Source organism: Pseudomonas sp. LY-1, from assembly GCF_053502595.1.
In genome coordinates, this window is the sequence record NZ_CP094353.1 from 3254135 (window position 1) to 3483309 (window position 229175).

Sequence of the window (229175 nt, forward strand, 5' to 3'; positions counted from 1 at the left end):
CAGCTCGACCAGGCCTGCGGTTTGTTCGGCATTAAGCGGCTGGGGAACAATACCCAGGGCTGCACGCTCTTCGATATGTTTGCGGTAGGCTTCAAGCACAGTTATTACCCTCATCAGTGGTCCCACGGGACGCTCATCCAGAAATGAACGGCACGCATGCGCTCGGGGGCTTTTTGGGCCGCAAAGCCAGCGCTGCCGACATTCCTCACAGAAGCTGCTTTCAAAGTTTTACGCCTGCAGAACGGAGCTGATGAGGGTTGGCGCTGGCTTGACCTGCCGGGTCATTGACCATCGCCAACACCGTTCTGAAGGAACGACTGTGCTCGTGACGCTTTGAAAACAGCTTCCAGCGGATTATTGGCGCCTTATAAGGCCGGATGATTCTACGGCAAAAAAAATCTAAACGTAAGTTGCCAAGCCAAGTTTGCTGGGTGATCAACCTTAGACAAAGGGCTAACATGGCGCCCTGTTTCGCTGATTTGCGTGTTGCCGCCCATGTCCAACCAAGCCATCAAGACCCCCTGCGTAGGCCTGTGCTCCACGGTTTACGGTGACCTCGTGTGTCGCGGCTGCAAGCGTTTCCACCACGAAGTGATCCAGTGGAACGGCTATAACGAAGAAGAAAAACGTGCGGTGTGGCTGCGGCTCGAGCAACTGTTGGTGCAGGTCATGGCCGGCAAGCTGGAGGTTTTCGACCCCAAGACTCTGCGCAGCCAGCTGGAGCAACGCAAGATCCGCTTTGTGCCGCACCAGTCCGAGTACTGCTGGGCCTACCAGTTGATCGCCCGCGGGGCACGGGTGATTTCCAACCTGGAGGCCTATGGCATGGTGCTGCTGCCGGAGTTCCGCGAGTGGAACCTGCCGCAGCTGCGCGATGCCATCGACCGTGAGTTTTTCATCCTGTCCGAGGCGCACTACCAGCGCTATATCGCGCCGGGGTTTCTCAAGGATGTGTTGGGCGCCTGACGATCAGGCTTTGTTGGCCAGCTTTTCCAGTTGATCCGTCAGTGCCTGGGGCTTGAGCACCAGCACATCGCTTTCCAGCGCATCGAGCACCACTTCCGCCGTATTGCCGATCAGCGCGCCGGTCAGCCCGGTGCGCGCCACGGTGCCGATGATCGTCACTGCGGCTTTCAAGGTGTAGGCGGCATGGGGAATCAGCACATCCGCCGGGCCTTCTTCGATATGCAGGTGGGCGTCGTCGATATCGAACGTGGCCTGGAATGCCTTGCACTGCTCGCGATAACGCGCCTCGATGGTTTCCTTGAGCTGAAACACCGGGTCGCCGGCCGAGAGCATTGGCGATGGATGGGCGCTGATGACATGCAGTGACGCCTTGGCCAGGCTGGCGATGTCGAAGCCGTAGTCGATGATCATGTGGTGCAGCGCACGATGCTCGGTGTCGGTATTGCCTACATCGATGGCGGCGAGAATGACGCCGTCGTTCCATGGCGTTGCTGTCTTGACCAGCAGCACCGGCACCGGGCAGTAGCGCAACAGCTTCCAGTCGGCCGGGGTCAGCAGCGCCTTTTTCAGCGGGCTGTCGGGGTAGTGCTGCTTGATCACCAGGCCACAGCCTTCGGCCTGCTGCACCTCGATGATGGTTTCATGCAGGCTGGTATTCCACGCCTGTTCGGTGGTGACGCTGTAGCCGTCTTCGGTCAGGCCGGACTTGAGCAGGCTCAACAGCGCCGAATGCTCATGTTTCTTGTCGCACACCAGCAGGTGCAGGCGCGCGCCGGTAGTCCCGGCGATCAGTTTGGCGCGTTTGAGGGCCAGGCTTTCCGAATGCTCGGGCTCAAGGACCACCAGGATGCTGCGGATGGCTTGCATGATCGGGACTCTCCAGAAAGGGGGCGTTGAACAACTATAGTTGCTGCCCGCCAGACGTCATGTTGATGCACATCAAGGCCAGCGGCTGGTGGTCTGCGGCGCGGTCGGTATAATCGGCGACCTTTTGTGATCCTTTGCCCGTGAGCCCGATGAACCTGCCCGAAATCCACGAATTCCTCGGTTGCCCCACCCCTGACGCCTGGGTCCAGGCCGCGTTGGCCGATCAGGAAACCCTGCTGATCGACCACAAGAACTGCGAATTCAAGGCCGCCAGCACTGCCTTGAGCCTGATCGCTAAGTATCACAGCCATGTCGACTTGATCAATATGATGTCGCGCCTGGCCCGGGAAGAGCTGGTCCATCACGAACAGGTCATGCGCCTGATGAAGACGCGCAAGGTCGCGCTGCGTCAGTTGCACGCCGGGCGTTATGCCTCGGGCTTGCGCAAGGTGGTGCGCAGCCACGAGCCGGTCAAACTGGTGGACACCCTGGTGGTCGGCGCCTTTATCGAGGCGCGCAGTTGCGAGCGTTTCGAGGCGCTGGTGCCACATTTGGACGAAGAACTCGGCAAGTTCTACTTCGGCCTGCTCAAAAGCGAGGCGCGGCACTACCAGGGTTACTTGAAACTGGCTTATCAGTATGGCGAGGCCAAGGATATTGCCCAGGTGATCGAGCGGGTGAGGGCGGCCGAGCAGGAACTGATCGAGTCCCCTGACGTCGAGTTCCGCTTTCACAGTGGCGTGCCAGCCTGAGGCGACGGCTGCGCATACAACGCTCGGTGACGGCGTTAAAAATTGCAGGCTATTTGTTAAAAACTCTTAAAAGCATGAAGCTTCATCGCGTGTGGCCGGCCAAGCGCTGCCGGCGGGCAACTTGCCACCTATAATGCGCGCACTTCAATCCGCGTTGTGCACTGAGAACTTATGGAAAACCTGGGGCTGGGCAAGGTATTGCTCGTTGAGGACGATGAGAAGCTGGCAGGGCTGATCGCGCACTTTCTGGCACAGCACGGTTTTGAGGTACGGGCGGTGCATCGCGGTGATGCGGCCTTGGCGGCCTTTCTTGACTTCAAGCCGAAGATTGTCGTGCTCGACCTGATGCTGCCGGGCCAGAGCGGCTTGCATGTGTGTCGCGCGATTCGCGCGGTGTCCGACACGCCGATCGTGATCCTCACCGCCAAGGAAGACGACCTGGACCACATTCTCGGCCTGGAGTCCGGCGCCGACGACTATGTGATCAAACCGATCAAACCGCCGGTGCTGCTGGCCCGCCTGCGAGCGTTGCAACGGCGCCAGGCGCCGGAGCCGACGGTGCGCGGTGCCATCGAGTTCGGGCGCCTGGTCATTGACCGCAGTTGCCGGGTGGTCAGCCTGGGCGGCGAGAAGATCGACCTCACCACCATGGAGTTCGAACTGTTGTGGTTGCTGGCCAGCAGCGCCGGCAAGATCCTCTCGCGCGATGACATCCTCAACCGCATGCGCGGCATCGCCTTTGATGGCCTGAACCGCAGCGTCGACGTGTACATCAGCAAACTGCGCGGCAAGCTCAACGATAACCCCCGTGAGCCGGTGTGCATCAAGACTATCTGGGGCAAGGGTTATCTGTTCAATCCGTTTGCGTGGGAGGTCTAGATGCTGCGCCTGTTTCTACGCCTGTATGTGATTCTGGCCCTGGGCCTGGCGGGAGCGATCTGGCTGGTCAACTACACGTTCGACGAGTTGCTGCCCGAAACCGACGAAACCTATAGCCGCGAGGCCGTGCGCGGCCCGGCCTATGGCCTGGTCGAACAACTGCGACCGCATGTCGGCGAAGCGCGGCAAGCCCGCTTGGCCGAATTGCAACCCCATTACGGGCTGCACCTGAAGCTGGTTGAAAGCGAAGCCCTGGGGCTGTCCGAGCGTGAAAAAAAGCTGCTGGACGACGGCTTGCTGGTGGTGCGCGGGGACTTCAAGGAGTTCCTCTCCCGCATCGACAGTGGCATGCAGTTGCTGGAAATCAAACTGCCGGAAGAACCCAAATGGATGTACATGTGGGTCTACGGCTTTCTCGGACTGTGCCTGGCTATCGTGCTGTATTTTTGGGTGCGCCCGCATTGGCGCGACCTGGAGCATATCCGCCTGGCCGCCCAGCGCTTCGGCGATAACGACCTCGGCTCACGCATCCTGTTGCCGCGTCGCTCCACCGTGCGCGAACTGGCCGGGCACTTCAACCAGATGGCCGAACGCATCGAGAGCCTGATCGCCAACCAGCGTGAGTTGACCAACGCGGTCTCCCACGAACTGCGCACGCCCATCGCGCGCCTGTCGTTCGAGCTCGACCAGCTCAAACAACAGGCCGATCCCCGGCAGAGCCTCGCACTGATCACCGACATGTATGCCGACCTTGGCGAGTTGGAGGAAATGGTCTCTGAATTGTTGACCTACGCCAGCCTGGAGCGCGGCGCCACCCAGGTCACGCAGGAAAATATCGAGGCCCACAGCTGGCTCGACAGTGTGATCGGCAGCGTGGCCCTGGAGGCCGAGGCGGAAGGCGTGCAGTTGTCCTTGCGTACCTGTGAAGTCGACGTTATCCAGATCGAACCGCGCTTCATGGCGCGTGCGGTGATCAACCTGCTGCGCAACGCCATTCGTTACGCCGACCGCCGCGTGGAAGTGTCGCTGGTCAAGTTCGGCAGTGGTTATGAAGTGCGGGTCTGCGATGACGGCCCCGGCATCCCCGAGGAAGGCCGGGCGAAGATCTTCCAGCCGTTCATCCGCCTCGACGCCAGCCGCGACCGCCGCACCGGCGGCTTCGGCCTCGGCCTGGCGCTGGTGCAGCGGGTTTGCCAATGGCATGGCGGGCAGGTCCAGGTAGTCGATTCGGAGTGGGGCGGGGCGTCGTTTCGGATGAGTTGGGCGTATACCGAATAAGGTTTTTGGGGGGGGCAGGTACGGGGGGGCGATTGCAAAAAGCCGCAGACTGCTGTGCCGACAGTCACACCGCCCAAGTCATAGCTGGCACTCACGCCCAATTGCGTGCGCGATTTGATTTTTCCCAGGGCCTTGTCGGCGCCCTCGACAGGCACACTGAGCTGATGGACAGGCAAAGGTGTTTCGAACGCATAAGCAGGTGCATCCATGGTTAGAAAATCAAGGGCTTATGGGGCGACTGCGTGCGTTTGAAGGCGTAGCCCGAGGCGCTGAGGCCGTTGACCTGGCGGCTGACGGTGTCGCCCAGGCCATAGCCGTTGCCGGCAAGCACGGCATGGGCGTGGTCCACGGGCAGCAGGATGTAATCGGTCAGCGGCTTGTCGTGCAGTTGGCCGCGAATCACCAGGAAGCCTTCTTCCAGGCGCACGCTGATGCCGCTGAGTGGCGCGTCGGGTTCGTGGGTGCTGAGCACTTGATAGGTGCCGACGGTGTCGGCCCAGGCCAGTGGCAGGGGCGGCGGGTCGATGCGTTCGCCCACGGCCACCCGCTGGCCGTGACTGCGCGCGGTGAGTATCTGCCGGCCTTGCACCGTCACCACGTCCAGTTGCACGCGGCCCAGCCCGCCGAGATCCTTGAGCCAGAACCCCAGGACTTTTTGCTGCGCGCGCAACCAGCCGTCTTCATCGCGCAGCAGTTCGAAGGTGTATCCGGCCAACTCGCCGGACAATCGCGTAGGGGTATCCCTGATCCGGAATACGCCCCAGGCCGTGGCGTAGAACCCGGCCAGGCGCTTACGGTCGATGGCGGCGGGCACCTGGCGCAACTTGCCCCCGTGCTTGGGCGCCTGGCAGTCGTCGGCGCATACCGGCGCGCCGGTTTGCGCCTGGAGCATCAGGCGCAGGGTGTCGGTGCTCAGCGCGACCACCATGTCTTCGGCGTTGCTGTCGTTGGCCATGATGATCACTGCCAACTGCTGGTCGGGCAGCACCGTCACCTGCGCGGCAAAATCGTCGCCCCCGCCGCTGTGCTGGAACGTGCGTATGCCTGGGCTGACTGGCTTGTCGCCACAGGGCGAGAGAAACCAGCCCAGGCCCATCTGGCAATCGAAGTCCAGCACGTTGCCGATATTTTGTTGGGTAAACATCTGCTCGATGGAAGCGCGGTCCATTACGCGGGTGTCGTTGTAGAGGCCTTGGGCGAACAGCATCTGTACGTAGCGGCTGAGGTCCTTGGGGCTGGTCCACAAGCCGCTGGCGGCGAGGTCGCGCACCTGGGCGTCGGTACTGGCGCTGCCATCCTGATAGCCGAGCGCGCGGTGGGGCACGTGCGCGCTGACGCCGACAAAACTCGATTGGTTCATCTTCAACGGCTTGAACAGGCTGTTTTGCAACTGGGTCTCGAATGCCTTGCCGCTGCTGCGTTCGATAGCCGCGCCCACCAGCGCATAGCCGAGATTCGAGTACGCCACCTGCGAACCCGGCGGGGTGCTCAGCCACACGCCCGACATACGCATTGGCATCTGGCCCATGGCGAAGGTGTTGCGCAGGCCGCGCAGGTGTTCGCTGGGCAAGCCCGACTGATGACTGAGCAAGCGGCGCAGGGTGATGGCGCGGTCGGCGTCGGCCTGGTCGTCATGGAAGCGCGAGCGCACATAGAACTCGCGCAAGGTTTGCTGGATCGGTGCGTCAAGGGCCAGTTGCTGTTGTTCCACCAGTTGCAGCGCGGCGGTGGCGGTGAGGAGCTTGGAGATCGCGCCGGCGCGAAATGCCGTATTCGGCGTCACCGGTACGCCCCGGGCCTTGTCGGCCACGCCGAAACCATTGGCCCAGATCAACTCTTGGCCATTGACCAGGGCGATGGACAGCCCGGGCACCTGCTCCCGGGCCATCTCCCACGGAATGCGGGTTTGTAGATAGCGAATGATCGCGTTGTAGTCGCCCTTGGGGATCGGCGGCGGGGCAGGCGGTTGACCATGGCAACCGATACTGCCGAGCAGGCAGCCCAGCAGCGGAATACCGCGCAATGTGCGAAACATGAAGAGCACCCGGATGGCTGTTTGGATGCTCGAATGCTAGGGAAGGGCTGTCCGACAATCTTTGCAAGCTTTGTCGGAAAACTGTCAAAGACTGTTAACGCGCCAACCCCAACCGCTCATGCCACTGCGCGATCGATTCCTGCGGGTATTCATCGAACTGCAGGTCGCCCTTGCGCACGCTGACTTCGACCCAGGGCGCCTTGGAACCGAGCATCAGGTGCGTGTGCTGTGGCGGCACCGGCAACGGTGTGTCGATGGCCGAGGCAAACGGATGGATCAGCTCCGGCCACTGCGGGCTGAACAGCCATAGCGCGCTGCCGCATTGTGAACAGAAATGCCGTTCGGCGCTGCTGGCATGGGCGCGGCTGGCGCCTTCGGGCTTGAGCCTGGCGTGGTAGATCGAGATCAGCTTGCGCCCGCGCACTTTCAGGCTGTTGCTGTCGCCCGCGAGGTTGATCGCGTAACCGCCGCCACCCTGGGTCTTGCGGCAAATCGAGCAATAGCAGCGCTGGTAAGGGTAGGGGTGGGCGCTGGTCAGGCTGAACGTCACAGCGCCGCAATGGCAGGAACCTTCGAGTTGCATGGGCAGTCTCCTCTGGCAAGGTGACTCTGGAGTCTAGGCGCTTTGCGGCATCAAGGTCGCGATCAGGGCACGAATGGTCCCCGGCAGCGCTTCCAGTTCGCGCACCAGGATACTGCGTTCGCGAATCGCCCACGGCTCATCCAGTTTCACCGCCACCAACTGCATGGTCCGGCTGTGCCGCACGGCGGCGGATTCCGGGATGATGCCAATGCCCACGCCCGCCTCGACCATCCGGCAGATCGCCTCGAAACTCGACATTTGGATGCGCAGCGACAACTGCTTGCCGACCCGCTCGACGTGCTCGCGCAGGAAGCTCAGCAAGGTGCTGCCTTCGTGCAGGCCTATATGCTGGTAGGCGAGGGTCTGTTCCAGCGTCACCGAGGGTTGGTCCGCCAAGGGGTGGCCCACGGGCACCATCAATACCAGTTTATCGGTGCTGAAGTGCAGCACCTGCAGGCCCGCGGCCTCCACAGGGCCGGCGATGATGCCCATGTCGCTGGTGCCATCGAGCACGCCGCGCACGATATCGCGGGACAGGCGCTCCTGCAGGTCGACAGTGACACCAGGCCGCTGGGAGAGGAAACCGGCCAACACTTCGGGAAGAAACTCAGTGACCGCCGTGGTGTTGGCGAAGATGCGGATATGCCCGGCGGAGTCGACGCCGTATTGGGTGAACTCACTTTTCAGGTAGTCCACCTGGCGCATGATCAGCCGCGCATGGTGCAGCAGCCGCTCGCCTGCCGGGGTGATCTCCACGCCGCGGCTGTCACGGTACAACAGACGTGTTTCCAACTGGCCTTCCAGGGCCTTGATGCGCGCACTCGCAGCCGCCGGCGAGAGGAAGGCGCGCTTGGCGCCCTGGGTCAGGCTGGGCGATTCGGCGATATGGATAAACAGGCGCAGGTCGGCGAGATCGAAGTGCATGGCGGCTCCGGGGTGGACAGGGCTGTTCGGTGCAACGGCGGTGCGGGGCTTGCCTGCGCTGACAGTGTGCCGGCGATGAAAATGCCAACCAACCGAAGCAAGCCCGTTGCCCATCAATGCGTGGCGTTCAGCATAGCCGAACGCTGGCTTATTGAAATGCAAATTCTCAGAACGGTCGGGCGCTTGCATGATCCGGAGCACACATTCACAGCCCGAGGACCTGCACCCGATGAGCGCCACTGATTGGATCGGCCGAAGCGAAACGGCCCACGACCACCTGAGCCACAACCTGCTCACACGCATCGCCGCGACATTCGGCGAGCCCGTGCCCGAACACGGCGCGGCGGTGCCGCCGTTGTGGCAATGGTGTTTCTTCCAGGACCCGCTGCCGGAATCGGCCCTGGGCACCGACGGCCACCCGGCCCGTGGCGGCTTCCTGCCGCCGGCGGATAACCGCAATCGCATGTGGGCCGGTGGGCGTCTCGAGTTCCTGCATCCGCTGCGCGCCGGCGAGGCGGCCAGCCGTGTGTCGACCATCACCCAGGTCGAAGAAAAAACCGGCCGCACCGGTGCGTTGCTGTTTGTCACCGTGCGCCATGACTACACCCAGGACGGCCGCCTGGCGATCCGCGAAGAACAAGACATCGTCTACCGCGAACCGACCCCACCCAAGCCGGGCAACGGCGCTGCGCTGGCGGCGGGTGAGTGGTGCGAAGCGATCGAGCCGACGCCGACCCTGCTGTTTCGCTACAGCGCCGTGACTTTCAACGGCCACCGCATTCACTACGACTATCCCTACGTCACCGGCACGGAAGGCTATTCGGGCCTGGTGGTGCATGGGCCGTTGATCGCCACGTTGAGCCTGCGCGCCTTTTGTCGGGCCCATCCCCGCGCCACGGTGCGCCGTTTCGACTATCGCGGCGTGCGCCCGCTGATCGCTGCGCAACCGTTTGAAGTCGCCGGGCGTATCAGCCAAGCCGGCGTGGCAGAGCTGTGGGCCGGTAATCACGATGGCTTGGCCCAGCAGGCCCGTGTGCATTTCGAATAACACCAGAACAACAGGCGGAGAGCCGTTAATGAACCCGAATGACAATGAAGCACTCAATGCCATCCGCGCAGGCGTGCGCGCTTTGTGCGCCGAATTCGATGCGACGTACTGGCGTCGGATCGACGAAGAAAAAGCATTCCCCGATGCCTTCGTCAAGGCCTTGACCGCCGCCGGCTGGCTGTCGGCGATGATCCCGGAAGAGTACGGCGGCTCCGGCCTCGGCCTGGCTGAAGCGTCGGTGATCCTTGAAGAGGTCAACCGTTGCGGCGGCAACTCCGGCACCGTCCACGGCCAGATGTACAACATGTTCACCCTGCTGCGCCACGGCAGCGCCGCGCAAAAACGCTTCTACCTGCCCAAGCTGGCCAGTGGCGAATTGCGACTGCAATCGATGGGCGTCACCGAGCCCAGCACCGGCACCGACACCACCAGGATCAAGACCACCGCGATCAAGCGCGGCGATAAGTACGTGATCAACGGCCAGAAAGTCTGGATCTCGCGGGTGCAGCATTCCGACCTGATGATCCTGCTGGCGCGCACCACGCCGCTGGCCGACGTGAAGAAAAAGTCCGAAGGCATGTCGATCTTCCTCGTGGACCTGCGCGAGGCGATCGGCAACGGCCTGACCGTGCAACCCATCGCCAACATGGTCAACCACGAAACCAACGAGCTGTTCTTCGACAACCTCGAACTGCCTCTGGACAGCCTGATCGGCGAAGAGGGCAAGGGCTTCAAGTACATCCTCGACGGCCTGAATGCCGAGCGCACCCTGATCGCCGCCGAGTGCATCGGCGATGGCCGCTGGTTTATCGAAAAGGCCAGCGCCTATGCCCGCGACCGTGTGGTGTTCGGCCGGCCCATCGGGCAGAACCAGGGCGTGCAGTTTCCGATTGCCGAAGCGCATATCGAAATCGAAGCGGCCGACCTGATGCGCTGGCGTGCCTGCGAGGAATACGACCGTGGCGCGCCTGCCGGGGCCAGCGCGAACATGGCCAAGTACCTGGCGGCCAAGGCGTCCTGGGAGGCGGCCAATGCGTGCCTGCAAACCCACGGCGGCTTTGGTTTTGCCTGCGAGTACGACGTGGAACGCAAATTCCGCGAGACCCGCCTGTACCAGGTGGCGCCGATCTCCACCAACCTGATCCTGTCCTACGTGGCCGAGCACTTGCTCGAACTGCCACGCAGTTTCTGAGGGCCTGAACATGAGCCATACCCAAGCCCTGTGTCGGTTCCTCGCCGAATTGACCTATGCGCAGTTGCCCGAACCGGTGCTGGCGCGCACCGAAGACCTTTTTCTCGATTGGCTGGCGTCGGCGCTGGCCAGCCAGGGCGCGCACCCGATACCACTGTTTGAACGCTACGCGCAGAAAATGGGGCCGAGCAGCGGCCCGGCGCAGGTGATCGTCAATGGCCGCAGCAGCAGCGCGTATTTCGCCGCGTTGGTCAACGGCGCCTCGTCGCACCTGGTGGAGCAGGATGACCTGCACAACAGCTCGGTGCTGCACCCGGCGACGGTGGTCTTTCCCGCGGCCCTGGCGGCGGCCCAGGACCTCGGCAAATCCGGCCGTGAACTGCTGCTGGCCGCGGTGGCCGGTTATGAAGCCGGAATTCGCATCGGCGAATTCATGGGCCGTTCCCACTACCGCATCTTCCACACCACCGCGACCGTCGGCACCTTGGCGGCGGCGGTGGCCGTGGGCAAATTGCTGGGGTTCGATCAGGAGCAATTCATCAACCTGCTCGGCAGCGCCGGCACCCAGGCTGCCGGGCTGTGGGAGTTTTTGCGCGATGCCGCCGACTCCAAGCAATTGCACACGGCCAAGGCGGCGGCGGATGGCTTGCTCGCCGCGTACCTGACGGCGGACGGGCTGACGGGCGCGCGCAATATCCTCGAAGGCGACCAGGGCCTGGCGGCCGGGATGTCCCGCGATGCCGAACCGCACAAGCTGTCCGCCGACCTCGGCCGGCGCTGGGCGCTGCTGGAAACCTCGTTCAAGTTCCATGCCTCGTGTCGCCACACCCATCCTGCCGCCGATGCGCTGCTGCAGTTGATGCAGCGTGAAGGCCTCGATGCCGCCGCGATCGCCAAGGTGCAGACCCGCGTGCATCAGGGCGCCATCGATGTGCTGGGGCGCGTCACTACGCCGGCCACCGTTCACCAGGCCAAGTTCTCCATGGGCACCGTGCTGGGCCTGATCGCCGTGCATGGCAAGGCCGGGCTGGTTGAGTTCCACACGCTGGCACTGAGCGATCCCGCCGTCTCGGCCTTTCGCGACAAGGTCAGCATGACCCTCGATCGCGAAGTCGACGACGCCTATCCGCAGCGTTGGCTGGGCCGCGTCACCGTCACCACCGAGGATGGCCGCACGCTGCACGGCGCTATCGACGAGCCCAAGGGCGACCCCGGCAACAGCCTCAGCCGCGCCGAGCTGGCGGATAAATTCCAGCGCCTCACCCAGTTCAGCGGCGCGCGCACCCCGGCCGAGGCCGACGCGTTGATCGCCAAGGTCTGGCAGCTGCGCAACACCCCGTGCATGGCCCACTGGCTTTGAGGAATCGTCATGACTGCTAATCAACGACCGCTGGACGGTATCACCGTTGTCAGCCTGGAACATGCGATCGCCGCACCCTTTTGCACACGCCAATTGGCCGATCTCGGCGCGCGCGTGATCAAGATCGAACGCCCCGGCAGCGGTGACTTCGCCCGTGGCTATGACGAACGCGTGCGCGGCCTGGCGTCGCATTTCGTGTGGACCAACCGCTCCAAGGAAAGCCTGACCCTGGACCTCAAGCAAGACGCGGCGGGCGCCATTCTCGACAGCTTGCTCGCCGACGCCGATGTACTGGTGCAGAACCTCGCACCCGGTGCAGCGGCGCGCATGGGCCTGTCGTTCGAGACGCTGCATGCGCGCTTCCCGCGCTTGATCATCTGCGATATTTCCGGCTATGGCGAAGGCGGGCCCTACGCGCAAAAGAAGGCTTATGACCTGTTGATCCAGAGCGAGGGCGGCTTTCTGTCGGTGACCGGCGGGCCCGCTGACGACCAGATGGCCAAGGCCGGTTGCTCCATCGCCGACATCGCCGCCGGCATGTACGCCTACAGCGGCATCCTCTCGGCGCTGTTGTTGCGCGGCAAGACCGGCGAGGGCAGCCATATCGACGTGAGCATGCTGGAAAGCCTGGTGGAGTGGATGGGCTACCCGATGTACTACGCCTTCGACGGAGCACCGCCACCGCCGCGTGCCGGAGCGGCGCATTCGACGATTTATCCCTACGGGCCGTTTCCCACCGGCGACGGCGGTACCGTGATGCTCGGCTTGCAGAACGAGCGCGAATGGGCGGCGTTCTGCGACAAGGTGCTGCTCACCCCGGCGCTGGCCACGGACGAGCGCTTCTGCGCCAACTTCAAGCGCTCGGCCAACCGCGAGGCGCTGCGCCGGATCATCGTCGACAGCTTCGCCCGGCTCGACGCCGAGGCCGTCATCCAGCGCCTGGAACATGCGCAGATCGCCAGTGCCCGCGTCAACGATATGCACGGCGTGTGGGACCACCCGCAACTCAAGGCACGTGACAGCTGGCGCGAAGTCGCGAGCCCGGCCGGTCCGCTGCCAGCGCTGTTGCCGCCAGCGCGTAATACTGCATTCAGCCCGCGCATGGATGCGGTGCCCGCGTTAGGCCAGCACAGCCAGGGCATTCTCGATCAGCTCGGTTATTCGGGCGAAACCATCGACGACCTGCGCGCGCGCGGCGTTATCTGACAAGGAGTGTGGTGATGCCAACGCCTGTAGTTCGTTCAGCCCTGTTCGTTCCCGGCAGCCGCCCGGAGCGGTTTTCCAAAGCGCTGGCCAGCGGTGCCGACGCGGTGATTGTGGATTTTGAAGACGCGGTAGAAGAGCCGCTCAAGCGGCAGGCGCGGGAGAACCTTGGCGCGTTTTTGCGCGCCCACCCCGACGCCCGGGTGTGGGTGCGGATCAACGCGCCGGAGCACGCCGAACACGCTGACGATGTGGCGTTCTGCAGCGCCCATGCAAACGTGGCGGGCGTGCTGCTGCCAAAAGTCGAAAGTGCCGCCCAGGTCGCGGTGGTGGCCGCCGCCGGCAAACGGATCTGGCCGATTATCGAAAGCGCCAAGGGCCTGCTGGCGGTGGCCGCGATTGCCCATGCGCGGCAGGTGGAGCGCCTGTCGTTCGGCGGCCTGGACCTGGCGCTCGACTTGAATCTGAGCAGCCCTTCGCCAGCGGCTGACTTTGCCCTGGACCAGGCGCGCCTGGCGCTGATCGTGCATTCCCGCGCCGCCGGCCTGGTGGCCCCGCTGGACGGCGTCCACCCGGCCATCGACGACCCCGAAGGCCTGCGCCGCTCGATCCGGCATGCCTATGAAATGGGTTTTGCCGGCGCGCTGTGCATCCATCCCCGGCAGGTGGCGGTGATCCATGCGGCCTTGGCTCCGAGCGCCGCAGACTTGGCCTGGGCCAAGCGCGTGGTGGCGGGCGGAGCCCACGGGGCCGGCGCGTATCAGATCGATGGGCAGATGGTGGATGCCCCGGTTCTGTTGCGCGCACAACGGCTGCTCGCCGCCCGGCGCTGACGGGCGCAGCCGAAGCCAGAGGCGAGAGAGGATCTGCATTTTCGTTCAGGTTGGCGTTCATCTAAGCCGAACGCAGGTATCAAAAACTCGAAATTCACTACACGCGCCATATCAGGCACCTTGCCCTACAACACAACAATAAGAAGGTGATTTCCCATGCTCAAGCTCTCCCGGGCGCTGTTCTGCGCCGCCACCTTGTTCGTCGCGGGCCTGGCCCAGGCGGCGGACCCGATTGTGATTAAGTTCGCCCATGTGGTTGCCGAAAACACGCCCAAAGGCCAGGGCGCATTGCTGTTCAAGAAACTTGCCGAAGAACGCCTGCCGGGCGTGGTCAAGGTCGAGGTGTACCCGAACTCGTCGCTGTTCGGCGATGGCAAGGAAATGGAAGCGCTGCTGTTGGGCGATGTGCAGATGCTCGCGCCGTCCCTGGCCAAGTTCGAGCAATACACCAGACAGGTGCAGATCTATGACCTGCCGTTCCTGTTCAACGACCTGGCCGCCGTCGACCGCTTTCAGGCCGCCCAAGGCAAGCAGTTACTGACCTCGATGCAGAACAAGAACATCCTCGGCCTGGCCTATTGGCACAACGGTCTCAAGCAGTTGTCGGCCAACAAAGCCCTGCACGAACCCAAGGACGCCCGTGGCCTGAAGTTCCGCGTGCAAGCCTCCAGCGTGCTTGAAGAACAGTTCAAGGCGATCCGCGCCAACCCGCGCAAGATGAGCTTTGCCGAGGTCTACCAGGGCTTGCAGACCGGTACGGTCAACGGCACCGAAAACACCTGGTCGAACTATGAAAGCCAGAAGGTCAACGAGGTGCAGAAGTACTTCACCGAGTCCAACCATGGCCTGATTGACTACATGGTGATCACCAACGCGAAGTTCTGGAACGGCCTGCCAGCGGATGTGCGCAGCACCCTGGAGCAGATCATGGCCGAGGTCACCGTTGAGGTGAACAAGCAGGCCGAGGCGCTGAACCAGTCGGCCAAACAGAAGATCGTCGACGCCAAGACCAGCGAAATCATCGAACTGACCCCCGCGCAACGCCAGCAATGGCGCGAAGCCATGCGCCCGGTCTGGCAGATGTTCGAAGGCGAGATCGGGGCTGACCTGATCAAGGCGGCGGATGCGTCCAACCTGTAATGCCGGGGCATACCGAGATCCCTCCCACAGGTTGATCCGGTTTCCACTCTGAAACCTATTCCCGCTTCGCGAGGTTTTGCCATGCAAACGCTCAGGCGCGTCTGGGAGCACCTGGAGGAAGGCGTCATTGCCTTCCTGCTGGCCGCCATGACCCTGGTGACATTCGTTTACGTCATGCTCAACAACATCTACACGCTGTTCTTTGCCCTGGCCGACCAGTGGGCCTGGAGCAGCCATTTTTTCAACGCCCTGGGCGACGGCACCATGACCTGGGCCCAGGACATGACCTGGAGCGTGGCGCTGACCAAGGCCATGTTCGGCTGGCTGATTTTCTTCGGCATTTCCTACGGCGTGCGTACCGCCGGCCACCTTGGAGTGGATGCGCTGGTCAAGCTGACCGGACGCCGGGTGCAGCGCTTGCTTGGGATGCTTGCCTGCCTGTGCTGCCTGGCCTATGCCGGGCTGTTCATGGTCGCCAGTTACAGGTGGGTGAGTGCGGTGATGACAGCGCACATCGGCGCCGAAGACCTCGACCAGTTCGGCATCGATGTCGGCGACATCGTGCTCATCGTGCCGGTCGGCTTTGCCCTGGTGTTTATCCGCTACCTGGAAATTTTCTATCGCCTGTTCACCCACCGCCAGGTCGGGTTGGGGCTGGCCGACGAGGCCGGTGAAGCGAGCAAATTGGCCGGCGGCCATGAGGAGCGTCACTGATGGCCGTGCTCTGTCTGTTTCTGCTGTTGTTTGTGTTCATGTTCCTCGGCGTGCCCGTCGCGATTTCCCTCGGATTGTCCGGCGCGGTGTCGATCCTGATGTTCAGCCAGGACTCGGTGAGTTCCCTGGCGATCAAGCTGTTCGAAACCTCGGATGCCTATACCTTCCTGGCGATTCCGTTCTTCCTGCTGTCCGGTGCGTTCATGACCACCGGCGGCGTGGCGCAGCGGCTGATCGACTTCGCCAATGCGTGTGTCGGGCATATCCGTGGCGGCCTGGCGATTGCGGCGGTGTTGGCGTGCATGTTGTTTGCCGCGTTGTCCGGTTCGTCACCGGCCACCGTGGCGGCCGTCGGTTCGATTGCGGTGGCCGGGATGGTGCGCTCCGGTTACCCGAAGGCGTTCGGCGCGGGCATCATCTGCAACGCCGGCACCCTGGGCATCCTGATTCCGCCGTCGATCGTGATGGTGGTGTATTCGGCCGCCACGGAAACGTCGGTCGGCAAGTTGTTCATGGCCGGGGTGATCCCGGGGCTGCTGCTGGGCCTGATGCTGATGGTCGCGATCTATATCGTGGCGCGCATCAAGAAGCTGCCGGCGCAGCCACGGGCGAGCTTTCGCGAGTGGCTGGCCTGCGCGCGCCGTGCGTTCTGGGGCTTGCTGCTGCTGGTGATCATCCTCGGTGGCATCTACAGCGGGATGTTCACCCCGACCGAAGCCGCGGCGGTGGCAGCGGTGTACTCGGCGTTTGTCGCGCTGTTCGTCTACAAGGACATGAGTTTGCGCGACTGTCCCAAGGTGCTGCTGGAGTCCGGGCGGCTGGCGATCATGCTGATGTTTATCATCGCCAACGCGATGCTCTTCGCCCATGTGTTGACCACCGAACAGATCCCCCAGGAAATCACCGCCTGGGTGCTGTCCGAAGGGCTCACGCCGATCGGCTTCCTGATCATGGTCAACGTGGTCTTGCTGATCGCCGGCAGTTTCATGGAACCGTCGGCGATCGTGTTGATCCTGGCGCCGATCTTCTTTCCGATCGCGATGAAGCTGGGCATCGATCCGATTCACTTGGGGATCGTGATGGTGGTGAATATGGAAATCGGCCTGGTCCACCCGCCGGTGGGCTTGAACCTGTTCGTGACCTCGGCGGTGACCGGCTTGACGCTGGGGCAGACCATTCGTGCGGCGATGCCGTGGCTGATGATCCTGTTGGTGTTCCTGATCATGGTCACCTACCTGCCGTTCATCTCGCTGGCGCTGCCGCACTGGCTGGGGATGTAGACCTCACGATGTGGGAGCCTGGCTCCCACCTTGCTCAGTGATCCAGCGCGCTCAGGATCGCATGGGCGACCTTGACCCGCTCGGCATTCGGATAGTTCTTGTTCGCCAGGATCACCACGCCCATGTCCTTGCTTGGCACATACGCCACATACGCGCCAAAACCTGCGGTTGAGCCGGTTTTGTTGTACAGCACGTTGGCCGGTTGCGCTTGCGGCGTCGCCAGCCAATCGGGACGGTGAGGTTCCATGGCCATCGGTGTCGAATTGCCGTCCATCAGCGCTTGCAGGGCGATGGGGTAGGGGTAGTACTCCCAGCCCAGGCCCTGGGTCATGCCGTTCACGCGGTAATAACCGGCGTGGGTACTGGCGATGGCTTGTTGCAGCGGCTTTTCCAGGGTTTGCGGGTGCAGGTTGGCGATCACGTAGCGCGCCAGGTCGTGGGTGCTGGTCTTGATGCCGTAGGCTTCGCTGTCCAGTGCGCCAGGGCTTACACGGACGGGTTTCTGCTGCTTGTCGTAGCCTTGGGCGTACTCGCCGGATTGCGCGGTGGGCACGCTGAGGTGGGTGTTGCTCAACCCCAGCTTGGGCAGCAGGGTGTGCTCCATGGCGACATTGAACGGCTGGCCCAGGCTTCGCGCCGCGAGGTAGCCAAACAGGCCGATGCTCGGGTTGGAATAGAGACGTTGCGCGCCCGGGGCGTAGCTGGGTTTCCAGCGCTGGAAGTAGCCGAGCATGGCGTCGGCGTTGTCGGCGGCATCCGGAAACTGCAGCGGCAGGCCGCCGGGGGTGTAGGTCGCCAGTTGCAGCAGGCTGATGCGGTCAAAGGCGCTGCCGGCCAACGCAGGCCAGTATTGGCTGGCCTTGTCCGACAGTGTGAGCTTGCCGATGGCCTGGGCGTAACCGCCCAGGGTTGCGGTGAAGGTTTTGCTCACTGAGCCGATTTCGAACAAGGTGTTTTGGTTGACCGGTTGCTGCGTTTCTTTCGATGCCATGCCGTAGTTAAAGTATTGCACCTTGCCGTTCTGCACCACCGCCACCGCCAGGCCGGGAATGGCCTGCTGCTGCATCAACGGCTTGACGCTGGCGTCTACCACGGCCTGCAGGTCGGTGGCGGCCAGGCACTGGCCGGCGCCGAGAAACATTGCCAGCGCCGCTAAATGACGCACTCCAAATACCGCTTGTTGGGGCATGATATCGCTTCCATGAGTGTGATCGATTGAATGAACAGCCTGCGCGGGCGTGCCAAAGGTAGACAGTTCGCCGGGCCTGGGCAAACGATGATATTTCGCACCAGCCATTAGAAAAATTAGGGGCAAGCATGCTGCGTTCCCATCTGCCTCTCAATGCCCTGCGCGCATTCGAGGCCTCCGCCCGGCACCTGAGTTTTACGCGGGCCGCCATTGAGTTGTGTGTCACCCAGGCGGCGGTCAGCCACCAGGTCAAGAGCCTGGAGGTGCAACTGAACGTCACCCTGTTCAAACGTCTGCCGCGTGGCCTGATGCTGACCCGCGAAGGCGAGACGTTGTTGCCGGTGCTGCGCGAATCCTTCGACCGCATTGCCCACACCCTGGGCCAGTTCGAAGGCGGGCACTACCGCGAAGTGCTCAGCGTCGGCGCGGTCGGCACTTTTGCGGTGGGCTGGCTGCTGCCGCGCCTGGCGGACTTCCAGCACCGCTACCCGTTTATCGACCTGCGCCTGTCGACGCACAACAACCGTGTCGATGTCGCCGCCGAAGGCCTGGATTACGCGATCCGTTTCGGCGCCGGGGCCTGGCATGGCACCGACGCCTGCCCATTGTTCGAAGCGCCGCTGACGGTGCTTTGCGTGCCGTCAATCGCCGAGCAGTTACACACGCCGGCCGAGCTGTTGAAGCACACGGTGCTGCGCTCCTATCGCGCCGATGAGTGGAACCTGTGGTTCCAGGCCGCCGGGCTGCCTGCCGACACCCTGGTGCCGCGCAGCATCGTGTTTGACTCATCGCTGGCGATGATGGAGGCGGCGTTGCAGGGTGTCGGTGTGGCGTTGGCCCCTGCGCTGATGTTCTCGCGACAACTGGAAAGTGATGCGATCCGCCAGCCCTTCAACGTGGGCATCAGCACCGGCAGCTATTGGTTGACGCGCCTGCAGTCACGCGCCGAAACCTCGGCGATGCTGGCGTTCAAGGCCTGGCTGACGGTGATGGCGGCGCAGGGCTGAAATTTTCATCAAGAAGCAAAATGAAACATTTGTCGGCGGCTAACCTCTACACATTCAGAGGCGGTCAGGCCAGGTATTTGTTGAACCACCCCAGCGTGCGCTGCCACGCCAGGTTCGCCGCCGCCTCGTCATAACGCGGCGTCGAGTCGTTGTGAAAACCGTGGTTGGCGCCCTTGTAGATATACGCTTCATAGGTGGTGCCCGCGGCCTTCAGGGCCTTTTCATAGGCCGGCCAGCCTTCGTTGATCCGCGTATCCAGTTCGCCGTAATGCAGCATGATCGGTGCCTTGATGCGCGGCACGTCCTTGGCCTCTGGCTGCCGCCCGTAAAATGACACGGCAGCGCCCAGTTCCGGGTAGGCCACGGCTGCTGCGTTGACCACGCCGCCGCCATAGCAGAAGCCGGTAATCCCGACTTTGCCGGTGCTGTTGTCGTGGTGCATCAGCCACTCGATGGCCGCGAAGAAGTCGTTCATCAGCTTGGTCGGGTCGACTTTTTGTTGCAGCGCTACGCCTTTTTCATCGTTGCCGGGGTAGCCCCCCACGGATGTCAGGCCATCCGGCGCGAGGGCGATAAAGCCGGCCTTGGCCAGGCGCCGGGCGACGTCTTCGATATACGGGTTGAGGCCGCGGTTTTCATGCACCACGACCACGGCGGGGACTTTGCCGGTGGTCTTGGCCGGGCGCACCAGATAGCCGCGCACCGTGCCGTTGCCCTTGGGCGAAGGGTAGGTGATGTAGTCCGCGACGATGTCCGGGTCGGTGAATTTCACTTGCTCGGCCAGCGCATAGTTGGGGCTCAGGGCGGCGAGCAGCGCCGACGCGGTGAGCCCGCCGAAGGTGAACAGTGCAGCGCGGTCGAGAAACTCGCGGCGGTTGATCTTGCCGTGGGCGTAGCCGTCGTAGAGCTCCAGCAGTTCGGGGGCGAAGTCTTTCGCGGTGAGACGAGTCATCGGTGCAGTCCTCGATTAGCGGTGCCAGTCAATGTAGACCAGGATCACGCGTTGCGAGCGTGGGCGGCGGCGGCCAGTTGCCCGGTATCGACGCGCACGAACACCGAATCGCCGATCGCCGTGAGCACATCGCCGGCGTATACCTCGCAGACCACGCGGCTTTTACGCCCCACATCGCCCTCGACCCGGGCACGCAAGGTCAGCGTGACACCCAGGGGCGTGGGCTTGATGAATTTGATCCCGAGATGCCCGGTCACGCAGTCGATACGCGGCAGGCTGCCGGGTTCGCGTTGTTCGGCGCGGTAGTGGTAGGCCATGGCGGTCCAGTTCGAGTGGCAGTCCACCAGCATGGCGATCAGGCCGCCGTAGACCAGATCCGGCCAGCCGCTGTATTTCGCTTCCGGTTGGTGCTCGGCGACCACGTGAACGCCGTCGGCGTCCCAGCGGCTCTTGATATGCAGGCCGTGGGGGTTGCTGCCGCCGCAGCCGTAGCAGATGCCTTCGGGGGCGGTGGTGTCTTGCAGTGATGGGGTGTGCATGCCAAGTCCTTATTGTTCTGGGGTGACTGTCCTGTTTAACAGGACGCGCGCCGGATGGGAATAATGCCATCGCCGCAGACGCTAGCGCGCAAACCGCTTGGCCCCGGCCACACAGCCGATCACCGCGACTGTCACCAGCACCATGCCCAGGCTGACCTGCTCATGCAGCAGGCCCGCCGCCAGCGCCAGGCCGAAGAACGGTTGCAGCAACTGCAACTGGCCGACCGCGGCGATGCCGCCCTGGGCCAGCCCGCGGTACCAGAACACAAACCCGATCAACATGCTGAACAGCGCCACATAGCCCAGGCTCAGCCACGCCGGCAGGCTGATGCCGGTGAAGGTCGGCGGCGCGAGCATCAGGCTCAATGGCAGCGCCACCGGCAACGACACCACCAGCGCCCAACAGATCACTTGCCAGCCGCCCAGGCTGCGCGACAGCTTGGCGCCCTCGGCATAACCCAGGCCGCACACCAGCACCGCCAACAGCATCAGCAGGTCGCCGGCCGGTGCGGCGCTCAGGCCCTGGGCGACGGCATACCCCATCACCAGCGCGCTGCCCAGGATCGAAAACAACCAGAACACCGGGCGTGGCCGCTCACCGCCGCGCAGTACGCCAAAGAGCGCCGTGGCCAGCGGCAACAGGCCGATAAACACGATGGAGTGCGCGGACGTCACGTATTGCAGGGCCAGTGCCGTCAGCAAGGGGAAGCCGATGACCACGCCGAGGGCGACGATGACCAGGGGCAGCCATTGCGCGCGTGTTGGGCGTTTTTCCTTGAAAAAAGCCAACAGGCACAACGCCAACACGCCGGCCAGGGTGGCGCGCAGCAGGGTGAGGAACACCGGTTCGAATTCCATCACCGCCAGGCGCGTCGCCGGCAACGAACCGCTGAAAATCACCACGCCGATAAAGCCATTGATCCAACCCTGGGTGCTGTTGGCCAGGGGATTGAACGGTGAGGTCTGTTCCATGAAGGGGGCCCGAAAAAAGGAGAGGTTGCGTGCGGGCCATGCTAGGCAGGAAGATTAAGACAATCAAAAAATTGTCATGGATACATCGCCCATGCCTCGCGCCCGTTACAAAAACCTGGTCGACACCTTCGCCGAGGACATCCGCAGCGGCAGGCTGTCGCCCGGCGAGCGTCTGCCCACCCATCGCCAATTGGCCGCGCGCCACGGCCTCGCGCTGGTCACCGCGAGCCGCGTGTACAGCGAGCTGGCGGCGATGGGCCTGGTCAGCGGTGAAACCGGTCGCGGCACCTTCGTGCGCGAGATCTCGCTACCGCCGGGGCAGGGCAGTGGGCAGATGAGCGTGGCGCCGGGCATGCTGGATCTGAATTTCAATTACCCGTCATTGCCGGGCCAGGCCGAGCTGCTGCGCACGGCATTGCGTCAACTGGCGCTGTCGGGCGATCTGCAAGCGTTACTGCGTTACCAGCCCCACGCCGGGCGCCAACATGAACGCGCGGCGGTGGCGCGCCATCTGCTGAGTCGAGGGCTGACGGTCGAAGCCGATCAGGTGCTGCTGGTCAGCGGCGCGCAACATGGGTTGGCCGTGACGCTGATGGCGCTGCTCAAACCGGGGGATGTGATTGCCGTCGACGCGCTGACCTATTCAGGCTTCAAGGTGCTGGCCGAGACCCTGCACCTGGAAATGCTGGCGATCCCGCTCACCGCCAGCGGCCCCGACCTCGATCATCTGCACCGCCTGTGTCGCAAGCATCCGGTCCGCGCGGTGTATAGCATGCCGACCGTGCATAACCCGCTGGGTTGGGTGATGAGCCTGGAGCAACGCGAACACCTGGTAGCCATCGCCCGTCAGCACAACCTGATGATCATCGAGGACGCGGCCTACGCATTTCTGGCAGAACACGCGCCACCACCGTTGGCGACCCTCGCGCCGGAACGCACGGTGTATGTCGGCGGCTTTTCGAAAAGCGTCGCCACCGGCCTGCGGGTCGGCTTTGTGTCAGCCCCGGCGGCGTGGGTGAAGGCCCTGGAACGCAGCATCATGGCCACGACCTGGAATGTGCCGGGGGTAATGAGCGCGATTGCCGTGGCCTGGCTCGACGACGGCACGGTGGCTCAACTGGAAGCACAGAAACGCCAGGATGCCCGGGCGCGCCAGGCATTGGCGGCACAGGTGCTGAAGGGGCTGACGTACATCAGCCATCCTTCGTCGTATTTTCTCTGGTTGCCCCTGGCGGAAGAGGCCCGCGCCGATCAGATCGCCATGACCTTGCAGCGCGAAAATATCGCCGTGTCCACCGCCGAACCGTTTGCCGTATCCGCCCATGTACCGCATGCGCTGCGCCTGGCGTTGGGCTCGGTGGACATGACGGCGCTGCGCGAGGCCTTGCTGGCGGTACGCAAGGTGGTGGCGTGGTGACGCTATCCGGCACTTCCTGCTTAACTGGCACATCGCTATGCTACGGCGAAAACAACAAACCGCTTTGTGAGAAAAAATGGAATTTAATTGGCACAGCGACCCCATCACCCGCAGCACCCCGATCACCCCGCGCTACAAAAACACCCAGAACGTGCGCCGTTTCATGCTTGAACACTGCGGCCCGGGGTTTAAGTTCGATCGCGCATTCATGGCCTGGATTCGCAACGACACGGCCAAAACCCTGGGCGATGTGGTGGATGAGTGGCAGCGTCGAAACGCCGGCTTATGATTACTCAAGGCATGGTGGCACTGGTTAACTACAGCATCCATTTGACGCCAGGCCTGCTGCTGTTCGGCGCGTGGTTCGCGCTCACACCCAGGTCGATGACGGCGATCCGCATCCTGATTCTGTTGGCGGCGTTTGTGCTGATGCGCGATGCGATGACGCCGTTGCGCATGTGGGCGCTCAGTGACGATGTGCAGATAGCATTCACCGCCAACACCTTTGTGCTGGCGGCGCTGGGCGGTCTATCGCTGTTGCTGGTTGCCGGGCTCGCGTGGGTAGCGCCGGACTTGTCGCGGCTGGTCGTGTGGTCCAAGGGCAATTGCGCCGTCGGACTGGCGAGGGGCCTGGCGGTGGGCTGCCTGATCGGCGTACCGCTGCGGCTTTACCAGGGCGTGGATACGCAAGCGATCCACGACTACTGGGTGTGGTTGCCAGGCATGGTGGTATTGGCCTATGGCGCCAATGCGTTGGAAGAGGTGTTGTTTCGCGGTTATCTGCAGGGGTATCTGGAACAACAACTGACGCCGCTGCGGGCGGCCTTGATCAGCGGCGTGGCGTTCGCGGCCTGCCATGCGTTCCTGGCCCTGAGCGTCACTCAATTGGGCTGGCCGGTGTTGCTGTTTACCCTGATCGAAGGGCTGGCCTGCGCGTTGTTGCGCATGCGTCATGGTGTGTTGGCCGCGACGCTCGCCCATGGCACGGCGATCCTGTTGATTGCCGTGCCTCTGGTTGCCTGAGTGAGCAGCGCAACCAAGTGGGAGCGGTGGCTCCCACCGTTGGACCGCGCGTCAGCGTGGCGTGAGTGCCGGCGTGCGCGGCGGAATCAGGCGTTTGCTGCCGGTGGCTTCATACGCTGACGCCAGCTGCAGCAACCTGGAGTCATCATAGGCGCGCCCGGCAAAGGTCAGCCCGACCGGCATGCCGATATCCGCCATCACGCCCATCGGCACGGTAACGGTCGGCACGCCCAAGTGGCGGATGGCAAGGTTGCCGTTGGCCACCCACACGCCATTGCTCCAGGCGATGTCGGCGGACGCTTCGTTCACATCGGCATCGGCAGGGCCGACGTCGGCGACGGTGGGGAAGATCACGGCATCGAGGCCGAGCTTATCCATCCAGTCTTCGAGGTCGATGCGCCGGGTCTGTTCGAGGCCGCGCAGGCCGTCGGGCAGGGTGCTGATCTGGTTCCACGGGGTGATCCCGCGTTGGGCCATCCGCACGTATTCGTCCATGCCGGCGGCCAGTTCGTCTTCACGGTTGGGCAAGGTGCCGGGGTCATGGGGGAAAATCTTCGGCCCGTCGACATCCGCCAGGCGGTTCAGGTTCGGGTCGTTATTGGCGCGCAGGAAGTCATCGAAGGCCCACGCGGACAGTTCCCACAACTCATCGTGGAGGAACTCCTTGGACACCAAGCCACGGGTAAACACCGTCGGCGCGCCCGGGCGGTCGCCTTCGCAGTTGGACACCAGGGGGAAGTCCACTTCGATGACTTCGGCGCCGGCCGCCTCGAGGGCCTGGCGCGCGGCTTGCCACAGGGCGATGACGCTGGCGCGGGTGATGATCTTTTGCCCGGTCGGGCCACCGATGCCGGGTTTCTCGCTGGTGCCGGCGTCGGGGTCGGCGTTGATGTACATGCGCGGTACGCCAAAGCGTTTGCCGGCGAGGGATGCGGCGGTCGCGGCCAGTTCAGCGTAAGCCGCCGGGCGCACCGAAGCGACGCTGGGGATGGGCACCCAAGGTTGCAGGCGCCACAGGTCGCCGCGGGTGTCGGGGTCTTCGGCGACCACCACGTCGAGTACTTCCAGCAGGTCGGCCATGGTGCGCGCATAAGGCACCACCACGTCCATGGTGGGGGTCAGCGGCCAGTTGCCGCGCACCGAAATCACCCCACGGGACGGGGTATAGGCACACAGGCCGTTGTTGGACGCCGGGCCACGCCCGCTCGACCAGGTTTCTTCCGCCAGACCGAATGCCGCGAAGCTCGCGGCAGTCGCGGTGCCGGCGCCGTTGGACGAGCCGGAGGCAAACGGTGCCGTCAGGTAGGCGGCGTTATACGGGCTTTCCGCGCGGCCATACACGCCACGCTGCATGCCGCCATTGGCCATCGGTGGCATGTTGGTCTTGCCCAGGCAGATGGCACCACCGGCCCGCAGCCGTTCGATGCTGAAGGCGTCGCGCTGGGCAACCAGTTTGGCGAACGCCGGACTGCCGGACGCCGCCGTGAGGCCCTTGACCAGGTAACTGTCCTTGGCGGTATAGGGAATGCCGTCGAGCGGTCCCAGCGTTGCGCCCTTGGCCCGGCGCGCATCGGACGCCTCGGCTTCGTCCAGGGCCGCGGGGTTGCGCACCACCACGGCATTCAGCGCGGTCGCGGTCTGCGCGCCGTCGTAGGCGTCGATCCGCGCCAGATAAGCCTGGACCAGTTCGACGGCCGTGGTCTGGCCGGACTCAAGCGCCGCGCGCAATTGGGCAATGGAGACTTCGGTAACTTGCATCAGGTTTTTTTCGCCGCCTTCAAGTGGGGGTATGGCGGCAGTCTACGGACAGATATTTCACAAAACCAGCGCCGCATGACCTTCGAAAGCGCTGCGCATGACCTGCCATGTGAAGTCGTCGGCGGGAATCAGATGCTCGATCCGCAGCGAGGTGAGGGTAATGTCCTGGGGCATGCCGAAGGTGGTGAAGGTCGATAGAAAGTTCAGCTCGCCCTGGGTCGAGCGCACGCGGGTCAACACCAGTGGCGGCATGTCGCTGGGCAGCTCGGTGTGGGCGGGCACCGGCAGGCTGGCCAGCAGCGCCGCCAACGATGGGTTGGTCAAGGCCTCGCGGGTTGCCCGTTGCCAGGCGAGGGTGCGGATCTCTTCGGCGTTGATCAGGTGATCGCCCAGGCCGCCCGATTGCAGCAGGGTGCTCAGCAGGTTCACGCCATCGGCGGCGCCCGGGTCGATCCCGACCAAGCCAAAGAGCACGGCAGTACTGGTGTTGGCCGCCAGCACTTGCCACTCACTGCCGAGCAGAATCGCCGGGGCGGGGTTGTTGGCGTGCAGCACATGGCTGACCGCTTCGCGAATGGCCGCCATGGCCGGCGAGGCGAGGGGGGTGGCGGCATAACGCGGGGCAAAGCCGGCGGCGAGGAATACGCGGTTGCACTGGTCGAGGGGCACCTGCAGCGCGCTCAGCAGATTGTGCAGGGTGCCGGGGCTCGGCTTGGCGCGGCCGGTTTCCAGGCAACTGAGATGACGCTGCGAGACTCCGGTGATCAGGGCCAGGTCGAGCTGGCTCAACTGCGCCTGGCGGCGTAGCCGGCGCAAGTGTTCGCCGGCGGTAGCAGGATTGTCCATGGCGTGACCATGACCTCCGAGGTCATTGCGAGGGGCTGAACCTTATCACTATCGTGGGCCTCGATCACTTCAAGGAAGAGACCATGCACAGACCCTTTATCGCCCTGGCCGGTTTGCTCGGGTTTTCGCTGTATACGCTGATAACGATGCTGACCGCGGAGCAGTCGCTGCTGGCGTTTGGCCGGCAGTTGCTGTCGCGCCCGGACACCGCGCAAGTGGTGATCGACCTGTACCTGATGGCGCTGCTGGCTTGTGTGTGGATGTACCGCGACGCCCGGCGGCGTGGGCGGTCGGTGGCGTCGGTGCTGCCTTACTGGGTGCTGACGGCGCTGTTCGTTTCGGTGGGGCCGCTGCTCTATATCGTCATCACGGGGTTGCGGGATGAATGAGCTATTGCGTGTCTACGCACTGTGCGTGTTGATGCTGTGCCTGAAGATGCTGGCGATTTCCTGCTATCAGGGCTTCTTCCGCCTGCGCGCGCGGGCGTTCACCAACCCCGAAGATGCGGCTTTCTTCAACCGTGCGCCGCAGCCAGACGAACTGCCGCAAGTCGGCCGTGCCGCCAGGGCGTGGGCCAATGACCAGGAGAACATTCCGCTGTTTTTTGTCCTCGGCGGGCTGTGTGTCGTGGCGGGCACCGCTTCGGTAGCCACGGGGGTGCTGTTCGGGGTTTTTACCCTGGCGCGGGTGGCACACACGCTCATGTACCTGATGGAGTGTCAGCCCTGGCGCACGCTGGCCTATGGGGTGGGCGTGGCGTGTCTGATCGGGTTGGGCGCGATGCTCGTGTTGAACATGATATGAAGGGCACCGGCGTCCTCAAGCGCTAGCTGTAGGCGCCGGCCCCGTGCGATCGAGCCGCTGGATGCCCCGGCAGGCTCAACCGATCAAACGCCTTTGGTCGACGGCAACAGAATCGTCAGAACCCCCAGCAACGGCAGGAACGAGCACAGCGTGTAGACGTACTCGATGCCATGGCTGTCCGCGAGCAACCCCAGCAATGCCGCGCCGATACCGCTGAAGCCGAACATCAGGCCAAAGAACACGCCGGCGATCATCCCGACATTGCCTGGCACCAGCTCCTGGGCGAAGACGACGATGGCGGAGAACGCCGACGCCAGGATGAAACCGATCACCACGCTGAGCATCGCGGTCCAGAACAGGTCGACATACGGCAGGGCCAGGGTGAACGGCGCCGCGCCGAGGATGGAGAACCAGATGACGGTCCTGCGTCCGATCCGGTCGCCGATCGGTCCGCCAAAGAAGGTGCCTGCAGCCACCGCGCCGAGGAAAAGGAACAGGTAAAGCTGGGAACTGGCGACCGACAGGTTGAATTTCTCGATCAGATAGAAGGTGAAATAGCTGGTCAGGCTGGACATGTAGAAGTACTTGGAAAACACCAGCAAGGCCAGCACCACCAAGGCAAAGGTCACGCGGCCTTTCGACAGGCCATGGGTGGCTTTGCTGCCTTGCTTGAGCTTGAACAAATTGAGGTGGTTGCGGTACCAGCGGCTCAAGCCATACAGCACCAGAATCGCGAACACCGCAAACAGGCCGAACCAGGCGATATGCCCCTGGCCGTAGGGAATGACGATCGCCGCCGCCAGCAGTGGGCCGAACGCGCTGCCAGCGTTGCCGCCGACCTGGAAGGTCGATTGCGCCAGGCCGTAGCGCCCGCCGGAAGCCAGGCGGGCCACCCGCGACGTTTCCGGGTGGAAGGTCGACGAGCCGACGCCGATCAGCGCTGACGCCAGCAGGATCGCCGGGAAGGTGCCGACAAACGCCAGCATCAGGATGCCGATCAAGGTACACACCATGCCCGCCGGCAACAGCCAGGGTTTGGGGTGGCGGTCGGTGTGGTAGCCGATCCACGGTTGCAGCAGGGAGGCGGTCAGTTGGAAGGTCAGGGTGATCAGGCCGACCTGGGTGAAGCTCAGCCCGTAGTTGGCCTTGAGCATTGGGTAGATCGAGGGCAGCACGGCCTGGATCAGGTCATTGATCAAATGCGCCAGGGCGCAGGCGCCGAGGACGCGCATGACCAATGGGCTGACTTGGGGCGGGCTGGAGGTGGCAGCGGGAGACGCGGTCAAGGTCGACATGCAGGCATTCCATACAAGGCAGTGAACGACGGGGACGGGCAGCGATGATTTAAACCGCCGCTCCATGGATGAACTCGGCGTTTATGCTAGATTTGTCGAAAACGCCTGTCTCGCGAAATTCGGGCAGCAAACATCGCAAAAGAGGCGAAGCCATCAAAACACTGGATAAATTTCTGCGGGATATCGATGAGGGCGAGTGGGCCGTCATCAGCTCGGCCACCGACTATCCGGAGAGCTGGGTGATTCCCGACCATAGCCACGAGAAGCATCAACTGCTGTACGCCACCGAAGGCGTGATGGTGGTGCATTCGGCGCAGAATCAGTGGACGGTGCCACCCAATCGCGGCTTCTGGATGCCCAGTGGGCATGTGCATTCGCTGCGCTGCGTCGGGGCGTTGAAAATGCGCAGTGTGTTTGTGCGCCCCGCGAGTTTTCCGAACCTGCCGAGCGAAACCAAGGCCGTCAGCATTTCACCGCTGCTCAGCGAACTGATCAAGGCATCGGTCAGCTTGAAGCCGCCGTATGCCGAGGATTCGCGCGACGCGCGGATCATGCACCTGATCCTCGACGAACTGGCGCTGTTGCCGGCCTTGCCCTTGTCCTTGCCCCAGCCTGCAGACCCGCGCATCCGCCGGATTTGCCTGGCGTTGCAGGACGACCCGGGTGATGCCTCGACCGTGGCGGATTGGAGCGAGCGCCTGGGCCTGGACCAGACCACCATCCAGCGCCTGTTCCGCCGGGAAACCGGCCTGACCTTCGGCCAGTGGCGCCAGCAAGCGCGGTTGCTGCTGGCGCTGGAGCGCATAGCCGTGGGCGAGAAGATCATCGATGTGGCATTTGAGCTGGGCTATGAAAGCCCGAGCGCCTTTACCAGTATGTTCAAGAAACAGTTCGGCAAGACGCCGAGTCATTTCTTCCGCTAGCGCAAGGCGCTGTCGAGCGCTAACACGGCGGGGTGCTCGCGCACACGTCCAGCAGGCCGTTGAAGGCGTCGATGTCCAGCGGTCGGCTGAGGAAGTAGCCTTGGCCTTCGTCACAGGCCACCGCCTTGAGCAGTGCCAGGTGTTCGGCAGTTTCGATTCCTTCCGCGGTGACTGTCAGCGACAGGGCGCGTCCCAGGCCGACAATCGCCTGCACAATGGCCTTGTCATCGGCGCTGTCCTCCAGCCGGTTCAAGAAACTGCGGTCGATTTTCAACCCGTCGAACGGGAACGCGCGCAAGTAGCTCAGGGAGGAATAGCCGGTGCCGAAGTCGTCCATGGCGATGCGGATACCCAGGTGCTTGAGGGTATGCATGACTTCAAGCGCGCCGACGGCATCTTCAAGCATCACGCTTTCGGTGATTTCCAGCTCCACGCGCGTTGGCTCGATGCCGGACTTATTCAGGGCGTACCGCACGCGCTCCACCAGGTTGCCGCGCTTGAATTCGGTGGGTGACAGGTTTACCGACACAAACAGCTCATCCGGCCACTGCGCGGCGCACGCGCAGGCGGTTTCCAGCACCCAGTCGCTCAGCGAGAGGATCAACCCCGACTCCTCGGCAATCGGGATGAACGTGTCCGGTGCGATCAGGCCACGCTCCGGGTGTTGCCAGCGCACCAGCGCTTCGGCGCCGACCATTTGCCCGTCGCTGATGCGGTAGCGCGGTTGAAAGTGCAGACGCAGCTCTGCGTGCTTGATCGCAAACCGCAGGTCGCTTTCCAGGCGACGCCGTTCGATGATCCGCGCGTTCATTTCGCCGGAGTAAAAACGCCAGGTATTGCGCCCGGCGGCCTTGGCTTCGTATAAGGCAATATCGGCGTAGCGCAGTAACTCGGTGACGCCGTTGGCGTCATTGGGCGCGAGGGCGATGCCGATACTCGCGCTGATGAACACGTCCTGCTCGTCGACCCTGATCACCCGCTCGACGGACTCGATCAAGCGCCGGCACAGGGCTTCGACTTCGTCCTGGGCGCCGGCATCGATCAGGATCAGTACAAATTCATCGCCGCCGACCCGAGCGACCAGGTCACCGTGGCGCACGCAATCAGAGAGGCGGCTCGATACCTCATTGAGCACCCGGTCGCCGGCGGCATGCCCGAGCAAGTCATTGACCGGTTTGAACCGATCCAGGTCCAGGCTGAGCATGACCAAAGGGTGGGTGAGGGTGGGCAAGGCTTTGAGTTTACCGTCCAGAAACGCTTGCAGGCGCGTGCGATTGGGCAGCCCGGTGAGGGCGTCGTGCTGGGACAGGAACTCGATGCGGCGACGCGCCTCGACTTCTTCGGTGACGTCGGTGGCCGTGCCGCGAAACCCGCCGCAGGGCATCTCGCGCGCCGACAGCCGGGTGGTGCGCTCCCGTCCCCGGGCGTCGACGTAGCGACACTGCAGGCTGATATCCGCGAGCCGCCCGGGCGTGGTCAGCCACTGAGAAAGGGCGCCGGCATCGGTGTCCAGCAGGTCGTACAGCGTGGCGCCGATCCAGGCCTGGCGGTCCAGGCCGGTGACGCTTTCGAAACGCTCCGACAGGTAGGTGAAACGCCACTCGCCGTCGATTTCCCAGACCCAGTCCGAACTGGCTTCCACCACATCGCGAAAGCGTGCTTCGCTGGTGGCCAGCGCGTTTTGACTGTTTTGCAGCGAGGTGTGGCTGTTGTCGAGGGCCTGGGCGTCCGCCGTGGTGCGGCGCACAATCAGCCAGGTCATCAGGCACACCAGCAACGCCGCCAGGCCCAGCAGCGGCAAACCGACAGCCATCAAACGCATACCGGGCCGCTCGGGGTGCCAGTGCAGGCTGCCGGCGGCACCGTTCTCACCAAGGGAGAACAACAAGGTCTTGCCGATTTCATCGGGTGTGGCGATGTGCAGGTGATCGACGCCAAAATCGTTGCCGATTTCGGTCAGCTTGGCGCTGTCGAGGATGTTGATGAAGAGCAATACCGAGGCTTTTCGGTCATCGGCGATCACGCTGGGGTCAGTGCCGGGCGTTATCGCCGCTGCCGCCACCAGCGTGGGGTTGCCGCGCACGTTAATGAACGTCGTGACCGGTGTGTCCGTCGCGGCGCCTGCGCGCGCTTGTTCGAGTAGCGCCGCGACGGGCTGGTCGAGCCATTCGGTCAGCTCAATCGGTTGCAGCTTGCCCTCGACCAACGCGTATACCGTGCGGTCCAGGTCGTCGACGACAAACACGCCTTGGAAACCGAAATCATGAAACAGCGTGGGCCCGACGTTTTCGCGGGTATAGGCCCAATCCGTGTCCACGGAAACGTGCAGGTGTTTGTAGGCATCGCCCCAGAATGCGTAATCCTTGACGGTCAGGCGCTGGGATTTTTCCAGGGACTGCACCGCCTTGCGCGTGTAGAAGGCGCTTTCGCTGTCTTCGAATCGGTTCAGTTCCTGGGCGAGGTACACCAGCGAATAGCTGGCCGCCGCAAACACACAGGCGAGCAGCGCCACGCACTGGAACAACGACGTGCGCGCCATCGACAGGCTGGTGCGTTGGGAAAGGTTACGAATGATCGGGGCGAAGGTATTTGGCATTGATTCCCGCAGGGCGTCGCCGCTTGTCAGGGTGATGACAGGCTATCGGCAGCCTTACGCAGAAAATGAGCGTTTGAGGCGCGGCGCGCCCATTCTCCCGGTACCTGGCTCAAGTGTGGGCGGGTGCTCTTAGTTGATTCGAGGCATGGAACCTCATCCCAACAGCCGCGGGAGAGGCGGGCGTGGGTCTGCCGGTTGTCGGTTCAAGAAGTTTGGCTTTGGCCAATTGCTGGATCAGTGCTTCGCTGGGCTTTTCTGGCGGGACGTTGGCCAGGCGTGCTTCCAGCCATTGCAGTTTGCCGTCCCAGGCGGGGAGTTTGGCGGGAGGTAAGGGGAGGATGTCGTTGATTTCGGGGACTTTGGGGTTGGCGTAGGAGTAGTCCGCTAGCAGGCTCCAGATTTTTTCATAGCGTTTAGCGCGTTCGAGGTCTTCCTGTTGACCGAGGTAGTACAACCTATCGGAGGGAGGATGACCGCGAAAGGCTTCTTCCAACCTACCAGCAGCGCTCTCGTGACCAGCTACAACGCCCATCTGGAAGACCTCAAGCGCTTCCTGGTACCGACTCTCGTTTTTAAGATCGACACCCAAAGCAATAGCTGCATCGCCATTACCCTGTTCAGCCGCACAGCGGCGCATCTGCCGGGCAACATCAGGCGCGATGTCAATCGGCGCCAGTATATCCCCTACAGCGTACTGAGCTTGGGCACTGCCCTGATCGGCCGCCTTGCGAAAATAGCGCAATGACATAGCCGTATCCTGCTTCAGTCCGGCAGAACCGTTCTTTAGGAAAACGCCGATAAAGTAATATCCCGTTGCCACGTTCACGTCGATCAGTTGCTGACTCAGGCGCAGGTGTTCGGCACCACTGAGCGTGAAGTGGCCGCGCATGGTGCCGTTTTGCAGGTTGATGTTGGCTTTGTAATGGCCATTCTCGGACGCAATACGGTACAGCCGTTCGATCTCCAGATCGACCGCCTTATCCTGCTTGAGCAGGTTGTTTTTCTGGAGCCAGCGAGCGTATTGGAACAGCTCATCGGCCTCGGCGGACGGCGAAGGAATTTGCTCGTGTACACAGGTAAAGGCCAGCTTGGCTTTAATCTCGGTCAGTGGGTTCACGGCAGGGTCCTGAGTTGGGTGAGTAGGGGCGCTGCCGTTATCGCAGCCAGCCAGCAGCAGGCTTGTCAGCAATAGGAGTCTGCGCATCAGTCAAGGTCCTTCACGATCTTTCCACCCTAATAATGTCGACGCGACCGATAGAGCCGTACCGCCGTCGGTTGTCTTGTCGCCGACGCGAAAGATGCCTCACCCCAACAGCCGCCATTCGATGCTTTCCTCATTGACTGTGATGATGTCGGGCAGCAAAAACCGCGGCTTGTGACTCTCAACCTGCAGGGTGGGCATGATCTCGTTCTTCTCGAAACGGCGGATCACGCCATCGTTGAACCGCGCGTAAACATCGCGACTCAGGCTGAATGCCCGCCAATAGCCAGTCTGGGGGCAGGCCTGGCCGCTGGTGCAGGTCGGTTCGGGGTAGTCGGCCTTGATGAACGCGGGGGAGTCGGGCGTGGGTCTGCCGGTTGCCGGTTCAAGGAGTTTGGCTTTGGCCAACTGCTGGATCAGTGCTTCGCTGGGCTTTTTTGGCTGAACATTAGCCAGGCGTGCTTCCAGCCATTGCAGTTTGCCGTCCCAGGTGGGGAGTTTGGCTGGGGGTAGGGGGAGGATGTCGTTGATTTCGGGGACTTTGGGGGCAGCATAGGAGTAGTTTGCGAGAATTCGCCAGATTTTTTCATAGCGTTCGGCGCGCTCAAGGTCCTCCTGCTGGCCGAGGTAGTACAAACGATCATCCGACTTGGGGCCGAGAAAGCCTTTACTCAGAAAGGACGCGGAGGTGCTGTCACCTGCAATTAACCCAAGTTGAAATGCCTCAAGGGCCTCCTGATAGTGTCCATCTGTCGACAGGTCAACTCCTAGCGCCCTGGCGGCCTTACCATGGCCCTGTTCGGCCGAGCATCGGCGCATCTGCCGGGCGATGTTCGGAGCAATGTTGATTGGCGCCAGTATGTCCCCCACTTCGTACTGGGCTTGCGCGCTGCCCTGATCGGCGGCCTTACGAAAGTAACGCAATGACATGGCCGTATCCTGCTTCAGCCCAGCCGAGCCGTTTTTCAGAAAGAGGCCGATAAAGTAGTACCCCGTCGCCACCTTCGCGTCGATCAGTTGCTGGCTCAGGCGCAGGTGTTCGGCGCCACTGAGCACGAAGTGGCCGCGTATGGCGCCGTTTTGCAGGTTGATGTTGGCTTTGTGATGACCATTCTCAGTGGCGATGCGATACAGTCGCTCGATCTCAATATCGGCCGTCTTGTCCTGCTTCAGCAGGTTGTTTTTCTGTAGCCAACGAGCGTACTGGAACAGCTCATCGGTTTCGACGGACGGCGCAGGGATCTGTTCATGTACGCAGGTAAACTCCAGCTTGTTTTTGATCTCGGTCAGCGGGTTCACAGAAGTGTCCTTGGATGAGTGAGGAGGGACGCTGCCGTTATCGCAGGCGGCCAGCAGCAGGCTTGTCAACAACAAGGCCCGGTGCATTAGTCGAGGTCCGTCAGGGACTTTTCGCCGTAATAAAACTCGACGAGCGGAGTGATGGGTGCCAAATTTTTGGATTGACGATCCTTGTTCTTATCGATGATCTCCTGCCAAGCATCGAATGCTTTCGCGACATCATCCTGCGCCCCCCTCCCATCCGTATGCAGATCCCACAACCGCCGCCGCAACGCCCGCGTCACACTCATCCACTCATGCGCAATGTTCAGCTCGCTATCCACCTGCATGCTGCGCGTGTTGATGTTCGCCGAGCCGTGGGTGGTGAACACGTCATTGACGATCATCAGCTTGGAATGGATGTACACCGGCATCCACTGCTGCCCCGCCGGCGAATCAGGCGCGACCAGCGAGCACACGTGGATTTTCAGGCCTGGGCGCGACTCTGGTTCAAGCGTGCTTTGCTCAATCGCCGCGATCTGGGCTTTGAGAGCTGTCTGTCGAGACGCATTGTTTCTGGCGGCGTCCCGTTGGGCGTCACGGGCCTTATCGCTTATCTCGCCACCCCCCAGTGCGTCGGTCAGGCTGGTCAACGTGAGCAAGGCTTGTCGCTCAAGCAGTTCAGCCAAGGTCGGCGTCTGCGCGTTGGCTTGGGCTTTGGCCTGTTCAATGCGCTGCAACTTGGTGATTTCAGGAATGGTATCGCCGCGTCCGAGGCTTTCGAGCATGCGCTGAGTGTTCAAGCTCCCCGGCCCCACGCCGTCTGGGCTGGCATTGGTGATTACAAACAGGTGTAAATTTCCATGCAGCCCCGGATCACGCCCAGCGCCGGTTTGGACTTCGGCCGCCGCTTTGATGGCCTCGGCCAATGGCGGCCAGCGAAAGTACTGGTTCTCGATGTAGATGAATTGGGTCGCGTTGTTGACCGCCTTCAGGTAGATCTTTTCGATATCGCGCTTACCGTCTTGTGCCTGGGTACGCACGATTTGGGCCAACTGGCGGGTGACGCCGGGGGCGCATTGCAGTTGGGGTGCCACCGCCATCGCTTTGCGCGATGCGAGCAGGTCTTCGCCGGTTTCCTTGCGCCAGGCGGTGGCGAAGTTATGGTGCAGGTGCTCCAGAATCGGCCCGCTGATCTGGCTGGAAATATCCTGGCGTGGTGTGTTGCCACGCGGCCCGCGATTGGGTGCAGGCTTGCTGCCCTCGGTGCGGTTCAGTGCTGAGTGCTTGTCGGTGTCCCAGTACTCGTCGAGCATGTTGTGGCCCATGACAAAACCAACGGCGCGGTCTGTCTGTTCATAGTCGATCAGGACGGTCTTCTGATGGTGGGTCGCAGTGCTGGCCAGCACGCCCAACGTGCTGAGGCTGAGCTGTGGGTCGAGGCTTTTGTATTTGGCCTGATAGGCAATTTCAGCCCGTTCATACATGCTGAAACCGCGGCCGACAAACACCGGCACATTACGAGCCACTCGGATCGCGGGCGCTAAGTGATCGGCGAATGCACATCGGGAAAACCATTTCCGATCTTCGGTATATTGGTCAGCGGTGGAGCTCTGCATCGCCCGATCCTTGATACGAAGCGGTCCTTTACCGGGAAGGTTGGCCTCGCCCCCTGCGCCCGCAGCATTGAACGGCATCTCCCAACCGAGCACCCGAACCTCGATCCCTTTCCCGGCTTTGGTCATCAGCAGTTCGCCAATGCTTGGGGCACTGCCATCGCGGATAAAGTACATCGACGGTTGAAACCCCCAGCAGATGATGTCGATGGTTTTAGTGGCTTGGGCGATAGCCAGATGCACGGCCTCGAAGGCTTCTTCACCGTTGATCAGCGGCTTATAGGTGGCTTTCGCAGGAGGGTACTCGGTGTTCGGCACGTACCAGGGCGCGGAGCAGGTCACCTGCTGTGTGTGTTGCAGGGCGACGGGGGCGACGATATCGGGTTCAGTCATGAAGTTTTCCCTTCCTGGTCATTGATCACGGCGGCATACAGGGCACGGTGATCCGTGTGCGATGTGGGTTGGCTCACCTCGGTGTCGGCTCGCGAGAGGTGGTTGTGCATGCCGCCATTGGCCAGGTGTGCTTGTTCGGCATTGCGATAGTCAGTAGGCACCGGGATCTGGTAGCTCACCCCGTTGGCCAACACCATTCGGTACTGCTGCGTCACGACCGCGTGGTCGATCGACACTTGCCCGGACTTGTCCAATACGCCGTGATTGAGCACTGCACCATCGGCGTAGAGCGTGTAGGGCATGCCTGCCCAGCCTTGATCAGGGGCATTGGGGGTTTGCGGCACGTTGAACCGCAGCGCTTGTTTGAACAGGCTTTGTGGGTACTCCGGATCTGCGGCTTTCTGGCTGGCTGGACCGAGGGCTTCGAAGTACGCCGATTTGATCAGGTAGTCGCCCAGGGTCCCTGACTCGATGCTGCTCGCATCGAGGGTGATGTAGCTGCCGCCGGCATTCAGGGTGATTTTCTGCTTCGCGACGATACGGATTTCATCTTCGCTGCTGATGATCTCCAAACCATGGCGGGCCATCAGTTGCAGCGCGTCGTTTTGTGCCTGGATCTTTACCGGGCCCTGGTTGGCGATCAATTGGATGCCCAGCTTGCGCACGAACAGGCTTACCCCTTGTCCCACGCCGATGAACAGGCGCTTGACCACACTGATATCCGCCTCGGCTCCGGCGTTGATCATCAGGTTGTCCTGAGCGGCCAATTGCAGGTGTTGGCCGCTGGTGACGGCAACGCCTTGGGGGGCGCTGAGCAATACGACCGAGGCCTTGAGTTGATCGAGCTGGTCTCGCATCAATTTTAGTTGCGCTTGCACATCCGCTGGACCTGCGTTGGCGGCCTGGGCATCGGTCGATAATCCTTCCAACTGGTCACTCGCCTGTTGCAACCGGCCCAGCGCGGCGCTCATTTCCAGCATGTGTCCCTGAGCCTTGGGTTGTGCGTCGGCACTGATCAAGATCCCACTGCCGGCACGAATGGCGGCATGCCCATCAGTCCGCAACTCCGCGCCCTGGCCTCGCGGTTGGCGCTTGGCATCAACCAAATGCCCCAGGTTGAGCTGGCTCTTACCACTGTGCTCAGTACTGAGCTTCACGTGTTCTTGCCCCCGCGTGTCGTCCATGCGCAATTTGTTATTGGCGGGGGTGCGCAAGACGTTGCGTTTGTAGTTGCGCAAGGTCACATGGTCAGGATGCTGGCTGTCGTGCAGGGAATGGGCAATGTAGGGCCGGTCGGGGTCGCCTTGTTCAAAGGCGATCGCCACTTCGGTGCCGGGAATCAGCGGTAGGTGCAAGCCGTGGGTGTCGCCGGCGTAGGGCCTGGCCAGGCGGAGCCAGAGGCTTTCTTCGCCGGGTTTCCAGGTGTCGCGGTCGAACAGGAAATTGACCTTGTAGCGGCCTTCGATGTCGATGTGGCCGTAGGGGTCGTGCTCCTGCGGGCTGGTGACGCGGGCCGGGACGGTGCCGGCGATCCGAGGTGTTGGCGGCAGTGCTGGGCGAAAGCACACGGTTTCCGAGTAGGGAATGGCTTCAAAGTTGATTTCAAAACTGCGATCACGGGCGGCGTGGGTGGTCAGTTGCGTGATCACCGCGCCGGGAGCAAAGGCCTGCGGCGCGCCGCCGGAGATGTTCAGGACCTGGCCGGGCGTCAGGGCGGCGCTACTGCTGACGCCGCTGAGTCGGGTCTGGCCGTTGAGGTAACGCTCGTGACGCAGGCGAGCATAGAAGTAGCCACTTTCGCTTTGCAGGTCTTCGTCATGGGCGTATCGGTCGCCTATCCCCGTGTACGCTTCGGCGTAGTGATAAGCCTCGCCGTAGGTACCGCTGGCGCCACGCGTTTGGTCGATCTCGCCATTCAGGTGAGCGTTGGCCACGCGGTGATGGTAGGTGCGGATGTTGACGCGTTTTTCCACCACGTGGTGGCTCGATTGCAGGCCCCACGTGCTGTCTTTTCCGCCGCTGCTGAGCCCGGATTGCGGACGGTAGGCCAGCTCGACATCGAACGTGTAATGACGCTGGTCGTCGTGAAATTCCACCACATCGATGTTCAACCGCTCATCGTGGGTGAAGCGATACCAGATGCCCACATCGGCCAATAAGCGCGAGATAAAGGCCAGGTCGCTTTCGCCATATTGCATGACCTGCTCGCGCCTGGGGTATTCGCGCACCAGCTTGAAGAGGAAGTCCTGGCCTTCAAAGTCGTGGCGGCTGCGCAGGATGCTTTCGACGATCTGCGGGACAGATTGGTGTTGATAAATGCGGAACTGGCGGCCACGCCCAAGCAGGGCCAGGCGCGGTTGCAGAGTGATTTCGTAGCGGGCTTCATCAACGGAGCCGGACAGGCGTTTGAAGCCGGTGACCACGCCGTGCAAGACACGCAGCGGTTCGCTCGAGGGCACGCTCAGGCCGCGAAAGGGCGGAGGCTGTGGCGCCCCGTACAGACTGAAGCAGGCGTTTTGGCCGAGCACCTTTTCAGCGGCAATGTCGCCATCGGTGCTGGTGAATTCCACAGCATAGTTGAACGGTTGGCTCAGGCCTTCTGTGCCCTCGAAGGCCAGGACGTCGAGCGGCTCGTCAACATCGCAAACAGTGAGCGTGTGCCGACGATGGTCGAAGAAAACGCTCGGTAATACGCTGGAAGCCATTCCTTTTACTCCTAGGCGCGAAAGCCCGAAGAGTAAAGATTTGGTCTCGGTGATTAATGTCGGAAGATTCGCCTTTACGAGACAGTCACTTCCTGAATGTGTTTTTGCGCCCCCTCTCACACACGGAATGCGGCGTGCTCGACGATGTCCCCGGTGAGGCGCCGAACTTGGCGATTTGGCATGTCATCCTACAACTAGGGTTTTCATGGCCAGCGCTGTATCCGCATAACCCCCAGATAAACGGTAATCTTTCAGATTGACAGCGCAGAGGGCGCCCGCTATAAAAGTCGCAGTTGTACGACGACATATGACGTTACATATGTCTTATCTAACAAAAATAAAAAGTGATGCCATGAACTTGAACGAGCCCATCAACGCCCATCGCGTGGGCCAAGCGGTAGGCAACTATCGCTGGACCATCTGCGCGATGCTGTTCTTCGCCACCACCGTCAACTACCTCGACCGCCAGGTGCTCAGCCTGTTGGCGCCACAGTTGTCCACGCAATTTGGCTGGAGCAACACCGATTACGCGAACATTGCGGCGGTGTTCCAGTTTGTCTATGCGATTTCCATGCTGTTCGCCGGGCGGTTCGTCGACAAGATCGGCACCAAGGCGGCCTATGTCGTGGCAATCGGCATCTGGTCCACCGGCGCCATCATGCATGCGTTCGCGGTGCCGATGGGTGAGGGGATCGCGGCCGTGAGCGGCGCGATTGGCCTGGCGGTGATTCCGGTGTCGATCGCGGGCTTTATGCTGTCCCGTGCGGTACTGGCGATCGGCGAGGCGGGCAACTTCCCGATTGCGATCAAGGCCACCGCCGAGTATTTCCCCAAGAAAGAACGCTCGCTGGCCACCGGCATTTTCAATTCGGGCGCCAACGTCGGCGCGATCCTGGCGCCGATCTGTGTGCCGCTGATCGCCGGGGTGTGGGGCTGGGAAGCGGCGTTCATGATCATCGGCATGCTCGGCTTCATCTGGGTCGCGGTGTGGGCCGCGCTGTATGAAAAGCCCGATCAGCAAAAACGCCTGTCGGCCGAGGAACTGGCCTACATCCGCAGCGATCAGACGGTCCAGCCGTTCACCGCGCAGGCTGCAGGCGCGGCGTCGCAAAAAGTCTCATGGTTCAAGCTGCTGACCTATCGCCAGACCTGGGCCTTTGCCTTCGGCAAGTTCATGACTGACGGCGTGTGGTGGTTTTTCCTGTTCTGGCTGCCGACTTATCTGTCGGCGCAGTACGGCATGAAAGGCGCCGATATCGTCATGCCGCTGGCGGTGCTGTACAGCATGACCATGGTCGGCAGCATCGGCGGCGGCTGGTTCCCCAGCTACTTCATGGCGCGTGGTGATGCGCCCTACGACGGCCGCATGAAAGCCATGTTGGTCATCGCGCTGTTTCCGCTGGTGGTGCTGCTGGCGCAACCGTTGGGCTATATCAGCTTCTGGGTGCCGGTGTTGCTGATCGGCGTGGGAGCGTCGGCGCACCAGGCGTGGTCGTGCAATATCTTCACTACCGTGTCCGACATGTTCCCGCAGAAAACTGTGGCCTCGGTGGTCGGTATCGGCGGCATGGCCGGTGGCCTGGGCGGGGTGGTGATGACCAAGGTCGGCGGCTGGGTGTTCGATTATTACAAGTCCATCGGCGATGTCCACACCGGCTACATGATCATGTTCGCGATCTGTGCGCTGGCGTACCTGGTGGCCTGGAGCGTGATGAAGACGCTCGTGCCGCGCCACAAGGAAATCACCGATCTGTAAACCGGGCGGGGCTTGAGTCGTGCCAGCCCCGCATCACAACGCACGCGCCCAGGTCTGGCTGACCAATGGCTTGCCGAAACTGAGGGTGGGCTCTTCTTCAACCAGCTCAAAACCGGCTTTCTGGTAGAGCCTGCGTGCGTCGGTGAGGGCGCTCATGGTCCACAGCATCATGCGCGTGTACCCGGCATGTCGGGCAAAGCGCAGGCATTCGTCCACCAGGCGCTGGCCGATGCCCAGGCCCCGCGCACTCGCGTCGACGTAGAGCATGCGCAACTTAGCGGTGCTGTCGTCATGGCGCACGACGAACACTGAACCTACCACCGCGCCGTCTTTCTCCGCGATCCAGCAGCGCTCACGGGTCGGGTCGAACTCGCGCAGGTACTTGGCGACAATCTCCGCCACCAACGCTTCGAACTCCCAATTCCATTGGTATTCTCGCGCATACAGTGCCGATTGCTGCTGCACCACCAGGCCCATATCGCCGGGTTGTGGGTCACGCAATACGTAGCTCGGCGCGCTGCCTTGCAGCAACGTCTGAATGCGCTGCATGGCTGCGGTCAATTGCTGTTGTTGCGGCTCGGGCAAGGCACTCAATAAGGCCATGACTTCTTGCTGGGTTTTCTCTTCCAGCGGAGCCAGGACTGACCGGCCGAGGTCGCTGAGGTGCAGTTGCACCGCGCGCGCATCGGTGATCGAGCGGACTTTCTGGATCAAGCCCTTCTTCTCTAGCCCGCTGATCAACCGGCTCAAATAACCCGCGTCGAGACTGAGCATCTGACACAAGTCGGCGCTGGTCAGGTCGCCACGCGAGGACAGTTCGTACATCACCCGGATTTCGGTGAGGGAGAAGTCGCTTTGCAGCAGGTGTTCCTGCAGCACGCCGATCTGGTGCGTATAGAAACGGTTGAAGCCGCGCACGATACCGGCGCGCTGCACAAGCAGGGGAGTGGACATGATGTGCGCTCTAATAGTTGCCTTGGGCAATTATATTGTTGCCTTAGGCAATTATGTCAATGGGCTTAATCCCGTCGAGCAACACCGTCATCAGCGCGGCAACGATGGCTTGCGCGTCTTTCTGCACCAGATGCCCCGCGTGCGGGTCGTCGATGCACCTTCCGTCAGGATGATACGAATGGCCATGACCACACCGCTCAGCACCGCAGCGAGGCCGGCGGTTTCCATCAGCGACGGCCAGCGCCCGTGAAACCCCAGGCCCAACAGGGTGGCGAACAGTGATTCAAGCGCAATCAATTGGCCGCTGAGCACCATGGGTAGGCGTCGGGTCGCGGCATTCCAGGCCCAGGCGCCGACCACGGTGGACATCACCGCGATGGTCAGGCTCCAGGCATACAGCGGCCCGGCATGGGCAAAGCCGAATCCCAGGCTCGGCAGTTCGAGCAGGCCAAGGGTATACATGACCGGTAACAGGCATAGGGTCGTGCCACCGGCACCGACCAGCATCAGCGCGGTCCAGAGGCCGGTGACTTGCGCTGGAAGGTTTGCCAGCTGTTTTTGGTTGATCACGCTGAACCCTAACCATAAGGCGACCGCGCTCAGTGAGAACAACACGCCTGCCAACCACGAGCGGTTGCCCACTGAGGGCTGATGGAGGCTGCCGATATTCGACAGCACGAGGCCCAGCGTGAGGCACGCCAAGGGCAACACCAGGCGCCGCCACTGAACGGTCTTGTGCCGGGTGTTGCCGATCAATGCGAGCAACACCGGCACCATGCCGACAAACGCGGGCGTCAGCACCGGGCCGCCAAACATCACGCCAGCGGCAATGCACAGGCCGTAACCGAGGCAACCCAATGCGCCCAGCGCTGCGGCGAGCCAGAGCTGGCCTGGCCGAAGCCGCCGCAGTTGGCCGCGGCACAGCAGTACCCCGACGACACCCAGCCCACCGACGATCAAAAACCGCACGGCCATCAGGTCGTAAAGGCTGTAGTCGCCGGTGACATAGGGCGCAATGAAGTTCAGCGCCCAGCCGAGGGTCGCAATGAGCGCAAGGACGACACCGGCGAACAGTGAGGTGTGACTGGAAGTCATCAGGGTTTTCCATGAGGTGGTGGGTCATGGTGCATAACCGTGGGGCTGTGCTACAAACGAGTTCTCGGTCCTGGATGCATAACCTCAGATTATGAATACACTCGGCAAGACCTTACCGCCGCTCGCCAGCTTGCTGCCCTTCGAGGCGGCCGCGCGTCTGGAGAGTTTCTCCAAGGCCGCCGATGAACTGCACATCACCCAAGCCGCCGTCAGTCGGCAGATTCGCGGGCTTGAGGGCAACCTGGGGGTGAAGCTGTTCTGTCGGCGCAATCGCGCGGTGTTTCTCACGCAAGAGGGGCATGAACTGGCGCGGGTGGTCAGCCAGGCACTGCACCGCATCAGCGAGGGCGCCGCCACGCTGCGCGCGTCGCCCCGGCGCAACCGTGTGGTCCTGCTCTGTCAGTTGTGCGAAGCGTTTTATTGGCTGATGCCGCGCCTGTCGAGCTTCCACCAGCAATACCCGGCCATCGAAATCCAAGTGGTGACGTCCACCCGGCCTCTCACCGAATACAACGATCACTTCGATGTGGCCCTGCAAAGCACGCGGCGCGCCAGCGGCTCGCATCCGCTGATGTTCACTGCCTCCGATGAGGTGTTCCCGGTATGCAGCCCGGCCTACCTGAGTGCGGAACGACCGCTGCACCTCAGCGAGCTGCAGCCCTGTACGTTTTTGCACCACAGCTCCGAGCCGCCCCATTTGATGGAGTGGGACAGCTGGTTGCAGGTGTTCGGTCAGACGCTGGCCAGCGACGCGCGCAGCGCCTCGTTCGACAGCTACCCGCTGATGCTCCAGGCCGCTGTCGAAGGGCATGGGATCGCCATGGGCTGGCGGCGCACCGCGAGCCGGCTGATTGAAAGCGGGGCGCTGGTAAGGCCGTGTGTCGAGAGCGTGCATTTACCGCAGGCGCTCTCGGTCTACCGACAGCAGGGCGGCGGCAATCGCCCCGAGGTGATGGCGCTGTTGGCCTGGCTTGAGGCGCAACTGCAGGATGAGGGCTGACTGGAGCGAAGCCGCTCCCGCCACCCAGGTGGCAATATTGGTGTTCTACACGCGGGATTTCAGCGCTGATGTCATCGGTCACGCCGACACTGAAGTGGCGTGACCGTTCTGTCACGGCTCAGTAGACATCGCGCAAGTAACGCTTCTGCTCACTCATCCGCCGCCAGTAATCGACGGCGCTCTCGACGCCCAGCCCGCCGTGGCGATGGGCAACCTGGCGCAGGGCCTGGTCGACATCCTTGGCCATGTGGCTGGCATCCCCACAGATATACAACTGCGCACCTTCCTGCAGCCAGCGCCACAGCTCGGCGCCGTGTTCGCGGATGCGATCCTGCACGTAGATCTTCTGCGCCTGGTCGCGGGAAAACGCCAGGCTCAGGTGGCTGAGCAAACCGTCGCGCTGCATGCCCTGCAGTTCATCCTGGTAGTAAAAATCGCTCGCCGCATGTTGCTCACCGAAAAACAGCCAGTTGCGGCCCTGATGCCCCAGGGCCCGACGTTCCTGCAAAAACGCGCGGAAGGGCGCCACACCGGTGCCGGGGCCGATCATGATGATCGGCACATCGCCGTCGGCGGGAAGCCGGAAGTGCTTGGAGGGCTGCACGAAAACCGGCACTTCGCCGTTGCCAGCACGGTCGGCGAGGAAGGTGGACGACACCCCCTTGCGCTTGCCGTAGCGCACGGCCGCCACGGTGAGGTGGACTTCACGCGGGTACGCCTTGGCGCTGGACGCGATCGAATACAAGCGCGGTTGCAGGCGCTTGAGCGTGCCGAGCAGTTCGTCCGCCGAGCAGTCGATGGGGTATTCGTGCAGCACGTCCGCCAGTTGCCGGCCCCACAGCCAGTCTTTCAGTTCGGCTTTGCGCTCAGGTTCGAGCAGGTGTTTCAGGCCTGGCTTGGCGCTGCGTGCGGCAATGAAGGCCAGGGTCTCGCTGTTGGGCCGGGCAATTTCAAAGTGCTCGGTCAGGGCCTGGTGCAGCGGCACGTCGCCGAGTCTGTCGATGTTTACGCAGGTACTGGAACCCAGGCGCGTCAGCTCGAGCAGCTCGCTGACCAGTTCCGGGCAGTTGCGTGGCATCACTCCCAGGGCGTCGCCGGCTTCGTAGGTCAGCGCGGAGTCCGCCAGGTCCAGGGAGAACTGGCGGGTTTCCTTGTGCGGGCTTTGCTGGTTCAGGTGCAGGTTGAGCAGCAACCGTGACGCATGAGGCTTGGGTTTGCCGCTCGGCGTGGCGAGCGCGACGGGCGTTGCCGGGTTGAGGGTGTGTAGGAACTGTGTGAACCAGGCATCGGCGCGCTCTTCGAATTCGGTATCGCAGTCGACGCGCTCCAGCAAGCGCGTGGCGCCCAATTCGAGCAGGCGCCGGTCGAGTTGTTTGCCGTGCTGGCAGAACTGGTCGTAGTTGGGATCGCCCAACGCCAGTACCGCGAAGCGCAGCGACTCCAGGCGGGTTTCGGCGAGGGTCAGGCTGTGCCAGAAACCTTCGCCGTTGTCCGGCGGGTCGCCGTCGCCGAAGGTGCTGCTGATCAGCGCGAGGTTCTGCGTGTGCGCCAGTTTGCTCGCGGGGAAGTCCGCCATTGCGCTCAGTTCCACCGCGATGCCGCCGGCGCGCAGGCGTTGGGCAAAGCGCTCGGCCAAGGCTTCGGCGTTGCCGGTTTGCGAGGCCCACAGCAAGGTGACGGCCGGGGTGTCGGCAGCGGGCGCCGGTGCCACGGCGCTGGCCTCGGTGCGGCTGAACAAACCGCCCAACAGGCCGTCCAGCCACAGCCGCGCGTCCCTGGCCACGGGCGCATTCGCCGGCAGCGTCGGAACACCGCTGGCCTGGCGCGCAGCACTGGATTGCAGGCCACTGAGAAAACCGGCGAGGTAGGTGCGCTCATTGTCGCTCAATGACGGCGACGGCAGGTTGCGGATGCCGACCAGGTCGGCGAAGGCGTCGAGGCGCGACATGGCGAGTTCCTCTGTTAAGGGGGAAACGGGGTGGGCGGCCGGTGCCGATACATCGAGGAACTGGTGCTCGATCAGCTCGACCCGTTGCAGGGCGACCGCACAGAACTTGAACTCGGGCTGCAGCGAAATCGGGTCGACCGCATCATGGGTCACGGCGTTGATCGCCAGGTTGTCGCCGAACACATCGTTCCAGTGAAACGGCGCAAAACAGTTGCCCGCCCGCACACGGTCACTGATCACCGCGGGCAGCACGGCGCGGCCGCGTCGTGAGCGCACCTCGACCGGGTCTTTGTGCTTGATGCCCAGGCTGGCGGCGTCGTCGGGGTGGATTTCCACGAAAGGGCCGGGGTTGAGTTTGTTCAGCGTGGCGACCTTGCCGGTCTTGGTCAGGGTGTGCCACTGGTGTTGCAGGCGGCCGGTGTTGAGCACGAACGGGAACGCTTCATCGGGCATTTCCGCCGGGGACAGGTGTGGGCGCGGGAAAAACCGGGCTTTGCCGTGTTCGGTGGCGAAAACGATCGTCGGCTGGTGGCCGTCGGCGTCGGTCTTGAGGGGCTGGTTGATGCCGTTATTCAGGTAGCGGATCGGGTTGCGCTCTGCGGCCTCAATCGACGCGCACGGCCATTGCAGCGGTCGTTCGCGCAGGCGCGCATGGCTGGCGCCGCGGATGTCGTAGCCGGTGGCGGGGTTCCAGGCGCGCTTGATCTCGTCGAACACCTCGGCGGCGGACGCATACGTGAAGGCGTCGGCGAAGCCCATTTCGCACGCGACCCTGGCGATGATCTGCCAGTCGGCCAGCGACTCGCCGGGTGGCTCCACGGCTTTTTGCATCAGGGTCAGGTTGCGCTCGGAGTTGATCATCACCCCTTCGGCTTCGGCCCACAGCGCGCCGGGCAAGAGGATGTCGGCGTAGCGATTGGTCTCGGTATCGAGGAACGCATCCTGGGTGATCACCAGTTCGGCGCTTTGCAGCGCCTTGATCACGGTCTGGCGATTGGGCGCGCTGGCCACCGGATTGGTGCAGATGATCCAGCAGGCTTTGATCTGCCCGGCCGCCATTTGTTCGAACATGCCCACGGTGCCACTGCCGGCCTGGCGCGGCAGGCTGTCGGCGGGCAGGTCCCACAGTGCTTCGATAAATGCGCGGTCGGCGTCGACCAGCACCGAGCGCTGCCCAGGCAGGCCGGGGCCCATGTAGCCCATTTCACGACCGCCCATGGCGTTGGGTTGCCCGGTCAGGGAGAACGGCCCGCTGCCGGGGCGGCAGATCGCGCCGGTGGCCAGGTGCAGGTTGCACAGCGCGTTGGTGTTCCAGGTGCCGTGGGTGCTTTGGTTGAGGCCCATGGTCCAGCAGCTCATCCACTCGGCGGCCTGGCCGATCCAGTCGGCGGCTTGGCGGATGTCGGCTTCGGCCAGTCCGGTCAGTTCGGCGACCCGCTGCGGCGGGTAGTCTTCCAGAAAGCCGGGCATGGCCTCCCAGCCTTCGGTGAACGCGGCGATAAAGGCCGGGTCGGTGTGCCCGTTTTTCACCAGCAGGTGCAGCAAACCGTTGAGCAGCGCGAGGTCGGTGCCCGGCTTGATCGGCAGGAACAGGTTGGCCTTGTCGGCCGTGGCGCTGCGCCGCGGGTCGACCACGATCAGTCTGGCGCCGGCCTTGACCCGGTCCATCATGCGCAGGAACAGGATCGGGTGACAGTCGGCCATGTTGGCGCCGATCACGAAGAACAGGTCGGCGCGGTCGAAGTCTTCATACGAGCCGGGCGGCCCGTCGGCACCGAGGGAGAGTTTGTAGCCGCTGCCGGCGCTGGCCATGCACAGGCGTGAGTTGGATTCGATATGGGCGGTCCGCACAAAGCCCTTGGCCAATTTGTTGATCAGGTACTGGGCTTCCAGCGACATCTGCCCGGACACGTAGAACGCCAGGGCGTCCGGGCCATCGCGGTCGAGGATGGCGCGCAAGCGGCCGGCGGTCTCGCTGATGGCCTTGTCCATGCCGATCCGCACCGGGTCATGCTCCCGCGCCTGGCGCAGGTAGGCGTTTTCCATGCGGCCGGACTCGGCGATGGCTTGCCCGCAGGTGGTGCCTTTTGTGCAGAGCCGGCCGGCGTTGGTGGGGTGGGCCTTGTCGCCGATCACCTTGACCACGCGGTTGTGCTCGACCTGCATGACGATGCCGCAGCCCACGCCACAATAAGGACACACGCTGCGTACACTTTGGTTTGCCATCGGTAACCCTCGGATCATTTCTGCCGCCCATAAAAAAACGCCCTGCAACCCTCCGTTGGAAACGGGGATTACACGGCGCCTTTGTCGTGAGTGGCAGTCTGCGTTGACTGCTTGGTATGCGTATTCCTAGCAAGTCACGCGCCAGGTTTTTCACACGCCGCTGTGACGGGCCTGGTTGCCCCCAGCGCGGGCTCGTCACGCGCAGAAATGCACTTTTATGACGCCGGAGCGCACCAGTTGGAGGCACAACCAGCGGTGTCTGGCAGGGTTGAGCACCGTTTGCAGCCTTTGCGACGGGCATGGCGGCTGGTTGGCACAGAGCCTGCAAGCACTCTGTACAACCCAGCTCGGTCAACGACGATCGACAGGCCATACAGGTCATGGGCACCAGCGGTAGAACCGGCGAAGACGTCCGGGTCGACCCCGCATCAGAACAGGCAAAGACGCCTGGAACCGCAAGGTTTCAGGCGTTTTTTTTTGCTTTTTAAACCGTGATGAGCTTTGTCGGGTGCTTGATATGAATTCCACTCTCGCCAGTCTGAAACAGCTGAAAACCCTGATCGTCGTCGGCAATGGCATGGTCGGCCATCATTGTGTGGCGCAACTGATCGAGCGCGGCGCCCTGGAGCACTATCGCCTGCATGTGTTCAGCGAAGAGCCGATGCGTGCCTATGACCGCGTGCATTTGTCCGAATACTTCACTGGCCGTGATGCCGAGTCGCTGGCGTTGTCGCACGCTTCGCTGTACCAGACGCCGGGCGTGACCCTGCACCTGGGGGCGCCGGTACTGGAAATCGACCGCGCCCGCCGCGAGGTGATCACCGCTACGGGCAGCGTGGCGTATGACAAATTGGTCCTGGCGACCGGCTCTTACCCGTTTGTGCCGCCGATCGACGGCGCGCAAGGCGATTCGCGGCTGGTTTACCGTACCCTTGAAGACCTCGATGCCATCCGTGGCGCCGCCGCGAATGCGCGGCGTGGCGTGGTGGTCGGCGGTGGCCTGCTCGGCCTGGAAGCCGCTAACGCCCTGAAAAGCCTGGGCCTTGAAGCCCATGTGGTGGAGTTCGCGCCGCGCTTGATGCCGGTGCAACTGGATGACTTCGGCGGGCTGGCGCTCAAGGCGCAGATCGAGCGCCTGGGCGTGGGCGTGCATTTGTCCCGCGCCACCCAATCGATCAGCGCAGGCGAGCAGTACCGCTATCGCATGAACTTTGCCAATGACGAATTTCTGGAAACCGATCTGATCGTGTTCTCCGCCGGCATCCGCGCCCAGGACGCACTGGCCCGCCAGGCCGGCCTGGAGATCGGCCCGCGCGGCGGGGTGGTGATCAACGATGAATGCCTGAGCAGCGACCCGGACATCTACGCGATCGGCGAATGTGCGTCGTGGAACGGCAGCCTGTTCGGCCTGGTCGCGCCGGGTTACCAGATGGCCCGAGGGGTGGCCGCCCTGTTGTGCGGGCAGACCGCCGAGCCCTTTGTCGGCGCGGACATGTCGACCAAACTCAAACTGCTGGGGGTGGACGTGGGGTCCATCGGCGACGCCCATGCACACACCCCCGGTGCGCGCAGCTACCAGTTCATCGACGAGGCCAGCGCCAGCTACCGGCGCCTGGTGGTGGACGCCAGCGGCAAGCAGGTGATCGGCGCGGTGCTGGTCGGCGACAACAGCTACTACGACACCTTGCTGCAGTACATGCAGAACGGCATTGCGTTGCCGTCCGAACCGGCCGGCCTGATCTTGCCGTCGTCCGCCGGCGCACCGAGCCTCGGCCCTGGCGCGTTGCCGGAGTCGGCCACCGTCTGCTCCTGCCATAACGTCACCAAAGGTTCGATTTGCGCGGCCATCGACAGCGGTTGCGCCGACCTCGGCCTGCTCAAGGCGCAGACCAAGGCCTGCACCGGTTGCGGCGGCTGCGCCGGTTTGCTCAAGCAGGTGTTCGAGCATGAACTGGTCGCCCGTGGCGTCAGCGTCGACAAGAGCCTGTGCGAACACTTCGCCTACACCCGTCAGGAGTTGTATGCCCTGGTACGCGTGGAAGGGGTGATCACCTTCGAAGAGTTGCTGGCCAAGCACGGCCGTGGCCACACCGGTTGCGATGTATGCAAACCGGCGGTGGGCTCGATCCTCGCATCGTGCTGGAACCAACCGATCATGGACGCCTCGCTGGTGCCGTTGCAGGACACCAACGACACGTTCATGGCCAATATGCAGAAGAACGGCACCTATTCGGTGGTGCCGCGTATTCCGGGCGGCGAAATCACCGCAGAAAAACTCATCGCCATCGGTGTGGTCGCGCAGAAATACCAGCTCTACACCAAGATCACCGGCGGCCAGCGTATCGACCTGTTTGGCGCGCAACTGCATGAGTTGCCGGACATCTGGGCCGAGCTGATCGACGCCGGGTTTGAAACCGGGCACGCCTACGGCAAATCCACGCGCACGGTGAAGTCGTGCGTCGGCAGCACCTGGTGCCGCTACGGCGTGCAGGACAGCGTGAAAATGGCGCTGCTGATCGAGGACCGCTACAAGGGCCTGCGTTCGCCGCACAAGCTCAAGTTCGCGGTGTCCGGCTGCACCCGCGAATGCGCCGAAGCGCAAAGCAAAGACGTCGGTGTGATCGCCACCGAGAAGGGCTGGAACCTCTACATCGCCGGTAACGGCGGCATGCGCCCACGCCACGCCGAGCTGTTCGCGACCGACCTGGATGACGCCACGCTGATCCGCTACATCGACCGCTTTCTGATGTTCTACATCCGCACGGCCGACAAATTGCAACGCACCTCGGTGTGGCGTGAAAGCCTGGAAGGCGGCCTGGGTTTCCTCAAGGACGTGATCCTCGACGACAGCCTGGGCCTGGGCGCCGAACTCGAAGCGCAAATGCAACTGGTGGTCGACCGGTACGAATGCGAATGGGCCAACGCCCTCAAAGACCCGGAAAAACTCAAACGCTTCCGCACCTTCGTCAACGACAAACGCCCGGATCCGGACATCCATTTTGTCCACGAACGCGGCCAGCGCCGGCCGATCATGGCCGCCGAACTCAACCTGATTCCCGTCATCGAGGAGCTTGCCTGATGAGCCAGTCCAACACTTTGCGTAACCTTGCCACCTGGAAAAGCGTGTGCAGCGAAAGCGACCTGGTGAACAATTCCGGCGTGGTGGTGTGGTACGACGGCGCGCAAGTCGCGCTGTTCTACCTGCCGGACGCGCCGGACCAGACCCTCTACGCCATCGACAACCATGACCCGGAATCCGGCGCGAACGTGATCGGCCGCGGGCTGGTCGGCAGTATCAAGGGCGATCTGGTGGTGGCTGCGCCGATCTACAAACAGCATTACCGTCTGGCGGACGGCCAATGCCTGGAGGCACCGCAGCAGCGCTTGCGGGTATGGCCGGTGCGGTTGAATGCGGGGGTGGTGGAGTTGGGGGTGAGTTGAGGCGAGGTCGGCCGAAGGCGCCCATCCTCCAGCTGCCTGCGGCATGTGGAGAATGGGCGCGTGCCTATCCGCCGTCAGCGGTTGAAGCGTTCAACCAGTGCGTATTGGGTGGACGCGGTGTGGGTCAGTTCCTTGCTCAGGTCCGCGGATTGATGGGCCTGGACCGACGTCTGGTCGGCCAGTTCGGCGATGGTGGTGATGTTGCGGCTGATCTCTTCGGCCACCGCGCTTTGTTCTTCGGTGGCGGCGGCGATCTGGGTGGTCATCTCGGTGATGTGGGACACCGCTTCGCTGATGCCGACCAGCGCCTGGTCGGCCTCAAGTACCCGGGCCACGCCTTCCTGCGCCTGGCGCTGGCCGTGTTCCATGCTTTGTACAGCGTTGCTGGACGATGCCTGGAGCTTGGTGATCAAGTCATGGATCTGGGTGGTGGAGTGCGACGTGCGTTGCGCCAATTGGCGGACTTCGTCGGCGACTACGGCAAAGCCGCGGCCCATATCCCCGGCACGCGCCGCCTCGATCGCGGCGTTGAGGGCCAGCAGGTTGGTCTGGTCGGCGATGCCTTTGATCACGTCGACGACAGTGCCGATTTCGTCGCTGTCGCGGGCCAACTGCGCCACGGTGACACCGGTTTCGCCGACCACGGCGGAGAGGCGCTCGATGGCTTCGCGGGTATCGCGGGCCACCTCGCGGCCACGCCCGGTCAGCACGTTGGCTTGCTGGGTGGCATCCGCGGTGCGCTGCACGTGGCTGGCGACTTCCTGGGTGGTTGCGGCCATCTGGTTGACGGCGGCCGAGACCTGCTCGGTTTCGACGCGTTGACGGTCAAGGCCGGTCGAACTGGCCGTGGCCAGTCGGTTGGATTGCCCGGCCAGCGCGTTGAGCTGCTCGGCACTGTCCTGCAGGCGGGTGAGGCAGGTTTTCAGCCGAGCGTTCTGGCTGAGGAACGCGGTTTCCAGGCGGCCCTGGGGGCCGCGTTCATCGCTGTACATCTGCGCAATCAGCGCATCCGAGGTCGACGGTTCGATGCCCGAAAGCAAGCGTAACGTTGCACGCCGACGCACCTGCGCGCCGATCATGCTCACGGGCACTGCAACGGCTACCGCCACGGCCATGGCCAGCGGCGCACTGAGGAACAGCCCGCCCACGGCGCCGGCAAGCCCGGTGGCGACGTAGGGCACGCTGTCGAATAACGTCGACAGCCAACTGTCCCGGCGCGAAACCGCCGATTTGTTCTGGCTCAAACGCCGGTAAAGCGCCTGGGCACGTCGGATTTCATCGGCGCTCGGCTTGACCCGTACCGACTCGAAGCCCACCACGCGGCTGCCTTCGAAGATCGGTGTAACGTAAGCATTGACCCAATAATGGTCGCCGTTTTTCGAGCGATTCTTGACGATACCCATCCACGGCAGGCCTTGCTTGAGCGCGCACCACATATGGGAAAAAACGGCTGAGGGGACGTCGGGATGGCGCACGATATTCTGCGGGGCGCCGATCAAGTCGGCGCGTTCAAAACCACTGATATCGACAAAAGCATCGTTGCAGTAAGTGATCATCCCGTTAACATCAGTTGCGGAGATGAGCTTCTGCGAAGGCGCGAGGGAAATCTCGCGCTGTGTCACGGGTTGGTTATTGCGCATTCGACTACTCCCAGAATTGCCTGTAGGACATCGGCAAGCATTCAGATAAGTTGAAGACCGATTGTCTGACAATCTCAAACAGCAACATTTCACCGGTCTAAATCAGGTATTCAGCACTGTCAGTCGGCGGCCGAAACGCGAAAGCACAAGACTTCAAACGCAAATACCGGATAATGGCGGCCAATTTGAAGTTCGCTATTTTGGTAATCCCGTATGGAAATTAAGGTTAACTTTCTCGACAACCTTCGACTTGAAGCCAAGTTCGATGACTTCACGGTGATCGCCGATCAACCGATTCGCTATAAAGGCGACGGGTCGGCGCCGGGGCCATTCGATTACTTCCTGGCTTCGTCGGCATTGTGTGCGGCGTACTTCGTGAAGTTGTACTGCGAGACACGCAATATCCCCACGGACAATATCCGGTTGTCGCAGAACAACATTGTCGACCCGGAAAACCGCTACAACCAGATTTTCAAGATCCAGGTGGAATTGCCGGCAGACATCTCCGACAAGGATCGCCAAGGCATCTTGCGCTCTATTGACCGTTGCACGGTGAAGAAAGTGGTACAGGCCGGCCCTGAGTTCGTGATCGAAGAGGTGGAAAACCTCGACGCCGACGCCCAGGCCCTGTTGATGCCCAATTCCACTTCCGAGGCGGGCACCTACATCGTGGGCAAGGACCTGCCGCTGGAGCAGACCATCGCCAACATGTCGGGCATCCTGGCCGGCCTGGGCATGAAGATCGAGATCGCCTCGTGGCGCAATATCGTGCCGAACGTGTGGTCGCTGCATATCCGCGATGCCCATTCGCCGATGTGCTTCACCAACGGCAAGGGCGCGACCAAGGAAAGCGCGTTGGCCTCGGCGTTGGGCGAGTTCATCGAGCGCCTCAACTGCAACTTCTTCTATAACGATCAGTTCTGGGGCGAAGAACTGGCCAACGCGCCGTTCGTGCATTACCCGGACGAGCGCTGGTTCCAGCCTGGGCGCAAGGATGAACTGCCAGCGGAAATCCTCGACGCCTACTGCCTGAATATCTACAACCGCGACGGCGAGTTGCGTGGCTCGCACCTGTTCGACACCAACTCGGGCAATGAAGACCGCGGGATTGTGGCACTGCCGTTTGTGCGCCAGTCGGACGGCGAGGTGGTGTATTTCCCGTCCAACCTGATCGAAAACCTGTACCTGAGCAATGGCATGAGCGCCGGCAACACCCTGGCCGAAGCCCAGGTGCAGTGCCTGTCGGAGATCTTCGAGCGGGCGGTCAAGCGTGAAATCATCGAAGGTGAATTCGCCCTGCCGGATGTGCCGGCTGACGTGCTGGCCAAGTACCCGAGTATTCTGGCCGGGATCCAGGGGCTGGAAGCCCAGGGCTTCCCGGTGCTGGTCAAGGATGCCTCGCTGGGCGGCGAGTTCCCGGTGATGTGCGTGACCTTGATGAACCCGCGTACCGGTGGTGTGTTTGCCTCGTTCGGCGCGCACCCGAGCCTGGAAGTGGCGCTGGAACGCAGCCTGACTGAATTGCTCCAAGGCCGCAGTTTCGAAGGCCTGAACGATCTGCCGCAGCCGACGTTCGAAGGTCACGCAGTGACCGAGCCGAACAACTTCGTCGAGCACTTTATCGACTCCAGCGGCGTGGTCTCGTGGCGCTTCTTCAGTGCCCGCTCGGATTACGAATTTGTCGAGTGGGGCTTCTCCGGCCAGGGCGAAAACTCCAACGCCGAAGAAGCCGCGACGCTGTTCGGCATTCTCGAGAACATGGGCAAGGAATCGTACATGGCGGTGTATGAGCACCTCGGTGCTACCGCCTGCCGCATCCTGGTGCCGGACTACTCGGAAATCTATCCGGTGGACGACCTGATCTGGGACAACACCAACAAAGCGCTGTTTTTCCGTGCCGACATCCTCAACCTGCATCGCCTGGATGACGCGCAGCTCAAGGCCCTGGCCGAACGCCTGGTGGAAAGCGAACTGGACGACTACACCGATATCACCACCTTGATCGGTATCGAGTTCGACGACAACACCGCCTGGGGCCAACTGACCATCCTCGAATTGAAGCTGCTGATCTACCTCGCCCTGCAGCAATACGAGGAAGCGAAGGAAGCGGTGGAAATGTTCCTGCAGTACAACGACAACACCGTCGAGCGCGGCCTGTTCTACCAGGCGGTGAACGCGGTGCTGGAGATGGAACTGGATGAAGACCTGGAATTGGCGGACTACGAGGCCAACTTCCGGCGGATGTTCGGTAACGAGCGGATGGATGCGGTGATCGGCTCGGTCAACGGCAGCGTGCGCTTTTATGGATTGACGCCGACCAGCATGAAGCTGGAAGGGCTGGACCGGCATCTGCGCTTGATCGAGAGCTATAAAAAACTGCATAGCGCGCGGGCCAACATCACGTCAGCCTGACGCAGCATCCAGTGTGGGAGGGGGCTTGCCCCCGATAGCAATCTGTCAGTCACTGAATCAGGAGACTGGCCACCGCTATCGGGGGCAAGTCGAATCGTCGCACCGCCCCTCCCACATTAAGATGGAACTGGCAGACTACGAGGCGTCTGCAAAAACTGCACGGCACGCGGGCCAACATCACGTCAGCCTGACGCAGTATCCATTGTGGGAGGGGGCTTGCCCCCGATAGCAATCTGTCAGTCACTGAGTCAGGAGACTGGCCCACCGCTATCGGGGGCAAGTCGAATCGTCGCACCGCCCCTCCCACATTAAGATGGAACTGGCAGACTACGAGGCGTCTGCAAAAACTGCACGGCACGCGGGCCAACATCATGTCAGCCTGACGCAGTATCCAGTGTGGGAGGGGGCTTGCCCCCGATAGCAATCTGTCAGTCACTGAATCAGGAGACTGGCCCACCGCTATCGGGGGCAAGCCCCCTCCCACATTAGATATGTGCCAACGCTTGCGCGAGGTCCGCGCGCAAGTCCTCCACGTCCTCGATCCCCACCGACAACCGCACCAACCCATCGCCAATGCCCAATTGCGCCCGCGTCGCTGCCGGGATGCTGGCATGGGTCATGATCGCCGGGTGTTCGATCAGGCTTTCCACGCCGCCGAGGCTTTCGGCCAGGGCGAAGAGTTTGACGTGTTCCAGGAAACGCCTGGCGCCGGCCAGGTCGCTGTTCAATACCACCGAAATCATCCCGCCAAACCCGCGCATCTGCCGACGTGCCAGGGCGTGCTGGGGGTGCGAGACCAGGCCCGGGTAGTGAACCCGCGCCACCTGCGGTTGGTGTTCGAGCCAGCTCGCCAGGTCCAGTGCATTGCTGCAATGGCGCTCCATGCGCAGGGCCAGGGTTTTCACGCCGCGCAGGGTCAGGAAGGCGTCGAACGGCCCGGCGATGGCGCCGACCGAGTTCTGCAGGAAGCCCAGGCGCTCGGCCAGTTCGGGGTTGTCGCCGACAATTGCGATGCCGCCGATCACGTCGGAGTGGCCATTGAGGTATTTGGTGGTGGAATGCACCACGATGTCGCAACCCAGCTCCAGCGGGCGCTGAATCCACGGGCTGGCGAAGGTGTTGTCGGCCACGCAGAGGATGCCGCGGGCGCGGCAGATGCGCGCGATGGCGCTGAGGTCGGTCAGGCTCAGCAGCGGGTTGCTGGGCGTCTCGACCCAGACCATGCGCGTGTCGTCCTGCAACGCGGCTTCAAACGCCTGCACATCGCTCAAGTCGACAAAACTGAAACGGTGCCCGGCGCTGCGTTGGCGCACCTTGTCGAACAGGCGGAAGGTGCCGCCATACAGGTCGTTGCCGGAGACGACATGGCTGCCGGCATCCAGCAACTCCAGCACGGTGGAAATCGCCGCCAGCCCCGAGGCAAAGGCAAACGCCTGGCGGCCGCCTTCCAGGTCGGCCACGCAGCGCTCCAGGGCGAACCGCGTGGGGTTGTGGGAGCGGCCATAGTCGAAGCCCTTGTGTACGCCGGGGCTGTCTTGCCGGTAGGTGGAATTGGCGTAGATCGGCGGCATCAGCGCGCCGGTGGTCGGGTCGGGCGATTGCCCGGCGTGGATCACACGGGTGGCAAACGCGCTTTTATCGGGCTGACTCATGCAAGGGATCTCCGCAGGTGATTGAGCAGGTCGACACGGGTGATCAGGCCATGGAAGCCCGACGCGTCGGCGATGATGGCGACCAGGCCGCGATCCAGCTCCGCCTGCAACTCGGCGAGGCTGGCGCTGGGGTCGAGGGTGTGCAGGGTTTCGGTCATGGCGCTGGCGACGATCATGGAAAAGTCCGCGGCGTCGTGGTGCAGGCCCAGCAGGATGTCGGATTCGTCGATCACACCCACCAGTGCCTGGCCATTCACCAGCACCGGCAATTGCGAGACATCGGCCAGGCGCATGCGCTGGAAGGCCGTGAGCAGGGTGTCGTCGGGGCTGACGCTGATCACGCGGCCGTCTTCGAAGCGCCGGGCGATCAGGTCGCGCAGGTCGCCGTAGTGCTTGTAGTGCAGCAAGCCCGCGTCGCTCATCCATTGGTCGTTGTAGACCTTCGACAGGTAACGCGTGCCGGTGTCGCAGACGAAGCTGACCACGCGCTTGGGCGCGGTCTGTGCGCGGCAATAGCGCAAGGCTGCGGCGAGCAGGGTGCCGGTGGACGAGCCGCCGAGAATGCCTTCGGCCTTGAGCAACTGTCGGGCGTGGTCGAAGCTCTCTTCATCGCTGATGGAATAGGCGTGGCGCACGCTGGACAGGTCGGCAATCGAGGGGACGAAGTCTTCGCCGATACCTTCCACCGCCCAGGAACCCGGGGTGACCAGAGTGCCGCTGCGGCTGTATTCGGCCATCACCGAACCGACGCCGACCACAATCGCGTCGAGGTCATGCTCGGTCTGTGCCCAGAGCTCCGGCGCGGTGCTGGTTTCGTGGGCGAGCGGGTTGGCCGGGTTATTGAACTGGTCGGCGAAGAACGAGCCCGGGATGTCCTTGGCCAGGCGCGCAGCGACGTCCTGATAGTACTCGGGGTGGCCCTTGCCGACATCGGAGCGGGTGATATGCACTTCGGCGCCCATGGCCTTGAGGTGCAGCACCTTTTCGGTGGACATCTTGTCGGGCACCACCAGCACCACCCGGTAGCCTTTCGCCCGGCCCACCAGCGCCAGGCCCAGCCCGGTGTTGCCGGCGGTGGCTTCGACAATCGTGCCGCCGACGCGCAGGCGGCCGTCGCGCTCGGCGGCGTCGATCATTGCCAGGCCGATGCGATCCTTGATCGAGCCGCCGGGGTTTTGCGATTCGAGTTTGAGAAACAGCGTGCAGGGGCCGGTATCGAAGCGGCTGATCCGCACCAGCGGAGTGTTGCCGATCAGTTCAAGCACGGCGGGGCGGGCAAGCGTGGGCATGTCGTCACCTGGGTGTAGGGTGGGGGGACAGCAAACGGCAAAGCGTGGCTTGGAACATAGGCCGCTATTGCACGGGTCGCAACTGCGCGGTCGGCCGGCTGTCTTTTTTTGGCGCATGAGCGAAGGCTCGGTGCGCCATCGGTGGGCAGTCTTGCAGCGCCGCCTGGGCGCGAACCCGCGCAATCGTTGGGTGTGCGCAGCTGGCCTGGGGTTTGCTAGAAACAAATCCAAACTTGGATACAAGATGGAGACCCTTATGCAGAGCGTTATCGGCTGGACCCTCGGCGAATGGCGTGAGGCCTATCGCAACGGGACGATCACCCCGGACATCGTGCTGACCCTGGCCGCGCAATACGCCGCCGCCGACAACGCCTGGATCGCCCGCGCGCGGCCTGAACAACTGACGGCGCAGTTGGCGCAATTGAGCGAGCGGCTGGCGGCGGTCGGTGGCGATATGACCCAGTTGCCGTTGTACGGCGTGCCGTTTGCGATCAAGGACAACATCGACGCGGCCGGTTGGGAGACCACGGCGGCGTGTCCGGAATTTGCCTACGCCCCGGCGTCGGATGCGAGCGTCGTCGCCAAGCTGCGTGCGGCCGGTGCGATCCTGATGGGCAAGACCAACCTCGATCAGTTCGCCACCGGCCTGGTGGGCACACGCTCGCCGTATGGCGCGGTGGCCAACAGCTTCAATCCGGCGTATGTCAGCGGCGGTTCCAGCTCCGGTTCCGCCTCGGTGGTCGCCCGGGGTTTGGTGGCGTTCTCCCTGGGTACCGACACTGCCGGCTCCGGTCGGGTGCCGGCGGGGTTCAACAATATCGTCGGGTTAAAACCCAGCAAAGGCCGCCTGTCCAATACCGGCCTGGTGCCTGCGTGCCGCACGGTGGATTGCATCTCGGTGTTTGCCCTGACCGTGGAAGACGCCGAATCCGTGGCGCAAGTGGCCGAAGGCTACGACGCGAGCGACGCCTATTCCCGCGCCAACCCCCATACCGCGCCGGTGGCGGTGGGGCGTGCGATCAAACTCGCCATTCCGGCGACCCTGGAGTTCTTCGGCGATACCCAGAACCAGGCCGTATTCGAGCAGGCCGTCGAGCGCTTCAAGGCGTTGGGTGCGCAGATCACCCCGGTGGATTTCAGCCCGTTCAAGGCGCTGGCGGACCAGTTGTATTTCGGCCCATGGGTCGCCGAGCGCACGGTCGCCCTGCACAGCATGCTTGAACAGCAGCCGGACGCGATCAACCCGGTGGTGCGCGGCATCGTCGAAAACGGGCTTGAATACAGCGCCTGCGACGCCTACAAAGCCGAATACCTGCGCGCCGACCTGAGCCGGCGCATCAACGACACGCTGGCGGGCTTCGACGCATTACTGGTGCCGACCTCGCCGACGATTCGCACCCAGGCCGAGATGGCGCTGGAGCCGGTGCGCTACAACTCGCAATTCGGCTATTACACCAACTTCACCAACCTGGCGGACCTGTGCGCGCTGGCGCTGCCCGCCGGCTTGCGCGCAGATGGCTTGCCCAGCGGCATCACCTTGTTGGCGCCGGCCTGGCACGACACGGCCCTGGCCCATTTGGGCAAGCGCTGGCAAGCCGGCCTCGGCCTGCCGCTGGGCGCCACCGCGCGCGAGTTGCCCGCACCGGCCGCACCAACCCCCGCGCCCGGCAGCGTGCGCCTGGCGGTGGTCGGCGCGCACCTGAGCGGCATGCCGCTGAATTTCCAACTGACCACGCGCAATGCGGTGCTGGTGGAGCAAACGCTGACCGCCGACAGCTATCGACTCTACGCGCTACCGGGCACGGTGCCACCCAAGCCGGGGCTGGCCAGGGCGGACAGTGGCCGCTCGATCATCGTCGAGCTGTGGGACATGCCCATCGCCCGCTTTGGCGAGTTCGTCGCCGAAGTCCCCGCACCGTTGGGCATCGGCAACCTGAGCCTGACCGACGGGCGCAACGTCAAAGGCTTTATCTGCGAACCCTGGGCCCTGGCCGATGCGCTCGACATCACCGAATTCGGCGGCTGGCGCGCCTTTATCGCGAGCCGGGGCTGAGCATGCCGGGCTCAACCCTGAAAAATCCCAAGGCGCGCCCCGACAGCCTGGCCGAACGCATCTACGCGCAGCTCAAGGCGGATATCTTCGACTTTCGCCTGCTGCCGGGCGACCGCTTCAGCGAAGGCGAAGTGGCCGAGCGCATGAACGTCAGCCGCACCCCGGTGCGTCAGGCGCTCTATCGTCTGGAGAAGGAAGGTTACCTGGAGGTGTACTTCCGCAGTGGCTGGCAGGTGAAACCGTTCGACTTCACCTACTTCGAAGAGCTGTATGACCTGCGGATCATTCTGGAACTGGCGGCGGTCAACCGTTTATGCCTGATGGATGAACCGCGCCCTGCACAGTTGCAAGGGTTACAGGCGATCTGGCAGGTGGAGGAGGGCGAACGCCAGCAGGACACCCAGGTGGTGTCCGCGCTGGACGAGCGCTTTCACTGCGCCCTGGTGGAAGCCACCGGCAACCGCGAAATGGCGCGCATGCACTACGCCATTACGGAAAAAATCCGCATCATCCGCCGGCTCGACTTTACCCAGGCTTCGCGGATCGCGGCGACCTACGAAGAACACGCGCAGATACTCGACGCTATCCTGCAACGGCGCGGTGAAGAGGCGCAGCAACTGCTCAAGCGGCATATCGAACTGAGCAAGCAGCAGGTGCGCAACATCACGTTGCACCGGTTGCAGGTGGCGCGGGACACTCAATCAACCGGCTTCACAGCAACGCTTGCAGACGGCTGACGGTGGCATCGCCGGCCCGCTGCATCGGTGCGCGCAATTCACTGCCGATCAGCCCCTGCAAGGCCAGCGCGGCCTTGACCGGTGCCGGGTTGGGCTCCATAAACAACGTATCGATCAACGGCAGCAACTGGAAAAACGTCTGCCGCGCCTCGCTCAACTGGTTATCCCGCACCTGCTGCCACAGCGCCACGAACCGCTCGGTGTGTACATGTGCCGACGCTGCGATCGCCCCACTGGCGCCAAGGCACAATGCATTGAATATCTGGATGTCCTCGCCACACAGCACATCCACCGCCCCACTGACCAGCAGCGCCAGGGTATTGCTCAGGTTGCCGCCACAGTCCTTGACCGCGACGATGCGCGGATGGGCGACGATGTTCAGCAGCGTGGCCTGTTCGAAGGTCGCGCCGGTGCGATAGGGAATGTCATAGAGAATGATCGGCACACTGGAGGCGTCGGCCACCGTGCGGAAGAACGCTTCAAGGCCGCTCTGGGACGGACGGATATAGCTGGGCGCCGGCACCAACAGCCCGGCCACCGGGCGTTTGAGGATTTCGCCCTGGAACTGCAACAGCTCAATCTGGTTATATCCCGCCAGGCCCATCACCACGCGGTGCGCCGGCACCCACTGCAACACCGCATCCAGCACCGCCAGTTGTTCCTGGCGGCTCAACGCCGCGGCTTCGCCCGTGGTGGTGCAGACCATGATCCCGGCCACGTGCTTTTCCAGCAGATGCTCAACCAGCCGGCGCAAGCCGATAAAGTCGATGGCTCCGTCCTGAAACGGCGTGACCACGGGAACCCAGATACCTTGAAACGCTGACATGCACTCTCTCCTGATGATTGACCGATTAAGTCACCGTCAGAAGGGCAGAAGGAATTGTGCAAGGGCAGGGTGTCCGTCGCGCTCAATGTCCTGTCAGCTCATCTGACGGGACAGCGCGCCCCGGTCACATGAGCGACTGTTTCTTCGATTTGAGGGCGCGCGCAACGCAACCTTGCGCCTTGGCGATCAAGCCAATGACGGAAAGGTTAACGAAAGACGTTGCAAGCATGAGCTGACACACCCTGAATGAGGGCTCCATCTTCAGGGGGTGTGAGTAAATGTGTCAAGCCCTGCGTAGTTACCGGCAGGTTGCACCGCCCAGGCACTTGAACGGTGCCTGGGCGGTGAAACGATCGTTGTCGGTCAGGGATTAGCCACTGCGGCCTCAATCGCGGCAATGTCGATCTTGGTCATGGTCATCATCGCCTCGAAGGCTCGCTTGGCCGTCGCCGGGTCGGCATGGGTCACGGCGGCCGACAACACACGCGGCGTGATCTGCCACGACAGGCCCCACTTGTCCTTGCACCAACCGCAGGCACTGGCCTGGCCACCGTTGTCGATGATGGCGTTCCACAGCCGATCAGTCTCGGCCTGGTCATCGGTAGCCACCTGAAAGGAAAACGCCTCGGTGTGCGGGAATGCCGGACCGCCATTCAGGCCGAGACACGGGATGCCCAGCACGGTGAACTCGACGGTCAGAATGTCGCCCTGTTTACCTGCGGGATAATCCCCCGGCGCGCGGTGTAACGCCTTCACCGCACTGTCCGGGAAGGTCTTGGCATAAAACGTCGCAGCGTCCAGGGCGGTGCCGTTGTACCAGAGGCACAGGGTGTTTTTGTTGTTCATGTTCGGTCTCCACGGTGAATGGGTGTGTGGAGTTTAGATCAGGGTGAAGGGCGGATGCGGTGTTGCGAACCGAGTACCGCGGCCTCGCCGACAGAGGCCGCATACAGAATCAGCATGCTGGGGCCAGCAACACCCACGATTCTCTCAAGCCGATCGTCAAGGACGAAGAACGCGCAGATGAGCAAAACGTCTGCGCGCGCCCAACGCCACCGTCACGAACCAAGTCGCTCGCTGACAGGCGCATGCTGCGCCATCAGCTCCGCGACCCAGTCGATGAACACGCGCACCTTGATGCTGATATGCCGGTTCGGCGGAAATGCCACGTAGATCGGCATCGGATCGAGACGCCAGTCCTTGAACAGGGGCACCAATTCGCCGCGTGCTTCGTAGGTCGTGGACATGTACTTGGGCAGCCAAAGCACACCCAGCCCGGCCAGGCCGGCCGCGAGGTAGGCGTTGCCATCGTCGACTGCCAGCGCATAGCGACCTTTGACCTGTAGGCTCTCAGCGTGGTTGCGCATGGAGTAGGGCAGGGCTTTACCGGTGCGCGCCCACAAGAAGCCGACGATTCGGTGTTGCGAATCTTCCAGCTCCCGCGGATGTGCGGGGATACCGACGCGGGCCAGGTAGCTCGGTGCGGCGAAAACGCCAAGCTGGAGGTCGCCAACCTTCCGGGCCATCAGCGACTGATCCTTTATCTCGCCGCCGCGCACCACGCAATCGATGTTCTCACCGATCATATCCACGATCCGGTCGCTGACGCCCATGTCGATCTGGATGTCCGGGTAGCGCAGGTAAAACTCGGGCAATGCGGGGACTAGAATCATGCTGGCCAGCGGGCTTGGCACATCCACTCGCAATCGCCCCCTGGGCAGTGTCGAGGCGCCGGACAGGCTGGTCTCGGCGTCGTCCATGTCGGCCAGCAGCCGTAACACTCGCTCGTAATAGACTGCACCGTCGGCCGTGACGTTGACTTTGCGCGTGGTGCGGTTAAGCAATTTAACCCGCAACCGTGCCTCCAACTGCTGTACCAGTTGTGTCACGGTGGTCTTGCTCATGTGCAGTGTTTCGGCCGCTTTGGTGAAGCTGCCAGCTTCCACCACGCGAGCAAACGCCTGCATCGCATCAAAACGGTCCATTGCTAACCCCCGCTCTCGATTGGATTGTTTGGATTTTACAAACAGTGCTAGCTAGGGTTGCGTGTTTATCGCCCAGGTACAAGTCCATACAGTCTCTGCATCGTTAGTTCCGGGTCGGCTTTGACCCATTGATGGAGGCACCTATGACGCAGCGTGATGTTGTTTTTCCACCTGGACGCCAGGCGCTTTACGAGCGCAATCGCTATTCGCCGGCGATCAAGTCCAATGGTTTTTTATTTGTGTCGGGGCAAGTCGGCAGCCACGAAGACGGCTCGCCCGAACCCGATCTGGAGGCCCAGGTCCGACGCGCGTTCACCAACCTGAATGCAATCCTGGTCGCTGCCGGTTGCACCTTCGACGATGTGATTGACGTCACCGTCTTCATCGTCGATCCCGAGTCGACGTTCGAGACGATCTGGAAGGTTGTGCCGGAGTTCTGGGGCCGGGCGCCACACCCGACGCTGACCGGCGTGGGTGTCACATGGCTGTATGGTTACCAGTTCGAGATCAAGGTGATTGCCAAGCTGCCGGAAGGCACCGGGGGATGATCTGGCCAGTGATTACGCAAGGGCGCGGTACCGAAAGCGGTTCATCCTGAACCGTTGGGCTGTGACAGCGCGTACGTCACACCACCGCAGTTGCAAGCGTTCTGGAACGCCAGGCTAAAGCCAACACCATCAGCAGCCCCAGCCCCGCCATTGCTGCTCCGGCCAGGGAAATCGCCGGATAACCCAGCCCGGCATTGATCACCGCTCCGCCCAGCGCCGCACCAATCGCGTTGCCTAAGTTGAAGGCACCGATGTTCACCGCCGAGGCCAGATTGGGCGCGTCCTTGGCCGCTTCCATGACGCGCATCTGCAGCGGCGGCACCAGGGCGAAGCTGGCGATACCCCATATCAGGATGGCAACGGCGGCCGGCAGCGGCCAACGCATCAGTACGGTGAACGCGAGCAAGACGAGAATGAGCACGCTCAGCGAAACGATCAGGGTGCGATCTATCGAGCGGTCGGCGGCCTTGCCGCCCCACATGTTGCCCAGCGTCAACCCCACACCGAACAGCACCAGCATGGCGGTGATGTAGGCGGTGGACGCGTGGGTCTCGCTGCTGAGAATCGGCGCGATGTAGGTGAAGACGGTAAACATTGCCCCCGAGCCGACGACAGTGAGGGCCAGTGCCCCCAGCACCGGGCCACGGCCCAATACCCGAATTTCGGCCAGTACGCCGCCGCTTTGCGGCGCCGGCAGGTTGGGCAGGGCGAACCATAACGCTGCCATGGCCACCACACCGAGGCCGGTAATCCCCCAGAATGCGCTGCGCCAGCCGAACAGTTCGCCGAACCAGGCGGCCAGCGGCACACCGCCGATGGTCGCCAGGGTCAGGCCCATGAACATGGCCGCAACCGCTCCGGCACGTTTCTGCGGGGCAACCACGCTGGCGGCGACGATGGCGCCGACGCCAAAGAACGCGCCGTGGTTCAGTGAGGTCACCACCCTGGCGACCATGAGGCTGTAGTAATCGGTCGCCAGGGCTGACATCAGATTTCCCAGGGTGAAAATCGCCATGAGTCCGATCAGCAGATAGCGCCGTGGAATCCTGCCGGTGGTCAGGGTCATCAGCGGCGCGCCGAGCAGTACGCCCAGGGCGTAAGCGCTGACCAACAGACCTGCGGCGGGAATGGAAACACCGAGATCCGCCGCGATGCCCGGCAACATGCCCATGGGAGCGAACTCGGTAACGCCGATGCCAAAGGCACCCATGGCGAGTGCGACAAGTGGTGGATTGATACGCATGGAAGGCTCCTTATCTATGCCGCCAATGCTACGATTCAGCCTTTTCCGGCGGTAGATAGCATTTTTGGCAATCACCTTTGCGTAAGGGGCACAAATGGACTTCAACGGCAGATCGGGTGAAATGGGCGTGTTCGTCAGCGTGGCGCAGGAAGGCAGCCTGTCGGCCGCCGCGCGGACATTGGGGCTGACACCCTCGGCGGTCAGTCGGATCATCGCCCGTACTGAACAGCGTCTTGGCACTCGGCTGCTGTTGCGCACCACCCGATCGCTCACCTTCACCGCCGAGGGCGAGGCGTTCCTGCGCGGCGCCCGGCGCATCCTGGCCGACATGGCCGAGGTCGAAGAAGCCATCGCCGACCAGGGCGTCCCAAGGGGGCGATTGCGCGTCAGCGCCGCGCTTGGTCATGGGCGGCTGGCCATCGTGCCCTTGGTGGCGGCATTCAGCGCGCGCTACCCGAACATCGTCGTCGACCTCACCCTCGGCGACGAAGTGGTGGACATTCTCGGCGGCCAGGCCGACGTGGCGGTACGCTTTGGTTATCTGCCCGACAGCCCGCTGACCGCGCGCAGGATCGGCGCCACCGGCCAGGTAGTGGTGGCATCGCCCGCGTATCTGCAGCGCCACGGCATCCCCCTGGAACCGGAGGATCTACTGCGGCACAACTGCCTACGCTTCAACTTCCGACGTGCCGAACCCAACTGGCCATTCATCCGCGACGGAAAAGCGTTTTCCCTGAAGGTCAGCGGCAACATCGAATGCAGCAGTGGCGAAGCGCTGGCCCAACTCGCGCGAGTAGGTGCCGGCATTGCGCGTATCGGCGAGTTCAGCGTGAGCGAGGACCTGCAGCGTGGCGATCTGATACCGCTGCTGGAAGCCTGGAACCCCGGCGACGAGGAACCGATTCATGCGGTGTTCGTGGGGGGCTCGGCAATGCCGGCGCGGGTGCGGTTGTTCGTGGACTTCCTGCTGGAACAGCATCGGATGTAGGTGCTGGCGTTAGCTGATCCTTGCGGGTACGCGCGCGATGCTGTTTGCATTAAGCAAATAGTGAGCAACAACCGAATCCAAACTCATTCGAGTGCTAATAGAATGTTGAGCAGCAGCTGACGAAGTACCGAGCATGAATTGTATTCGACCGCCGAGCAATAAATTTATTGGCTCGGAATTGGTCGTTTTGGGTGAAATGCCGGGGCCAACCGCGAAGCACTGTTTTAGCTGCGCTTAAGCGTGACTTTGTTGTCCGACTCACTGACTATCTTATAGTTGCCTCTTAACTTTTTTAACACGCTAAGGCTTCTTACCGAAACGGCCATGGAAATAGCCGCCGAAGTTGCTGCAGCCCCTAGAACGCTGAGGGCTCCGCCTGACCCGGCAACCGCTGCGAAGCCAGCAACCGGTGTGGCAACACCACCCGTACCGACGGTGGCTATGACGCCATAAAAGACTATGCATATAGAACCAATGGCCACAGCCCATGCAACCGTGCCGGTAGCCTTTATCCGAATGGTTTTTTTTGCAAGATCGCCTTCAATCACGATGGTGTCTTCATTGCGGTTTACCGCGTCGGCTAGTTCTTTCTCTGTCGTTACGCTCATTGCTTGTCCTTCGTTTTTTTATTGCCGGCAATAATGAACCCGATGATTAAAAAAAGAATAATGATCGGTGGAAAAGCTACGCACAAAGCGATTGCGCCAAGTAGCAGCAGCCCGCCGATTATCACGCCTACCATTTCCCCTAAAAGTGGAAGTAATAGCTTGAACATAACGACGGCTAAAATAATTCCGGCTATTACGACAATAATCATGTGCGGCCTTATGTGGGTTGTGTTGGTTTTTAGAATATGTTTGTCGGGTCTGCACTAAAGGCCGTACCCCGGAATGATCCGGAAAGCGTCGATTGAGCATCCATGTCCGTCGCGTGAGTTTCTGATCTTCCAGTTTGAAATCCCATCGCGATCCTGCGTACTTTGCTTATCTGATACTTGGTTGGGCTTCTAAAATCCCCCTTCGCACGCTCAGGTTGTCGGCTGTCGCCCATCATTCTTTAGTTTTAAGGCATCCCTGCCAGTCATTCCCAATCCCCTCAGTGATTAATGATCTGCACTTCGCGGTACTCAAATAACAGTTTGAGGTGTCGAGGGCGAGGCACAGCCATTGAGCACGCTAGGGTTAGAGCAGCCCTTCGTTATTCAGCTTCAAGCGCGCATAGAAGAGAATCGCAACCGCGGGAATCAAGGCCGAGTAGCCGGGCTTGACTGCACTTTTCAGGTTCGTAACCGCCGCCTTGATGCGCTCGGTCGAAACCAGATGAGTGAGGGAGGGCAGTCGCGTTGCAGATGCCAGCGTTAACTCCTTGTTCTTACTGGTCAGCGTTGAGTGCGCCTTGCGATACACGGGGGCCGGTGCGCTAGGGGTCGAGAAGTAAGACGTAACGGTCAGGCTTGCCGCCAACGCATCGACCTGCTCAAAGTAAGCTTTCTCGGACATGACCTCCAAATGCTGGACAATGTCCTGTTTTGACGCGAGTACATGACCCTCACCGAAAGAAGAGTGGAAGCATTTGCTGATGAGCAACCCCTCCATCTCAATCACCCGAGCACAATCGTGCAACTCGTCTACCAAGTCGTAGTGTTCTGTCAGCATGAGCAGGATCTGTAGATACTTAAGACCGCGTCTACGCGCCAGGTTGGCCAAGCAGTGGCCGCCCAGTAGTTGGAATTCCTTGGTCAGCAGATACAGTGAATGGTCGGTCTCAAGGGTCGTCCAACTGCTGCTACGCAGGTGCTTGGCGACTTGATTGCGGATTCGATCGCTGGTCAGTTCGAGCAGGTCATAAATGAAGTGGTCGGTCACGACCGGATCGGGATTCTTGATGATCAGTTGGGGCTGATTCGACGCCGGCAGGCCACTTTTGTAGCCATGGAAGCCTGATGCCCTGAGTACTTGCTCCAGACGCGGCCAATAGTCTGTATGACCGAAGGACTCCATCCGAACGTTTTTGCAGTTACCGATTGGCTGGCGACCCGCGCTGCTTTCGCCCATATTCAATCGCAGAACGTCGTCATCTTTTGAGTAAGCATTGTACAGCCTGCAGTTTGTGCGCTTGCGGATGGCTCGAGCCTCGTCTCCCGACAATTCGGCAGCCGCCGCCATCAACAACACATCGCCAATTTCAAGATCGTGATCAGTTGGCCTGTCGAGCAGATCGAGTAGCGCACTCACGATGACCCGCCCGCCAAGCGAGTGCCCGACCAGATTGACCTTCGACACGTAGGGGTGATGTTTGAGCAGGTAGCCCTCAAGTTGCGAGAGCAGTGTCTTGCCCATGGCGGTGGCGCGCTTGCGGCTGGTGTTGAAGTGGACGGCGCGATCGGCTACTGCTGCCGCGGTACCCGCGAAGATGTTCAGCCGAGCCATTGCCGCCACGCTACTGCTGGATAACTTATCGAACTGGCTCCAATGACCGGAAGGCCAGAACGCAAAGATGTTGATGCACTCGTGGAGGGATGACGGGATACATTTGCTCAGCGCGCACCGGTCTTCTATATCGTGGCCGGCTGAGTAGCCGTGGATAAAGATGTTGGCGACCTCGCCGGAGCGGTGGGGCAGGGTCAAGAACTTGAAGTTGTGGCTCACGCGACGTCCTTGTAGCAAATCGTAGATGAGCGAATGGTGGCATTTGGCTATTGCTGTTGTAAACGGATGTTTAGGCACAAAGGCGCGGGGCTGGACCTCGACTCAGTAGGGCCTGAACGTGGCTTGCTGCTTATTCGTCCCGAAAACGCGGTGTTGGTGTTTGAAGAGCAACCCATGAGGCCGATAGGCATCACCGCGCGCATCCCGCCGCCTTGAGAACGCCATTCAAGCCCGCCGCGCCATCAGCAACACCGTCGCCGCCGCAGACAACAACCCCGCGCAGCAGCGATTGAACAACCGCTTGCCCCGTGGCTCGGCGAACCAGCGGCGCATGTGCAGGCCCATATAGGCGTAGAGGCTGATGGCGATCCATTCCAGCACCAGGAACAGTGCGCCGAGCAGGGCGAACTGTGGGGTGATGGGCTGGCCGGGCACCACGAACTGTGGGAGGAAGGCGGTGAAGATCAGGATGGCTTTCGGGTTGCCCGCCGCTACCAGAAACTCCTGACGCGCCAACTCCCATATTCCTACCTTGGCCGTAATCGATTCGTCCTGCGCCTGCGGATCGGCCCGCCACAGTTGCAACGCCAGATAGAACAGATACGCCGCACCGACGATCTTGATCGCGTAGAACAACAACTCCGACGTTTGCAGCACCACCGCCAACCCGGCGGAGGCGAGGGCGATCATGCCGGCGAAGGCGAGCAGGCGGCCGATGCCGGCGAGGCAGGCAGTGCGGTAGCCGTAGCGCGTGGCGTTGCTGACGGACAGCAGGTTGTTGGGGCCGGGTGCCATGTTCAGTGCGAAGCAGGCAGGTAGGAAGAGGGCGAGGGTGGTGAGGTCCATGGCGGTTCCGGGTACTGGCGGGGAGGGTCGAGGATAAAGGGGCTTGAGGGGAGAAGACAATCCAAGTCCTAAAGTTTGCCCCCTTGACGTCGATAACCGCTGTGAACCACTCAATCATGGACCGATGAAATGGTACTTACCCTCAGTTCTACCTATATCCCGCCCGCCAATACCACCTTACGCCTGCCGACCAGATACTCGTGGCCAAGCCTCTGACGGACCTCGCGAAGGACGCCGTGGCCAGCGCCGGCCCGGCGGCTGTCTACCATCCCAGCGCAGACGCTGAACCAATGCAGTCGCTGGAGGCTATCGATACGTGGGTCGGCCGCTCGGCATCACGAGCGCTTCCTCGGATCATCGAGATCGCCAAAGGCGCGCAAAGCGTGCTGAACGCCACGTTCAAGACATTCCAGTCAACGCTCGCGGCGACTTATCCGGATTTGGCCGGCACGAAATACGGCTTTACGGTGGAGGCCGATGGCGCGTTGAAGGTGCTCAATGAAGCCGGTCAGCTCAGCAGTTCGCAGAGCACGGATGAAACCCGCGTTCGTGCGTCTTTTGCGCCTGCCTGAAGATCGAGAACGGCTACCCGAGCGGCCTCATCAGCGTCAGAAACTGTACTTCGCCGTTACCCCAAAGCTGCGCGGGTTGCCGTAGGTGTCGGTGGAGCCCCAGATCGTGCTGTTGCCGATCGCCGAGTAGTAGGTGCGGTCGAAGATGTTGTTGGCGTTCACTTGCAGGTCCAGGTGCTGGTTCACTTGGTAACCGGCCATCACGTCCGCCACCGCGTAGCTGCCTTGCTCCAGGCGATAGCTGCCGTTGGTGAGGGCGATGTCGTTGTACATGCGGCTCTGCCAGTAGACGTTGCCACCGATGCGCAGTTTTTCCAGCGGGCCCTGGAAGCGGTAGGACGTGGTGAGTTTGAACAGGCGTTCCGGTGTATCGGAGCTGAAGCGCTGGTTGTCATTGGCCGGGTCGCTGTCCTTGATGAAATGCGCGCGGGTGTAGGTGAAGCCGCCGCCGACTTGCCAGTTTTCGGTGAGGGCGCCTTGCAGTTCCAGGTCGATGCCCTGGCTGCGCACCAGGCCGGCGGCTGCGTAGCAGGTGAGCACCGGGCAACCGGCCTGGGTGGCGGCGGTGGTGGCGCGGTTTTTCTGGTCGATCTGGAACACCGCCAGGCTGGCGTTGAGCGCACCGTTGAAATATTCGCCCTTGATGCCGACTTCGTAGTTTTCGCCCACGATCGGTTCCAGCACCTTGCCCGAGAGGTCCTTGCTGCTTTGCGGGTTGAAGATGTCGGTGTAGCTGGCGTAGACCGAGTGGTGCTCGTCGAGGTCGTAGATCACCCCGGCGTAGCGCGTCAGGTTGCGGGTGACTTTGTAGTCGCCGTCCTGGCTTTGGCGATCGTCATAGTCGTACCAGTCCAAGCGTGCGCCGAGGATCACCTTGAGCGGGTCGGCCAGGTTGAGGCGCGTGGTCAGGTAGACGCCGTCCTGGGTGGTGAGGGTGTGGGTTTTGCCGTTGCGCTGGAAGTCGGGTTTGGCGCCGTTGAGCGGGTAATTGGTGTCGTAAGGGCTGTATTCCTTGGAGGTGGCGTCGTAGATGCGTTTGCTGGTGCCGACCACCACTTCGTGGGTGCGGCCGAAGGCGTCGACCGGGCCGCTGGCGAAGGTGTCGAAGGCGTACTGTTTGTCGTCCTGATGCGACTGGTAGGCGGTGCGCGCCAGCTCGGTCTGGTAGCGCGATTGGTAACTGCCGGTGAACACGCCGTCCAGCTGTGACGCGGAGCCGGCGACGTTGAGTTTCCAGCCATTGTCGAAGCGGTGCTGGACGTCGCCGAATACGGTGTTGATCGTCAGCTCCTTGTTTTCCCAGTCGCTGCCGGGGTTGGTGGAGCGGGGCAGGTTCAGGTGATGACCGTCGGTGCCGATGGGCAGGCCGCCCCAGAAGAAGTTGGTCTGGTCTTCCTGCCGGGAGAAACCGAGGGTGGCGGTGGTGTCTTCGCTGAGGTCGGCTTCGCTGATCGCGTAGAACAGGCCGTGGTCGCTGGTTTCGTTGTCGCGGAAGCTGTTGGCGTCGCGGTACGAGCCGACGACGCGGCCGCGCAGGGTGCCGCTGTCGTTCAAGGCGCTGGAAGCATCGAGCTCCATGCGATAGTCATCCCAACTGCCGGCCGCGCCGGTGATCGACACCTGCGGCGTAGCGGTGGGGCGCTTGCGCACGAAGTTGATCGCCGCCGAAGGGTTGCCGGCGCCGGTGACCAGGCCGGTCGCGCCGCGGATCACTTCGACCCGGTCGAACATCGCCAGGTTGGGCTGCACGCTGTTGGTGTAGCCCGAGTAGGCGCTGGGTAGACCATCGAACATCATGTTGTCGATGTCGAAGCCGCGCGAGCTGTAGGTCTGCCGGCCGGGGCCGCTGGACTGGCTGAGGAACAGGCCGGGGGTGTTCTTGACCACATCGTTGACGCTGGTCATGGCCTGGTCGTCCATGCGCTGGCGGGTGATCACGGTCACGGCCTGCGGGGTCTCGCGCATGGTCAGCGGCAATTTGGTGGCTGTGGCCATAGCACCGGTGGTGTAGGACTGGGTGCCTTCGGTGGTCTCGCCGAGTGCCTGGCCGCTGATCTCGGTGGCGCCCAGTTCAAGCGGTGCCGCTGCCTTTTCGGTATCGGCCGCCAGCGTTGTCTGGGTGCCGCTGAGGCAGATGGCCAATGCCAATAGACTGGGTGAAAAACGCGTACCGACAGGTTGTTGAACGGACATGAATCTGAGCCTCCCCCGAGCGCCATCCATGGCGAATAATAAACGTATTGATAATTATTCGCGTAAGTGTGGCAGATTGGATCCGCGCAAAAAAGACTTGGGGGAGAATTGCTTAACAACTTTTTCACATCTGTCGGGGGGACAGATCGCGCTCCCAGCGCGAAATCATCCGCCGCTGCGTGGGCTCGCGGGCGCCAATGGGCTGGCGCTCAAATCGACGGCACCGCGAAAAAAATCGCCGTCAGAATTCCATTCGCAGGCCCACGGTGCCTTGTCGGCCATTGAGCATCTGGCTGTCCAGGTTGCGGTTATAGCCGACTTCGCTGTACAGGCTGACGCCCTTGGCCACCTCCAGCGTGGCGCCCAGACTCAGGCCCAGGGTGGTGGATTTCTGTTCGGTGTCGATGTCTGTCACACGGTTAAAGGTGACGGTGTTCTGCCCGGCGGCGGTGTGCCAGATATTGGCCCGCGCGTAGGGCTGCAACGGCAGGCCACGAACCTGATAGTCGCCCCGCAGGCGTATGCCCAGGCGCGTGGTGACGTTGGTGTCGGCGTTGTAGGCCACGTCGGAGATGCCATCGTTCTGACTGTCCAGTTTGGTTCGGCTCAGGATCAATTGAGCCTGCGGTTCAACCACCCAATCGGCGGTCATCTGGAACGGCCTGCCGACCTCGACGGATGCGGCGACGTTATGCCCGCGGGTTTTCATCTTCACCCCACGGTCCGATTCGTTATTGCCATCGAAACGGGTGCCCATCAGCACCAGATCGAGGTAGGCCTGGTTGGCGCCGATCAGTGTCCAGTAAACGCCCAGGCTGTCACCGCGCAAGGTGGTGTTGCCAGCGGCCTTGTCTTGCCAGCCGCCGTTGAAGCCTTTCACGTCACCTTTCAAGCGGCTGTGGCCGACGAAGAAGCCGACTCGCTGCACCGCGCCGTTGGCGGTAGCGCTCGCGTACACGTCGGTACCGATCTGGAAGGCGGACATCGAACTGTCCAGCGTCGGGCTCACCGTGCCGGCAAAGCTCTGGCGGCTGCTGTTGCCATACACACGCCCCCAACCGGCAGGAAACGCACCGGTCTGCTGTTGTTGGCGCTGATCGCCCATGCGTTCGTGATAGGTGCCCAGCATGGCCTGTACGATTTGTTGCGCGGCAGGAAACAACACCGCGTAGATCGGTACTTCCGGGCGATAGATCGGGATCGGCGTGAGGCCCGGATTGGTCGGCAGTTCAGGGGTGCCCACCACAGGTTCGGGGAGCGGCGTCACCGGGCCCGGCAGCGGCGCCACCGGCACTGAAGAGCGCAGGTAGTAGTTTTCGCCCGTGCCCGCGTTGTCGCCCCCTTTGAACAGGTAGTAGTCGAAGGCGCCTGCGGAAACCCGATTTGCCAGGGTGAACTGGGTGCCGGCGCCGCTGGCGCCGTTGATTGCGCGGACCACCTGGATGCCGTCCTGCACGGTTTCGGCCCCCGGCCCGGCGAGATTGGTCACGCTGATAGCGGTAGTGCCGCTGATCTGGCCCGTGCCGATCACCAGCAAATCGCTGGTTGAGCCGTCGTTGCCCAAGACGCTTTGCAAGGCGAGTCGGCCAGCGTTGCCGTTGTAGTTCCCGTTCACTGTCAGCGTGTCGGTGGCGCTGGTACTGCCGGTGGTCATGTCGATCAGGCCGCCGTCGTTCAAGGTGACGGATTGGCCGGCGGTAAAGGGGTCGATCGAACCGTTGGTGACAGTCAATTTGCTCGAGCCGTCGAGGCTCATGATGCCGCTGCCGGTTGCGCTGTCGCCCAGCACGAAGGCACCGCCCAGCTTGAGGTCCGAGCCGTTATCCAGCAGCACCTGTTCCCAGCCGGTATAGCGTGCGGGGACGTCGGTCTGGGTGTTGTCGAATGTGAGCGTGTCGTTACCCAGGCCACCATCCACCAAGGGGTTGGAGGACAGCGACGTTTCGTTGAGGTTTTTCAGCAGCGCAGTGTCGTCGTCGGCGCCCATGACGATCAAGCCGTTGACCTTGCCGCCATCGCGCCAGATCAACTGGTCCTTGCCGAAACTGGCGAGGATTTGCCCGTTGACCGTGCCGCCGCTGACTTCAATCAAGTCATCGCCGCCGCTGGTGCTGATGTTGCCGCCGATGTAACTGATGCCCGAGACGAGAATATGGTCATTGCCGAACCCGGTGACCAGATTGCCCAGGATGGTGCCGCCTTGCATGTCGAACACGTTGTTATCGAGCTTCATATCGACCCGGCCAATGGTGCCGCTTCTCATCGTGGCTTGGTCGCCATCTTCAAACGCCCCGGTGATGACCCCGCCGCTCATGTTGAAGGTGTCCAGGCCATCGCCCTGGGCCAGGGAAGCGATGGTGCCGCCGCTCATGGCAAAGCTGTCGATGCCGCCGCCTTGGCTTATTGCACCCGCTTGCCCACCGGTGATCTGCACCACATCCGCGCCTGCGCCTTGGGCGACCGAGCCAGTGACGGTGCCCAGGTTGAGGCGGAAAATATTCGCGCCGTCGCCTTGGTTCAGCGCACCGTTGAGCGCCGCTGTCGGCCCGTTCACGTCCACCAGGTCGTTACCCGCACCAAAGGTGACATTGCCGTTGATGGCGCCGCTGCCACTGATATTCAGGGCGTTGTTGCCGCCGGTGTCGGTAAACCCCGGTGCCGAGGCACTGTCGCAGGTGGAGATGTCGTCGCCGGCGCTGTTGTTGATCGTGCATGCGCCATAAGAGGGGAGTGGCCACGCCGTCACGGCGATGATTGAGCTGATGCCTAGGTACCACAAAGAAGATGTTGGTGCGCGCATGACCCGTCCTCGTTCGAAGGGAACATCTCCCGGCACCTGGGCAAGCAGGTGCGTTCGGACCATGGCAACAACGAACGATACGGATCAGGGAGTACCGGTTACCCGATTCTGAAAACATCGGCCAATGCAAAGGGTTGGCATGGCTTTCTCGACTGCGCCTTAAGCAGTGCAGGTTTTTTGCACCTTAGTCGCACATCAAACGGGCCGCCACTGTCAGAAATAACAGGTATAGACGAATGGGCTTCTAGACGAACACGATCTCATAGGGCTCGCGCATCCGCTCCAGCAACACCTGGGCGAGCATCGGCGCGAGCCCGATCTCCGGGTCTCCGGCCAGTTGGCTGGCATAGGCATGGGCCGCATGCAGCTTGCGCGCCACGCTCCAGGTGTCGAGGCGCACCTTGCGCGCACGCTGCCAGGGGATCATCGAACCTTCGCGCGCCGTCCAATGCCAGGCCCAGATCGGCAGCTCATACAGACGTGCCCCGACCAGGCTGCATGCCTTGGCGCTGGCACGGCCGACGGCGTCGTGGTCGGCGTTGCCGTCGTTGCGCCAGGTGCTGAAGACCACATCGCCGGGCTGCAGATATCGGGCGATGAGTTGGCTCATGGGGTGTTCGCTGGCGGCCAGCGCGTCATCGCGAAAGCCGCCGCGAATCCACTTCAGGCTGTGCAGCGGCATGCCCAGCCGGCGCAGCGCTTCGACGCTTTCCTGGGGCCGCACCACGCTCAAGCGCCTCGCCGGCCAGACATTCGAGCCGGGGTGGCTGGCGCTGCCGTCGGTGATGGAAATCAACAGCATCGGGTGTTCGAGGGTGCTCAGCCGTTGCAGCAAACCGCCACAGGCCAACACTTCATCGCCGGGGTGGGGCGCGATGATGACCACCCGCGCACCCGCAGGCACCAGCGAGTGAGGATGAATGGCGGGGATTTGCGCCAACTGCGGGGCACTGTTCCAGATCTGCGCTGGGCCGCGGCGGCTTTCGCTGAGGGAGGCGGGTTTCATGGCGGGCACGTCCTTGTCAATTGATGCTGGGTCGTAGCCCGTGGACGGGACGACGCTCTTTTTAGTCGCCGCAGGCTCCGCTGCAGCGATTGCTCGGCATTTCAATCCTGGATTGCCGGCAAGGCGTCCTCAGCATAGACAAGGATTCGCTGCTTTCACATCTTGTAACTTCGATTTTTTTTAACGGCCCCGTCTCAGGCTGCTCAACGCAGGCCCTCATGGGTGGCGACCGACGTACCGTCGCGGCTCCAGAGGTCGAGCAGGAAGTCACTGTCGTGGTGCCGCGCAACACACGGCATGGCCAGCCGTTGCTCGAGCAGCGCATGCACTTGGGCGGCGGTTTGCGGGCAGCCGTCGATCGGCGCGCGCCAGTGACAGGCCAGCAGTTGACCGTCGTCGCTCAGCGCGGCGAGGGCGCAGTCGATCAGGCGGGTGAGGTCATCGGCGTCGAGGTAGTAACACAGCTCGCTCAGGACGATCAGGTCGAAGCGGCCGTCAGGCCACTGTGCGGGCAGGCGACTCTGCTGCACCTGGGCATGGGGAAATCCCATCAGACGTGTCTTGGCCAGGGCCACTGCCGCGGCCGCGGTATCGCAGCACACCAGGCGGTCACAACGCGGCGCCAGTTCGACGCTCAGTTCACCATTGGCGCAGCCGGGCTCAAAAATCGCGGCGTAACGCGGGCGGGTCAACAGCGCCAAGGTCAGCGCGCGCTTGCGCCGCTCATACCAGCGTTGACGGAAGGCCCAGGGGTCATCGTTGTCGGCGAACAGCCGATCAAAATACGGTGTCGCCACGCTCATACAAACACCACTTCAAAAGGCTGCAGCAAACGCTCGACGACATACGGTGCCAGCACCGGCGGCAAGCCGATCTGCGGATCGCCCTCCAATTGGCTGGCGAACGCGTGGATGGCATGGCGCTTGCGCGCGACGACTTGGCAACTCAGCGGGAGTTTGCGCGCGCGATGCCACGGTACCTGGCTGTCTTCCGGGGTTGCCCAGTGCCAGGTCCACACGGGCAACTCGTACAGGGTCGCGCCGACCGCCAGTGCGGCACTGGCGCTGGCGCGGCCGACGGCTTCATGGTCGCAGTGGCCGTCTTCGCGCCAGGTGGTGAACACCACGTCCCTGGGTTTGAGGTGGCGCTCAATGAACGCGGCCAACTGCGCTTCGCGGGCGGCGACCTGGCTGTCGGTAAACCCGGCGCGCAGCCACTTCAACCGGTGCAGCGGCAAGCCGAGGCGGTGCAAGGCCTGGGCCGACTCCTGCGGGCGCACCACGCTGAGGCGCTCCACCGACCAGCGCCGCGAACCGGGGTGACTGGCGCTGCCATCGGTGACAGAGATCAACTGGATCGCCCGACCCAGTGCGGCCAAGCCTTGCAACAGGCCGCCGCAGCCCAGCACTTCATCGTCCGGGTGCGGTGCGATGATCACTGCGCGATGCCCTTCGGGTACCAACTGTTCGACGCTGATCGGCGCCAGTTCAGCCATGTGGGACGAGGTCTGCCACTGATGCAGCGACGTGCCCTGGCCCACGATCGGATTGGCTTTCATAACTGCCACCTCCCAGGTGGCTCGGCGGCGACCTGTTCACCGAGGGCGGCCAGGTCACGCTCGGCATGGCTTTGACGTACATACACCGGCAGGTCCGCCATCAGTTGGGCAAAGTGCGGATCTTTGCAAAAAGGCCCCGCACCGGCGGCGCGACCGACGTGGCGCATGACCTGTTCAACCGTGTCTTCGAGAGACGCGCGTACCTGTTGGGCCAGTTGCCTGGCATCGGCCAGCGGGGCGCGGTCGATCTGCCGCGCACTGGCACGCAGCACGCAGGCGGCACTGTTCAAGGCGCTGTCGACCGCGCCGAGGTGGGCCAGGGCATGCGGTTCCGCACGCCTGTTGCACTGCTCGCGCAGCACTTCAGCCAGGCGTTGCGCCGCGCCATACCAGCACGCTGCGATACCGACGGCGCCTTGCCAGAAGCCGGGGCGGGCGAGGTAGTCGCCGGGCCTGCCGATGGCAATCCCGCTGGCCGCCTCGAACAGGACGTCGACACTGCCGGTGGCCGCCATGCCTACCGCCTGCCACCCCTCATCGGTCACGCAGATGCCGGGCTGGCCCATCTCCACTGCGACCAATTGCTGGCGATCCTCCTCGTCCCAGGCGGTCAACAACCCATGGCTGACCACCGCCGCCCCCGAACACCAGGCTTTACGCCCCTGCAGCACCAGACGATGGCCGGTGCGCCGCACCCGCACCTTGGCCGTCGGTGGTTCTGCCGCCCACATGCCCCAGAGGCTGCCCTCCGGCGGCAAGGGGCTGCGCAGCTCGGCAATGATCGCCAAGGCATCGGTGTGACCTTCGAACAACTTGCACAAGCGCAGGTCGTGTCCGGCGACCTGGGCCAAGCGGCTGAACCGTTCGAGGGTCTGGCCGCTGCCGGGGAGCGGCAGGCGGTCCAGCCCCTCGGTCTGCAGCGCCTTCAAGGCCGCGCCCAGGGCCTGCGTGTCCGCATAGCCTTGGTAGCCTTGAAGGAATCCATGCAGGCCCATGTCACACCTCTTCGTCGTGCTGCAGTTCAAACAGCAGCAGCGAGCGCCCGGTGACCGCGTACTCATGGTGGAAATCAAAGCGTTCCTGCCCGCGTATCGTCGTGTCATGGGTGTCGAGCATGCAGGTCCAGAACTGGCCTTCCGGCACGGGGGGCAGGCGGAAATTGACCAAGTCGTGATGGGCGTTGACCACCAGCAACAACGTGGCATCGCCACCCGGACGGCGAATCCCGGTCTCCTGGGCGCGGCCATCCATCAGCATGCCCAGGCAACGGCCGTGACTGTCTTCCCACTGTTCGGTGCTCATCTCGTTTCCATCCGGCGCGAGCCAGGTGACGTCCTTCACGCCGATGTCTTCGTTGTAGTCGCCCACCAGGAAGCGGCCACGGCGCAGGATCGGGTACGTCATGCGCAGTTTGATCACGCGCTTGACGAACTTGAGCAGCGCCTTGCCGTCATCGTCCAGCTCCCAGTTGACCCAGCCGATCTCGCTGTCCTGGCAGTAGGCGTTGTTGTTGCCGTGCTGGGTGCGCGCGAACTCATCCCCGGCCACCAGCATCGGCGTGCCTTGGGCGAGCAGCAGGGTGGCGAAGAAGTTGCGCATCTGGCGCAGGCGCAGGGCGTTGATTTCCGGGTCGTCGGTGGGGCCTTCGACGCCATGGTTCCAGGACAGGTTGTTGTTGCTGCCGTCCTGATTGTTTTCGTCGTTGGCTTCGTTGTGCTTGTCGTTGTACGACACCAGGTCATGCAGGGTGAAACCGTCGTGGGCGGTGATGAAGTTCACTGAGCTGTAAGGCCGGCGGCCACGGTGGTTGAACATCTCGCCGGATGCGGTCATACGCCCGGCGAAGTCCGCCAGCTGGCCGTCATCGCCTTTCCAGAAGGCGCGCACGGTGTCGCGGAAGCGGTCGTTCCATTCCACCCAGCCCGGCGGGAAGTTGCCCACCTGATAGCCGCCGGGGCCGCAGTCCCAGGGTTCGGCGATGAGTTTCAACTGGCGCAGCACCGGGTCTTGACGGCAGGCGACGAGGAAACTGTGGCGCTCGTCGAACCCGTCACGATAACGGCCGAGGATGGTTGCCAGGTCGAAGCGGAAACCGTCGACGTGCATCTCGGTGGCCCAGTAACGCAGGGAGTCAGTGACCATCTGCAGCACGCACGGGTGGCTCAGGTCGAGGGTGTTGCCGGTGCCGGAATCGTTGATATAGAAGCGCTTGTCGTCCGGCATCAGGCGGTAGTAGGAAGCGTTGTCGATGCCGCGCATGGACAGGGTCGGGCCGCGCTCGTTGCCTTCGGCGGTGTGGTTGTAGACCACGTCGAGAATCACTTCCAGCTTGGCTTCGTGCAGGTGCGCGACCATCTCCTTGAACTCGGCGATCTTGCCGCTGGCCAGGTAGCGCGGGTCCGGGGCGAAGAAGGCGATGCTGTTGTAGCCCCAGTAGTTGGTCATGCCTTTTTCCAGCAAATGCTGGTCGTTGACAAAGGCGTGTACCGGCAACAGTTCCACGGAAGAAATACCCAACTGGCGGATGTGCTTGAGCAGATCGTCTTCCATCAGCCCGGCGCAGGTGCCGCGCACGGCCTCGCCGACCGAGGGGTGACGCATGCTGATGCCGCGCAGGTGGGTTTCATAAATGATCGTGCGGTCCCATGGCACGCGCACCGGTTGGTCGTCGCCCCAGGTGTGCGCTGGGTCGATGACCTTGCACTTGGGCACGAAGGGCGCACTGTCGCGTTTGTCGAAACTGAGGTCGTCGTCGGGGTGGCCGATGGTATAGCCAAACAGCGCTTCGGACCATTTGAGCTCGCCCACCAGCTGTTTGGCGTAGGGGTCGATCAGCAATTTGTGGTGGTTGAAACGGTGGCCGTTGGCCGGGTCATACGCGCCGTACACACGGTAGCCGTAAATCAGCCCGGGGTGGGCGTCGGGCAAGTAGCCGTGGAAGATTTCATCGGTGTATTCGGGAAGTTCGATACGTTCCAGCTCGACCACGCCAGCGTCGTCGAACAGGCATAACTCGACTTTGGTAGCGTTGGCCGAGAACAGGGCAAAGTTGACACCCAGGCCGTCCCAGGTCGCCCCCAGGGGGAAGGGCAAACCTTCGCGAATCCGCGATGGTTCGTGGGCCGGGGGGGCCTGTTTTTTATCGGCTTTGCTCATTGTGTTGCTCCTGCATGGGTCTTTTTTCGGGCCGAACGTAGCCCTGCTGACGAGGGGTCAGCTAATAATCGGGCAAGTGGCTGACCTCCGGCCGGGGTTGCCGGCCGGAGGTTCATGACGGCACAGGGCTTACGGCTTGGGCTTTTTTGTGGCCGCCGGCTTTTTAGCCGCCGGCGTGGCCGGTTTGCCTGCGGCCGCTGCCGGCTTGGCTTTCGCCGCCGGCTTGGGCGCGGTTTTCGGTTTGGCGGCGGGTTTGGGCTTGCTGGGCGTCAGCGCTTCGGCTTCTGCCAACTTGCGGGCCATTTCCCAATGGCGCGCATCCTGACCTTGCGGCTTGCCCTCCGACTCCCAGATCTGATACGCGAATTCGCGAACACGTTTGTCTTCAGTACTCATCACAATGTTCCTCGCAGAAAATTTCAGCTTGATTGATCATCAGGATCGATAAAGACGTTGACCGGGAAATCCCCCAGCGCAGTGCTGATCAACAGCTCCTTGTCTGGTGTGACTGCGCGTGTATGAAAAAGTCCCTTCCAGTTTTCGGTTGGCGCGGCGAACGGTAATTTCACTCGGGTATCGCCCCAAACCCGCGCATTGACCTGGGGATGCACACCGTTTTCCAGCAGGCGATAGGGCCAGCGCGGCACCACCACCAGTGCGCGTTTGCCCTGGTATTCGCGGCAGAACGCGACCACGTGCTCGGCGTGTCGACCGACCACGTCCAGGGGCGTGTAGCTGCCCCGATGGAACAGTTCAGGATGGGCCTTGCGCAAGGCCAGCACCTGGGCGATCAAGGCTTGTTTGATACGCCCGTCCCGCCAGTTGAACAACAGCTTGCCGATGTCCGGTGGGGTAGCCAGCGCGTGCTGCCGTGCGTTGAAATCCACCGGGCGGCGGTTGTCCGGGTCGACCAGGCTGAAGTCCCAGAACTCATTGCCCTGGTACAGGTCCGGCACACCCGGCACTGTGACTCGAAGCAAGGATTGCGCCAGCCCATTGAGCGCGCCAGCGGGGGCAATCGCTTGGGCGGCGGCGCCGATGGCGGTGCGCAGTGCGCGGCCTGCGTCGCTGAGCAGCAGGCGCGTGAGAAACGTTTCCACGCCCTGTTCGTAAGCCTCGTTGGGCGCGCTCCAACTGCTCTGCAACTTGGCTTCGCGCAGGGCCTTTTGTTGCCATTGCCAGAGGCGTTGTTGATAGGCTTCGAGTGCCGGCCGGTCGTCCAGGTGCAGGTCCAGCGGCCAACTGCCGAGCAGTACCTGATAGAGGATCAACTCATCGCCTGCCGATGGGCAACTGGCGTCGTTGCGCAGCGGCGCGGCGAGGCGGCGCCAATGCGTCACCTGTTCGGCATACCACCCTGCGCACTCACTCAACACGGCGAGGCGGGCGCGGCTGTCTTCACCGCGTTTGTGGTCGTGGGTGGCGGTGGCCAGCAGGTTATCGGGGAACGCCTGCAAGCGCTGCTGATTGGCCGCGTGAAAATCGGCCAGCGGTGCGCTGAACTGTTCGGTACTGAAGCCCACGTCGTTGCGCGACAGCAACACCGCCGAGCGATAGAACGCGGTGTCTTCCACGGCTTTGGCGGCGGCCGGCGAGGTCAATTGCTGGAAGCGCACGCAGGCGTGCTTGAGCAGCTTGCGCTCGCGGCCGAGCGGGCGATTGCGCCACGGTTGGCCGCCCAACCATTTTTCCAGGTTGTCCAGCACCGGCCAGTCGCCTTCGCTCAAGGTGCTGCGCGCGCCCGCCAGGGCTTGCAGGAAAAACGTGTCGTCGCGTTCGCTGCGGCCACAGGCGCTGATGTAGGTGCGGTACACCGGGAAATGCACGATCAGTTCCTGCAGGGCGCGGCGGATCGCGCCGAGGGTCAGGTCGCGGCTCATCACGTCGTCGCGGGCCACTTGCAGCAGGGCCTGGGCCACGCTTTCGAAGTCGCCGGCGAGGGAGCCGTTGAGGATCTGCCGGCGCGCCAGCCAGGCTTCTTCGATAAAGGCCGACGGCCGTTCGCTGTGCCGGGTCCACAGCTCGGCCAGCGTTGCGAAGCCTTGCGGGCGGTGTTGCAGCAGCGACAGTTGGTTCATGAATTCGTAGCCGGTGGTGCCGTCCACCTGCCAGTCCTCGCGCAGGGTTTCGCCTTCGCCGAGGATTTTTTCGACGAAAATCGGCAGGTGACGCTCGGGCGACAGCGTATCGACCCGCCGCCGCAGCTTGCGGCAATACCCGCGTGGGTCGGCCAGCCCGTCGATATGGTCGATGCGCAGGCCATCGACCAGCCCCTGGCTGATCAACTCGAAGATCTTGCCGTGGGTGGCTTCGAACACGGCACTGCGTTCTACGCGCAGGCCGCCCAGATCGTTGACATCGAAGAAGCGCCGCCAGTTGATATCGTCCGCCGCGGTGCGCCAACTGGCCAGGCGATAGGCCTGTTGCTCCAACAGCCCGTGCAGGCGCTGGAACCCGTCGGGCTGGCGTGCGTCGAAGGTGCCCAGCCGCTGTTCGATGGCCTGCCGCACGGCGTTGTCGGTGGCGCGTTCGGCCAGGGCTTGTTTGAGCCAGGCCGCTTCGGCGTAGGCATCGCTCTGGTAGGCGAGGGTGCTGAAGCGGTCGGCGAGGGGCTTGAGCAGTTCATCGGCGCCCAGAATCGTCGCGTAATCTTGTGGGCAGATCGGGAAGCGGTGTTCGTAGTGCTCGACGGAAAAACTGCCGTGCGCGGCGTCGAAGTGCAGGGTCAACGTGCCGGCTTGCAGGGCTTCGCCGTAGTCGCAGCCGAGGAACGGCATGAGCAATTGGCCCTTGAGCAGCGGGTCGGGCGAGTGCCATTGAATGTCGAAAAATTCGCAGTAGGGACTCAACCGGCCCCACTCCAGCAGGTCCAGCCACCAGGGGTTGTCGGCGCCGCCCACGGCCATGTGGTTGGACACGATATCGAGGATCAGCCCCATGTCGTGTTGGCGCAGGGCGGCCACCAGGCGGCGCAACGCCGCTTCGCCGCCCAGCTCCGGGTTGACGGTGGTGGGGTCGACCACGTCATAGCCATGCATGGAACCTGCGCGGGCACTGAGCAGCGGTGAGGCATACAAATGGCTGACGCCCAGCCGGGCAAAGTACGGCACCAGAGCCACCGCGTCATCAAGGGTGAACCCTTTATGAAACTGCAGGCGCTGGGTAGCGCGCAGGGGCAGAGCCTTCATCGGTCACGCTCATGGGCTTGATTGCGCGCCACCGCCAGCAGTTCCAGGCGGCGCGCGGCCCCCGCGTTGTCGAGCAGGCTCGCCGCCTCACCCGGCAGGCGGCGGCGCCAATTGGGGTGGGTGTCGACGGTGCCGGGCAGGTTGGCTTGTTCTTCGAGGCCCAAGGCATCTTCCAGCGGCAGCAGCACCAGCGGCGCGCGGGTGTGGCCGAGGTAGCGCACGCTGGCGTCGATCATGTGGTCGGTTTCATTGCGCACTTCATCGACGAAGTTCTGCGGGTCCTGGCTCAAGGCCTGGCGCAGTGCCTGGCGTTCGCGCAGGCGGTGTTCGCGCCATTGCTCCGTGGTGGGCGCATCGATCAGGCCGAGCTGGACGTTCCAGTCGATGTCGCGGCTGTGCCACCAGCCATTGAGGGTTGGCAGGTCGTGGGTGCTGGTGGTGGCCAGGGCGTTGTCCGGCCAGTCGAGGATCGGCTTGAATTGGCCATCATGACCTTGTTCGAACAGCAGCACGCGCATGCCCAGAATCGAGCGGCCGATGAGTTTGTCGCGCAGGCCGTCGGGCACGGTGCCGAGGTCTTCGCCGAGGACGATGGCCTGGTGGCGGTGCGATTCCAGCGCCAGCAGACGCAACAGATCGTCCACCGGGTAATACAGGTAGGCGCCGTCCTGGGGCGAGGCATCCATGGGCATCACCCACAGGCGTTGCAGGCCCATCACATGGTCGATACGCAAGCCGCCGGCATGGGCGAAATTGGCCCGCAGCATCTCGATAAACGCACGGAAGCCATGGCGCTTGAGGCCTTCCGGGGCGAAGGCGGAGATGCCCCAGCCCTGGCCGGCGCGGTTGAGAATGTCCGGCGGCGCGCCGACTGTCAGGCCGGCGAGCAATTCGTCCTGGCGGCTCCAGGCCTGGCTGCCGCCACCGTCGGCGCCGACGGCCAGGTCGGCGATCAGGCCGATGCTCATGCCACTGCCTCGGGCGGCTTGTTGGGCGCGTTCCAGGCAGCGCGCGATCAGCCATTGGCCGAAGGCGTAGAAGCCGATGTCCTCGCGGTTTTCCTCTGCGAAGCGCAGGAGTGCCGGGCTTTGCGGGCTGCGCCATTGCTCTGGCCAATGGCGCCAGTCGAGGTCTTCGCCAGCGGCGGCACGCGCGGCCTGGACCGCTTCGAAACGGCAGTGGTTCTCCAGGGCTTCACCGCCCGCCTGGCGGAAACTGAGGAAGTCGGCGTGTTGCGGGTGTTGACCGTGGCGGAAGTCGTCGTACAGGGCACGCAACAGGCGGTGTTTGGCCTTGGCCGCGGTGGGCCAGTCGATCAGGGTGTGTTGTTCGAGGGTGTGCAGCTCGTCGGCCAGACCGCAGGCCTCGATGGCATTGCGCACCTGGCGCTCACCCAGGATGCAGCCGGGCGATGCGTACAGGCTATTGAGAAACAGTCGGCTCGACGGCGAGTATGGGCTGTAGCGCTCGGGGTCGGCGCTGAACATCGCGTGCATCGGGCTGATCGCCAGGGCGTCGGCCCCGCGTTCGGCGGCCGAGCGGGCCAGGTGTTCCAGCGCCAGGGTGTCGCCGAACCCGCCGTCGCCGAGGCGGCGCAGGGCGTACAACTGGGCGCTCAGGCCCCAGGCACGTGGGGTTTGACTGTCGACGGCATCGGCGACGCTGTAGCAGTGGCGAGGGGCCACGGCCAGGGTGAAGGCCTGGTCGGCGATATGCACTTGGTGGTAGCCGAGGGCGATCACGCCGGGCAGAACCGCGTTGCCGTCGAGGCGTAATTCGAGGACTTCGCCCTCCTCGAGGCTGACCCGGCAGACGGTGTCGGGCGCGAAGTAGCGCGCCAGGTCCAGGCCTTCGCCGCTGTCGACGGTGAGCAAGGGCGGCAGGTGTTTGTCCTGTTGCACTTGCTCCAGGTCTCGCAGGCTGGCGTCGATCTCGGCATCGCTGTCGGCCGGGTGGCCCAGGCCTTTGAGGACGGCGCGCAGGGCGTCCGGTTTGACACGTTGCGGGCGGCCGTTTGCGTCGATCCAATCGACCGCCAGGCCCGCTCGGCCGGCGAGGATTTCCAGGTTCGCTTCGCTCAAGGGTGCTCTCCAACAGGGGATAGGGTAACGCGTGCGCTGAAGGGCGCCAGGTGCGCGTGGTCATGCGCTGGCGTTTGGAACAGCACATGCTGCGCAGCGGGGTGAGCCAGGGCCGTGGCACTCAGGTTCAGGTCGATCTGTAACAGGCTGCCGTTGCCCAGGCGCCAACGCGCACTGACAGCGCGGTCTGCCAGCACCTGCGCACCGAGGGCCACGCTGCCGGGCAGGTGCGGCACGATATGCTGGTGGCGCAGGCGCAGCAGGTGGCGATAGAACTCGGTGTGTTCGTTGGCGGCGAATGACGGCGCCGATTGCTCGAAGGTCGGCAGCGCGTTGGGATCGGGAATCCGCTCGCGCCGCTCGGGGTCGTGGAACGCGGCGAAATCGGCGAATTCATTGCGACGTCCTTCGCGTACCGCTTCAGCCAGTTCGCCATGGTGGTCAGTGAAAAACAGAAACGGCTCGCTGGCGTTGACTTCATCGCCCATGAACAGCAACGGGATCATCGGCGACATCAGTAGCAAGGTGGTCGCCGCCTTCAGCGCCTGGGGCGAACACAGTTGGTGCAGGCGTTCGCCGAGGGCGCGGTTGCCGATCTGGTCGTGGTTCTGCAAGAACGCCACGAAGGCGGTGGGCGGCAAGCCGCTGCTGGGTTCGCCGCGTGCATGCCCGTGGCGCGTGGTGTGGCCCTGGTAGACAAAACCGTCGCTGAGGCAACGTGCGAGTTTGGCGGTAGGCGCTTGGGCAAAGTCGCTGTAGTAGGCATCGGTTTCGCCGGTCAGCAGCACATGCAATACGTTGTGGAAGTCGTCGTTCCATTGCGCATCGAAATCGTGTTTCAGCAGGCTGGCCTGGTTCAGTTCGTTTTCCAGCACCAGCCAAACATGACGGCCGATGTCGACCTGCTGGCGCACCCGGTGCGCCAGTTCCCGCAGGAAACCGGGGTTGTCGATGGCGTGTACCGCGTCCAGGCGCAGGCCGTCGAAGCGGTAGTCGAGCAGCCACATCAGGGCGTTGTCCAGAAAGAAGTCCCGCACTTCACGCCGCGCGAAGTCGATGCCGGCGCCCCATGGCGTATGCACATCTTGCTGGAAGAAGTCTTTGGCGTACTGGCCCAGGTAGTTGCCATCGGGGCCGAAGTGGTTGTAGACCACGTCGAGCAAGACCGCGAGCCCGTGTTCATGAGCGCTGTCGATCAGATGCTTGAGCTGTTCGGGGCTGCCGTAGGCGGCGTGCGGCGCGTAGGGCAGCACGCCGTCGTAGCCCCAATTGCGCTCGCCGGGAAATTGCGCCAGGGGCATCAACTCAATCGCGGTAACGCCCAGTTCGGCCAGGCGTGGCAGGTGCTGCTCGACGGCTGCGAAGCCGCCCAGCGCGCCGACATGCAGTTCGTAGATCACCGCTTCATGCCAGGGGCGGCCCTGCCATGGGTGGTGTCGCCATTCATAGGCGAGCGGGTCGACCACCAGGCTCCAGCCATGCACGTCCGAGGCCTGGGCCCTGGATGCGGGATCGGGGACATCCATTTCCCCATCGATGTTGTAGCGGTAGCGCGTGCCTGCGGGGCACTTTATCTCCGTTTCGAACCAGCCATTTGCCTGGGGCAGCATGGCGACCGAGCGGCCATCTTGCAATTCAACGCTGACATAAAACGCGTCTGGCGCCCACAAGGCGAAACGCGTGTGTTGCGCGTCCAGCATGATTGCGCCGTGGGGCCAGGTTTCCAGAGTCCGTAACGGCATCTATGAAGACCTCCCTTGATTATTTAGTCGATTTCCCCAGCGCCTTGGCCACCAGTTGTTCATACAGTTCGGCATAGGGTTCGACCGCCTGGCACCAGTTGAACGGTTGGGTCATCGCCCGGCAGCGCATGGCGTTGAGCAGGCCTGGGTAGGCGAACACTTTGAACGCACGGTTCAGGGCTTCGCGGTAGCTGTCCACGGTGGACTCGTTGAACAGAAACCCGGTGACGCCGTCTTCGATGGTGTCCGCCAGGCCGCCGGTGTTGCGCGCCACCGGCAGCGAGCCGAAGCGCTGCGCGTACATCTGGCTCAAGCCGCACGGTTCATAGCGCGACGGCATCAGCAGGAAGTCGCTGCCGGCAAACATGCGGCGGGCGTCGGTTTCGTTGAAGCCGATGCGTACACCGACCTGGCCCGGGAAGCGCAGCGCCAGTTCGCGCATGGCCTGTTCTTCTTCCGGCTCGCCACGACCGATGATCGCGATCTGGCCGCCGTTCTCGACGATAAAGCTGGCGACCGCTTCGGTCAGGTCCAGGCCTTTTTGATAGACCAGCCGCGAGACCACGGCGAACAGCGGCCCGGTGGACTCATGCAGGCCAAACAGGTTGCGCACGTGGGCGGCGTTGACCGCCTTGCCTTCCCAATCGCCGATATTGAAGTTGTGGGTCAGGTGCGTGTCGGTGGAGGCTTCCCAGCTTTCATCGATGCCGTTGGGAATGCCGCTGAGCAAGCCTTGCTGGGTCTTGCTGGCGAGGAAGCCGTCCAGGCCGCAGCCGAATTCCGGGGTGGTGATTTCCTGGGCGTAGGTGGCGCTCACGGTGGTGATGTGGCTGGAGTAGGCCATCCCCGCCTTGAGGAACGACATCTTGCCGTAGAACTCCATGCCTTCCTGTTGCAGCGCATGGGGCGGAATGCCCAGCTCCGGCGTGGAGGCCAGGCTGACCACGCCCTGGTACGCCAGGTTGTGGATGGTGAACAGGGTCGGTGTGCGTGACCCACGCCAGTGCATATAGGCGGGGGCCAGGCCGGCGGGCCAGTCGTGGGCATGCACCAGGTCCGGGCACCAGTGGATCTGGGCGAGGTTGGCGGCCATGTCGGCAGCGGCCAGGCCCAGGCGCGCGAAGCGGATGTGGTTGTCCGGCCAGTCGCGGCCGTTGTTGGCGCCATAGGGCGTGCCTTCGCGCTCGTACAGTTCGGGGCAGATCAGTACGTAGATAACCAGGCCATCCTTGAGGTCCATGCGCCCGATCTTGCATGGCGGCAGCGCGGCGTGGCCACCCAGTTCGCCGATGATATGGATCGGGTTGTCGCTTTCCATCACTTGCGGGTAACCGGGGATCAGCACACGCACATCGTGCAAGTGCCCCATGGCGCGGGGCAGGGCGGCGGAAACATCGCCTAGGCCGCCGGTCTTGACCAGGTCGGCAAATTCGGAAGTGACGAACAAGACTTTCTTTCGATTGGGGTTATGACTCACGACCGGCCGCACAGCATTGGGCAGATCGACCAACGATGTTGGCCCCCCTGCCGATTTACTAAAACGCTCTCCCTGAGTTTCTACTGCGGCACTGATCATAGTTCTCTCCCACATGTTGGTTGGCTGGTGGCCCGCTGCCACTAGCTCCGAAGACCGCTTCCTGCGGCCAGACGCACAAGCGCTATACAAACTGGCAAGGCTTGTGCCAGTTGCACGGTTAGCTGAAATAGATTGGATGGACGGGCATTCGGTCTGAACCGCTTATGCACGCCTTACCCTAAACCTGACCTACGGCAGAGTTTGAAAGTTTCGATTTTTTGCGGGGCTTTTGTTTTTGAACGGACCCATCGAGCTTGAGTCTAGGACAAATCCTAAAGACTGTAGGGTTTATGTGGAAATTTTGTAGGACAAAAAAACTTGTAACGATATGCGACGTTGGAACACGGTGTGGGCGCCTGGCGATCCGCGGACAGTGCGTAGCGAGGGCGCTCGGTCCGGTTGGTGGGCTGGCGCCCCGCTTCAGGGGCGTTTCGGGAGCAGGCGCCTCGTCACAGCAGTGCGCGTGCGCTGAATTGGTGCGTCAGCCGAGCACGCGAATGGGCGTGCCCGCGGCCCAAGCCTGGATATCGGCAATCATCTGCTGATAGAACTGCCGGTAATTCTGCTCGCTGACATACCCGACGTGGGGAGTGGCCAGCACGTTAGGCAAACGGCGCAACGGATGATCGACCGGCAGTGGCTCTTCGGCATACACATCCAGCGCTGCTCCCGCCAGGCGGCCGTTGCTCAAGGCATCCAGCAACGCCGGTTCGTCCACGATCGGCCCGCGTGCCGTATTGACCAGGCGTGCCGTCGGCTTCATCCAGCCGAGCGCCTCGGCATCCACCAGCCCACGGCTACGCTCGCTGAGGACCAGGTGGATGGTGAGAATATCGGCCTGTGCGAACAAGTCGCGCTTGCTGACCCACGTCACCCCGGATTCCGCCGCGCGTTGCGGTGTAAGGTTTTCACTCCAGGCAATCACCCGCATCCCGAACACTTGGGCAAATTGCGCGACCTTCTGGCCAATGCTGCCCAGCCCCAGGATTCCCAGGGTCTGGCCATGCAGGTCGCCGCCCAGGCCCACCTGCCAGTGACCGGCGCGCAGGGAATTGGCTTCGGCCAGCAGGTTGCGCGTGGACGCCATGATCAACGCCCACGTCAGCTCCGGTGCGGCGTGTTTATAGCTGTCGGTGCCGCACACCTGGATACCCAGGGCTTTGGCGGCGGCAAGGTCGATGGCGGCGTTGCGCATGCCACCGGTCACCAGCAGCTTGAGGTTGGGCAGGCCTTGCAGCAACGGGCTATCGAAGGTCGAACGTTCGCGCATCACGCAGATCACGTCGAAGCCTTTCAGGCGCTCGACCATCGTGGCGGTGTCCGCCGGGTAATCATGCAGAAAATGCACTTGGCCGAGCGCCGCCAGGGCTGACCAGTCCACCACATCACGGGCGACGTCCTGCCAATCATCAATGACTGCGATCTGTAGCGACATACGCGGGCGCCTCTTATAACGTTGGATTAAAGGTGGTCGAGCCCCTGCAGCAAGGCCTTGTGGAACTGCGCCGGTTCTTCCATCTGCGGTGCGTGGCCCAGGCCGGGGAATTCCACCAGGGTGGCGCGGGGGATCAACTTGGCTACCTGTTTGCCCAGCACCGCGTAGTGCCCGATCTTTGCCTTTACCGCCGGCGGCGCGAGGTCTTTGCCGATGGCGGTGGTGTCGCTGGTGCCGATCAGCAGCAGCGTGGGCACCTGCAGGTCCTTGAACTCGTAGTACACCGGCTGGGTGAAGATCATGTCGTAAATCAGCGCCGAGTTCCATGCCACCTGGGTGTGGCCGGGGCCTTTGTTCATGCCGGCGAGCATCTGTACCCAGCGCTCGTATTCGGGCTTCCAGTGGCCGGCGTAGTAGGTGTCGCGCTCGTAGCTGCGGATGCCGTCGGCGCTCACCTGCAATTCGCGTTCGTACCATTGGTCGACGCTGCGATAAGGCACGCCGAGGGCTTTCCAGTCTTCCAGGCCGATCGGGTTGACCAGCGCCAGTTGCTCGGTTTGCTCTGGGTACAGCAGCGCGTAGCGGGTGGCGAGCATGCCGCCGGTGGAGTGGCCGAGCAGGGTGACCTTCTGAATGCCGAGTTTTTCCAGCAGTTGGTGGGTATTGATCGCCAGTTGCTGGAAGCTGTACTGGTAGCTGTCGGGCTTGCTCGAGGTGCAGAAGCCGATCTGGTCGGGTGCGATCACGCGGTAACCGGCGTCGCTCAGCGCCTTGATCGAACCCTCCCATGTGGCGCCGCAGAAGTTCTTGCCGTGCAGCAGCACCACGCTGCGACCGTTGGCGGTGCCGCTGGCCGGGATGTCCATGTAGCCCATGTGCAGGGATTTGCCCTGGGACTGAAAACGGAAGTGTTGAACCGGATAAGGGTATTGGAAACCCTGCAGTTCAGGCCCGTAGCTGGGGCCTTCGGTGGCGGCGAATGCGGGCGCTGCGCCGGCGGCGAGCAGGCCGGCAAGGCAAAAGGTGCGCAGTAGAGGCATGACGGGGCTCCGAGTGGGGAGCTCGGATGCTGTTTGCAGGCGATTAAGTGGGGATTAACACCCAGTGCAGGGTCAGCGCGGCCAGCACGCCATAACGCACGCCCTTGGCCAGGGTCACCAGCAGCAAAAAGCGCCACAGCGGTTCGCGCATCACCCCGGCGATCAAGGTCAGCGGGTCGCCGATGATCGGCACCCAACTGAGCAATAACGTCCAATGCCCCCAGCGTTCGTAGTGGCGGCGCGCCTTGTCGAGTTGCCGGGCGTTGACCGGAAACCAGCGGCGCGCCTTGAAGTGCTCGATCGAGCGCCCCAGCAGCCAATTGACCAGCGAGCCGAGCACGTTGCCCAGCGTCGCGATGCCCAGCAGCCACCACAGGCTGTAATGCCCGCTGAGCAGCAGACCCACCAGCACGGCTTCCGATTGCAAGGGCAGGAGGGTGGCGGCGCCGAATGCCGCAAAAAACAGCCCCAGGTAACCCGTCAGCATCGATCAGTGTGCCGGGTAGTCGGCCACCACCACATCTTTACCGTCGCGGGTCAGGCCGATGACTTGGTAGGCGTCGCCGTGGCCGTCCATTTCCATGCCGGGCGAACCCATGGGCATGCCCGGCGCGGCGATACCGAGCAGATCATCGCGCTTGCGCAGCGCCAACACGTGCTCGGCGGGTACGTGACCTTCGACGAACTTGCCGTCGATCACGGCGGTATGGCACGAGCCCAGGCGCGGCGCGACGCCGAGGCGTTGTTTGACCGCGCTCATATCGGTCTCAACGTGATCATTGACCTTGAAACCGTGGCTTTCCAGATGGCGGATCCATTGTTTGCAGCAGCCGCAGTTGGCGTCGCGGTGTACGTCGATGGGGATCAGCTCGGCCGCCTGGGCCAGGCCGGTGGTCAACAGGGCTGAAAGCAGGGCCAGTCGCAATGGGGTTTTCATGGGGCGTCTCGCAAGTCAGAGAAGGTTGTGGGATGGGCGCTATCATGCCAGTTTACGTCCACCGCCAAACCCCCTTCAGGTGCTGGGTTGACCTGCGTCCTGTGGTTTCAGCGAAACTCGAACCGTTCGCTGTGCAGGTTGGCCGGTGGAATCCGGTGGGCGTTCATCAGCTCGCGAACCTTGACCAGCAAACCTTTGGGGCCGCAGAAGCTGATATGCACTTTGTCAGGGTCGGTCTCGGCCACGGCTTGGCGCAGGGTGTCGGCCAAGCGTTCGAGGCCGCCGGCATTACTGACGAATTGCGCACCCCGTAAGCGGGCCATGGTCTGCACCTGTTCGGCCGGCGGGAAGGCGCGCGCGGGCGTGAAGCAATAGACCAGCGTGGCTTTGTCGAAGTCTTTGGCGGCAGGGTCTTGCAGCCAGGAAATAAACGGCGAAATACCCACGCCGGCGCCGATCCAGATTTCCCGTTCGGCCTGCACAGCACGCTTGAAGCGCCCGTAAGGCGCATACAGATCGGCGCGCATGCCGACCTTGGCGCAGTCTGCCAGGGCGTTGGTGTAATCCCCCAACCCTCTGATCATGAACGCAATCTGCCCGTTTTCACGGTTGGCGCTGGCGATCGTGAAGGGGTGCGGCTCGCGCAACCCTTTGACCTGCATGGCCAGGAACGCGAATTGCCCGGCCTTGAAGTCAAACCCGTTGTGAATTGGCGCCAGTGTCAAATGCAACGCGCCGTTGGCGCGGTTGACGGCCGTCACCCGGTATTCGCCGGCACGCCCAACCCAGGGGTAAAGCACCAGTTTATAGAGGGCTCCGATGACGCCCAGGCTGCAGCACAAGGTCAACCAGACGCCCGATGGCGCGGTCAGGGTGATCGGCGATTTGAAACTCAGCCCGTGCAGGATCACGATCAGGAACAGCGGGCCAGACAACTTGTGCCACCAGCGCCAGACGTTGTAAGGAATGTTGCGGTTCAACGCCAACAGCACGATCAGGCCCAGCGCCACGTAGCTCAGTTGACGGACGAGGCGCGTCCAGTATTTGGGCAGCTCCAGGATGGGCACGCTGTTCCACACATCCAGGTTAGCTTTGAACACAAAGTGATACGTGGCGAACACCAGCGCCCAGATGCCCAACCACTTGTGTGCTTCATAGACGCGATCCAGGCCGCCAAACACGTTCTCCACCACCGACCAGCGACTGGCCAGTACGCAGGACGCCGCCATGTACACCAGCGCGCAAGTGCCGAGCAGCAAACTGAGGGTCGCTGAGGTCAGCCACGTCTTGACCGGTATATCCATGAGTAACGTCAACGTCGTGATCAGGAAGAGGACGACGAGGCAGTGACGGGTTTTCAACGGGTGCTCCTAGGGTTTCTTCGGGGGAGTGAATACTCATCTCACATTTTTAGGTTACCCGGTTACGTGAAGAGCGGCCTTGACGTCGGTCATGCGCAAGGGCTCAGGCCATGGCCTGGCCCCCGCGCTGAAGCCGACCGAGGTTTTTCGCTCAGTTCTTGAAGGTCGAGTGTTTACGGCCCTGGTCGCACAGGGCGAACACCACCACCAGCAGTGCCGCGATCGCGAGGATAATCACCACCCCGCCTGTGGCGTGGGTCGGCGACGCGGCCACCAGGGACAAGGCTCCCAGCGGTGCCAGGCCGCCGGCGATAGCGGTGCCGATTTCGCGGCCGGTGCCGAAGCCCGAGGAGCGCGTCTGGGTCGGGAATTGACGGCTTAAGAACGAGCCCTGGGGCGCGAACATCATGGGAGCGAGCAGGCCGGTGCCGACGCCGATGGCAATGTAGATCATCAGGCTGTCGCCAGTGTCGAGCAGGGCCAGGAACGGGTAGGCAAACAACAGCGAGCAGACGCCGCCGAGTACCAGCACTTTTTTGCTGCTCCATTTGTCGCACAGCCAGCCGAAGCACGGCACCGCGACGATGGCGATAAGGCTGGCAATGGTCACCGACAGCGACGTGACGTGTACATCGACGCCTTTGAATTGAGTCAGGTAGGCCAGGGAAAACGTCTTGAAGATATAGCTCAGGGCGTTGTAGCCAATGGCTACGAAGAACACCACCGCCAACCCCTTGAGATCGTTCTTGAACAGCGCTTTGAGCGGCGAAGGCTTGGCGACCTTGGGTGCCTGGCTCAGCTCCTTGAACTCCGGGGTTTCCGGAATGCTGTTGCGCACCCACAGGCCGACGCCCACCAACGCGATACTGCAGATGAACGGGATACGCCAGCCGCCTGCCAGCATGAAGTCGTTGCCATTGATGGTCAGCAGGTACACGGTCAATGACGACAGGAGCAGGCCCAGGTTCAGGCCCAACGCCGGCCAGGCGCCCTGGCTACCGCGCTTGCCTTCCGACGCGTGCTCGTAGGAAGTGACCGCCGCGCCCGATAACTCGGCCCCGGCGCCCAGGCCCTGGATGATCCTGATGAACACCAGGATGATCGGCGCCCAGATGCCGATGGAGGCATAGCTGGGGATCAGGCCGATCAGCGTGGTACACACGCCCATCATGCAGAAGGTCAATACCAGCACCTGTTTGCGGCCGAACTTGTCGCCCAGGTAGCCGAACAGAATGCCGCCGAACGGTCGGGCGATAAAGCCGATGGCGAAGGTGGAAAAGGCCATGAGCGAGGCGGCTTTCGGGTCACTGTTGTCGAAGAAGATCTTCGAGAACACGATGGCCGCCATGGTGGCGTACAGGTAAAAGTCGTACCACTCCAGCATCGATCCGAAGATCGTAGCGGCGGCGACTTTGCGCAGGCGTTTTTTGCTTTGTGCCGGCGTTTCCGGGGCAGCGGTATGCGGTGTTGCCGTCATTCTGTACTTCCTTCTGAGTCATTATATTTATTGTCAAAGTGACGCTTGTGGCGATGGCCCGGGAAGGGCCGGGGATGCGGTGTCAGCCGGGTGTGAACATGCGATCGGCGATCATTTCGCCGATGGGAATCGCCGAGGTGGCGGCGGGTGAGGGCGCGTTGCAGACATGGAGCATGCGGGGCGTCTGGGCGAACAGAAAGTCGTGGACCAGGCTGCCGTCGCGCATCACGGCCTGGGCGCGGATGCCTGCTTCGTAGGGCAGCAGATCTTCGCGGTTCAACGACGGGCAGTACTTGCGGCATTGCTCCAGGTAGCCGGACTTGAACAGTGAGTTTTTCATCTCGACGCTGCCTGAACCCAGGTTCTGCCAGAGGGTTTTCCAGAAACCGGGGAAGCTGGCGTACTGCGCCACGTCGCGCCAGTTGATCGAGAACTTGCGGTAGTTCTCCCGGCCCAGGCCCAGCACGGCGTTGGGGCCGACCGTGATGCTGCCGTCGATCATCCGCGTCAGGTGTACGCCGAGGAACGGCAGTTCCGGGTCCGGAATCGGATAGATCAGGTGGTTGACGAGGTTGTTCTTCGAGGCCGGCAGGCGGAAGTATTCGCCGCGAAAGGGAATGATCTGGTGGTCGATCTTGACTCCGGCCATCGTCGCCAGCCGATCCGACTGCAGGCCGGCGCAGACCACCAGGTGCCTGGCTTGCCAGGCTTCGCCGCGGGTGTTGACGGTGACCTTGTCGGTGTCTTCCGAAATGGCGGTGACGGTGCGCTCCAGGCAGATCTCACCGCCTTGTCGGCGAATTACCTGGGCCATGGTTTCGCAGACTTCGCGGTAATCGACAATGCCGGTCGCATCGAGAAACAAGCCGCCCAGACCGATGATGTTGGGCTCGCGCTGGCGCAGTTGGTCGGCGTCCAGGCGTTCGACCTTCAGCTCATTCAACTGCGAGCGCGCATAAAGTGCCTCCATGCGCTGCATTTCCAGGGGCGTGGAGGCCACCAGCAACTTGCCGCACACCTCGAACTTGATCCCGTGTTCGCGGCAAAACCGTTTGGTGGCCTCGGCGCCGCGTTTGCACAGATCGGCCTTGAGGCTGCCGGGGGCGTAGTAGATGCCGGCGTGAATTACTCCGCTGTTATGCCCGGTCTGGTGCTTGGCCAGCGAGGCTTCTTTTTCCAGGATCACCAGTGAGGCGTTGGGCTGGCGTTTGAGCAGCTCCATCGCAGTGGCCAGGCCGACGATGCCACCGCCGATGATGCAGAAGTCGTAAATCATGGTTTGGAGTACCTAAGGGTTGCACATTTCAGTCTGCTTATCAGGTTGTCAGACTAATGTTTTTGTTAAAAAAATGGCGTGCCTGAGGCACGCTGCACAAAGCTTGGATCATTCAATTCGTGGCAGGCAGCTCAAGTTGCAGGCGTTTGGCCGCTGCGCGCAGGTGCGCTTCGGCATTGGCTGCGGCCGCTTGGGCATCACCGTCGGCGATGGCCTGGTAAAGCGCCTGGTGTTCCTGGGTGGCGTCGGCCGAGCCACTGGCAAAACGCGACGCCGAGTTTTCCCAGGCGGTTTTGCGCGCACTGGCCAACTGGCTGCGCAGAAAGTCGTGGAAGGCGACAAAGTAGTCATTCTTGCTGGCTTCGGCGATGGCGCGATGAAACTCGACATCGGCGAGGGCGGCGGCCTCGAAGTCGGCGCGCTGGTCGTGCATTTCCTGCAGCGCCTTCTGCATGCGCTGCAGGTCGTCGGCATCACGGCGTTGGGCGGCGATCGAGGCGGCCTGGGTTTCGATCCACAGGCGCACTTCGAACATCTGCGCCAGGTCCGGACGACGACCGTTTTTTTCCGGGAAGCGAAACACCGTACCCGCAGGGGTTTGCGAGATAAATGAGCCCAGGCCACGCTTGGCTGTCAGCACACCGTCGGCCTTGAGTTGGGCAATCGCTTCGCGCACCACTGAGCGGCTGACGTTCAGTTGTTCAGCCAGTTGCTGTTCAGTGGGCAAACGCGACTCGGGCGCCAATTGGCCAGAATCGATTTCGGCGCGGATGGCGCTGACAACCCGTACAACGAGCGAGTCAGGGCGCTGGAGCTCAAGCATGGAAAAAACCTTGGTAGTCAGGTTGTCAGACAATAGAGGTTACGCTTTTGCCTTGTCAAGATGTTGCCGGAGATGTTTGCAGGCTGTCCGGTCGTTGGGTCGATAGGCTTGCCGTCGAGACTAAGGCGCATCGCGGCCGTGCGGAAGCTCGACGGTATGTTGGCTTATTCGACGAAGGCGGGGTTTTCCAAGCGTTGCTTGAGCTGGTCCAGCGCAACCGTGGACAGCTCCACCATGCGCTCGTGCAAGCCGGCCAGTTGCAGTTCGGTTTCGTAGGTCAACACGCGCTTGAACAGCGTGCCGTCACGACAGGCGTGCAGGCTGTAGTGAATCGAGCCGTCGACGGCCAGGGAGGTGAATACCGCCTTGAATTCTTCCGGCGGCCGGGCGATCTGCACGCGGTAACTCATTGGCACCCGCACGCCCAGCAGGTCGATCACCTCGGTAAAGCGCGTGCCGGCGGAGAGTGAACCGGTGGTGCCGGTGTCGGCACTGAGGGAGGTCGGGTGCCATTCGTGCCAGCGATCGGGCTGGGTTACATAGTTGTAGACAGCCTCGATAGGCGCTTGGATAAAGCGTTCCTGACTGATCCGCTCCAGGCGGACCGACTGCTCGACAGCGCGCATGGAACACCTCCTGTGTGGTGAAACTCTGCACCCGGAGCTGTCAGGATAGACCCACTCCCATGCATTGCACGGGAGTGTCTCATTAATTTATCACTGCACCTTGAAGCGGCTCATCAGCGCGATCACCCAGGCATTAGCGTTGAGCAGGCTTTGCGTATTGGTTTCAGTGGCATGGCCGCTTTGCACCCGCTCTTCGACCATATGTCGGATATGGACCATGCTGCGGTTGATCCACTCGGTCACAGCGCTTTGCTGCTCGGCAGCCGTGGCGTTCTGGGTGCTGAGGTTGTTGATATGGCTGACCGGCTGGCGTGTGAAGGGTGTACTAGAGACCGTCCCCCTGAGCACTGAGATCAAATCGGTAACTTTTCCTAAGCGGTTTACCCATTTCTTCGGTCAAACCGTTCTCAGTGAAGGGTTTTGGATTAATGGTGCTTGGTGGCGTGGCGGGGTCGTTATCGAGGTCAAAAGGTTCTGCATCGCTGGGCAGGCCAACGACTTGGTGTTCTAAATGCGGGACGACGTCCGTTCTGCCTGATTCCCGACGTTGGGTACTCTCACCCGCCAGGAACGTGCCGGTGGCGCCATTGTAGGCATGCCCAATCTCGTGAAGGAGGCCGGTTACGGGAAACCCTGTATAGGTACCGTCAGCTCGCTCCCGGGTAGACTGGGGGTCATAAAAAATGTAGGCACTATTGGCGCCCAAACCGGCCACACCATTTTGGATGATTCCCTGCTCCGATGGGGTGAGAGCTTCGTATGCCTCAGGTGTCAGCTCGTCCTGATCAGTTCTCCCGAAAACGTATGACGTGTTGCCCGAGTCACCTCGTTCGATGGTGACTTTGCCGCCGTTCAGCACGGCGAGTTCATCCATTTTGGCAAGGGTCTGTTGGCCTAGCGGCGAACTGCGCAGGAATTCGAGGTCGTCGGTTACCCGTTGTTTGAACTCCAGGTGCCCGTCTTTCACGATGAACGCCTGCTCGCCAGCGTTGCTGGGTTTCACCTCGGTGAAAGCCGAGCCTTGGGTACGGTCGAAATGATCACTGGCGTTGGCGTAGATACGGTCCTTGCGCTGATTATTCAAAATGGTGTCGTCGCCTTTCCCTGTATAGAAGGTGGTACGGTCGCGCCCTATAAGAAGATCATCGTCATTGCCGCCATGTGAAACCGTATGCCCGCTGCCTGAGACGAGTACATCTTCGTTGTCGCCACCGTCCAGATAACTCTGCTTGGTGGTGGGACCGTCGCCGGCAATGAGCAGGTCCATACCCTTATTGCCATACATCACGGCATGGCCGCTTCCCCCAAGGATGGTGTCGTCGCCGTCATTGCCCTCGGCATAGCCGAGACCACTGCCCAGTTGCAGGAAGTCCTTGCCGTTCCCGCCATAGAGTCTGCTCCGGCCGCCGCCTGCCCGGATGTAGTCGTTGCCATCGCCCCCTTCAACGTCAACACGAAGCTTGACGTCATCGTCGATTATTACCGTGTCATCGCCCCCTTGGGTCTCGATCCAGAGGTGCTGCTCCGGGCCCTGTTTTTCTTTGATGTCGAAAAAATAGGGCTTGTCGTTGATCAGGATTTGCAGCTTGTCGCCGGGCCAACTGCGTACATGGATACGGTCCGAATGGTTACCGCTTTCCACGAAAAGCCAACTGCTCTTAATCTCCGGTTTTTCGGGGTCCGATGTATTCCAGTCAATGAGTCGACTGATTGTCACGTCGCCGTCAGTGTGCAGCGGGTGTTTTCTGAGGTTGTTGCCGTCTGGCGTCAGATCGGATGGGGGATCGTAAGGCGAGGGTTTATCGCGAGGGGCAGGTTGTGGCGTGTGGGTATGAGTGGCTGCGAAATAAACGAGAGGAAATAGCATCGGCGGGGCCTTCACATTCAATGAGGTGAGCATCTGATTGCGCATCAGGGCTGCCCATTCCGTGGTGGGTTGGCTGAAAGTGTTCCGCAGGATGGCGAGAAGCTTGGTGCAAAATGTTTCGTGCCGGCGGTGATCGGCGGGCCAAACGCGCCCTTTGAAGGCAGGTGGATAAGCGACGGCTTGAGCGGTCTCGCTCTGCGCAGGGAGAGCGAGACGCACGTGTGATCAGCGGTGGTAGTAACCCGGGCCGCCACCGTAGTAACGGTGGTCATGCCAGCCACCACCGTGTGGGAAAATGATGCAGCCGCTCATGCTCAGGATGATCAACAAGGGAATCAGCAGTGTGATTCGACGGAACATTTCAAAATCCTCTAGGGTACTCATAGATTGAATCAGGCGACGGGCAAGCCAAAGTTTTTCATCGCCTGTAACATGAGACCCTGTCGACCCGATTCCATCCCCGCCAGCGGGTATGTATTTGGCATGTTCGGCGATACAAAGTGGATACATTCTCAAGGTTCAGGAACCCGTCATGACGCAAAAGCAACGTTTGAAATACTCGATTCTGATCTCCCTGGTCGTACTGGGGACGATGTTTGGCCTGTCCTACTTGCAGAACACCGGGGTTATCAGCGAAAAAACGTTCCAGTACATCGCCATTGCGGTGGCGGTCACCGTGGTCGTGATCAACGGTGTGATGCGGCGCAAGGTCAAGCCCAACTTTTGATTCTGCTGCGTGGGTCAGGCGCGGCCTTCGAGTACTTTGGCAGCCTCTTCATGGAGGCTGTAGCTTTTGTCGGCATTGAGGGTGATCACGCCCTCGCTGCACAGGCGCTTGAGTACCTCGCGCACGCTGAGAAACGACAACGGGATGCCCAGCTCCAGCAAATGGCTGTGTACCCCGCGTACCCCAAGGGTGCGCTGGTTGTCGGCGGCGGTGAGGAGGGCGTCGATGACCTTCAGCCGGATCAGGCTGGTGCGCAAACCAAAACACTTGAGCAAATGGCGGATGCGCTGATTGCCGTGCTGTTCAGGTGCGTTGCCGAACGCTTGGGCGCCTCTGCCATGAGCGGCCTCGGCGGTCGGTGAATGTCCGTCCGTGGGCAGTTGCGAGTTGTACATGCAAAAACTCCTTATCAGAGCCTGATCAGGAAAATGATGGCGCTGTTACCTAATAAGACGAACGAGCGATGCAAATCATGAAGTGCCGGATGTAGAAAATTTGTCGGTATCCGCTTTGTCACATTGCAATCGCTCTGGATAGACGTCTTCTGGCTGCTGTTCCCGTCACACCGGCCACACTTCGCCGGCGAAAATCTGCAGGTCGCCGGTCAAGTCATCCGCAGGGGTGAGGGTGCCCGAGGGGCCGGGGCGTGGGTCTGCCGAGCGAACGCCGTAGTTAACGCGTCCGGCTCTTCCATACACGGCGATGCCGGTGGCGCCGGTCAATTCGGAGAGGCCCAGAACATTCTGGGTGGTATTGAGATGATGGCGCCCTACCAGGGCAACCCACTTGTCCTCGCCTGCGTGTTGCTCGATGGTGCGGGTGGCGTAGTAGTTGAACTCTTCGAGTCGTCGTTTGGCCTGCTCAGGCGTCTTGATGGGGCCGCCGAACAGGTGGCGTTCGTCGTTGTGCCGCGTCAGGTAAAAATGGTCAAGCGGTACGATTTCGATCCCGTTGTCTTCGAATTTCTTCAACAGTTCGCCCAGGGTCGGGCGTTGGTTGGGAGGGCGGTATATGAGCCCGATCCGGCCCATGCCATCGTCTTTCCAGCGCATGATTTTGTCGTACACCAGGCCTTCGACGAATAGCTTTTTTACCTTGTTTTGAACAAATACATCGACGTTGTCATACAAAGTTCGGAAAGCCGCCAAGCTGCTGTGGGATTCGCCGAATACCAGGCCAGGCGCCGTGCGAAAAGCATCGGCAATCACATCGCTCGTTTTCTTTGGCGCGGGAATGTTTGGAAACTCGGGGCGAGGGGGCAGCCCGTTTGCGGCCATGTGCGTATAAAAATCGCGCATTTCCTGGGCGAATTTCTCATGGGTTGCCTGCTTTCTGCTGGGGGTGAAATGGCCCTCGATGGGGCGGCCACGAATGCTGCTCACGTACTCGGCGTCGGGCAAATGGTCGATTTTACGCACCGGCTCGACTGGCAGCCCAGCCGGCGGTTGACTGAGTGGCGGACGTGACGGTCGACTCAGCGGGTTGAAGCGATGATCACGAGCCGATCGCCCCGGGTGTTGGGCCGTGGGTGAGGGCGGCATCAGCGTATGGACAGGGGTGAATGCGTCGAGTGCGGGCCCATAAGGCTGCATGGCGTCTGAATCGAAGGCATACCATTTACCGTGTTGGCGTATGGCCGAGCCTTCCACTTGCTGCGTACCCACCTGTAAAACGCCTGTTGCGGCGGCCTCGTAACGTTGGCTGGCGATGACCAGCGACTGGCCGTTGGCCGTGCCGCGCAGCTTGCGGATGCCTTGCGCGCTGGCGCTGATGCCATCCGTGACAAGTCTGCCCGCACCCACCGCCAGGTCAACGCTGCCACTCAACGGGTTGAAGGCGTTGAGTGCGGTGACCCCGAGGATTTTGCCGCCGCGCGCCAAGGCACCCAGGGTTGAACCCGCGTTTGTCACTGCCTTGCCGAGTTTTGCGGTAGCGCCCAACCCGGCCGTCACAAAGCCAAATATATCCAGCGCCAGGTCAATCGCGCCGTCCTTGTAGTGACCGTTGCGCAAGTGGGTGATGGCCGAGCGGAGGGGGATCAGGTTCAATAATGCGTCCGTTGTTGAACTGACCCATTCGCGTCGCGCCTCGTCCGGGGTTTCGCCTGCGGCGTATCGCTTGACGGCAGGCTCATCAAACCCCAACGCCTTGATCAGCGCGTCGGCGATGTAGTGGGTTCGCGGACTTTGGAACGTGTTGAAGGTGGGGTATTGCGGTTCCTTTTCTTCGGCGTCGTAGTTGTGGGTTGAGCGATTGGGATGAAACGCTTCGATTTTGTTGACTTCGTCCGACACGTATTGGTGGGGCCGGCTGATCCTGCCCTGGTCAACCTTGGAGATGATGCCGGTTGTGGTATCGAATTCGTATGTCTGATGGCTGTTTTGATATTCGCTGTGTACGAGGATCTTTGGGCTGGTGTGGAAGACCTTGTCTTGGGCGAAAGGAATCAAGCTGGTGCGGTAGTCGTTTTCCTTGAAAAAACTGATTTTTCCATAATTGAGGCGTGTTCGATCTGCCAACGGCAGGCGGTCAATGGCACTGATGAGTGAGTATTTTTTTACCTGTTTGATAGTGTCCAACGCGTTGGTGAATGCCGTGTCGAACGCCTGCGGGATATTGAAAGACGGGCTTCGGGTGAACTGCGCAAACGCCTCAAGATCGATGTCGGCGCGCGCGCCTCTGACCAGCCAGCTCTGCGCGTCGATTTCCAGCCCCTGCTGAGTGATGTCGAGCATCGAATAGGCTTGGCTGAAGCGCGGGGCCTTGGGGTCGTTGGATTTATAGTTGATGTGCAACACGCGATCCTCAAAGTCATCGCGTTCGCCGAAGGTGGCTTTCAGCAGATCCAGCGCCATCTGTTTGCGGCTGGGCAGTGTCGCGCCGACTTCTTTGGACGCGGCGCTCAATTCGCTGTGTTGGGTATTGAAGGCTTCGCGGGTGTACTCGATTTCTGCGTTGTTGTACGCCGCATCATCTTTGGCGTAGAGAAAACCGTTCACCACGCCCCAATCGATCAAGGCGGCCTTCTGCGCCGCTTCACCCGCCGGTGCTATTGAGTCGGCATGGCGCATGACCTCGGCAAAATCCATGTGCATTGCCTTGCCGGGTGCCTGGGCTTCAATCGCAGCCACGGCGATGCACAAGTTGGCCCATGCCTGGCTGCCGTACACCACCGTGGCGGGAATATCCTTGACCAGATATTGCGGCGCCACCCGTGCCAGCAGCAACCTGGCGCCGAGATCCGCGCTAGCGAGGGAAGTCTTGCCGCTGTCGCTCAGGTGTTTGGCCAGTGCGCTGATCACACTGGCTGGCGACATGCCCCAGTGGCTCTCGGCAGCGAGGTTGAAGCCCGCGACGGTATTTCTGCCAGGCTGTTCGATGGATTCGGGGTCCAGCCCCAAGTGGATCGCGCTCAGTACATAGTCGTTTGCGCTGGTATCGGTCGCGATGCCGCCGACTTTGGCCTGTATCGCCTGGCCCAGCTCCTGCGCCTTGGGGGTATCGAGGAGTTTCTCCAACGCCTTGGCCGGGTCCTGTAGCTCGGTACCGGATAGCGGATTACCTTCCAGCAGATACCCCAATGCTCCGCGCCGAGGGTCGAAAAGGGGCACGCCCGGCAGTTTCTCGGTGTTGTCGGCCACGACGTCGCGCACCACGCGCTGGTGTTCCACGCTCAGCGGCAATGCCCAACTGAGCCCGCCGCCCAAGTTGCCCAATGGGTGCGACAACGAATGATTGATCAGTGCGTCGGCCATGTCGAAAAGGTCTTCACGCGTGGCCGGAATGTACGTGCCGTGGTGTGTGATGAAACGCTCAAGGCTGATTTTCTGCGGCGATTGATGCTGAAGCGCCGAGTCTGGATCGACGTCCATCAGGGTTTCTTGCAGTGCGCGCAGCACTGCTTCGGCGCTGGCTTGCGGTGCCAGTGACTGGGCGGCCTGCTTGAGTTGGCGGGCGAGCGTTTGCAGGTTGCGCCTGTGCGCCAATGCGGTTTTGAGGGCCTGGCGGTTGTCATTGCTGTCGACTTCTTGCTCTGTAGGCGGGTCTGCGACCGGAGCCATGTCGTCGGTCGCTAAAGCCGTGGGCAGCAGCGGGTAAACAGGTTGCTGGGACGAGCCGGAGGTTAGGGTGACGGATGTCATGCTGAGTACCTTCTTTCACACGGTGAGGCAGTCCTTGCCGACGAACGCCTTTGTATGAAGGCGCTCGTTTGGGTGTTGAAAGCAGGTGCTTGTGTTCCGCTTGCGGGCGGTGCGGGTTGTCAGTATGTGTAACGGAGGCCATCGGAGCTTGGACTGACCACCCTCGTAGCGCAGAAAATGACGCGGCCGCATTCGTACCTAAATTATTCGCGGGCTGTTGCGTTCTTACGTTGGGGTGATTGCCCTGTGAGGCGGTTCAATCTGACGGTGGGGTCTGCGTGATTATTTGTAACGGGTTGTCCAGGGTGTGTGTGACGGCGCTATTGCTGGGCGTGAGCCTGGCCGCATCCGCGCGCGAGGCGGTGGTGCAGGCGGCGGACATCCGACGCACCAGTTTCGGTGTGCCCCATATCCGCGCCAGTGATGAGCGCGGCCTGGGCTTCGGCATCGGTTACGCCTATGCCCAGGACAATCTGTGCCTGCTGGCCAACGAGGTGGTCACGGTGAGCGGAGAGCGCGCCAGGTTCTTTGGCCCTGAACAATCGACCCTGGATGAGCGCAACAACGTTACCAGCGATGTGTTCTTTGCCTGGCTGAATACACCAGAGGCGGTGGCCACGTTCTGGGCGGCGCAGAGCCCACCGATCCAGCAGCGTATCGAAGGGTACGTCGCCGGCTACAACCGTTATCTGACAGAGCAGGGCGCTCCGGCCCAGTGCCAGGCGGCGTGGGTACGGCCGATCACGCCGCAGGATGTGATCAAGCTGACGCGCAGGCTGCTGGTGGAAGGCGGCGTCGGCCAATTCGCCGAAGCCCTTGTCGGCGCCACGCCGCCCAACACCACCGCCCATCGACTGGGCGACGCCAAGGCCTTTGAACTGGCCGCTGCGCATCAACAGCGTTTCACTCTGGACCGAGGCAGCAACGCCGTCGCCGTGGGCCGTGACCGCTCATTCAACGGGCGTGGCATGCTGCTGGCCAATCCGCATTTCCCCTGGATCGGCGGCATGCGCTTTTATGAGATGCACCTGACCATCCCTGGCCAACTGGATGTGATGGGCGCTGCACTGCCGGGCTTGCCCCTGGTGAATATCGGCTTTAACCAGCATGTGGCATGGACCCATACCGTCGACACGTCCAAGCATTTCACCGTGTATCGCCTGACCCTCGATCCCAAGGATGTCACGCGCTACCTGCTGGACGGTAAATCCATCCCGCTGGATAAAACCACGCTGACGGTACAGGTCAAACAAGCCGATGGCAGCCTCAAAGAGCAGGCGCATACCGTCTACCGTTCGCAATTCGGCCCGGTCGTGCAATGGCCTGGCAAGCTTGATTGGGACAACCGTTACGCCTTCAGCCTGCGCGATGCCAACCTGGGCAACGACCGCGTGCTGCAACAGTGGTACGCGATGAATCGCGCCGGCAGCGTCAAGGAGCTGCAAACCGCGGTACACACCCTGCAAGGCATCCCGTGGGTCAATACCCTGGCTGCGGATGACCAGGGGCAGAGCCTGTTCATGAACCTGTCGGTGGTGCCCAACGTCAACGCGGCCAAACTCGCGCAATGCAGTGACCCACGGGCCGGCCTGCAATTGATCGTACTCGACGGTGCCCGCAGCGCCTGCGCCTGGGACGTCGACCCGCGCGCTGCCCAAGCCGGGATCTTCGCGGCCGACCAGTTGCCGCAACTGGAACGTACCGACTACGTGCAGCATTCCAACGATTCGGCCTGGATGGTCAACCCCAAGGCGCCCCTCACCGGTTTTTCCCCGGTGATCAGCCAGGACAACACCGGCCTCGGCCCCCGCGCGCGTTTCGCCGTGCAACGCCTGCAGTCGCTGGACAACCGGCCGATCAGCGTTGCCGACCTGCAAAACATGGTGATGGACAACCAGGTCTACCTCGCCAGCCAGGTGATGCCCGATTTGCTCGAATTCTGCGCCAAACACCTCGGTGCCGACACCGCCACGCTGCAACCGCTGTGCGCCAGCCTGCAAACCTGGGACCAGCGCGCCAACCTCGACAGCGGCCTGGGCCTGGTGCATTTCATCAACCTGATGCAACACCTGCAGCACAGCCCTGACGCCTGGCGTGTCGCCTTCGACCCGGCCCAACCCCTCACCACCCCACGCGGCCTGGCCATCGAGCGAGCGCCCGTCGCCAAGGCCTTGCGCGAAGCCATGCTGGCCTCGACCGTCGAGGCCGGCCAACTCGGGCTCACCGCCAACAGCCGCTGGGGCGACCTACAAGTCTCCGGCCAGACCCCAATCCACGGCGGCCCGCAACAGCTTGGCATCTACAACGCCATGCAAACCGTGCCCCGCGCCGATGGCAAACGCGAAGTGGTCAGCGGCAGCAGCTACCTGCAAATCGTCACCTTCGACGCCAACGGCCCCCGCGCCCAAGGCTTACTGACATTCTCCCTGTCCAGCAACCCTGCATCGAAATACGCAAAGGACCAGACACACGCATTCTCCGAAAAAAACCTCCGCCCGCTGCCCTTCAGCGAAGCGCAGATCAAGGCCGATCCGCAGTACCAATCGCAGGTCATCAAAGAGTAGGGCGCGCACGCAACCCCTTGATGCCAGGGCAGAATATTTTTTGAAATCAAGGGGTTGCAGGCAAAAGCAAATGAGTACATAATGGCGCCCATCGAACGCAATGAAGCATTAAAAACTTCAATGTATTCAATAAGTTAGAGTAGAGGCACGCTTCACATAGCCCACTCAAGTTTGTATGCGGTGAGTGCCAGCAACCAGGGTACTGATCGTTTGAGGCCGAGTAGCAAAATGGTTATGCAGCGGATTGCAAATCCGCCTACGCCGGTTCGATTCCGACCTCGGCCTCCACTCTTAAAAGCCCCGTAGATTAACGTCTACGGGGTTTTTTATTGCCTGCGATTTAAGATCGCTTCCGCAATTTTTTGAATCGCTTCCGCAACCGGCCTGATTTACAGGAGGCTCTAGCCTTAATTGGCAGCGGTTTTCCTGTGTCAGGTGCATTTTTTGTCGATCTTGGTGGCGGGTGATGTACTCATGAGTCTGCGATAATCGAGGTTAGGACGTGGTTGTCGATGCTGGGGGCAATCCAGGGCTCAGAGATGGTCCGGATGGTACCTATTTGTGCGCAACCTGCGGGCTGTTGATGTCTCCAGCCCCGAAGCCCAAGGCCTAGGAAAAATTCCGGTAATGCCCAAGCCCAGTCCTACTGGGTCCAGGCCTTAGCAGCAGGGTGCTTTCGGCCCTCATGATCGAGAGGGAAACAATGAACAGGTTACTGGCGATAGTTTTAATGATGACGTCCCTGACGGCCTGCAATAGCCAAAACGTAAACAATTTCGAGCGGATAGATTCATCCGCTAAAAGCGTCACGGTGCCCGTCGGGTCTAGCGGTCTACTCGGGGGGCTCAAACAATCTTTGAGGTCAAATGGTTGGAAAATGAGCGTTTACAAAGGCGCATCAATCATTGAAGGAACAATGGGTAAGGAAACCTCACTCCAGCACTACGACACATTCAATACACGATATACCCTGAAAGTAGCTTACCAACAGGTAGACACCTGCATCTGGGACCTTAGGGGATACTCGATTTTTGATATATCTCTAATAGATAACCAGTCAGGCAGTGAGGTATTTACTATCGCCGGTAAGGACTGCGATTCAACCGTCGTTAAAAAATTCGACGAGCTCGTGCGCTAGGTCTAAGCAAGAAGGTAAAGCGGCAAGCGCAACTACTCACACTGACCTCCGGGTCATAAACGCGCCGAAATTGGCGCAACCCCAGTCCTTGGGCTTGCAGGCAAAAGACTGGTAAATCCTTTAGCCTGCGCTATGGCAGGAGGCTGATGTCGTGCCAGAGAGCAAGGTCGTCGGCGGTGTCGCTTAAGTCGGCCTGTTTCGAACTTTCAATCGCATCAGCTATGCCTTTGAAAATTTCCTTGGCTTCTTTGCTAAGTTCATAGGGCGCCGGGTCGTTCTCGTCGACCCTTATATGTTTGTCACATATTTTGACTATCGGGATTTTTGTTTGAATCAGGTTGCCGACTATCACTTCCCTGGCTTTGCAATGCTCATCAAGAGAGGTGCCAGCGTTATCCACGGCATCGCGAATTAGCTTCGATTTTTGTCTGTTAGTGGTCATTGGCCTTCCCTACTGGCTAATTTTAAGGCCCAAAGCTACTACGGCGCTGACAAAGCAAGGTACTGGCATTCCATCCACGCTGGATGCCCGGACAGGAGTCAGTATGACGTTAGTACCCAAGCAAGTCCAAGTATCGGTTTACGCCTCGAAGCAGCGGGCATGGGTCCTGAGCGATCCAGTCTGCAATTTCTATCCGCGAGTTGAAAAGCTTATGAACCGGGCGAGTCCAGGGCGGCATCAGATATTCACCTAGTCTGTAGGCATTCAACTCGGTGCCTTCTACGACGACGAATAGCCACTGCCACAACTCGAAAATTCCGGCGTGTGAAATGAGTGAATTATTTACTGCGAAGTTTAGAACGTCGCCACGTTGTGAGTTCGTTAGCATGGGCAATCAACGTTCCTTGCAGAGAGTGAAAAGCCCGGCGGGCCGGGCTGTGCAGGAAGCGCGTCCCTACTCATCAATCGAAACAGAGTTAAAGGCGAACAGCACTTTGTACTGGACTAGCATGAGATCTGGTATGGCCTCGGTGGCGTACCGGACCGCCTCGGGAAACTCGCTTGCGATCAACATTCCGCGAGGTCTCTTACCATCTTGTCGGGCGTACCAGCCGAGGTAACGGGCAATCTGGCCAACTGCAGAATCCTTCGCCTGTCCGACCTTCAGTTCAATAACAACACGGCGACCTGCCGCGTCCTCTGCGAGTATGTCGACTCGGCCAACTTCGATATTGACCTGGCGATCGACGAAGCGCAGGCCCTTCTCGATGCTATCGAGGTTGCGAACCAAATGGGTTTCGACGTCCCGCTCCAGGGTAATGGAGGTTTCTACAAGCTCCTCGATACTGGCATCATCGCTAGTTTCAAATTCATCCGACTGACTCTCAACAGAAGGCGCCCATGTATTCACTCCATGCACTTGTGGGCTGTATCGGTGGAAACGCCCGTCTTCAGATCGGTAGAGAAAACGATCTGCCCATTTGTGATGGATGTAGGCCTTAGGATTGTTTACAGCGCATGCATAGAGATGTGCGGTCAGGGTGCCTGGTGCCCATTCGCCTGGAAATTTGCCTTCGATGTGGTCTTTGATTTGCTTCCTTGTTACGCCGCCGGTTGCTTGCTCAACGAAGCTGCGAAGGGCTTCTGCCATAGTCGTCATGCTGAGATCCTAAGTTTACCTTGGAGTGTGAAAAAGCCCGGTGGGCCGGGCTATGATTGAGGTTCAGCTTTGTATCGTTTCGCGAAGCTCAACTAAGTCCTTTGAGGGGACGGTTACAAATAATTAGGGATTGCAACTCCACCTACGCCAGTTCGATTCCAACCCCGGCCTCCACTCTTAAAAACCCCGTAGATTACCGTCTACGGGGTTTTTTATACCTGCGATTTACGATCCCTTCCGCAACGCTTCAGATGTGTTCCGCAACTTCACTGTTCTGACCGGATTACGTACTGGATCACCTCTTCAAGGGTGCCTATGTCTGGAGCGTTGCTCGCTAATGCTTCTGGGCGGCACCATGGATAGTCCAGGCGGGATACCCACTCCATGATGGTGTGAAGATCGGTAGGTGGCAGGGTTTTCATATGCTCGATGGTGATAGTGAGCCGCTCGACAAGTCCCGACTCGGGATTGAACTGCCATCCATATTGACCACAACCGACTCGGACCTCGCCGGAGTTTTTATCGGACATAGCGACCAGCCATTGGCATTGGAACGTTTTGCTATCCGGCTCCGGTGGGTGTCCCAGACAAAAGGTATAGACGTTTTCGAATGTCTGACCGAAGCGACTGACCAGCACGTCGCCGATGGACTCGAGGCCTTCAACGTGGGGTGGAAACGAGATAGACCCCGTGTGTACCACCATCTCCAGTTGTGCATCCGGCATAAAAGCCTGGCGCAGCAGATGCGGGCGGTTACTGTCCTTGGCGTTTATGTACTGCTGAATCGACCGTTGAGCTGTGTTCATTGTTGGTCCATTGCATCCATTCGTTGTTGTTGAGGGCAGTGCCGGCATCCAGGAGCGGTTGTTCGAAGGAAAACGAGCAGCCGATGGTGAAGGCAACCAGGTCATCCTGCCACAGGGGCTCTATGTCTGGCAGTTCTTCGCTCATGCGCTAGGGCGGCAAAAGTTTCTGAAGGAGCCCCACTTGGTTAACTGTATCGACCAGTCGACCGGCTGTGTGGGGCAGATGTTGCGTGGACGTCGGAGCTCTCACCCTTCCTGGGAAGGGCGCCTCGCATAGACGGCCAAAACAATGCGTTCGGAATGAATGAGGTATTCAAGCATTGCTTCGCGAGCTTTGGCCATCTCGTTGCGTTCAACGAGTTCAAGAATCTGAAAGTTCATATCGACGTAGGGCTCATGCAAGAACTCGGCGTCCTGCAACAGCCCAAAAGTCAGCCGTAGCTCTGCAAGTATGCGCCGGAACATGGCGTTCAAGCGTTCACTGTCCGCAAGTTCAACGACTGCCGTATGGAAGTCCATGTTAGCTGTGCCCACTGCCAGCCAGTCCCCCGCGTCCCGTGCTCGTTGGGCCTGTTCTGCCGCTGCGCGCATGTTCTTCTTCGCCGGGTGGCGCGGGTAAGCCTCTGCCAGCGCCTGGCATTCGATGAGGCGTCGCACGCGGTAGATGTCGATGACAGCCGCGATGCTGGGAACCACCACGAATACCCCACGGTTGGGCTCGTGTCGTAACAGGCCGTCTTTGGCCAACGTCCGGAACACTTCGCGCAGGGTGTTTCGCGAGATGCCGAGGTTTTCGCTGAGCACCTGCTCGGACAGCCGTTGCCCAGGTGTGAATTCGCCTTGGGTGACTTGCTGACGCAACTGTTCGGCGATCCGCTCGTTTAGCGTCTGGGCTACGAATGAAGGGGAGGCGGGAAGGGGCATCGAGCGGACTTCTGAGTGGCAGGGGCGATTGGATTCTAGCAGGTTTTGCCCTACTCGCAGTGTCGCTTTTTCCTGTAGGGCTGAAACGGATCCATATTTTGGCATGCATATTGCTTTTTATTATCCGTGTTGGATTGTTGAACAATTCTGTTGAAATGATCATTCAATCGGATGAAGATGGTTGAGTGATCTAAGAAAATAACTCAAACAACTTGGAGAAACGCCCGTGCCCACTGACATCAACTTGTGGCCCTTGCTGGGGGTCGTCGTCATCATCGTGGGCTTCGTCCTGCGCTTTAATCCCATGTTGGTCGTGATTGTCACGGCCGTCGTCACCGCCTTCGCGGCGCACTTTCCGGTCGACAGGATTCTTGCCGCCATCGGCACAGGCTTCATCAAGACACGTAACCTGCCGTTGATCATCCTGCTACCGCTGGCGGTGATTGGCTTGCTCGAGCGTTATGGTTTGCGCCAGCACGCCCAGCGATGGATCAGTAGCATCAAGTCCGCGACTGCGGGCCGCTTGCTGATTGTCTACCTTGGCGCACGCCAGATGACCGCAGCCATCGGTCTTACCAGCCTGGGCGGCCATCCACAAATGGTGCGACCGCTGCTCGCGCCAATGGCAGAAGGTGCTGCCGAAGCCCGTTTTGGGGCACTGCCGGAGAAGGTTCGCCACAAGCTGCGAGCGTATGCCGCAGCGACCGATAACGTCGGCCTGTTCTTCGGCGAAGATATCTTCGTGGCTTTCGGCGCGATCGTGCTGATGACCACGTTCTTGCGTGAGGCGGGCATCGAAGTCGAGCCGATCCGCGTCGCGCTCTGGGGGATTCCGACAGCTATTTGCGCATTCACCATCCATGCTTGGCGCCTGCGCCGGCTTGACACTTGGTTGATGCGCGAGATGGCCGGCGGCGCCGCGGCCGCGGCGGTAACCGTCACAGTCGAAGGCAAGGAGTCCCGACCATGACGCTCACGATCACGCACCTGTACTACCTCGTCGGTGCCATCCTCGCCATCACCGCGGTGATGACACTTATGGATCGCCAGCACTCAAAGCGCTATTCCAGTGCCTTTTTCTGGGGCCTTTATTCGCTCGTCTTCTTGCTCGGCGACCAGTTGCCGCCGGTCTGGGTCGGCGTCGGTGTTGTGGTGATGGCGCTGATTGCAGCCTTCGGCGGTGTCGGCATTGGCCGTCACGTGGCCCGCTCGGCGGCGGAGTACTCGGCCAGCGCCAATTTGCTGGGCAACAAACTTTTCATCCCCGCCCTGGCGATCCCGGCCGTGACCATGATCGGCACACTGTCGGCGAAGTACCTCGTGGTTGGCGGCATACCGCTGCTCGACCCGAAGAACACCACGATGGTAAGCCTAGGGCTGGGCTGTATGGTCGCGCTTGCGCTGGTCTGCAAGATGACGAACGAAACGCCGATGCAAGGTATCCGCGAATCGCGTCGGCTGACCGATGCGCTCGGTTGGGCGCTGGTACTGCCGCAGATGCTCGGCATGCTGGGCCTCGTATTCTCCGACGCCGGTGTGGGCAAGGCCGTGGCGCATATCACCACCAGCTACATCAACATGGATGTACGTTTCTTCGCGGTGATGGTGTATGTGGTTGGCATGGCGCTTTTCACCATCATCATGGGCAACGGTTTCGCCGCCTTCCCCGTGATGACAGGGGGCGTCGGGGTGCCAGTCCTGGTCGGCATGTACGACGGTAACCCGGCCCTTATGGCAGCCATCGGCATGCTCTCGGGTTATTGCGGCACCTTGCTTACGCCGATGGCAGCCAACTTTAATATCGTACCGGCGGCCCTACTCGAACTGCCCGACAAAAACGCGGTGATCCGCGCGCAGGTGCCCACGGCGCTGGCCTTGCTGACTTGCAATGTTTTCATCCTGTATTTCCTGATGTTTCGCTAAAGAAAAGAAAACAACATGAAGATAGACCTCAATAGTGACCTGGGTGAAAGCCTGGGCGCCTGGCGCATGGGTGACGACCACGCGATGCTCAGCATCGTGAGCAGTGCCAATGTGGCCTGCGGCTTCCACGCTGGCGACGCTGCCGGCATCCTGCGGACGCTACGTCAAGCGGCGGAGCGCGGCGTGGCAGTAGGCGCGCACGTCGCCTATCCCGACCTCGTCGGTTTCGGCCGCCGCCAAATGGACGTGGCAAGCGCCGACCTGCAGGCTGACGTGATCTACCAGATCGGCGCGCTGAAGGGGTTGGCTGCGGTGGCCGGCACGTCGGTACGATACGTCAAGCCACACGGAGCGCTCTACAACACCATCGCGCACGATAAGCGCCAGGCACACGACGTGATTGCCGCCATCCGCGCAATCGACCCGTCGCTGGTGCTGGTCGGTTTGGCCGGCTCGCCGCTACTCGGCTGGGCGCAGGCAAGCGGGCTGAGCACTGTGGCCGAAGCCTTTGCCGATCGCGCCTACATGCCGGACGGTTCGCTGGTCTCCCGCCGCGAGAAGGGCTCCGTGCTGCACGATGCGCAGGATGTTGCCGAGCGCATGCTTCGCCTGGCGACCGAGGGTGTGGTCACGGCCGTTGACGGCAGCATCGTGCGCCTTAAGGCCGATTCGGTCTGCGTGCATGGTGACAGCCCCGGCGCGGTGGAGATGGCGCGGCAAGTGCGTGCGCTGCTTGAGCGTTCGGGCGTCAAGGTCGCTCCTTTCGTCGACATGGGAGTCGTACCGTGATGCGATTTCTGCCCGCTAATCTCGACGCCCTGTTGGTCGAGCTAGATGACTTGTCGCAGACGCTGGCGCTGCTTGCATCACTACAGGCCGAGCCCATCGATGGCATCGTCGAACTCGTACCGGCCGCGCGCACGGTCATGGTTCACTTCCGGCCTAACACGGTGACGCATGATGAACTCGTCACGCGCATCAGCCGCCGCGACCTCACGGCGCAGATCGAGCGTGCGACCACTCGCGTGGAGATTCCGGTCTCCTACGAAGGAGAGGACCTTGACGAGGTCGCGCAGATGCTTGATCTCTCGCGCGAAGAGGTGATTCGCCGCCATACCGGCTGCGACTACACCGTTGCCTTCACTGGCTTCGCACCTGGGTTCGCCTATCTGAGCGGCGGCCACCCAAGCCTCAACGTGCCGCGTCGCACTACGCCACGCACGCGCATCCCCGCGGGCGCCGTGGGGTTGGCCGGCGCTTTCAGCGGCGTCTATCCGCAGGCCAGTCCGGGGGGGTGGCAGATCATCGGCGTGACTGCCACGCCGATGTGGGACCTAAGCCGTGACGTGCCGGCGCTGCTGCAACCGGGCTTCAAGGTACGTTTCGTCGATGTTTCAGGGCGGCAGGTTTCAGCTTTGCCAGCGCCGTCGCCTGGCCCCGTCGAGGTTCCGCTCCACAATGGTCCGGCGCTTGTTGTCCGTAGCACCGGCCTGCAGGCGCTGTTCCAGGATCTCGGGCGCGAGGGTCTGGCCGGGCAGGGCGTATCCGCCTCAGGGGCGATGGATAAGGGCGCACTGCGCGCGGCCAATCGTCTAGTCGGCAATGCGAGCGACATGGCCTGCGTCGAGATTGTCTACGGTGGTTTCCAAATCACGAGCCGCGCAGACACGGTGGTGGCCTTCACCGGTGCCGATGCGCCGATCGAACTCACACGTGCGAACGGCGCTCGATATCGTGTGCCAGGCCATGAAGCCATCGCACTTTCTGATGGCGACAGTCTGTCGCTTGGCGACCCGCGTGCCGGCATCCGCAGCTACCTGGCGGTGCGCGGTGGCTTCGCGATCGCGCCCGTGCTCGGAAGTCGATCGACGGACACGCTCGCGCAGGTCGGTCCGCCGCCCATCAAAGCCGGTGACATTTTGCCGGTACCTGTGGTCACGCATGGCTCCATCGTCGGCGCGCCCGAAACGCCTCGTGCCGATCTCCCGACGACGACGCAGACCGTGGTGCTCGATGTCGTGATGGGGCCGCGCACCGACTGGTTCACACTGCAGGCCATTGCATTGTTGGCGAGCCAATTGTGGACTGTGACGCCGCAATCGAACCGCGTCGGCCTGCGTCTGGCCGGTGAAACGCCGTTGATGCGCGCACAGATCGCCGAACTGCCCAGTGAAGGCACCGTGTTGGGCGCGATTCAGGTGCCGCCAAGCGGCCAGCCCGTGCTCTTCCTTGCCGACCACCCGCTGACCGGTGGCTACCCAGTGATCGGCGCTGTCGCCCCTTACCACCTCGACCGTGCGGGGCAGATCCCCATCGGTGCGCAGGTGCGCTTCAACCCCATACGCGCGTTCACCGCGGCCCTCTCTTCCGACCTGCGAGAAACCCCATGAAGAAAGTTCTTATCGCCAACCGCGGCGAGATCGCTGTACGCATCGTGCGCGCCTGTGCCGATTATGGTGTGAAATCCGTCGCGGTGTATGCCGACGCCGACATCGACGCGATGCACGCTCGTATGGCCGATGAGGCCTACGGCCTTGACGGCCAGCGCCCGGCCGACACCTACTTGAACATCGAAAAGCTGCTCGCCGTGGCCGACCGCTGTGGCGCCGACGCGGTACACCCCGGATACGGCTTCCTTTCGGAAAGCGCAACTTTTGCCAGGGCCGTGATTGGCGCGGGCCTGAAGTGGATCGGCCCTTCGCCGGCAGCCATTGAGGCACTGGGTGACAAGGTGCAGGCGCGCAAGATCGCCCTGGCTGTCGGTGCGCCGTTGGTGGCTGGCACGTCGGAGCCCGCGCGCGATGCGCAGGAGGTCGTGGCCTTTGCCGAGAAGAACGGCCTGCCGATCGCCATCAAGGCGGCCTTTGGCGGTGGCGGCCGCGGCATGAAGGTCGCATGGCGGCTCGACGAAGTAGCCGAATTGTACGAGTCGGCGGTGCGTGAAGCGGTCACTGCTTTCGGCCGTGGCGAGTGTTTCGTTGAACAGTTCCTCGATCGGCCTCGTCATGTCGAGGCGCAGGTGATCGCCGATACGCACGGCCATGTTGTCGTGCTCGGCACGCGCGATTGCTCGTTGCAGCGGCGCAACCAGAAGCTGGTGGAAGAAGCCCCCGCGCCCTTCCTCAGTGATGAGCAGCGTGAGCGCATCCATCAATCGGCGCGCGATGTGTGCGCGAAGGCAGGCTACGTCGGTGCGGGGACTGTCGAGTTTCTGTTGAGTCCCTCTGGAACAATCTCGTTTCTGGAGGTCAACACGCGCCTGCAGGTCGAGCATCCAGTGACCGAAGAGACAACGGGCATCGACCTCGTCGTCGAGCAACTGCGCATCGCCGATGGCTTGCCGCTGTCGGTCACCGAGACGCCGAAGCCGCGCGGTCATTCTTTCGAGTTTCGCATCAACGCCGAGGATGTGGGGCGCGGCTTTCTACCCGCGCCGGGGTTGGTGCATCTGTTCGAGGCACCGTCGGGGCCCGGCGTGCGCGTCGATACCGGCGTGCAGTCGGGTTCTACCGTCCCAGGTACATTCGATTCACTGATGGCCAAGTTGATCATTACTGGCGCCACCCGTGCCCAGGCTATAGCCCGCGCGCGCCGGGCGCTGAAGGAGTTCCGAATCGAAGGGGTGCCATCGGTGCTTCCTTTTCACCGGGCGGTGATGGCACACGCCGATTTCACATCAGCCGATGCTTTCAGCGTGCATACGCGCTGGATCGAGACAGATTTTGCCGACACGCTGGCGGCCGCTGTACGGCCTGAACCGCTGGCCGATATCGCGCTGGTACGCACGGCCGTGGAGATCGATGGCCGAAGGATTGCGCTCGGGTTGCCGGCTGAACTGCTGCGCGGGCTACATTCCACTGCGCCGTCTGCTGAGCGCGAGGGGGCTGATGTGTCTTCCATTTCGACGGATGCCGCCGCCGTTGTAGCCCCGATCTCGGGCACCCTGCAGTCCTGGAACGTCGCCGACGGCGACAACGTGGCTGTGGGCGACACCCTCGCTTCCATGGAGGCGATGAAGATGGAAATGCAAGTCACGGCACACCGCGCAGGACGCATCACCCTAACGGTGTCCGTGGGTTCGACCGTCGCCGCAGGCACTGCAATCGCAAAAATTGTGAGTTGATGAGAGTCGACTCGCTCGCCCAGGGCTCGGCTCAACACGACTGAATTATTCGCTGTTGAAGGTTGTGATTTTTTAGATGGGATGAATAAATGATTGATGTTGCAACTCAAATGAAACGGACAGCTTTAGTTGCTTTTATGGCAGTAGCATCGGGGTGTTCGTCACCGCCAGAGCGTAGCGCTAATTCCACCAGACCTGCTGAGCCACTCGCGGATTCTCACTTTCATGTTTCCAACTATGCCTTCCAAGGCACAACGCTGCGCAATCTGGTAGATAACTACATGTAGCCTTTCCAATACATTTAATACCATCAAGTTACACGATAGGCGTGACGCACTTCATTTTGAACGGTCTTATTCATCGAGCATTAAAGCTTGTGACTAGAGAGTGTTGTGATGAAGTTGAACAATCTAACTAAGGCGGCACTGATTGTCGCGTTGTTATCGTCCCTGTCGGGCTGCTGGATATTCATGCCGCCGGGTGGTGGTGGTGGTGGTGGTGGTGGTGGTGGTGGTGGCCACGGTCAGGGCGGTGGCCATGGCGGTCCGGGCGGCCCGGGTCTGCGTTAAGTAACGGCTTATTGGGGCAAGCCACGCTATTCATCTTGATGAGGCGTGGCTTGCCTTTTTTTGCCTGGCTTAAATCACAGGCAAAGAAAAGCCCGCGATGGGGAGAGCGGGCTAAAAGGTGTTTCTCTAGGAGCTGAAACAACACTAGGCGTTCACCTGTGAAAGCTTTGTGAAAGGCTTGAGTCAATGTGTCGATGGCCAGTTTGCTGGTGCTGTCGCTGTACCCGAGGCTGTTTTTGAGTTGAGGGCCGGGGCTGCGCTGACGTCAAACGGGCGAGATGGTCGCCAGCAGACCGATGCCAATGGTCAGCACCAAAAAGCCAAACAGGAAAATTGCCATCTTGGTCATAAGGCCTCCGAAGGGAAGGGGGCGGCAGGAACATTCCTGTCGCGCTCGACAAGGGTGTCGGGAGTGGCCCTATTGTCCGCCTCGATGACATTTCGATACAGGCGCAGATAGTAAAGAAAAAACCGTATCAGATGCGCGCGCAACGCTTTGGCCCGGGGGGTTGGAGAGGGCTGGCTTTATCAAGATCAGCAGGTGAGCCATGTCTTGAGGGTACGGCGCGCCACCTGAGACAGCCGCAGCATTTCCCCCTAAGATGGCGCCCACAGCCTCAACAATAAGAGAGGGCCGACCCTCGATGGAAAGACGTCAATTCAGCGGTGGCATGAAAGGCAAGAACCTGCGCTACCTCAATGAAACACCCGGCCAGCCGGCGTCAGCCACCCGCGTTGGCTTCCTGCTGCTCGAACACTTCTCCCTGCCAGCCTTCACCCAGACCCTCGACACCTTCGTCACCGCCAACCTGTTGCGCCCCGAGTTGTTCGCATCGCGCACGTTCGGCTGGGGCGACGGCGAAGTCATCAGCGACCTGGGCCTGGTGATCCGCCCGGATGCACGCCTCGACGTGGCGGCCCTGCAAACGCTGGAGTTGTTGGTGATCTGCGGCGGCTTTCGCACTGAACTCAAGGCCAGCGACGACTTCATCCACCTGCTGCGCAATGCCGCCGAGCAGGGCGTCAGCCTGGCCGGCTTATGGAACGGCGCCTGGTTCCTCGGCCGCGCCGGCCTGTTGCAGGGCTACCGCTGCGCCATCCACCCCGAACATCGCCCGGCACTGGCGGAAGTGTCCAAGGCGGCCCACGTCACCAGCGAACCGTATGTCATCGACCGCGACCGCCTGACCGCCTCGAGTCCGTCCGGCGCTTTCCACATGGCGCTGGATTGGATCAAGGGCCTGCACGACAAGGCCTTGGTCGAAGGTATCGAAGATATCCTGGCCTTCGAGGAGTCGCGCTACCGGCGCATCAAACCGACGGAAAACATCTGCGTCAGCGCGCCGTTACGCGAGGTGGTGAAACTGATGGACGCCAACCTCGAAGAACCCTTGGAGCTCGACCAACTCGCCGTCTACGCCGGCCGCTCCCGCCGCCAGCTCGAACGGCTGTTCAAGGAACAACTGGGCACCACGCCGCAGCGCTATTACATGGAACTGCGGGTGACCGAGGCGCGCCGGCTGTTGCAACACACTGAGTTGTCGCAGGTGGAGGTGCTGGTGGCGTGCGGGTTTGTTTCGCCGAGTCATTTCAGCAAGTGTTATAGCTCGTATTTCGGCTACAGGCCGTCGAAGGAAAAGAGGTTGGTCAAGTAGCGTGGAGGTTGTTGGATTTTTCGTGTGACGAGTCATGATCACGGAGTGCTGATTCTCATCATACGTTTCAGAACCGCGCCAACCGATACCCCTCCAACTCCGGCAAACCCGACAGCCGCGGCCGCGTCGAAGCCAGTTGCGCGATGAGCTCCGCGGTCACCGCCGCCTGCGTCAACCCCAGATGCTGATGCCCGAACGCAAGCAACACCTTGCCGTCGGCGACCCGATCGATGATCGGCAGCGAGTCCGGCAGGGAGGGCCGGAAGCCCATCCATGGCGTCGCGTCCTGTGCATTGAGGTCTTGCCGGAACAACCCTTTGCTCAGGCGATGCAGCTGCCAGGCGCGTTGCATATTCGCCGGGCGCTCCAGGCCGGCGAATTCCACGGTGCCGGCCAGGCGCAGGCCGCCGCGCATGGGCGTCATGATGAACTTGCGCTCCAGGGAGGTGACGGCGAAGGGCAGGCGTTCATGTTCGTGGGGCAGCATCAGGTGGTAGCCGCGCTCGGTGTCGAGGGGGACGTGCTTGCCGGTCAAGGCGGCGGTGAGTTTCGCCGAGTGGGCTCCGCACGCGATCAGCACCTGGCGTGCGGCCAATGGGCCTTGATCGGTGGTCAGCGTGACGCCCTGGGCGTCGACTTGCCCGCCCAGCACCTGGCGGGTGAGAAATTGCACGCCGTTGGCTGTGGCGGCGTTCACCAGTTCGCACACCACTTGATAGGGGTCGAGAAAGTGCCCGGTGCCCGCAAAGAACAGCCCGCCCTGGATGTGCTCGCTTAACTGCGGCGCGGCCTTGCGAATGGTGTCAGCCGACCAGAACGCCACCGGCACGCCTTGCTGCGCCATGCGTTGCTGCAGCGCGTCGATGGCCCCTCGCGAATCCGCGCGCTCGAACACCAGCAACGAGCCGTCTTCGCGCAGCAGCTCCGGCCGGTCGATGCCTTGCAGCAGGCGCTGCCATGCGCCCAGGCTGCCTTCGTTTAGTGCGCGAATGCCGGCGACCGTGCGCCGGTAGCTGGCCGGGCGCAGGTTGAGCAGCAAACGCGCAAACCAGGGCAGGGCGCGGGGCAGGTATTTCCAGTCCAGGCGCAGCGGGCCCATGGGGTCCATCAGCATCGTGGGCAAGCGCTTGAGGATCGACAGGTCGGCGATAGGGAACACTTGTTCGCTCGCCAGGTGGCCGGCGTTGCCATAGGAGGCGCCCATGCCGGGGGGCTGCGCGTCGATGACGACGACCTGGTGCCCTTGACGTGCCAACTGCAAGGCGCAGGCGACGCCGATGATGCCCGCGCCGACCACGGCGATGTCGGCGCTAGGGGTTTCAAGCGACATTCTGTTCCGCCGACCAGTTCGCGTACCACTGGCGGAACAGTGTGTACTGGCTTTCGGCATAACGACGCTGGGCAGCGCTGAGCTGGTCGCTTTCGTTGAAGTGCAGGGCGTAGCCACGGTCGCCGTTGAGCACCATCAGGTGCTTGTAATACAGCACCAGATCGCAGCCTTCGTCGAACGATGACAGCACCGCCAGCGCGGCCTCCAGCTCAAGGGCCTGGCGACGTGCCTTGGCGTCGCCCTTGGCGGCTTGCTTGCTCAGCGCCACCAGTTGCAGCACTTCCCGAGGTAGGGCGTTGCCGACGCCGGTGATAGCGCCGGTCGCGTTGCAGTTGACGAAGCCGTGTACCACCTGGGTATCGACGCCGACCATCAAACTCACGTTATCGTCCTGGGAGGTGATGTGTTCGGCGGCGTAGCGCAGGTCGGCGGCGCCGCCGAACTCCTTGAAGCCGATCAGGTTCGGGTGCTCGCGGCGCAGCTCGAAGAACAGCTCGGCGCGGGTGGCGAAGCCGTAGTAGGGGCTGTTGTAGATCACCGCCGGCAGGTGGGGCGCAGCGTCGAGGATCGCGGCGAAGTGGGCCTTTTGCGCGGTGGCCGAAGCGCCACGGGACAGCACGCGGGGAATCACCATCAACCCCTGGGCGCCGACCTTGGCCGCATGCGCCGCGTGGGACACCGCTTCACGGCTGTTGACCGCGCCGGTGCCGACGATGGTCGGCACGCCGGCGGCGGCCAGGCGCGCCACGCCCTCCTGGCGCTGGGCTTCGGTGAGCAACGGCCAATCGCCCATGGAGCCGCAATAGACCACGGCGCTCATGCCGATATCGATCAATTCGCGGCCCTTGGCGACGAGGGCGTCGAAATCCGGCTTGCGCGCGGCGGTACACGGGGTCATCAGTGCGGGAATGCAGCCGGTGAAGATGGTGTCGCTCATTGGGCTAACTCCTTGGAATATTCAGTCAAACCATGCAGGGCTCAGATGCCCCAGGCGAAAGGGTCCTGCGCATCGATCAGCAGGGTGCTGTCGGCGGTCATGTAGGCGCGACCGGTGATGTACGGGCGCACGCGTTCGCCGTCCCATTCATAGCGGCCTTCGAACTGGCTGCCGGTGATGCTGGCTTGTACCCAGGTTTCACCCGGCGCGAGTTTGTCATCGGCGGCCAGGCAGGCGAGCTTGGCGCTGGTGCCGGTGCCGCAGGGCGAGCGGTCGTAGGCTTTGCCCGGGCACATGACAAAGTTGCGGCTGTCGGCGTGGGCGTCATCGGCAAACAACTCGATATGGTCGATCAGTGCGCCGTCTTCGCCATAGATGCCTTGGCGTTCGAGGGCCTTGAGCATCGCCCAGGTGTAGTCGGTCAGGGCGTCGACGTTATCCATCTGCAGCGCCTGGCCGTGCTCCGACACCAGGAAGAACCAGTTGCCGCCCCAGGCGATATCGCCATGGACCACGCCATGCCCCGGCACCTCCACCGCTACCCGTTGGCGAAAACGGTAGGCGGGCACGTTGCGCAGGGTCACGGCGCCGTCTGCATGCAGTGTGGCCGCCACCGGCCCGACGGGCGTGTCGACGGTGTGTACGCCCGGCTCGATGCGCCCCAGATAGTGCAGCGAGGTAACCAGGCCGATCGTGCCGTGGCCGCACATGCCGAGGTAGCCGGCGTTGTTGAAGAAGATCACGCCGCAGGTGGCGCCCGGTGTGACCGGCGCGCAATACAAGGCGCCCACCAGCACATCGTTGCCACGCGGTTCCAGCAGGCAGGCGCGTCGCCATGCGTCGTGGTGGGTGCGCAGGTTGTCGAGTTGCGCGGCGATGCTGTTGCCGGCCAGTGCGGGGAATCCGTCCATCACCAGGCGCGTGGGTTCGCCGCCGGTGTGAGAGTCGATGACGTGCAGTCGTTTCATGACACGCTCCATTCAGGGGTGAACCTGGCCGATGGGATAGGCATGCAGTGGCCATATCGTGAACGCGTCAGCGCTGCGACGATTGATGTTTTGCGCCGGGTTGGATGACGAATTCAGCACAGTTTTCTACGCTCGACAGCATCCCGTGCATGGGGCAATCTGCTGGACGTCGAGGCGCAAAGAGGGGGGCGGAGTGATGTTGCAGAGTGCGTTTGCAGCCCTGTGCCAAGGGCGCGAGGCGAATCGCCCGCAGAGTATCGAGCAGTTATTGGCCGGCGTCATGCAACTGCTGCCGATGCTCGACGTGATCCCCAATGCCGCGATTTTCATCAAGGATCTCGACGCCCGCTATGTGCTCGCCAACCGCACCCTGGTGCAGCGTTGCGGGCTCAAGCAACTGCAACCGTTGCTCGGCAAAACCAGCGCCGAGGTGTTCCCCGCGCAATTGGGGCCGGGTTATACCGAGCAGGACCGGCGCGTGCTGGAGCAGGGGTTTGTATTGGCGGATCAGCTCGAGTTGCATCTCTATGGCAGCCGCGAACCGGGCTGGTGCCTGACCCACAAGTGGCCGCTGTACAACCACGTCGGGCAGATCATCGGCCTGGCCGGCATTTCCGTCGACCTGCAATCGGCCAGCGAAACCCACCCCGCCTACCAACGCCTGGCCGCCGTGGACGCGCACATTCGCACGCACTTCAATCGGCGCGTGACCTTGGGCGAACTGACGCGTATCGCCGGGATCTCGGTGGCGCAGCTGGAGCGCTACTGCAAGCGCGTGTTCCACCTGACGCCGCGGCAGATGATCCAGAAAGTGCGCCTGGAGCACGCCCATCGCTTGCTGCACAGCGACCTGCCGATCACCGACGTCGCGCTGCAGTGCGGTTACACCGACCACAGCGCGTTCAGCCGCCAGTTCAAGGCGTCGACGGGGTTTACGCCGAGGCAGTACCGCCAGTTGGGCTAACCGCCGGCATTGCGATGCAACGAATAGCCCCGCTCGCCGCTCCTATGCTTACGAGTAACCTTTTCACGACAACAGGTAATGGGCTTATGACGGCGGCTGACAACGATCATGTGAACTGGCTGGTGCAACAGTCGATGCTGCACGCGGCGCGCCAGCGCGCCAAGCTCTATTCGGGGCAAGGGCGCCTGTGGCAACAGCCGTATGCACATACCCGGCCGCGTGATGCTTCGGCCTTGTCGTCGGTGTGGTTCACCGCGTATCCGGCGTCGATTGTCACCCGTGAAAACGGCACGGTGCTCGAAGCGCTGGGCGATGAGGCGCTGTGGCATGCCTTGTCGAAGATCGGTATCCAGGGTATTCACAACGGCCCGCTGAAAAAGTCCGGCGGCTTGGCCGGGATGGAACACACGCCGACCATCGATGGCAATTTCGACCGCATCAGCTTCGACATCGACCCGCAGTTGGGCACCGAGGCGCAGTTGCAGGCGCTGACACGCATGGCGGCGGCTCACAATGCGGTGATCATCGACGATGTGATCCCCTCGCACACCGGCAAGGGCGCGGATTTCCGCCTGGCCGAGATGGCCTACGAGGACTACCCGGGGCTCTACCACATGGTGGAAATCCGCGAGGAAGACTGGCCGTTGCTGCCGGAGGTCGCCGACGGGCGCGATGCCCAGAACCTCAGCCCGCTGCAGGTGGACGCGCTGCGCGATAAACACTACATCGTCGGCCAGTTGCAGCGGGTGATTTTCTTCGAGCCTGGCGTGAAGGAAACCGACTGGAGCACCACGCCGGTGGTCATCGGCGTCGATGGCAAGCCGCGGCGCTGGGTCTACCTGCATTACTTCAAGGAGGGCCAACCGTCGCTTAACTGGCTCGATCCATCCTTCGCCGCGCAGCAGATGATCATTGGCGATGCGCTGCACGCGATCGATGTGATGGGCGCCAAGATCCTGCGCCTGGACGCCAACGGTTTCCTCGGTGTGGAGCGCAAGCTCGACGGCACGGCCTGGTCGGAAAGCCATCCGCTGTCGATCACCGGTAATCAATTGCTTGGCGGCGCGATTCGCAAGGCTGGCGGTTTCAGCTTCCAGGAACTGAACCTGACGCTGGACGACATCGCGTCGATGTCCCACGGCGGTGCTGATCTCTCCTACGACTTCATCACGCGTCCGGCCTATCAGCATGCGTTGCTGATGGGCGACACCGAGTTCCTGCGCCTGATGCTGCGCCAGATGCACAACCTCGGCATCGACCCCGGCTCGCTGATCCATGCCTTGCAAAACCATGACGAACTGACCCTGGAACTCGTGCATTTCTGGACCCTGCATGCCCATGACAGTTTCCTCTACCAGGGTCAGACATTTCCCGGCAACATCCTGCGCGAGCATATCCGCGAGCAGATGTACGAGCGCCTGGCCGGCGAACATGCACCATACAACCTCAAGTTCGTCACCAATGGCGTGTCCTGCACCACCGCCAGCATCATCACGGCGGCCCTCGGCATTCGTGACCTTGCGGCGATCACGCCGGCCGATGTCGAGCAGATTCGCCAGATCCATTTGCTCCTGGTGATGTACAACGCCATGCAGCCCGGCGTGTTCGCCTTGTCCGGCTGGGACCTGGTCGGTGCATTGCCGTTGGCGGCGGATGACGTCGCGCACCTGATGACTGATGGCGATACCCGCTGGATACACCGCGGCGCCTATGACCTGGTGGACCTGAACCCGCAGGCCGAGCTTTCGGCGGGGCAGATGCCGCGTTCGAAAACCCTGTACGGCAGCCTCAACCGCCAATTGCAGGACCCGGACTCGTTCGCCTCCCAGTTGCAGAAAATCCTCGCCGTGCGCCGTGCCTATGACATCGCGGCCAGTCGCCAGATCCTGGTGCCGGACGTCGAACATCCTGGTTTGTTGGTCATGGTCCACGAACTGCCGGCCGGTAAAGGCACACAAATCACCGCGTTGAACTTCGGCAGCACGCCGATCACCGAAACCCTGCACCTGCCCAATATCGCGCCGGGGCCGGTGGTGGACATCATCAATGAACGGGTCGAGGGCGATCTGACGGCCGAAGGGGCGTTCACCATTACCCTGGACGCGTATGAAGGGTTGGCGTTGCGGGTGGTCAGCAGTTCGCCGATGCTTTAGCGCAGATCAAGTGATGACCGGCACCGAGCCGCCAAACTGGTTGGGTGCAGGTTGGCACACGGGTTGAGGGCAACCCGACACGACGCTCATCCAGCCATAAAGGAAACCCGACCATGTTGTTTGATGCATATGCTGAAGAGTCGCTGAACGGTATCGGACATGTCGTCCAGGATATCGAGCAAGTCGCCAAGTACACTGAAGGCCTGCGAACGCGTCTTTCTGAACTCTTCACATCTACGCACAGCCGTTTTGGCGTGAGCTTTACCGTTCCGCCAGAGGGTTACTTCCAGCTTGAAGGTCATTTCGGCCTGATCAGAGCGAATCTGCTCTATGCTAATGAGGGCAGCGGCACCTTTGGTCGCGTGGTGCTTCGCAAGCACACGCTGGACGAGCAGGGGAGAGAAGCGTGGCCAGAAATCTGGGCGTTCCGCATTCTGAAAGATGGCGATGTCTGGGTGAGTGACAAAGGCCCGGTGCTCTACAACGAGTGGAGTACGCCAAGCGAACACAAGTTTGTCGCTGCTCGGCGTCTCGTTGAATCAATCGTGCTGTCTGCGATGAAGCCACGCTAGACCGCGCAGGTAGTCAGCAAGCAACCCCTGCGGGAGGCGCTTGAACGCGTTTACCGCTGCGGGTTGCGTCTTGCAAGCGCCACGGCCGCAGTGATGGCCGCGCGCGCTTGTGGGCTGTTCTTCCAGCACGTCGAGCCCAATGCCGCAGAGGCTTGGGCGAGGATGTCCCCCACATTGGATTGGCTGAGTGCGTCCAGCGATTCAATGCCCATCTGTTCAAGCCGGGTAATCACCGTGGGGCCTACCCCCTTGAGTGCGAGCAACGCTGTTCTTTCTTCCAATGAGAATGGCATCGGTGAATTCCTTTTTCCAAGAGTCCCGGGAGTGTGCCGGATACTGGAGAGTGCCTCAATAGGTCGTTGTTGATTGGGTATATCGAACTCCCCGGCTATCGACGACAGCGCCACACGGGCCTCCTGTTTTTGTGCGCTGAAGAGCCATATAAAGAACGTTACATTTTTGACTGTTAAATCACTCATCATTAAAAAATAAAATAGCTGACTTTGGAGTCAATCCGCAAAAACAGGATCATATTTTAAGTAGGGAAATAAATTCCCTCTTAAAAAGGTGAGCCAATTGGAATATACGTATAAAAACCAGTTTCACGAAAAAGCCAATGTAAAAGCGGTTCTCGTGGGCGACAGTAAAGTCATTAGTCCCTCCGAGTATATTGAGATCTTCTTAATAACCAGAGGCTATGACACGAGCCTGGAAAATAGACTCCGGGTCGCGGAAAGCCTGGCCCACGTGCCCGCGCGCGAACGCCATTCCGCCTCTGAGCTGGACCACTGGCTTGATTGTCATTTCAAAAGCTGAGGGGCTCTGTCGTGGCACATTCAACGCAAGAGTGATAATCAAAGACAATGCCAGGTACTTATGCAGGCAGATTACGAGATACATTATATAAAGAGCGATCACAAGAAGGTCCGACGCGTCAGAGCCCAACACATGATGGATCTTGATGCGTGGAAATTCGCAATTATTGCCGAAGGCGGCAGCCGTGAAGAGACTTCGCCGTTAGTTTGTTTGGCACAGGTCAAAGCACTTGCCGCTAAATACGATGTAAGTTCAGTCAGGTGGAACAAGGCGATCCATGTCAACAACTTGGATACCGTCGTATCGAATAGGCGGATGGCGTTGGAGGATGCCGGCGACCGTAACTTAGAGTGGGCTCAACCTCGGGATGACGTGACACTCGATCAATCTGGCTGATAGAACGCAATCGAGTGTTGTTCGACTCGAAAAAGGCCTGGACGTGTTCCAGGCCTTTTCATCGAGCAGCGCCGCTTCAGCAGTTGGCGCTCCTTGGGCTTGGCTTGGTTTTGTCGGCGCATAAAAAACCCCGCACTGGGCGGGGTTAGTCTGCATCACCGATGCAGAGGGCGGGAAATAGTGCTGGGAACTTCCCCCAGCTTGCCCCAGTGGGGCGTTTTAACAAGCCTGTCATCAGGCAGGCTTTGTCGGGACTCTGTTAGCTGTTGGAGCAACCGTTAGCCATGACACTGTATTGCATGACATGTACGTGACCTTGGTGGTCCAGGTAGGTCATCTGGACAGGGACTACGGCACAGACATTGTCAGGGATGGAGTCCATGTGAATCACTTTGGCAATGTCGAGGTGCGAGCTGTAGCTGTATTGCTCAACGGCAGGCTCATCGGCAAACGCCATCTGGCTACCCAGCATTACAAAAGAAGCAGCAATCAACATTTTAAACAGTTTCATTTTTTCAGTGTCCCAACGATGCAAACGATTTACGTCTTCAGTCGGATTGGCTATGGCCGAAGGCTCTACGAGGCGCGGGAGGGTGGTTTGCTTGGACCCTATGGATTCGCGCTTCGTCGCTTTGTTTGGAAGCTGGGTTTAGTTTATGCCTATGGAGATTTTGATAAATCCCAAAGACTGGAAAGCATTGTTGTTGAAAAAGTAATAATTCACTCCGGCGCCTGGCAGCCACCCCAGCCAATACACTCGGTTTCTGCTCCTGTCGATGACGCGAACTTGCGCTTGTTTAGTGCCGTGAGAAAGCATGGGGTTGGGGGTAGTACGAATCTCAAAACCGAGCGTCTCAGCATTAAGTGACGGTGGTTTGAATTAATACTATTGGCCTGTTATTTCAATATTTAAGCGTTCTGGTTAAAGCGCTCATGAATAAAAATAATTGAGAGTATTTCGCAGGCTTAAGTTTGTTTCGGTACTTGGACAATCAAGTGTTGTGTGAAAAATTTGTGATATGTCTGTGATGCTTGGCGAGTTGCTTTTGCACTATCCCTGTCGGCGGATCGTGTTGCCGGCGTCGCGCCAGGTTAATGATCAAGGTCGGGGCGGTGCCAGGGATCTACATGCGTCATAAGATTCAAAACACGATGAATCTGCATCACATTTTCCCTTGCGCAAACTGCAATGGCATGACCTTCCTCAACGGTAATTGAGGCATCCACTTCGATATGAGCGTCGACAATGATCATGTCCCCCATTTTTCGAGTGCGTAGATCATGTACACCTTTAATGCCGGGGGTATTTTTAAGCGTATTGCGGATAGTTTCGACTTCCTGCTCATCAGCCGATCGGTCCATCAGGTCGTGCAATGAATCCCAAGTGAAACTCCAACCCATCTTGGCGATCATGCCTCCAACAACCAGCGCAGCAATCGGGTCAAGAATCGGGTAGCCCGCCAGATTGCCCACAATACCTATGCCGACAACCAAGGAGGACGCGGCGTCGGACCTTGCGTGCCAGGCGTTGGCAACCAACAGACTAGACTTAACTTTTTTGGCCACCCGCAGCATAAAGCGAAACAACAGCTCCTTGGCCACCAGCGCTGCGATGGCAACCCATAAGGCCGCAATGTGTACCGTTGGAATCGATTCAGGGGTTTCAAGCTTGAACACTGCAGAACCGATCATGCCCACGCCCACGATCAACAACAGTATGCCCAATACCATGGATGCGGCGGTCTCGAAACGCAGATGCCCATAGGGGTGACCTTCGTCGGCATCCTCCTTGCTTTTGTGGCTGGCGAACAGCACTACGAAATCGGCGATCAAGTCTGATAGCGAGTGAATACCATCGGCTACAAGCCCCTGGGATTTTGACACTACGCCTACGACAATCTGTGTGCACGACAGCGCGATATTGACGATGACGCTCATCCAAGTGCATCGCGAGGCTGCCGCTGCGCGGGCGACTTGACTATATTCCTCGTCTTCAGATTGTTCAGAGATCTGTTGATGATTCATGTGTATTTCTCTAATTGAAATTGATACTCGTCTCGCGCGGCAAGACGCGCACTACTTAGTACTGGTTGCGTTTTTTATCGGGCGTGGAGGGTAAGGCGTCTGCCTCAATTAAAGCAAGGTGCGATGAGTTATAAAAGTGCCTATTTATCGGTATTTAGGTCTGAGTCCAATGATGTAAATGCTAATACTTCGCGTAACTAAGTTTTTCACCTGGCTGCAGGGTTTGTAAGTCAAATAGGGATGACTCTCAACTTCACTAAAGAAAAGGTGGGCCGGTACGGTGGGGTGGGTTTTATCTTTCGAGCCGAAGCGGTCAGGCACAGGAAAAATGCACGGAAGAATAATGTGATTGTCGTGGGGTATTTGTTTGTAATAGATGTATTGGACGGCAAGTTCAGAACCTTGCGCTACAAAGTGAGGGCACGGCGAAAGACCTGGTGTTCGGTTGGCCAGACGCTTAGGAATGGGGAATTGCGGAGCCGGACAGATGATTGTGGCTCAAAAAAATAAGGGCCTGCATGAAGTTCATCATGCACGCCCTTGATATCCATGGTACCCAAAGCCGTAATCGAACCGTCACGCCCTTACGAGCGGGGGATTTTAAGTTCGCATGAGGGCACGCGTCGGGCGTAAACCTTTAAGCCCGGCGCCATCCGTAATTAACGGCGGAAGCGGAATTTTTGCCAGCCATATTTGAACCTGAAAGTTCCGGTATCTCCTCGTAGAACGTAGAGGCTGACCCTGTAAAAAGCAGTAAAATGAGAGAATCCAAGGTGTCTGATTTTTCTGTAGACCCAAACCCATCCGTGGCGATTGGTAGTTTTGGCGGGTCTCAACACGATTAACACGCTCCTTCTGCTATGCGTAATTTGGCGCAGATGATAGCGATGTGCCCCATCTAGAGGCTGTCAAATAATAACGGTGCGGGAACTCGTTGTCGCAATAGCTGTATTGCCAATATTCATCTTGGTACTGCACCGCGCGCCCACGTAAACCAAGCTGCTGTTCACCTCTAATCTCCGCCGTTGTGCGGGGTTTTTTCGTAGGGAGAAAAGTATGACTGCAACCGGAAAAGACCGGGATATCTTGGCGCGCCCCCCCTTTGGCGTGAGGTCCGTGGTGCAGGTCTGGACGGACAGATCGCCGTGGCCTGGACCATCCGTCACCGAGTGCTCAACGAATTCTCGCCATCACCGGTGACGGCGATCAAGGATTGATCGCGCTGTGGGCGTGCCAGGCGTATGTGAGGAGTGTTTCAAAATAGGCGTTGGTGTTCGGTCGGCAGGACGCCGGGGAATGGAGAGTTGCGGAACAGGTCTGAAAATTGCGGAGCAAAAAAGATAAGGGCTCGCATGAAGTTCATCATGCAAGCCCTTGATATCTATGGTGCCCGAAGCCGGAATCGAACCGGCACGCCCTTACGAGCGGGGGATTTTAAGTCCCATGCGTCTACCAGTTTCGCCATTCGGGCGGCAGCGCGGTGCAGCAGGGTTGGGAATATATAGATCCGGGCGCCAGGGCGCAAGGTCGGAGGTTGCCTTTCTTGCACAAACATCGGGATGAAAAAGCTCGATAGATCAGTGATCTACATCGGCTTTTGAGCAAAAGCCGAAGATTCCCAGGGCCGGCGAATACGCCTCATAAATGACAGGTGCGGCAATACGCCGTCACGCTGCTTCAGAGTGGACGACTCAGCAGTGGCGGCCTTGGGCATAAGCCGCTGCGACATGCGGTCCGCAACGGCGCTGGATGCGGGTGTAAGGTAGGCCGTGCAACGCTTGGAAATCTCAGGAAAAGCGAGGTGACTATGAGCGCTCCAACACTCAAGAAGCTGCATCTGAATGGGTATGACATCGTGCAGGTCAATTTCGGGCCGTGGCGGGTGTGTACGGCTCAGGACCGGTTGGCGTCCTTCGATTCCCGCGAGCAGGCGCTGGCCTATGCGGCCACGCTGTCGGTGCGCAAGGCGCGTGGCAGGTCGGGGTCCAATGATGACTGAGTGACTGATTCAGCAGAACCAAGCCCCGGCGCAACCGGGGCTTCTGCTGCTTGGGACTACACGAAGGGCTGACCACTGAAGCCGCGTGGCAGGCGCTGCAACCCTGGCAGGTCGGTCAAGTGTTGCGCCCAGGCGCTGCGCCAGTCGCTGGAGGTGTGGGTCTTGGCTGCGCGCGAAGCTCGGCGGGCGGCGTTGCGCTGGGTGCGGCGCGCTTCCTTGTAGGCCTCGGTGTTGCGGCAGGTTCGGCATTTGACGCGGTTCAGCTCGGTGCTGGAGGGGAGGCTGCCGCCGTGATGGCCGCAGGCTAAGTGCCCGGCGACCTTGAAGTGAATGACCATGTAAGCGTCTCCTTCTTGGGTATACGCGCATCTGCAGATCCACAATGCACGCGGGGAGGGCGGGCTGCGATTGATCCCGACACCTACAATTACGACCCCGTGCTGGTCGCAGCGTTCGGTTTACGGGCCTGGCCCTTCTCAACAGCAAGGCTCGACGTTACCCTGCCTCAAGTCCAATCATAAAAAGGAGTGAGTGATGAGCGTCGAGAACCTGCCTCGTGAAGGCAGTTGCCGTTGTAACCGCGTGCGCTTCAGTGTGAGCCAGCCCCCCGTGATCACCATGGCCTGCCATTGCACCGGTTGTCAGAAGATGACCGCCAGCGCGTTCTCCCTCAGTGCGCTGATTCCCGCCAGCGCGTTCACCGTGACCCAGGGTTGCCCGGTGATCGGCGGCATGCATGGCGTGGACCGCCATTACTTTTGCCCCCATTGCATGAGCTGGCTGTTTACACGGCCCCATGGCATCGATGAGTTCGTCAATGTGCGTGCGACGATGCTGGAGAATGCCGAGGATTATCCGCCGTTCATGGAAACCTGGACCAGCGAGAAATTACCCTGGGCCACGACGCCGGCGGTCGAGCACTTTGCACAATTGCCCGGGCCGGAGGATTTTCCGCGTTTGTTGCAGGCTTACGCCGAGTTCAGCGCCCGCTGAGTTCAGTCGATCAGCGCGAGCAGGTCGGTATCGCCCACATCGTGTCCGGCCTGGGTCAGCAGTGTCGTCAGCTGGCCCCGGTGGTGGGTCTGATGATTGAAAAAATGCACCAGCAGGCCGAAGAACGGCTTGTCCGCCGCGACCCCGCGCATGTTGTGGTAATGCAGGCGCAGGTCGAGGTCTGGCTCGCGCAGGCTTTGCGCCCAGTCGATGATCAGTCGATCCAGCCAGGCGCGGTGGATGGCCAGTTCGTGCAGGTCGGCGAAGGCCAGTTGCTTGAGATCGGTGGGCGCGGCAATGCCGCTTAACGGTGCCAGCGCCGCATGGCTGGCGGGGTGCTGGGCAAAGCGTTTGAGCCACACGGTGTCGCCCAGTGTCAGGTGGTTCAGCGTGCCGAGGATCGAGCCGAAAAATGCGCGGCGGTCCATCCGTAGTTCGGCGTCCGTCAGCTTCGCGGCCGCGTCGTAGACTTTACGGTTCATCCACTGGTTGTAGGTCGCCATCAAGGCGATCTGTTCGATACGGTTCACGGGCTTTCTCTCTGTCTGGGCGGCGCGATGGCGCCATCATAAGGCGTGCCCACCCCGCGGTCATCGGGTTCCGCCAGAGGACGCCACCCCTGCGAAGGCGTGACGCCTAGAAACGCAACGTGGCGCCGGTGGTCAACCATTGCGCGCGTTCAGCGACCAGGCTGCGCCCAACCACCACATCGATGTCGATCAACGGCCCAAGGTGGAACCGCGGCCCCGCTTGCCAGGCCTGCTCAGCACCTTTTTGGCCGTAGCGTTCGACAATCAGCGTCAACGAGTGCGCTACCCGATATTCGGCGCCGGCGCCCCATGTGAGACGCTGGTTTTGTTCGCCGTCGTCATACGCGTGGGTCCAGCCGGCATTCAGGTTCAGTCGCAGGGGCTCCAGCGGTTGCCACGTCAACGGCACGTTGAAGTCCGCGCCATCAAACGCATGTCGCCGGTCCAGGGCAACGTGGGCGCTGGCGGACACGGCTATCTCCAGGCGCAGGTCCTGACGTGACATTACCTGCGCCTTCACTTGCGGGCTCACTTGCGTCTCGCGGTTGGCCCGTGACAATGCCGCGCCCCATTGCACGGCGGGCAGGGCCTCGAAGGTGCAGGCAGGCGACAGTGTCTCATTGTGCGTGCCGCCGTCGTGTCGGTGGGCGCTGTACCAGGCGTCGACGTTGCATTCGCCCGGCGCATTGATCGCGCCGTCGTCGACTGCATAAGCGCCCCCTGCCGCGAAGGCCTTCGAGAATAGGCTGATGAGCAGGACGACGCTGAGTGTAAGCCCGATAAACATCAGGTTGCGCCGTAACGCCCGCCGTTTGGCTGGCGGTAACAACAAGAGGGTATGGCGAGCGCCTCGATAGCGGGTAACCCTGTCCGAGGGGTGGCGGTGTTTTTTGTACATGTTGTGCCTCGCTTGAATTCAGCTTTCTACGGTCAGCACCGAGATGCCGCTGGCTTTGGCCTGACAGACCAGCTCTGACGTGTCATCGCCACCGGGCAGGGCGATGACCACATCAGGGCGGCTGTCGGTCAGCATGAAATGGTTGCGCTGGCGTTCCGCCTGCTTGCCATGGCGTTGCCAATTGGGCGGATAACGCACCACGTCGATGCCGATTTCCCGCGCCCACTCCTCGATCTCGCTGCCGAGGAACTGGTTGCCGCCGTGGATCAATACCTGCACCGGGCGCAGGCGGTGGTAAGCGTCCAGCACGTGGCGGGAACGTTGGGTGTCGGCGTAATGACGACCTGCACAGATCAACACGCGCATGCTTGAAATCCTTGTAATGCACGGTGGCCGCCGAGCGACCGCCACCGTCTGAACGGCGGGAGTGATCAGTACCACTGCTTGAAGCGGCGGATGTAGATCGTCTTCATCAGTTGAGCCACGCAGCAGTAGCTGAGCAAGGTGCCTGCCAGCCATGGGAAGTACGCCAGCGGCAGCGGTTGCAGGCCCACCAGGGTGCCGAGCGGCGAGAACGGCACATAGATCCCCAGGGCGATCACCACACCGGTCATCAGCAACACCGGCCATGCCGCGGTGCTCTGGAAGAACGGGATCTTGCGGGTGCGCAGCATATGCACCACCAGGGTTTGCGAGAGCAGGCCCTCGATGAACCAGCCGGACTGGAACAGGGTCTGCATCTCCACGCTGTTGGCGGCGAACACGTACCACATCAGCGCAAAGGTGGTGATGTCGAAGATCGACGAGGTTGGCCCGATCCACAGCATGAAGCGGCCGATGTTTTTCGCGTCCCACTTGCGTGGCTTGGCCAGGTATTCCTTGTCCATCTTGTCCCACGGCAAGGCCAGTTGGGAGATGTCGTACATCAGATTCTGCAGCAGCAGGTGGATCGCCAGCATCGGCATGAACGGAATGAACGCACTGGCCACCAGCACCGAGAACACGTTGCCGAAGTTGGAGCTGGCGGTCATGTTCAGGTACTTCATGATATTGCCGAAGGTTTCGCGGCCCTTGAGCACGCCTTCTTCCAGCACCATCAGGCTCTTTTCCAGCAGGATGATGTCGGCCGATTCCTTGGCGATGTCGGTGCCGCTGTCCACCGAGATCCCCACGTCGGCATCGCGCAGCGCCGGCGCATCGTTGATGCCGTCACCGAGGAAGCCGACAGTGTGGCCGTTGGCTTGCAGGGCCTTGAGCACCCGCGACTTCTGTAGCGGTGTCAGCTTGGCAAACACCGTGCGCTCTTCCACGCGGCGCTGCAGGGTCGCATCGTCCATTGCTTCGATGTCCACGCCGAGCAGCGGCTGGCCTGGGTCGAGGCCGACCTGGCGGCAGATCTTGCTGGTGACCACCGCGTTGTCGCCGGTCAGCACTTTTACCGCTACGCCGATCTGTTGCAGCGCCGCAATCGCCGGGCCTGCGGTTTCCTTCGGCGGATCAAGGAAGGTCAGGAACCCCTGGATCACCAGGTTGCGCTCATCGGCGGTGGTGTACTGCCGGCGCGCCAACGCGTTCGGGATATTGCGGGTGGCCACCACCAGCACGCGAAAGCCGTCTTCGTTGTAGTCATTGGCAATCGCCAGCAACGCCTCGCGACGCCGCTGATCCAGCGGCACTGCGGCGCCGGCTTCGATCACGTGGGTGGCAATGCTCAGCATCTCTTCCACGGCCCCCTTGCACACCAGCAGATGGTCACCGGCGGCGTCCTTGACCACAATCGACAGGCGACGGCGTACAAAGTCGAACGGCAATTCATCGACCTTGCTGTAGGCAAACGGCGCCTGGAACTTGGGGTTTTGTGCCGAGAACTGCACCACAGCCTGGTCCATCAGGTTCTTCATGCCGCTTTGGTGATAGCTGTTGAGCCAGGCCAGCGACAGCACCGCGTCGTCACGCTGGCCAAAGGCGTTGACGTGGTGCTCGAGGATGATCTTGTCCTGGGTCAGGGTGCCGGTCTTGTCGGTACACAGCACGTCCATCGAACCGAAGTTTTGGATCGCGTTGAGGCGCTTGACCACCACTTTGCGCTTGGCCATGGCGGTGGCGCCCTTGGCCAGGTTGGCGCTGACAATCATCGGCAGCATTTCCGGGGTCAGGCCGACGGCGACCGCCAGGGCAAACAGGAAGGCATCGCCCCAGTCACCCTTGGAGAAACCGTTGAGGAAGAACACGATCGGCACCATCACCAGCATGAAGCGGATCAGCAGCCAGCTGACGCTGTTCACGCCGCGATCAAACGCGGTCTGCGCCCGCGAGCCGACAATCGCCTTGGCCAGCGAGCCGAAGTAGGTGCGCGGTCCGGTGGCCACCACCACGGCTTTGGCGCGGCCGCTGACCACGTTGGTGCCCATGAAGCAGATGTTCGGCAGGTCGAGCAAGTTGCCCTGGTCGGCGGCAAGGGTACTGGCGGACTTTTGCGTCACGTCCCCCAGCGTGTCGTATTTTTCCACGGGCAAGGCTTCGCCGGTCAGCACCGCCTGGCTGATGAACAGGTCACGCGATTCGATCAGACGGATGTCGGCCGGGATCATGTCGCCGGCCGACAGCTGCACGATATCGCCGGCCACCAGTTCGCGCATCGGCACTTCGCGCAGGGTTGGCTGGGCGCCGACCTGTTCGCGGCGTAGTACGGTGGCGGTGGTGCGGACCATGGCTTTGAGCGTTTCGGCGGATTTGGCCGAACGGTGCTCCTGCCAGAACCGCAGCAGGCTGCTGAGCAGGACCATGGTCATGATGATGATGACTTTGGTCAGGTCGACTTCTTCACCGGCCTGCAACGGCAACCAGTAATCGGTGACGAAGCTGATCGCGCCCAGCGTCAGCAGTACATAGATAAACGGATTGTTCAGCGCCTGCAGGAACTGGATGAATGCGTGAGGCGGCTTGTCATGGGCGACTTCGTTATGGCCTTGCCGTTGCAGGCGTGCAGAGGCATCCAACTCGGTCAGGCCATCCAGAGTGGCTCGCACATTGGCCAGGGTGGCCGACAGGCCGTTATGGGCTTCGCGGGCGGCCCGCATCGATAGCCGAGTGTCGGCGTCGGTGCGGTTTTTGTTGGGCTGTGGCGGTTTTTTTACGGCGCTCATGGTGTGTACTCCTGTCGCCAGTTCTCGACAAAACATACCCGGTACTGACCTGATGACAGGCGAGCGAAAGCATGCCGAGCCGCGGACTTCGCGATCGGTTCAAATAAGGTGTTGAATAACTTTCAATGGGCCCGCTAAGTGCGCGTTAGTTACTGCGCGCGCAGCGGGCTACTACTGGAAAGGTTCATAAAAGAACTCCAGGGTATTGATCAGAAAGTTGCTGTTTCCAAGCGGTCAAGCGGCGCGAGTGCCCAGGTAAAGAGCGGGCATCAGGCGGGCTTCAGCCAGGTTGGAAACGTTACGTCTCTGTGGGTCTTGAGGGGCGGCGTGAACCCAATGCTGCTGCAGTCGGCCAGTCGTCGGGCAGGCACGCCAGTGCGCCAGCGGATGGGCCGGGCGCATTCGAGGGGAGGGTACGGCAAAGGTTGGGCGGGCAACACAAACGCCTGCGGGCGCTCGGCACAGCTTGGCCCGCAGGGTCGCGGCCAGCGTTCGTACATCTTTTACAACAAAGGTTTGGAAGGTCATAACACACCTCGGGACCGGACGGGCGACCGGTGAGGCAGTTACGGTGGAGCACAAGCTCTAGCGCAGCTTACCGGACCGGAGAGGCAAGTCCTGTCATCTTCTGGGTTGGGCGCCCGATGCCCGCCAACGCGGTGCTCGGACAGCGACTAGATACTGTGTCCATTGGCTTCTTTTGTGAGGTTTAAAAAAGGCCCCAATTGCGGGCAGGGGCAATCTACTCAGCCAGTTGCGGAATGTCAACGCATGATTAATTAAAATACCAAGTGTTCAGAGTCTATTCAGATAAAACATATTCACAAGTTACCGGGCATATATAACTTCATATGCCTTGCGCGGCGAGAACGGCGAGATAGATCAAGACTACACCGCACGCCGCGTAACTGATGCGTTGCCAGGTCGGCGAGGCGTTCTTGCGCAGCAGATTGACCAGTGCGGCCGTCAGAAAACACGACAGCACCGAGGCCAGCATGAAACCGCCGAAAAACATCAGCGTCTGCGTGTGGCTGGGCGTAGCCCCGACGATGCCCGACAACGCGCTGCCCAACGCCCCCCAGTACACAATGTTCTTCGGGTTGGCCAGCGAAATGGCTGCGCCCACCGCCAGCGCATTCGTGCCGGAGCCGGCCGGTGCGCTGTCGGCTGCGGGCAAACGCCAGGCGTCGAGCAGGCTGCGCACGCCGAGCCAGGCGAGATAGAGCGCGCAGAGGAGGGTCAGCGGCACGCGCACGGCGTCATGCTGGATCAACAGCGCGATGCCGGTCAGGCCGATCACGGCCCACACCGCATCGCCGACCAGCGAACCGACCTGCACCAACAACGCCGGCGTGAAACCGTGTTGCAAACCGCGGCGCAAGGTCTCCGCCAGCACAGCGCCGGGGGACAGGCAAAACACAAAACCGAATACCAGTGCGTAAAAGAAGATCGCCAGCATCCCTATGCTCCATCAAGTGATGGCGGGCAGTGTGCTGGCGCACGCACACGTTGTCTTGGACCAGATTGTGCTGTTCAGCGTTTCGCCACACTCTGATAGCGGCCAGGCGTGAGGCCATAGGCGGCGCGGAAATGCCGGTTGAGGTGGCTCTGGTCGGCAAAACCGAGCTGATGGGCGACCTCGCCGGCCGCCATCCCATTGCGCAACAGGCCTTTGGCGCGGCGCGTGCGCAATTGCATGGCCCACTGGCGAGGGCTGAGCCCGGTCTCTTTTTGAAAGGTGCGCAGCAGGTGGAACTTGGACAACCCCAGCGCCTCGCCGAGGTGGTCCAGGGGCAGCGATTGATGCAACTGTGCGGCGAGCAATTCCTGGGCGCGGCCGATCAGGCTTTTGCCGGCTGCCGCGTTGCCGGGCAAGCGCACGCCGCTGAGGCCGACCACTTCTCCCAGCAGCACAACCAGGGCGTCTTCGTTCAGCTCGCGGACCAGAACGTCGCCGCTCGATGCGCCTTTTGCCACAACCGCCAGGCGCCGCGCCAGATCCGGCTGGAAACACAACGATCGATCGAATTCGACATGCGCCAACCCCAGGTCGGCGGCCAGTTGCTCGGCGCTGACGTACAGGCTGATAAACTGCCACGGCGCGCCTTCCGCCGCACCGCCGCCCTGAATCTGCCCGGGGTTGTACAAGGTGATGGCGCCTGGCCCGGCCACGAATTCGCGGCGGTCCAGCCACACGTTTTCTTCGCCCACCAGGTTCACGCCGATCACGCATTCGTCGTGGCTGTGGCGGGCAAAGGTCAGGCCGGAGCAGTGGACGCTGTTGATTTCGTAGTCGCCCAGCCAGGCGTGTTGCAGGGTGCTCATGGGGTCGGCTCAGTCATGGGATGGACGTGAGCATACGCCGTCAGCCAGGCTCAGATCGACCGTTGATTGACCCGTTGCGACAGTTCTTCGGCGCTTTCCCTGCGCTCCGAGTAGCGGTCGACCAAATCCGGACGATCACGCAGCAGCACGGTGAACTTCACCAGTTCCTCCATCACGTCGACAACGCGATCATAGAGCGCCGAGGGTTTCATGCGGTCCTGATCATCGAACTCCATGAACGCCTTGGGCACCGAGGATTGATTGGGGATGGTGAACATACGCATCCAACGCCCGAGTACGCGCAGTTGGTTGACCGTGTTGAAGGACTGGGAACCGCCGCACACTTGCATCACCGCCAGGGTTTTGCCCTGGGTCGGGCGGACCGCGCCCAAGGACAACGGCACCCAGTCGATTTGCGCTTTGAACACCGCCGACATCGAACCGTGTCGTTCAGGGGAACACCAGACCTGGCCTTCCGACCATTGCATCCGTTCCAACAGCTCCTGCACCTTCGGATGCTCACGCGGGGCATCATCGGGTAATGGCAAGCCGCTCGGGTCGAATGCGGCTTGGATGCTCGCCTCGTCGCCCGACATCCGAAGGGTCTGCCAACCCCCAGTGCGCCTTCAGCGCCGGGCCGAAATACACTGGGCAGGCTTCACCGGCGGCCTTGTCGCACACCGTGATCACCACATCCGGCGGGCTGCCTTCAAAGGCGTCGTTGCCCTTGCTGTACAAGCCCTGCGTGCGGATGCCTGCCGCCTGCAACGTGCTCAGGCTGCGGGGCAGCACCTGGCCTTTGGGGAAGCTGCCGGAGCTGACCGCCTCAAACCCTTCTGGCGCCAGGTGGTTGAACATCGCTTCGGACAAAATGCTCCGTCAGCTGTTGGCGGTACACATGAACAAGACTTTCATTGGCGTATGTCCTTCAGAGGCTAAGACGCAAGGCGAGGGCGGCGAGAGTGATCAGCAACACCGGCAAGGTCAGGACGATGCCGACCTTGAAGTAGTAACCCCAAGTGATGGTGATGCCTTTGCGCGCCAGGATATGCAGCCACAGCAGGGTGGCCAGGCTGCCGATGGGGGTGATTTTCGGGCCGAGGTCGCTGCCGATCACGTTGGCGTAGATCATCGCGTCCTTGACCACGCCCACGGCATGGCTGGATTCGATGGAGAGCGCACCGATCAACACGGTCGGCAGGTTGTTCATTGCCGAAGACAACAATGCCGTCAGCACCCCGGTGCCCATCGCCGCGCCCCATACGCCGTAGGTGGCGAAGGTGTCGAGCCAGGTCGCCAGGTATGTGGTCAGCCCGGCGTTGCGCAGCCCGTAGACCACCAGGTACATGCCCAGGGAAAAGATCACGATCTGCCAGGGCGCTTCCTTGAGCACTTTGCGCGTGGAAATCTTGTGGCCTTTGGCGGCGATCACCAGCAGCAACACCGCGCACACTGCAGAGATCGCGCTGATGGGAATCCCCAACGGTTCCAGGGCAAAGCAGCCGATCAGCAGGATACCCAGCACCCACCAGCCGGCGCGAAAAGTGGCGTGGTCGTGAATGGCGCTGGCCGGGGCTGCCAGGTCGGCCGGGTCGTAGGTCTGCGGAATATCGCGGCGGAAAAACCACAACAGCACCGCCAGGGTGGCGGCGACGCTGACCAGGTTCACCGGCACCATCACCGCTGCGTATTCATTGAAGCCGATCTTGAAATAGTCCGCCGAGACAATGTTCACCAGGTTCGACACCACCAGCGGCAGGCTCGCCGTGTCGGCGATAAACCCGGCGCCCATGACGAACGCCAGGGTCGCCGCCGGAGAAAAACGCAACGCCAGCAGCATCGACATCACAATCGGCGTGAGGATCAGTGCCGCGCCGTCATTGGCAAACAGCGCCGACACCAACGCGCCCAGCAGCACCATGTAGGCAAACAACCGCCGGCCGCGACCACGGCCCCAACGGGCCACATGCAGCGCAGCCCAGGCAAAGAACCCGGCCTCGTCCAGCAACAGGCTGATGACGATCAGCGCGACAAAGGTGCCGGTGGCATTCCAGATGATGTGCCACACCACCGGGATGTCCGCCAGGCTGATCACGCCGCAGGCCAGTGCGAGGATCGCGCCCATGGTCGCGCTCCAGCCGACACCCAGGCCTTTGGGCTGCCAGATGACCAGGATGATGGTGAAGATAAAAATCGCAATTGCGACAAGCATGAATAAACGCTCCGGTGGCTCAACAGCAGGTGCTGGCTCGTTGTGGTCTGTCGCCCATTGCATCAAGACGCAGCGCGTCGTTTTGCAACCATGGCTGGTTGGCTTGCAGGGTGGTGTCCAGCACGTGAGTCACCCAGTCGGGCAGTGCCGGATTGATGCGGTAGTAGACCCATTGCCCTTGGCGACGATCCCGCAGCAACCCGCAGTTGCGCAGTTGCGCGAGGTGGCGGGAGATTTTCGGCTGGCTGTCGTCAAGTGCATGGATCAGTTCGCACACGCAAAGTTCGCCTTCGCGCAGGATCAGCAAGGTCATTCGCACGCGAGTGGCATCGGCCAGGCATTTGAATAGGGTTGGAGGTGAGAAAGGGACTGACACGGTCAAGGCCTGCTCGTATAGGTATATCCGAATATACGTATTTCCATATATTTCGGTCAAATCCTGTTTCAATTGATATGGATCAAATGTCTGGAAACACGCCACAAGTGATTGAAATTAAAATGAAACACAAATGTCCTAAAGTGCCTGCCCATAGCTGATGAAGGAATACCACGCGTGACCCGTGCCACTCGCAATCTGCGCAAGACCCTCGATTCCGTCGCGGAAAATAACGAAACCGCGGCGTTCGATCTGATGCGTGCCGTCGAAAAACTCGGCGATGAAGTGCTGCGCCAGCGCTTGCTCAATACCATCCACCGCCTCAACCAGGACGCCTATGAACTGCGCGAAGCGCGGGACTCGGTGGAACTGGTGTCGGTAAGGCTCGCCTGAGCAAGATCGTTCAAGACAACCTGCATATTGCGCTGGCATGTTTGTCGACTGTCTGTCGATGAGCGGTTTCCATGCCTACTGCCTTACCTCACTACGCCTTCGCCCGTGGCGCGATTGCTGTCATTCCGTTGTCCCTGGCGTGCGCGCCCTGGGGCTTGCTGGCTGGCTCAATGGCCATCGAAGCGCACTTTTCCCCGCTCGAAGCCCAGGGGCTTTCCGCCATCGTGTTTGCCGGTGCCGCGCAACTGGTGGCCATCGGCATGGTCAAGAGCGGCGCCAGCCTGATCTCCATCTTGCTCACGACTTTGCTGCTGACCTCACAACATCTGCTGTACGGCATGCATCTGCGCCCTACATTGTCCGTGCTCAAACCGCGCTGGCGCATGAGCCTGGGTTTCCTGATGACCGATGAGTTCTTCGCCCTGGTCAGCCAGTACGACCGTGAAACCTTCAACCGCTGGTACGCGCTGGGTGTTGGCCTGACGTTCTATATCGCCTGGAACCTGTTCACCCTCGCTGGCATTGTCCTGGGCAAGAGCATTCCAGGGCTCGAACACCTGGGCCTGGAGTTCTCGATTGTTGCGACCTTTATCGCGTTGATCACGCCCGTGGTGCGCGATGTGCCCACCGTGGTGTGCGTGGCGGTGGCGCTGTTGTGCTCGGTCGGCTTGAGCTTCCTGCAGTGGGAGTCGGCTGTGGTGGTGTCGGGTGTGTTGGGCATGAGTGCAGGGTATGCCTGCAAACGATTGGGAGTCGGGCAGGCATGATTTTTGTGATGATTGTTGCAATGGGTTTGATCGTATTTTTTAACCGCTACCTGTTTATCGAACCGCGCCTGCCCGTGCGGCTCACCCGTGGTGCGCGGGAGTTTCTCGGGTTCGCGGTACCGGGCATGCTCACGGCGATTTGCGGGCCGATCATTTTCTTCGCCGACCACCGGCTCAACCTGAGCCCGGCCAACCCCTACCTGCTGGCCGGGATCTGCGCGGTGGCGCTGATGGTCTGGACGCGCAATGTGCTGTTCACCGTGCTGTTGAGCATGGCGTTGTTCTACCTGTTTCGCTGGTGGTTCTAAACACATAGGCGAAAAAAAGCCCGCGGGAGAGCGGGCTGAAGGAGACTTCTAAAAGTGAGCCCGGCCATTATCGGTGGCGCGTTCTGCTGTCACAGTGAAACTAAATTCATTCGGTGGGCGGCGTCGCCTTCTTTTTCGCCTTGGCCTCGGCCGCCAGGCACTCCAGCGCGAACTGCTCGGTGTAGGTCATCTGGATCGGCGTACTTTCGCCTTTCACCGTGCGCTCGCCGTCGAGAATGTAGCGAATGCGCTTGTCCGTCACGCCAATGCGCTTGGCGATCCACGTGGGCGTCTGGCCGATGCGGCTGATCAGCTTGTCGGCATAGTCGGTGGATGGGTTGTAGCGTTCGGCATTGGGTGTCATCGGTTTTCCAGGTAGAAGCGAACTCGCAAGTAGGCGACAGGGTGACGTAATAATCCGTGAGTGTCGCCTGCTAATGGTAGAGTCGCGTTTTTTTCCAAGGAGCGATGGCATGCGGAAACTGGTAATTGGCGCATTGGTACTGGCAGCACTGGCCGGCTGCGCGGGCTCGAAAATGAACGCGGCACGCACCGGCACGCCCTACAAGACCTTGGCGTCGGACAAGGCTGCGCTGGTGGTTGCCCAATGTATCCAGTTCGGCTGGCAGGACGAGGCGGTGTTTGGTGTCGACGCCGGCGGCTTCAAGGAGCCGATCGGGGCGGGCGGTTTCACGGTGTACACCACCGGCGGCGATTACTTTGCCGACGTGCGCAGCGCAGGGGCCGGTTCCTCTGTCGATTACTACACCGCCGAAGACTCCATGGTCGCCAAGCGCCGTTTGGCCGCACTTGCGACTTGTCTGTAATCTGTTGCCGTAGTGCTTTTAGGAAATGCCCTGCGGGACAGTCGCAGGGCATTGTCCTATGATTCCCCCGCTCGCTCGACGTAATAGCTCTTTACCAGTACACGGATGTCGAGGCCGTCACGTCGGGCGAGCCTCCCAGGTCATCAGCGCGGCATATAACCCAAGTGCCAGCGCCGGGGGATCTTCAGTGACACCAGGCCCAAAACCGCAGCCAGCGCCCCGCTGACCAGCAGCGCACCCAAGCCCATGCGGTGCTCGAGCAGCGCCCCGATCACCGCCCCGATGAACATCCCCGTCCAGGGGACCAACTGCACGCGCCACCCGTTGCGACGCTCCCCCAGCAACCAGCGCCCCAACCCGCGACCAAAGCGTGACAGCGCGCCGGTGACATAGGTAAGCCCCACCGGCAAGCCGTTGACCTCTTCGACCGCGGCATTGAGCATGCCCATCGCCACAATCGCCGCGAGCAAGGCGGGCAGCATATCGGCGAACGGCCACAGCGCGCCGCCGCAGAGCAGCGCCGCGATGCACAGCAGCAGGGGTAGGGCGTGACGGCCGCTCATGCGGCTGACCACGATACCCAAGGCGTTGCCGACCACGAAGGTCGCGACCAGCAACAGCAGGCGCCCGGTCAGGCCCAGGTCACCTTCGCTGATCGCTACTGCCAGGCGCGTGGTGTTGCCGCTCATGAATGAGACAAAGTCGCCACTGGCCATGAAACCAATGGCATCGGTCATGCCCGCCAGCACAGACAGGCTGGCCACCAGCATCATGCCGACACGACCCCGCCATTGCTGTTGACGGGCGAGTACGACGTTGGCGTAGGGCTTTTGGGACGAAGGCAGCATCGGGCTGGGTTCCTCGGTGAGATTATGCGGCCACTACCGTAAGGCGCTTTGATGTCTGGCGCAATGACCTCAGGCCGCTTCCAGCCTCCAGCCAGCGTCATGCCAGACCAAAGTATGAGAGGACTCGATCGCCTGTAAAAAACTCGAGGTGTGACACTCCCGTTGCGTAGGTAATGTCCTTGCAGGTCGCGGGCAGGTCGGCGGACGGCAGGTTACAAACAGATCAGGCCGGTCTGTCTGATTGACTGCAACGCAAGACGCTGCGGCCACAAGGTTTCGCGGCTACGCCAGCACCGCCACCGCCTTGATCTGCGCCCACAGCGTCTGGCCGGGGTGCAGTTGCAACTGGTCGCGGGAGAAGCGTGTGATGCGCGCCAGCAACGGCGTACCGCCGGCATCCAGGCGCACCAGCACATGGGCGCTGTTGTCCGCCGCAATCTCCTGGGTGACCGTCACCGGCAGGCGGTTGAGGATGCTGCTGTGGGCTTCGGCCTGCAAATTGAGGCTTACGTCTCGCGCCTGCACCTTGACCCGCAGGGCTTTGCCCAAGGCCAGCGGCGCATGGGCGACACGTATCTGCAAGGCGCTGCCGGGCAGTTGCAGGGTCAGCAATTGATAGTGCGCGTCGTAAGCGCTTACCGTGCCGTTGATCACCACACCGGCGTCCTCGCCCAAGGCCAAGGGCAAATCCAGCCGCGCCAGGGTTTCACCGATGGGGCCGCTGGCCAGGGCCTGGCCGTCGCGCAGCAACACGATGTGATCGGCCAGGCGCGCCACCTCGTCCTGGGCGTGGCTGACGTAGAGCACCGGAATGTCCAGTTCGTCGTGCAGGCGTTCCAGGTACGGCAGGATTTCACCTTTGCGTTGGCTGTCGAGAGCCGCCAGCGGTTCGTCCATCAATAACAGGCGCGGGCTGGTCAGTAACGCGCGGGCGATACCGATGCGCTGGCGCTCGCCGCCGGACAAGTGCTGCGGATGCCGCTCAAGCAAGTGGCCGATGCCCAACAGTTCGGTGGCCTGGGCCATGTCGACGCGACGTTGCGCACGCGGGATGCGCTTGAGGCCGAATTCCAGATTGGCGCGCACCGACAGATGGGGGAACAGGCTCGCTTCCTGGAACACATAGCCCAGCGCACGTTTATGCGGCGGTACGAACAGACCGTTGCGGCTGTCTTGCCAGACTTCGTCGTTGACCTGGACAAAGCCGTCCTCGGCACGTTCCAGCCCGGCAATGCAGCGCAGGCAGGTGGTCTTGCCGGAGCCGGAATGCCCATACAGCGCGGTGACGCCGCGACCGGGCAGTTGCAGGTCCACTTTCAGGGCAAAGGCGGAATACGTGAGGTGCAGGCGTACATCAATCATCGGCATCAGCTCCAGCCCATCTTGGTTTTACGGCTGGAGTAGAGCGCCAGCAACACGAGGAACGCGAACACCACCATGGCGCCGGCCAGCCAGTGCGCCTGGGCGTATTCCATGGCTTCGACGTGGTCGTAGATCTGCACCGAGACGACCCGGGTCTTGTCCGGGATATTGCCGCCGATCATCAGCACCACCCCGAACTCGCCGACGGTATGCGCAAAGCCGAGAATCGACGCGGTGATAAACCCCGGGCGGGCCAGGGGCAGGATCACGCTGAAGAACGTGTCCCAGGGGTTGGCGCGCAAGGTCGCGGCCACTTCCAAGGGGCGTGTGCCGATGGCGGAGAAGGCGTTTTGCAACGGCTGCACCACGAACGGCATGGAATAGATCACCGAGCCGATCACCAGCCCGGCGAAACTGAAGGTCAGGGTGCCCAGGCCCAGCCATTGGGTGAACTGGCCGAAGTAACCGTGCGGCCCCATCGTCAGCAGCAGGTAGAAACCGATGACCGTGGGCGGCAGCACCAGCGGCAGGGCGACCACCGCGCCAATAGGCCCGCGCCACCAGGAGCGCGTGCGCGACAGCCACAGGGCAATCGGAGTGCCGATGACCAGCAGGATCACCGTGGTCAGTGACGCCAGTTTGATGGTCAACCAGATCGCGGAAAAATCGGCACTCGATAGCGGCATTTAGAGCTCGTAACCGTAGGACTTGATAACGGCAGCGGCTTTCGGCCCTTTCAGGTACTCGACCAGCGCCTTGGCAGCGGCGCTGTCTTTGCCCTTATTGAGGATCACCGCATCCTGTTTGATCGGGTCATGCATGGACGCCGGGACGATCCACGCCGAACCGCTGGTGACTTTGCCGTCTTTGTAGATCTGCGACAAGGCCACAAACCCCAACTCGGCATTGCCGGTGGAGACAAACTGATAGGCCTGGGTGATGTTCTGGCCCTCGACGAGCTTGCCCTTGAGCTTCTCGGTCAAGCCTTCCTTGGCCAGCACTTGGGTGGCGGCCAGCCCGTAGGGCGCGGCTTTCGGGTTGGCAATGGACAGGTGCTTGAACGCGTTCTGCTTGAGCACATCGCCCTTGGCATCGACATAACCTTCCTTCGCCGACCACAGCGCCAGGGTGCCGACCGCGTAGGTAAAGCGCGAACCCTTGACGGTATCGCCTTCGGTTTCGAGTTTTTGCGGGGTGGTGTCGTCGGCGCTGAGGAACACTTCGAACGGCGCGCCGTTCTTGATCTGGGTATAGAACTGCCCGGTGGCACCGTAGGCGGCGATCAGCTTGTGACCGGTGTCCTTCTCGAAGTCGGCGGCAATCGCCTGGATCGGTGCGGTGAAGTTGGCGGCGACGGCCACCTGGACTTCATCGGCGTGGACCGCAGCGGCGGTGACTAGCGCAATGACGGCCGCCAGGCCGGGGCGAATCAAGCGTGGGAGGCTGAAGGTCATGGATAGCTCCGTATGAGAAGGAAAAAAGCCAGGATTGAGCGCTGCGGGACCAGGGGGGCGGTCAAGCGGTGTATGTATAGGTATATAGCGAAAAAATGGCAAGGGGAATCCGCCGGCCCCGCGCTGACATTTCCCGGCGGCAACGGCCCGCCTCCTGACAGCCAATGCATGGGAACCCGTTGATAGTGCAGCTCCTTTAGCAGGCAAAGGAGCAAGGGCCATGCAAAGGGAATATGCCTATATCAACGTCGGCGCCCCGAACAACCTTACCAGCGAGGCCGCCGTGAAAGCCTGGCTGGACCGCGTACTCAGCGCTTCGGCACTGGAACCGCAGGCCAAGGCGCTGATCACCACGCAATCGTTGATACCGGTGGAGTTTTCGATCCTGGAGGAGGGGGCCGAGCCGGGAAGTCCTGCGTTGATTGTCGAGCGCCAGGAAATGCCCCTGTGGAAAATACTCGACAAGCGCTTTACCTGGCGCGCGAGTGTCGGAAAAAACCAATCGACTGACAGCGTGCAGGTCAATGTTCTGTTTCCCAAGTTTTACGGGGCATTGGCCCAACGCTTGACGGCCCATCGATACTTTCTCGACAGCCTGCGAGTGTCAGGCCAGGCCCAGAGTGTCGAGTGGGAAGAGCGTGGCCTGGCGATCGCGACACGGCCTTTGCTCAAGACCGAGGTGGTGCTGTTCTCCGTGTGGGGGGCCAGTAAGCGCCTGCTTGCGGATATCTGGTTCGATCTCCCGCTGATTTCCCTGGGGGCCGGGCAATGGCCCAGGGCGATTGGCACCGGTTGGCCGGGGATGCGTATTGGCGCACGCAGCGGCGATCACATTCGTTATTCCGATGAGCCCGGCAAAAACACGCTGTGGGTCAAGCCGTTCGGCGAGGCGGTACTCGACGCCGATTTCAGCATTTTCCCGCGCTGGACGCCCCGTGCCGTCCTCCTGGCCGACCAAGCGCTGAAGGCCGACGAAGTGATCGAGGTGACCCTGAGCGCAATGCCTTATCAGGCCGATGAGGAGCGCTACATCATAGAGGTTCCGGCCTCGCGCCGCGCCGCTGCGGATTGGCACTACTATCTCAGCGTCTACATGAGTTACCGCTGCCCCTGGGTCAACTGCGGCGTCTTGCAGGAAGACGGCGGCATCCGGCTGCAGAGCGAGCGGCCCAATCAATGGTTCGTGCGCTGCGATGCCGCGCGGCTGTTTATAGCGGTCAGCATTCAGCCCCGCGAACGTACCGGCTGGAAGGCCCCCACCGCGCCCCCGACGCCCGAGGCAACCACAACCCAGGCCTGGCAAAAATGGGATGGGCTGAGGGAGAGCGTGGGCAATAACAAGATCGCCAAAGACTATATCGAATCGTTGATCGATCGCTGCCTGAAGAAGTCCGGTTTGTCTCAAGACACCCAGCAATTGTTCAAAAAAGAACGCCAATTCAAGTTCAAATACCTGATAGGCCACCCCACATATTCTCCTGGCGTGAGTGCATTCGTGCCGCCACGCTACAAGTACTTTTCCTTTGAACAAGTGCTGTTGGGTGAGCCGCAACGGCGTGCGTACTTCCAGGAAAAACTCAGTGCCGTGGATGTGCAGGGGCAAGCCTTGCCGGCGTCGCAAGTCGCGACATTGACCGGGATGCGCGACGTGTTGCTGGCTGACTTCCTGGCGGATATCGATGCGCTGGCCGCCAGCGACGACTACCAGAAACTGTTCGGCGAAACCTGTGACGCCCTCGCCAGGGTGCGGGTCGCACGCTATCTCGCGCAAGTCGATGCAGCCGACGAAGACTTGCGAGGGTGTGCGTTCCGCTACTTGAAAGGCGAGTTGAAACCGCGACTGTTGCTATTCAACGAAGCGGTGGTGCCCAATGCGATAGTGCTCAAATTCAACTCACAGAAGGCATTGCTGATATCCCTCAACTTCACCGAACTCAAGTGGGCGGTCTGGGCACCAAGCACCACCGCCGGGCAACCCTCGGAGGTGTTGATGCGATTTGTCGCGGAACATTCCCCTTTCCCGCAGAAAATGAACCTGGTGCCTCAGGATTTTTTTCCGCAAAAAAAACGCTATGGCTACCATTACCGGCGTTTCGCCCCGGAGCCGGTGTCCTTTCGTGATACCCAGCACATCAACGTGCAATTGCAGTTGGCGGCCATCGCGGATATCAAGGGGCAGGTCGACTATGCAGTGTTTTCGTCCGACGAAGAGCGGCGCCGGGTAAAACTGGCGATGTTCAAAAGTGTCGCCCGTGCGGTGTCCGGCCTGGTGACGGCGGCCGTCGGGCCTCTGAGCGGGTTGGGCGCGCTGCTGCTTTCCGGCATGGCGCGCTTCATCGCCAATGTCGGTGATGTCGGCCTTACGTATGCGTTGGCGCAAAATACCGATCGGCCCGAGGACTATGCCCACTACATCCATGAGTGCAAGCTGGGGGTGCTATTGGCGATGGTTGACCTGGGGGCCGATCTGCCCAGCGCCAATGCCAAGTTGCGCATATTGCTCAAGCAGTCGACGCTCGGCGGTCGGACCGTGGCGCCGATTCTGAATGCGCCCATAGACTACGACGCCCCGATAAAGTTGAAACAGACCAGTGAGTCCGAGACTTTTGTCTCCACGCCATTCTGGTTGATCGACCTGCGCCAGCGCATGGAAAAATCCTTCGACGACCGGGGCAAAGGCGCCGAACTCAAAGGTTACCTCCAGGCAACCGCCACCTGTGGGTATGCCGAGGCGAAAAGCTGTTCCGACTTTTTGCGCAGTCAGCGCTGGGAGACACAGGCCGTCGGCGTGCTGATTTTCTCCGAACTCGGCGATCAGCGCCCGCAAACGCATTTTGCGTTGTCGATTCGGGATGCGACGGACACCGCGATGGTCGATTTCAGCCTGGGCGACCTCGATGCCTCAATGAATGGTCGCGGCTATTTCGGTACGTTGAAAGGCTGGGAGGACTGCGTGCGCGGGTTGCCGGCCTTGGAGGGCGCGTTGGTGATTTACAAGTTTTATCCGGACTTTGCCAACGCAAGCCTGGAGGTTGACGGGGCGTTTGCGCTGGGCATCAGTTGGAGCCCCTTCGTCAATGGCGGCGATTACAGCGTGCTGTCGTTTCCCCTGGATTTCGTCTGCGGGGTTCGCGAGCAGTTGGAGCGTGTCTGGGCCCAGGTCTTTCACCAGTTGCCGATCAATGCATCGCTATCGCTCAATGAGCCGGCGACCTTCAATCAGTCTGAACTGCTGGCGCAAGTCAGCAACCTCAGCGGCCTGGTCGACGAGGCGGAAGGGCTATTGCGGCGCACCATTGGCGTGCAGGCGATCGGTGAGTTGCGGGCCTTGATGCTGGGCTTCCTTCAGGCATGGCGTAACGAACCATGGGGCGGCTATCGAGAACTGATGGAGGGCGTGATGGCTGAGGAGGCAGACTTGGTCAACCAGGCATTGATCCACCTCGAAGCCCTGCAGGCCGGTTTGCCAAGCACGCTCGCGAGCGCGCAAAACGCGCTGGTCGATTGTGTCGACTGGGTCGCGGTGCGGGCCGGAATCGACGACGATGCGTGGCGACTGTTATTTAAACAACAACTGGAACTTCATGTGTCAGGCGAGCAGGCGACGGTGGATTTATACACCGCCGCCGAACTGGATGCGTTGTATGAACAGCTCGCCCGGGGCCAGCAGCGCGAGTGTCATCACCAGCGCAGCTCCGGTTATGAGCGACTGACCATGACCAGTAGCCGGGCGTTGCTGGGGATAGGGTTGGGATTGATCCGCAAGATGGCCCCGGAGCGCCAGGCCGAATGCTGTTTCGCGCTGATCATGGCGAGCCAGCCCTACGACGACAGCAACGAACACTTTGCCCGAGTCGTATATGGTATCTGTGCGTTGCGCCAACAGCGGTTTACTGTGTTGACGCCGCTGCACGAACGTCGGCTCAGCGGCCTTCCTCCCGCAGAGCCGATACTGACCTGACGTGCGTTACCGAGACAGCCGGCTCAAGGCTTGTTCTGCCAGCCAGGTGGTCAGCTCGCGGGTTGCGAACGGATGCCGCAGGCCCACCGCCTGGCCCGCCCACAGGTTGCTGAAGCCGGCTTCATCCTTGGCCTTGAGTGGCAGCAACGCACCGCCGGCCCTGGGGAAGGCCGGGGCCAGCGGGTTGATCGCGCCGAGTTCTCGCATCACCCGGTTGACGATGCCGCGTGCCGGTCGGCCGGTGAACAGGTTGGTCAGCGCGGTTTCGCTGGCCTGGGCGTGACGCAATGCGTGGTGGTGCGAGGGGCTGACCGTGGCTTCGGGGGTCAACAGGTAAGCGGTACCGATCTGCACCGCCGAAGCACCCAAGGCAAAGGCGGCCGCGATGCCGCGCGCGTCAGCGATACCGCCGGCGGCGATCACCGGCACGCTCACGGCGTCGACGATCTGCGGCACCAGCGCCATCAAGCCGATCTGGCTGTTGAGGTCGTCGCTGAGAAACATACCGCGGTGGCCGCCGGCTTCAAGGCCCATGGCGATGATCGCATCGCAGCCATGCTGTTCCAGCCAAATCGCTTCTTCGACGGTTGTGGCCGATGAAAGTACCTTGGCGCCGGTCGCTTTGACGCGGTCGAGCAGGGATTTTTCCGGCAAACCGAAATGGAAACTGACCACCTCGGGACGGAACGCTTCCACCACTTCACAAGCCGCTTCGTTGAACGGCGCACGGTTGGTCACCGGCGTCGGAGCATCAAAGTCGGCGCCCAGTTCGCGGTAGTAGGGTTGCAGCAGGTCTTTCCAGCGCCGATCACGGGCGTCGTCCGCCTCGGGCGGTTGATGGCAGAAGAAGTTGACGTTGATCGGCCGCGTACTGGCCTGGCGGATAGTGCTCAACGCATCGCGCAACTGCTCGATACTCAGCGCCGCCGCCGGCATCGAACCGAGCGCGCCGGCCTCGTTGGCGGCGATGACCATTTGCGCGGTGGTTGCACCTGCCATGGGCGCCTGGATAATCGGTACGTCGATGCCCAGCAGATCGAGAATGCGCGTGTCTGGCCAGGTGCTCATGGGATGCGTCTCCAGCGTTGGTAAGAGTTTTCGCTGTTTTAGCAGGGCCCTTGGCGTCCGGCCAGTCTGTTTTATTCACTGGACGCAGCCTGGGTTTCGTGTAGTGGCGCGGGCTGTTTTAGCGGTCGCGCTCGCGTTCCAGCAACTGGCGCTTGCGCTCCACCCCCCATCGGTAGCCCGACAACTCGCCATTACTGCGCACCACGCGGTGGCAGGGAATCGCCACTGCGAGGCGATTGGCGCCACAGGCCTGGGCCACAGCGCGAAAGGCGGTGGGTGCGCCAATCCGTTCGGCGATCTGCGCGTAGCTGGCGGTGCTGCCCACCGGGATGTCGCGCAAGGCCTGCCATACCCGTTCCTGAAAGGCCGTGCCGCGCAGGTCCAAGGGTAAGTCCAGGCCCAGGGCCGGGGCTTCTATAAACCCCACCACCTGGGCGACCAACTGTTCGAAGGCCGGGTCCGCACCCAGCAGTTCGGCCTTGGGGAATTGGTCCTGCAGGTCGCGCACCAGCGTGTCCGGCTCGTCGCCCAGCAGGATCGCGCACACGCCGCGATGACTTTGCGCCACCAGAATCGCGCCGAGGGAACATTGGCCGACGGCAAAATGGATGTGAGTATTCGTGCCGCCGGCTTTGTAATCGCTTGGCTTCATGCCAAGCAGTTGGTCCGCCGATTCATAGAAGCGGCTGTTGGAATTGAAGCCGGCGTCATACAGCGCGTCGGTGACGGTGTTGCGACCTTTGAGCCCCTTGCGCACTTTGCGCGAGCGCTGTGCGCTGGCATAGCCCTTGGGGGTGAGGCCGGTGACTGACTTGAACACGCGATGGAAATGGAACGGGCTCAGCCCGGCTTGCTGTGCCAGTTGGTCGAGGCTGGGCGGGGTTTCGGCGTGTTCGATCTGCCGACAAGCGTTGGCCACCAGCTCGGCATGGCGTGCCGCGCGTTGCGTCTGGTCACCGGTCGCACGTTTGCTTGGGCGATAGCCTGCCGCCTCGGCCTGTTGAGGTGTCTCAAAGAATTCGACGTTTTCCGGACGCGGCAAGCGCGAGGCACTGCTGGGGCGGCAATACACACCGGTGGTTTTTACCCCATAGACAAACAGCGCGTCGGCCTGAGGATCACGGGCGAGGATCGCTGCCCAGCGCGGGTCATGTTCGTTATTCATTGCCTGCTCTCATGACGGGTCACGGCCAGATTAGTCGTGTCGCGGCGGCCTGGCACTCTGAAGCTTGCGGTCAAATCAGCCGGCGGTGCGAAAGGTCAGGTTGATGCGTTGCGGGCCCATGACCGGATGCGTGCCGTCCTTGACCGGCATGACTCCGTGGAAGCGCAGACGATCGACCCCGCCCCACACCACCACATCGCCATGGAACAACGAGATTTTTTGCGGCTTGTCGCTGCGTGCATGGCCGCCGAACAGGAAGATCGCCGGCAGCCCCAGCGACACGGAAACCACCGGCGCGGTATAGCAGCGTTCGTTCTTGTCCTGGTGCAACGACATCTTCGCCCCCGGCACATAACGGTTGATCAGGCAGGCATCGGGCACAAAATCGCTGAACCCGGCGTCGGCCGCCGCGTGTGCCGCCAGTTGACGCAACGTTTCGGGCATGGCTGGCCAGGGGTGGCCACTGCGCGGGTCAAGCGCGGTGTAGCGGTAGCCGCTGGGATCGGTGGTCCAACCCAGTTCTCCGCAACTGCTCAGCGCGGCCGACATGGTGAAACCACCAGGCGTAACCATTTGCCGAAACGGCGACTGAGCCAGCACGCAGCGCAACGCTGGCAGAAGATGCTCAATCCAGGGCAGGGCATAGCCCCTCAGAACGTGGGACTGTTCGCCAATCTGCTCACGCCCTGCGGGTTGTTGCAGGGCGTCGTCGGCGAACAGGTCGACGGTCGGGCCGGGCATGGGCTTACAGCGCCTTGCTCACGTTGATGTCAGTGATTTCATCGCTGGCGTCGTGAATCTTCGCCAGTACTAGCTTGGCTTCTTCGACGCTGTTGCTGTGCAGTTGGGCAAACTCAAAGCGGCGTTCGCCGTTGAGTTTGTACTTGATGACGTATTTGGTCGTGGTCACAACTTTTTTCCTGTCGAGTGTTCGGATCAGCTCAATTTGCTGTTGGTGCGACGAACGATGCGGATCTTGTGGGACAGCGCAGGTTTGCGGGTAACGCTGATGGCGCGGCGCGTCACAACGTCCAGGGTGATGTTCCAGAAACCGGTGCTCGGCGCGGTGATTTTCGCCGGGAACTTGTCGAACGCGCCGCCGTGGTAGGTGTGACGGCCGCCATTCTTGAAGCTGCGAAAATTCGCATCGCTCATCAGACGAATATTACAAGTCTGTGAGCATTCGATGACGACAATATCTCCCTCGTTGAGGTGCTCACGCTGGTGGATGAATTTCATGGGCGGGTGTCTCCAGAAGGGCTTTTTCTGAAAAATCAGAACGATACGTAGGTTAAGATAGAGTTTATCAGCCCCAGCGCGTTTATTATCGGGCCGTCGTCGACGACTTCGACAATTTAAAACAGTTATTTACCGAGTTATCAGGGATAAATCCTACGTTGGCGGGAGAAAATTACCATCCCCGCTGTCCTAGGGTCTTTATCGGAGGTTTTATATGAAGTGGAGTGTGTTGGTTCTGGCCTTGGCGATTGGTGGGTGTGCTTCGGTTGCAGATATCAAGCAGACCCCCCCGACCTTGGCGGTCATTTCAGGGAAAAAACCGCAGGAATATGCCGCCTGTGTGGTACGCAAATTGTCGACTACCCGCCGGCCGCCGCAGATCGAGCCGCATAAAAACGGCGTGCAGGTGATTGTGCCGCAGAAATTCTCCGCTGACCCGTCGGCTATTTTCGAGATTGACGAGCGCTCCAGCGGCAGCAGCATCAAGCTCTACGAGAGCATGTCCAATGTGCCGATCCGCCCGGGCGATGTGAAGAAGGCCGGGGAGGACTGCATTTCCGGCTGAGGCCGCGCGTTTACACGGTCCGTTTGAATCCGATAAAGAAGCCTGACACTGCCGTTGCAGTGTCGGGCTTTTTTTTGGTTCTTCACGGAATCCCGGGAAACACAGAAACAAGAACGCCGATTTGATGGATGATGTTCGTGCGAGCAAACACATCTAAAAAACCGGCGTTCTTATGCGCAATATTAATACTTTCCTTCCTTTTTGGGAGGGCTTTTCTGTCGTTGCGATCAAACCTGACGGCGATGCCCTTCAAATCGATCTGATCCCCCAGGCCACGCGATTTCCCACCTGTGGTGGCTGCCAAAAGCTCTGTTCAACAACTCATGAGTACTGCGATCGAGTCGTGCGTGACTTGCCGATTCTCGGTCGTGCAGTCCGCCTCAACGTGCAGCTCAGGCGTGTTAGTTGCCGTGATTGTGGCAAGCGCATGGAGGTCGTCAGTTGGCTGGATCGCTATGCCCGCATGACGCGCCGGCTGGCAGAGGCCGTTATTCAAGCCTGCGAACGCCTTCCTACACTGCATGTTGCGCAAATGTTCGGGCTGCACTGGGACACCGTTCGGTTGCTGGAGCGGCGCGCTCTGCAAGCGGCGTTGAGTGCCTTACCCAAGGCCCAACCACGGCGCTTGATAATGGACGAGTTCGCGTTATTCAAAGGTCATCGCTACGCCAGCGTGGTGTTGGACGCTGATACTCGGCGAGTGCTTTGGATCGGCGAAGGCCGTAGCCGAGCGGCAGTCAGACCGTTTTTCGAAGAGCTGGGGCCAGAAGGGTGCGCCCGAATTGAAGCGGTAGCGATGGACATGAACACGGCTTATGACCTGGAGGTTCGCCAACACTGCCCAAAAGCACGGGTGATTTATGACCTTTTCCATGTGGTCGCCAAATATGGCCGAGAAGTGATTGATCGTGTTCGCGTTGACGAGGCGAACCGATTGCGCCATGACAAGCCCGCTCGAAAGATCATAAAGCAAGCGCGATGGTTGCTATTGCGTAACCCGGAGAACCTGAAAAAGCCGGAACAGCAGGTTCATTTACAGGATCTGCTGGCCGCTAACCAATCGTTAATGACGGTCTACTTGATGAAGGCCGAGCTCAAAATGCTCTGGGCGCCGAGCGATGCCTGGGACTGGAGATCAGCCTGGAAGCAGTGGCTGCGTCATGCTCAAGAAAGCGAAATACCCGCACTGATCCAGTTCGCAAAGCGACTAAAAGGCTACTGGCGGGGCATCGTGAGCCGGGTACGCTGGCCAATGCACACCGGTCAGTTGGAAGGAATAAACAATCGAATAAAGGTCATCAAACGAATGGCGTACGGTTACCGGGACAGCGAATTCTTTTTCATGAAGATCAAGAGCGTCTTTCCCGGCAATCCGTGAAGAACCTTTTTTTTGGTGGTTTCGCAGTTGTCGCGGCGGGAAGGTTCTCCTACCATTTGTAGGCTTATTACATAAACGCCTAAATATATAACTATAAAAAATGGAGCCGTGATGATGTCTCTGGAACGAGTACTGATAGGCAGTGCGCTGATGTTGCTGCTGGGCAATGCCCACGCGCTGGATGGGAAGAAGATATTCACCGAGGGTGGCTCGCAGCCGGGCGCCATGCCCTGCGTAGCCTGCCATGGCGCCGATGGCGCGGGGCTCGCCGCCGCGGGCTTCCCCAGGTTGGCGGGGTTGCCGGCCCTGTATGTGCGTAAACAGTTGGAAGACTTCAAGCGCGGCACGCGTGCCAACCCGGTGATGCAACCCTTGGCGAATGCCCTCACTGACGCTGAGATCGACGCTGTCAGCCAGGCGCTGGCGGCGATGCCAGGCGCCGTCCCGCAACCGATCCATCGCAGCGAGATGCCTATCGGTGCTGCGCAAAAGCTCGCCCAGCAGGGCGCCTGGGAGCGGCAGATTCCGGCATGTGCAAGTTGCCATGGTCCTGCCGGTACGGGTGTCGGCGACGCGTTCCCGCCTCTTGCCGGTCAGCCTGCCACCTACCTGGCAGCACAGTTGACGGCCTGGCAAAACGGCACCCGTCACAACGACCCGAATGATCTGATGGGCCACATCGCAAAATCCCTGACCCCGGATGAAGTACAGGGCGTGGCCCAGTATTTCGCCTCACTGAAACTGGAGGCCAAGCCATGAGCCCGTTTGTTTTAGTTCTAGGACTGTTGGGTCTGCCGTCCGCCCACGCCGCTACGATCGCCATGGAAGACCAGTCGCAGTTGCAGCCTTCTGCCGGCCATGCGGCTGTCAGTCAATTCCAGCCGCCCCAAGAGAGCGAGCTGCCTGACAATGCCTACGGCAAGCTGGTCAAGGAGGGCTACGCGTTGTTCGTGGATACCAAACGCCTGGCGCCGACATTCGTCGGTAACGGGCTCAACTGCAGCAATTGCCACCTGGATCAGGGCCGCCTGGCCAACTCGGCGCCGCTGTGGGGCGCCTACCCGATGTATCCGGCCTATCGAAAGAAGAACGACAAGGTCAACACCTTTGCCGAGCGGTTGCAGGGGTGTTTCCAATTCAGCATGAACGGCGGTACGCCGCCGACCGCTGATAGTCGCGAAATTACCGCGCTCTCGGTGTACGCCTACTGGCTGGCCAGCAAAGCACCGTTGGGCGTGGAGTTACCAGGCCGTGGGTATCCCGACGTGGCCCAACCGGCCAAAGGTTATGACCTGTCCGGGGGCGCGCAGGTTTACAAAGGGCAATGCGCCGTCTGCCATGGCCCCGAAGGGCAGGGCCAGAAGGTCGGTGACAGTTACGTGATGCCACCGTTGTGGGGTAAGGACTCCTACAATTGGGGCGCCGGCATGCACCGCATCAATACTGCGGCGTCCTTCATCAAGCACAACATGCCGCTGGGCAAGGGTGGCAGCCTGAGCGACCAGCAAGCCTGGGACGTAGCGGCCTACGTCAACAGCCACGAGCGACCGCAGGACCCGCGCCTGGTTGACGGTTCCGTGGAGAAAACCCGGGTCAAATTCCACGCCAACGATGGGGTCAATCTCTACGGCCAAACCGTAGAAGGCGTGTTGATTGGGCAGGGCATCCGTTAGACTCTCGCCCAATCAACGCAAAAATGCCGCGCAAACCCTCGGTTTGTGCGGCATGTGTCTTTTTTGGGAAGTCTTTCATGAAGCGTGAACACGTCAGGGCTCGCCAGGCCGAAGGTCAGATATCGGCCACTCACATCATCCAGAACCCGGCTGACCTCGGGGAATGGATCGTATTCTTCAAGAAAAGCGGCGGTCGCAGTTTTTTCCTGGTGGACGATCAGGATGAAGTCGAATCTTTCTCGCGCCTGGATGACCTGGTGGAGACCGTCCGTGGCCTGGGTATCAAGTTTGCCGATATCCAGCTGTAGACGTAACGCTTACTTGCAGACCACCACCACACTGCGGCTTTTGAAGTTGCCCACGTCCTGGCCCAGGGTCTTTTCACTTTCCTTGAGCGAAGGCGTGCCTTCGGTACCGACGATACGGTAGCCGGTGCCCGCACAAGAGGCGTCGGCCTTTTCGTAGCAACTGGCCCAGGAATTGGCTTCGCCCGAGCAGTCGATGGTCAGGCCTTGTTCGCCGTTTTTCAGGTAGACATCAGACGTGGTCGTGCAGCCGGCGAGCGCCAATACTGCAGTGAGTGCCAGAATCTTGTTCATATGTGTTCATCATCGAGGGTGTTGGAGGGTGCGCTGACACTGTCGTGGGGCGTTTCGACGAGACTATAGCGAACTGCCATCTACGTATAGACATGTCTCGTCCTGAAAGTCAGGTGTAAGCCTATTCCAGGGTTATACAAAAGATACAAAAAAGCCCCGTTCACCGGGGCGTTTTTACGCAGCTTCCAAGGCTTACTTGCCCTTCGGTCGCTTGCTCGATGCGTGGCCCGCTTCATCCACAAACACTTCCGCAACCGCAGTTGCCTGGCTCTCGGTCGCGAATGCGCCAGCGACGCTGTCGCCGTGGAAGTTGATCAGGTGCCAACCGTCCGCTCGCTTTGTGATCAGGTAGCCGTTCACGCCTTTGGGTTCTGACATCTATTAACAATCTCGTGGTCTGGTTCAAGGGCGTAATGATAGCGCCAATTGTCGCGCCACCGCCCAAGTTATTCCAGGTCAATGTTTGCGGCGCCGAAGCGTGCTAAAAGGGTTGCAGCCCTTTTCAAGCCACAGGGCTACGCTGTTTTTGTCGGGGTATTGGTGAAGCTCTTTGTAGGATTAGCGGAACTTACGCCGACATTTTTTCTCTATGATGACATCGCAACGCCAGCAGGACCCATTGTAAGGTGACTGCGGCCTGATTAGACTGCGCCGAATTCCGTACGCACAGCCCTTTGTAAGGACCCATATGATCAAGAAATGCTTGTTCCCAGCAGCCGGTTACGGCACTCGCTTCTTGCCAGCGACCAAGGCCATGCCCAAAGAGATGCTGCCGGTGGTGAACAAGCCACTGATCCAGTACGGCGTCGAAGAGGCACTGGATGCCGGTTTGAATGAAATCTCTATCGTTACCGGCCGTGGTAAGCGCGCGCTGGAAGACCACTTCGACATCAGCTACGAGCTGGAAAACCAGATCAAAGGCACCGACAAGGAAAAATACCTGGTTGGTATCCGCAAGCTGCTCGACGAGTGCTCGTTCTCCTACACCCGTCAGACCCAGATGAAAGGCCTCGGCCACGCCATCCTGACCGGCCGTCCGCTGATCGGTGACGAACCGTTCGCCGTGGTACTGGCCGACGACCTGTGTGTGAACCTGGAAGGCGACGGCGTACTGACCCAGATGGTCAAGCTGTACCAGAAGTACCGTTGCACCATCGTCGCGGTTCAAGAGGTCGATCCTCAAGAAACCAACAAGTACGGCGTGATCGCCGGCGACGACATCGGCGATGGCCTGATCCGCGTGCGCGACATGGTCGAGAAGCCAGCGCCTGAAGATGCTCCGTCGAACCTGGCGATCATCGGTCGTTACATCCTGACCCCGGACATCTTCAAGCTGATCGAAGAAACCGAGCCGGGCAAGGGTGGCGAGATCCAGATTACCGACGCCCTGTTGAAGCAGGCCAAAGACGGTTGCGTGATCGCGTACAAGTTCAAGGGTCGTCGTTTTGACTGCGGTGGCGCCGAAGGCTACATCGAAGCGACCAACTTCTGCTACGAGCACTTCTACAAGACTGGCAAGGCTTACTGATTCACGGTTGCCCGCCTGTTGTAAGAGAAAGCCACCTTCGGGTGGCTTTTTCGTTTTTCACCCCCAACTAAGTCGGTATGCTGATTGCCTGCCGAGGAGAGTGAAATGGCCTACGATTTTGACCTGTATGTGATTGGCGCCGGTTCCGGCGGTGTTCGTGCTGCGCGCTTTGCCGCCGGTTTTGGCGCCAAGGTGGCCGTGGCGGAAAGCCGCTACCTGGGCGGTACGTGTGTGAACGTCGGCTGCGTGCCGAAGAAACTGCTGGTCTACGGCGCGCATTTTGCCGAAGACTTCGAGCAGGCCAGCGGTTTCGGCTGGTCCCTGGGGGCGGTGAACTTTGACTGGGCGACCCTGATCGCCAACAAGGACCGCGAGATCAACCGCCTCAACGGCATCTATCGCAACCTGCTGGTCAACAGCGGCGTTACCCTGCATGAAGGGCATGCGCGACTGGTCGATCCGCATCAGGTGGAAATCAATGGCGAGCGCTTCACGGCCAGGCACATCCTGATCGCGACCGGCGGCTGGCCGCAGATCCCGCAGATACCGGGGCATGAGCACGCGATCGGTTCCAATGAAGCGTTCTTCCTCAAAACGCTGCCCAAGCGCGTGCTGGTGGTTGGCGGTGGCTATATCGCCGTTGAGTTCGCCGGAATTTTCCATGGTTTGGGTGCGCAGACGTCTTTGCTGTATCGCGGCGACTTGTTCCTGCGCGGTTTTGACGGTGCGGTGCGCAAGCATCTGCAGGAAGAATTGACCAAGCGTGGCCTGGATCTGCAGTTCAATGCCGATATCGAACGAATCGACAAGCAAGCCGACGGCAGCCTCAAGGCCACCCTCAAAGACGGGCGCGTGCTGGAAACAGACTGCGTGTTCTACGCCACTGGCCGTCGGCCGATGCTGGATAACCTGGGCCTGGAAAACACCGGGGTCAAACTGGATAAGCGCGGTTTTGTCGAAGTGGATGACCTGTACCAGACCGCCGAATCGTCGATCCTGGCGATTGGCGATGTGATCGGTCGCGTGCAGTTGACCCCAGTGGCCCTGGCCGAAGGCATGGCCGTGGCGCGTCGCCTGTTCAAGCCGGAGCAGTATCGCCCGGTGGACTACGCGATGATCCCGACGGCCGTGTTCAGCCTGCCGAACATCGGTACGGTCGGTCTGAGCGAGGAGGACGCGAAGGGCAAAGGCTATAAGGTGAAGGTTTTCGAAAGCCGTTTCCGGCCGATGAAGCTGACATTGACCGGCTGCCAGGAAAAAACCCTGATGAAACTGGTGGTCGACGCCGACACCGACAGGGTCCTGGGTTGCCATATGGTCGGCCCGGACGCCGGGGAAATCGTGCAGGGCTTGGCGATCGCGCTCAAGGCGGGCGCGACCAAGCAGCATTTTGATGAAACCATTGGCGTACACCCGACGGCGGCCGAAGAGTTCGTCACCATGCGAACGCCCGTGGCCGACTGATCAGGTGCTGGGCGTTGCCTCGGCGGTCGCTGCAACGGCGGCTGTCAGACGCAACGCCTCGATGCTGGCCTGAGCCTTGATCAGGTCCAGCTCCAGCGCCTTGTTGGCCTGCTGGAATTCGCTCAGCGCGGCTTGGCGTGACTGACTGTCTTGCACCGCGACCCGCAGGCGTTCCTGGAGCAGGGTGCGTTCGCTGTCGATCTGCTTCAACTGTTCGCTCAGGTGGAGTTGTTGCGCCTGGTCCTTGCGCACTTGCTCCTGCAGTGTCGCCAACTCCTTCACCGTCACCCGATGTTCGATCAGCAGGCGCTCGTTGTCGCGGTGCAACTGGGTGATCTCGTCCTGGCGCACCATGGCGCTCTGCTGGGCCTGGCGCAGTTCCGCCTGGACCTGTTGCACCTGGCCTTCGTGGCGTCGTTGCTCCTGTTCGCGCTGTTCTTTGATGGCGTTGCGGTAATGCTCCAGCGCATCCCGGGCGTGCAGGTGTTTGTCTTCCAGCGAGCGAATCTGTTCGTCCTTGTCGCTGATGCGCAGCTCGTAGTCACTGCATGCCTGGCTCAACCCGGCGTTACGGGTTTGTTCGGTCTGCAGGCTGGTGCTGGTGGTTTGCAGGGCTGCGCTTTCTTCGGCAAGGGCCGCGGCCTGGATATCGAATTGCTGTTGCAGTTGGTTGTGGGCTGCTTGCAGCGTTTCGAGCTGGGCGAGCAGGGCGGTTTTCTGTTGCTCGAATTGCGCCAGGGCCAAGTCGATGGGCTCTTGGGCTTTCTCTTTCAGGCGCTGGGCAAGCCGTGCCACCAATTCGCCGAGTTCATCGTCGATGGGCGCTTCGGTGATGGTCTGCCGCGTTTCGCTCTCGTCCAGTTCCTTCAAGTAGCGATGAATCGTGGTTTTCGAGCCGGTATTGCCCATTTCGATGCGTACCGCATCGATGCTGGGGTTTTCGCCGCGGGCGAGGATCGCCAGGCGTGCCGTTTGAACGACTGCTTTGTTTATGCCGCCACGAGCCATGGGGTCTCCGTCGATTTAGTACTGTGGTACATGGTATGTATTTACGTATCATATCATGAATAAAAACGAGTTAAAAATCATGATCTAACAGATGGGATATTGGCGTATTATCCCGTGTCAGCGCGGTTTTCACCGTGAGTGCGCCCTATCAGCAGTACGAAAAGGCTTTCATGAGCGATCTGGATCGTTACCTCAACGCCGCTACCCGCGATAACACGCGCCGCAGCTATCGCGCAGCCATCGAGCACTTCGAGGTGAGTTGGGGCGGATTCCTGCCCGCCACCAGTGACAGCGTGGCGCGCTACCTCGTGGCCCATGCCGGGGTGTTGGCGGTGAATACCTTGAAGTTGCGCCTTTCGGCATTGGCGCAATGGCATACGAGCCAGGGTTTTCCCGACCCGACCAAGGCGCCGGTCGTGCGCCAGGTGCTCAAGGGAATTCGCGCCGTACACCCGGCGCGGGAGAAGCAGGCGCAGCCGTTGCAGCTCAAGCATCTGGAGCAGGTGGTTGCGTGCCTGGAAGGGGAGGCGCGCGCAGCGAGCGAAGCCCAGGACCCCGCCCGGCTGTTGCGCGCCAAACGCGACAGCGCATTGATCCTGCTCGGCTTCTGGCGCGGCTTTCGCAGTGATGAGTTGTGCCGATTGAGCATCGAGCACGTTCAGGCCGTGCCCGGGGCCGGTATCAGCCTGTACCTGCCACGCAGCAAAAGCGACCGCGACAACCTCGGCAAGACCTACCAAACCCCAGCATTGCTGCGGCTGTGCCCGGTGCAGGCCTACAGTGAATGGCTCAGCGCTTCGGCGCTGGTCCGCGGCCCGGTGTTTCGCGGGATTGACCGCTGGGGCAACCTGGGCGAGGCGGGGTTGCACCCCAACAGCGTGATCCCGCTGTTGCGCCAGGCCCTGGAGCGTGCGGGTATTCCGGCCGAGCACTACACCAGCCACTCCCTGCGTCGGGGCTTTGCCACGTGGGCCCATCGCAGTGGTTGGGATTTGAAGTCGTTGATGAGTTACGTCGGCTGGAACGACATGAAATCCGCCATGCGCTATGTTGAAGCGACACCCTTTCTAGGCATGACCCTGGCAACTGCGCCGCTGATTTGAGGTTTCTTCTATTAATACTGTCGACTGATAGAGAAAGCCAATCGCGAGCATCAGGTTTGCCAATGAGCCATCGGCCAAGAGAGTGGGTAGGATTCACTTCATCAACTTACCAACCCCTGACGGAGAGTCAACGATGCCTATCATCAACAGCCAAGTAAAACCGTTCAAAGCGACCGCCTACAAAAACGGCAACTTCGTAGACGTGTCTGACGCTGACCTGAAAGGCAAATGGTCCGTAGTGTTCTTCTACCCGGCCGACTTCACCTTCGTTTGCCCGACCGAGCTGGAAGACCTGGCTGACAACTACGCCGAATTCCAGAAGCTGGGCGTCGAAATCTACAGCGTTTCCACCGACACCCATTTTGCCCACGCTGCCTGGCACAACACCTCGCCAGCCATCGGCAAGATCCAGTACACCATGATCGGCGACCCAACCCTGACCATCTCCCGCAACTTCGACGTGCTGATCGAAGAAGCTGGCCTGGCAGACCGCGGTACTTTCGTGATCAACCCAGAAGGTCAGATCAAGATCGTTGAACTGAACGACGGCGGTGTTGGTCGTGACGCTTCCGAGCTGCTGCGCAAAATCAAAGCCGCTCAGTACGTCGCTGCCCACCCAGGCGAAGTGTGCCCAGCCAAGTGGAAAGAAGGCGAAGCCACCTTGGCTCCGTCCCTGGACCTGGTCGGCAAGATCTAAGTCTGTGACACATCAAGGGCGGGATTCCGCACCTAAGTAAGCTGCAACCGCCCTCAAAAACGCCCGGGCGAGATTCGCTCGGGCGTTTTTTTTACCAAATTCAAAGGAATCGCCCGTATGTTGGACGCCAATCTTAAAGCTCAGTTGAAGTCATACCTGGAACGGGTCACCCAGCCGATTGAGATCGTCGCCTCCCTCGATGACGGCGCGAAATCCCAGGAAATGCTTGCACTTTTGCAGGACGTAACCAGCCTCACCACGCTGATTACCCTGAAAACCGAGGGTGACGATGCACGCAAGCCCTCGTTCTCCATCAACCGCCCGGGTGCCGAGATCAGCCTGCGTTTTGCCGGCATCCCCATGGGGCATGAATTCACTTCGCTGGTGTTGGCCCTGCTGCAAGTCGGTGGCCACCCCTCGAAGGCCAGTGTCGAAGTGATTGAACAGATTCGCGCGCTCAAAGGCGAGTTCAGCTTCGAGACTTACTTCTCGCTGTCGTGCCAGAACTGCCCGGACGTGGTCCAGGCGCTGAACCTGATGGCCGTGCTGAACCCGAACATCAAGCATGTGGCCATCGACGGCGCGCTGTTCCAGGCCGAAGTCGATGAGCGCCAGGTCATGGCCGTGCCAAGTGTCTACCTCAACGGTGTGAACTTCGGCCAGGGCCGCATGGGCCTGGAAGAAATCCTCGCCAAGCTCGACACCAGCGGTATCGAAAAAGCCGCCGAGAAGATCAGTGCCAAAGCCGCATTCGATGTGCTGGTGGTCGGCGGTGGCCCGGCCGGTTCGGCGGCGGCTATCTACGCTGCGCGCAAAGGTATCCGTACCGGTGTGGCGGCCGAGCGTTTTGGCGGCCAGGTGCTGGACACCATGTCCATCGAGAACTTTATCTCGGTACAGGAAACCGAAGGGCCGAAACTGGCCAGCGCGCTTGAAGCTCATGTGCGTCAGTACGACGTGGACATCATGAACCTGCAGCGTGCCAGCAGCCTGGTGCCGGCGAAAAATGCCGGTGACTTGCACGAAATCCGTTTTGAAAGCGGTGCGACGCTCAAGTCGAAGACGGTGATCCTGGCTACCGGCGCCCGCTGGCGTGAAATGGGCGTTCCGGGCGAGCAGGAATACAAGGCCAAGGGCGTGTGCTTCTGCCCGCACTGTGATGGTCCGCTGTTCAAGGGCAAGCGCGTAGCGGTGATTGGTGGCGGTAACTCCGGCGTCGAAGCGGCCATCGACCTGGCCGGCATCGTCAGCCACGTTACCTTGCTCGAGTTCGACAGCAAGCTGCGGGCTGATGCTGTGTTGCAACGCAAGCTGTTCAGCCTGCCGAATGTCGACGTGATCACCAGCGCACTGACCAGTGAAGTTAAAGGCGATGGCCAGAAAGTCACCGGCCTGGTGTACAAGAATCGCGACAATGGCGAGTTCACGACCGTCGGCCTGGAAGGCATCTTTGTGCAGATCGGTTTGTTGCCCAACACCGATTGGCTCAAAGGCACCGTCGAACTGTCGCCCCGGGGCGAGATCATTGTCGATGCGCGTGGCGAAACGTCACTGCCGGGCGTATTCGCTGCCGGTGACGTGACCACTGTGCCGTACAAGCAGATCGTGATTGCGGTGGGCGAGGGCGCCAAGGCTTCCCTGAGCGCGTTCGATCACCTGATCCGGACCTCGGCGCCGGCCTGAAGTCCGCGCCGTAAATAAAAAAACCCGTGTGTAAACATGGGGTTTTTTATTTCAGGATGGTTTCGGTAGCGTATTTTGCTGGGCTACGCCACTGCCCGATACACAAGGTCTGCACCTTCAGTGCGGGTTTTATTTCTGAGACATCACCTCAAACGCTGCTGGGTATCGGTCGCCCGAGATGTTTTCGGGCGAGAACGTCGCTTCGAGCCAGGTGCATTCCTCTTCGGTCAATTTCAGGCGGGTCGCAGCGACGTTCTGCTCCAGATGTTCGAGGCGTTTCGCACCGGGGATCGGAATGATGTCGTTGCCCCGGGCCAGCACCCAAGCCAGGGCGACTTGCGCGGCGCTCACTCCTTTTGCGGCGGCGATTTCTTCGATCACGCTCACCAACCTGCGGTTTGCCTCGACGTGCCCAGGCTGGAAGCGCGGCAGATTGTGTCGGAAATCTCCTGCTTCCAGCGTGGCGGTAACGGGCGCCTTGCCGGTCAGGAAGCCGCGGCCGAGCGGGCTGAACGGCACGAAGGAAATGCCCAGCTCGCGGCAGGTGTCGAGAACGCCATTGGTTTCGACATCACGCGTCCACAGAGAATATTCGCTCTGTAACGCGGTGATCGGGTGGATGGCATGGGCTCGGCGCAGCGTATCGGCAGAGACTTCGGAAAGGCCGATCGCGCGAACCTTGCCCTCGGTGACCAGTTCGGCCATTGCTCCGACACTCTCTTCGATGGGCACCGCTGGGTCGACACGGTGCAGATAGTAGAGATCGATGACGTCGGTATCGAGGCGCTTCAGCGAAGCGTGCGCGACGGCCCGGGCATTTTCGGGACGGCCATCCGTTCCGGTGATTTCACCGAAATCGTTCCGATCCCGGTTGTAGATGAAGCCAAACTTCGTCGCGATGACCACGCGTTCCCGATACGGCTTGAGCGCCTTGCCCAGAAGTATCTCGTTGCGATACGGGCCATAAACCTCGGCAGTATCGAAGAAGGTTACGCCAAGTTCGACTGCACGATGCAGTGTCTGGATTGAACTGGCTTCATCTTGGACGCCATAGGCCTGGCTCAGTCCCATGCAGCCCAAACCGATGGCCGAGACGTCGATTTTGCCTAATTTGCGATGTTCCATAACGTGTTCCTCTGTGAAGTTAGCCGGAATACGAACAGGGTAGAGCGAGCGACTAGTACTGATAATCCGTGCAAGCGAGATTGTGTTGATCTAAAATTTAGAACAATGGACAGAACACAGCTCTCCCAACTCGTCGTTTTCGTCGCCGTCGCCAAGACAGGCAGCTTTCGCGCGGCGGCCGATCAACTCGGCATCGCGCCTTCTGCGGTCAGCCATGCGGTCTCCACGTTAGAGGGCGCCTTGGGGCTGCGCCTATTGGCAAGGACCACACGCTCGACACGCCCGACAGAGGAGGGCGAACGCCTTCTGGCACGGGTCGCAGGCCCCCTCGCCGAAATCGAAACCGGGTTCGCGGAAGTTACGGAGGATGCTGTTGCTCCTTCTGGTCCCTTACGGATCACGATGCCGCTCCTCGCTGTCCAGGAAGTCATCATGCGTCGACTGCCGGCATTCGTGGCGCTCTATCCTGCGATTGAGCTCGACATTCGCGTTTCGGATACGTTTGAGAACATAGTCGAGGAAGGGTGTGACGCCGGGATCAGGCTCGGGGAGAGTCTGGAGATCGACATGATCGCGGTACGTGCTGGTGGGGCACGGCGCGGCATGATCGTTGGGGCCCCGGCTTACTTCGCCGGGCATCCCAAACCTCTGCACCCCCGCGACCTGGCCGCACACAACTGCATCCGCCGCAGGTTCCAGAGTGGCCGTATCTACCGCTGGGAATTGGAGCACGACGGGCATGCCATCAGTGTCGGGGTGAACGGCAATCTGATCCTGCCACAGCAGGAACTGATGAGGCAGGCCGCCCTCGACGGCATTGGGCTGGCTTTTTTGTTTGAGGAAAACGTTTTGGCCGATGTCCGCGCAGGCAGGCTGATTTCCGTCATGGAAGAGTGGTGTCCACCCTTCGATGGCTTTTATATCTACTATCCTTCCCGGCGACTGATGCGTCCTGCATTGCGGGCCTTCATAGAATTCTTTCGTTATGGAGAGTCTGCGTAACACGCCATTCGTGGCACGCTTGGGGATTGCGCGATGACGTCCGCCGGCCTGGGTCGTGTCATTGCGATTGCCGGGGCCTGGTTCTGACATGCCCACGCGTGCAACCGCTGCACACCCATATGGCCCCCAGCCCACCAAAGCGCCAGTGCTTCAGTGAGCGGAGGGCTGCGCCGTGTAGGTTTTCTTGGCGTCTCATGTCCTCACGCTAGGCGTGGCATCGGACATTTTGATGGCGTCGGATTTTTACAGCGGCGTGGGCTGAATGATCTCAACCCAGTAAGCGTCCGGGTCCTTGATGAACGCCAGGCTTTTCATGCGGCCATCGCTCAGGCGCTTCTGGAAGTCGCAGCCCAGGGCTTCGAAGCGCTCGCACGCGGCCACGATATCCGGCACCGAAATGCAGATATGGCCAAAGCCGCGTGGGTCGGTGTTGCCGTTATGGTAGGCGAAGTCGGCGTCGTTTTCGGTGCCGTGGTTGTGGGTCAGTTCCAGGATGCCTGGGATCGAGTTCATCCACTGGGTACGCTCGGCGGCGTCTGCGGGGATCCGGGCCTTGTCCACCAGTGCGAGGAAGTACAGGCTGAATTCGGCTTCCGGGAAGTCGCGCTTTTCGAGCAGCGAGAACCCGAGGACGCGGGTGTAGAAATCCAGGGATTTGGTGATGTCCTTGACCCGCAGCATGGTGTGGTTGAACACGAAGTTCGACGTGGCGGTGTCAGGCTGGGCGGTGACGCCCGGGAAAGTGTTCAGATCATGCAGGCTCATGGGCCCTCCAGAAAAAAATGGGGCAAACGCGGCGTGAGATGAGCGGTGCGTTCCCTTGGCTTGCGGCAAGCATTCGTGCGGCTGGGCCATGATACGCAACGCCCGCCCGCCGCGCCAAATGAAAAAGCCCACGCAGGCCTTGCGAGCCGCAGGGGCTGGGCCGCAAACTTCGGCGCTTGAACCTGGGATGTTTTTGTAATGAGCGAATGTCGTACAGCGTTGTTGAGCACGTTGTGTTTGTTCTTGGGTAGCCCTATGGCGCTGGCGGCCGAACCGGAAATTCACTGGCCCAGCGGCTGGCAAATCGAGGAAGTGGAGCCTGCCGGGGAGACGCCCGCCAACACTCAACCGGTGTCTCGGCAACGGGCAATCAAGAATGATGAAAATGGCGCGACAGTGATGGTCATGGAGTTGACGGGCACGCCGATCGAGGCCGGGCATGCCGTCAATCTTGAGGGCGTGTTACTGGAAATGCGCAAGTCCATCCAGAAAGACTTTGCCCAGGGCGGCTATCAAAGTGTGTGCAGCAAGATGCATCCTACAACATTGAGTCGTCTTGAGGCGCTGGAAACTACTTGTGTGATTACCGAGAACGGCCGCCACGTACTCTCGCAAACATTGGTGGGCGCTGTTGATACCGATAAAGCCTTTGTTTTTTCATACGCAGGGCAGGCGCAAGCATACGAAGCGAGCAAGGATGAAGTCCGTTCGGTGCGTGACAGCCTGAAACTTTGAAAAGGCCCCACGGTAAGCGTTTTTGAACAAAGTGAAATGTTATTTAAGTTCGCATTCGAACGTTTAAACCAAAAAAGCCCCGCTGTTGCGGGGCTCTTTGCAAGTGCGTTGTCGATCAGCCGCGAAGCCAGGAATCTACAGTGGCAGCGCCGTACTGTTCTTTCCAGGCTTTCAGGCCGCGGTGGTTGCCGCCTTTGGTCTCGATCAGTTCGCCGGTGTGCGGGTTCTGGTAAACCTTGACCACGCGTGCGCGACGCTGTTTTGGTGCGGTGGCGACCGCTGCGGCCTTGCCTGGGTTAGGGTCAAGGATGGAAATGATATCGCGCAGGCCCTTGCCATAGCTCTTCATCAACGCTTGCAGCTTTTCTTCGAATTCGATTTCTTTCTTCAGGCCAGCGTCGTTCTTCAGGGATTCCAGCTGGGCAAGCTGCTCTTGAAGGGCTTTTTCTGCTGCGCGAAATTCGGCGAGTCTGGACAAAATCTTTACTCCAATAGTGTATTTGGCTGATATCAACTGCAGATAACGCTATAAGCCAAGAGCTGTAAGGCGACTCAAGAAAGAAGCCTTCCTGCGAGTTCTGCACAGGTATGAAAAATTGTAGTAGTTAATCCGTCACGAGTAAATCATGTCTTTAGCTAATTAACACTCTTTCATCGGCGCGGTAGATGGCTATTCAATGGCTGATCAGGGATTTAATGAACTCGTCGCAGGGCAGCGGGCGCCCGAACAGGTAACCCTGCAGGAAATCCACGCCTTGTGCCGCCAGGTATTCACATTGCTCGATTGTTTCCACGCCTTCGGCAACGATGCCCAAGTCGAGCTTGCCGGACAGCTCTATGATGCTGTCCAGAATATGCCGCGAGAGTGCATCTACACCGATCATGGCGACAAAGCTTTGATCGATCTTCAAGTAGTCGACATTGAAGTTGCGCAAGTAGGCCAGGCTGGAGTGACCGGTACCGAAGTCATCGATTGCAATCATCACGCCCAGTTCATGCAGTGCATCGAACAGGCGGCGGGTGATGTCCGTAGGGTTGATCAGCTCGCGCTCGGTCAGTTCCAGCACCAAGGTTACCTGGCCAGGCGCGAAGGCGGCGAGAAACTCGCGACAGTCCTGCACCAGCGCCAAGTCCTGGCAATGACGCGCGGTGATATTCACGCCGATATGGAAGCCACGGGGAAAACGCTCGGCATGCGGCGCCAATTGCGCCGCCGTCTGGCGCAGCAGCGCGCGCGTCATGGGCACGATCAGGCCGCAATCCTCGGCCAGCGGAATGAACAGGTCCGGCCGCACCAGGCCTTCCTTGGGGTGGTTCCAGCGCATCAATACTTCGCAGCCGGCCCACTCGCGTGTATCGCCGCGTACCACCGGCTGGAAATAGGCGACGAACTCATTGGCACCCAGGGCCCGTTGCAGCTCGTGGGTCGGGGCCGACGAGCGTTTCTGCAGCCAGTGAGCCAGCACGCCCGCCAGTACACCGAAGAACACCACCAGGCTGAACAGCGCCGGGTAACGCTCTTGCATATAGCGCCAGGTTTCCCCGGCCGGCATGCCGGCGTCGACACTGTAGTGATAACGCGGCGACACCAGATGGTGATGGGCCACGGCAAATACCGGCAACGCCGTGTCCTGCACCTTGCCGTCAGCGCCCATCCAGTGCGGCCCGACCTGCAGGATCAGCTCTGCATGGCGGCTGATCAGGCGCAGGGCATTGGTCAGGTGGTAGCCGTCAATCGACGCAAAGGCGCCTTGATCGCCGTCGACCAGGCGGTATACCAGCAGCGCGGTATCCGGTGTGACCGGGTTGCCATCCATCAACCACAAGCGCCCATCGACATAATCGCCCGGGTTGACCAGCGATTCATAACCGCCGCCGAACAAGGAGCTGCAATAGATGTTCTTCTGCCAGGACAAGGTGGTTGCCCGTACAAACGGCCGGCGTGTGACTTGCTCGCGCAGTGCCAACTGCACGCCGCTGTCACAGGGCTGACCGGCCAGCGGCAGCAAGGCCTGGGCGGCGAGGGCGGTGTTGTCGAGCATCAGGTCGAACTGGCGCACCGCTTCCTGGGCCATCTGCGCGGTACTTTGTTGCAGCGTGCGTTCAGCCTGCCAGTGCAGGATGAGTATGCCCAGGCCGATTGGCAGCAGCGCGCTGAGTGCGCTGATCAGGTAGCGGGTGGCGCGTTTTTGCGGGCCGTTGACGGTCAGGGGCATGGGGCGAACGGTCTGTGGTGGGAGGCGGAACGCCGCAAGGCGCAGGATTAACTCGATGATAGATGGCCGGGCTCAATTAAGCTCGCCGCGGCAGAGAAATCCACGCTTTGTGCAACTTGAATAAAGGCCAGGGTCGCCGGCGTCGACTGGCGTTGATCCAGCACCGCCAGGCCAACTTCGCGGCTGACCGGCGGCGACAGCGGGCGCACGGTGTAGCGCGCATCCGGCGTTTCGGGCAGCGACGCCTGCGCCACCACGCTGACGCCGTCGCCGCGACTCACCGCCTCCAGGGTGCTGAGCAATTGCGAACAGCGATAACGCACATTCGGGGTCAACCGGGCGCTGTCGAACAGTCGCGAGACCAGTTCCAGCGAGCCGGCTTCGGTGAGGATGAACGGGTCAGTGCACAGCGCCTTCAGTGCCACGCAAGGGCGTTCGGCCAAGGGGTGGGCGGCGGGCAAAAGGGCGACCATCTGGTCTTTGAACAGCGCAAACGTATCGAATCGTTCGTGCTCCAGTACCACAAACCCGACGTCGATACGCCGCTCATCCAGCCATTGGATCACTTGGCGATCCGGGCCTTCGTCGACATGCACTTCAATGCCCGGATGCTGTAGCCGATAGCGCTTAAGAATGCGCGGCAGCAGGCGATTGGATGAGGTGGGGCCGAAAGAGCCGATGCGCAGCGTACCGCGTTTCATCCCGCGCGCGTCGCAGGCTTCCTGCTGCAAGGTGTCGGCCACGCCGAGCAACGTGCGGGCGCGCATCAGCAGTTGCCGGCCGATGTCGCTGAGCTCGATTGGGGACTGATGGCGTCGAAACAACTCCACCCCCAGCTCTTGCTCCAGGGCTTTGATCGCATGGGACACGGCAGACTGACTGATCCCCAGGCGAAGGGCCGCACTGGTGAAACCTTGCAGTTCGGCGACCCGCGAGAATATTTCCAATTGCGTGAGGGTCATGAGTATTTACTCATTTTACGATGATTGATCATTAGCTGGAGGATACGCCAATCCTACAGGCCACAGAGCAACCCGCCGATGACATCTTCCCCCGACCGCTCGACTTATCTGAAGCTCACCGCTGTGACCATGATCTGGGGCGGGACCTTTGTGGCCGGCCGCTACCTGGCGGCCGACCTTGACCCGCTGCTGGCCGCGACCCTGCGTTTTCTATCGGCGAGCGTTGCACTGTTGCTGTTTATGGCCTGCGCACGCGTGCGCCTGACTCGCCCTGACGCCAGGCAATGGGTGCGCCTGGCCGTGTTGGGTTTTTTCGGCATCTTTTTCTACAATCTGTGCTTCTTTTACGGCCTGCATTACATCAATGCATCGCGAGCCTCCTTGATCGTGGCCCTAAACCCCGCAGTGATCGGCGTGGCTTCATGGTGGCTGTTCAAGGAGCGCCTGGGCGCGGCCAAGTGGCTGGGGATTGCCTTGTGCCTGGTCGGCGCGGGCACGGTGATTGTCAGCCGCAACCCCCAACTGCTGCAGGCCGCAGCCAACGCGTGGGTCGGCGATGTGCTGATCTTCGGTTGCGTGGTGGGGTGGGGCGTGTACTCATTGTGTTCCCGTGAGCTCAACCAGAGCCTGGGCGCGTTGCAAACAGTCACGTGGTCGATTCTGCTGGGGACAGTAATGCTGACGGCCACCACCCTCATCAGTGGCAGGATCAGCCTGAATGCGCTGGCCGCCGTGCATTGGCCGCAACTGTTCAGCCTGTTGTACCTCGGGGTGCTGGGCTCGGCGCTGGCGTATATCGGCTGGTACGACGGCATCCGCCGAATCGGCGCGACCCGCGCCGGTGTGTTTATCGCGCTGAATCCGCTGACCGCCGTCATTTGCGGCGCGGCGTTGCTGGATGAGCGACTGACTCTGCCGATGCTGTTGGGCGGCGCGGTGATCCTGCTCGGTATTTACCTGTGCAACAAACCCCTTGCTCCGAGCAGGCCAATGGGGATTTGATAAGAGTACGGACAAACGCTGTTACGCTGTGTAGAATCGATTTACGCATACAAGAATATGGACTTGCGCTCACGCAAGCCTCAGCCGTCAGAGACTGATGTACCCATGAAGCTACTCGGCTCCCCCCTCATCTTCGGTGACTTCCTCGCCCGCAGCGTGCGAGGTCTCTCGTGTGCGCCTCCCTCCCACTTCATCCTTGCTGGCAATTGACATCCGTTCATCCCAAGAATGAAGAGGCGCCGAAAATGGCTGACCAATACGAAAACCCAATGGGCCTGATGGGCTTTGAGTTCATCGAATTCGCATCGCCCACCCCAGGCACCCTGGAGCCGATCTTCCAGATCATGGGCTTCAGCAAAGTCGCGACCCACCGATCCAAGAACGTCGACCTGTATCGCCAGGGTGAGATCAATCTGATTCTCAACAATGAACCCAACAGCATCGCCTCCTACTTCGCGGCCGAGCACGGCCCATCGGTGTGCGGCATGGCGTTCCGTGTGAAGGACTCGCAAAAGGCCTACAACCGCGCCTTGGAACTGGGCGCCCAGCCGATCCATATCGACACCGGGCCGATGGAGCTGAACCTGCCGGCGATCAAGGGCATCGGCGGCGCGCCGTTGTACCTGATCGACCGTTTCGGTGAAGGCAGTTCGATCTACGACATTGATTTCGTCTACCTCGAAGGCGTAGAGCGCAACCCGGTCGGTGCCGGCCTCAAGGTCATCGATCACCTGACCCACAACGTGTATCGCGGGCGCATGGCCTACTGGGCCAACTTCTACGAGAAGCTGTTCAACTTCCGTGAAGCGCGCTATTTCGATATCAAAGGCGAGTACACCGGCCTGACCTCCAAGGCCATGAGCGCCCCGGACGGCATGATCCGCATCCCGCTCAACGAAGAGTCGTCCAAGGGCGCCGGGCAGATCGAAGAGTTCCTGATGCAGTTCAACGGTGAAGGCATCCAGCACGTGGCGTTCCTCACCGACGACCTGGTCAAGACCTGGGACGCATTGAAGAAGATCGGCATGCGCTTCATGACCGCGCCGCCGGATACCTACTATGAAATGCTCGAAGGTCGCCTGCCGAACCATGGCGAGCCGGTGGACCAACTGCAAGCGCGCGGCATCCTGCTCGACGGTTCGTCCATTGAAGGCGACAAACGCCTGCTGTTGCAGATTTTCTCGGAAACCCTGATGGGCCCGGTGTTCTTCGAATTCATCCAGCGCAAGGGCGATGATGGCTTCGGCGAGGGCAATTTCAAGGCGCTGTTCGAGTCCATCGAGCGTGACCAGGTGCGCCGCGGTGTACTGAACACCGACTGATCACCTTCTTGTCACAACAAGCCCGGTCGAGGTCGCCTCTGCCGGGTTTTTTTGTACGCCAGGTGTGAGGAACCGTATTTCGAGCCGCGTCCACAAAGATGGCAGGGCCGCAGGAAACCTCCTGTGCCTTGATGCAGGGATGCCGAACTTCAGTAGTCACGTCGGGATACATTTTATGATCAATACATCCTATGCAAGCCAACATCTGCTTACCCCTTACGCGCAAAACGAGCCCGCAGTGTCCACTCGCCGCATCCGCTCGACCAGCGACTCGGACCCAGTCGACCAGGCGTTTCAAAACTACATGGAGCGCATACAGTCAGAGTTCCGCGACGGTTCGCTGAGTGCCGGCGGGCGAGCGCTGGCGACTGCCGTCGTAAGGCCTGGCAAACCGGGAGCACCCGGTGTGCAGGTGTCGACCTTTGCCGTCGATGGCGTACAAGCCAAAGACATCGTCATGGCCAAGCGCACGCCGGCGACCGCCGAAGGGCCGAACTTTCTGATGTATTTGCCGGAGCAAGAAGGTCAGTCGTTTCACGCATTCAACACCCGTGAAGAAATGACAGCCTCGCTCAAGGCGGCGCTCAGCGATCCAAAGAAGGTGGACCAGCTTGCCGCACACTTCTCCAGTGACGCGGCGCCAAAGCAAGTGGAGCGTGTCAAGCGGGTGCTGGAAAAGTTTGCCGCTGGCGATCCCAATGCGGTGGTCGGCAGTTTTGGGTATGAAAAGGGGGACATCTTTACGCGCCTGGACAAAGACGCCAGCACCCCGCCGGTGCCGGTCAACGGCCTGACCGACACGCGCCTCCACAACCTATCGCCGGACGGCACAGCCACCTACATCGGGACGCGCGCGGATGGCAATAAGGTGCTTTATTATTATGACGGTTACGGCAACCTGCATGGCGGTAGCAAGGATGGTCCCTACTTAGTGCGTAACGGGCTGAACAATAACGACCCGCTCGTATTGATGACGCCCAAGGAATACAAAGCGGATCTCGGTAATCTTCTCCTGAGCAATGCGGGCGCCAATGATCTGAATGGGCTCTACGACGAGTTCCTCAAGCAGCTCAGAAACCCTGGCCATGGCCTGGGGACGGCGCTGGAGGCGTTGGGCGTTCCTGAAGACGTGGCTTATTCTATCGAAAAAATCGCCAAGAACCCGGTCACAGGCACGTTGCTCGAGCTGAACCAGGGCAATCGACTGGGCAATCTGTTTGGCGTCAAGAAAGAAGTGATGGATGCCTCCCTGGAAGAGGTAGGCAATCAAGTGCAGAGCGACATCCCGATTTACGGCTCAAGGCGCGAGCAACTGAACGCCGTGGCCGACCTGTTGGAAAAGCAGTTTGGCACGCCTGTTCAGCCAACAGTCCAGGTGCAAACCCGCTGAATGGCGGCGCAGCCCTGAGCAGGAGGGCATGGATGCCCCCCACGCTCTCGCGCTTATGCCCTGCGTTGGCGCACCAGGTGCTTGAAGCCTTCGTACACCAGCACCATCACCGCCAGCCAGATCGGGATGTAGGTCAGCCATTCGCCCGCCTTGATACCTTCACCCAGCAGCAACGCCACCCCCAGCAGCAGGACCGGCTCCACATAACTGAGCAACCCGAACAGGCTAAATGCGAGCAAGCGGCTGGCAATGATATAGCTCACCAGCGCCGAGGCACTGATGACGCCCAGCATCGGGATCAATGCGTACAGTTTCGGATGGGCCGCCATCACCGCAAAGCCCTGTTCGCCGCTCTGCACAAACCACCAGGCCACCGGCAGCATCAGCGCCATGTCCAGCCACAGCCCGCCCAAATGGTCGGTGGTCAGGTATTTGCGCACCACGAAATAGACCGGGTAACCGATGATCACCACCAGCGTGGCCCAGGAAAAACCACCGACCTGATACAGTTCGTTAAGCACCCCAAGGGCTGCAAAAAATACCGCGATCTGTTGCAGCCGCGACAAGCGTTCGCCGTACACCAGGCGCCCGGTCAGCACCATGGTCAGCGGCAGCAGGAAATAGCCCACCGACACATCCATGCTGCGCCCATTCAGCGGCGCCCACATGAACAGCCACAATTGCACGCCGAGCAGCGCCGAGGACACCACGATGCCGCCAATCAGTCGCGGCCTGGCCGCCAGCATCCGCAGCACGTCCCATACCCGTCGCCATTCGCCGCTGATGAGCATGAACACCGTCATGCACGGCATGGTGAGTAACATGCGCCAGCCGAAAATCTCCAGGCCACTCAAGGGCGTCAGCAGCGACGTGAAGTAATACATCACGGCAAACAACACCGAAGCCAAGACCGATAACACAACACCTTTAGACACGCTGTCCTCGCGAAAACCGTTGGATACAAAAGAGGGGGGATTTCAGCAGGGGAATATAGTGCTTTTGGCGTCAGAAGGTGGCTCTGTTTTGGGGCGTTTCATCCAGGTTTGCTCACTGCCCTTGGCTGGAGGGCAGTGAACTGCGATTTTTCGGGGGTTACGTGCGTGCCATGCGGCCCGACACAAAATGACCGACATCATTGAAGCCCGGGGTGGACGAGTGCCCCGGCGTCACCAGCGAGTCGATAAAGGCCTCGTCCTCAGCGGTGAGCTTCACATCCAGTGCGCCGGTATACGCATCCCACTGCGCTTCGGTGCGCGGGCCGACAATCGCAGAGCTGACGGCCGCGTTGTTCAGTACCCAGGCGATTGCGAATTCGACAATCCCCACGCCACGTTCTTGGGCGTATTGCTGGATTTGCTGGGCAATGCGCAGCGACTCGACCCGCCATTCGGTTTCCAGAATGCGCTTGTCCTGCCGCGCGGCGCGGCTGCCGGCCTCGGGCGTGGCATCGGGTGCGTATTTTCCGCTGAGTACGCCACGGGCCAGTGGGCTGTAAGGCACCACGCCCAAGCCATAGGCGGCTGCGGCGGTGATCTGTTCGACCTCGGCCTGGCGATTGACGATGTTGTACAGCGGCTGGCTGATCACCGGCTTGTCCACGCCCAGGCGCTCGGCCACGCGAATCACTTCGGCAATGCGCCAGCCGCGGTAGTTGGACAGGCCCCAGTAACGGATCTTGCCCTGGCGAATCAGGTCGCCGATCGCCGATACGCTGACCTCCAGCGGGGTGTTGTGGTCTTCGCGGTGCAGGTAGTAGATATCCAGGTAGTCGGTGTCGAGGCGGGTCAGGCTGGCTTCCAGTGCATTGAAAATACGCTTGCGGCTCAAGCCGCTGCGGTTGGGCAAACCGTCCGGTGGGCCAAAGCCGACCTTGGACGCCACCACCCAGTCCTGACGCTGGCGGGCGATGGCTTCACCGACCAGCTCTTCCGAACGTCCGCCTGTATAAACGTCGGCGGTGTCGATGAAGTTGATGCCCTGGTCCCAGGCCTTGTCGATGATGCGCAACGAGTCTTCGGTGTTGGTCTGTTCGCCAAACATCATGGTGCCCAGGGTCAAGGCGCTGACCTTCAACCCGGATTGGCCCAACGTGCGATAAATCATACAAAGCTCCTCAAATCAGGAAAACGTGTGCCATGCAATACCAGACTCGCAGGCTCTGGGACAAGCCCTGGGCGCGTTTCTTCATACGCTCAGCAGCGTCCGGCAACGTGTCTGGAGGAAGCGATGCAACACTTTCACCCGTTCCGACACTTGCAGGCGATGGGGGCACATCAGATTGAAGGGCGTGGGTTCGCCCTGCCAGTCGGTCAACAGCGGCACCAGGCGTCCGGCCTGGATGTCGCTGGCGATATCCAGGTTGGCTTTATAGGCGATGCCATGCCCGGCCAATGCCCAGCGCCGCACGATTTCGCCGTCATCGCTCAAATAGTCGCCCGTCACCTCGACTTCCTGCAGCTCGGCGCCTTGGCGGAAGTACCAGGTGTTGTTGGCCCGCCCCTGGCGCATGTAGCGCAGCGTATTGTGTTGCGCCAGTTCTGCCGGCGTGCTCGGTGCGCCATGGCGCGCGAGGTAGGCGGGGCTGGCGCAGGCGATGCGGCGGTGGTCCGGCACCACTGGCAACGCCACCAGGCTGGAGTCACGGGGTACACCGAAGCGCAGCGCGATGTCGACGGTTTCGCGGAACAGGTCGGCGTTACTGTCGTTCAGCAACAGTTGAACGCGGATGTTCGGGTGCTCCAGCTTGAACTCATCCAGCCAGCCCAGCAGCACGTTGCGCCCGAAATCCGAAGGCGCGGCCAATTGCAGCCAACCGCTGAGGCTTTGGCCTTGTTGCTTGATCGCCTGTTCACCCTCGGACAGGGCTTCCAGGGCCACACGCACGCTGTCCAGATAGCGCCGGCCTTCCTCGGTCAGGCGCATGCTGCGGGTGGAGCGCGCCAGCAGCCGTATGCCCAGGCGGGTTTCCAGGCGTTTGAGCGCAATACTCGCGGCGGCCGGCGTGAGACTGAGGCTGCGCGCGGCCGCCGACAGGCTGCCGGTGTCGGCGCTGCGCACGAAGACTTCCAGGTCGAGAATCGAGCTCATTTGTAAAAATCCCTTAAATATCTTGTCGTTTTACCGGGATTTTTCGCTGATTGCCAAGCTGGGAAGATGAACGCTCATTTTTTGACCCAGGATCTTTCCCCATGACCCATTCCCTCAGCGGTAAAACTGTCATCGTTATCGGCGGCAGCAGCGGCATTGGCGCGGCAGTGGCCAAGGCGGCAGCCGCGCGTGGCGCACAGGTGGTGCTGGCTGGACGGCGTGTGTCCTCCGGCGTCGATAACGGCGTGCGCAGCGAACCGGTGGACGTCACCGACAGCGCCTCCCTGCAACGCCTGTTCGAAGCCGTGGGGCACTTTGATCATCTGGTCTATACCGCCGGCCCGTCGGTGCGCGCCAAGAACCTGATCGACACCGACCTGGACGAAGCCCAGGATAATTTCAACGTTAAACTCTGGGGTTCGTTGCGTGCGATTCAACGGGCGCTGCCGTTCCTCGACGAGCACGGCAGCATCAGCCTGACCTCCGGTCAACTGGGGCGCAAATTGGCGCCCGGTCAGTTCATTAAGACCGGTATCAATGCCGCCACCGAAGCGCTGGGCAAGCAATTGGCCAAGGAGCTGGCACCGCGTCGGGTCAATGTGATCAGTCCTGGCGTGATCGACACGCCGGCGTATGCCGGGTTGGACGAAACGCAGCGCCTGGCGATGTTTGCCAAGGTGGAGAGCGCATTGCCAGTAGGTCGCGTCGGGCAGGCCGACGAAGTGGCGGCGGGGTTTGTGCTGGCCATGGAAAATGGCTTTATGACCGGCGCCGTGATCGATATCGACGGCGGCGGCCAGTTGTAAATCCCCAACCCAGAGTAGGAGCAAGCCTGCTCCAACTGTCAGACTTTGAGGGTGCGGGTCATACGCAGTGCCAACACACTGCCGCCGACGATCACCGCCGCCAGCAGGTACAGCGCGATATCCGTGGACCCGGTGGCATCCTTCACAAAGCCGACGATGTACGGGCTGAGGAAGCCGGCCATCTGGCCCATCGAGTTGATCAACGCCAGGCCACCGGCCGCCGCGCCCGCACTGAGCATGGCAGTGGGCACCGGCCAGAACATCGGCAGGCCGGTGAGGGCGCCCATGGTGGCGATGGTCAGGCCGAGAATGGCGATGGCCGGGGTGGTGGCGAAATTCACCGCGATCACCAGGCCCAGCGCGCCCATCAACATCGGCACTACCAAATGCCAGCGCCGCTCCTTGCGCAAGTCGGCGGAGCGGCCCACCAGCAACATGAACACCGCGGCCAGCAGGTAGGGAATCGCGCTGAGCCAGCCGATCACCAGGTTATCGCTGAAACCCAGGTTCTTGATGATCGAGGGCAACCAGAAGTTGATCGCGTAGACGCCGCTCTGAATGCAGAAATAGATCAAGCCGAACGCCCAGATCGCCGGGTTCTTGAACACTTCGGCGAGGGAGTCGGTGGTGGTTTTCGGCTTGTTCGCCAGGTCAGTCGCGTGGTCGGCTTCCAGCATTGCGCGCTCATGCGGTTGGAGCCATTTGGCGTTGGCAAAACTGTCGCTGAGCAGGAAGTAGGCGAGGGCGCCCAGGATTACGGTCGGGATGCCTTGCAACAGGAACATCCACTGCCAGCCGGCGAGCCCGCCTTGGCCGGCGCCGAAGTGGTTGAGTATCCAGCCGGAAAACGGGCTGCCCAGCAGGCCGGACACCGGAATCGCCGACATGAACAACGCCATGATCCGCCCACGGCGGAACGTCGGGAACCACTGCGAGAGATACAGCACCACACCGGGGAAGAAGCCGGCTTCGGCGGCACCGGTCAACAGGCGCAACGTATAGAAATGCGTCGGCGTGGTGACGAACAGCAGGCAGGTAGACAGCGTGCCCCAGACGATCATCATCAAGGCAATCCAGCGCCGCGGACCGAACTTGGTCAGCGCCAGGTTGCTCGGCACGCCACACAGCACGTAGCCGATAAAGAAGATCCCGGCACCCAGGCCGTACACGGTTTCGCTGAACTTCAACGCATCGAGCATCTGCAACTTGGCAAAGCCAACGTTCACCCGGTCAAGGTAGTTGAACAGGTAGCAGATAAAAATGAAGGGGATCAGGCGCAGGGTAATGCGCTTGTAGATGGCGTTTTTATCGTCATCGGTGGCCAGTGGTGCAACGGCGCTCTGTGACATGGGAGTCTCTCTTTATTATGATTTTTTGCGATGCGAGGGTAACGTTGATCGCCCCATGAGTCTCGGCCACCTGGCGGGGTGCTGTCTTTGTGCTCGCGCACAGTGAAGCATCCTTTGCGCTGTGCCGATGAACAACCGCCGCTTTCAAGGAAATTAGCCCCATGTTCGAGCTGGATCATGACCTGGCGCAGGATATCGTCGATCGCACCATGGCGATCCTGCCGCATAACGTCAACGTCATGGACAGCCAGGGCCTGATCCTCGGCAGCGGCGAGCCGGAGCGCATCAACACGCGGCATGAAGGCGCGCAACTGGTGTTGGCCAACGGCCGCGTGGTGGAGATCGACGGGCAGACCGCCAAGCACCTCAAGGGCGTGCAACCGGGCATCAACCTGCCGTTGATGCACGACCAGCGCCTGATCGGCGTGCTCGGCATTACCGGCGAGCCGGAGGGGCTGCGCACGTATGCCGAACTGGTACGCATGACCGCGGAAATGCTGGTCAGCCACCGGCATCAGCAAGCCGAGCAACAATGGCGACGCCAGCGCTGCGACGATCTGTTGGCGTTGCTGCTGGCCGACACCGGCGACTCGCCACGCCTGGTGGATGAGGCGCAGCAACTGGGGCTCAAGCCGCAGATGGCGCGCACGCCGTATCTGTTCGAGTTGGGGGCGGGGCAGACGGCGGAAGCGCTGAGTGCCTGGTTGACGTCGCGCTATCCGGACAGTTGGTGCGTCAGCTCCGCGCAGTATTCGCTGCTATGGTGCCGGCCGGCGGCGGTGCCGGTGGACAATCCGCGCCTGCTGGAAAAGCTCGAAGGCCTGGGCTGGACGATTCTGCGGGTGGCGGTCGGCGGGCAAGCCGATGGCTTGGCGGGGTTGCGTCGTTGTTATCGACGCGTGGGCGACCTGCTGGCCTACGGCCGCGATGTCCTGCCGCATTCACGGCTGCTGACCCTCAACCGCTATCGCCTGCCGGTGATGCTCTGGCGGCATCGCAACGACGATGCCCTGGACGAATTGCTCAACCCGCTGCGAAAAGTGCTGGCCAAGGACAACAACGGCCAACTGCAGGCGACCTTGCGCAGTTGGTGCGAACACGACGGGCAAAGCCAGGCATGCGCCGATGCGCTGGGCATTCACCGCAACAGCCTGCGCTACCGCATGGAGCGCATTGCCGAACTCAGCGGGGTCGACCCGTTGACGCTGGATGGCATGCTCGCGCTGTACCTTGGCGTCCAGCTGCTGCCCCAGGTTTTGTCGGAATGACCAACAAGCCGGGTTCGCACTTGTGCATCGGACCAGCGTCATTGCCGCTGCCAACTGGCAGCATGGGCGGCATAAAAACCGGAGAACGCCCATGAAAATCATCATCGCCCCCGATTCGTTCAAAGACAGCCTGAGTGCCGAAGGCGTCGCGCAGGCCATTGCCGAAGGCTTGGCGCAGGTCTGGCCGGATGCACGCGTGGTCCAGTGCCCGATGGCGGACGGTGGTGAAGGCACGGTGGAGTCGGTACTCGCCGCCTGCCAGGGCGAACTGCGGCACCAATCGGTGAAAGGCCCCTTGGGCGCTGCGGTTGACGCGCATTGGGGCTGGCTGGCCGACAGCCACACCGCACTCATCGAAATGGCCGAAGCCAGCGGCCTGCAATTGGTGGCGCCGGGGCAGCGCGACGCGTGCTCCACGACCACTTTCGGCACCGGCGAACTGATCCGCGCGGCCCTGGACGCCGGTGCCCGGCGCATCATCCTGGCGATTGGCGGCAGTGCCACCAACGATGGCGGCGCAGGCGCGATGCAGGCACTCGGCGTGCAGTTGTTCGATGCCGAGGGTCACCCTCTGGCACCGGGCGGCTTGGCTTTGGCCCGCCTGGCGCGGATCAGCCTGGAACAACTCGACCCGCGCCTGGCCCAGGTGCGCTTTGAAATCGCCGCCGACGTGAATAACCCGTTGTGCGGCCCCCATGGCGCCTCGGCGATTTTCGGCCCGCAAAAAGGCGCCGATCCGCAGCAGGTCGAACAACTCGACGCGGCCCTCGGCCATTTTGCCGACCATTGCGCCAAGGTCTTGCCCAATGACGTGCGCGACGAACCCGGCAGTGGCGCCGCCGGTGGCCTGGGGTTCGCCGCCAAGGCCTTCCTCGGTGCGCAGTTCCGTGCGGGGGTGGAGGTGGTCGCCGAACTGGTCGGCCTCGACGAAGCGATACGCGGCGCTGACCTTGTGATCACCGGTGAAGGTCGTTTCGACGCCCAGACGTTGCGCGGTAAAACGCCCTTCGGCGTGGCGCGCATCGCCCAGCGGCACCAGGTCCCGGTGATCGTGATCGCCGGCACGCTGGGTGAAGGCTACGAGCAGATGTACGCCCACGGCGTGGATGCAGCCTTCGCCTTGCCGTCCGGGCCGATGAGCCTGGAGCACGCCTGCAGCGAGGCACCGCGCTTGTTGCGCGAGCGAGCGGCGGATGTTGCGCGGCTGTGGCGCCGCGCGGCGGGGTCAAGAACCTCGGCTTAGTCCCGTAACGCGAACGCCACCGCTGCCTGCGCATGCAGCACCGTGGTGTCGAGCAGCGGCAGGTCGCTGTGTTCGGGTTTGATCAGCAGGCCGATTTCCGTGCAGCCCAGGATGATTGCCTGGGCGCCGCGTGCGGCCAGGGAGGCGATCACGCGCTGATAGACCTGGCGTGACGCCTCGCTGATTACGCCGACGCACAATTCCTCATAGATGATCCGGTGGACGGCCTGGCGCTCGTTCGCATCGGGCACCAGCACGTTCAGGCCGTGGGCGGCCAGGCGCGAGGTGAGAAAGTCCTGTTCCATGGTGAACGCGGTGCCGAGTAAACCCACGGTCAGGGTGCCGGCGGCGACGGCCGCGGCACCTGCGGCATCGGCAATATGCAGAAAGGGAATCGACACCGCCGCTTCGATCCGCGGCGCTACCAAATGCATGGTGTTGGTACACAGCACCACGCACTCGGCACCCCCGGCTTGCAGGCGGCGCGCAGCATCCTCGAGGATCAGCGCGGCGTCGTCCCAGCGTCCGGCATGCTGGGCCTGTTCCACCGGGCCGAAGTCCACGCTGTACATCAGCAGTTGCGCCGAACGCAGCGGACCGAGCTGGTCGCGCACGCGCTGGTTGATGATGCGGTAGTACTCGGCGCTGGACTCCCAGCTCATGCCGCCGATCAGGCCGATGGTGTGCATGCGATGCTCCTGACAAGAAATATCGCATCACCTTACCCATCGGCCGCCGAATAGTCATACGCAGTTGCGCGCCAAATCAGCGGAGCAGTTTCACATATCCAGATTGCCCCAGCCCGGCCTGGCTTGCTCAGCTGCCACCGCGTGGATCTGTTTGCCGGTGGCCAGCTCCACCCGGCGCGCCACCTCCGGGTCGTCGGCGAACGGAATCAAACTGGCCTCATCCAGCGTCTCCTCGGATTGACCGCGCAAACAGTACTCCACCGCGCCATACAGGCACACCACCATCAGAAAGCTCCACATCAGACGATCCTCGCGTCAAGCTGCGCAACCCGCAAGTCGGCGACCCGCACCGTGCGCCAGGTGTTGTAGGCCATCAGCAGCATGCCGCTGAGAAACAACACGCCACCGGCAAAGCGCACCACAAACCCCGGATGGCTGGCCTGCAAGGCCTCGACAAACGAGTAGGTGAGGGTGCCGTCATCGTTGATCGCACGCCACATCAGGCCCTGGGTAATGCCGTTGACCCACATCGAGGCGATATACAGCACGGTGCCGATGGTCGCCAGCCAGAAGTGCAGGTTGATCAGCGTCACGCTGTGCATCTGCTGGCGGCCGAAGACTTTCGGGATCATGTGGTACAGCGAGCCGAAGGTGATCATCGCCACCCAGCCCAACGCGCCGGCATGGACGTGGCCGATGGTCCAGTCGGTGTAGTGGGAGAGGGCGTTGACGGTCTTGATCGCCATCATCGGCCCTTCGAACGTCGACATGCCGTAGAACGCCAGCGACAACACCAAAAAGCGCAGGATCGGGTCGCTGCGCAACTTATGCCAGGCGCCCGACAAGGTCATCATGCCGTTGATCATGCCGCCCCAGCTCGGTGCGAGCAGGATCAGTGACATCGCCATGCCCAGCGACTGCGCCCAGTCCGGCAGCGCCGTGTAATGCAAGTGGTGCGGACCGGCCCAGATGTACAAGGTGATCAGCGCCCAGAAATGCACGATGGACAGGCGATAGGAATACACCGGCCGCCCGACTTGTTTCGGCACGAAGTAGTACATCATCCCCAGGAAACCGGTGGTCAGGAAAAAGCCCACGGCGTTATGCCCGTACCACCATTGCACCATCGCATCGGTGGCGCCGGAATACACCGGGTAGGATTTGAACCAGTCCACCGGAATCGCCAGGTGGTTGACCACATGCAGCATGGCGATCACCAGGATGAACGCGCCGAAAAACCAGTTGCCCACGTAGATGTGCCGGGTCTGGCGGCGTACCACGGTGGTGAAAAACACAATGGCGTAGGCCACCCACACCACCGTCATCCATACCGCGCCGGAGAATTCGATCTCGGCGTATTCCTTGGTGGTGGTGTAGCCCAACGGCAGGCTGATCAACATGATCACGATGACCGATTGCCAACCCCAGAAGGTAAATGCGGCGAGCTTGTCGGAAAACAGCCGCACCTGGCAGGTGCGCTGTACCGCGTAATAACTGGCGGCGAACTGCGCGCTGCCGGCGAACCCGAAGATCACCAGGCTGGTGTGCAACGGTCGCAGTCGGCCAAAAGTCGTCCAGGGCAAATCGAGGTTCATTTCCGGCCAGACCAGCTGCGAAGCGATCCACACGCCCATGGCCATGCCCACCACGCCCCAGACGATGGTGGCGATCACGAATTGGCGGACGACCTTGTAGTTATAGGCCTGTCCGATTGTTGCTGTGCTCATGCTCAGTCCTCCCACGGTTCCAAGTGGCAGGCACTGTAGGAAGTGTGGGTAAAACAAAACAGACTCAGAAAAAGCTGATTACTACGGATCAGTTTATTTGGCGTGAAAGCACGGCTTATAGCCCATCTGATCCGCTTTTTAAGCCTGCACCTGAATCTTTAATGCCCTGCGCCGCAGGCGCATAGTCGCCGCCTCTAGAAGCCGCGCCCTGGGACGCGGCCAACCCTGATGAGGCGGTGATATGTACCAGTACGATGCATACGACCGGGCGCTGGTGTTCGAGCGCGTGGCGCAATTTTGTGATCAGGTCGAGCGTTTTATCGCCGGCGACTTGAGCGAAGAAGAGTTTCTGCCCTTGCGCCTGCAGAACGGCCTGTACCTGCAAAAGCATGCCTACATGCTGCGGGTGGCGATTCCCTACGGCACCTTGAGCGCCGAACAGATGCGTACCCTGGCCAGCATCGCCCGCGACTACGACCGTGGCTACGGCCACTTCACCACCCGGCAGAACCTGCAGTTCAACTGGATCGAGCTGCACCAGGTGCCCGATATCCTCGAACGCCTGGCCCAAGTGGACATGCATGCGATCCAGACCTCCGGTAACTGCGTGCGCAATATCACCACCGAAGCCTTTGCCGGGGTCGCGGCCGACGAGCTGCTGGACCCGCGCCCGTTGGCGGAGATTCTGCGCCAGTGGTCAACCATCAACCCGGAATTCCTGTTCCTGCCCCGCAAGTTCAAGATCGCCATCTGCTCGGCCCGCGAAGACCGCGCGGCGATCATGATGCATGACATCGGCCTGTACCTTTACCGTGACGACCAAGGCGAGATGCTGTTGCGCGTGATGGTGGGCGGCGGCCTGGGCCGCACGCCGATCCTCGGTTTGCAGATTCGCGAGGGTTTGCCGTGGCGGCACCTGCTGTCCTACGTCGAGGCGGTGTTGCGGGTGTACAACCGGCATGGCCGGCGGGACAACAAGTACAAGGCGCGCATCAAGATCCTGGTCAAGGCGCTGGGGATCGACGCGTTTTCCCAGGAGGTGGAGGAAGAATGGCAGTACCTGCGCGATGGCCCTGCGCAGTTGACCGATGCCGAATACGCGCGCGTGGCGTCGGCCTTCGTGCCGCCGGCGTATGCGTCGCTCAGCGATACCAGCCTGGCCTACGGCACCGAACTGGCCGACAACCCGGGCTTTGCGCGCTGGGTCAGCCGCAACGTCATGCCGCATAAAGTCGCGGGCTACGCCAGCGTGGTGTTGTCCACCAAACCCGGTATCAGCGCGCCGCCCGGCGACGTCAGCGCCCCGCAAATGGAGGCCGTGGCCGAGTGGGCGGAGCAGTTCGGTTTTGGCGAAATCCGCATCGCCCATGAACAGAACATCGTGTTGCCGGATGTGCCCAAGGAGCATCTGCATGCCGTGTGGCGCCTGGCCTGCGAACACGGTCTGGGCGCGGCGAATATCGGCCTGTTGACCGACATCATCGCCTGCCCCGGCGGTGACTTCTGCGCCCTGGCCAATGCCAAGTCGATCCCCATCGCCCAGGCGATCCAGCAGCGCTTCGATAACCTCGACTACCTGCACGACCTGGGTGACATCAGCCTGAACATCTCGGGTTGCATCAATGCCTGCGGCCATCACCACATCGGCAATATCGGCATCCTGGGCGTCGATAAGAATGGCAGTGAGTGGTATCAGATCACCCTCGGCGGGGCCCAGGGCAAACACAGTTCACTGGGCAAAGTGATCGGCCCGTCGTTCAGCGCCGCCGAGATTCCGGATGTGATCGAGCGCGTGATCAGCACCTTCGTGCGCTACCGCGAAAGCGAAGAACGCTTTGTCGATACCGTGCAGCGCATTGGCCTGGAGCCGTTCAAGGAGCAGGTGTACGCGGAGCAGCCGGCATGAACAATCTGTTGAAGCTTGAGCAGGGGCAGGCGCGTCTGGTGGCGGATGATCCGTGGGTGTTGGTGCGTGACGAGGTGCCGGACGGCGCTGCACTGATCCTGCCGCTGGCGTCCTATGCGCCGGGGCATGGCGTGTGGCTGGGCCCGGATGATGAGGTCGAACTGCTGCAGCCCTGGCTCGCCACGCTGCCGCTGATTGCCCTGGATTTCCCCAGCTTTCGTGACGGCCGCGCCTATAGCCAGGCCTATCTGTTGCGCACGCGTATGGGCTGGCGAGGCGAGTTGCGGGCGATTGGCGATGTGCTACGCGATCAGCTCAGCCATATGCGCCAGTGCGGGTTCGATGCGTTTGCGGTGCGCGCGGACAAATCGGCTGAAGACGCCCTGAAAGGGCTGGCGGGGATGAGCGTGCAGTACGGGCGTAGCGTGATCGAGCCGCGCCCGCTGTTTCGCAGGCGTTAATCATACGGTGAGTTGCCGCATCTGCCATGATCGCGGTTCGCACTACGGCTCACCCGAGGAAAACCGCAATGGATGATGTACAGCAACTGGGCGAGATGCTTCGTCATTACGCCGATAGCGAAGCGCACAAAAAACAGCAGTTCGAGGTGCAATCGGCGCGCTGGGCGCTAAAGCTCGGCGAGCTGTTCCAGCAGATCGAACAATGACTGGAACCGGTCAATACCGCTGGTTTGCTTGAAGTCCACCGTGAAGCGTATGTCGCCAGCGGCCCGAGCGTTCCGGTGGAGACATCGCCGTTCAAGAGCGAAAAACTCACCGTGCAGATCACCGGCAAGAATGTGGAGTTCGTGCCGGACGTGATGGGCGTCGGCGGCTTGATTTCGGTGTCGGTCATGGGCCTGACGGCGGCACGGCACGGCAGTGTTTCACTGGTGCTGCCGGCGGATAAAAACGACTGGTTGTGGAAGAAAACCAACGGTTTGAAAGACCCGGACACCTTCGCCTTCAACGCGAACTTCCTGGCCGCGCAGTTGCAGAGCCTGATCCCGCGCGAACGCAGCTGAGCTTTTCAGCGCTTTTTCCCAGGATTGGCTATACCTACAGCTCAACGTTCTGATGATGACTGCCAAGGAGTTCGATGATGAAACTAAGGCTAATGATCAGCACGCTCTGCATCGCCACGATCGGGATGGTGGGCTGTGCCAGCCAAGTCACGCAACCGGATGAGTATTCAGGATTCCTGTCCGATTACAGCCGCCTCAAGCCGGCCAAGTCGCCTTCGGGCGTCGAGGTGCTGCGTTGGGTCGATCCGAAACTGGATATGAGCCGCTACAACGCGGTGTATATCGAACCGACGCAGTTTTACCCCAGGCCCCAAGCCACCGCGAAAATTCCTGAGAGCACGTTGCGTGGCATCAATGACTACTTCAACCAGGCCCTCAAGCGCGAAGTCGGCAAGTCATTGCCCCTTGCCCAAGGGCCCGGCGCCGGAGTGTTAGTGGTGCGTGCGGCGATTACGGCAGTCAGCAGCAAAACCCAGGGCCTGAAACCTTATGAGTTCGTGCCGGTCGCCCTGGTGGCCGCTGCGGTGAGTAGCGGCACCGGCATCCGCGACCAGGACACGGTGCTGGGCACCGAGGCGCAGTTTCTTGACGGCGCCAACGGCAAGGTGGTTGCGGAGGTAGTACGCAAGGGCACCGGCAAGCCGCTGGAAAACGACTCGCAGGTGATGACGCCCAATGACGTGAAAAGCGTGATCGACGGTTGGGCGTCGGATTTGCATCAGTCGTATCTGAAACTGAAAAAGCGGTAAGTCGCTTGCCGTATCACTTCAGTGGCGTCAGCGGCGGCAGCTTCCACTGGCCGTTGTTCGCCTCGGGTTTGGGCAGGTACAGGCGCAACACCGCGTAGAACGGGCCGGGCGGTGCCGGCAACCAGTTGCTCTGTTCGGCTTTTGGCGGTTCGTGGTGTTGCAGCGCCAGGGTCAGGCCGCCATCGGCGTCCAGTTTGAGGTTGGGTAACATCCGCGAATTGATCACATAGCGCTTTTTGTGGTTGGGCACCAGCAACTTGGTCTTGGCGTTGTACAGGGTCAGTGACCAGAAGGCGTCGACCGGCGGCAGTTGGTCCTTGGCGAAGTGGACGGTGTAGCTATGGCGCGCGCCGTTGGCGGGCTTGCCTTCACTGTCGACGACGTAATTGAAGTAGGTGGCTTCATCAGCAGAGTTGCCGAAAAGCCCCACCTCGGCACCGGCATAGCGGTACAGGTCGTTGTTTTTCAGGTGATCGCGGTTGCCGAACAGGTCGCCTATGGCGACCTGCTGGGTGTCGAGTTTGTCTTTTTTGAACGCCGCGAACTCAGCCTTGGCGTCGGCGATCCCGTCTTCCAGCGCTTTACGCTGTTCGGCGCTCAACTGGTTGACCTTGAACGGCGCGCCCGGTGCGATGCCGATGGTGGCAAAGCGTGCGAGCTGGTCTTTCTCGCTGTCCTGGGGGGCAGCGAAGGCGAGCATGAAGTTCAAGTAGCGAAACAGTTGCGGGCCTTCGGTCATGTTGGCCAGCGGCTTGGGCCAATCGATCTTCGGCGCTTTGGCCGGGGCGGCTTGTTTCACATAGCTGCTGAGCGACTGCACTTTGTAGCCATTCTGGATCTGCTTGACCTTGTTCAGGTCCTTTTCATCAAACAACTGCGTGCGGTACAGCGCATAAGCGAGGTTACTTTCGCTATACACCACACGATCCACATCGACCGGCTGCTGACCTTTCCAGTCGGGCCCGGCGATCATGTAGTGGCCGCCATTGTTGCCGGTGCTGCGCGTGCCCAGGTACGCGAAGTTATGCGTATAGAGGTCGACCAGTTGCACCGAGTAATAGCGGTTGTCTTCGATCTTGGGCAGCGTCAGCACCAGCGGCTCGCTACGCAGGTCCATCCAGACGAAGGAGTAGGGCGTGTCGGGGTTCGGCGTGGCCAGTGTGGTGTCTTTGGGGGTGAAGACCTGGGCGGTGTTGCCGATATGGTTGAACGGTGCCTTGAAGTTGACGCCGCCCTTGTCGACCGCCTGGGTATAGAGCGTTTTGTACATTTCCACGACCGGGTAACCATACAAATAGGCTTCCTTGGCGATTGCCCGAGCCTCAGAGGGGGTGGCCGTGAAGTCGGCCCAGGCACCAGAGCTCATGAGTATCGAGAGGCTCGCCAACAGCAGGCGCGTCGGTTTTCCAATCATTTTGTTGCGTCCTTCCAGAGGGCTTGTGAGGAGTACTATTGAATGGTGTGGCAAAGCGGCGAGTTTCCAACTTTATTGGCCGAACGTCACGTTAATCCCGGTATGACGTACAGCTTGACGTAAAAATGCCGCCTCTGTGGGCGGCATTGGACAAAAACGCAACGTCAGGCTGCGTCAAGCATTTGCTTAACCTTATTGCGCAATTGATCGATGGAGAACGGCTTGGTGATCGATTGCATGCCCGGCTGAACCTCGATGCTCTCGGGATAACCACTGGCAAACAGGACCGGCAGTTGCGGGCGCAGTTTACGCGCCTGGGTGGCCAAGTCCCGGCCGTTCATATCGGGCAGGCCGACATCGGTCATCATCAGATCAATGACTTCATTTGTGTTCTCTACGAATTCAAGCGCCGATTTGGCGTCTTCAGCCTCCAGCACACGGAACCCCAGCTCTTCGAGTACATCGACGATCAGCATACGCACAATGGAGTCGTCTTCGACTACGAGAATGGTTGAGGTGGGTGCCGACATAGTGAACATTCCTGAAAAAGTGAAGGTGCTGGGCGCGACAGGTCTAAAGGCAATCCACTAGTGAGTAGCGACAAGGCCAGCAAGTTCCGAAAAATTGCTGGCATTGTGAGCTTCGCGCCGGAGAATGTCGCGTCAGGGGCGGAAAAACTACAACGGGACCGACGCGATACGGTGGACCTGTGCGGAATCGCGGTAGAACTGCATGTCACCGGACTCAAAATAACTCACTTGATACTCAGGCGTGCCCGGATTCGTACCGTAAGCCCGATGCTGAAACGGGCTGGTGCCGCGGTTCAGGGTACGTTCCAGGCCATTTTTCATGGCCTCGGCCGAGTCAAATTGGGCCATCCCGAAATTCGGATCGAAGTAGAACCAGACGGGTTTGTCGTCACGCACCATGACACCGGCCAGCAGGGCGTGATCCTTCGTTGCAATCCTCAGGCTCCTTGGCGGGCTCGCATCGGTCAGCTCGGTGGCGATCTGATGATAGGGAATCTGCCTGGGCTGCTTGCCCATATGAAAGGTATCCACGTGTTTGACTGCTTCATGAAACGACCTGAGGGTGCGGATGAACTGCGTCGCCACAGGGTCCCGTGGATCGGCGGCCGCCTTGAACATATTGCCCAGGTAGGTCGTCTCTTGGCCCGATTGCATGGACAATGCCAGGGTATTGGCGATACCCGCACATTCGCCTGGTGAAGCCAGATTGACTTGGCTGAGGTAAAACTCCTGGGGCATCGGGGTCAAGGTGCCGCCGACGGCGTGGATATCCCGCTGGAACAGGGTAAAGCCTTCCTGGATCAGTCTGACTTTCTTGCGTTCGATCTGTTTGACCAGCGTGCCGACGTCTTCGGCGCCCAGCCACCCACGGGAGACCAGCATCTGAAGCTCGAGAATCGTTGAGTCTGACGAGAAGCCCGGCACCTTGTGCGGGTCACCGTTCGCATAGCCGGCGTTGAAGTCGGAAACCTTCTCGGGGCGTTGCGCGCGTTTCAACTCGTTTTCGAACTCTTTGGGTGCATATTGACCGAGTACGGTCGGCGGGCCCTCCGGCGACTGTATTTCGCCCGCCAGCTTCTTGTAGAGCCAGTCGGTGAAGCTCTGGTTGATCTGCCCCTTCGCCGACACCGTGGTGGGTGCGAAGCCCTGGAGTGGCCCGCCGTAGGCGCGCATTTTTTCCGCGTCGAAGGCATACCATTGGCCATTTTTCAGCACCGCGGCACCGTCGATACTGTGTTCGCCGATCTTCACGGTGCCTGTGGCGACGACGCCATGCTCGTTGCTGGCGGCTTTGAGCAGGTCGTAACGGCCCGACGCGCCACGCAATGCGTTCACACCTTGCGCGCCTTTGGCGCCGAGGAACTTGGTAAGCGATCCATCACCTACACATTCAAAGCCGCCCATTGAAGCCTGATGCTGTGCTCCCGATCTCTTTACGGAGCCAGCACCTCATGATGCGTCCCGACGCCAAAGTCGAAAAAGTCTACCTCTACCCCAAGCCCGTGGATTTTCGAAAATCCATCGACGGCCTCGCCGCCCTGGTCGAGCTGGATATCAAGGTGGCGGTATTCGACCCGGTACTTTTTGTTTTTCTAAATCGCCCCCGTAACCGGGTGAAAATCCTTTACTTGCGGGAGCGCAATGGCTTTTGCCTTTGGCTCAAGCGCCTGGAGTCCGAGCGTTTCAAAACCTCGTCCGACGCGACTGACGAAGCCATCGTATTGAGCGTCCAGGAACTGAACTGGCTGCTTGACGGTTTTGACCTGTGGCGCAACCGTCCGCATCAGGTTTTGACGCCGCGATTTGTTGCTTGATTGGGTATAATCCGGGCCATGACTTCGATGCCCGACAACCATCCCGATGACCCGGCTGCGCTCAAGCAATTACTTGCTCAGATGCAGTCGAAAGTCGCTCTTCTTGAAGAGGAAAATGCACTGCTTCGTCAGCGCCTGTTCGGACGAAAATCTGAGCAAACCGTTGATCCGATGACACCACAGCTGCCGTTGTTCAATGAAGCTGAAAGTATCGCCACGCCAGTGCCCGTTGATGCTGAGGAAGAAGTTGTCGCCCCGACCAAACGCCGTGGCAAACGCAAGCCTCTACCCGCTAACTTGCCACGAATCGAAGTCATCCACGAACTCCCCGAACACGAACTGACCTGCATTTGCGGCTGCCGCAAACATACCATCGGCGAAGAAACCAGCGAACAGCTGGAGATCGTGCCGATGCAGATCCGGGTGATCAAACACATCCGCAAGGTCTATGGCTGCCGTGGTTGTGAAACTGCACCGGTCACCGCCGACAAACCCGCGCAACTGATCGAAAAAAGCATGGCCAGCCCCAGCGTGTTGGCCATGTTGCTGACCGCCAAGTATGTCGATGGCCTGCCGCTGCACCGTTTCGAAAAAGTCCTCGCTCGCCACGGTGTCGATATCCCGCGTCAAACCCTGGCGCGCTGGGTGATCCAGTGCTGCGAACACTTCCAACCGCTGTTGAATCTGATGCGTGATCGGTTACTGGAAAGTCCGATTGTTCACTGCGATGAAACGCGAGTGCAGGTGCTCAAAGAGCCAGGTCGAGACCCGACCAGCCAATCCTGGATGTGGGTACAAGCCAGCGGCCCACCGGCGCGACCAATCCTTCTTTTTGACTACACCACCAGTCGAGCGCAGGAGGTGCCGTTGCGGCTGCTCGGCGACTATCGTGGCTATTTGATGACTGACGATTACGCCGGCTATAACGCCTTGGCCGCACAGCCGAGTGTCGAGCGTTTGGCTTGTATGGCCCATGTACGGCGCAAGTTTGTCGATGCGCAGAAAGTGCAGCCCAAGGGTAAAACCGGTCGGGCCGATGTTGCGCTGACGATGATCAACAAGTTGTACGGTATCGAACGTGATTTGAAAGAAATGACGGATGAGCAGCGCTTTGCCGGTCGCCAGGAAAAGAGCTTGCCGGTGCTCGCGCAGTTGAAAAGCTGGCTGGAGAAAACTCAGCCGCAAGTCGCATCGCAAAGTGCTCTCGGCAAGGCGCTCAGTTATCTGGGTAGCAACTGGAGCCGGCTGGAACGTTACGTGGAGGCCGGTTTTTTACCGATCGACAACAATGCCGCCGAAAGAGCGATAAAGCCGTTTGTCATAGGGCGCAAGGCATGGTTATTCAGCGATACGCCCAAGGGCGCCACCGCCAGTGCGCAGATCTACAGTCTGGTCGAAACGGCTAAAGCCAACGGCCAGGAGCCCTATACGTGGCTGCGCCACGTACTGGAGCGATTACCGCAGGCTGAATCAGTTGAAGATGTTGAGGCGTTACTCCCCTGGAATTGGAGGGCATCATGAGTATCAACATTGATCATCTGAGCGTCGATGAGTTAGTGACATTGAATCATCACATTATCGAACGGCTGAAGATGTTGGAGTCATTGGAGGCTCATAAATCGATGATGCAGTTCCATCCGGGAGCACGGGTAAGCTTCGATTCACCCAATGGTGAGCGCCTGTCCGGTACCGTCATGAAGTTCAACCGCAAAACCGTCACAGTGGTAACCGACACCGGCCAGCGCTGGAATATTTCGCCGCACTTACTGTCACCGATCAAAAACGTACAGGCAGGGATGGTGGTGGATATCAGGCCGAAAAAATGAAGTAACTGTGCCGAGAATCGTCTCCGCGCCAGCATGATTTGATTCCTCCCCACCTCAGGCGCCGTCTGTTTGGATAGGTGGGGTTTATGGATCAGTTACGGAACTTGAGCCCGCCACCGGCCAGGCGGGCCCCGCCAACCGCCAGGTCGCCTGCGCCGCTCAGCGGGTTGAATGCGCCGAACGTGGCCATGCCGATGACTTTGGCCGACCGTGCCACCTTGGTCGCGGCCGAAACGGTGGTCCCTGCGATCTTGACCACTTTTCCGGCCGCACCCACACCCGCCGTCACGATGCCGAACGCGTCCAGGCTCAGATCGATCAAGCCTTCAGCAATGTTGCCGTTGCGGAAGTGGTTGATCGCGGAGCGCAAAGGGACAAGGTCCAACAGGAAGTTTTCAATCATGTCGGACCGGTTCCGAATATTGTCGTCGGTGGTGAGGCCACGCGCCTGTTGCTTGATCGCCGGATCATCGAGGTTGATATGTTCAACGAAGGCATCGGCGATCAGTTGGACGCGGGGCGAGGCGAAGGTATCGCTGGGTGAATCGCCAGGCGGTGTCTGCTCTGTATCAAGCGTGGCTTGACCGGCGCTGGGGGTGAACACCTTTGTTTCGGAGACGATATTCGCCTTCCGTGAAGAGCCAGGCTGTGCCTGCCACTGCGGAATACTGCGGATAGCGCCGGCGTTGAAGTCGATCTCATAGGCCGTGGTCACCCCACCGCGCTCGATCCTTACCAGTAGTTCTTCGCCTTTGGGCAGCTCGGTTTTGTCACTGAACAAACCCAGCCCAAGTTTATGGGCGTGATTTTGATAAAAAGTGACGTTGCCATATTCAAAGTTTTTTCGGTCGTCTGCCGGCAACTGGCTGATCAAGTGCTTGATATACGTGCCGACCGCGCTCTTCTTTTCCTCGATCACCTGCTTGAATTGCGACTCGAACGCCGTGGCCACCCCAAACTCGGGATTGGCGTTCAACGCCCCCACGGGGATACGGCTGTCACGGGAGCCGTAGACCGCGTCGGGTCCAACGTCCATCATCGCGACATCCAGCAGCGAGTGCAGGCCTGGCACCTGATTTCTACGCCGGATATCCCCGCCCGGCATATGGGTGACGCGAATCAAGGGTTCTTCGAACAGCGCCTCCTTGTCGGGAAAGCGTTGTTTCAGCTCGGCCAATGCCATCGCTTTACGGGACGGGATGTCTTTGTCGAAGGCCTCTGAGGCGGCCAGCATCACGGACTGGCGTTCGCTGAAGCGAGTCACCAGGTTGTTCAGTTCATCGGACGCGTACAGATGCTCGGCTTTTTTCTCCAGCAGGCCATTGGCCGTGCCCCAATCGATCAAGGCGTTACGTTGAGCGGTGTTCGTCATGTTCACGTCTGCGCCGCTGGCGTGTTCGGCTTCCAGCATGACCGCGGCGAAACTCATATTGGCGACCCGGCCGGGTATGTGCGCGTCGACCATCGTCGCGGCGATTGCGAGGTTGACCCAGGCCGGGCTGCCAAAGGTCACGCTGTCGGGAATGTCCTTGACCAGAAATACCGGCGCACGACCCGCCAGCAGCAGCTGGGCGGCTGCGCCAGCCAGTTCTGGGCTGGTTTTACCCTGAGCCACCAGGTGTTGGCGCAGGGCATCGACGATTTGGGCGGCCGACTTGCCCCTGAGTGAGTCGTCGGCCAGGTCGAAGCCGGCCACGTTGTTGCGTTGGGGGACGGTGATGGACTCTGGGTCCAGCTGCAGTATCACGGCCGCGAGCAGGTAATCGAGGCTGCTGCTATCGGTGGCAATGCCCTGCATCTGTTCCTGAAGCGCGTGGCCCAATGATTGTGCTTCTGGCGAACTGACAAGGGCGTTCAACGTCGCGCCCGGGCTCGTCAGCGCTTCGGCCACGAGAGGGTTTCGATGCCGCAGGAACTCCAGTACTCCGCCAGTGGTGTGCTTGAGCGGCTGTTTTTGCCCAAGAGGGTCGGTGTAATCCAGGGTGCGGGTGCGCAAGCGTTGTTGCTCATCGGCGCTCAAGGGCACCGGCCAGCTGAGGGCGCCGCCCAGGTTACCCAACGGGTGCGCCTGGGATCGGACGGCCATGGCGTCCGACAGCCCGGTCAGGGATAAATGGCTATAGGGTGAAAGCAATCCTCCCTGGCGATTGATAAAGCTATCCACGCTGGTGCTGCCGCCGACTTCGCTGTGATAAACCGAGTCGGGGTGAACGTCCATCGGCGTGGTCTTGAGGGCTGCCTGCACGGCCGGGGTGGAGGCGTCAGGCCCAAGCCGCAGGGCGATTTCGTTGAGTTTGTCGGCAAGTGTTTTGAGGTTGTGATAATGCCCCAGCTTCGCCTTGAGGCTGGCGCTTTGCGCGACGGTGACGCTGGCTGGCGGCTGCACCGTTGGCGCGGGCGAATCGTGGCTGGGGACGGGTGTCAACGTCGGCGGTGTAGCGGCGGGTATTGCGGGTGGCGTGGAGAGCGGCATCAATGAAACGCTGGGGAGGGTTTGCAAGGAAATAGTCATACGAGCACCGTTTTGTTGAACAGAAGGTGAGCGCCTTTCTCGCGGAGTTTCCTTATTCCCAAGACGCTTTAGTCTGTGGAAAGGCTGATCAACCAGGTTCCGGTTCAGCACGGGCGGAGTGTGAGCAACTGAAACTGTGACGGGATGTGGGCGGTGTTCAGGGGGCCGTTGCCCGATTACGGCGTTTCGGGTTGCAGCGGTTTATGGCAGAAAAATAGCGTTCAACCGCAACTTTGGGGCAAACTCCCGGTTTTTCCGCATTTGGCCAAGGCATGCCCATGACTCCCGCGTCGATCGTCGATGAAAAGAGCTTTCGTAAGCTGTTGAGCCGCAACGTCGCACTGCCCCTCGGTGTAGGTGTGCTCAGCGCGGTGTTTTTTGTGTGCCTGATCACTTATTTGTTGTCGGTGATCCAGTGGGTAGAGCACACCGACCGGGTCATCAATAACCTCAACGAAACGTCCAAGCTGACGGTTGACCTGGAAACCGGCATGCGCGGCTTCCTGATCACCGGCGACGAGCATTTCCTCGACCCCTATGAAGTGGCCAAGCCGCGGATCATTGCTGACTTACACAATTTGCAGGAACTGGCGGCGGACAACCCCCAGCAGGTAGATCGCCTCAAGCGCCTGGAAAGCCTGCAACTGGAGTGGAACAACTACGCCCAGTCGATGATTGATATGCAGCGCGAGAACGGCGACTACCGCAGCGCGGTGAAAGCCGGCCGGGGTAAACGCCTGACCGATGAGATTCGCAATGAATACGACGACGCGGTGGCGATGGAGCAACAGTTCCGGATTACCCGCAACGCGGAAGTCACCCGTACCACCCTCATCAGCGTCACCCTGTACTTGGTGTTCGTGCTGGGGCTGAGCGGCTTTCTGGCTTACATTGGTCGTAAAAATCTACTAGCACTTTCAGATAGTTACAGTGCGAACTTCGCGTCGCAACAGAAGATCGCACTGCGTCTGGAGCAACAAGCTTGGCTGCGCAATGGCCAGACCGAACTGGCCGAACAGGTGCTCGGTCAACTGACCCTGAACATGTTGGGGCGCAATATCCTGCAGTTCTTTGCCCAGTACATGGGCTCGGTGGTGGCGGCGCTGTATGTGCGTGAAGAGCACGGCGGCCTCAAGCGCGTGGCCGCCTATGGTTTCTCCCGCGAGCAGGAGCAGCAGGAGCAGGCGATCTACAGCGACGAAGGCATCGTGGGGCAGGCCGCCCAGCTCGGTCGCCTGATTCGCCTGGACGACGTGCCGGTGGATTACTTCAAAGTGAGTTCCGGCCTGGGCGAAGGCACGACCCGTAGCGTGCTGGTGGTGCCGACCAGCGATGACGACCGGATCAACGGCGTGATCGAACTGGGTTTCCTGCGCCCGCTGCAGGAGCGCGACATCGAACTGCTGGAACTCATCGCCGGCAATATCGGTACCTCCATCGAAGCCGCCCGCTATCGCCAGCGCTTGCAGGAAGTGCTGGCCGAGACCCAGCAGCTCAACGAAGAGCTGCAAGTGCAGCAGGAAGAGCTCAAGACCGCCAACGAAGAGTTGGAAGAGCAATCGCGCATCCTCAAGGAGTCCCAGGCCCACCTGGAAACGCAACAGGCGGAACTTGAGCAGACCAACGAGCAATTGGCCGAGCAGACGCTTACCCTGGCCGAGCAGCGCGATGCCATGGACCGCAAGAACGTCGAGCTCAACCAGGCCCAGCTTGAGCTGGAAGACCGCGCTGACGAGTTGCAACGCTCGAGCAAGTACAAATCAGAATTCCTCGCCAACATGTCCCACGAACTGCGCACGCCGCTGAACAGCTCGCTGATCCTGGCCAAGTTGCTGGCGGAGAACCCTCAGGAAAACCTCAGCGCCGAGCAAGTCAAGTTTGCCGAGTCGATCTATTCCGCCGGCAATGACCTGCTCAACCTGATCAACGACATCCTCGATATCTCCAAGGTCGAAGCCGGCAAGCTGGAAATGCGCCCGGAAAACTCCAGCGTGGCGCGCCTGGTCGATGGCCTGCGCGGGATGTTCGAGCCGCTGGCGGCCGATCGCAAGCTGGGGTTCCAGGTGCAGGTGCAGGAAGGTACGCCGACCATGCTCTTTACCGATCGCCAGCGCCTGGAGCAGATTCTCAAGAACCTGCTGTCCAACGCGGTCAAGTTCACCGAGCAGGGCCAGGTCAGCCTGTCGGTGTCCCGCGCGCCGGGGGAGGGTGTTGCCTTTACCGTGCGCGATTCCGGGATAGGCATCGCCCCGGACCAGCAGGAGAGCATCTTCGAAGCCTTCCGTCAGGCCGATGGCACCACCAATCGCCGGTATGGCGGCACCGGCCTGGGCTTGTCGATTTCCCGCGACCTGGCCGCGTTGCTCGGCGGCTATATCAGCGTCACCAGCGAACCCGGCAAGGGCAGCACGTTCACCCTGGTCATCCCGGAGCAGTACGTCGAACGCGAGGAAGACGCTGCGCCTATCGAGCAACCGCGCCAGGTGATTGCCGCCCCGGCGCCCAAGCCCATCGCGGTCTCGCCCCTGCCGGTGGCCGATGCCACACAGATCCCGCGCTTTGCCGACGACCGTGAGAAAGCGCCGTTCGCCACGCGCTGCATCCTGGTGGTGGAAGACGAACCGAACTTCGCGCGCATCCTGTTCGACCTCGCCCATGAGTTGGGCTACCACTGCCTGGTAGCCCATGGCGCGGATGAGGGTTACAGCCTGGCCGAGGAGTACATCCCCGACGCGATCCTGCTCGACATGCGCCTGCCGGACCATTCCGGGCTGACGGTGCTGCAACGCCTCAAGGAACACGCCAATACCCGCCACATCCCGGTGCATGTGATCTCCGTGGAAGACCGCGTCGAAGCCGCCATGCACATGGGCGCCATCGGTTACGCGGTGAAACCTACCACCCGCGAAGAGCTCAAGGAGATATTCACGCGCCTGGAAGCCAAGCTGACCCAGAAGGTCAAGCGCGTGCTGCTGGTGGAAGACGATGACCTGCAGCGCGAGAGCATTGCCCGCCTGATCGGCGACGATGACATCGAGATCACCGCCGTCGGCTTTGCCCAGGAAGCCCTCGACCTGCTGCGCACGAACATCTACGACTGCATGATCATCGACCTCAAGTTGCCCGACATGCTCGGCAACGAGCTGCTCAAGCGCATGGCCACCGAGGATATCTGCTCGTTCCCGCCGGTGATCGTCTACACCGGGCGCAACCTGACCCGCGACGAAGAGGCCGAGCTGCGCAAGTATTCGCGCTCGATCATCATCAAGGGCGCCCGTTCGCCGGAGCGCCTGCTCGACGAAGTCACACTCTTTTTGCACAAAGTCGAATCGCAGCTGTCCCATGAACGCCAGAAGATGCTCAAGACCGCGCGCAGCCGCGACAAGGTCTTCGAAGGGCGCAAGATTCTGTTGGTGGACGACGATGTGCGCAACATCTTCGCCCTGACCAGCGCCCTGGAGCACAAAGGCGCCGTGGTGGTGATCGGGCGTAACGGCCATGAAGCCATCGCCAGGCTCAATGAAGTCGATGATATCGACTTGGTGCTGATGGACGTGATGATGCCGGAAATGGACGGTTACGAGGCCACCGCCCTGATCCGCCAGGACCCGCGCTGGAAGAAGCTGCCGATCATCGCCGTGACGGCCAAGGCCATGAAGGACGATCAGGAGCGTTGCCTGGCGGCCGGCTCCAACGATTACCTGGCCAAGCCGATTGACCTGGATCGCCTGTTCTCGCTGATTCGCGTCTGGTTACCGAAGATGGAACGTATTTAAGTGGAACGCAGTTTTTTGGAAAAAAGCAGTGATATTGAGCTGCGCCTGCTGATTGAGGCGATCTACCTCAAGTACAGCTATGACTTTCGCGACTACTCCGGTGCGTCGGTCAAACGCCGTGTGGCCCACGCCCTGCGCCAGTTTGAATGCGCGACGATTTCGGCGTTGCAGGAGCGCGTCCTGCACGATCCGGCAGCGTTCATGCAATTGCTGCAGTTTTTGACGATTCCGGTCAGCGAGATGTTTCGCGACCCGTCGCACTTCCTCGCGATCCGTCAGGAAGTGGTGCCGCTGCTCAAGACGTATCCGTCGATCAAGATCTGGATCGCCGGTTGCAGCACCGGGGAGGAGGTGTACTCCATGGCGATCCTGCTGCGCGAAGAAGGGCTGTTGGAACGCACCATCATCTACGCCACCGACATCAACCCGGCATCGCTGGATAAGGCCAAGCAGGGGATTTTTTCCCTGGAGAATGTGCGTGCCTATACCGCCAACTACCAGCAGGCCGGTGGGCAGCGTTCCTTTGCCGATTACTACACGGCGGCTTACGATCATGCGATCTTCGACAAGACGTTGCGCGAGAATGTCACGTTCGCCGATCACAGCTTGGCAACCGACAGTGTGTTCTCAGAAACTCAATTAATTTCATGTCGCAATGTATTGATTTACTTCAATAAAAAGTTGCAGGATCGGGCGTTTGGATTGTTCCATGAGTCGCTGTGTCATCGTGGCTTCCTGGTGCTGGGCAGCAAGGAAACCCTGGATTTTTCCGCCTACAACAAGCAATTCGAGCCCTTGGTCAAACAGGAACGGATCTACCGGAAATCATGAACGACGCTGCCGCCAACCCCATGTGTGGGATAGAAGCCATCGTCGTCGGCGCGTCCGCCGGCGGCGTTGAGGCGTTGCTGAGTATTTTTGGCGATCTGCCGCAGGCCTTCGGGCTGCCGATCATTGCCGTGCTGCACCTGCCGGACGAGCGCCGTAGCCAGTTGGCGGAAGTGTTTGCGCGACGTTTGCAGATTCCGGTACGCGAAGGGCAGGACAAGGAAGTGATCCAACCGGGCACCTTGTACTTCGCCAGCCCCGGCTATCATTTGTCGGTGGAGCATGACCGCAGCCTGTCTTTGAGCCAGGAAGACCGGGTACACCATTCCCGGCCCGCCATCGATTACCTGTTCGCCTCGGCCGGCGATGTCTACGGCAAGCGCCTGCTGGCCATACTGCTGACCGGTGCGAACCAGGACGGCGCCCAAGGGCTGGCCCACGTCAAGCAATCGGGCGGTATCACTGTCGTACAGGACCCCGACGAAGCACGAATTGCCGTGATGCCGCGGGCGGCCCTGGCCCTGCACACGCCTGACCATATTCTGACCTTGAGCCGCATTGCCTCATTGCTGGCTTCCCTGGAATCTTCCCCATGTTAAGTACTATCCAGGCCAAACTGCTGATCGTCGACGATCTGCCGGAAAACCTGCTGGCCCTCGAAGCGCTGATCAAGCGCGAGGACCGCCAGGTCTTCAAGGCCTTGAGCGCCGACGAGGCCTTGTCCCTGTTGCTGGAGCACGAGTTCGCCATGGCGATCCTCGATGTGCAGATGCCCGGCATGAACGGTTTCGAGTTGGCCGAGCTGATGCGCGGCACCGAAAAGACCAAGAACATCCCGATCGTATTCGTCAGCGCCGCCGGCCGCGAACTCAACTATGCCTTCAAGGGTTATGAAAGCGGGGCCGTGGACTTCCTGCACAAGCCGCTGGATATCCATGCGGTGAAGAGCAAGGTCAATGTGTTCGTCGACCTGTACCGCCAGAGCAAGGCGATGAAGCAGCAGGTGGAAGCGCTGGAGCGCAGCCGCCGCGAACAGGAGTTGCTGCTGACACGCCTGCAGGCCACTCAGGCTGAGTTGGAGCAGGCGGTACGCATGCGCGATGATTTCATGTCGATCGTCGCCCACGAAGTCCGCACGCCACTCAACGGGCTGATTCTCGAAACCCAACTGCGCAAGATGCACCTGGCCCGGGACAACGCCGCCGCGTTCACCCTGGACAAGATGCGCGCCATGGTCGACCGCGATGAGCGGCAGATCCAGAGCCTGATCCGGCTGATCGAAGACATGCTCGACGTGTCGCGCATCCGCACCGGCAAACTGTCGATTCGTCCGGCGCGCTTCGACCTCACGCAACTGGTGCGCAACCTGCTGGAAAACTTCGCGCCGCAAGTGGCCGCCGCCGAGTCGTCCATGCAACTGGAGGCGGAAGGTCCGGTGGAAGGCAACTGGGATGAATTCCGCATCGAGCAAGTGGTGTCCAACCTGCTGACCAACGCCTTGCGCTATGGGGCCAAGAGCCCGGTGGGCGTGCGGGTGTACAGCGAACACGGCGAAGCACGGCTGGAGGTGCGGGACCACGGGATCGGCATCAGCGCCGACAATCAGAAGCGCATTTTCCAGCAGTTCGAGCGCGTGTCCGCCAGCCATGTGGCCGCCGGTCTGGGCCTCGGGCTGTTTATTTCCGAACAGATCGTCGCGGCCCATGGCGGTACCATCGAGGTGGAGAGCCAGATAGGCGAGGGCGCCCTGTTCCGGGTGTGCCTGCCCCTGGACGCGTCGGCGTGAAAACAATCGTCACTTCGACGCAACCTCTGCGTGACTGCATGGTCGTAAGTGCAGCAATTGACCGGACAAAGGCTTCCCATGAGTGAAGATGCACAAGATGTCGTTCTGATCGTCGAGGACGACGAATCGATTATGTTTGTCCTGGATGAATACCTCAAAGGCCTGGGCTATCGGGTATTGAAGGCGATCAATGGAGAGCAGGCTTTTGAAATCCTCGCCAGTAAACCGCACCTGGACCTCATGGTGACGGACTATCGCCTGCCTGGCGGCGTCACCGGCGTGCAGATCGCCGAGCCGGCGGTGAAGTTGCGCCCGGAGCTGAAGGTGATTTTTATCAGTGGCTACCCGCAGGAAATTCGTGACTGCGACAGCCCGATCACACGCAAGGCGCCGATCCTGGCCAAGCCGTTTGACCTGGATACGCTGCAAGAACATATCCTGCGGTTGTTGGCGTGACACCTGCATGTGTCAGTCCAACAACCGCTGATGCCCCTGGCCGGTCAGGATTACCAGGCAAGCACCTCGGCCTTTGCATGTGAATCAAGTACCCGTGCGGGGTTGGTTCCCTCGAAGAGCTCAAACGATCCATCGGGTTTTATGTCAATACGGTTGGCCGTTGCGATCGTAGTGGACGCCGGGTATTTGTTTGCGATGTTGAACAGCACTTGTTCACCGGCGTCACCTTGTTTCAGAGCGATGCCTAATCCCGGAATGGTCCGGACATAATCGCCGCCCACATAAATCACTTTGCTTGTCTGGTCTAACGATCCCTCCAGTTGTTTCAGCACGCGCTGTTGTTCTGTCGTCGGCACGCCGCCTTGGAAGTGCATTAATGTTCGTTTCTGGTAGACACCCTCTTTCAAGTCGGTAAGCACCGCCAGGGCCGTACAATCACTGATGCCACGGGTGCTGATGATTGCGGTCGGGTCAGTGACGGTGACGTCCTTGTAATCCGACATAGCGATGTGGTGGGTCGGGGCGGGGGGCTTCAGGTGAGTAACCGTCGTCGGGATGGATTCTTCATAAAGCCGTTTGACCGGTCTGTCATGAAGACTCGCGGTGCTTATCCATGACTCGTGATGGTCGCTGATCTTGAATTCAAGTTTTTTGGGGTCATTGCTATAAGTTTTGTATTGGACCGGCAGCTTCTTGTCATTGAATATTTTTTCGAGACCACGCCTCATCATGGCCTCGCTTGAAAACTCGGCCACCCCAACATTCGGGTCGTAAAAGAAGAACGTTTTGCCGTCGCCATCCGGCACGGACCCGGCCACCATCGCGTGGCCGGGAGAGTCGATCATCACGGTCTTGCCCCCAGGCGCATTGGCCAGTTCCGTAATCATGTCCTGATACGTTACCTGGCGCTGTGGGTTACCGGCGTGAAACATGAACGGTGTACTGATGCTTTTTTGCACATCGTCTAATGTGCGAGCAAATACTCGCGACCCCTCAGCCCGCGGATTGGCAGCGGCAACGTACAGGTTGTCAATAAATACGCGTTCTTTTCCTTGCGCCTTGGCCGATGCGAACGTACGCGAGAGAGCGGCGCACTGCCCATCGGAAAGGTGGTTGACCTGGCTAAGGTAGATGGTCTGAGGTACGGGGGTGAACGTTCCTCCGACGGCATTTACGTGGGCGTTGAAATGCTGTGTGCCGTTGAGCCCGTGCTGGACAGCCAGCCTTTCCTGCTGGCGGACCAAGGTGCCCACCTCTTTTGCTGTTTTGTCCGGGCGTAGCGCCAGCTTCATCACGTCTTCTGATTTCATGCCCTTGGCATAGCCTTTAATCAGTTCCGGCGCGCCGTCCTCATAGCCACTCATAAATGCTGCGCTGGGCGTCACCCCATCGCCCTGGTAACGATCCAGTAGCTTTCCCCAGTCTTTTCGAATTTGAATCGACTCCGGCGAGAGCGCGCGCTGCGTGTTTTGCCACGCATGAAGCTCCTGAGTGCCGCCTCGTATTGACGGCTGGAAATCGTCCAGTGCTTTGCCAAACGGGCGTCGGGTCGTCGTATCAAAGGCATACCATTTACCGTCCTGAAGAACCGCGGCACCTTGCAAGGTCTCGCCGGACGTCTTGAAGGTACCCATCGCTGCTGCGTCGTATTGTTTGCTCGCGGCGACCAGGTCGTAGCCAGTGTGGGTGCCGCGTAGGTGCCGGATGTCTTGAATCGTGTCGGTGATGACGCGTTTACCGACGCTTGCCACGCCGCGACCGGTAGCGCGCAGTAAATCCGCCGCGCCGTCCAACGGATTAACCAGGCTGATCGCGCTCAACCCCAGGGTCTTTCCTATATGCAAGGCCTTGCTACCCGCAGACAGGGTCTTGGTTGCAACGTTAGCCAGTTTCCCTACGGTGGAGGCTCCAACGGTCATGATGCCAAACAGGTCGAGTGATAAGTCGATGATCCCTTCGCCGAGGTTGCCCTCCGTAAAATGCTTGATGGCTGACCGTAATGGGATCAGGTTTAGAAGCAACTCATTTAACTTTTTGTAAAAGGGTACCTCGGACTCAACCGTCGTCACCCCTCGAGCCTCGGCCTCCAGCGCGCCCCATACGCTGCTGACCTTGGCCACCGTGGCACCGATGGCCGCGCTCCGGGGGCTGGCGAAACTGTTCAACGGCCCGGCGGTGTCGGTGTTTTCTTGTAGCAGCTGTTGCCGTACCAGCGGGGAACCTTCATCGGGAATGGACAGTGTGACGGGGACCATGTCGGTATACGGCGTGTTGTTATCGCGCGGTTTTCCGTCTTCTATATGAGCCCCAGGCTGATAACCGGGCTGGAAATCGCCGAGGTCCCCGCGTTTAGCGAGTGTGTTCTTTTGGACATTCAGTTCATAGATATGGGCAATCCCGTCGCGCATCACTTTCAATAGCACAGGGTTGCCGTCGGCAGCCGGGACCCGGACGATACCGCTGAGCTGATGTTCGCCCTTGAACTCCTTGAAGATCGAAAGGCTTCCGTATTCGATATTCTGCCGGTCCTCCAGCGGCAACTGGGCGATCAGGTGCTTGACCTGCGTGGCGACGCTGCTGTCGAGGGCGCGACCAAACTGTTGGAACTCACTGACGAATTCCCTGCTGATATTTTTCAGGTTTTGCGTCTTGCTCAAGACCTCATCGAGGGTGAAGTTGGGCGTGTTGGCAGCAGAGCGTCCGGGGCCCCTGCGCGGTGGTGTGTAAGGCTCGATCACCCATTGATTGGGGTGTGACGCGTTGTTGTGCCTGGCCGGGTGGTAGGGCACATTGGGCGGGTTGTGCAGCATGTTCTCCATGTACAAGTCCAATATCGAATAGGGCCCGGGTCGATCTTTATCGTAAGTGTCCAGTACGATGCACTTCAGTTCCAGGCGCGCGTCATCGCCCAAAACTTCGCGCAGTTCGGCCAGGGCCATCTCCTTGCGAGACGCCGGCGCGGGCGTGCGCTGTGCTTCGGAAGCTGTTCGCAGTTCGCCGACCTGTTGGTTAAAGGCGTCGGCGATGGTTTGCATATCTGCAGGCGACGTCACACTTGTGACGATGCTGTTGGTCAGGCCCCATTCCTTGAGCGCGTCATGCTGGGCGACATATTCGATCTGACGCTGAGCCTGGGACACTGGAGCGATATCCGCGTACAGCATGACCTCGCCGTAACTCATGGTGGATGCCCGGCCCGGCGTCTCGGCTTCTATGCGCGCCACCGCGGTACTGAAGCTGACGTGGGCGGGGGAGCCGTGAGTGACCGTGGCCGGGATATCCTTGACCAGCAACTCCGGCGCCCTGGAGGCCAGTTTCAGGTTGGCCTGGATATTGGCTTTTTCCGGTGACGAAGCCTCTTTTGTGATGTAGTACAAATGGTCGGCCACACGCTGGGCCGTCTCTGATAAAGGCCTGCCTTTAAGCTGCTGGCCGGCCAGGTCAAAGCCTGAAATGTGCTTATGGGGCAAGGTTGCCTGGGTGAATGCGTCGGTGTAATTCAGGTTCAAGGCCGCCATTAACCAGTCATTGACGCTGCCTTTGACCGACAGTGTGTTGAACTTGGCCTGGATGGCCGCCCCCAGCGCCTGGCCCTTGGGCGATTGGATGATGCGGTCGAGCAGTTGCCGTGGGTTGCGAAGCTCGTGGGCTTCGACTGCTACACCTTGCATCAACGCTTCCAACACATTGCGGTTGCTCCCCAGGTTCAGGTCACCCACATTGCCGTGCTGCAAGAACGCCAACAGTTGGCGCTGGGTGTCCGTGTCAATCGGCTGCGGCCAGGACAGGGCGCCGCCGTAGTTACCATGGACGGGGCTTCGCGGTGTGGGGGTGAGGAGGAATCGCCTGAGGTTCTCCACGTCCTGTGCGGTGCCGGGTTTTTCAAAGCCGTGATATTCAAGAAAATCAGCCAGGCTAGCCACGCCTCCTTGCTGCACGCCTCGGTCCCGTTCGTATGAGGAGTGGGGGTTCAATTCGAAGGTGGTTTCACGCAGATACGCGGGGACCTGCGACAGCTGAAGGCTGCCTGAGGCAAGCACTGTCCCCAGATGCTTCAACAACACAGTCGCTTGGTGCCGGTTGTTGATGTTCCCCAGCAGCGTCTGCTGCTGCTCGAGTGCGTCCTCGCTGCGGGTTTCCTGGAGCCCAGGGAATACAGCGGGGTCAAGCGGGGCAAAGGTTTTATCGCGCTCCAGCTCGGCGGCGCGTTGCTGGAGTTCGGAAGGGGCGATTCGCGTCGGCTCTTTGTAGAACTGCCCAACCAGCCAGGCCGGCGCACGGTTGGCGCTCTCGGACGACGGAAGGGGAAACGGCCTGTTCCTGTCGGAGATGACCCCTCCGGCATCCATTAACGGCCCTCGCACCGCCGACCAGCGCTTGTCCTCGCTCGCACGCAACTGTAAGGGCGCATTGAGCGAAACATCCGGGGTTACACGGTAGGTGACTTGACCACTTTGCGGCAGAATTTTGATCGAGTCGGGCAGGGCTCTGACCGTGAGCCGCCAGTCGAGAAACTCCGGCGACCGAGCGGCATTGCCTAGTAACTTCCACCACTGGCCAAATGTTGAATCCGGCGGAATATCCACCATGATCGCGTTGTCGTGGGCGGGAACGCCGCTGAAGCCCTGCAATGCCTTGCCGTAGTTCTGCGCCAACGCACTGTCGCCCCTGGCCCGGGGGGAATCGCCAGGGGTAGAGAGGTGGGGGCTTTCGCGGTCAGGCTCTACAGCTACCTGCTCGACTGGCTCCAGCGTGTCGCTGGCAATGGAAGAATGCGGGGGAAAAGCGTGGGCAAGGCTGTTGGAAATCGTCATGGGTGGCGGCTCTATCATCAGGATTGAGGTCCACTGGGTGAAAATTCCAGGTCCCAGTGGTAATCCTTCGTACCCAAGCCCCTTGACCGATTCCATTTTCGAACCGTGGCTTTATTGCACCTTGTTGCCGGTCGCCTCCGCTTGGCTGGCGGCTGCGCGGATCATTTCCCTGACTTTCGCCGTCAAGAGATCAAACGTGAACGGCTTGGTAATCAACTGCATCCCAGGGTCCAGAAAACCACCGCGCACCGCCGCGTGTTCGGCATAGCCGGTGATAAATAGGACCTTGAGTTCCGGCCGAATCTGCCGGCCGATTTCCGCCAGTTGCCGGCCGTTCATGCCCGGCAGCCCGACGTCGCTGATCATCAGGTCAATGCGCTGGTCGGACTCGATGATCGGCAGTGCGGTGTTGGCATCGCTGGCCTCGACAAAGGCATAGCCCAGTTCTTTGAGCACCGCGCTGATCAGTACCCGTACCGCCGGGTCGTCCTCGACGATCAACACTGTTTCACCGGCATTGGCAAAGGGCAGCCGCGCGGGGTTGGCCGCTTCGGCCACGACCATTTCACCGACGAAACGCGGCAGGAACAGGCTGACGGTAGTGCCTTTTCCGACTTCGCTGTGGATCGTCACATGGCCACCGGATTGCCGTGCAAAGCCGTAAATCATCGACAGGCCGAGGCCGGTGCCCTGGCCGATCGGTTTGGTGGTGAAGAAAGGGTCAAAGACACGCCCCATAACACTTTCCGGGATACCGCAGCCGCTGTCGCTGACGCTCAACTCAACGTAGTCACCGGGTTGCAATGTGCCGTAGGCGGCGGTGAACACGCTGTCGAGATGGCGGTTGCTGGTTTCCACGGTGAGGTTGCCGCCGTTCGGCATGGCATCGCGTGCGTTGATCACCAGGTTGAGCAGCGCGCTTTCCAACTGGTTGGGGTCGGCTTCGGCGGTCCAGAGCGGGTCGCTGAGGCGCATGTCCAGCGCAATGCTTTCATTGATGCTGCGTTGCAACAGTTCGCCCATGGAGGTCACCAGTTGGTTGATCTCGACGGGTTTTGAATCCAGCGACTGCCGACGGGAGAATGCGAGCAGGCGGTGGGTAAGGCCGGCGGCCCGGTTGGCGGAGGTGACACCCAGGTCGATCAGGCTGTCCAGGTCATCCAGCTTGCCGCGGGAGACGCGCCTGCGCAGTAATTCCAGGCTGCCGATGATGCCGGTGAGCATGTTGTTGAAGTCATGGGCGATGCCGCCGGTCAACTGGCCGACGGCCTCCATCTTCTGCGATTGACGCAGCGCTTCTTCATTGCTGCGCAACTGCGCCGTGCGTTCTTCTACTTGCTGCTCGAGCGTCTCCAGCGTGCGTTGCAAGCGCAGTTCGCTTTCGCTCAGGTCGATCAGCCGGTCGCGCGCATCGTATTGTCGGCGTCGTCCGCGCAGTGCCGCCGTAACCAGGCTGATCAACGTCACAGGATGGAAAGGCCGCTCGAGGAAGGTGACATTGCCCAATAACCCGCTCAGGTGCGAGGAACCGTTCTGCTCGGCGCCGCCGTGATGGGTCATCAATACGATGGGCAAATCCGACCACGCAGGCTGTTGGTGCAAATACCCGAGCAGCGGCTCCAGATCGATGCCGCGCAAGGCTTCGGCAGCAATAATCAGCAGGCCGGCCCCTTCTTCCAGTGCGTTGCACAAGGCCGTCAGGCCCGTGGCGATCACGCCGCTGTACCCGGCCTCGTTGAGCATCATCAGCGCCAACGCGCCGTCGCGGCCCATCGGCGCAAGCACGATGGCGCGCTCGGAGACGGGCGATAGGCTCGTCACTGGCCCTCATCCTTGAGCAGAGGAGAGCCGGCGCCCATGTACGTGGGGATACCGCGCAGTACGCCCTGGAAATTATCGAGCGGCTCGCCGACAGTCATGCCCTGGCTGCTGATGCGGTACTCGCGAATGGTCGATTCATGGGCACCGGTGCGTTTCTTGATGATTGAAATGGCGCGGCGCACCTTGCCCAACGCTTCGAAATAGCGCAGCAGAATGACCGTGTCGGCGAGGTAGGTAATGTCGACGGGCGCCTGCATGTCACCGACCAGGCCGTGCTGGGCGACGGTCATGAACGTGGCGACGCCGCGGCGGTTGAGATACAGCAGCAGTTCGTGCATGTGCAGGATCAGCGCATTTTCTTCCGGCATGGCGGCCTGATAGCCGTTGATGCTGTCGATCACCACAGTCTTGATCCCGCGCTCATCCACGCAGCGCCGCACGCGGTGCGAGAACTCGCCGGGGGTCAACTCGGCCGCGTCGACTTGCTCGATCAGCAGGTTGCCGGTGGCTTGCAGCGCGGCGAGGTCGATGCCCATGTTTTTCATGCGCTCGAAGAGCAGGCCCAGTTCCTCATCGAAGATGAACAGCGCGGCTTTTTCGCCCCGCGCCACGGCGGCGGCGGCAAACACCATCGAGATCAGCGACTTGCCGGTGCCGGCGGGGCCGAGGATCAGGCTGCTGGAGCCGGTCTCGACTCCGCCGCCCATCAAGGCATCCATTTCGCGAATGCCGCTGCTCAGGGTCTCGCGCACATAGCCGCCGCGATGCTCGGCCGCCACCAGCCGCGGGAACACATGCACGCCATCGCCCATGATGGTGAAATCGTGGAAGCCGCCGCGGTACTTTTGGCCGCGGTACTTCACGACCCGCACGCGACGGCGTTCGGCGCCGTAATTGGGCGTCAGTTCTTCCAGGCGAATCACCCCGTGGGCGACGCTGTGTACGGTTTTGTCGAGGGATTCGGTGGTCAGGTCGTCGAGCAGCAACACCGTGGCGTCGTAACGCACGAAATAGTGCTTGATCGCCAGGATCTGTCGTCGATAACGCAGGGAACTTTGCGCCAGCAGGCGGATTTCGGAGAGGCTGTCGACCACCACGCGGGTCGGCTTGACCCGTTCCACCACTTCAAAGATCTGCCGCGTGGCCTCGCCCAGCTCCAGGTCGGAAGAGTACAACAGGCTTTGCTGCTGTTCGGCATTGAGCAGGCTTTCCGGCGGGGTCAGCTCGAAAATATGGATATTGTCATCCAGATCCCAGCCGTGGGATTTTGCGCCCTGGCGCAATTCACGCTCGGTTTCGGACAAGGTGATATAGAGCGAGCGTTCACCATTTTCTGCCCCTGCCTTCAGGAAGTGCAGGGCGACGGTGGTTTTGCCGGTCCCTGGTTCGCCTTCGAGCAGAAACAGATGGCTGCGGGACAAACCGCCGCAAAGAATGTCATCAAGACCTTCGATACCGGTGGCCGCCTTTTCGGATAACAGCGCGTTGGACATAGACAAGAAGTGCCCTCAGGTCACATACGAGTAAGGGGTGCGCGTTCGTTCGAGCGCGCTATACCTTCTTGACCCTGGCGTATGAGCGGGGTTCCACCTTTTCGTCTTTTGCGCGCAATGTCAGCGCCTGGGCGGCGATGCGGCGCGTCTACAGGCCCTGTTGCAGCGCCGGATCATCCGGGTTTTGTTGCTCCAACTGCGCCAGCAGCACCTGAACGTTCTGCAATTGACCGCTTTCTTTCCAGTAGCTGACCAGCAGCACCCGCGCCTTGCGATTGGCCGGGTGGCGCTGGATGATTTCTTCCAACTGGCGCTGGGCGGCTTCGAGTTCTTCCTGGGCGTGCAGGGTGGTGGCCAGGTCGTAACGGTAATCCTGATTGCTCGGTTCCAGTTCCACTGCCTTGGACAGGCCGAGCAAGGCGTAAGCACGCTCGCCATGGTGCAGCAACCACATGCCCAAGGCGTGTTGCAGGTACGCGGATTCGGGGTGCGCCGCGAGCTGGCGGGCCAGCAGTTGGCGGGACTCGTCGGTCTTGCCTTGTTTATCCAGCAGTTCGATTTGCGCAACCACGGCTTGCAGGTTGTCCGGCTGCAGGCGCATCGCTTGCTCCAGGGCGTTCTGCGCCTCCGGCAGCAGCGCGCTGTGGATGTACAGGCGCGCCAGCTGGAGCCAACCTTCGGCAGTTTCAGGTTGCGCCTTGAGCTTCTTCACGAACTCATCGAGTACCTGCTGCAAGGGCCCGAAATACAGGCCGAGGGTGTCGGGCGAAAGGCCGAGCAATGCGTTGGCGGCGGCAAAGCGCACGTCTTGTTGCGGATCGTCGAGCAACGGCCCGAGCAGCAGCGTGCGCTGGCCCGTGGGCACCAGGCCGACGATGCTGTGAATCGCTGCTTCACGCACCTGCGGCGAGTCATCGGCCAGGTCCTTGTCGGCGAGCTTCAGTGCCTGGGGGCTGGGGTAATTGGGCAGCTCGGCATGCAAGGCCACACGACGCTCGTCGGACAAGTCCGGCCGGGCCAGTTGCTGGTACAGCACGCGGGCGGCGCCCGGTTCGCCGTTGCGCGCCTGTTTCAAGGCTTTCGCGTAGCCATGGGCAATGGCGGGCGGCACGGCCACCGGGGTGGAACGGGAGAAATACCAGGTGATCAGCACAATCAACAACAGGGCGCACAGGCCGATGATGGAGTAACGGCGTGACTTTGACATGCAGGCGTCCGAGAGCTTAGGCAGCTAGGGCAAAGCTCTCAGCTTCGGTCAGACCACGGCGAGTGTCAAACCTGTATCAGGTCAGCACGTATTCCACCGGCTCCAGGGCAGGCGGCAAGGCCGTTTCGCCGAGGGCCGCCAGGATCTCGCGCTCCAGGGTCCGCACGATCGCGTTGCAGGGCAGGTCGTTCTCATCGAAGCCGAAGGGGTCCTCCAGGTCGTCGCCGATTTCGTCGAGGCCAAAGAAGGTGTAGCTGACGATTGCGGTGAACACCGGTGTCAGCCAGCCCAGCGGTTCGGCCATGGCAAACGGCAACAGAATGCAGAACAGGTAAATGGTGCGGTGCAGCAGCAGGGTGTAGGGGAAGGGCAGCGGTGTGCTTTTGATCCGCTCGCACGCTGCCTGCACCTGGGTCAGGCTGACCAGTCGGGTTTCCAGTTGGGTGTAGCGCCATTCACTGATCACGCCCCGTTCGGCCAGCCCGGAAAACCGCGCGCCGAGCTGTTGCAGGACCTGGTCCGGGAGGTTGGGATGGCCTGATTCGACGTCGATCCAGGGCTTCACCGCTCGCGCCTCATCTTCCAGGCGCAGGCGCGCGATCAATCCATGGACAAAGCCGCACAGGTCGCGCAGCAGCCCGGCCCGCTCCAGCGGGTCGCTGAATACCTGGGTTTCACGGATCAGTGAGCGCACTTCGATGGTCATCTGCCCGAGTTGCTTGCGGCCTTCCCACCAGCGGTCGTAGCAAGCGTTGTTGCGAAAACTCATGAAGATCGACAGCGACAGCCCGAGCAAGGTGAACGGCGTGGCATTGACCTTGGAGAAATACGCCGGGTGCAGGGTTTCCACCAGCACGATGACCGAGGCCAGCAACGTGACCAGCAGGCTGCGCAGGGCGATGCGCTTGGCGATCGAGCCCTTGAGCGAAAACAGAATGCCCAGCAGGTTGGGTTTGGGGCGAACGATCATCGGGGGGCTTCTTCGGTGGCGCAGGCCATCAGGTTAGAAGCTGGCGGCCGGCGCGTCCAATCGCTTGGGCCGACCGCTTGATCGGCGGGGTCTATGATCAAACGGCATTGGCCAAACCAGTCAGGCATGTTGGTGGCTTTGACCATTGCTGCTGCAGCGCTCTAGAGCGACTATTTCCGCGGTTCTTGTCCGAAAAAACGTCCTGAAAATAAAAATACTGAAGGATTTGAAGCGATGCGTGACTATTTGGCTGCCACTACCGAGTTCGATTACCAACACACCGTCGACAGCACCTTGGCCGGTAACCTGCAAGGCCTCAATGCCTGCGTGGAATGCTGCGACCGGCATGCGTTACCAGGGCGCATTGCGCTGTTCTGGGAAGGCAAGGATGGGCGCAGTGCCACATCCACCTTCAGCGACTTGCAAGACCAGGCAGCACGCTTCGCCAATTTCCTGCTGGCCCAGGGCGTCAAACGCGGCGACAGAGTGGCCGGCCTGTTGCCACGCACCGCCGAATTACTGGTGGTGGTCCTTGCGACCTGGCGCATCGGCGCCGTCTACCAACCGTTGTTCACCGCCTTCGGCCCCAAGGCCATTGAGCATCGCCTGAACAGTTCCGGCGCGGCCGTGGTGGTCACCGATGCGGTGAACCGGCCCAAGCTCGCGCAAGTGGAAGGCTGCCCGACGATCGTCACGGTCACTGGCGCCAAGGGCGAAGGCCTGGTACGCGGTGATTTCAGCTTCTGGGCCGAGCTGGCCACCTATTCCAACCACTGCGAGCCGGTGCTGCTGGGCGCTGACGACCCGTTCCTGCTGATGTTCACCTCGGGCACCACCGGCCCGTCGAAAGCGCTGTCGGTGCCGCTCAAGGCCATTGTTGCGTTCCAGAGCTACACCCGCGACGCGGTGGACCTGCGCCCCGAAGACGCATTCTGGAACGTTGCCGACCCGGGCTGGGCCTATGGCATCTATTTCGGCGTGACCGGACCGTTGTCCATGGGCCACCCGATTACTTTCTACGATGGCCCGTTCACCCTCGAAAGCACCTGCCGGGTGATCAATAAATACGGAATCACCAACCTGACCGGCTCGCCGACCGCGTATCGCCTGTTGATTGCCGGCGGCGAGCAATTCGCCCGCTCGATCAAGGGCAAGCTGCGTATTGTCAGCAGCGCCGGCGAGCCGCTGAACCCGGAAGTGATCCGCTGGTTTGCCGACAACCTGGGGGTGACCATCCATGACCATTACGGCCAGACCGAGTTGGGCATGGTGCTGTGCAACCACCATGGCCTGGAACACCCGGTGCATGTCGGTTCGGCGGGTTTTGCCTCGCCAGGGCATCGCATCGTTGTGCTGGACGACGATCACCAGGAATTGCCCGCCGGCCAGCCAGGGATTCTCGCCGTCGACCGTGAGCAATCGCCGATGTGTTGGTTCGCCGGCTATGACGGCGTGCGGACCAAGGCGTTTGTCGGCAAGTACTACCTCAGCGGCGACACCGTCGAACTGAACCCGGACGGGAGCATCAGCTTCGTCGGGCGCAGTGACGATGTGATCACCACTTCCGGCTACCGCGTCGGCCCGTTCGATGTGGAAAGCGCGCTGGTCGAACACCCGGCGGTGGTGGAAGCGGCGGTCGTCGGCAAGCCCGACGCGGAACGCACCGAACTGGTGAAAGCCTTCGTGGTGATCAACGAACAGTTCCGCGCCACCCCCGAGCTGGCCGAGGAATTGCGCCTGCATGTACGCCAGCGCCTGGCCGCGCATGCCTACCCGCGGGAAATCGAATTTGTCAGCGACTTGCCCAAGACCCCGAGCGGCAAGCTGCAGCGCTTCATTTTGCGTAATCAGGAAATCGCCAAGGCGCAAGCCGTGTTGGCCTGATCCACTTTTCAAGGAAACAACGATGCAGATTGCAAACAAGGTTTTTCTGGTCAGCGGCGGCGCGTCGGGCCTCGGCGCAGCCACCGCTGACATGCTGGTCGCCGCCGGCGCCAAGGTGATGCTGGTGGACCTGAACGCCGATGCCGTCGCGGCCAAGGCCAAACAACTGGGCGACAACGCCCGCAGCGCGGTGGCGGACATCAGCCAGGAAGCCGCTGCCGAAGCCGCCGTGCAGGCCACCGTTGCGGCCTTTGGTGGCTTGCACGGGCTGGTGAACTGCGCCGGTGTGGTACGCGGCGAGAAGATCCTCGGCAAGAACGGCCCCCATGGGCTGGCCAGCTTTGCCCAGGTGATCAACGTCAACCTGATCGGCAGCTTCAACCTGCTTCGCCTGGCCGCTGCGGCCATCGCAGAAACCCAGGCGGACGCCGACGGTGAGCGCGGCGTGATCATCAATACCGCGTCGGTAGCTGCGTTTGACGGGCAGATCGGCCAGGCAGCGTATGCTGCGTCCAAAGGTGCGATCGCCAGCCTGACCCTGCCCGCCGCGCGTGAATTAGCACGCTTCGGTATTCGGGTGATGACCATCGCCCCCGGCATTTTCGAAACCCCGATGATGGCCGGCATGACCCCGGAAGTCCGCGATTCCCTGGCCGCTGGCGTGCCGTTCCCGCCACGCCTGGGCAAACCGAGCGAATACGCCGCGTTGGTTCGGCACATTATTGAAAACAGCATGCTCAATGGCGAGGTGATCCGTCTCGACGGAGCCTTGCGCATGGCAGCCAAGTAAGAGAGGAAGCGTCATGAGTGATCCCATCGTAATTGTCAGCGCCGCACGCACCCCCATGGGCGGGTTCCAGGGCGATCTCAAAGGCCTGACCGCGCCGCAACTGGGCTCCGCGGCGATTCGCGCCGCCGTTGAGCGTGCCGGCATCGCCAGCGATGCCGTGGATGAAGTGCTGTTCGGCTGTGTACTGCCGGCCGGCCTCGGCCAGGCCCCGGCACGCCAGGCCGCGCTTGGCGCCGGGCTGGACAAGGCCACCCGCTGCACCACCCTCAACAAAATGTGCGGCTCGGGCATGGAGGCGACGATGCTTGCCTATGACTCGCTGCTGGCCGGCAGCGTTGATGTGGTGATTGCCGGCGGCATGGAAAGCATGTCCAACGCGCCGTACCTGCTGGACCGCGCACGCAGCGGCTACCGCATGGGCCACGGCCGCGTGCTCGACCATATGTTCCTCGACGGCCTGGAAGACGCCTACGACAGAGGCCGCCTGATGGGCACCTTTGCCGAAGACTGCGCACAACATAACGGCTTTACCCGCGAGGCCCAGGATGCGTTTGCCATCGCATCCCTGAGCCGCGCACAAGCGGCGATCAGCAATGGCAGCTTCGCGGCCGAGATCGTCCCGGTGCAGGTCACAGTGGGCAAGGAGCAAAAAACCATCGTGCATGATGAGCAACCGCCCAAAGCCAAGCCGGAGAAGATCGCCAGCCTGAAACCGGCGTTCCGTGAAGGGGGCACAGTGACTGCGGCCAACTCCAGTTCGATTTCCGACGGTGCGGCGGCCTTGGTCCTGATGCGGCAGTCCGAGGCGCGCAAGCGCGGGCTGCAACCCTTGGCGGTGATCCGTGGGCATGCGGCGTTTGCCGATGAGCCGGGCCTGTTTCCGGAGGCGCCGGTGGGGGCGATCCGCAAGTTGATGAGCAAGACCGGCTGGAACCTGGGCGACGTGGACCTGTTCGAAATCAACGAAGCCTTTGCCGTGGTCAGCCTGATCACCATGAGCAAGCTGGAGATCCCCCACGACAAGGTCAACATTCATGGCGGCGCCTGTGCCCTGGGCCACCCGATCGGCGCCTCAGGCGCGCGGATTCTGGTGACGCTGCTGTCGGCCCTGCGCCAGAAAGGCCTCAAGCGTGGCGTCGCCGCCATCTGCATCGGCGGCGGTGAAGCCACGGCCATGGCAGTCGAATGCCTGTATTAAGGATTGAACATGCTGCCCAATGACGAACAACTGCAAATCAGCGACGCGGCCCGACAATTCGCCCAGGAACGCCTGAAACCGTTCGCGGCCGAGTGGGACCGCGAGCACCGCTTTCCCAAGGAGGCCATCGGCGAAATGGCCGAACTGGGCTTCTTCGGCATGCTGGTGCCGGAACAGTGGGGCGGTTGCGACACCGGCTACCTGGCCTACGCCATGGCCCTGGAAGAAATCGCCGCCGGTGACGGGGCCTGCTCGACCATCATGAGCGTACACAACTCGGTGGGCTGCGTGCCGATCCTCACGTTCGGCAACGATCAGCAGAAAGAGCAGTTCCTCAAGCCTCTGGCCAGCGGCGCGATGCTCGGCGCCTTCGCGCTGACCGAGCCGCAGGCCGGTTCCGATGCCAGCAGCCTGAAAACCCGTGCGCGCCGCGAAGGCGACCACTATGTGTTGAACGGCTGCAAACAATTCATCACCTCCGGGCAAAACGCCGGCATCGTGATTGTGTTTGCCGTCACCGACCCGGCGGCGGGCAAGCGCGGCATCAGCGCGTTTATCGTGCCGACGGATTCGCCGGGCTACACGGTGGCGCGGGTCGAGGACAAGCTGGGCCAGCATGCGTCGGACACTTGCCAGATCCTGTTCGAAGACGTCAAGGTGCCGCTCGCCAATCGTCTGGGGGAGGAGGGCGAAGGCTACCGCATCGCCCTGGCCAACCTCGAAGGCGGGCGGGTCGGCATTGCCTCGCAATCGGTGGGCATGGCCCGCGCTGCCTTTGAAGCGGCGCGCGACTATGCCCGCGAGCGCGAAAGCTTTGGCAAAACCTTGATCGAACACCAGGCCGTGGCCTTCCGCCTGGCGGACATGGCCACGCAAATCGCCGTCGCGCGGCAAATGGTGCATTACGCCGCCGCCCTGCGCGACAGCGGCAAACCGGCGCTGGTCGAGGCGTCCATGGCCAAGCTGTTCGCCTCGGAAATGGCCGAGAAAGTCTGCTCTGCCGCCTTGCAAACCTTGGGCGGTTACGGTTACCTGAGCGACTTCCCCTTGGAGCGGATCTACCGCGATGTGCGGGTCTGCCAGATTTACGAAGGCACCAGCGATATTCAGCGCATGGTCATCTCACGCAATCTTTAAGGAGCCACTATATGAGTTACGAAACTATTTTGCTCGACGTGCAGGGCCGTGTCGGGTTGATCACCCTCAACCGCCCGCAAGCCCTGAACGCGTTGAACGCACAACTGATCAACGAGTTGAATCAGGCGCTGGACACCCTGGAACGCAACCCTGAAATCGGCTGCATCGTGCTGACCGGCTCGAAAAAAGCCTTCGCCGCCGGCGCCGACATCAAGGAAATGGCCGAGCTGACCTACCCGCGAATCTATATCGACGACCTGTTCAGTGAGGCCGATCGCGTGGCCAACCGTCGCAAGCCGATCATCGCTGCCGTCAACGGCTTCGCCCTGGGCGGCGGCTGTGAGCTGGCGCTGATGTGCGACTTCATTCTGGCGGGCGACGGCGCCAAGTTCGGCCAGCCGGAAATCAACCTCGGCGTGCTGCCGGGCATGGGCGGCACCCAGCGCCTGACCCGCGCCGTGGGCAAGGCCAAAGCCATGGAAATGTGCCTGACCGGGCGCTTTATCGATGCGGTGGAAGCCGAGCGTTGTGGGGTCGTGGCGCGTATTGTCCCGGCCGATGAACTGCTCGAAGAGGCGCTGAAAGTCGCCACGCTGATTGCTGGCAAGTCGGTGCCGATCAGCATGATGGTCAAGGAAAGCGTGAACCGGGCGTTTGAAGTGAGCCTGTCGGAAGGCGTGCGCTTTGAGCGTCGGGTATTCCATGCGGCGTTTGCGACGCAGGATCAGAAGGAAGGCATGGCGGCATTCGTGGCCAAGCGCGCGCCTGAATTCAAAGACCAGTAAGCAGCTTATAAACGCCACACCCCCCCTGTGGGACGCTCCCACAGGGGGGGTGGCGTGTCAGTCAGAGCTGGTAGTTCTTCAGCTCCCGTGCAATCACCATCCGCTGAATCTCGCTGGTGCCCTCGTAGATCTGCGTGATCCGCGCATCGCGGTAGTAGCGCTCCACCGGATAATCCTCCAGATACCCATACCCGCCATGAATCTGCATCGCCGAGGAGCAGACCTTTTCGGCCATTTCCGAGGCGAACAGCTTGGCCTGGGACGCTTCCGACAGGCACGGCTTGCCCGCACTGCGCAGGCGTGCGGCGTGCAGGATCAGTAAACGTGCGGCATTGAGCCGGGTTTGCATGTCGGCCAGCAGGTTGGCCACGCTCTGGTGCTCGATGATGGCCTTGTCGAACTGCACGCGGTCGCGGGCATACGCCAGCGCCGCTTCAAACGCAGCACGGGCGATGCCCAGGGCTTGAGCGGCAATGCCGATGCGCCCGCCTTCCAGGTTGGACAGCGCAATCGCCAGGCCTTTGCCGCGCTCACCCAGCAGGTTGGCCTCAGGCACGCTGCATTGGTTGAGGGTGACGGCACAGGTGTCCGAGGCGCGGATGCCCATTTTGTGTTCGGTACGGTCGACCACGAACCCCGGCGTGTCGGTTGGCACCAGGAAGGCAGAAATGCCGCGCTTGCCCAGTTCCGGATCGGTCACCGCAAACACAATCGCCAACTTGGCGCGCTTGCCGTTGCTGACAAACTGCTTGGCGCCATTGATCACCCACTGGCCGTCGCGCAGTTCGGCACGGGTACGCAGGTTGTGGGCTTCGGAGCCGGCCTGCGGTTCGGTCAGGCAGAAGCAGCCGATGGCCTGGCCGCTGGCGAGGTCGGCCAGCCAGGTTTGTTTCTGTTCAGGTGTGCCGTAGTTGAGGATTGGCCCGCAACCCACTGAATTATGGATACTCATCAGGGCGCCTGTGGCGCCGTCGCCGGCGGAAATCTCTTCCACGGCCAAGGCATATGCCACGTAATCGACATAGGTGCCGCCCCATTCTTCCGGCACCACCATGCCCAGCAGGCCCAGTTCGCCCATCTTCGCCACCAGGGCATCATCGATCCAGCCGGCTTTTTCCCAGGCCTGCGCGTGAGGGGCGATTTCGCCACGGGCAAAGTCGCGCGCCATGTCGCGAATCATGATCTGTTCTTCAGTATATTCAATATCTTGCATGGCTTATCTCGCAACCTGCGTGAAGTTGTGGAAGAAGCTTTCCACGTGGCTCGGGTCCAGCCCATGGAGCGTCGACGGGTTCCAGCGCGGGCTCTTGTCCTTGTCGATGATCAGGGCGCGGACGCCTTCAATCAGGTCGCCACGCTCGAACCACTGGCGATCCAGATGCAGTTCCAGGGCGAAACACTGCTCCAGCCGCAAACGGCGCCCGCGCCGCAGCATTTCCAGGGTCACGGCCATGGCCAGCGGCGAACGGGTTTGCATCAGGTTAGCCGTGGTCAGCGCCCATTCATGGCTGTTGGCGACGGTCACTTGCTGCAGTTGTTCGACAATGCTCGGCACGTCCGGCAAGGCAAAGAAATGATCGATAGCGGGGCGCAAGGCGGCGAGCGGGGCGTCCGGCAGTTGTTGCACGGCCAGCTTGGCCAACACGCCTTGCAGGTCCTTGAGAGGGGAGTCTTGCCACAACAGCTGGTCGAGTTTCTGGTCGAGGTCGGCCAGCTTGGTGCTGTCCAAGTACCAGTCCGCCAGTCCGCAGTACAACGCATCGGCCGCGCGAATCTGCACGCCGGTGACGCCCAGATAAATGCCCAGTTCGCCAGGAATGCGCGGCAGGAAGTAGCTGCCGCCGACGTCGGGGAAGTAACCGATCGCCACTTCCGGCATCGCCAGGCGGCTGCGTTCGGTGACCACGCGCAGATCCGCGCCTTGCACCAGGCCCATGCCGCCGCCGAGGACAAAACCGTCCATCAGGGCCAGTATCGGCTTGCGGTAATGGTGGATGGACAGGTCGAGGGCGTATTCCTCGACGAAGAAATCCTGGTGCAGGCTGTCGCCGTTCTTGAAGCTGTCGTAAAGCGAGCGAATATCGCCGCCGGCGCAGAAGGCTTTTTCACCTGCACCGCGTAGGACCACGGCGTACACCTGGGGATCGTCTGCCCAGGCCTGTAACTGTTCGGTCAGGCTGCGAACCATGTTCAGGGTGATGGCGTTCAAGCCGGCGGGGCGATTGAGGGTAAGGTGGCCAATATGGTTGCGAACGTCGGCCAGAACCTCTTGCTGAAGCCTGTCGGCGTGGCTTGCCTCGGATGAAACCTGAGCAGTCATCTGTAACTCCCTGCTTTTATTGTTCTTTATCAATATGTTCGGGGACGAACGCTCCCGCGATCGTACCAGTGCAAATTTGCCCAGTACAACCCGGAATCATGCAGGTCGTTTTTGCATTTATGCAGAACCGGCGATCAGGCCGCCGAAGGATGAAAATAGCCGGCCAGAGCCTCGGCGCAGAGCAGCACGGCCCGCCTGGCCGCAGGCTCGGCAGCGGGGTGGTTGATAAACCCGTGGCGCATGCCTGGGTACTCTTTGTGCCGCACCGGCACCCCGGCGGTTTTCAAGCGCCGTGCGAAGGCGCGCCCTTCATCGCGCAGCGGATCGCAGCCGGCGGTGATGATCAAGGCCGCAGGCAAGCCCTGCAGGCACGGATCGCGGGCGGGTGAAAGCCAAGGATGCGCCCGCGGCGTATCGGCGGGTACGTAGTGGCTCACGTACCACTCCAGCAATTCGGCCGTCAGCCCGAAGCCTGTGGCGAAGTCATGTCGGGAACGATTGCGCGCCAGGCAGTCGAGAAGCGGGTAGAGCAGTAATTGAAAACCGATGTGCGCCTCGCCCAGGTCCCTGGCCATTTGGCCGATCACCGCGGCAAGCCCGCCGCCCGAGCCACCGCCCGCCACGGCGATGCGCCGAGTGTCCAAGCCCAGGCTGGCACCGTGGCGGGCGATCCAGACCGTGGCGGCGTAACAGCTTTTTACCGCGGCGGGGAAGCGTTGTTCCGGTGGCCTGGGGTAGTCCACCGCCACCACGGCGCAGCCGGCCCACTCCGCCATCACCCGGCAAAAGCTGTCGTGGGTATCGAGGTCGCCTGTAACCCAGCCGCCGCCGTGGAAATACATCAGCACTGCTGCCGGCGCAGGACGGGCCGGCCGGTACAGCCTCACGGCCACCGGCTGCCCCGGTGTGGCCAGGGTCAGGTCGCTGACATCCATCACCACCGCATCACGCACTTCCCGGCGTGCCTGCTCGGGGCTCATGGCCTGGCCTCCGGTGCCTGTGCCTGGGCTTCGATTTCCACCAGGTAGTCCGGGGTTATCAGCGCCTTGACGCCCAACAACATGGTGGTCGGTTCGCAGCCCTCGAAAAACTCCTTATGCGCTTGGGCGATTTGCGGCCACCACTTCACGTTGGTGGTGTACATGCGTGTGGCAATCACTCGGGTGCGATCGGTGCCCAGCCGTTTAAGCGCCGCTTCGATGATTTCCAGGCAGCGACGGGTCTGTAAGTACACATCGTCGCTGGCGTAGGGGTTGCCCTGCCCGTCGAAGGCTACCGTGCCACTGGTGACGATGGTTTCACCGACGCGCAAGGCACGGCAGTAACCGCCATTTTTCTCCCAGGGGGCGGCGGAAAAGCAGCGCTGGATCGATGCGCCTTTTGGAATCGGTTCAAGTTCGACGTGGAGGGTTTTCAAGCCGCGGAACTGCAGGTTACTGGTACGCCACACCGGCGGCTTTTTCTCCAGCAGGCGCAAGTTCGGGAAGCGCTTGAGCAGGCTGCTGAACACCACCTCGGCCTCCAGTCGGAACAGCGCCGGGCCCAGACAGAAATGCACGCCACGGCCAAAGGCCAGGTGGTCGTTTTTCGCGCGTTGAATGTTGAAGCGGTCCGGGTCGGCAAAGTGCTCCGGGTCGCGGTTGGCAGCGGCGCGTATCAGGTACACCAGATCGCCTTTGCGCAGGGTCTGGCCTCTGAGTTCGATATCTTGCGTCACGACGCGATGGCTGAACTGCCCCGACGGATCAATGCGCAGCATTTCTTCGATCGCGGGTTTCATCAACGAGCCATCGGCCAGCAGTGCGTTCAGCTGGGCAGGGTTGGTCAACAAGTACCACAGGCCGATGCCCAGCATATCGGCGCTGGTGGTGTAGCCAGCCACCAGAACAAAGGCCACCTGGGCCAGCAGATCGTCTGTGCTCGTGTCGGGGCCGGCGGCGGCAATGACACGGCTGACCAAGTCGTCACGCGGGGCC

At 61.2% G+C, this 229175-nt stretch carries 196 protein-coding genes, 2 tRNA genes and 8 pseudogenes (2 of these 206 running past the window's edge); 87 read left to right on the plus strand and 119 right to left on the minus strand.

Annotated features, from left to right (window positions below):
- Positions 1 to 99, minus strand: the 5' portion of a protein-coding gene (acnB, locus tag MOQ67_RS14860) for a bifunctional aconitate hydratase 2/2-methylisocitrate dehydratase (protein ID WP_017846468.1). Its footprint begins 2502 nt before the window's first position; 99 of the gene's 2601 nt are visible here — the first part of the coding sequence; its start codon is at positions 97 to 99; its stop codon lies off the left edge, out of view.
- Positions 100 to 495: 396 nt separating this feature from the next.
- Here acnB and MOQ67_RS14865 point away from each other — a divergent pair, with 396 nt between their 5' ends.
- Entirely contained in the window at positions 496 to 966 is a 471-nt protein-coding gene (locus MOQ67_RS14865) for a DUF1289 domain-containing protein (RefSeq protein ID WP_017846467.1), read from the plus strand.
- Between the two features lie 3 nt (positions 967 to 969).
- On the opposite strand, the gene MOQ67_RS14870 is transcribed toward MOQ67_RS14865, so the two are convergent.
- Complete coding sequence (locus tag MOQ67_RS14870) at positions 970 to 1833, minus strand: universal stress protein (RefSeq protein WP_017846466.1); 864 nt, start codon at positions 1831 to 1833, stop codon at positions 970 to 972.
- Between the two features lie 149 nt (positions 1834 to 1982).
- On the opposite strand from MOQ67_RS14870, the gene miaE reads away from it, so the two are divergent.
- The 3 genes from miaE to MOQ67_RS14885 all read left to right on the plus strand — a co-directional run bounded on the left by miaE (position 1983) and on the right by MOQ67_RS14885 (position 4742).
- Positions 1983 to 2585, plus strand: a complete 603-nt coding sequence (gene miaE / locus MOQ67_RS14875) for a tRNA-(ms[2]io[6]A)-hydroxylase (protein ID WP_198718217.1) — start codon at positions 1983 to 1985, stop codon at positions 2583 to 2585.
- 171 nt (positions 2586 to 2756) lie between these two features.
- Positions 2757 to 3464 (plus strand): winged helix-turn-helix domain-containing protein, encoded by a 708-nt coding sequence (locus tag MOQ67_RS14880; protein WP_017846464.1) that lies wholly within the window; start codon positions 2757 to 2759, stop codon positions 3462 to 3464.
- The gene (locus MOQ67_RS14885) at positions 3465 to 4742 is read left to right on the plus strand and encodes an ATP-binding protein (protein ID WP_017846463.1); all 1278 of its coding nucleotides are present in this window, start codon (positions 3465 to 3467) and stop codon (positions 4740 to 4742) included.
- A 211-nt stretch (positions 4743 to 4953) separates the two neighbouring features.
- On the opposite strand, the gene MOQ67_RS14890 is transcribed toward MOQ67_RS14885, so the two are convergent.
- The 3 genes from MOQ67_RS14890 to MOQ67_RS14900 all read right to left on the minus strand — a co-directional run bounded on the left by MOQ67_RS14890 (position 4954) and on the right by MOQ67_RS14900 (position 8284).
- Positions 4954 to 6777: a serine hydrolase domain-containing protein gene (locus MOQ67_RS14890; protein ID WP_198718275.1), complete on the minus strand. Its 1824-nt coding sequence runs from the start codon at positions 6775 to 6777 to the stop codon at positions 4954 to 4956.
- Between the two features lie 94 nt (positions 6778 to 6871).
- Positions 6872 to 7360, minus strand: a complete 489-nt coding sequence (locus MOQ67_RS14895) for a GFA family protein (RefSeq protein ID WP_017846461.1) — start codon at positions 7358 to 7360, stop codon at positions 6872 to 6874.
- A 33-nt stretch (positions 7361 to 7393) separates the two neighbouring features.
- Positions 7394 to 8284 (minus strand): LysR family transcriptional regulator, encoded by an 891-nt coding sequence (locus MOQ67_RS14900; protein ID WP_046490979.1) that lies wholly within the window; start codon positions 8282 to 8284, stop codon positions 7394 to 7396.
- A gap of 229 nt (positions 8285 to 8513) precedes the next feature.
- On the opposite strand from MOQ67_RS14900, the gene MOQ67_RS14905 reads away from it, so the two are divergent.
- The 8 genes from MOQ67_RS14905 (at position 8514) to dctM (ending at position 17054) form a co-directional block, all read left to right on the plus strand.
- On the plus strand, positions 8514 to 9332 hold the full coding sequence (locus MOQ67_RS14905; RefSeq protein ID WP_046490981.1) for an FAS1-like dehydratase domain-containing protein: 819 nt from the start codon (positions 8514 to 8516) through the stop codon (positions 9330 to 9332).
- 28 nt (positions 9333 to 9360) lie between these two features.
- Positions 9361 to 10524, plus strand: coding sequence for an acyl-CoA dehydrogenase family protein (locus MOQ67_RS14910; protein WP_046490983.1), 1164 nt, complete (start codon positions 9361 to 9363; stop codon positions 10522 to 10524).
- A 10-nt stretch (positions 10525 to 10534) separates the two neighbouring features.
- Positions 10535 to 11884, plus strand: coding sequence for an MmgE/PrpD family protein (locus tag MOQ67_RS14915; RefSeq protein ID WP_198718274.1), 1350 nt, complete (start codon positions 10535 to 10537; stop codon positions 11882 to 11884).
- A 9-nt stretch (positions 11885 to 11893) separates the two neighbouring features.
- Positions 11894 to 13090, plus strand: a complete 1197-nt coding sequence (locus MOQ67_RS14920; RefSeq protein ID WP_198718273.1) for a CaiB/BaiF CoA transferase family protein — start codon at positions 11894 to 11896, stop codon at positions 13088 to 13090.
- A 14-nt stretch (positions 13091 to 13104) separates the two neighbouring features.
- Complete coding sequence (locus MOQ67_RS14925; protein WP_193040277.1) at positions 13105 to 13920, plus strand: HpcH/HpaI aldolase/citrate lyase family protein; 816 nt, start codon at positions 13105 to 13107, stop codon at positions 13918 to 13920.
- A gap of 156 nt (positions 13921 to 14076) precedes the next feature.
- The gene (locus tag MOQ67_RS14930) at positions 14077 to 15060 is read left to right on the plus strand and encodes a TRAP transporter substrate-binding protein (protein ID WP_017846454.1); all 984 of its coding nucleotides are present in this window, start codon (positions 14077 to 14079) and stop codon (positions 15058 to 15060) included.
- Between the two features lie 81 nt (positions 15061 to 15141).
- The gene (locus tag MOQ67_RS14935) at positions 15142 to 15774 is read left to right on the plus strand and encodes a TRAP transporter small permease (RefSeq protein ID WP_057004636.1); all 633 of its coding nucleotides are present in this window, start codon (positions 15142 to 15144) and stop codon (positions 15772 to 15774) included.
- Positions 15774 to 17054 (plus strand): C4-dicarboxylate TRAP transporter large permease protein DctM, encoded by a 1281-nt coding sequence (gene dctM / locus MOQ67_RS14940; RefSeq protein WP_017846452.1) that lies wholly within the window; start codon positions 15774 to 15776, stop codon positions 17052 to 17054. Before MOQ67_RS14935 ends, dctM begins: the two co-directional genes overlap by 1 nt.
- A gap of 34 nt (positions 17055 to 17088) precedes the next feature.
- Here dctM and ampC read toward each other — a convergent pair whose 3' ends face one another.
- A complete protein-coding gene (ampC, locus tag MOQ67_RS14945) occupies positions 17089 to 18243 on the minus strand; it encodes a class C beta-lactamase (protein ID WP_198718272.1) in 1155 nt (384 codons plus the stop codon).
- A 128-nt stretch (positions 18244 to 18371) separates the two neighbouring features.
- On the opposite strand from ampC, the gene MOQ67_RS14950 reads away from it, so the two are divergent.
- Positions 18372 to 19250, plus strand: coding sequence for a LysR family transcriptional regulator (locus tag MOQ67_RS14950; RefSeq protein WP_198718271.1), 879 nt, complete (start codon positions 18372 to 18374; stop codon positions 19248 to 19250).
- A 64-nt stretch (positions 19251 to 19314) separates the two neighbouring features.
- Here MOQ67_RS14950 and yghX read toward each other — a convergent pair whose 3' ends face one another.
- From yghX to MOQ67_RS14965, 3 genes are all read right to left on the minus strand, one after another.
- The gene (yghX, locus tag MOQ67_RS14955) at positions 19315 to 20202 is read right to left on the minus strand and encodes a YghX family hydrolase (RefSeq protein ID WP_102617552.1); all 888 of its coding nucleotides are present in this window, start codon (positions 20200 to 20202) and stop codon (positions 19315 to 19317) included.
- 44 nt (positions 20203 to 20246) lie between these two features.
- Positions 20247 to 20741 carry a PaaI family thioesterase gene (locus MOQ67_RS14960; protein ID WP_079443999.1) on the minus strand — a complete coding sequence of 165 codons (495 nt, stop codon included), beginning with the start codon at positions 20739 to 20741 and terminating at the stop codon, positions 20247 to 20249.
- An 81-nt stretch (positions 20742 to 20822) separates the two neighbouring features.
- Positions 20823 to 21713 (minus strand): DMT family transporter, encoded by an 891-nt coding sequence (locus tag MOQ67_RS14965; RefSeq protein ID WP_102617551.1) that lies wholly within the window; start codon positions 21711 to 21713, stop codon positions 20823 to 20825.
- A 91-nt stretch (positions 21714 to 21804) separates the two neighbouring features.
- Here MOQ67_RS14965 and MOQ67_RS14970 point away from each other — a divergent pair, with 91 nt between their 5' ends.
- The 3 genes from MOQ67_RS14970 (at position 21805) to MOQ67_RS14980 (ending at position 24153) form a co-directional block, all read left to right on the plus strand.
- A complete protein-coding gene (locus tag MOQ67_RS14970) occupies positions 21805 to 23130 on the plus strand; it encodes an aminotransferase-like domain-containing protein (protein ID WP_104903303.1) in 1326 nt (441 codons plus the stop codon).
- 76 nt (positions 23131 to 23206) lie between these two features.
- Entirely contained in the window at positions 23207 to 23419 is a 213-nt protein-coding gene (locus MOQ67_RS14975; RefSeq protein WP_046490999.1) for a DUF6434 domain-containing protein, read from the plus strand.
- On the plus strand, positions 23416 to 24153 hold the full coding sequence (locus tag MOQ67_RS14980) for a CPBP family intramembrane glutamic endopeptidase (protein ID WP_104903302.1): 738 nt from the start codon (positions 23416 to 23418) through the stop codon (positions 24151 to 24153). Before MOQ67_RS14975 ends, MOQ67_RS14980 begins: the two co-directional genes overlap by 4 nt.
- Before the next feature lie 51 nt (positions 24154 to 24204).
- On the opposite strand, the gene MOQ67_RS14985 is transcribed toward MOQ67_RS14980, so the two are convergent.
- Together MOQ67_RS14985 and MOQ67_RS14990 are read right to left on the minus strand one after the other, a co-directional pair.
- Entirely contained in the window at positions 24205 to 25914 is a 1710-nt protein-coding gene (locus MOQ67_RS14985; protein ID WP_198718276.1) for an amidase, read from the minus strand.
- A 54-nt stretch (positions 25915 to 25968) separates the two neighbouring features.
- A complete protein-coding gene (locus MOQ67_RS14990; RefSeq protein ID WP_102617547.1) occupies positions 25969 to 26757 on the minus strand; it encodes a helix-turn-helix domain-containing protein in 789 nt (262 codons plus the stop codon).
- An 83-nt stretch (positions 26758 to 26840) separates the two neighbouring features.
- Here MOQ67_RS14990 and MOQ67_RS14995 point away from each other — a divergent pair, with 83 nt between their 5' ends.
- On the plus strand, positions 26841 to 27146 hold the full coding sequence (locus MOQ67_RS14995; RefSeq protein ID WP_017846441.1) for a DUF2834 domain-containing protein: 306 nt from the start codon (positions 26841 to 26843) through the stop codon (positions 27144 to 27146).
- Positions 27139 to 27561, plus strand: coding sequence for an MAPEG family protein (locus MOQ67_RS15000; RefSeq protein ID WP_017846440.1), 423 nt, complete (start codon positions 27139 to 27141; stop codon positions 27559 to 27561). Before MOQ67_RS14995 ends, MOQ67_RS15000 begins: the two co-directional genes overlap by 8 nt.
- An 83-nt stretch (positions 27562 to 27644) precedes the next feature.
- Here the strand turns inward: MOQ67_RS15000 and MOQ67_RS15005 are convergent, their stop codons facing one another.
- On the minus strand, positions 27645 to 28856 hold the full coding sequence (locus MOQ67_RS15005) for an MFS transporter (RefSeq protein WP_017846439.1): 1212 nt from the start codon (positions 28854 to 28856) through the stop codon (positions 27645 to 27647).
- A gap of 83 nt (positions 28857 to 28939) precedes the next feature.
- Between MOQ67_RS15005 and MOQ67_RS15010 the strand changes: the two genes are divergently transcribed.
- Entirely contained in the window at positions 28940 to 29779 is an 840-nt protein-coding gene (locus MOQ67_RS15010) for an AraC family transcriptional regulator (protein WP_017846438.1), read from the plus strand.
- Positions 29780 to 29798: 19 nt separating this feature from the next.
- On the opposite strand, the gene MOQ67_RS15015 is transcribed toward MOQ67_RS15010, so the two are convergent.
- The 5 genes from MOQ67_RS15015 to MOQ67_RS15035 form a co-directional block, all read right to left on the minus strand.
- A complete protein-coding gene (locus MOQ67_RS15015) occupies positions 29799 to 32375 on the minus strand; it encodes a bifunctional diguanylate cyclase/phosphodiesterase (protein ID WP_198718270.1) in 2577 nt (858 codons plus the stop codon).
- A gap of 109 nt (positions 32376 to 32484) precedes the next feature.
- Positions 32485 to 33579 carry an SEL1-like repeat protein gene (locus tag MOQ67_RS15020; protein WP_198718269.1) on the minus strand — a complete coding sequence of 365 codons (1095 nt, stop codon included), beginning with the start codon at positions 33577 to 33579 and terminating at the stop codon, positions 32485 to 32487.
- 99 nt (positions 33580 to 33678) lie between these two features.
- Complete coding sequence (locus MOQ67_RS15025) at positions 33679 to 34875, minus strand: SEL1-like repeat protein (RefSeq protein ID WP_448675945.1); 1197 nt, start codon at positions 34873 to 34875, stop codon at positions 33679 to 33681.
- 86 nt (positions 34876 to 34961) lie between these two features.
- The gene (locus MOQ67_RS15030) at positions 34962 to 36863 is read right to left on the minus strand and encodes a phospholipase D-like domain-containing protein (RefSeq protein WP_198717223.1); all 1902 of its coding nucleotides are present in this window, start codon (positions 36861 to 36863) and stop codon (positions 34962 to 34964) included.
- Positions 36860 to 39568 (minus strand): type VI secretion system Vgr family protein, encoded by a 2709-nt coding sequence (locus tag MOQ67_RS15035; protein ID WP_198717224.1) that lies wholly within the window; start codon positions 39566 to 39568, stop codon positions 36860 to 36862. The genes MOQ67_RS15030 and MOQ67_RS15035 overlap by 4 nt, the downstream gene beginning before the upstream one ends.
- A gap of 352 nt (positions 39569 to 39920) precedes the next feature.
- On the opposite strand from MOQ67_RS15035, the gene MOQ67_RS15040 reads away from it, so the two are divergent.
- Positions 39921 to 41324 (plus strand): MFS transporter, encoded by a 1404-nt coding sequence (locus MOQ67_RS15040; RefSeq protein WP_198717225.1) that lies wholly within the window; start codon positions 39921 to 39923, stop codon positions 41322 to 41324.
- 33 nt (positions 41325 to 41357) lie between these two features.
- Here the strand turns inward: MOQ67_RS15040 and MOQ67_RS15045 are convergent, their stop codons facing one another.
- Both MOQ67_RS15045 and MOQ67_RS15050 read right to left on the minus strand, forming a co-directional pair.
- Positions 41358 to 42278, minus strand: a complete 921-nt coding sequence (locus tag MOQ67_RS15045; protein ID WP_079443987.1) for a bifunctional helix-turn-helix transcriptional regulator/GNAT family N-acetyltransferase — start codon at positions 42276 to 42278, stop codon at positions 41358 to 41360.
- A gap of 90 nt (positions 42279 to 42368) precedes the next feature.
- Positions 42369 to 43373 (minus strand): DMT family transporter, encoded by a 1005-nt coding sequence (locus MOQ67_RS15050; protein ID WP_046491024.1) that lies wholly within the window; start codon positions 43371 to 43373, stop codon positions 42369 to 42371.
- Between the two features lie 91 nt (positions 43374 to 43464).
- Between MOQ67_RS15050 and MOQ67_RS15055 the strand changes: the two genes are divergently transcribed.
- Positions 43465 to 44373, plus strand: a complete 909-nt coding sequence (locus tag MOQ67_RS15055) for a LysR substrate-binding domain-containing protein (protein WP_198717227.1) — start codon at positions 43465 to 43467, stop codon at positions 44371 to 44373.
- Positions 44374 to 44491: 118 nt separating this feature from the next.
- Here the strand turns inward: MOQ67_RS15055 and MOQ67_RS15060 are convergent, their stop codons facing one another.
- The gene (locus MOQ67_RS15060; protein WP_448675946.1) at positions 44492 to 48547 is read right to left on the minus strand and encodes a molybdopterin-dependent oxidoreductase; all 4056 of its coding nucleotides are present in this window, start codon (positions 48545 to 48547) and stop codon (positions 44492 to 44494) included.
- Between the two features lie 517 nt (positions 48548 to 49064).
- Here MOQ67_RS15060 and nirB point away from each other — a divergent pair.
- Positions 49065 to 51626 (plus strand): nitrite reductase large subunit NirB, encoded by a 2562-nt coding sequence (nirB, locus tag MOQ67_RS15065; RefSeq protein WP_198717229.1) that lies wholly within the window; start codon positions 49065 to 49067, stop codon positions 51624 to 51626.
- Positions 51626 to 51988 (plus strand): nitrite reductase small subunit NirD, encoded by a 363-nt coding sequence (gene nirD, locus MOQ67_RS15070; protein WP_017846422.1) that lies wholly within the window; start codon positions 51626 to 51628, stop codon positions 51986 to 51988. Before nirB ends, nirD begins: the two co-directional genes overlap by 1 nt.
- Positions 51989 to 52062: 74 nt before the next feature.
- Here the strand turns inward: nirD and MOQ67_RS15075 are convergent, their stop codons facing one another.
- Together MOQ67_RS15075 and MOQ67_RS15080 are read right to left on the minus strand one after the other, a co-directional pair.
- A complete protein-coding gene (locus MOQ67_RS15075) occupies positions 52063 to 53103 on the minus strand; it encodes a methyl-accepting chemotaxis protein (RefSeq protein WP_411567472.1) in 1041 nt (346 codons plus the stop codon).
- 252 nt (positions 53104 to 53355) lie between these two features.
- Positions 53356 to 53628: pseudogene (locus MOQ67_RS15080) on the minus strand (PAS domain-containing protein); the annotation flags it as partial.
- A gap of 213 nt (positions 53629 to 53841) precedes the next feature.
- Between MOQ67_RS15080 and MOQ67_RS15085 the strand changes: the two are divergent.
- A complete protein-coding gene (locus MOQ67_RS15085) occupies positions 53842 to 56040 on the plus strand; it encodes an OsmC domain/YcaO domain-containing protein (protein WP_198717230.1) in 2199 nt (732 codons plus the stop codon).
- Positions 56041 to 56525: 485 nt separating this feature from the next.
- On the opposite strand, the gene MOQ67_RS15090 is transcribed toward MOQ67_RS15085, so the two are convergent.
- Both MOQ67_RS15090 and MOQ67_RS15095 read right to left on the minus strand, forming a co-directional pair.
- Positions 56526 to 57692, minus strand: a complete 1167-nt coding sequence (locus MOQ67_RS15090; RefSeq protein ID WP_126585595.1) for a cystathionine gamma-synthase — start codon at positions 57690 to 57692, stop codon at positions 56526 to 56528.
- Positions 57689 to 58981: a pyridoxal-phosphate dependent enzyme gene (locus MOQ67_RS15095; RefSeq protein ID WP_198717231.1), complete on the minus strand. Its 1293-nt coding sequence runs from the start codon at positions 58979 to 58981 to the stop codon at positions 57689 to 57691. Before MOQ67_RS15095 ends, MOQ67_RS15090 begins: the two co-directional genes overlap by 4 nt.
- 256 nt (positions 58982 to 59237) lie before the next feature.
- On the opposite strand from MOQ67_RS15095, the gene atzF reads away from it, so the two are divergent.
- Both atzF and MOQ67_RS15105 read left to right on the plus strand, forming a co-directional pair.
- Positions 59238 to 61034, plus strand: a complete 1797-nt coding sequence (gene atzF, locus MOQ67_RS15100; protein ID WP_198717232.1) for an allophanate hydrolase — start codon at positions 59238 to 59240, stop codon at positions 61032 to 61034.
- Between the two features lie 2 nt (positions 61035 to 61036).
- A complete protein-coding gene (locus MOQ67_RS15105; RefSeq protein ID WP_017846416.1) occupies positions 61037 to 61771 on the plus strand; it encodes a GntR family transcriptional regulator in 735 nt (244 codons plus the stop codon).
- Here the strand turns inward: MOQ67_RS15105 and dapA are convergent.
- The 3 genes from dapA to MOQ67_RS15120 form a co-directional block, all read right to left on the minus strand.
- Positions 61746 to 62597, minus strand: a complete 852-nt coding sequence (gene dapA, locus MOQ67_RS15110; protein WP_104903279.1) for a 4-hydroxy-tetrahydrodipicolinate synthase — start codon at positions 62595 to 62597, stop codon at positions 61746 to 61748. The two genes, MOQ67_RS15105 and dapA, sit on opposite strands and share 26 nt — an antisense overlap.
- Positions 62598 to 62960: 363 nt before the next feature.
- The gene (locus MOQ67_RS15115) at positions 62961 to 63443 is read right to left on the minus strand and encodes a VOC family protein (protein ID WP_017846413.1); all 483 of its coding nucleotides are present in this window, start codon (positions 63441 to 63443) and stop codon (positions 62961 to 62963) included.
- A 212-nt stretch (positions 63444 to 63655) separates the two neighbouring features.
- On the minus strand, positions 63656 to 64582 hold the full coding sequence (locus MOQ67_RS15120; protein ID WP_017846412.1) for a LysR family transcriptional regulator: 927 nt from the start codon (positions 64580 to 64582) through the stop codon (positions 63656 to 63658).
- Between the two features lie 143 nt (positions 64583 to 64725).
- Between MOQ67_RS15120 and MOQ67_RS15125 the strand changes: the two genes are divergently transcribed.
- The gene (locus MOQ67_RS15125; protein ID WP_017846411.1) at positions 64726 to 65130 is read left to right on the plus strand and encodes a RidA family protein; all 405 of its coding nucleotides are present in this window, start codon (positions 64726 to 64728) and stop codon (positions 65128 to 65130) included.
- A 76-nt stretch (positions 65131 to 65206) separates the two neighbouring features.
- On the opposite strand, the gene MOQ67_RS15130 is transcribed toward MOQ67_RS15125, so the two are convergent.
- A complete protein-coding gene (locus tag MOQ67_RS15130) occupies positions 65207 to 66373 on the minus strand; it encodes an MFS transporter (RefSeq protein WP_193069199.1) in 1167 nt (388 codons plus the stop codon).
- Between the two features lie 94 nt (positions 66374 to 66467).
- Between MOQ67_RS15130 and MOQ67_RS15135 the strand changes: the two genes are divergently transcribed.
- On the plus strand, positions 66468 to 67361 hold the full coding sequence (locus MOQ67_RS15135; protein ID WP_017846409.1) for a LysR family transcriptional regulator: 894 nt from the start codon (positions 66468 to 66470) through the stop codon (positions 67359 to 67361).
- A gap of 224 nt (positions 67362 to 67585) precedes the next feature.
- Here MOQ67_RS15135 and MOQ67_RS15140 read toward each other — a convergent pair whose 3' ends face one another.
- The 4 genes from MOQ67_RS15140 to MOQ67_RS15155 form a co-directional block, all read right to left on the minus strand.
- Positions 67586 to 67969: a hypothetical protein gene (locus MOQ67_RS15140; protein WP_046486046.1), complete on the minus strand. Its 384-nt coding sequence runs from the start codon at positions 67967 to 67969 to the stop codon at positions 67586 to 67588.
- Positions 67966 to 68178, minus strand: a complete 213-nt coding sequence (locus MOQ67_RS15145; RefSeq protein ID WP_046486048.1) for a hypothetical protein — start codon at positions 68176 to 68178, stop codon at positions 67966 to 67968. The genes MOQ67_RS15140 and MOQ67_RS15145 overlap by 4 nt, the downstream gene beginning before the upstream one ends.
- Positions 68179 to 68542: 364 nt before the next feature.
- Positions 68543 to 70009 (minus strand): DUF726 domain-containing protein, encoded by a 1467-nt coding sequence (locus MOQ67_RS15150; RefSeq protein WP_198717233.1) that lies wholly within the window; start codon positions 70007 to 70009, stop codon positions 68543 to 68545.
- A gap of 225 nt (positions 70010 to 70234) precedes the next feature.
- On the minus strand, positions 70235 to 70855 hold the full coding sequence (locus tag MOQ67_RS15155) for a LysE family translocator (protein WP_046486052.1): 621 nt from the start codon (positions 70853 to 70855) through the stop codon (positions 70235 to 70237).
- A gap of 200 nt (positions 70856 to 71055) precedes the next feature.
- Between MOQ67_RS15155 and MOQ67_RS15160 the strand changes: the two genes are divergently transcribed.
- Entirely contained in the window at positions 71056 to 71427 is a 372-nt protein-coding gene (locus tag MOQ67_RS15160) for a hypothetical protein (RefSeq protein ID WP_198717234.1), read from the plus strand.
- Positions 71428 to 71463: 36 nt separating this feature from the next.
- Here the strand turns inward: MOQ67_RS15160 and MOQ67_RS15165 are convergent, their stop codons facing one another.
- The 24 genes and pseudogenes from MOQ67_RS15165 to MOQ67_RS15280 form a co-directional block, all read right to left on the minus strand.
- Positions 71464 to 73620 carry a TonB-dependent siderophore receptor gene (locus tag MOQ67_RS15165; RefSeq protein WP_198717235.1) on the minus strand — a complete coding sequence of 719 codons (2157 nt, stop codon included), beginning with the start codon at positions 73618 to 73620 and terminating at the stop codon, positions 71464 to 71466.
- Between the two features lie 241 nt (positions 73621 to 73861).
- Positions 73862 to 76420 carry an autotransporter family protein gene (locus MOQ67_RS15170; protein ID WP_198717236.1) on the minus strand — a complete coding sequence of 853 codons (2559 nt, stop codon included), beginning with the start codon at positions 76418 to 76420 and terminating at the stop codon, positions 73862 to 73864.
- A gap of 244 nt (positions 76421 to 76664) precedes the next feature.
- A complete protein-coding gene (locus tag MOQ67_RS15175) occupies positions 76665 to 77426 on the minus strand; it encodes a PIG-L deacetylase family protein (RefSeq protein ID WP_017846401.1) in 762 nt (253 codons plus the stop codon).
- Between the two features lie 203 nt (positions 77427 to 77629).
- Positions 77630 to 78229 (minus strand): SAM-dependent methyltransferase, encoded by a 600-nt coding sequence (locus MOQ67_RS15180; RefSeq protein WP_046383600.1) that lies wholly within the window; start codon positions 78227 to 78229, stop codon positions 77630 to 77632.
- Positions 78226 to 78984: a PIG-L deacetylase family protein gene (locus tag MOQ67_RS15185; RefSeq protein WP_017846399.1), complete on the minus strand. Its 759-nt coding sequence runs from the start codon at positions 78982 to 78984 to the stop codon at positions 78226 to 78228. The genes MOQ67_RS15180 and MOQ67_RS15185 overlap by 4 nt, the downstream gene beginning before the upstream one ends.
- Positions 78981 to 79979 (minus strand): acyl-CoA dehydrogenase, encoded by a 999-nt coding sequence (locus tag MOQ67_RS15190; protein ID WP_198717237.1) that lies wholly within the window; start codon positions 79977 to 79979, stop codon positions 78981 to 78983. The genes MOQ67_RS15185 and MOQ67_RS15190 overlap by 4 nt, the downstream gene beginning before the upstream one ends.
- A 1-nt stretch (position 79980) precedes the next feature.
- Positions 79981 to 82140, minus strand: a complete 2160-nt coding sequence (gene glgX, locus MOQ67_RS15195; protein WP_102617033.1) for a glycogen debranching protein GlgX — start codon at positions 82138 to 82140, stop codon at positions 79981 to 79983.
- Between the two features lie 129 nt (positions 82141 to 82269).
- On the minus strand, positions 82270 to 82536 hold the full coding sequence (locus MOQ67_RS15200) for a DUF2934 domain-containing protein (RefSeq protein WP_046383597.1): 267 nt from the start codon (positions 82534 to 82536) through the stop codon (positions 82270 to 82272).
- A gap of 23 nt (positions 82537 to 82559) precedes the next feature.
- Complete coding sequence (locus MOQ67_RS15205; RefSeq protein WP_198717238.1) at positions 82560 to 85328, minus strand: malto-oligosyltrehalose synthase; 2769 nt, start codon at positions 85326 to 85328, stop codon at positions 82560 to 82562.
- Complete coding sequence (malQ, locus tag MOQ67_RS15210; protein WP_198717239.1) at positions 85325 to 87409, minus strand: 4-alpha-glucanotransferase; 2085 nt, start codon at positions 87407 to 87409, stop codon at positions 85325 to 85327. The genes MOQ67_RS15205 and malQ overlap by 4 nt, the downstream gene beginning before the upstream one ends.
- Positions 87406 to 89151 (minus strand): malto-oligosyltrehalose trehalohydrolase, encoded by a 1746-nt coding sequence (treZ, locus tag MOQ67_RS15215; protein ID WP_198717240.1) that lies wholly within the window; start codon positions 89149 to 89151, stop codon positions 87406 to 87408. The genes malQ and treZ overlap by 4 nt, the downstream gene beginning before the upstream one ends.
- A gap of 19 nt (positions 89152 to 89170) precedes the next feature.
- Positions 89171 to 90727 (minus strand): glycogen synthase GlgA, encoded by a 1557-nt coding sequence (gene glgA, locus MOQ67_RS15220; protein ID WP_198717241.1) that lies wholly within the window; start codon positions 90725 to 90727, stop codon positions 89171 to 89173.
- 481 nt (positions 90728 to 91208) lie between these two features.
- Positions 91209 to 92162 (minus strand): D-2-hydroxyacid dehydrogenase family protein, encoded by a 954-nt coding sequence (locus MOQ67_RS15225; protein WP_198717242.1) that lies wholly within the window; start codon positions 92160 to 92162, stop codon positions 91209 to 91211.
- A gap of 26 nt (positions 92163 to 92188) precedes the next feature.
- Positions 92189 to 93202 carry an alpha/beta fold hydrolase gene (locus MOQ67_RS15230; protein WP_198717243.1) on the minus strand — a complete coding sequence of 338 codons (1014 nt, stop codon included), beginning with the start codon at positions 93200 to 93202 and terminating at the stop codon, positions 92189 to 92191.
- A 43-nt stretch (positions 93203 to 93245) separates the two neighbouring features.
- Positions 93246 to 93689, minus strand: coding sequence for a YqaA family protein (locus MOQ67_RS15235; RefSeq protein ID WP_017846389.1), 444 nt, complete (start codon positions 93687 to 93689; stop codon positions 93246 to 93248).
- A 3-nt stretch (positions 93690 to 93692) separates the two neighbouring features.
- Positions 93693 to 94139, minus strand: a complete 447-nt coding sequence (locus tag MOQ67_RS15240) for a DUF411 domain-containing protein (RefSeq protein WP_017846388.1) — start codon at positions 94137 to 94139, stop codon at positions 93693 to 93695.
- 107 nt (positions 94140 to 94246) lie between these two features.
- A complete protein-coding gene (locus tag MOQ67_RS15245) occupies positions 94247 to 95500 on the minus strand; it encodes a ferredoxin reductase family protein (RefSeq protein WP_017846387.1) in 1254 nt (417 codons plus the stop codon).
- A 151-nt stretch (positions 95501 to 95651) separates the two neighbouring features.
- Positions 95652 to 96977 (minus strand): MFS transporter, encoded by a 1326-nt coding sequence (locus MOQ67_RS15250; protein ID WP_017846386.1) that lies wholly within the window; start codon positions 96975 to 96977, stop codon positions 95652 to 95654.
- A gap of 82 nt (positions 96978 to 97059) precedes the next feature.
- The gene (lhgO, locus tag MOQ67_RS15255; RefSeq protein ID WP_017846385.1) at positions 97060 to 98253 is read right to left on the minus strand and encodes an L-2-hydroxyglutarate oxidase; all 1194 of its coding nucleotides are present in this window, start codon (positions 98251 to 98253) and stop codon (positions 97060 to 97062) included.
- Between the two features lie 112 nt (positions 98254 to 98365).
- The gene (locus MOQ67_RS15260; protein WP_017846384.1) at positions 98366 to 99076 is read right to left on the minus strand and encodes a FadR/GntR family transcriptional regulator; all 711 of its coding nucleotides are present in this window, start codon (positions 99074 to 99076) and stop codon (positions 98366 to 98368) included.
- Between the two features lie 164 nt (positions 99077 to 99240).
- A complete protein-coding gene (locus MOQ67_RS15265) occupies positions 99241 to 99702 on the minus strand; it encodes an SRPBCC family protein (RefSeq protein WP_017846383.1) in 462 nt (153 codons plus the stop codon).
- A 90-nt stretch (positions 99703 to 99792) separates the two neighbouring features.
- A pseudogene (locus MOQ67_RS15270) lies at positions 99793 to 100005 on the minus strand (methyl-accepting chemotaxis protein); the annotation flags it as partial.
- A gap of 22 nt (positions 100006 to 100027) precedes the next feature.
- Positions 100028 to 101788: a M91 family zinc metallopeptidase gene (locus MOQ67_RS15275; protein WP_448675515.1), complete on the minus strand. Its 1761-nt coding sequence runs from the start codon at positions 101786 to 101788 to the stop codon at positions 100028 to 100030.
- Between the two features lie 6 nt (positions 101789 to 101794).
- A complete protein-coding gene (locus MOQ67_RS15280) occupies positions 101795 to 101929 on the minus strand; it encodes a hypothetical protein (RefSeq protein ID WP_017846380.1) in 135 nt (44 codons plus the stop codon).
- 172 nt (positions 101930 to 102101) lie between these two features.
- Between MOQ67_RS15280 and MOQ67_RS15285 the strand changes: the two genes are divergently transcribed.
- On the plus strand, positions 102102 to 102296 hold the full coding sequence (locus tag MOQ67_RS15285) for a hypothetical protein (protein ID WP_017846379.1): 195 nt from the start codon (positions 102102 to 102104) through the stop codon (positions 102294 to 102296).
- 14 nt (positions 102297 to 102310) lie between these two features.
- On the opposite strand, the gene MOQ67_RS15290 is transcribed toward MOQ67_RS15285, so the two are convergent.
- Both MOQ67_RS15290 and MOQ67_RS15295 read right to left on the minus strand, forming a co-directional pair.
- Entirely contained in the window at positions 102311 to 102691 is a 381-nt protein-coding gene (locus tag MOQ67_RS15290) for a hypothetical protein (protein WP_046486080.1), read from the minus strand.
- Positions 102692 to 102856: 165 nt separating this feature from the next.
- On the minus strand, positions 102857 to 106438 hold the full coding sequence (locus MOQ67_RS15295) for a membrane-targeted effector domain-containing toxin (protein WP_198717244.1): 3582 nt from the start codon (positions 106436 to 106438) through the stop codon (positions 102857 to 102859).
- A gap of 278 nt (positions 106439 to 106716) precedes the next feature.
- On the opposite strand from MOQ67_RS15295, the gene pvdQ reads away from it, so the two are divergent.
- The gene (pvdQ, locus tag MOQ67_RS15300) at positions 106717 to 109002 is read left to right on the plus strand and encodes a bifunctional acylase PvdQ (RefSeq protein WP_104903264.1); all 2286 of its coding nucleotides are present in this window, start codon (positions 106717 to 106719) and stop codon (positions 109000 to 109002) included.
- A gap of 214 nt (positions 109003 to 109216) precedes the next feature.
- Positions 109217 to 109290, plus strand: a tRNA-Cys gene (locus tag MOQ67_RS15305).
- A 980-nt stretch (positions 109291 to 110270) separates the two neighbouring features.
- Here the strand turns inward: MOQ67_RS15305 and MOQ67_RS15310 are convergent.
- The 5 genes and pseudogenes from MOQ67_RS15310 to MOQ67_RS15330 all read right to left on the minus strand — a co-directional run bounded on the left by MOQ67_RS15310 (position 110271) and on the right by MOQ67_RS15330 (position 113471).
- Positions 110271 to 110582 (minus strand): hypothetical protein, encoded by a 312-nt coding sequence (locus tag MOQ67_RS15310; RefSeq protein ID WP_057004210.1) that lies wholly within the window; start codon positions 110580 to 110582, stop codon positions 110271 to 110273.
- A 454-nt stretch (positions 110583 to 111036) separates the two neighbouring features.
- The gene (locus MOQ67_RS15315) at positions 111037 to 111741 is read right to left on the minus strand and encodes an endonuclease NucS domain-containing protein (RefSeq protein WP_104903262.1); all 705 of its coding nucleotides are present in this window, start codon (positions 111739 to 111741) and stop codon (positions 111037 to 111039) included.
- Positions 111742 to 112007: 266 nt separating this feature from the next.
- Positions 112008 to 112547 carry a hypothetical protein gene (locus MOQ67_RS15320; RefSeq protein ID WP_079443914.1) on the minus strand — a complete coding sequence of 180 codons (540 nt, stop codon included), beginning with the start codon at positions 112545 to 112547 and terminating at the stop codon, positions 112008 to 112010.
- Between the two features lie 19 nt (positions 112548 to 112566).
- Positions 112567 to 112692 (minus strand): annotated as a pseudogene (locus MOQ67_RS15325) (hypothetical protein); the annotation flags it as partial.
- Between the two features lie 101 nt (positions 112693 to 112793).
- Positions 112794 to 113471, minus strand: a complete 678-nt coding sequence (locus tag MOQ67_RS15330; protein ID WP_017846363.1) for a GntR family transcriptional regulator — start codon at positions 113469 to 113471, stop codon at positions 112794 to 112796.
- A 226-nt stretch (positions 113472 to 113697) separates the two neighbouring features.
- Here MOQ67_RS15330 and MOQ67_RS15335 point away from each other — a divergent pair, with 226 nt between their 5' ends.
- The 7 genes from MOQ67_RS15335 to MOQ67_RS15365 all read left to right on the plus strand — a co-directional run bounded on the left by MOQ67_RS15335 (position 113698) and on the right by MOQ67_RS15365 (position 121741).
- The gene (locus MOQ67_RS15335; protein WP_198718675.1) at positions 113698 to 114441 is read left to right on the plus strand and encodes a DUF969 domain-containing protein; all 744 of its coding nucleotides are present in this window, start codon (positions 113698 to 113700) and stop codon (positions 114439 to 114441) included.
- Positions 114438 to 115394: a DUF979 domain-containing protein gene (locus tag MOQ67_RS15340; RefSeq protein WP_046484272.1), complete on the plus strand. Its 957-nt coding sequence runs from the start codon at positions 114438 to 114440 to the stop codon at positions 115392 to 115394. The genes MOQ67_RS15335 and MOQ67_RS15340 overlap by 4 nt, the downstream gene beginning before the upstream one ends.
- A 15-nt stretch (positions 115395 to 115409) precedes the next feature.
- Positions 115410 to 116183, plus strand: coding sequence for a LamB/YcsF family protein (locus MOQ67_RS15345; protein ID WP_198718676.1), 774 nt, complete (start codon positions 115410 to 115412; stop codon positions 116181 to 116183).
- Positions 116183 to 117784, plus strand: a complete 1602-nt coding sequence (pxpB, locus tag MOQ67_RS15350) for a 5-oxoprolinase subunit PxpB (protein WP_017846359.1) — start codon at positions 116183 to 116185, stop codon at positions 117782 to 117784. The genes MOQ67_RS15345 and pxpB overlap by 1 nt, the downstream gene beginning before the upstream one ends.
- The gene (locus MOQ67_RS15355; protein ID WP_104903259.1) at positions 117781 to 119517 is read left to right on the plus strand and encodes an acetyl/propionyl/methylcrotonyl-CoA carboxylase subunit alpha; all 1737 of its coding nucleotides are present in this window, start codon (positions 117781 to 117783) and stop codon (positions 119515 to 119517) included. Before pxpB ends, MOQ67_RS15355 begins: the two co-directional genes overlap by 4 nt.
- Before the next feature lie 401 nt (positions 119518 to 119918).
- Positions 119919 to 120086, plus strand: coding sequence for a hypothetical protein (locus MOQ67_RS15360; protein WP_169796382.1), 168 nt, complete (start codon positions 119919 to 119921; stop codon positions 120084 to 120086).
- A 671-nt stretch (positions 120087 to 120757) separates the two neighbouring features.
- Complete coding sequence (locus MOQ67_RS15365; protein ID WP_079443908.1) at positions 120758 to 121741, plus strand: GlxA family transcriptional regulator; 984 nt, start codon at positions 120758 to 120760, stop codon at positions 121739 to 121741.
- Positions 121742 to 121808: 67 nt separating this feature from the next.
- On the opposite strand, the gene MOQ67_RS15370 is transcribed toward MOQ67_RS15365, so the two are convergent.
- From MOQ67_RS15370 to MOQ67_RS15380, 3 genes are read right to left on the minus strand one after another with little or no spacing between them, the layout of a single operon-like run.
- On the minus strand, positions 121809 to 123071 hold the full coding sequence (locus tag MOQ67_RS15370; RefSeq protein ID WP_198718772.1) for an NAD(P)/FAD-dependent oxidoreductase: 1263 nt from the start codon (positions 123069 to 123071) through the stop codon (positions 121809 to 121811).
- The gene (locus MOQ67_RS15375; RefSeq protein ID WP_198718771.1) at positions 123061 to 124008 is read right to left on the minus strand and encodes a dihydrodipicolinate synthase family protein; all 948 of its coding nucleotides are present in this window, start codon (positions 124006 to 124008) and stop codon (positions 123061 to 123063) included. The genes MOQ67_RS15370 and MOQ67_RS15375 overlap by 11 nt, the downstream gene beginning before the upstream one ends.
- A gap of 41 nt (positions 124009 to 124049) precedes the next feature.
- Positions 124050 to 124976 (minus strand): 4-hydroxyproline epimerase, encoded by a 927-nt coding sequence (locus MOQ67_RS15380; protein WP_198718770.1) that lies wholly within the window; start codon positions 124974 to 124976, stop codon positions 124050 to 124052.
- A 196-nt stretch (positions 124977 to 125172) separates the two neighbouring features.
- On the opposite strand from MOQ67_RS15380, the gene MOQ67_RS15385 reads away from it, so the two are divergent.
- The 3 genes from MOQ67_RS15385 (at position 125173) to MOQ67_RS15395 (ending at position 128665) form a co-directional block, all read left to right on the plus strand.
- Positions 125173 to 125940 carry an AraC family transcriptional regulator gene (locus MOQ67_RS15385; RefSeq protein ID WP_102617052.1) on the plus strand — a complete coding sequence of 256 codons (768 nt, stop codon included), beginning with the start codon at positions 125173 to 125175 and terminating at the stop codon, positions 125938 to 125940.
- Between the two features lie 86 nt (positions 125941 to 126026).
- Positions 126027 to 128093 carry a maltose alpha-D-glucosyltransferase gene (gene treS / locus MOQ67_RS15390; RefSeq protein WP_198718769.1) on the plus strand — a complete coding sequence of 689 codons (2067 nt, stop codon included), beginning with the start codon at positions 126027 to 126029 and terminating at the stop codon, positions 128091 to 128093.
- A 113-nt stretch (positions 128094 to 128206) separates the two neighbouring features.
- A complete protein-coding gene (locus MOQ67_RS15395) occupies positions 128207 to 128665 on the plus strand; it encodes a hypothetical protein (RefSeq protein ID WP_017846344.1) in 459 nt (152 codons plus the stop codon).
- Positions 128666 to 128715: 50 nt separating this feature from the next.
- Here MOQ67_RS15395 and MOQ67_RS15400 read toward each other — a convergent pair whose 3' ends face one another.
- Positions 128716 to 128958 carry a Pathogenicity locus gene (locus MOQ67_RS15400; protein WP_104903255.1) on the minus strand — a complete coding sequence of 81 codons (243 nt, stop codon included), beginning with the start codon at positions 128956 to 128958 and terminating at the stop codon, positions 128716 to 128718.
- A gap of 655 nt (positions 128959 to 129613) precedes the next feature.
- Here MOQ67_RS15400 and MOQ67_RS15405 point away from each other — a divergent pair.
- Complete coding sequence (locus MOQ67_RS15405) at positions 129614 to 129877, plus strand: hypothetical protein (RefSeq protein ID WP_198718579.1); 264 nt, start codon at positions 129614 to 129616, stop codon at positions 129875 to 129877.
- Positions 129878 to 130136: 259 nt separating this feature from the next.
- On the opposite strand, the gene MOQ67_RS15410 is transcribed toward MOQ67_RS15405, so the two are convergent.
- Both MOQ67_RS15410 and MOQ67_RS15415 read right to left on the minus strand, forming a co-directional pair.
- Entirely contained in the window at positions 130137 to 130373 is a 237-nt protein-coding gene (locus tag MOQ67_RS15410; protein ID WP_169884367.1) for a DUF2790 domain-containing protein, read from the minus strand.
- Positions 130374 to 130969: 596 nt separating this feature from the next.
- The gene (locus MOQ67_RS15415) at positions 130970 to 131902 is read right to left on the minus strand and encodes a cation diffusion facilitator family transporter (RefSeq protein ID WP_198718578.1); all 933 of its coding nucleotides are present in this window, start codon (positions 131900 to 131902) and stop codon (positions 130970 to 130972) included.
- A gap of 1056 nt (positions 131903 to 132958) precedes the next feature.
- On the opposite strand from MOQ67_RS15415, the pseudogene MOQ67_RS15420 reads away from it, so the two are divergent.
- Both MOQ67_RS15420 and MOQ67_RS15425 read left to right on the plus strand, forming a co-directional pair.
- Positions 132959 to 133080 (plus strand): annotated as a pseudogene (locus MOQ67_RS15420) (cell wall hydrolase); the annotation flags it as partial.
- Positions 133074 to 133166, plus strand: a pseudogene (locus MOQ67_RS15425) (lysis protein); the annotation flags it as partial. The pseudogenes MOQ67_RS15420 and MOQ67_RS15425, both read left to right, overlap by 7 nt.
- A gap of 120 nt (positions 133167 to 133286) precedes the next feature.
- On the opposite strand, the gene MOQ67_RS15430 reads toward MOQ67_RS15425, so the two are convergent.
- Positions 133287 to 133373, minus strand: a tRNA-Leu gene (locus tag MOQ67_RS15430).
- 336 nt (positions 133374 to 133709) lie between these two features.
- Here MOQ67_RS15430 and MOQ67_RS15435 point away from each other — a divergent pair.
- Entirely contained in the window at positions 133710 to 133901 is a 192-nt protein-coding gene (locus tag MOQ67_RS15435; protein ID WP_017846338.1) for a hypothetical protein, read from the plus strand.
- Positions 133902 to 133957: 56 nt separating this feature from the next.
- On the opposite strand, the gene MOQ67_RS15440 is transcribed toward MOQ67_RS15435, so the two are convergent.
- Positions 133958 to 134239 carry a hypothetical protein gene (locus tag MOQ67_RS15440; protein WP_017846337.1) on the minus strand — a complete coding sequence of 94 codons (282 nt, stop codon included), beginning with the start codon at positions 134237 to 134239 and terminating at the stop codon, positions 133958 to 133960.
- A gap of 196 nt (positions 134240 to 134435) precedes the next feature.
- Between MOQ67_RS15440 and MOQ67_RS15445 the strand changes: the two genes are divergently transcribed.
- The gene (locus MOQ67_RS15445; RefSeq protein WP_017846336.1) at positions 134436 to 134894 is read left to right on the plus strand and encodes a GFA family protein; all 459 of its coding nucleotides are present in this window, start codon (positions 134436 to 134438) and stop codon (positions 134892 to 134894) included.
- A 2-nt stretch (positions 134895 to 134896) separates the two neighbouring features.
- On the opposite strand, the gene MOQ67_RS15450 is transcribed toward MOQ67_RS15445, so the two are convergent.
- The 10 genes and pseudogenes from MOQ67_RS15450 to MOQ67_RS15495 all read right to left on the minus strand — a co-directional run bounded on the left by MOQ67_RS15450 (position 134897) and on the right by MOQ67_RS15495 (position 144381).
- Positions 134897 to 135424 carry a DinB family protein gene (locus MOQ67_RS15450; protein WP_198718577.1) on the minus strand — a complete coding sequence of 176 codons (528 nt, stop codon included), beginning with the start codon at positions 135422 to 135424 and terminating at the stop codon, positions 134897 to 134899.
- Positions 135425 to 135530: 106 nt separating this feature from the next.
- A complete protein-coding gene (locus MOQ67_RS15455; RefSeq protein WP_198718576.1) occupies positions 135531 to 136322 on the minus strand; it encodes a hypothetical protein in 792 nt (263 codons plus the stop codon).
- An 18-nt stretch (positions 136323 to 136340) separates the two neighbouring features.
- Positions 136341 to 136688 (minus strand): DUF2493 domain-containing protein, encoded by a 348-nt coding sequence (locus MOQ67_RS15460; protein ID WP_046383555.1) that lies wholly within the window; start codon positions 136686 to 136688, stop codon positions 136341 to 136343.
- A 65-nt stretch (positions 136689 to 136753) separates the two neighbouring features.
- The gene (gene mgtA / locus MOQ67_RS15465; RefSeq protein ID WP_448675516.1) at positions 136754 to 139468 is read right to left on the minus strand and encodes a magnesium-translocating P-type ATPase; all 2715 of its coding nucleotides are present in this window, start codon (positions 139466 to 139468) and stop codon (positions 136754 to 136756) included.
- An 847-nt stretch (positions 139469 to 140315) separates the two neighbouring features.
- Positions 140316 to 140927, minus strand: coding sequence for a LysE family transporter (locus tag MOQ67_RS15470; protein WP_017846331.1), 612 nt, complete (start codon positions 140925 to 140927; stop codon positions 140316 to 140318).
- Between the two features lie 74 nt (positions 140928 to 141001).
- Positions 141002 to 141793 (minus strand): AraC family transcriptional regulator, encoded by a 792-nt coding sequence (locus tag MOQ67_RS15475; RefSeq protein WP_046489450.1) that lies wholly within the window; start codon positions 141791 to 141793, stop codon positions 141002 to 141004.
- Between the two features lie 50 nt (positions 141794 to 141843).
- Positions 141844 to 142356 (minus strand): annotated as a pseudogene (gene arsH, locus MOQ67_RS15480) (arsenical resistance protein ArsH); the annotation flags it as partial.
- Positions 142354 to 142651 (minus strand): annotated as a pseudogene (locus tag MOQ67_RS15485) (arsenate reductase/protein-tyrosine-phosphatase family protein); the annotation flags it as partial. The pseudogenes arsH and MOQ67_RS15485, both read right to left, overlap by 3 nt.
- Positions 142652 to 142721: 70 nt before the next feature.
- Positions 142722 to 144005, minus strand: a complete 1284-nt coding sequence (locus tag MOQ67_RS15490; protein WP_046489451.1) for an arsenic transporter — start codon at positions 144003 to 144005, stop codon at positions 142722 to 142724.
- A 19-nt stretch (positions 144006 to 144024) separates the two neighbouring features.
- Complete coding sequence (locus tag MOQ67_RS15495; protein ID WP_198718172.1) at positions 144025 to 144381, minus strand: metalloregulator ArsR/SmtB family transcription factor; 357 nt, start codon at positions 144379 to 144381, stop codon at positions 144025 to 144027.
- 177 nt (positions 144382 to 144558) lie between these two features.
- Between MOQ67_RS15495 and MOQ67_RS15500 the strand changes: the two genes are divergently transcribed.
- The 3 genes from MOQ67_RS15500 (at position 144559) to MOQ67_RS15510 (ending at position 145849) form a co-directional block, all read left to right on the plus strand.
- Positions 144559 to 144774 (plus strand): hypothetical protein, encoded by a 216-nt coding sequence (locus MOQ67_RS15500; RefSeq protein WP_017846326.1) that lies wholly within the window; start codon positions 144559 to 144561, stop codon positions 144772 to 144774.
- Between the two features lie 71 nt (positions 144775 to 144845).
- Positions 144846 to 145541: an AzlC family ABC transporter permease gene (locus tag MOQ67_RS15505; RefSeq protein ID WP_046383548.1), complete on the plus strand. Its 696-nt coding sequence runs from the start codon at positions 144846 to 144848 to the stop codon at positions 145539 to 145541.
- Positions 145538 to 145849, plus strand: coding sequence for an AzlD domain-containing protein (locus tag MOQ67_RS15510; RefSeq protein WP_017846324.1), 312 nt, complete (start codon positions 145538 to 145540; stop codon positions 145847 to 145849). Before MOQ67_RS15505 ends, MOQ67_RS15510 begins: the two co-directional genes overlap by 4 nt.
- Positions 145850 to 145955: 106 nt before the next feature.
- On the opposite strand, the gene MOQ67_RS15515 is transcribed toward MOQ67_RS15510, so the two are convergent.
- The gene (locus tag MOQ67_RS15515) at positions 145956 to 146213 is read right to left on the minus strand and encodes a hypothetical protein (RefSeq protein WP_017846323.1); all 258 of its coding nucleotides are present in this window, start codon (positions 146211 to 146213) and stop codon (positions 145956 to 145958) included.
- Positions 146214 to 146322: 109 nt separating this feature from the next.
- Between MOQ67_RS15515 and MOQ67_RS15520 the strand changes: the two genes are divergently transcribed.
- Positions 146323 to 146676 carry a hypothetical protein gene (locus tag MOQ67_RS15520; RefSeq protein WP_017846322.1) on the plus strand — a complete coding sequence of 118 codons (354 nt, stop codon included), beginning with the start codon at positions 146323 to 146325 and terminating at the stop codon, positions 146674 to 146676.
- A gap of 143 nt (positions 146677 to 146819) precedes the next feature.
- On the opposite strand, the gene MOQ67_RS15525 is transcribed toward MOQ67_RS15520, so the two are convergent.
- The 4 genes from MOQ67_RS15525 to modA form a co-directional block, all read right to left on the minus strand.
- The gene (locus MOQ67_RS15525) at positions 146820 to 147524 is read right to left on the minus strand and encodes a YoaK family protein (RefSeq protein ID WP_017846321.1); all 705 of its coding nucleotides are present in this window, start codon (positions 147522 to 147524) and stop codon (positions 146820 to 146822) included.
- Between the two features lie 282 nt (positions 147525 to 147806).
- On the minus strand, positions 147807 to 148886 hold the full coding sequence (gene modC, locus MOQ67_RS15530; protein ID WP_198718171.1) for a molybdenum ABC transporter ATP-binding protein: 1080 nt from the start codon (positions 148884 to 148886) through the stop codon (positions 147807 to 147809).
- 5 nt (positions 148887 to 148891) lie between these two features.
- Entirely contained in the window at positions 148892 to 149572 is a 681-nt protein-coding gene (gene modB, locus MOQ67_RS15535; protein WP_017846319.1) for a molybdate ABC transporter permease subunit, read from the minus strand.
- Positions 149573 to 150340, minus strand: coding sequence for a molybdate ABC transporter substrate-binding protein (gene modA / locus MOQ67_RS15540; protein ID WP_017846318.1), 768 nt, complete (start codon positions 150338 to 150340; stop codon positions 149573 to 149575).
- 220 nt (positions 150341 to 150560) lie between these two features.
- Here modA and MOQ67_RS15545 point away from each other — a divergent pair, with 220 nt between their 5' ends.
- The gene (locus MOQ67_RS15545; RefSeq protein ID WP_198718170.1) at positions 150561 to 154301 is read left to right on the plus strand and encodes a hypothetical protein; all 3741 of its coding nucleotides are present in this window, start codon (positions 150561 to 150563) and stop codon (positions 154299 to 154301) included.
- A gap of 6 nt (positions 154302 to 154307) precedes the next feature.
- On the opposite strand, the gene MOQ67_RS15550 is transcribed toward MOQ67_RS15545, so the two are convergent.
- The 5 genes from MOQ67_RS15550 to MOQ67_RS15570 all read right to left on the minus strand — a co-directional run bounded on the left by MOQ67_RS15550 (position 154308) and on the right by MOQ67_RS15570 (position 157773).
- Complete coding sequence (locus MOQ67_RS15550; protein ID WP_198718169.1) at positions 154308 to 155369, minus strand: NAD(P)H-dependent flavin oxidoreductase; 1062 nt, start codon at positions 155367 to 155369, stop codon at positions 154308 to 154310.
- Positions 155370 to 155487: 118 nt separating this feature from the next.
- A complete protein-coding gene (ada, locus tag MOQ67_RS15555) occupies positions 155488 to 156534 on the minus strand; it encodes a bifunctional DNA-binding transcriptional regulator/O6-methylguanine-DNA methyltransferase Ada (protein WP_126585213.1) in 1047 nt (348 codons plus the stop codon).
- A gap of 75 nt (positions 156535 to 156609) precedes the next feature.
- Positions 156610 to 157275, minus strand: a complete 666-nt coding sequence (gene alkB, locus MOQ67_RS15560; protein WP_046489457.1) for a DNA oxidative demethylase AlkB — start codon at positions 157273 to 157275, stop codon at positions 156610 to 156612.
- Positions 157276 to 157279: 4 nt separating this feature from the next.
- Positions 157280 to 157444, minus strand: a complete 165-nt coding sequence (locus MOQ67_RS15565; RefSeq protein ID WP_017846313.1) for a hypothetical protein — start codon at positions 157442 to 157444, stop codon at positions 157280 to 157282.
- A gap of 26 nt (positions 157445 to 157470) precedes the next feature.
- A complete protein-coding gene (locus tag MOQ67_RS15570) occupies positions 157471 to 157773 on the minus strand; it encodes a DUF1883 domain-containing protein (RefSeq protein WP_017846312.1) in 303 nt (100 codons plus the stop codon).
- Between the two features lie 214 nt (positions 157774 to 157987).
- Here MOQ67_RS15570 and MOQ67_RS15575 point away from each other — a divergent pair, with 214 nt between their 5' ends.
- From MOQ67_RS15575 to MOQ67_RS15595, 5 genes are all read left to right on the plus strand, one after another.
- Complete coding sequence (locus MOQ67_RS15575; RefSeq protein ID WP_017846311.1) at positions 157988 to 158338, plus strand: hypothetical protein; 351 nt, start codon at positions 157988 to 157990, stop codon at positions 158336 to 158338.
- A gap of 172 nt (positions 158339 to 158510) precedes the next feature.
- Positions 158511 to 159716 carry an ISL3 family transposase gene (locus MOQ67_RS15580; protein ID WP_026139890.1) on the plus strand — a complete coding sequence of 402 codons (1206 nt, stop codon included), beginning with the start codon at positions 158511 to 158513 and terminating at the stop codon, positions 159714 to 159716.
- Between the two features lie 111 nt (positions 159717 to 159827).
- The gene (locus tag MOQ67_RS15585) at positions 159828 to 160475 is read left to right on the plus strand and encodes a c-type cytochrome (protein WP_102617063.1); all 648 of its coding nucleotides are present in this window, start codon (positions 159828 to 159830) and stop codon (positions 160473 to 160475) included.
- Positions 160472 to 161389: a c-type cytochrome gene (locus MOQ67_RS15590; protein ID WP_026139942.1), complete on the plus strand. Its 918-nt coding sequence runs from the start codon at positions 160472 to 160474 to the stop codon at positions 161387 to 161389. Before MOQ67_RS15585 ends, MOQ67_RS15590 begins: the two co-directional genes overlap by 4 nt.
- Positions 161390 to 161466: 77 nt before the next feature.
- Positions 161467 to 161697, plus strand: a complete 231-nt coding sequence (locus MOQ67_RS15595; protein WP_102617064.1) for a hypothetical protein — start codon at positions 161467 to 161469, stop codon at positions 161695 to 161697.
- 9 nt (positions 161698 to 161706) lie between these two features.
- On the opposite strand, the gene MOQ67_RS15600 is transcribed toward MOQ67_RS15595, so the two are convergent.
- A complete protein-coding gene (locus MOQ67_RS15600) occupies positions 161707 to 161988 on the minus strand; it encodes a hypothetical protein (protein WP_017846307.1) in 282 nt (93 codons plus the stop codon).
- A gap of 192 nt (positions 161989 to 162180) precedes the next feature.
- Positions 162181 to 162366, minus strand: coding sequence for a hypothetical protein (locus MOQ67_RS15605; RefSeq protein WP_017846306.1), 186 nt, complete (start codon positions 162364 to 162366; stop codon positions 162181 to 162183).
- Between the two features lie 310 nt (positions 162367 to 162676).
- Here MOQ67_RS15605 and galU point away from each other — a divergent pair, with 310 nt between their 5' ends.
- A complete protein-coding gene (gene galU / locus MOQ67_RS15610; RefSeq protein ID WP_003212579.1) occupies positions 162677 to 163516 on the plus strand; it encodes a UTP--glucose-1-phosphate uridylyltransferase GalU in 840 nt (279 codons plus the stop codon).
- Between the two features lie 105 nt (positions 163517 to 163621).
- Complete coding sequence (gorA, locus tag MOQ67_RS15615; protein WP_198717448.1) at positions 163622 to 164980, plus strand: glutathione-disulfide reductase; 1359 nt, start codon at positions 163622 to 163624, stop codon at positions 164978 to 164980.
- Here the strand turns inward: gorA and MOQ67_RS15620 are convergent, their stop codons facing one another.
- Complete coding sequence (locus MOQ67_RS15620) at positions 164981 to 165988, minus strand: DNA-binding protein (RefSeq protein WP_017846304.1); 1008 nt, start codon at positions 165986 to 165988, stop codon at positions 164981 to 164983. It lies immediately after the preceding gene.
- 170 nt (positions 165989 to 166158) lie between these two features.
- Between MOQ67_RS15620 and MOQ67_RS15625 the strand changes: the two genes are divergently transcribed.
- The 3 genes from MOQ67_RS15625 (at position 166159) to ahpF (ending at position 169471) form a co-directional block, all read left to right on the plus strand.
- The gene (locus MOQ67_RS15625) at positions 166159 to 167091 is read left to right on the plus strand and encodes a site-specific integrase (protein ID WP_046383535.1); all 933 of its coding nucleotides are present in this window, start codon (positions 166159 to 166161) and stop codon (positions 167089 to 167091) included.
- 133 nt (positions 167092 to 167224) lie between these two features.
- Complete coding sequence (ahpC, locus tag MOQ67_RS15630) at positions 167225 to 167788, plus strand: alkyl hydroperoxide reductase subunit C (RefSeq protein WP_010210361.1); 564 nt, start codon at positions 167225 to 167227, stop codon at positions 167786 to 167788.
- A 117-nt stretch (positions 167789 to 167905) separates the two neighbouring features.
- The gene (ahpF, locus tag MOQ67_RS15635; protein ID WP_017846302.1) at positions 167906 to 169471 is read left to right on the plus strand and encodes an alkyl hydroperoxide reductase subunit F; all 1566 of its coding nucleotides are present in this window, start codon (positions 167906 to 167908) and stop codon (positions 169469 to 169471) included.
- Positions 169472 to 169600: 129 nt separating this feature from the next.
- Here the strand turns inward: ahpF and MOQ67_RS15640 are convergent, their stop codons facing one another.
- Positions 169601 to 170596 carry an aldo/keto reductase gene (locus MOQ67_RS15640; RefSeq protein WP_198717447.1) on the minus strand — a complete coding sequence of 332 codons (996 nt, stop codon included), beginning with the start codon at positions 170594 to 170596 and terminating at the stop codon, positions 169601 to 169603.
- Positions 170597 to 170701: 105 nt separating this feature from the next.
- Between MOQ67_RS15640 and MOQ67_RS15645 the strand changes: the two genes are divergently transcribed.
- A complete protein-coding gene (locus MOQ67_RS15645; RefSeq protein WP_198717446.1) occupies positions 170702 to 171598 on the plus strand; it encodes a LysR family transcriptional regulator in 897 nt (298 codons plus the stop codon).
- A gap of 243 nt (positions 171599 to 171841) precedes the next feature.
- On the opposite strand, the gene gloA is transcribed toward MOQ67_RS15645, so the two are convergent.
- Positions 171842 to 172363 (minus strand): lactoylglutathione lyase, encoded by a 522-nt coding sequence (gene gloA / locus MOQ67_RS15650; RefSeq protein WP_017846299.1) that lies wholly within the window; start codon positions 172361 to 172363, stop codon positions 171842 to 171844.
- A 198-nt stretch (positions 172364 to 172561) separates the two neighbouring features.
- Between gloA and MOQ67_RS15655 the strand changes: the two genes are divergently transcribed.
- Positions 172562 to 173098, plus strand: a complete 537-nt coding sequence (locus MOQ67_RS15655; protein ID WP_026139941.1) for a DUF4946 domain-containing protein — start codon at positions 172562 to 172564, stop codon at positions 173096 to 173098.
- A gap of 115 nt (positions 173099 to 173213) precedes the next feature.
- Here MOQ67_RS15655 and MOQ67_RS15660 read toward each other — a convergent pair whose 3' ends face one another.
- The 3 genes from MOQ67_RS15660 to MOQ67_RS15670 form a co-directional block, all read right to left on the minus strand.
- On the minus strand, positions 173214 to 173576 hold the full coding sequence (locus tag MOQ67_RS15660; protein WP_017846297.1) for a histone-like nucleoid-structuring protein, MvaT/MvaU family: 363 nt from the start codon (positions 173574 to 173576) through the stop codon (positions 173214 to 173216).
- A gap of 196 nt (positions 173577 to 173772) precedes the next feature.
- Positions 173773 to 175314 (minus strand): EAL domain-containing protein, encoded by a 1542-nt coding sequence (locus MOQ67_RS15665; protein ID WP_198718185.1) that lies wholly within the window; start codon positions 175312 to 175314, stop codon positions 173773 to 173775.
- Positions 175315 to 175361: 47 nt separating this feature from the next.
- Positions 175362 to 176276, minus strand: a complete 915-nt coding sequence (locus tag MOQ67_RS15670) for a LysR family transcriptional regulator (RefSeq protein ID WP_046383527.1) — start codon at positions 176274 to 176276, stop codon at positions 175362 to 175364.
- Positions 176277 to 176354: 78 nt separating this feature from the next.
- Here MOQ67_RS15670 and MOQ67_RS15675 point away from each other — a divergent pair, with 78 nt between their 5' ends.
- The 3 genes from MOQ67_RS15675 (at position 176355) to MOQ67_RS15685 (ending at position 179990) form a co-directional block, all read left to right on the plus strand.
- A complete protein-coding gene (locus tag MOQ67_RS15675) occupies positions 176355 to 177278 on the plus strand; it encodes a DMT family transporter (RefSeq protein WP_198718186.1) in 924 nt (307 codons plus the stop codon).
- Positions 177279 to 177523: 245 nt separating this feature from the next.
- Complete coding sequence (hppD, locus tag MOQ67_RS15680) at positions 177524 to 178600, plus strand: 4-hydroxyphenylpyruvate dioxygenase (RefSeq protein WP_017846293.1); 1077 nt, start codon at positions 177524 to 177526, stop codon at positions 178598 to 178600.
- 175 nt (positions 178601 to 178775) lie between these two features.
- Entirely contained in the window at positions 178776 to 179990 is a 1215-nt protein-coding gene (locus MOQ67_RS15685; RefSeq protein WP_232925664.1) for a dermonecrotic toxin domain-containing protein, read from the plus strand.
- Between the two features lie 53 nt (positions 179991 to 180043).
- Here the strand turns inward: MOQ67_RS15685 and rarD are convergent, their stop codons facing one another.
- From rarD to MOQ67_RS15700, 3 genes are all read right to left on the minus strand, one after another.
- Complete coding sequence (gene rarD / locus MOQ67_RS15690; protein WP_102617074.1) at positions 180044 to 180925, minus strand: EamA family transporter RarD; 882 nt, start codon at positions 180923 to 180925, stop codon at positions 180044 to 180046.
- A 157-nt stretch (positions 180926 to 181082) separates the two neighbouring features.
- Positions 181083 to 182093, minus strand: coding sequence for an aldo/keto reductase (locus MOQ67_RS15695; protein ID WP_017846290.1), 1011 nt, complete (start codon positions 182091 to 182093; stop codon positions 181083 to 181085).
- 81 nt (positions 182094 to 182174) lie between these two features.
- The gene (locus MOQ67_RS15700; RefSeq protein ID WP_046383522.1) at positions 182175 to 183077 is read right to left on the minus strand and encodes a LysR family transcriptional regulator; all 903 of its coding nucleotides are present in this window, start codon (positions 183075 to 183077) and stop codon (positions 182175 to 182177) included.
- A gap of 101 nt (positions 183078 to 183178) precedes the next feature.
- On the opposite strand from MOQ67_RS15700, the gene MOQ67_RS15705 reads away from it, so the two are divergent.
- Positions 183179 to 183883: an SDR family oxidoreductase gene (locus tag MOQ67_RS15705; RefSeq protein ID WP_104903234.1), complete on the plus strand. Its 705-nt coding sequence runs from the start codon at positions 183179 to 183181 to the stop codon at positions 183881 to 183883.
- Between the two features lie 38 nt (positions 183884 to 183921).
- Here MOQ67_RS15705 and MOQ67_RS15710 read toward each other — a convergent pair whose 3' ends face one another.
- Positions 183922 to 185232, minus strand: coding sequence for an MFS transporter (locus MOQ67_RS15710; RefSeq protein WP_017846287.1), 1311 nt, complete (start codon positions 185230 to 185232; stop codon positions 183922 to 183924).
- A gap of 161 nt (positions 185233 to 185393) precedes the next feature.
- On the opposite strand from MOQ67_RS15710, the gene MOQ67_RS15715 reads away from it, so the two are divergent.
- Positions 185394 to 186500, plus strand: coding sequence for a sugar diacid recognition domain-containing protein (locus MOQ67_RS15715; RefSeq protein WP_046489470.1), 1107 nt, complete (start codon positions 185394 to 185396; stop codon positions 186498 to 186500).
- Positions 186501 to 186591: 91 nt separating this feature from the next.
- The gene (locus MOQ67_RS15720; protein WP_198718187.1) at positions 186592 to 187743 is read left to right on the plus strand and encodes a glycerate kinase; all 1152 of its coding nucleotides are present in this window, start codon (positions 186592 to 186594) and stop codon (positions 187741 to 187743) included.
- On the opposite strand, the gene MOQ67_RS15725 is transcribed toward MOQ67_RS15720, so the two are convergent.
- The 3 genes from MOQ67_RS15725 to ccoN form a co-directional block, all read right to left on the minus strand.
- On the minus strand, positions 187740 to 188432 hold the full coding sequence (locus tag MOQ67_RS15725; protein WP_017846284.1) for an aspartate/glutamate racemase family protein: 693 nt from the start codon (positions 188430 to 188432) through the stop codon (positions 187740 to 187742). The two genes, MOQ67_RS15720 and MOQ67_RS15725, sit on opposite strands and share 4 nt — an antisense overlap.
- Before the next feature lie 90 nt (positions 188433 to 188522).
- The gene (locus MOQ67_RS15730) at positions 188523 to 188732 is read right to left on the minus strand and encodes a cbb3-type cytochrome c oxidase subunit 3 (RefSeq protein WP_046383517.1); all 210 of its coding nucleotides are present in this window, start codon (positions 188730 to 188732) and stop codon (positions 188523 to 188525) included.
- The gene (ccoN, locus tag MOQ67_RS15735) at positions 188732 to 190159 is read right to left on the minus strand and encodes a cytochrome-c oxidase, cbb3-type subunit I (protein WP_017846282.1); all 1428 of its coding nucleotides are present in this window, start codon (positions 190157 to 190159) and stop codon (positions 188732 to 188734) included. Before ccoN ends, MOQ67_RS15730 begins: the two co-directional genes overlap by 1 nt.
- A gap of 241 nt (positions 190160 to 190400) precedes the next feature.
- Between ccoN and MOQ67_RS15740 the strand changes: the two genes are divergently transcribed.
- From MOQ67_RS15740 to MOQ67_RS15755, 4 genes and pseudogenes are all read left to right on the plus strand, one after another.
- Positions 190401 to 192065, plus strand: coding sequence for a nitrite/sulfite reductase (locus tag MOQ67_RS15740; protein WP_448675517.1), 1665 nt, complete (start codon positions 190401 to 190403; stop codon positions 192063 to 192065).
- Positions 192062 to 192526, plus strand: coding sequence for a DUF934 domain-containing protein (locus MOQ67_RS15745; protein WP_193040686.1), 465 nt, complete (start codon positions 192062 to 192064; stop codon positions 192524 to 192526). Before MOQ67_RS15740 ends, MOQ67_RS15745 begins: the two co-directional genes overlap by 4 nt.
- Positions 192527 to 192594: 68 nt before the next feature.
- Positions 192595 to 193089: pseudogene (locus MOQ67_RS15750) on the plus strand (hypothetical protein).
- Positions 193090 to 193166: 77 nt separating this feature from the next.
- Positions 193167 to 193838 (plus strand): DUF3313 domain-containing protein, encoded by a 672-nt coding sequence (locus tag MOQ67_RS15755; RefSeq protein ID WP_026139938.1) that lies wholly within the window; start codon positions 193167 to 193169, stop codon positions 193836 to 193838.
- 13 nt (positions 193839 to 193851) lie between these two features.
- Here the strand turns inward: MOQ67_RS15755 and MOQ67_RS15760 are convergent, their stop codons facing one another.
- The 3 genes from MOQ67_RS15760 to MOQ67_RS15770 all read right to left on the minus strand — a co-directional run bounded on the left by MOQ67_RS15760 (position 193852) and on the right by MOQ67_RS15770 (position 197186).
- A complete protein-coding gene (locus MOQ67_RS15760) occupies positions 193852 to 195252 on the minus strand; it encodes a DUF1254 domain-containing protein (protein WP_017846277.1) in 1401 nt (466 codons plus the stop codon).
- A 164-nt stretch (positions 195253 to 195416) separates the two neighbouring features.
- Positions 195417 to 195782, minus strand: coding sequence for a response regulator (locus MOQ67_RS15765; protein ID WP_198718188.1), 366 nt, complete (start codon positions 195780 to 195782; stop codon positions 195417 to 195419).
- A 147-nt stretch (positions 195783 to 195929) separates the two neighbouring features.
- Positions 195930 to 197186 carry a hypothetical protein gene (locus MOQ67_RS15770; RefSeq protein WP_198718189.1) on the minus strand — a complete coding sequence of 419 codons (1257 nt, stop codon included), beginning with the start codon at positions 197184 to 197186 and terminating at the stop codon, positions 195930 to 195932.
- Between the two features lie 47 nt (positions 197187 to 197233).
- Between MOQ67_RS15770 and tnpB the strand changes: the two genes are divergently transcribed.
- The 3 genes from tnpB to MOQ67_RS15785 are packed head-to-tail and all read left to right on the plus strand — an operon-like array spanning position 197234 to position 199422.
- Entirely contained in the window at positions 197234 to 197596 is a 363-nt protein-coding gene (tnpB, locus tag MOQ67_RS15775) for an IS66 family insertion sequence element accessory protein TnpB (RefSeq protein ID WP_232925431.1), read from the plus strand.
- An 18-nt stretch (positions 197597 to 197614) separates the two neighbouring features.
- Complete coding sequence (gene tnpC / locus MOQ67_RS15780) at positions 197615 to 199117, plus strand: IS66 family transposase (RefSeq protein ID WP_102619022.1); 1503 nt, start codon at positions 197615 to 197617, stop codon at positions 199115 to 199117.
- Positions 199114 to 199422 carry a hypothetical protein gene (locus MOQ67_RS15785; RefSeq protein ID WP_104903687.1) on the plus strand — a complete coding sequence of 103 codons (309 nt, stop codon included), beginning with the start codon at positions 199114 to 199116 and terminating at the stop codon, positions 199420 to 199422. The genes tnpC and MOQ67_RS15785 overlap by 4 nt, the downstream gene beginning before the upstream one ends.
- Positions 199423 to 199513: 91 nt before the next feature.
- Here the strand turns inward: MOQ67_RS15785 and MOQ67_RS15790 are convergent, their stop codons facing one another.
- On the minus strand, positions 199514 to 201934 hold the full coding sequence (locus tag MOQ67_RS15790; RefSeq protein ID WP_198718030.1) for a hypothetical protein: 2421 nt from the start codon (positions 201932 to 201934) through the stop codon (positions 199514 to 199516).
- 278 nt (positions 201935 to 202212) lie between these two features.
- Here MOQ67_RS15790 and MOQ67_RS15795 point away from each other — a divergent pair, with 278 nt between their 5' ends.
- From MOQ67_RS15795 to MOQ67_RS15815, 5 genes are all read left to right on the plus strand, one after another.
- A complete protein-coding gene (locus MOQ67_RS15795) occupies positions 202213 to 205710 on the plus strand; it encodes a response regulator (RefSeq protein ID WP_193040683.1) in 3498 nt (1165 codons plus the stop codon).
- Positions 205711 to 206541 carry a CheR family methyltransferase gene (locus tag MOQ67_RS15800; RefSeq protein WP_169884331.1) on the plus strand — a complete coding sequence of 277 codons (831 nt, stop codon included), beginning with the start codon at positions 205711 to 205713 and terminating at the stop codon, positions 206539 to 206541.
- Positions 206538 to 207137 carry a chemotaxis protein CheB gene (locus MOQ67_RS15805; RefSeq protein ID WP_017846272.1) on the plus strand — a complete coding sequence of 200 codons (600 nt, stop codon included), beginning with the start codon at positions 206538 to 206540 and terminating at the stop codon, positions 207135 to 207137. The genes MOQ67_RS15800 and MOQ67_RS15805 overlap by 4 nt, the downstream gene beginning before the upstream one ends.
- The gene (locus MOQ67_RS15810; protein WP_198718031.1) at positions 207131 to 208324 is read left to right on the plus strand and encodes a hybrid sensor histidine kinase/response regulator; all 1194 of its coding nucleotides are present in this window, start codon (positions 207131 to 207133) and stop codon (positions 208322 to 208324) included. Before MOQ67_RS15805 ends, MOQ67_RS15810 begins: the two co-directional genes overlap by 7 nt.
- A gap of 78 nt (positions 208325 to 208402) precedes the next feature.
- Positions 208403 to 208780, plus strand: a complete 378-nt coding sequence (locus MOQ67_RS15815) for a response regulator (RefSeq protein WP_017846270.1) — start codon at positions 208403 to 208405, stop codon at positions 208778 to 208780.
- A 50-nt stretch (positions 208781 to 208830) separates the two neighbouring features.
- On the opposite strand, the gene MOQ67_RS15820 is transcribed toward MOQ67_RS15815, so the two are convergent.
- From MOQ67_RS15820 to MOQ67_RS15840, 5 genes are all read right to left on the minus strand, one after another.
- Positions 208831 to 213594: a hypothetical protein gene (locus tag MOQ67_RS15820; RefSeq protein ID WP_198718032.1), complete on the minus strand. Its 4764-nt coding sequence runs from the start codon at positions 213592 to 213594 to the stop codon at positions 208831 to 208833.
- 111 nt (positions 213595 to 213705) lie between these two features.
- The gene (locus MOQ67_RS15825) at positions 213706 to 215415 is read right to left on the minus strand and encodes an ATP-binding protein (RefSeq protein ID WP_198718033.1); all 1710 of its coding nucleotides are present in this window, start codon (positions 215413 to 215415) and stop codon (positions 213706 to 213708) included.
- Positions 215412 to 216914 (minus strand): ATPase domain-containing protein, encoded by a 1503-nt coding sequence (locus MOQ67_RS15830; protein WP_026139937.1) that lies wholly within the window; start codon positions 216912 to 216914, stop codon positions 215412 to 215414. Before MOQ67_RS15830 ends, MOQ67_RS15825 begins: the two co-directional genes overlap by 4 nt.
- A 142-nt stretch (positions 216915 to 217056) precedes the next feature.
- Positions 217057 to 218115 (minus strand): tetratricopeptide repeat protein, encoded by a 1059-nt coding sequence (locus tag MOQ67_RS15835; RefSeq protein WP_017846266.1) that lies wholly within the window; start codon positions 218113 to 218115, stop codon positions 217057 to 217059.
- Positions 218116 to 218191: 76 nt separating this feature from the next.
- On the minus strand, positions 218192 to 219085 hold the full coding sequence (locus MOQ67_RS15840; protein ID WP_198718034.1) for a bestrophin family protein: 894 nt from the start codon (positions 219083 to 219085) through the stop codon (positions 218192 to 218194).
- 234 nt (positions 219086 to 219319) lie between these two features.
- Here MOQ67_RS15840 and MOQ67_RS15845 point away from each other — a divergent pair, with 234 nt between their 5' ends.
- Genes MOQ67_RS15845 through MOQ67_RS15865 form a run of 5 tightly spaced genes read left to right on the plus strand, consistent with a single transcriptional unit; the run spans position 219320 to position 224879 of the window.
- On the plus strand, positions 219320 to 220969 hold the full coding sequence (locus tag MOQ67_RS15845; RefSeq protein WP_046489479.1) for an AMP-binding protein: 1650 nt from the start codon (positions 219320 to 219322) through the stop codon (positions 220967 to 220969).
- Between the two features lie 22 nt (positions 220970 to 220991).
- The gene (locus MOQ67_RS15850) at positions 220992 to 221759 is read left to right on the plus strand and encodes an SDR family NAD(P)-dependent oxidoreductase (RefSeq protein WP_017846263.1); all 768 of its coding nucleotides are present in this window, start codon (positions 220992 to 220994) and stop codon (positions 221757 to 221759) included.
- Positions 221760 to 221772: 13 nt separating this feature from the next.
- Positions 221773 to 222957 (plus strand): acetyl-CoA C-acyltransferase, encoded by a 1185-nt coding sequence (locus tag MOQ67_RS15855; protein ID WP_198718035.1) that lies wholly within the window; start codon positions 221773 to 221775, stop codon positions 222955 to 222957.
- A 9-nt stretch (positions 222958 to 222966) separates the two neighbouring features.
- Positions 222967 to 224094, plus strand: coding sequence for an acyl-CoA dehydrogenase (locus MOQ67_RS15860; RefSeq protein WP_046383503.1), 1128 nt, complete (start codon positions 222967 to 222969; stop codon positions 224092 to 224094).
- Positions 224095 to 224105: 11 nt separating this feature from the next.
- The gene (locus tag MOQ67_RS15865) at positions 224106 to 224879 is read left to right on the plus strand and encodes an enoyl-CoA hydratase (protein ID WP_017846260.1); all 774 of its coding nucleotides are present in this window, start codon (positions 224106 to 224108) and stop codon (positions 224877 to 224879) included.
- A gap of 61 nt (positions 224880 to 224940) precedes the next feature.
- Here MOQ67_RS15865 and MOQ67_RS15870 read toward each other — a convergent pair whose 3' ends face one another.
- From MOQ67_RS15870 to MOQ67_RS15885, 4 genes are all read right to left on the minus strand, one after another.
- Positions 224941 to 226092, minus strand: coding sequence for an acyl-CoA dehydrogenase family protein (locus MOQ67_RS15870; protein WP_057004145.1), 1152 nt, complete (start codon positions 226090 to 226092; stop codon positions 224941 to 224943).
- A 3-nt stretch (positions 226093 to 226095) separates the two neighbouring features.
- Positions 226096 to 227199: an enoyl-CoA hydratase/isomerase family protein gene (locus MOQ67_RS15875; protein WP_046489483.1), complete on the minus strand. Its 1104-nt coding sequence runs from the start codon at positions 227197 to 227199 to the stop codon at positions 226096 to 226098.
- A 134-nt stretch (positions 227200 to 227333) separates the two neighbouring features.
- Positions 227334 to 228179, minus strand: coding sequence for an alpha/beta hydrolase (locus MOQ67_RS15880; RefSeq protein WP_017846257.1), 846 nt, complete (start codon positions 228177 to 228179; stop codon positions 227334 to 227336).
- Positions 228176 to 229175: the 3' portion of a cytochrome P450 gene (locus tag MOQ67_RS15885; protein ID WP_198718036.1), read on the minus strand. 626 nt of this gene lie beyond the right edge of the window; the window shows 1000 of its 1626 coding nt (coding positions 627–1626); the start codon falls outside the window, past its right edge; it ends in the stop codon at positions 228176 to 228178. Before MOQ67_RS15885 ends, MOQ67_RS15880 begins: the two co-directional genes overlap by 4 nt.

Coding starts and splice junctions, on each gene's coding strand:
- MOQ67_RS14865 (WP_017846467.1), top strand. CDS start 496: ATGTCCAACCAAGCCATCAAGACCCCCTGCGTAGGCCTGTGCTCCACG.
- MOQ67_RS14870 (WP_017846466.1), bottom strand. CDS start 1,833: ATGCAAGCCATCCGCAGCATCCTGGTGGTCCTTGAGCCCGAGCATTCG.
- miaE (WP_198718217.1), top strand. CDS start 1,983: ATGAACCTGCCCGAAATCCACGAATTCCTCGGTTGCCCCACCCCTGAC.
- MOQ67_RS14880 (WP_017846464.1), top strand. CDS start 2,757: ATGGAAAACCTGGGGCTGGGCAAGGTATTGCTCGTTGAGGACGATGAG.
- MOQ67_RS14885 (WP_017846463.1), top strand. CDS start 3,465: ATGCTGCGCCTGTTTCTACGCCTGTATGTGATTCTGGCCCTGGGCCTG.
- MOQ67_RS14890 (WP_198718275.1), bottom strand. CDS start 6,777: ATGTTTCGCACATTGCGCGGTATTCCGCTGCTGGGCTGCCTGCTCGGC.
- MOQ67_RS14895 (WP_017846461.1), bottom strand. CDS start 7,360: ATGCAACTCGAAGGTTCCTGCCATTGCGGCGCTGTGACGTTCAGCCTG.
- MOQ67_RS14900 (WP_046490979.1), bottom strand. CDS start 8,284: ATGCACTTCGATCTCGCCGACCTGCGCCTGTTTATCCATATCGCCGAA.
- MOQ67_RS14905 (WP_046490981.1), top strand. CDS start 8,514: ATGAGCGCCACTGATTGGATCGGCCGAAGCGAAACGGCCCACGACCAC.
- MOQ67_RS14910 (WP_046490983.1), top strand. CDS start 9,361: ATGAACCCGAATGACAATGAAGCACTCAATGCCATCCGCGCAGGCGTG.
- MOQ67_RS14915 (WP_198718274.1), top strand. CDS start 10,535: ATGAGCCATACCCAAGCCCTGTGTCGGTTCCTCGCCGAATTGACCTAT.
- MOQ67_RS14920 (WP_198718273.1), top strand. CDS start 11,894: ATGACTGCTAATCAACGACCGCTGGACGGTATCACCGTTGTCAGCCTG.
- MOQ67_RS14925 (WP_193040277.1), top strand. CDS start 13,105: ATGCCAACGCCTGTAGTTCGTTCAGCCCTGTTCGTTCCCGGCAGCCGC.
- MOQ67_RS14930 (WP_017846454.1), top strand. CDS start 14,077: ATGCTCAAGCTCTCCCGGGCGCTGTTCTGCGCCGCCACCTTGTTCGTC.
- MOQ67_RS14935 (WP_057004636.1), top strand. CDS start 15,142: ATGCAAACGCTCAGGCGCGTCTGGGAGCACCTGGAGGAAGGCGTCATT.
- dctM (WP_017846452.1), top strand. CDS start 15,774: ATGGCCGTGCTCTGTCTGTTTCTGCTGTTGTTTGTGTTCATGTTCCTC.
- ampC (WP_198718272.1), bottom strand. CDS start 18,243: ATGCCCCAACAAGCGGTATTTGGAGTGCGTCATTTAGCGGCGCTGGCA.
- MOQ67_RS14950 (WP_198718271.1), top strand. CDS start 18,372: ATGCTGCGTTCCCATCTGCCTCTCAATGCCCTGCGCGCATTCGAGGCC.
- yghX (WP_102617552.1), bottom strand. CDS start 20,202: ATGACTCGTCTCACCGCGAAAGACTTCGCCCCCGAACTGCTGGAGCTC.
- MOQ67_RS14960 (WP_079443999.1), bottom strand. CDS start 20,741: ATGCACACCCCATCACTGCAAGACACCACCGCCCCCGAAGGCATCTGC.
- MOQ67_RS14965 (WP_102617551.1), bottom strand. CDS start 21,713: ATGGAACAGACCTCACCGTTCAATCCCCTGGCCAACAGCACCCAGGGT.
- MOQ67_RS14970 (WP_104903303.1), top strand. CDS start 21,805: ATGCCTCGCGCCCGTTACAAAAACCTGGTCGACACCTTCGCCGAGGAC.
- MOQ67_RS14975 (WP_046490999.1), top strand. CDS start 23,207: ATGGAATTTAATTGGCACAGCGACCCCATCACCCGCAGCACCCCGATC.
- MOQ67_RS14980 (WP_104903302.1), top strand. CDS start 23,416: ATGATTACTCAAGGCATGGTGGCACTGGTTAACTACAGCATCCATTTG.
- MOQ67_RS14990 (WP_102617547.1), bottom strand. CDS start 26,757: ATGGACAATCCTGCTACCGCCGGCGAACACTTGCGCCGGCTACGCCGC.
- MOQ67_RS14995 (WP_017846441.1), top strand. CDS start 26,841: ATGCACAGACCCTTTATCGCCCTGGCCGGTTTGCTCGGGTTTTCGCTG.
- MOQ67_RS15000 (WP_017846440.1), top strand. CDS start 27,139: ATGAATGAGCTATTGCGTGTCTACGCACTGTGCGTGTTGATGCTGTGC.
- MOQ67_RS15005 (WP_017846439.1), bottom strand. CDS start 28,856: ATGTCGACCTTGACCGCGTCTCCCGCTGCCACCTCCAGCCCGCCCCAA.
- MOQ67_RS15010 (WP_017846438.1), top strand. CDS start 28,940: ATGCTAGATTTGTCGAAAACGCCTGTCTCGCGAAATTCGGGCAGCAAA.
- MOQ67_RS15015 (WP_198718270.1), bottom strand. CDS start 32,375: ATGCCAAATACCTTCGCCCCGATCATTCGTAACCTTTCCCAACGCACC.
- MOQ67_RS15020 (WP_198718269.1), bottom strand. CDS start 33,579: ATGCGCAGACTCCTATTGCTGACAAGCCTGCTGCTGGCTGGCTGCGAT.
- MOQ67_RS15030 (WP_198717223.1), bottom strand. CDS start 36,863: ATGACTGAACCCGATATCGTCGCCCCCGTCGCCCTGCAACACACACAG.
- MOQ67_RS15035 (WP_198717224.1), bottom strand. CDS start 39,568: ATGGCTTCCAGCGTATTACCGAGCGTTTTCTTCGACCATCGTCGGCAC.
- MOQ67_RS15040 (WP_198717225.1), top strand. CDS start 39,921: ATGAACTTGAACGAGCCCATCAACGCCCATCGCGTGGGCCAAGCGGTA.
- MOQ67_RS15045 (WP_079443987.1), bottom strand. CDS start 42,278: ATGTCCACTCCCCTGCTTGTGCAGCGCGCCGGTATCGTGCGCGGCTTC.
- MOQ67_RS15050 (WP_046491024.1), bottom strand. CDS start 43,373: ATGACTTCCAGTCACACCTCACTGTTCGCCGGTGTCGTCCTTGCGCTC.
- MOQ67_RS15055 (WP_198717227.1), top strand. CDS start 43,465: ATGAATACACTCGGCAAGACCTTACCGCCGCTCGCCAGCTTGCTGCCC.
- MOQ67_RS15060 (WP_448675946.1), bottom strand. CDS start 48,547: ATGGCAAACCAAAGTGTACGCAGCGTGTGTCCTTATTGTGGCGTGGGC.
- nirB (WP_198717229.1), top strand. CDS start 49,065: ATGAATTCCACTCTCGCCAGTCTGAAACAGCTGAAAACCCTGATCGTC.
- nirD (WP_017846422.1), top strand. CDS start 51,626: ATGAGCCAGTCCAACACTTTGCGTAACCTTGCCACCTGGAAAAGCGTG.
- MOQ67_RS15075 (WP_411567472.1), bottom strand. CDS start 53,103: ATGGCCGTGGCGGTAGCCGTTGCAGTGCCCGTGAGCATGATCGGCGCG.
- MOQ67_RS15085 (WP_198717230.1), top strand. CDS start 53,842: ATGGAAATTAAGGTTAACTTTCTCGACAACCTTCGACTTGAAGCCAAG.
- MOQ67_RS15090 (WP_126585595.1), bottom strand. CDS start 57,692: ATGAGTCAGCCCGATAAAAGCGCGTTTGCCACCCGTGTGATCCACGCC.
- MOQ67_RS15095 (WP_198717231.1), bottom strand. CDS start 58,981: ATGCCCACGCTTGCCCGCCCCGCCGTGCTTGAACTGATCGGCAACACT.
- atzF (WP_198717232.1), top strand. CDS start 59,238: ATGCAGAGCGTTATCGGCTGGACCCTCGGCGAATGGCGTGAGGCCTAT.
- MOQ67_RS15105 (WP_017846416.1), top strand. CDS start 61,037: ATGCCGGGCTCAACCCTGAAAAATCCCAAGGCGCGCCCCGACAGCCTG.
- dapA (WP_104903279.1), bottom strand. CDS start 62,597: ATGTCAGCGTTTCAAGGTATCTGGGTTCCCGTGGTCACGCCGTTTCAG.
- MOQ67_RS15115 (WP_017846413.1), bottom strand. CDS start 63,443: ATGAACAACAAAAACACCCTGTGCCTCTGGTACAACGGCACCGCCCTG.
- MOQ67_RS15120 (WP_017846412.1), bottom strand. CDS start 64,582: ATGGACCGTTTTGATGCGATGCAGGCGTTTGCTCGCGTGGTGGAAGCT.
- MOQ67_RS15125 (WP_017846411.1), top strand. CDS start 64,726: ATGACGCAGCGTGATGTTGTTTTTCCACCTGGACGCCAGGCGCTTTAC.
- MOQ67_RS15130 (WP_193069199.1), bottom strand. CDS start 66,373: ATGCGTATCAATCCACCACTTGTCGCACTCGCCATGGGTGCCTTTGGC.
- MOQ67_RS15135 (WP_017846409.1), top strand. CDS start 66,468: ATGGACTTCAACGGCAGATCGGGTGAAATGGGCGTGTTCGTCAGCGTG.
- MOQ67_RS15140 (WP_046486046.1), bottom strand. CDS start 67,969: ATGAGCGTAACGACAGAGAAAGAACTAGCCGACGCGGTAAACCGCAAT.
- MOQ67_RS15145 (WP_046486048.1), bottom strand. CDS start 68,178: ATGATTATTGTCGTAATAGCCGGAATTATTTTAGCCGTCGTTATGTTC.
- MOQ67_RS15155 (WP_046486052.1), bottom strand. CDS start 70,855: ATGGACCTCACCACCCTCGCCCTCTTCCTACCTGCCTGCTTCGCACTG.
- MOQ67_RS15165 (WP_198717235.1), bottom strand. CDS start 73,620: ATGTCCGTTCAACAACCTGTCGGTACGCGTTTTTCACCCAGTCTATTG.
- MOQ67_RS15170 (WP_198717236.1), bottom strand. CDS start 76,420: ATGCGCGCACCAACATCTTCTTTGTGGTACCTAGGCATCAGCTCAATC.
- MOQ67_RS15175 (WP_017846401.1), bottom strand. CDS start 77,426: ATGAAACCCGCCTCCCTCAGCGAAAGCCGCCGCGGCCCAGCGCAGATC.
- MOQ67_RS15180 (WP_046383600.1), bottom strand. CDS start 78,229: ATGAGCGTGGCGACACCGTATTTTGATCGGCTGTTCGCCGACAACGAT.
- MOQ67_RS15185 (WP_017846399.1), bottom strand. CDS start 78,984: ATGAAAGCCAATCCGATCGTGGGCCAGGGCACGTCGCTGCATCAGTGG.
- MOQ67_RS15190 (WP_198717237.1), bottom strand. CDS start 79,979: ATGGGCCTGCATGGATTCCTTCAAGGCTACCAAGGCTATGCGGACACG.
- glgX (WP_102617033.1), bottom strand. CDS start 82,140: ATGAGCAAAGCCGATAAAAAACAGGCCCCCCCGGCCCACGAACCATCG.
- MOQ67_RS15200 (WP_046383597.1), bottom strand. CDS start 82,536: ATGAGTACTGAAGACAAACGTGTTCGCGAATTCGCGTATCAGATCTGG.
- MOQ67_RS15205 (WP_198717238.1), bottom strand. CDS start 85,328: ATGAAGGCTCTGCCCCTGCGCGCTACCCAGCGCCTGCAGTTTCATAAA.
- treZ (WP_198717240.1), bottom strand. CDS start 89,151: ATGCCGTTACGGACTCTGGAAACCTGGCCCCACGGCGCAATCATGCTG.
- glgA (WP_198717241.1), bottom strand. CDS start 90,727: ATGATCAGTGCCGCAGTAGAAACTCAGGGAGAGCGTTTTAGTAAATCG.
- MOQ67_RS15225 (WP_198717242.1), bottom strand. CDS start 92,162: ATGTCGCTACAGATCGCAGTCATTGATGATTGGCAGGACGTCGCCCGT.
- MOQ67_RS15230 (WP_198717243.1), bottom strand. CDS start 93,202: ATGCCTCTACTGCGCACCTTTTGCCTTGCCGGCCTGCTCGCCGCCGGC.
- MOQ67_RS15235 (WP_017846389.1), bottom strand. CDS start 93,689: ATGCTGACGGGTTACCTGGGGCTGTTTTTTGCGGCATTCGGCGCCGCC.
- MOQ67_RS15240 (WP_017846388.1), bottom strand. CDS start 94,139: ATGAAAACCCCATTGCGACTGGCCCTGCTTTCAGCCCTGTTGACCACC.
- MOQ67_RS15250 (WP_017846386.1), bottom strand. CDS start 96,977: ATGACGGCAACACCGCATACCGCTGCCCCGGAAACGCCGGCACAAAGC.
- lhgO (WP_017846385.1), bottom strand. CDS start 98,253: ATGATTTACGACTTCTGCATCATCGGCGGTGGCATCGTCGGCCTGGCC.
- MOQ67_RS15260 (WP_017846384.1), bottom strand. CDS start 99,076: ATGCTTGAGCTCCAGCGCCCTGACTCGCTCGTTGTACGGGTTGTCAGC.
- MOQ67_RS15265 (WP_017846383.1), bottom strand. CDS start 99,702: ATGCGCGCTGTCGAGCAGTCGGTCCGCCTGGAGCGGATCAGTCAGGAA.
- MOQ67_RS15280 (WP_017846380.1), bottom strand. CDS start 101,929: ATGTTCCGTCGAATCACACTGCTGATTCCCTTGTTGATCATCCTGAGC.
- MOQ67_RS15285 (WP_017846379.1), top strand. CDS start 102,102: ATGACGCAAAAGCAACGTTTGAAATACTCGATTCTGATCTCCCTGGTC.
- MOQ67_RS15290 (WP_046486080.1), bottom strand. CDS start 102,691: ATGTACAACTCGCAACTGCCCACGGACGGACATTCACCGACCGCCGAG.
- MOQ67_RS15295 (WP_198717244.1), bottom strand. CDS start 106,438: ATGACATCCGTCACCCTAACCTCCGGCTCGTCCCAGCAACCTGTTTAC.
- MOQ67_RS15310 (WP_057004210.1), bottom strand. CDS start 110,582: ATGACCACTAACAGACAAAAATCGAAGCTAATTCGCGATGCCGTGGAT.
- MOQ67_RS15315 (WP_104903262.1), bottom strand. CDS start 111,741: ATGACGACTATGGCAGAAGCCCTTCGCAGCTTCGTTGAGCAAGCAACC.
- MOQ67_RS15320 (WP_079443914.1), bottom strand. CDS start 112,547: ATGAACACAGCTCAACGGTCGATTCAGCAGTACATAAACGCCAAGGAC.
- MOQ67_RS15330 (WP_017846363.1), bottom strand. CDS start 113,471: ATGCCCCTTCCCGCCTCCCCTTCATTCGTAGCCCAGACGCTAAACGAG.
- MOQ67_RS15340 (WP_046484272.1), top strand. CDS start 114,438: ATGACGCTCACGATCACGCACCTGTACTACCTCGTCGGTGCCATCCTC.
- MOQ67_RS15345 (WP_198718676.1), top strand. CDS start 115,410: ATGAAGATAGACCTCAATAGTGACCTGGGTGAAAGCCTGGGCGCCTGG.
- pxpB (WP_017846359.1), top strand. CDS start 116,183: ATGCGATTTCTGCCCGCTAATCTCGACGCCCTGTTGGTCGAGCTAGAT.
- MOQ67_RS15355 (WP_104903259.1), top strand. CDS start 117,781: ATGAAGAAAGTTCTTATCGCCAACCGCGGCGAGATCGCTGTACGCATC.
- MOQ67_RS15365 (WP_079443908.1), top strand. CDS start 120,758: ATGAAAGGCAAGAACCTGCGCTACCTCAATGAAACACCCGGCCAGCCG.
- MOQ67_RS15370 (WP_198718772.1), bottom strand. CDS start 123,071: ATGTCGCTTGAAACCCCTAGCGCCGACATCGCCGTGGTCGGCGCGGGC.
- MOQ67_RS15375 (WP_198718771.1), bottom strand. CDS start 124,008: ATGAGCGACACCATCTTCACCGGCTGCATTCCCGCACTGATGACCCCG.
- MOQ67_RS15380 (WP_198718770.1), bottom strand. CDS start 124,976: ATGAAACGACTGCACGTCATCGACTCTCACACCGGCGGCGAACCCACG.
- MOQ67_RS15385 (WP_102617052.1), top strand. CDS start 125,173: ATGTTGCAGAGTGCGTTTGCAGCCCTGTGCCAAGGGCGCGAGGCGAAT.
- treS (WP_198718769.1), top strand. CDS start 126,027: ATGACGGCGGCTGACAACGATCATGTGAACTGGCTGGTGCAACAGTCG.
- MOQ67_RS15395 (WP_017846344.1), top strand. CDS start 128,207: ATGTTGTTTGATGCATATGCTGAAGAGTCGCTGAACGGTATCGGACAT.
- MOQ67_RS15400 (WP_104903255.1), bottom strand. CDS start 128,958: ATGCCATTCTCATTGGAAGAAAGAACAGCGTTGCTCGCACTCAAGGGG.
- MOQ67_RS15405 (WP_198718579.1), top strand. CDS start 129,614: ATGATGGATCTTGATGCGTGGAAATTCGCAATTATTGCCGAAGGCGGC.
- MOQ67_RS15410 (WP_169884367.1), bottom strand. CDS start 130,373: ATGTTGATTGCTGCTTCTTTTGTAATGCTGGGTAGCCAGATGGCGTTT.
- MOQ67_RS15415 (WP_198718578.1), bottom strand. CDS start 131,902: ATGAATCATCAACAGATCTCTGAACAATCTGAAGACGAGGAATATAGT.
- MOQ67_RS15435 (WP_017846338.1), top strand. CDS start 133,710: ATGAGCGCTCCAACACTCAAGAAGCTGCATCTGAATGGGTATGACATC.
- MOQ67_RS15440 (WP_017846337.1), bottom strand. CDS start 134,239: ATGGTCATTCACTTCAAGGTCGCCGGGCACTTAGCCTGCGGCCATCAC.
- MOQ67_RS15445 (WP_017846336.1), top strand. CDS start 134,436: ATGAGCGTCGAGAACCTGCCTCGTGAAGGCAGTTGCCGTTGTAACCGC.
- MOQ67_RS15455 (WP_198718576.1), bottom strand. CDS start 136,322: ATGTACAAAAAACACCGCCACCCCTCGGACAGGGTTACCCGCTATCGA.
- MOQ67_RS15460 (WP_046383555.1), bottom strand. CDS start 136,688: ATGCGCGTGTTGATCTGTGCAGGTCGTCATTACGCCGACACCCAACGT.
- mgtA (WP_448675516.1), bottom strand. CDS start 139,468: ATGAGCGCCGTAAAAAAACCGCCACAGCCCAACAAAAACCGCACCGAC.
- MOQ67_RS15470 (WP_017846331.1), bottom strand. CDS start 140,927: ATGCTGGCGATCTTCTTTTACGCACTGGTATTCGGTTTTGTGTTTTGC.
- MOQ67_RS15475 (WP_046489450.1), bottom strand. CDS start 141,793: ATGAGCACCCTGCAACACGCCTGGCTGGGCGACTACGAAATCAACAGC.
- MOQ67_RS15490 (WP_046489451.1), bottom strand. CDS start 144,005: ATGCTTGTCGCAATTGCGATTTTTATCTTCACCATCATCCTGGTCATC.
- MOQ67_RS15505 (WP_046383548.1), top strand. CDS start 144,846: ATGCCTACTGCCTTACCTCACTACGCCTTCGCCCGTGGCGCGATTGCT.
- MOQ67_RS15510 (WP_017846324.1), top strand. CDS start 145,538: ATGATTTTTGTGATGATTGTTGCAATGGGTTTGATCGTATTTTTTAAC.
- MOQ67_RS15515 (WP_017846323.1), bottom strand. CDS start 146,213: ATGACACCCAATGCCGAACGCTACAACCCATCCACCGACTATGCCGAC.
- MOQ67_RS15520 (WP_017846322.1), top strand. CDS start 146,323: ATGCGGAAACTGGTAATTGGCGCATTGGTACTGGCAGCACTGGCCGGC.
- MOQ67_RS15525 (WP_017846321.1), bottom strand. CDS start 147,524: ATGCTGCCTTCGTCCCAAAAGCCCTACGCCAACGTCGTACTCGCCCGT.
- modC (WP_198718171.1), bottom strand. CDS start 148,886: ATGATTGATGTACGCCTGCACCTCACGTATTCCGCCTTTGCCCTGAAA.
- modB (WP_017846319.1), bottom strand. CDS start 149,572: ATGCCGCTATCGAGTGCCGATTTTTCCGCGATCTGGTTGACCATCAAA.
- modA (WP_017846318.1), bottom strand. CDS start 150,340: ATGACCTTCAGCCTCCCACGCTTGATTCGCCCCGGCCTGGCGGCCGTC.
- MOQ67_RS15545 (WP_198718170.1), top strand. CDS start 150,561: ATGCAAAGGGAATATGCCTATATCAACGTCGGCGCCCCGAACAACCTT.
- MOQ67_RS15550 (WP_198718169.1), bottom strand. CDS start 155,369: ATGAGCACCTGGCCAGACACGCGCATTCTCGATCTGCTGGGCATCGAC.
- ada (WP_126585213.1), bottom strand. CDS start 156,534: ATGAATAACGAACATGACCCGCGCTGGGCAGCGATCCTCGCCCGTGAT.
- alkB (WP_046489457.1), bottom strand. CDS start 157,275: ATGCCCGGCCCGACCGTCGACCTGTTCGCCGACGACGCCCTGCAACAA.
- MOQ67_RS15570 (WP_017846312.1), bottom strand. CDS start 157,773: ATGAAATTCATCCACCAGCGTGAGCACCTCAACGAGGGAGATATTGTC.
- MOQ67_RS15575 (WP_017846311.1), top strand. CDS start 157,988: ATGAAGTGGAGTGTGTTGGTTCTGGCCTTGGCGATTGGTGGGTGTGCT.
- MOQ67_RS15580 (WP_026139890.1), top strand. CDS start 158,511: ATGCGCAATATTAATACTTTCCTTCCTTTTTGGGAGGGCTTTTCTGTC.
- MOQ67_RS15585 (WP_102617063.1), top strand. CDS start 159,828: ATGATGTCTCTGGAACGAGTACTGATAGGCAGTGCGCTGATGTTGCTG.
- MOQ67_RS15590 (WP_026139942.1), top strand. CDS start 160,472: ATGAGCCCGTTTGTTTTAGTTCTAGGACTGTTGGGTCTGCCGTCCGCC.
- MOQ67_RS15595 (WP_102617064.1), top strand. CDS start 161,467: ATGAAGCGTGAACACGTCAGGGCTCGCCAGGCCGAAGGTCAGATATCG.
- MOQ67_RS15600 (WP_017846307.1), bottom strand. CDS start 161,988: ATGAACAAGATTCTGGCACTCACTGCAGTATTGGCGCTCGCCGGCTGC.
- MOQ67_RS15605 (WP_017846306.1), bottom strand. CDS start 162,366: ATGTCAGAACCCAAAGGCGTGAACGGCTACCTGATCACAAAGCGAGCG.
- galU (WP_003212579.1), top strand. CDS start 162,677: ATGATCAAGAAATGCTTGTTCCCAGCAGCCGGTTACGGCACTCGCTTC.
- gorA (WP_198717448.1), top strand. CDS start 163,622: ATGGCCTACGATTTTGACCTGTATGTGATTGGCGCCGGTTCCGGCGGT.
- MOQ67_RS15620 (WP_017846304.1), bottom strand. CDS start 165,988: ATGGCTCGTGGCGGCATAAACAAAGCAGTCGTTCAAACGGCACGCCTG.
- MOQ67_RS15625 (WP_046383535.1), top strand. CDS start 166,159: ATGAGCGATCTGGATCGTTACCTCAACGCCGCTACCCGCGATAACACG.
- ahpC (WP_010210361.1), top strand. CDS start 167,225: ATGCCTATCATCAACAGCCAAGTAAAACCGTTCAAAGCGACCGCCTAC.
- ahpF (WP_017846302.1), top strand. CDS start 167,906: ATGTTGGACGCCAATCTTAAAGCTCAGTTGAAGTCATACCTGGAACGG.
- MOQ67_RS15640 (WP_198717447.1), bottom strand. CDS start 170,596: ATGGAACATCGCAAATTAGGCAAAATCGACGTCTCGGCCATCGGTTTG.
- MOQ67_RS15645 (WP_198717446.1), top strand. CDS start 170,702: ATGGACAGAACACAGCTCTCCCAACTCGTCGTTTTCGTCGCCGTCGCC.
- gloA (WP_017846299.1), bottom strand. CDS start 172,363: ATGAGCCTGCATGATCTGAACACTTTCCCGGGCGTCACCGCCCAGCCT.
- MOQ67_RS15655 (WP_026139941.1), top strand. CDS start 172,562: ATGAGCGAATGTCGTACAGCGTTGTTGAGCACGTTGTGTTTGTTCTTG.
- MOQ67_RS15665 (WP_198718185.1), bottom strand. CDS start 175,314: ATGCCCCTGACCGTCAACGGCCCGCAAAAACGCGCCACCCGCTACCTG.
- MOQ67_RS15670 (WP_046383527.1), bottom strand. CDS start 176,276: ATGACCCTCACGCAATTGGAAATATTCTCGCGGGTCGCCGAACTGCAA.
- MOQ67_RS15675 (WP_198718186.1), top strand. CDS start 176,355: ATGACATCTTCCCCCGACCGCTCGACTTATCTGAAGCTCACCGCTGTG.
- hppD (WP_017846293.1), top strand. CDS start 177,524: ATGGCTGACCAATACGAAAACCCAATGGGCCTGATGGGCTTTGAGTTC.
- MOQ67_RS15685 (WP_232925664.1), top strand. CDS start 178,776: ATGATCAATACATCCTATGCAAGCCAACATCTGCTTACCCCTTACGCG.
- MOQ67_RS15695 (WP_017846290.1), bottom strand. CDS start 182,093: ATGATTTATCGCACGTTGGGCCAATCCGGGTTGAAGGTCAGCGCCTTG.
- MOQ67_RS15700 (WP_046383522.1), bottom strand. CDS start 183,077: ATGAGCTCGATTCTCGACCTGGAAGTCTTCGTGCGCAGCGCCGACACC.
- MOQ67_RS15705 (WP_104903234.1), top strand. CDS start 183,179: ATGACCCATTCCCTCAGCGGTAAAACTGTCATCGTTATCGGCGGCAGC.
- MOQ67_RS15710 (WP_017846287.1), bottom strand. CDS start 185,232: ATGTCACAGAGCGCCGTTGCACCACTGGCCACCGATGACGATAAAAAC.
- MOQ67_RS15715 (WP_046489470.1), top strand. CDS start 185,394: ATGTTCGAGCTGGATCATGACCTGGCGCAGGATATCGTCGATCGCACC.
- MOQ67_RS15720 (WP_198718187.1), top strand. CDS start 186,592: ATGAAAATCATCATCGCCCCCGATTCGTTCAAAGACAGCCTGAGTGCC.
- MOQ67_RS15725 (WP_017846284.1), bottom strand. CDS start 188,432: ATGCACACCATCGGCCTGATCGGCGGCATGAGCTGGGAGTCCAGCGCC.
- MOQ67_RS15730 (WP_046383517.1), bottom strand. CDS start 188,732: ATGTGGAGCTTTCTGATGGTGGTGTGCCTGTATGGCGCGGTGGAGTAC.
- ccoN (WP_017846282.1), bottom strand. CDS start 190,159: ATGAGCACAGCAACAATCGGACAGGCCTATAACTACAAGGTCGTCCGC.
- MOQ67_RS15740 (WP_448675517.1), top strand. CDS start 190,401: ATGTACCAGTACGATGCATACGACCGGGCGCTGGTGTTCGAGCGCGTG.
- MOQ67_RS15745 (WP_193040686.1), top strand. CDS start 192,062: ATGAACAATCTGTTGAAGCTTGAGCAGGGGCAGGCGCGTCTGGTGGCG.
- MOQ67_RS15755 (WP_026139938.1), top strand. CDS start 193,167: ATGAAACTAAGGCTAATGATCAGCACGCTCTGCATCGCCACGATCGGG.
- MOQ67_RS15760 (WP_017846277.1), bottom strand. CDS start 195,252: ATGATTGGAAAACCGACGCGCCTGCTGTTGGCGAGCCTCTCGATACTC.
- MOQ67_RS15765 (WP_198718188.1), bottom strand. CDS start 195,782: ATGTCGGCACCCACCTCAACCATTCTCGTAGTCGAAGACGACTCCATT.
- MOQ67_RS15770 (WP_198718189.1), bottom strand. CDS start 197,186: ATGGGCGGCTTTGAATGTGTAGGTGATGGATCGCTTACCAAGTTCCTC.
- tnpB (WP_232925431.1), top strand. CDS start 197,234: ATGATGCGTCCCGACGCCAAAGTCGAAAAAGTCTACCTCTACCCCAAG.
- tnpC (WP_102619022.1), top strand. CDS start 197,615: ATGACTTCGATGCCCGACAACCATCCCGATGACCCGGCTGCGCTCAAG.
- MOQ67_RS15785 (WP_104903687.1), top strand. CDS start 199,114: ATGAGTATCAACATTGATCATCTGAGCGTCGATGAGTTAGTGACATTG.
- MOQ67_RS15790 (WP_198718030.1), bottom strand. CDS start 201,934: ATGACTATTTCCTTGCAAACCCTCCCCAGCGTTTCATTGATGCCGCTC.
- MOQ67_RS15795 (WP_193040683.1), top strand. CDS start 202,213: ATGACTCCCGCGTCGATCGTCGATGAAAAGAGCTTTCGTAAGCTGTTG.
- MOQ67_RS15805 (WP_017846272.1), top strand. CDS start 206,538: ATGAACGACGCTGCCGCCAACCCCATGTGTGGGATAGAAGCCATCGTC.
- MOQ67_RS15810 (WP_198718031.1), top strand. CDS start 207,131: ATGTTAAGTACTATCCAGGCCAAACTGCTGATCGTCGACGATCTGCCG.
- MOQ67_RS15815 (WP_017846270.1), top strand. CDS start 208,403: ATGAGTGAAGATGCACAAGATGTCGTTCTGATCGTCGAGGACGACGAA.
- MOQ67_RS15820 (WP_198718032.1), bottom strand. CDS start 213,594: ATGACGATTTCCAACAGCCTTGCCCACGCTTTTCCCCCGCATTCTTCC.
- MOQ67_RS15835 (WP_017846266.1), bottom strand. CDS start 218,115: ATGTCAAAGTCACGCCGTTACTCCATCATCGGCCTGTGCGCCCTGTTG.
- MOQ67_RS15840 (WP_198718034.1), bottom strand. CDS start 219,085: ATGATCGTTCGCCCCAAACCCAACCTGCTGGGCATTCTGTTTTCGCTC.
- MOQ67_RS15845 (WP_046489479.1), top strand. CDS start 219,320: ATGCGTGACTATTTGGCTGCCACTACCGAGTTCGATTACCAACACACC.
- MOQ67_RS15850 (WP_017846263.1), top strand. CDS start 220,992: ATGCAGATTGCAAACAAGGTTTTTCTGGTCAGCGGCGGCGCGTCGGGC.
- MOQ67_RS15855 (WP_198718035.1), top strand. CDS start 221,773: ATGAGTGATCCCATCGTAATTGTCAGCGCCGCACGCACCCCCATGGGC.
- MOQ67_RS15860 (WP_046383503.1), top strand. CDS start 222,967: ATGCTGCCCAATGACGAACAACTGCAAATCAGCGACGCGGCCCGACAA.
- MOQ67_RS15865 (WP_017846260.1), top strand. CDS start 224,106: ATGAGTTACGAAACTATTTTGCTCGACGTGCAGGGCCGTGTCGGGTTG.
- MOQ67_RS15870 (WP_057004145.1), bottom strand. CDS start 226,092: ATGCAAGATATTGAATATACTGAAGAACAGATCATGATTCGCGACATG.
- MOQ67_RS15875 (WP_046489483.1), bottom strand. CDS start 227,199: ATGACTGCTCAGGTTTCATCCGAGGCAAGCCACGCCGACAGGCTTCAG.
- MOQ67_RS15880 (WP_017846257.1), bottom strand. CDS start 228,179: ATGAGCCCCGAGCAGGCACGCCGGGAAGTGCGTGATGCGGTGGTGATG.